Annotated in this window: 201 protein-coding genes, 5 tRNA genes and 1 other RNA gene (2 of these 207 only partly in view); 60 read left to right on the top strand and 147 right to left on the bottom strand. The window is 71.4% G+C overall.

Features of this window, described 5'->3' with window-relative positions; genetic code table 11:
* The 4 genes from ACFVTX_RS01075 to ACFVTX_RS01090 form a co-directional block, all read left to right on the top strand.
* Positions 1–1,007, top strand: the 3' portion of a protein-coding gene (locus ACFVTX_RS01075; RefSeq protein ID WP_386897296.1) for a uroporphyrinogen-III synthase. 124 nt of this gene lie to the left of the window's left edge; only the last 1,007 of its 1,131 coding nucleotides appear in the window; its start codon lies beyond the left edge, outside the window; its stop codon occupies positions 1,005–1,007.
* Positions 1,008–1,146: 139 nt separating this feature from the next.
* Positions 1,147–2,553: an MFS transporter gene (locus tag ACFVTX_RS01080; protein ID WP_386897298.1), complete on the top strand. Its 1,407-nt coding sequence runs from the start codon at positions 1,147–1,149 to the stop codon at positions 2,551–2,553.
* 11 nt (positions 2,554–2,564) lie between these two features.
* The gene (locus ACFVTX_RS01085; protein WP_386897299.1) at positions 2,565–4,745 is read left to right on the top strand and encodes a molybdopterin oxidoreductase family protein; all 2,181 of its coding nucleotides are present in this window, start codon (positions 2,565–2,567) and stop codon (positions 4,743–4,745) included.
* Positions 4,742–6,439, top strand: a complete 1,698-nt coding sequence (locus ACFVTX_RS01090) for an FAD-dependent oxidoreductase (RefSeq protein ID WP_386897300.1) — start codon at positions 4,742–4,744, stop codon at positions 6,437–6,439. Before ACFVTX_RS01085 ends, ACFVTX_RS01090 begins: the two co-directional genes overlap by 4 nt.
* A 118-nt stretch (positions 6,440–6,557) precedes the next feature.
* Here the strand turns inward: ACFVTX_RS01090 and ACFVTX_RS01095 are convergent, their stop codons facing one another.
* The 11 genes from ACFVTX_RS01095 to ACFVTX_RS01145 all read right to left on the bottom strand — a co-directional run bounded on the left by ACFVTX_RS01095 (position 6,558) and on the right by ACFVTX_RS01145 (position 18,118).
* Positions 6,558–7,340 carry a sirohydrochlorin chelatase gene (locus tag ACFVTX_RS01095; protein ID WP_386897302.1) on the bottom strand — a complete coding sequence of 261 codons (783 nt, stop codon included), beginning with the start codon at positions 7,338–7,340 and terminating at the stop codon, positions 6,558–6,560.
* Between the two features lie 110 nt (positions 7,341–7,450).
* Entirely contained in the window at positions 7,451–8,167 is a 717-nt protein-coding gene (gene trmD / locus ACFVTX_RS01100) for a tRNA (guanosine(37)-N1)-methyltransferase TrmD (protein ID WP_386897303.1), read from the bottom strand.
* Positions 8,168–8,174: 7 nt separating this feature from the next.
* Complete coding sequence (gene rimM, locus ACFVTX_RS01105; protein WP_386897305.1) at positions 8,175–8,834, bottom strand: ribosome maturation factor RimM; 660 nt, start codon at positions 8,832–8,834, stop codon at positions 8,175–8,177.
* Complete coding sequence (locus ACFVTX_RS01110; RefSeq protein WP_056651189.1) at positions 8,791–9,027, bottom strand: RNA-binding protein; 237 nt, start codon at positions 9,025–9,027, stop codon at positions 8,791–8,793. The genes rimM and ACFVTX_RS01110 overlap by 44 nt, the downstream gene beginning before the upstream one ends.
* A 3-nt stretch (positions 9,028–9,030) precedes the next feature.
* Positions 9,031–9,459 carry a 30S ribosomal protein S16 gene (rpsP, locus tag ACFVTX_RS01115; protein WP_386897307.1) on the bottom strand — a complete coding sequence of 143 codons (429 nt, stop codon included), beginning with the start codon at positions 9,457–9,459 and terminating at the stop codon, positions 9,031–9,033.
* A gap of 166 nt (positions 9,460–9,625) precedes the next feature.
* Positions 9,626–11,116, bottom strand: a complete 1,491-nt coding sequence (locus ACFVTX_RS01120; RefSeq protein ID WP_386897309.1) for an aminopeptidase P family protein — start codon at positions 11,114–11,116, stop codon at positions 9,626–9,628.
* Positions 11,113–12,438, bottom strand: coding sequence for an alpha/beta fold hydrolase (locus tag ACFVTX_RS01125; RefSeq protein WP_386897311.1), 1,326 nt, complete (start codon positions 12,436–12,438; stop codon positions 11,113–11,115). Before ACFVTX_RS01125 ends, ACFVTX_RS01120 begins: the two co-directional genes overlap by 4 nt.
* A complete protein-coding gene (locus ACFVTX_RS01130) occupies positions 12,435–13,400 on the bottom strand; it encodes an ABC transporter permease (protein WP_386897313.1) in 966 nt (321 codons plus the stop codon). The genes ACFVTX_RS01125 and ACFVTX_RS01130 overlap by 4 nt, the downstream gene beginning before the upstream one ends.
* Complete coding sequence (locus ACFVTX_RS01135; RefSeq protein ID WP_386897315.1) at positions 13,397–14,347, bottom strand: ABC transporter permease; 951 nt, start codon at positions 14,345–14,347, stop codon at positions 13,397–13,399. The genes ACFVTX_RS01130 and ACFVTX_RS01135 overlap by 4 nt, the downstream gene beginning before the upstream one ends.
* An 11-nt stretch (positions 14,348–14,358) precedes the next feature.
* The gene (locus tag ACFVTX_RS01140; RefSeq protein WP_386897317.1) at positions 14,359–16,338 is read right to left on the bottom strand and encodes a dipeptide ABC transporter ATP-binding protein; all 1,980 of its coding nucleotides are present in this window, start codon (positions 16,336–16,338) and stop codon (positions 14,359–14,361) included.
* Between the two features lie 16 nt (positions 16,339–16,354).
* Entirely contained in the window at positions 16,355–18,118 is a 1,764-nt protein-coding gene (locus ACFVTX_RS01145) for an ABC transporter substrate-binding protein (RefSeq protein ID WP_386897319.1), read from the bottom strand.
* Positions 18,119–18,300: 182 nt separating this feature from the next.
* On the opposite strand from ACFVTX_RS01145, the gene ACFVTX_RS01150 reads away from it, so the two are divergent.
* Both ACFVTX_RS01150 and ACFVTX_RS01155 read left to right on the top strand, forming a co-directional pair.
* Entirely contained in the window at positions 18,301–19,242 is a 942-nt protein-coding gene (locus ACFVTX_RS01150; RefSeq protein ID WP_386897320.1) for an ornithine cyclodeaminase family protein, read from the top strand.
* Positions 19,242–20,225 carry a proline racemase family protein gene (locus tag ACFVTX_RS01155; protein WP_386897322.1) on the top strand — a complete coding sequence of 328 codons (984 nt, stop codon included), beginning with the start codon at positions 19,242–19,244 and terminating at the stop codon, positions 20,223–20,225. Before ACFVTX_RS01150 ends, ACFVTX_RS01155 begins: the two co-directional genes overlap by 1 nt.
* Before the next feature lie 161 nt (positions 20,226–20,386).
* On the opposite strand, the gene ACFVTX_RS01160 is transcribed toward ACFVTX_RS01155, so the two are convergent.
* From ACFVTX_RS01160 to ACFVTX_RS01215, 12 genes are all read right to left on the bottom strand, one after another.
* Positions 20,387–21,898: an aldehyde dehydrogenase (NADP(+)) gene (locus tag ACFVTX_RS01160; protein WP_386897324.1), complete on the bottom strand. Its 1,512-nt coding sequence runs from the start codon at positions 21,896–21,898 to the stop codon at positions 20,387–20,389.
* 28 nt (positions 21,899–21,926) lie between these two features.
* The gene (locus tag ACFVTX_RS01165) at positions 21,927–22,928 is read right to left on the bottom strand and encodes a proline racemase family protein (RefSeq protein WP_386897326.1); all 1,002 of its coding nucleotides are present in this window, start codon (positions 22,926–22,928) and stop codon (positions 21,927–21,929) included.
* Between the two features lie 55 nt (positions 22,929–22,983).
* The gene (locus tag ACFVTX_RS01170; protein ID WP_386897327.1) at positions 22,984–23,916 is read right to left on the bottom strand and encodes a dihydrodipicolinate synthase family protein; all 933 of its coding nucleotides are present in this window, start codon (positions 23,914–23,916) and stop codon (positions 22,984–22,986) included.
* Between the two features lie 106 nt (positions 23,917–24,022).
* Positions 24,023–25,453 carry an FAD-dependent oxidoreductase gene (locus ACFVTX_RS01175; RefSeq protein WP_386897329.1) on the bottom strand — a complete coding sequence of 477 codons (1,431 nt, stop codon included), beginning with the start codon at positions 25,451–25,453 and terminating at the stop codon, positions 24,023–24,025.
* Positions 25,450–25,692: a (2Fe-2S)-binding protein gene (locus tag ACFVTX_RS01180; protein WP_386897331.1), complete on the bottom strand. Its 243-nt coding sequence runs from the start codon at positions 25,690–25,692 to the stop codon at positions 25,450–25,452. Before ACFVTX_RS01180 ends, ACFVTX_RS01175 begins: the two co-directional genes overlap by 4 nt.
* Positions 25,689–26,861 carry an NAD(P)/FAD-dependent oxidoreductase gene (locus tag ACFVTX_RS01185; protein ID WP_386897332.1) on the bottom strand — a complete coding sequence of 391 codons (1,173 nt, stop codon included), beginning with the start codon at positions 26,859–26,861 and terminating at the stop codon, positions 25,689–25,691. The genes ACFVTX_RS01180 and ACFVTX_RS01185 overlap by 4 nt, the downstream gene beginning before the upstream one ends.
* Before the next feature lie 30 nt (positions 26,862–26,891).
* Positions 26,892–27,602, bottom strand: coding sequence for an ABC transporter ATP-binding protein (locus ACFVTX_RS01190; protein WP_386897334.1), 711 nt, complete (start codon positions 27,600–27,602; stop codon positions 26,892–26,894).
* The gene (locus tag ACFVTX_RS01195) at positions 27,599–28,498 is read right to left on the bottom strand and encodes an ABC transporter ATP-binding protein (protein ID WP_386897336.1); all 900 of its coding nucleotides are present in this window, start codon (positions 28,496–28,498) and stop codon (positions 27,599–27,601) included. The genes ACFVTX_RS01190 and ACFVTX_RS01195 overlap by 4 nt, the downstream gene beginning before the upstream one ends.
* Positions 28,495–29,691 carry a branched-chain amino acid ABC transporter permease gene (locus ACFVTX_RS01200; protein WP_386897337.1) on the bottom strand — a complete coding sequence of 399 codons (1,197 nt, stop codon included), beginning with the start codon at positions 29,689–29,691 and terminating at the stop codon, positions 28,495–28,497. Before ACFVTX_RS01200 ends, ACFVTX_RS01195 begins: the two co-directional genes overlap by 4 nt.
* A gap of 1 nt (position 29,692) precedes the next feature.
* Complete coding sequence (locus ACFVTX_RS01205) at positions 29,693–30,580, bottom strand: branched-chain amino acid ABC transporter permease (protein WP_386898722.1); 888 nt, start codon at positions 30,578–30,580, stop codon at positions 29,693–29,695.
* A 66-nt stretch (positions 30,581–30,646) separates the two neighbouring features.
* Entirely contained in the window at positions 30,647–31,828 is a 1,182-nt protein-coding gene (locus ACFVTX_RS01210; RefSeq protein ID WP_386897339.1) for a branched-chain amino acid ABC transporter substrate-binding protein, read from the bottom strand.
* Positions 31,829–32,010: 182 nt separating this feature from the next.
* Complete coding sequence (locus ACFVTX_RS01215; RefSeq protein ID WP_386897340.1) at positions 32,011–32,676, bottom strand: GntR family transcriptional regulator; 666 nt, start codon at positions 32,674–32,676, stop codon at positions 32,011–32,013.
* Positions 32,677–32,879: 203 nt separating this feature from the next.
* Between ACFVTX_RS01215 and ACFVTX_RS01220 the strand changes: the two genes are divergently transcribed.
* Entirely contained in the window at positions 32,880–34,103 is a 1,224-nt protein-coding gene (locus tag ACFVTX_RS01220) for a glutamate--cysteine ligase (RefSeq protein WP_386897341.1), read from the top strand.
* Between the two features lie 28 nt (positions 34,104–34,131).
* Here ACFVTX_RS01220 and ffh read toward each other — a convergent pair whose 3' ends face one another.
* The 3 genes from ffh to ftsY form a co-directional block, all read right to left on the bottom strand.
* Positions 34,132–35,712: a signal recognition particle protein gene (gene ffh, locus ACFVTX_RS01225; RefSeq protein ID WP_386897343.1), complete on the bottom strand. Its 1,581-nt coding sequence runs from the start codon at positions 35,710–35,712 to the stop codon at positions 34,132–34,134.
* Positions 35,713–35,775: 63 nt separating this feature from the next.
* Complete coding sequence (locus tag ACFVTX_RS01230) at positions 35,776–36,264, bottom strand: DUF2004 domain-containing protein (RefSeq protein ID WP_386897345.1); 489 nt, start codon at positions 36,262–36,264, stop codon at positions 35,776–35,778.
* A 33-nt stretch (positions 36,265–36,297) separates the two neighbouring features.
* Positions 36,298–37,173: a signal recognition particle-docking protein FtsY gene (gene ftsY, locus ACFVTX_RS01235; protein WP_386897347.1), complete on the bottom strand. Its 876-nt coding sequence runs from the start codon at positions 37,171–37,173 to the stop codon at positions 36,298–36,300.
* Positions 37,174–37,248: 75 nt separating this feature from the next.
* Here ftsY and ACFVTX_RS01240 point away from each other — a divergent pair, with 75 nt between their 5' ends.
* The 3 genes from ACFVTX_RS01240 (at position 37,249) to ACFVTX_RS01250 (ending at position 40,676) form a co-directional block, all read left to right on the top strand.
* On the top strand, positions 37,249–37,872 hold the full coding sequence (locus ACFVTX_RS01240; RefSeq protein WP_386897349.1) for a hypothetical protein: 624 nt from the start codon (positions 37,249–37,251) through the stop codon (positions 37,870–37,872).
* Between the two features lie 177 nt (positions 37,873–38,049).
* Entirely contained in the window at positions 38,050–39,018 is a 969-nt protein-coding gene (locus ACFVTX_RS01245; RefSeq protein ID WP_386897351.1) for a TIGR03885 family FMN-dependent LLM class oxidoreductase, read from the top strand.
* Complete coding sequence (locus ACFVTX_RS01250; protein WP_386897353.1) at positions 39,015–40,676, top strand: alpha-amylase family protein; 1,662 nt, start codon at positions 39,015–39,017, stop codon at positions 40,674–40,676. Before ACFVTX_RS01245 ends, ACFVTX_RS01250 begins: the two co-directional genes overlap by 4 nt.
* A 13-nt stretch (positions 40,677–40,689) precedes the next feature.
* Here the strand turns inward: ACFVTX_RS01250 and smc are convergent, their stop codons facing one another.
* Positions 40,690–44,214, bottom strand: a complete 3,525-nt coding sequence (gene smc, locus ACFVTX_RS01255; RefSeq protein WP_386897355.1) for a chromosome segregation protein SMC — start codon at positions 44,212–44,214, stop codon at positions 40,690–40,692.
* Positions 44,215–44,375: 161 nt separating this feature from the next.
* Between smc and ACFVTX_RS01260 the strand changes: the two genes are divergently transcribed.
* Positions 44,376–45,446, top strand: a complete 1,071-nt coding sequence (locus ACFVTX_RS01260; RefSeq protein WP_386897357.1) for a GNAT family N-acetyltransferase — start codon at positions 44,376–44,378, stop codon at positions 45,444–45,446.
* Between the two features lie 9 nt (positions 45,447–45,455).
* On the opposite strand, the gene ACFVTX_RS01265 is transcribed toward ACFVTX_RS01260, so the two are convergent.
* Positions 45,456–46,088: a TetR/AcrR family transcriptional regulator gene (locus ACFVTX_RS01265; protein WP_386897359.1), complete on the bottom strand. Its 633-nt coding sequence runs from the start codon at positions 46,086–46,088 to the stop codon at positions 45,456–45,458.
* Positions 46,089–46,193: 105 nt separating this feature from the next.
* Between ACFVTX_RS01265 and ACFVTX_RS01270 the strand changes: the two genes are divergently transcribed.
* The 3 genes from ACFVTX_RS01270 to ACFVTX_RS01280 all read left to right on the top strand — a co-directional run bounded on the left by ACFVTX_RS01270 (position 46,194) and on the right by ACFVTX_RS01280 (position 47,842).
* Positions 46,194–46,751, top strand: coding sequence for a dihydrofolate reductase family protein (locus ACFVTX_RS01270; protein ID WP_386897361.1), 558 nt, complete (start codon positions 46,194–46,196; stop codon positions 46,749–46,751).
* Positions 46,752–46,850: 99 nt separating this feature from the next.
* Positions 46,851–47,276 (top strand): hypothetical protein, encoded by a 426-nt coding sequence (locus tag ACFVTX_RS01275; protein ID WP_386897363.1) that lies wholly within the window; start codon positions 46,851–46,853, stop codon positions 47,274–47,276.
* A 104-nt stretch (positions 47,277–47,380) separates the two neighbouring features.
* On the top strand, positions 47,381–47,842 hold the full coding sequence (locus ACFVTX_RS01280; RefSeq protein ID WP_386897365.1) for a hypothetical protein: 462 nt from the start codon (positions 47,381–47,383) through the stop codon (positions 47,840–47,842).
* 79 nt (positions 47,843–47,921) lie between these two features.
* Here ACFVTX_RS01280 and mutM read toward each other — a convergent pair whose 3' ends face one another.
* The 10 genes from mutM to ACFVTX_RS01330 form a co-directional block, all read right to left on the bottom strand.
* Positions 47,922–48,833, bottom strand: coding sequence for a bifunctional DNA-formamidopyrimidine glycosylase/DNA-(apurinic or apyrimidinic site) lyase (mutM, locus tag ACFVTX_RS01285; protein WP_386897367.1), 912 nt, complete (start codon positions 48,831–48,833; stop codon positions 47,922–47,924).
* Positions 48,834–48,846: 13 nt separating this feature from the next.
* The gene (rnc, locus tag ACFVTX_RS01290) at positions 48,847–49,512 is read right to left on the bottom strand and encodes a ribonuclease III (RefSeq protein WP_386898723.1); all 666 of its coding nucleotides are present in this window, start codon (positions 49,510–49,512) and stop codon (positions 48,847–48,849) included.
* 91 nt (positions 49,513–49,603) lie between these two features.
* Positions 49,604–49,807: a 50S ribosomal protein L32 gene (rpmF, locus tag ACFVTX_RS01295; RefSeq protein WP_022887809.1), complete on the bottom strand. Its 204-nt coding sequence runs from the start codon at positions 49,805–49,807 to the stop codon at positions 49,604–49,606.
* A gap of 2 nt (positions 49,808–49,809) precedes the next feature.
* Positions 49,810–50,379 (bottom strand): YceD family protein, encoded by a 570-nt coding sequence (locus ACFVTX_RS01300; RefSeq protein WP_386897369.1) that lies wholly within the window; start codon positions 50,377–50,379, stop codon positions 49,810–49,812.
* Between the two features lie 11 nt (positions 50,380–50,390).
* Positions 50,391–52,766, bottom strand: a complete 2,376-nt coding sequence (locus tag ACFVTX_RS01305; RefSeq protein WP_386897371.1) for a transglutaminaseTgpA domain-containing protein — start codon at positions 52,764–52,766, stop codon at positions 50,391–50,393.
* A 4-nt stretch (positions 52,767–52,770) separates the two neighbouring features.
* The gene (locus tag ACFVTX_RS01310; RefSeq protein ID WP_386897373.1) at positions 52,771–54,150 is read right to left on the bottom strand and encodes a DUF58 domain-containing protein; all 1,380 of its coding nucleotides are present in this window, start codon (positions 54,148–54,150) and stop codon (positions 52,771–52,773) included.
* Position 54,151: 1 nt separating this feature from the next.
* A complete protein-coding gene (locus ACFVTX_RS01315; protein ID WP_386898724.1) occupies positions 54,152–55,126 on the bottom strand; it encodes an AAA family ATPase in 975 nt (324 codons plus the stop codon).
* Positions 55,127–55,179: 53 nt separating this feature from the next.
* Positions 55,180–55,671, bottom strand: a complete 492-nt coding sequence (gene coaD, locus ACFVTX_RS01320; protein ID WP_386897375.1) for a pantetheine-phosphate adenylyltransferase — start codon at positions 55,669–55,671, stop codon at positions 55,180–55,182.
* 51 nt (positions 55,672–55,722) lie between these two features.
* A complete protein-coding gene (locus tag ACFVTX_RS01325) occupies positions 55,723–57,933 on the bottom strand; it encodes an ATP-dependent DNA helicase RecG (RefSeq protein ID WP_386897376.1) in 2,211 nt (736 codons plus the stop codon).
* Positions 57,930–58,763, bottom strand: a complete 834-nt coding sequence (locus ACFVTX_RS01330; RefSeq protein WP_386897377.1) for a hypothetical protein — start codon at positions 58,761–58,763, stop codon at positions 57,930–57,932. The genes ACFVTX_RS01325 and ACFVTX_RS01330 overlap by 4 nt, the downstream gene beginning before the upstream one ends.
* 48 nt (positions 58,764–58,811) lie before the next feature.
* Between ACFVTX_RS01330 and rsmD the strand changes: the two genes are divergently transcribed.
* Positions 58,812–59,405 (top strand): 16S rRNA (guanine(966)-N(2))-methyltransferase RsmD, encoded by a 594-nt coding sequence (gene rsmD, locus ACFVTX_RS01335; RefSeq protein WP_386897379.1) that lies wholly within the window; start codon positions 58,812–58,814, stop codon positions 59,403–59,405.
* On the opposite strand, the gene thiL is transcribed toward rsmD, so the two are convergent.
* Positions 59,375–60,382 carry a thiamine-phosphate kinase gene (thiL, locus tag ACFVTX_RS01340; protein ID WP_386897380.1) on the bottom strand — a complete coding sequence of 336 codons (1,008 nt, stop codon included), beginning with the start codon at positions 60,380–60,382 and terminating at the stop codon, positions 59,375–59,377. The two genes, rsmD and thiL, sit on opposite strands and share 31 nt — an antisense overlap.
* Positions 60,383–60,525: 143 nt before the next feature.
* On the opposite strand from thiL, the gene ACFVTX_RS01345 reads away from it, so the two are divergent.
* Entirely contained in the window at positions 60,526–62,262 is a 1,737-nt protein-coding gene (locus ACFVTX_RS01345) for a substrate-binding domain-containing protein (RefSeq protein ID WP_386897382.1), read from the top strand.
* A 40-nt stretch (positions 62,263–62,302) separates the two neighbouring features.
* The gene (locus tag ACFVTX_RS01350; RefSeq protein WP_386897383.1) at positions 62,303–62,821 is read left to right on the top strand and encodes a DUF3515 domain-containing protein; all 519 of its coding nucleotides are present in this window, start codon (positions 62,303–62,305) and stop codon (positions 62,819–62,821) included.
* 28 nt (positions 62,822–62,849) lie between these two features.
* Here the strand turns inward: ACFVTX_RS01350 and ACFVTX_RS01355 are convergent, their stop codons facing one another.
* The 17 genes from ACFVTX_RS01355 to ACFVTX_RS01435 all read right to left on the bottom strand — a co-directional run bounded on the left by ACFVTX_RS01355 (position 62,850) and on the right by ACFVTX_RS01435 (position 86,777).
* Positions 62,850–63,749, bottom strand: coding sequence for a hypothetical protein (locus tag ACFVTX_RS01355; protein WP_386897385.1), 900 nt, complete (start codon positions 63,747–63,749; stop codon positions 62,850–62,852).
* Positions 63,750–63,756: 7 nt separating this feature from the next.
* Complete coding sequence (locus ACFVTX_RS01360; RefSeq protein WP_386897386.1) at positions 63,757–64,848, bottom strand: D-alanine--D-alanine ligase family protein; 1,092 nt, start codon at positions 64,846–64,848, stop codon at positions 63,757–63,759.
* Positions 64,748–65,887: an NAD(P)H-dependent glycerol-3-phosphate dehydrogenase gene (locus ACFVTX_RS01365; RefSeq protein ID WP_386897387.1), complete on the bottom strand. Its 1,140-nt coding sequence runs from the start codon at positions 65,885–65,887 to the stop codon at positions 64,748–64,750. The genes ACFVTX_RS01360 and ACFVTX_RS01365 overlap by 101 nt, the downstream gene beginning before the upstream one ends.
* The gene (locus tag ACFVTX_RS01370) at positions 65,877–66,653 is read right to left on the bottom strand and encodes a lysophospholipid acyltransferase family protein (protein WP_386897388.1); all 777 of its coding nucleotides are present in this window, start codon (positions 66,651–66,653) and stop codon (positions 65,877–65,879) included. The genes ACFVTX_RS01365 and ACFVTX_RS01370 overlap by 11 nt, the downstream gene beginning before the upstream one ends.
* A gap of 7 nt (positions 66,654–66,660) precedes the next feature.
* Positions 66,661–68,028: a UDP-N-acetylglucosamine 1-carboxyvinyltransferase gene (gene murA / locus ACFVTX_RS01375; RefSeq protein ID WP_386897390.1), complete on the bottom strand. Its 1,368-nt coding sequence runs from the start codon at positions 68,026–68,028 to the stop codon at positions 66,661–66,663.
* On the bottom strand, positions 68,025–68,645 hold the full coding sequence (gene leuD / locus ACFVTX_RS01380; protein ID WP_386897391.1) for a 3-isopropylmalate dehydratase small subunit: 621 nt from the start codon (positions 68,643–68,645) through the stop codon (positions 68,025–68,027). Before leuD ends, murA begins: the two co-directional genes overlap by 4 nt.
* Complete coding sequence (gene leuC / locus ACFVTX_RS01385) at positions 68,645–70,102, bottom strand: 3-isopropylmalate dehydratase large subunit (protein ID WP_386897393.1); 1,458 nt, start codon at positions 70,100–70,102, stop codon at positions 68,645–68,647. Before leuC ends, leuD begins: the two co-directional genes overlap by 1 nt.
* Positions 70,103–70,357: 255 nt before the next feature.
* Positions 70,358–70,987 carry an FHA domain-containing protein gene (locus ACFVTX_RS01390; protein ID WP_386897394.1) on the bottom strand — a complete coding sequence of 210 codons (630 nt, stop codon included), beginning with the start codon at positions 70,985–70,987 and terminating at the stop codon, positions 70,358–70,360.
* A gap of 10 nt (positions 70,988–70,997) precedes the next feature.
* Complete coding sequence (locus ACFVTX_RS01395) at positions 70,998–73,310, bottom strand: transglutaminase domain-containing protein (RefSeq protein WP_386897396.1); 2,313 nt, start codon at positions 73,308–73,310, stop codon at positions 70,998–71,000.
* Positions 73,307–74,605 (bottom strand): DUF58 domain-containing protein, encoded by a 1,299-nt coding sequence (locus ACFVTX_RS01400; protein ID WP_386897398.1) that lies wholly within the window; start codon positions 74,603–74,605, stop codon positions 73,307–73,309. Before ACFVTX_RS01400 ends, ACFVTX_RS01395 begins: the two co-directional genes overlap by 4 nt.
* Complete coding sequence (locus ACFVTX_RS01405; protein ID WP_386897400.1) at positions 74,602–75,570, bottom strand: AAA family ATPase; 969 nt, start codon at positions 75,568–75,570, stop codon at positions 74,602–74,604. Before ACFVTX_RS01405 ends, ACFVTX_RS01400 begins: the two co-directional genes overlap by 4 nt.
* Before the next feature lie 50 nt (positions 75,571–75,620).
* On the bottom strand, positions 75,621–80,978 hold the full coding sequence (locus tag ACFVTX_RS01410) for an Ig-like domain-containing protein (protein ID WP_386897402.1): 5,358 nt from the start codon (positions 80,976–80,978) through the stop codon (positions 75,621–75,623).
* A 148-nt stretch (positions 80,979–81,126) separates the two neighbouring features.
* Positions 81,127–81,852, bottom strand: coding sequence for a hypothetical protein (locus tag ACFVTX_RS01415; protein WP_386897403.1), 726 nt, complete (start codon positions 81,850–81,852; stop codon positions 81,127–81,129).
* Positions 81,840–83,528: a protein kinase gene (locus ACFVTX_RS01420; protein WP_386897405.1), complete on the bottom strand. Its 1,689-nt coding sequence runs from the start codon at positions 83,526–83,528 to the stop codon at positions 81,840–81,842. Before ACFVTX_RS01420 ends, ACFVTX_RS01415 begins: the two co-directional genes overlap by 13 nt.
* Positions 83,528–84,751 carry an FHA domain-containing protein gene (locus ACFVTX_RS01425; RefSeq protein ID WP_386897406.1) on the bottom strand — a complete coding sequence of 408 codons (1,224 nt, stop codon included), beginning with the start codon at positions 84,749–84,751 and terminating at the stop codon, positions 83,528–83,530. The genes ACFVTX_RS01420 and ACFVTX_RS01425 overlap by 1 nt, the downstream gene beginning before the upstream one ends.
* Positions 84,744–85,616, bottom strand: a complete 873-nt coding sequence (locus ACFVTX_RS01430) for a PP2C family protein-serine/threonine phosphatase (RefSeq protein WP_386897408.1) — start codon at positions 85,614–85,616, stop codon at positions 84,744–84,746. Before ACFVTX_RS01430 ends, ACFVTX_RS01425 begins: the two co-directional genes overlap by 8 nt.
* Before the next feature lie 123 nt (positions 85,617–85,739).
* Positions 85,740–86,777 (bottom strand): TerC family protein, encoded by a 1,038-nt coding sequence (locus tag ACFVTX_RS01435; protein WP_386897409.1) that lies wholly within the window; start codon positions 86,775–86,777, stop codon positions 85,740–85,742.
* 213 nt (positions 86,778–86,990) lie between these two features.
* Between ACFVTX_RS01435 and ACFVTX_RS01440 the strand changes: the two genes are divergently transcribed.
* The gene (locus ACFVTX_RS01440) at positions 86,991–87,689 is read left to right on the top strand and encodes a TIGR00645 family protein (RefSeq protein ID WP_386897411.1); all 699 of its coding nucleotides are present in this window, start codon (positions 86,991–86,993) and stop codon (positions 87,687–87,689) included.
* Between the two features lie 145 nt (positions 87,690–87,834).
* On the opposite strand, the gene ACFVTX_RS01445 is transcribed toward ACFVTX_RS01440, so the two are convergent.
* The 3 genes from ACFVTX_RS01445 to ACFVTX_RS01455 form a co-directional block, all read right to left on the bottom strand.
* Positions 87,835–87,910: transfer RNA gene (locus ACFVTX_RS01445), tRNA-Glu, on the bottom strand.
* A gap of 79 nt (positions 87,911–87,989) precedes the next feature.
* Positions 87,990–88,062: transfer RNA gene (locus ACFVTX_RS01450), tRNA-Glu, on the bottom strand.
* 96 nt (positions 88,063–88,158) lie between these two features.
* On the bottom strand, positions 88,159–89,061 hold the full coding sequence (locus tag ACFVTX_RS01455) for a diacylglycerol/lipid kinase family protein (protein ID WP_386897412.1): 903 nt from the start codon (positions 89,059–89,061) through the stop codon (positions 88,159–88,161).
* A gap of 72 nt (positions 89,062–89,133) precedes the next feature.
* On the opposite strand from ACFVTX_RS01455, the gene ACFVTX_RS01460 reads away from it, so the two are divergent.
* Together ACFVTX_RS01460 and ACFVTX_RS01465 are read left to right on the top strand one after the other, a co-directional pair.
* Entirely contained in the window at positions 89,134–89,772 is a 639-nt protein-coding gene (locus ACFVTX_RS01460; RefSeq protein WP_386897414.1) for an MBL fold metallo-hydrolase, read from the top strand.
* Positions 89,773–90,093: 321 nt separating this feature from the next.
* Positions 90,094–92,040, top strand: coding sequence for a hypothetical protein (locus tag ACFVTX_RS01465; protein WP_386897415.1), 1,947 nt, complete (start codon positions 90,094–90,096; stop codon positions 92,038–92,040).
* A 71-nt stretch (positions 92,041–92,111) separates the two neighbouring features.
* On the opposite strand, the gene ACFVTX_RS01470 is transcribed toward ACFVTX_RS01465, so the two are convergent.
* The 6 genes from ACFVTX_RS01470 to ACFVTX_RS01495 all read right to left on the bottom strand — a co-directional run bounded on the left by ACFVTX_RS01470 (position 92,112) and on the right by ACFVTX_RS01495 (position 101,050).
* On the bottom strand, positions 92,112–94,604 hold the full coding sequence (locus tag ACFVTX_RS01470; RefSeq protein WP_386897417.1) for a transglycosylase domain-containing protein: 2,493 nt from the start codon (positions 94,602–94,604) through the stop codon (positions 92,112–92,114).
* A 128-nt stretch (positions 94,605–94,732) separates the two neighbouring features.
* Positions 94,733–95,704: a cytochrome b/b6 domain-containing protein gene (locus ACFVTX_RS01475; RefSeq protein ID WP_386897418.1), complete on the bottom strand. Its 972-nt coding sequence runs from the start codon at positions 95,702–95,704 to the stop codon at positions 94,733–94,735.
* A gap of 57 nt (positions 95,705–95,761) precedes the next feature.
* The gene (locus ACFVTX_RS01480) at positions 95,762–96,658 is read right to left on the bottom strand and encodes a UTP--glucose-1-phosphate uridylyltransferase (protein ID WP_386897420.1); all 897 of its coding nucleotides are present in this window, start codon (positions 96,656–96,658) and stop codon (positions 95,762–95,764) included.
* Positions 96,659–96,708: 50 nt separating this feature from the next.
* On the bottom strand, positions 96,709–98,163 hold the full coding sequence (locus tag ACFVTX_RS01485) for an aminobutyraldehyde dehydrogenase (protein WP_386897422.1): 1,455 nt from the start codon (positions 98,161–98,163) through the stop codon (positions 96,709–96,711).
* A gap of 35 nt (positions 98,164–98,198) precedes the next feature.
* The gene (locus ACFVTX_RS01490) at positions 98,199–99,614 is read right to left on the bottom strand and encodes an NAD(P)/FAD-dependent oxidoreductase (RefSeq protein ID WP_386897424.1); all 1,416 of its coding nucleotides are present in this window, start codon (positions 99,612–99,614) and stop codon (positions 98,199–98,201) included.
* Entirely contained in the window at positions 99,611–101,050 is a 1,440-nt protein-coding gene (locus ACFVTX_RS01495) for a glycosyltransferase (RefSeq protein ID WP_386897425.1), read from the bottom strand. Before ACFVTX_RS01495 ends, ACFVTX_RS01490 begins: the two co-directional genes overlap by 4 nt.
* A gap of 134 nt (positions 101,051–101,184) precedes the next feature.
* Here ACFVTX_RS01495 and ACFVTX_RS01500 point away from each other — a divergent pair, with 134 nt between their 5' ends.
* The gene (locus tag ACFVTX_RS01500; RefSeq protein WP_386897426.1) at positions 101,185–101,793 is read left to right on the top strand and encodes a TetR/AcrR family transcriptional regulator; all 609 of its coding nucleotides are present in this window, start codon (positions 101,185–101,187) and stop codon (positions 101,791–101,793) included.
* On the opposite strand, the gene ACFVTX_RS01505 is transcribed toward ACFVTX_RS01500, so the two are convergent.
* From ACFVTX_RS01505 to ACFVTX_RS01520, 4 genes are read right to left on the bottom strand one after another with little or no spacing between them, the layout of a single operon-like run.
* Positions 101,775–102,971 (bottom strand): ABC transporter ATP-binding protein, encoded by a 1,197-nt coding sequence (locus ACFVTX_RS01505; RefSeq protein WP_386897427.1) that lies wholly within the window; start codon positions 102,969–102,971, stop codon positions 101,775–101,777. The genes ACFVTX_RS01500 and ACFVTX_RS01505 overlap by 19 nt on opposite strands.
* Entirely contained in the window at positions 102,968–103,816 is an 849-nt protein-coding gene (locus ACFVTX_RS01510) for an ABC transporter permease (RefSeq protein ID WP_386897429.1), read from the bottom strand. Before ACFVTX_RS01510 ends, ACFVTX_RS01505 begins: the two co-directional genes overlap by 4 nt.
* Positions 103,809–104,711 carry an ABC transporter permease gene (locus ACFVTX_RS01515; RefSeq protein WP_386897430.1) on the bottom strand — a complete coding sequence of 301 codons (903 nt, stop codon included), beginning with the start codon at positions 104,709–104,711 and terminating at the stop codon, positions 103,809–103,811. The genes ACFVTX_RS01510 and ACFVTX_RS01515 overlap by 8 nt, the downstream gene beginning before the upstream one ends.
* A 4-nt stretch (positions 104,712–104,715) precedes the next feature.
* Positions 104,716–105,816: a spermidine/putrescine ABC transporter substrate-binding protein gene (locus ACFVTX_RS01520; RefSeq protein WP_386897432.1), complete on the bottom strand. Its 1,101-nt coding sequence runs from the start codon at positions 105,814–105,816 to the stop codon at positions 104,716–104,718.
* A gap of 129 nt (positions 105,817–105,945) precedes the next feature.
* On the opposite strand from ACFVTX_RS01520, the gene ACFVTX_RS01525 reads away from it, so the two are divergent.
* From ACFVTX_RS01525 to ACFVTX_RS01535, 3 genes are all read left to right on the top strand, one after another.
* Positions 105,946–107,115 carry a hypothetical protein gene (locus ACFVTX_RS01525; RefSeq protein ID WP_386897434.1) on the top strand — a complete coding sequence of 390 codons (1,170 nt, stop codon included), beginning with the start codon at positions 105,946–105,948 and terminating at the stop codon, positions 107,113–107,115.
* Positions 107,079–108,062, top strand: coding sequence for an SIS domain-containing protein (locus tag ACFVTX_RS01530; RefSeq protein ID WP_386897435.1), 984 nt, complete (start codon positions 107,079–107,081; stop codon positions 108,060–108,062). The genes ACFVTX_RS01525 and ACFVTX_RS01530 overlap by 37 nt, the downstream gene beginning before the upstream one ends.
* Before the next feature lie 145 nt (positions 108,063–108,207).
* On the top strand, positions 108,208–109,860 hold the full coding sequence (locus ACFVTX_RS01535) for a flavin monoamine oxidase family protein (protein ID WP_386897436.1): 1,653 nt from the start codon (positions 108,208–108,210) through the stop codon (positions 109,858–109,860).
* Positions 109,861–109,943: 83 nt separating this feature from the next.
* Here the strand turns inward: ACFVTX_RS01535 and ACFVTX_RS01540 are convergent, their stop codons facing one another.
* On the bottom strand, positions 109,944–111,260 hold the full coding sequence (locus tag ACFVTX_RS01540) for an MFS transporter (RefSeq protein ID WP_386897438.1): 1,317 nt from the start codon (positions 111,258–111,260) through the stop codon (positions 109,944–109,946).
* A 113-nt stretch (positions 111,261–111,373) separates the two neighbouring features.
* Here ACFVTX_RS01540 and ACFVTX_RS01545 point away from each other — a divergent pair, with 113 nt between their 5' ends.
* On the top strand, positions 111,374–111,796 hold the full coding sequence (locus ACFVTX_RS01545) for a cytidine deaminase family protein (protein WP_386897440.1): 423 nt from the start codon (positions 111,374–111,376) through the stop codon (positions 111,794–111,796).
* Positions 111,797–111,880: 84 nt separating this feature from the next.
* Here the strand turns inward: ACFVTX_RS01545 and ACFVTX_RS01550 are convergent, their stop codons facing one another.
* The 10 genes from ACFVTX_RS01550 to ACFVTX_RS01595 form a co-directional block, all read right to left on the bottom strand.
* Positions 111,881–112,852 carry a nucleoside hydrolase gene (locus tag ACFVTX_RS01550; RefSeq protein WP_386897442.1) on the bottom strand — a complete coding sequence of 324 codons (972 nt, stop codon included), beginning with the start codon at positions 112,850–112,852 and terminating at the stop codon, positions 111,881–111,883.
* Between the two features lie 74 nt (positions 112,853–112,926).
* Positions 112,927–113,604: a substrate-binding domain-containing protein gene (locus ACFVTX_RS01555; protein WP_386897444.1), complete on the bottom strand. Its 678-nt coding sequence runs from the start codon at positions 113,602–113,604 to the stop codon at positions 112,927–112,929.
* The gene (locus ACFVTX_RS01560) at positions 113,601–114,251 is read right to left on the bottom strand and encodes a class II aldolase/adducin family protein (protein WP_386897446.1); all 651 of its coding nucleotides are present in this window, start codon (positions 114,249–114,251) and stop codon (positions 113,601–113,603) included. The genes ACFVTX_RS01555 and ACFVTX_RS01560 overlap by 4 nt, the downstream gene beginning before the upstream one ends.
* Entirely contained in the window at positions 114,248–115,483 is a 1,236-nt protein-coding gene (gene otnK, locus ACFVTX_RS01565) for a 3-oxo-tetronate kinase (protein ID WP_386897448.1), read from the bottom strand. Before otnK ends, ACFVTX_RS01560 begins: the two co-directional genes overlap by 4 nt.
* Complete coding sequence (locus ACFVTX_RS01570) at positions 115,480–116,148, bottom strand: hypothetical protein (protein ID WP_386897450.1); 669 nt, start codon at positions 116,146–116,148, stop codon at positions 115,480–115,482. Before ACFVTX_RS01570 ends, otnK begins: the two co-directional genes overlap by 4 nt.
* Positions 116,145–116,951: a hydroxypyruvate isomerase family protein gene (locus ACFVTX_RS01575; RefSeq protein WP_386897452.1), complete on the bottom strand. Its 807-nt coding sequence runs from the start codon at positions 116,949–116,951 to the stop codon at positions 116,145–116,147. The genes ACFVTX_RS01570 and ACFVTX_RS01575 overlap by 4 nt, the downstream gene beginning before the upstream one ends.
* Positions 116,948–117,940, bottom strand: coding sequence for a phosphoglycerate dehydrogenase (locus ACFVTX_RS01580; protein ID WP_386897454.1), 993 nt, complete (start codon positions 117,938–117,940; stop codon positions 116,948–116,950). Before ACFVTX_RS01580 ends, ACFVTX_RS01575 begins: the two co-directional genes overlap by 4 nt.
* The gene (locus ACFVTX_RS01585; RefSeq protein ID WP_386897455.1) at positions 117,937–118,722 is read right to left on the bottom strand and encodes an NAD-dependent epimerase/dehydratase family protein; all 786 of its coding nucleotides are present in this window, start codon (positions 118,720–118,722) and stop codon (positions 117,937–117,939) included. Before ACFVTX_RS01585 ends, ACFVTX_RS01580 begins: the two co-directional genes overlap by 4 nt.
* Positions 118,723–118,777: 55 nt before the next feature.
* Positions 118,778–119,521: an MBL fold metallo-hydrolase gene (locus ACFVTX_RS01590; RefSeq protein ID WP_386897456.1), complete on the bottom strand. Its 744-nt coding sequence runs from the start codon at positions 119,519–119,521 to the stop codon at positions 118,778–118,780.
* A gap of 118 nt (positions 119,522–119,639) precedes the next feature.
* Positions 119,640–120,305 (bottom strand): GntR family transcriptional regulator, encoded by a 666-nt coding sequence (locus tag ACFVTX_RS01595; RefSeq protein ID WP_386897457.1) that lies wholly within the window; start codon positions 120,303–120,305, stop codon positions 119,640–119,642.
* 195 nt (positions 120,306–120,500) lie between these two features.
* Between ACFVTX_RS01595 and ACFVTX_RS01600 the strand changes: the two genes are divergently transcribed.
* Positions 120,501–123,407, top strand: a complete 2,907-nt coding sequence (locus ACFVTX_RS01600; protein WP_386897459.1) for an AMP-binding protein — start codon at positions 120,501–120,503, stop codon at positions 123,405–123,407.
* On the opposite strand, the gene ACFVTX_RS01605 is transcribed toward ACFVTX_RS01600, so the two are convergent.
* From ACFVTX_RS01605 to ACFVTX_RS01630, 6 genes are all read right to left on the bottom strand, one after another.
* Complete coding sequence (locus ACFVTX_RS01605; RefSeq protein WP_386897460.1) at positions 123,371–124,456, bottom strand: ABC transporter ATP-binding protein; 1,086 nt, start codon at positions 124,454–124,456, stop codon at positions 123,371–123,373. The two genes, ACFVTX_RS01600 and ACFVTX_RS01605, sit on opposite strands and share 37 nt — an antisense overlap.
* Complete coding sequence (locus ACFVTX_RS01610) at positions 124,456–125,934, bottom strand: ABC transporter permease (RefSeq protein WP_386897462.1); 1,479 nt, start codon at positions 125,932–125,934, stop codon at positions 124,456–124,458. The genes ACFVTX_RS01605 and ACFVTX_RS01610 overlap by 1 nt, the downstream gene beginning before the upstream one ends.
* Before the next feature lie 80 nt (positions 125,935–126,014).
* Positions 126,015–127,049: an iron ABC transporter substrate-binding protein gene (locus ACFVTX_RS01615; protein ID WP_386897463.1), complete on the bottom strand. Its 1,035-nt coding sequence runs from the start codon at positions 127,047–127,049 to the stop codon at positions 126,015–126,017.
* A 118-nt stretch (positions 127,050–127,167) separates the two neighbouring features.
* On the bottom strand, positions 127,168–128,232 hold the full coding sequence (locus ACFVTX_RS01620) for a permease prefix domain 1-containing protein (RefSeq protein WP_386897464.1): 1,065 nt from the start codon (positions 128,230–128,232) through the stop codon (positions 127,168–127,170).
* The gene (locus ACFVTX_RS01625) at positions 128,229–128,561 is read right to left on the bottom strand and encodes a PadR family transcriptional regulator (protein ID WP_386897466.1); all 333 of its coding nucleotides are present in this window, start codon (positions 128,559–128,561) and stop codon (positions 128,229–128,231) included. Before ACFVTX_RS01625 ends, ACFVTX_RS01620 begins: the two co-directional genes overlap by 4 nt.
* A 93-nt stretch (positions 128,562–128,654) precedes the next feature.
* Complete coding sequence (locus ACFVTX_RS01630) at positions 128,655–129,281, bottom strand: uracil-DNA glycosylase family protein (protein ID WP_386897468.1); 627 nt, start codon at positions 129,279–129,281, stop codon at positions 128,655–128,657.
* 116 nt (positions 129,282–129,397) lie between these two features.
* On the opposite strand from ACFVTX_RS01630, the gene ACFVTX_RS01635 reads away from it, so the two are divergent.
* Positions 129,398–130,087, top strand: a complete 690-nt coding sequence (locus ACFVTX_RS01635; protein ID WP_386897470.1) for a hypothetical protein — start codon at positions 129,398–129,400, stop codon at positions 130,085–130,087.
* Between the two features lie 149 nt (positions 130,088–130,236).
* Positions 130,237–130,665: a nitroreductase/quinone reductase family protein gene (locus ACFVTX_RS01640; RefSeq protein ID WP_386898725.1), complete on the top strand. Its 429-nt coding sequence runs from the start codon at positions 130,237–130,239 to the stop codon at positions 130,663–130,665.
* Positions 130,666–130,718: 53 nt separating this feature from the next.
* On the opposite strand, the gene ACFVTX_RS01645 is transcribed toward ACFVTX_RS01640, so the two are convergent.
* Complete coding sequence (locus ACFVTX_RS01645; protein ID WP_386897471.1) at positions 130,719–131,912, bottom strand: acetyl-CoA C-acyltransferase; 1,194 nt, start codon at positions 131,910–131,912, stop codon at positions 130,719–130,721.
* A gap of 219 nt (positions 131,913–132,131) precedes the next feature.
* Here ACFVTX_RS01645 and ACFVTX_RS01650 point away from each other — a divergent pair, with 219 nt between their 5' ends.
* Both ACFVTX_RS01650 and ACFVTX_RS01655 read left to right on the top strand, forming a co-directional pair.
* On the top strand, positions 132,132–133,709 hold the full coding sequence (locus ACFVTX_RS01650; protein WP_386897472.1) for a long-chain fatty acid--CoA ligase: 1,578 nt from the start codon (positions 132,132–132,134) through the stop codon (positions 133,707–133,709).
* A 50-nt stretch (positions 133,710–133,759) separates the two neighbouring features.
* Positions 133,760–134,428 (top strand): TetR/AcrR family transcriptional regulator, encoded by a 669-nt coding sequence (locus ACFVTX_RS01655; protein WP_386897474.1) that lies wholly within the window; start codon positions 133,760–133,762, stop codon positions 134,426–134,428.
* A gap of 71 nt (positions 134,429–134,499) precedes the next feature.
* On the opposite strand, the gene ACFVTX_RS01660 is transcribed toward ACFVTX_RS01655, so the two are convergent.
* The 7 genes from ACFVTX_RS01660 to ACFVTX_RS01690 form a co-directional block, all read right to left on the bottom strand.
* A complete protein-coding gene (locus ACFVTX_RS01660) occupies positions 134,500–135,834 on the bottom strand; it encodes an ABC transporter substrate-binding protein (RefSeq protein ID WP_386897476.1) in 1,335 nt (444 codons plus the stop codon).
* A gap of 80 nt (positions 135,835–135,914) precedes the next feature.
* A complete protein-coding gene (locus tag ACFVTX_RS01665; RefSeq protein ID WP_386897478.1) occupies positions 135,915–137,126 on the bottom strand; it encodes a branched-chain amino acid ABC transporter permease in 1,212 nt (403 codons plus the stop codon).
* Positions 137,123–138,061 carry a branched-chain amino acid ABC transporter permease gene (locus ACFVTX_RS01670; RefSeq protein ID WP_386897480.1) on the bottom strand — a complete coding sequence of 313 codons (939 nt, stop codon included), beginning with the start codon at positions 138,059–138,061 and terminating at the stop codon, positions 137,123–137,125. The genes ACFVTX_RS01665 and ACFVTX_RS01670 overlap by 4 nt, the downstream gene beginning before the upstream one ends.
* Positions 138,058–139,944: an AMP-dependent synthetase/ligase gene (locus ACFVTX_RS01675; RefSeq protein ID WP_386897481.1), complete on the bottom strand. Its 1,887-nt coding sequence runs from the start codon at positions 139,942–139,944 to the stop codon at positions 138,058–138,060. Before ACFVTX_RS01675 ends, ACFVTX_RS01670 begins: the two co-directional genes overlap by 4 nt.
* Positions 139,941–140,753, bottom strand: a complete 813-nt coding sequence (locus ACFVTX_RS01680) for an ABC transporter ATP-binding protein (RefSeq protein WP_386897483.1) — start codon at positions 140,751–140,753, stop codon at positions 139,941–139,943. The genes ACFVTX_RS01675 and ACFVTX_RS01680 overlap by 4 nt, the downstream gene beginning before the upstream one ends.
* Complete coding sequence (locus ACFVTX_RS01685; protein ID WP_386897485.1) at positions 140,750–141,535, bottom strand: ABC transporter ATP-binding protein; 786 nt, start codon at positions 141,533–141,535, stop codon at positions 140,750–140,752. Before ACFVTX_RS01685 ends, ACFVTX_RS01680 begins: the two co-directional genes overlap by 4 nt.
* Positions 141,536–141,714: 179 nt before the next feature.
* Complete coding sequence (locus tag ACFVTX_RS01690; protein WP_386897487.1) at positions 141,715–143,082, bottom strand: MFS transporter; 1,368 nt, start codon at positions 143,080–143,082, stop codon at positions 141,715–141,717.
* 177 nt (positions 143,083–143,259) lie between these two features.
* On the opposite strand from ACFVTX_RS01690, the gene ACFVTX_RS01695 reads away from it, so the two are divergent.
* Positions 143,260–143,928 carry a TetR/AcrR family transcriptional regulator gene (locus ACFVTX_RS01695; RefSeq protein ID WP_386897489.1) on the top strand — a complete coding sequence of 223 codons (669 nt, stop codon included), beginning with the start codon at positions 143,260–143,262 and terminating at the stop codon, positions 143,926–143,928.
* An 83-nt stretch (positions 143,929–144,011) separates the two neighbouring features.
* On the opposite strand, the gene ACFVTX_RS01700 is transcribed toward ACFVTX_RS01695, so the two are convergent.
* The 3 genes from ACFVTX_RS01700 to ACFVTX_RS01710 form a co-directional block, all read right to left on the bottom strand.
* Positions 144,012–144,083, bottom strand: a tRNA-Gln gene (locus tag ACFVTX_RS01700).
* 303 nt (positions 144,084–144,386) lie between these two features.
* Positions 144,387–145,901, bottom strand: a complete 1,515-nt coding sequence (gene gltX / locus ACFVTX_RS01705) for a glutamate--tRNA ligase (RefSeq protein WP_386897491.1) — start codon at positions 145,899–145,901, stop codon at positions 144,387–144,389.
* 10 nt (positions 145,902–145,911) lie between these two features.
* Positions 145,912–146,874: a LysR family transcriptional regulator gene (locus tag ACFVTX_RS01710; RefSeq protein WP_386897493.1), complete on the bottom strand. Its 963-nt coding sequence runs from the start codon at positions 146,872–146,874 to the stop codon at positions 145,912–145,914.
* 81 nt (positions 146,875–146,955) lie between these two features.
* On the opposite strand from ACFVTX_RS01710, the gene ACFVTX_RS01715 reads away from it, so the two are divergent.
* A complete protein-coding gene (locus tag ACFVTX_RS01715; protein WP_386897494.1) occupies positions 146,956–148,020 on the top strand; it encodes an aminotransferase class V-fold PLP-dependent enzyme in 1,065 nt (354 codons plus the stop codon).
* Here ACFVTX_RS01715 and ACFVTX_RS01720 read toward each other — a convergent pair.
* From ACFVTX_RS01720 to ACFVTX_RS01745, 6 genes are all read right to left on the bottom strand, one after another.
* Positions 148,004–148,543: a group III truncated hemoglobin gene (locus ACFVTX_RS01720; protein ID WP_386897496.1), complete on the bottom strand. Its 540-nt coding sequence runs from the start codon at positions 148,541–148,543 to the stop codon at positions 148,004–148,006. The genes ACFVTX_RS01715 and ACFVTX_RS01720 overlap by 17 nt on opposite strands.
* Positions 148,544–148,552: 9 nt before the next feature.
* Positions 148,553–149,326 (bottom strand): fumarylacetoacetate hydrolase family protein, encoded by a 774-nt coding sequence (locus tag ACFVTX_RS01725; protein WP_386897498.1) that lies wholly within the window; start codon positions 149,324–149,326, stop codon positions 148,553–148,555.
* A gap of 45 nt (positions 149,327–149,371) precedes the next feature.
* On the bottom strand, positions 149,372–149,842 hold the full coding sequence (locus ACFVTX_RS01730; RefSeq protein WP_386897500.1) for a GNAT family acetyltransferase: 471 nt from the start codon (positions 149,840–149,842) through the stop codon (positions 149,372–149,374).
* A complete protein-coding gene (locus tag ACFVTX_RS01735; RefSeq protein ID WP_386897502.1) occupies positions 149,839–150,954 on the bottom strand; it encodes a branched-chain amino acid aminotransferase in 1,116 nt (371 codons plus the stop codon). The genes ACFVTX_RS01730 and ACFVTX_RS01735 overlap by 4 nt, the downstream gene beginning before the upstream one ends.
* Positions 150,955–150,983: 29 nt before the next feature.
* Positions 150,984–152,045 (bottom strand): 3-isopropylmalate dehydrogenase, encoded by a 1,062-nt coding sequence (locus ACFVTX_RS01740; protein ID WP_386897503.1) that lies wholly within the window; start codon positions 152,043–152,045, stop codon positions 150,984–150,986.
* 92 nt (positions 152,046–152,137) lie between these two features.
* The gene (locus ACFVTX_RS01745) at positions 152,138–153,751 is read right to left on the bottom strand and encodes an MFS transporter (protein ID WP_386897505.1); all 1,614 of its coding nucleotides are present in this window, start codon (positions 153,749–153,751) and stop codon (positions 152,138–152,140) included.
* Between the two features lie 106 nt (positions 153,752–153,857).
* Between ACFVTX_RS01745 and ACFVTX_RS01750 the strand changes: the two genes are divergently transcribed.
* Positions 153,858–154,421, top strand: coding sequence for a TetR/AcrR family transcriptional regulator (locus ACFVTX_RS01750; protein ID WP_386897506.1), 564 nt, complete (start codon positions 153,858–153,860; stop codon positions 154,419–154,421).
* A gap of 255 nt (positions 154,422–154,676) precedes the next feature.
* Here the strand turns inward: ACFVTX_RS01750 and serA are convergent, their stop codons facing one another.
* The 4 genes from serA to ACFVTX_RS01770 all read right to left on the bottom strand — a co-directional run bounded on the left by serA (position 154,677) and on the right by ACFVTX_RS01770 (position 158,118).
* Positions 154,677–156,275: a phosphoglycerate dehydrogenase gene (gene serA / locus ACFVTX_RS01755; RefSeq protein ID WP_386897507.1), complete on the bottom strand. Its 1,599-nt coding sequence runs from the start codon at positions 156,273–156,275 to the stop codon at positions 154,677–154,679.
* A 173-nt stretch (positions 156,276–156,448) separates the two neighbouring features.
* Positions 156,449–156,817 (bottom strand): hypothetical protein, encoded by a 369-nt coding sequence (locus ACFVTX_RS01760; protein WP_386897509.1) that lies wholly within the window; start codon positions 156,815–156,817, stop codon positions 156,449–156,451.
* Positions 156,814–157,341, bottom strand: a complete 528-nt coding sequence (locus tag ACFVTX_RS01765; protein WP_386897511.1) for a hypothetical protein — start codon at positions 157,339–157,341, stop codon at positions 156,814–156,816. The genes ACFVTX_RS01760 and ACFVTX_RS01765 overlap by 4 nt, the downstream gene beginning before the upstream one ends.
* Positions 157,342–157,350: 9 nt before the next feature.
* Positions 157,351–158,118 carry a copper homeostasis protein CutC gene (locus tag ACFVTX_RS01770; protein WP_386897513.1) on the bottom strand — a complete coding sequence of 256 codons (768 nt, stop codon included), beginning with the start codon at positions 158,116–158,118 and terminating at the stop codon, positions 157,351–157,353.
* Between the two features lie 122 nt (positions 158,119–158,240).
* Here ACFVTX_RS01770 and ACFVTX_RS01775 point away from each other — a divergent pair, with 122 nt between their 5' ends.
* Positions 158,241–159,134 (top strand): hypothetical protein, encoded by an 894-nt coding sequence (locus tag ACFVTX_RS01775; protein WP_386897515.1) that lies wholly within the window; start codon positions 158,241–158,243, stop codon positions 159,132–159,134.
* A gap of 106 nt (positions 159,135–159,240) precedes the next feature.
* Here the strand turns inward: ACFVTX_RS01775 and ACFVTX_RS01780 are convergent, their stop codons facing one another.
* The gene (locus ACFVTX_RS01780) at positions 159,241–161,118 is read right to left on the bottom strand and encodes a bifunctional metallophosphatase/5'-nucleotidase (RefSeq protein ID WP_386897516.1); all 1,878 of its coding nucleotides are present in this window, start codon (positions 161,116–161,118) and stop codon (positions 159,241–159,243) included.
* A gap of 111 nt (positions 161,119–161,229) precedes the next feature.
* On the opposite strand from ACFVTX_RS01780, the gene ACFVTX_RS01785 reads away from it, so the two are divergent.
* Positions 161,230–162,102 (top strand): S41 family peptidase, encoded by an 873-nt coding sequence (locus ACFVTX_RS01785; protein WP_386897517.1) that lies wholly within the window; start codon positions 161,230–161,232, stop codon positions 162,100–162,102.
* Positions 162,103–162,202: 100 nt separating this feature from the next.
* Here the strand turns inward: ACFVTX_RS01785 and ilvC are convergent, their stop codons facing one another.
* The 5 genes from ilvC to ACFVTX_RS01810 form a co-directional block, all read right to left on the bottom strand.
* Positions 162,203–163,231, bottom strand: a complete 1,029-nt coding sequence (ilvC, locus tag ACFVTX_RS01790) for a ketol-acid reductoisomerase (RefSeq protein WP_386897519.1) — start codon at positions 163,229–163,231, stop codon at positions 162,203–162,205.
* A gap of 65 nt (positions 163,232–163,296) precedes the next feature.
* On the bottom strand, positions 163,297–163,806 hold the full coding sequence (ilvN, locus tag ACFVTX_RS01795) for an acetolactate synthase small subunit (protein ID WP_386897521.1): 510 nt from the start codon (positions 163,804–163,806) through the stop codon (positions 163,297–163,299).
* Positions 163,807–163,808: 2 nt separating this feature from the next.
* Complete coding sequence (locus tag ACFVTX_RS01800) at positions 163,809–165,611, bottom strand: acetolactate synthase large subunit (protein ID WP_386897522.1); 1,803 nt, start codon at positions 165,609–165,611, stop codon at positions 163,809–163,811.
* A 42-nt stretch (positions 165,612–165,653) separates the two neighbouring features.
* A complete protein-coding gene (gene ilvD / locus ACFVTX_RS01805) occupies positions 165,654–167,348 on the bottom strand; it encodes a dihydroxy-acid dehydratase (RefSeq protein ID WP_386897523.1) in 1,695 nt (564 codons plus the stop codon).
* Between the two features lie 9 nt (positions 167,349–167,357).
* Positions 167,358–169,619 carry a bifunctional alpha,alpha-trehalose-phosphate synthase (UDP-forming)/trehalose-phosphatase gene (locus ACFVTX_RS01810; protein ID WP_386897524.1) on the bottom strand — a complete coding sequence of 754 codons (2,262 nt, stop codon included), beginning with the start codon at positions 169,617–169,619 and terminating at the stop codon, positions 167,358–167,360.
* A gap of 74 nt (positions 169,620–169,693) precedes the next feature.
* Between ACFVTX_RS01810 and ACFVTX_RS01815 the strand changes: the two genes are divergently transcribed.
* Positions 169,694–170,107 (top strand): RidA family protein, encoded by a 414-nt coding sequence (locus ACFVTX_RS01815; RefSeq protein ID WP_386897526.1) that lies wholly within the window; start codon positions 169,694–169,696, stop codon positions 170,105–170,107.
* A gap of 116 nt (positions 170,108–170,223) precedes the next feature.
* Here ACFVTX_RS01815 and ACFVTX_RS01820 read toward each other — a convergent pair whose 3' ends face one another.
* Genes ACFVTX_RS01820 through ACFVTX_RS01830 form a run of 3 tightly spaced genes read right to left on the bottom strand, consistent with a single transcriptional unit; the run spans position 170,224 to position 175,817 of the window.
* The gene (locus ACFVTX_RS01820; protein ID WP_386897527.1) at positions 170,224–172,296 is read right to left on the bottom strand and encodes a YhgE/Pip family protein; all 2,073 of its coding nucleotides are present in this window, start codon (positions 172,294–172,296) and stop codon (positions 170,224–170,226) included.
* The gene (locus ACFVTX_RS01825) at positions 172,293–175,193 is read right to left on the bottom strand and encodes an MMPL family transporter (RefSeq protein ID WP_386897529.1); all 2,901 of its coding nucleotides are present in this window, start codon (positions 175,191–175,193) and stop codon (positions 172,293–172,295) included. The genes ACFVTX_RS01820 and ACFVTX_RS01825 overlap by 4 nt, the downstream gene beginning before the upstream one ends.
* Positions 175,194–175,202: 9 nt before the next feature.
* Positions 175,203–175,817 carry a TetR/AcrR family transcriptional regulator gene (locus tag ACFVTX_RS01830; protein ID WP_386897530.1) on the bottom strand — a complete coding sequence of 205 codons (615 nt, stop codon included), beginning with the start codon at positions 175,815–175,817 and terminating at the stop codon, positions 175,203–175,205.
* A 98-nt stretch (positions 175,818–175,915) separates the two neighbouring features.
* On the opposite strand from ACFVTX_RS01830, the gene ACFVTX_RS01835 reads away from it, so the two are divergent.
* The 8 genes from ACFVTX_RS01835 (at position 175,916) to ACFVTX_RS01870 (ending at position 182,805) form a co-directional block, all read left to right on the top strand.
* Positions 175,916–176,104 carry a hypothetical protein gene (locus ACFVTX_RS01835; protein ID WP_386897531.1) on the top strand — a complete coding sequence of 63 codons (189 nt, stop codon included), beginning with the start codon at positions 175,916–175,918 and terminating at the stop codon, positions 176,102–176,104.
* A 141-nt stretch (positions 176,105–176,245) separates the two neighbouring features.
* Complete coding sequence (locus ACFVTX_RS01840; RefSeq protein ID WP_386897533.1) at positions 176,246–176,731, top strand: hypothetical protein; 486 nt, start codon at positions 176,246–176,248, stop codon at positions 176,729–176,731.
* Positions 176,732–176,859: 128 nt separating this feature from the next.
* Complete coding sequence (locus ACFVTX_RS01845) at positions 176,860–177,546, top strand: biotin transporter BioY (RefSeq protein WP_386897535.1); 687 nt, start codon at positions 176,860–176,862, stop codon at positions 177,544–177,546.
* Positions 177,543–178,823 (top strand): long-chain fatty acid--CoA ligase, encoded by a 1,281-nt coding sequence (locus tag ACFVTX_RS01850; RefSeq protein ID WP_386897537.1) that lies wholly within the window; start codon positions 177,543–177,545, stop codon positions 178,821–178,823. The genes ACFVTX_RS01845 and ACFVTX_RS01850 overlap by 4 nt, the downstream gene beginning before the upstream one ends.
* Positions 178,820–179,995, top strand: coding sequence for a thiolase family protein (locus ACFVTX_RS01855; RefSeq protein WP_386897539.1), 1,176 nt, complete (start codon positions 178,820–178,822; stop codon positions 179,993–179,995). The genes ACFVTX_RS01850 and ACFVTX_RS01855 overlap by 4 nt, the downstream gene beginning before the upstream one ends.
* Entirely contained in the window at positions 179,992–180,672 is a 681-nt protein-coding gene (locus ACFVTX_RS01860) for an energy-coupling factor ABC transporter ATP-binding protein (protein WP_386897541.1), read from the top strand. Before ACFVTX_RS01855 ends, ACFVTX_RS01860 begins: the two co-directional genes overlap by 4 nt.
* Positions 180,673–180,681: 9 nt before the next feature.
* The gene (locus ACFVTX_RS01865; RefSeq protein ID WP_386897542.1) at positions 180,682–181,275 is read left to right on the top strand and encodes an energy-coupling factor transporter transmembrane component T family protein; all 594 of its coding nucleotides are present in this window, start codon (positions 180,682–180,684) and stop codon (positions 181,273–181,275) included.
* Positions 181,276–181,428: 153 nt separating this feature from the next.
* Positions 181,429–182,805, top strand: coding sequence for an 8-oxoguanine deaminase (locus ACFVTX_RS01870; protein WP_386897544.1), 1,377 nt, complete (start codon positions 181,429–181,431; stop codon positions 182,803–182,805).
* A gap of 83 nt (positions 182,806–182,888) precedes the next feature.
* Here ACFVTX_RS01870 and ACFVTX_RS01875 read toward each other — a convergent pair.
* Positions 182,889–182,961 (bottom strand) — tRNA-Lys (locus tag ACFVTX_RS01875).
* A 118-nt stretch (positions 182,962–183,079) separates the two neighbouring features.
* Here ACFVTX_RS01875 and hisN point away from each other — a divergent pair.
* Both hisN and ACFVTX_RS01885 read left to right on the top strand, forming a co-directional pair.
* Positions 183,080–183,871 carry a histidinol-phosphatase gene (gene hisN, locus ACFVTX_RS01880; protein WP_386897546.1) on the top strand — a complete coding sequence of 264 codons (792 nt, stop codon included), beginning with the start codon at positions 183,080–183,082 and terminating at the stop codon, positions 183,869–183,871.
* A 233-nt stretch (positions 183,872–184,104) separates the two neighbouring features.
* Positions 184,105–184,629: a septum formation family protein gene (locus ACFVTX_RS01885; RefSeq protein WP_386897548.1), complete on the top strand. Its 525-nt coding sequence runs from the start codon at positions 184,105–184,107 to the stop codon at positions 184,627–184,629.
* Positions 184,630–184,697: 68 nt separating this feature from the next.
* Here ACFVTX_RS01885 and ACFVTX_RS01890 read toward each other — a convergent pair whose 3' ends face one another.
* On the bottom strand, positions 184,698–185,690 hold the full coding sequence (locus ACFVTX_RS01890) for a DMT family transporter (protein WP_386897550.1): 993 nt from the start codon (positions 185,688–185,690) through the stop codon (positions 184,698–184,700).
* An 81-nt stretch (positions 185,691–185,771) separates the two neighbouring features.
* Between ACFVTX_RS01890 and ACFVTX_RS01895 the strand changes: the two genes are divergently transcribed.
* Positions 185,772–186,686, top strand: a complete 915-nt coding sequence (locus ACFVTX_RS01895; protein WP_386897552.1) for a LysR family transcriptional regulator — start codon at positions 185,772–185,774, stop codon at positions 186,684–186,686.
* Between the two features lie 73 nt (positions 186,687–186,759).
* Here the strand turns inward: ACFVTX_RS01895 and mgrA are convergent, their stop codons facing one another.
* Both mgrA and ssrA read right to left on the bottom strand, forming a co-directional pair.
* Positions 186,760–187,812, bottom strand: coding sequence for an L-glyceraldehyde 3-phosphate reductase (gene mgrA / locus ACFVTX_RS01900; protein ID WP_386897554.1), 1,053 nt, complete (start codon positions 187,810–187,812; stop codon positions 186,760–186,762).
* A gap of 355 nt (positions 187,813–188,167) precedes the next feature.
* Positions 188,168–188,536: a transfer-messenger RNA gene (ssrA, locus tag ACFVTX_RS01905) on the bottom strand.
* Between the two features lie 170 nt (positions 188,537–188,706).
* On the opposite strand from ssrA, the gene ACFVTX_RS01910 reads away from it, so the two are divergent.
* Complete coding sequence (locus ACFVTX_RS01910; RefSeq protein WP_386897555.1) at positions 188,707–189,369, top strand: SIMPL domain-containing protein; 663 nt, start codon at positions 188,707–188,709, stop codon at positions 189,367–189,369.
* Between the two features lie 10 nt (positions 189,370–189,379).
* Here ACFVTX_RS01910 and ACFVTX_RS01915 read toward each other — a convergent pair whose 3' ends face one another.
* The 4 genes from ACFVTX_RS01915 to ftsE all read right to left on the bottom strand — a co-directional run bounded on the left by ACFVTX_RS01915 (position 189,380) and on the right by ftsE (position 192,720).
* On the bottom strand, positions 189,380–190,117 hold the full coding sequence (locus tag ACFVTX_RS01915; RefSeq protein ID WP_386897557.1) for a tyrosine-protein phosphatase: 738 nt from the start codon (positions 190,115–190,117) through the stop codon (positions 189,380–189,382).
* A gap of 29 nt (positions 190,118–190,146) precedes the next feature.
* The gene (gene smpB / locus ACFVTX_RS01920; RefSeq protein WP_386897559.1) at positions 190,147–190,623 is read right to left on the bottom strand and encodes an SsrA-binding protein SmpB; all 477 of its coding nucleotides are present in this window, start codon (positions 190,621–190,623) and stop codon (positions 190,147–190,149) included.
* An 82-nt stretch (positions 190,624–190,705) separates the two neighbouring features.
* Entirely contained in the window at positions 190,706–191,617 is a 912-nt protein-coding gene (ftsX, locus tag ACFVTX_RS01925; RefSeq protein ID WP_386897561.1) for a permease-like cell division protein FtsX, read from the bottom strand.
* Positions 191,614–192,720 carry a cell division ATP-binding protein FtsE gene (gene ftsE / locus ACFVTX_RS01930; RefSeq protein WP_386897563.1) on the bottom strand — a complete coding sequence of 369 codons (1,107 nt, stop codon included), beginning with the start codon at positions 192,718–192,720 and terminating at the stop codon, positions 191,614–191,616. The genes ftsX and ftsE overlap by 4 nt, the downstream gene beginning before the upstream one ends.
* Positions 192,721–192,969: 249 nt before the next feature.
* On the opposite strand from ftsE, the gene ACFVTX_RS01935 reads away from it, so the two are divergent.
* Entirely contained in the window at positions 192,970–196,074 is a 3,105-nt protein-coding gene (locus ACFVTX_RS01935; RefSeq protein ID WP_386897564.1) for a M14 family zinc carboxypeptidase, read from the top strand.
* A 102-nt stretch (positions 196,075–196,176) separates the two neighbouring features.
* Here the strand turns inward: ACFVTX_RS01935 and ACFVTX_RS01940 are convergent, their stop codons facing one another.
* Entirely contained in the window at positions 196,177–197,658 is a 1,482-nt protein-coding gene (locus ACFVTX_RS01940; protein WP_386897566.1) for a Na+/H+ antiporter NhaC family protein, read from the bottom strand.
* A 24-nt stretch (positions 197,659–197,682) separates the two neighbouring features.
* Positions 197,683–199,338 (bottom strand): amidohydrolase, encoded by a 1,656-nt coding sequence (locus ACFVTX_RS01945; protein ID WP_386897568.1) that lies wholly within the window; start codon positions 199,336–199,338, stop codon positions 197,683–197,685.
* Between the two features lie 137 nt (positions 199,339–199,475).
* Between ACFVTX_RS01945 and ACFVTX_RS01950 the strand changes: the two genes are divergently transcribed.
* Positions 199,476–200,168: a TetR/AcrR family transcriptional regulator gene (locus tag ACFVTX_RS01950; RefSeq protein WP_386897570.1), complete on the top strand. Its 693-nt coding sequence runs from the start codon at positions 199,476–199,478 to the stop codon at positions 200,166–200,168.
* Between the two features lie 316 nt (positions 200,169–200,484).
* On the opposite strand, the gene ACFVTX_RS01955 is transcribed toward ACFVTX_RS01950, so the two are convergent.
* The 3 genes from ACFVTX_RS01955 to prfB form a co-directional block, all read right to left on the bottom strand.
* Positions 200,485–200,742: a hypothetical protein gene (locus ACFVTX_RS01955; RefSeq protein ID WP_386897572.1), complete on the bottom strand. Its 258-nt coding sequence runs from the start codon at positions 200,740–200,742 to the stop codon at positions 200,485–200,487.
* 378 nt (positions 200,743–201,120) lie between these two features.
* The gene (locus ACFVTX_RS01960) at positions 201,121–201,312 is read right to left on the bottom strand and encodes a hypothetical protein (protein ID WP_386897574.1); all 192 of its coding nucleotides are present in this window, start codon (positions 201,310–201,312) and stop codon (positions 201,121–201,123) included.
* Positions 201,313–201,419: 107 nt separating this feature from the next.
* Positions 201,420–202,529 carry a peptide chain release factor 2 gene (gene prfB / locus ACFVTX_RS01965; RefSeq protein WP_386897575.1) on the bottom strand — a complete coding sequence of 370 codons (1,110 nt, stop codon included), beginning with the start codon at positions 202,527–202,529 and terminating at the stop codon, positions 201,420–201,422.
* A gap of 136 nt (positions 202,530–202,665) precedes the next feature.
* Here prfB and ACFVTX_RS01970 point away from each other — a divergent pair, with 136 nt between their 5' ends.
* Positions 202,666–203,946 (top strand): MFS transporter, encoded by a 1,281-nt coding sequence (locus ACFVTX_RS01970; RefSeq protein ID WP_386897577.1) that lies wholly within the window; start codon positions 202,666–202,668, stop codon positions 203,944–203,946.
* A 26-nt stretch (positions 203,947–203,972) separates the two neighbouring features.
* Here the strand turns inward: ACFVTX_RS01970 and ACFVTX_RS01975 are convergent, their stop codons facing one another.
* The 9 genes from ACFVTX_RS01975 to ACFVTX_RS02015 form a co-directional block, all read right to left on the bottom strand.
* Positions 203,973–204,296 carry a hypothetical protein gene (locus ACFVTX_RS01975; RefSeq protein WP_386897579.1) on the bottom strand — a complete coding sequence of 108 codons (324 nt, stop codon included), beginning with the start codon at positions 204,294–204,296 and terminating at the stop codon, positions 203,973–203,975.
* 59 nt (positions 204,297–204,355) lie between these two features.
* Positions 204,356–204,754, bottom strand: a complete 399-nt coding sequence (locus tag ACFVTX_RS01980; RefSeq protein ID WP_386897580.1) for a PPOX class F420-dependent oxidoreductase — start codon at positions 204,752–204,754, stop codon at positions 204,356–204,358.
* Positions 204,755–204,830: 76 nt separating this feature from the next.
* Positions 204,831–205,229: a pilus assembly protein TadG-related protein gene (locus ACFVTX_RS01985; protein ID WP_386897581.1), complete on the bottom strand. Its 399-nt coding sequence runs from the start codon at positions 205,227–205,229 to the stop codon at positions 204,831–204,833.
* A 77-nt stretch (positions 205,230–205,306) separates the two neighbouring features.
* The gene (locus tag ACFVTX_RS01990) at positions 205,307–205,804 is read right to left on the bottom strand and encodes a hypothetical protein (RefSeq protein WP_386897583.1); all 498 of its coding nucleotides are present in this window, start codon (positions 205,802–205,804) and stop codon (positions 205,307–205,309) included.
* Positions 205,779–206,168, bottom strand: coding sequence for a TadE/TadG family type IV pilus assembly protein (locus ACFVTX_RS01995; RefSeq protein WP_386898726.1), 390 nt, complete (start codon positions 206,166–206,168; stop codon positions 205,779–205,781). Before ACFVTX_RS01995 ends, ACFVTX_RS01990 begins: the two co-directional genes overlap by 26 nt.
* Positions 206,165–206,350, bottom strand: a complete 186-nt coding sequence (locus ACFVTX_RS02000; RefSeq protein ID WP_386897584.1) for a hypothetical protein — start codon at positions 206,348–206,350, stop codon at positions 206,165–206,167. The genes ACFVTX_RS01995 and ACFVTX_RS02000 overlap by 4 nt, the downstream gene beginning before the upstream one ends.
* A 24-nt stretch (positions 206,351–206,374) precedes the next feature.
* The gene (locus ACFVTX_RS02005) at positions 206,375–207,319 is read right to left on the bottom strand and encodes a type II secretion system F family protein (RefSeq protein ID WP_386897585.1); all 945 of its coding nucleotides are present in this window, start codon (positions 207,317–207,319) and stop codon (positions 206,375–206,377) included.
* A complete protein-coding gene (locus ACFVTX_RS02010) occupies positions 207,307–208,167 on the bottom strand; it encodes a type II secretion system F family protein (protein ID WP_386897586.1) in 861 nt (286 codons plus the stop codon). Before ACFVTX_RS02010 ends, ACFVTX_RS02005 begins: the two co-directional genes overlap by 13 nt.
* Positions 208,164–209,393, bottom strand: coding sequence for a CpaF family protein (locus ACFVTX_RS02015; protein WP_386897588.1), 1,230 nt, complete (start codon positions 209,391–209,393; stop codon positions 208,164–208,166). The genes ACFVTX_RS02010 and ACFVTX_RS02015 overlap by 4 nt, the downstream gene beginning before the upstream one ends.
* A 104-nt stretch (positions 209,394–209,497) precedes the next feature.
* Between ACFVTX_RS02015 and ACFVTX_RS02020 the strand changes: the two genes are divergently transcribed.
* From ACFVTX_RS02020 to ACFVTX_RS02045, 6 genes are all read left to right on the top strand, one after another.
* On the top strand, positions 209,498–209,887 hold the full coding sequence (locus tag ACFVTX_RS02020) for a PadR family transcriptional regulator (protein WP_157424851.1): 390 nt from the start codon (positions 209,498–209,500) through the stop codon (positions 209,885–209,887).
* Positions 209,884–210,840, top strand: a complete 957-nt coding sequence (locus ACFVTX_RS02025; RefSeq protein WP_386897590.1) for a permease prefix domain 1-containing protein — start codon at positions 209,884–209,886, stop codon at positions 210,838–210,840. Before ACFVTX_RS02020 ends, ACFVTX_RS02025 begins: the two co-directional genes overlap by 4 nt.
* Positions 210,841–210,940: 100 nt before the next feature.
* A complete protein-coding gene (locus ACFVTX_RS02030) occupies positions 210,941–212,275 on the top strand; it encodes an acyltransferase (protein ID WP_386897592.1) in 1,335 nt (444 codons plus the stop codon).
* 15 nt (positions 212,276–212,290) lie between these two features.
* Positions 212,291–212,372 (top strand) — tRNA-Leu (locus tag ACFVTX_RS02035).
* Positions 212,373–212,517: 145 nt separating this feature from the next.
* The gene (locus ACFVTX_RS02040) at positions 212,518–213,699 is read left to right on the top strand and encodes a flavohemoglobin expression-modulating QEGLA motif protein (RefSeq protein WP_386897594.1); all 1,182 of its coding nucleotides are present in this window, start codon (positions 212,518–212,520) and stop codon (positions 213,697–213,699) included.
* Entirely contained in the window at positions 213,696–214,694 is a 999-nt protein-coding gene (locus ACFVTX_RS02045; protein WP_386897596.1) for a glutathione synthase, read from the top strand. The genes ACFVTX_RS02040 and ACFVTX_RS02045 overlap by 4 nt, the downstream gene beginning before the upstream one ends.
* Positions 214,695–214,730: 36 nt before the next feature.
* On the opposite strand, the gene ACFVTX_RS02050 is transcribed toward ACFVTX_RS02045, so the two are convergent.
* A complete protein-coding gene (locus ACFVTX_RS02050) occupies positions 214,731–215,600 on the bottom strand; it encodes an LLM class flavin-dependent oxidoreductase (protein ID WP_386897598.1) in 870 nt (289 codons plus the stop codon).
* Between the two features lie 120 nt (positions 215,601–215,720).
* On the opposite strand from ACFVTX_RS02050, the gene ACFVTX_RS02055 reads away from it, so the two are divergent.
* Positions 215,721–216,401: a heme oxygenase (biliverdin-producing) gene (locus tag ACFVTX_RS02055; RefSeq protein ID WP_386897600.1), complete on the top strand. Its 681-nt coding sequence runs from the start codon at positions 215,721–215,723 to the stop codon at positions 216,399–216,401.
* A gap of 170 nt (positions 216,402–216,571) precedes the next feature.
* Complete coding sequence (locus ACFVTX_RS02060; protein WP_386897602.1) at positions 216,572–217,339, top strand: DedA family protein; 768 nt, start codon at positions 216,572–216,574, stop codon at positions 217,337–217,339.
* Between the two features lie 95 nt (positions 217,340–217,434).
* Here the strand turns inward: ACFVTX_RS02060 and ACFVTX_RS02065 are convergent, their stop codons facing one another.
* The 5 genes from ACFVTX_RS02065 to murI all read right to left on the bottom strand — a co-directional run bounded on the left by ACFVTX_RS02065 (position 217,435) and on the right by murI (position 221,363).
* On the bottom strand, positions 217,435–217,779 hold the full coding sequence (locus tag ACFVTX_RS02065; RefSeq protein WP_386897603.1) for a hypothetical protein: 345 nt from the start codon (positions 217,777–217,779) through the stop codon (positions 217,435–217,437).
* Between the two features lie 233 nt (positions 217,780–218,012).
* Complete coding sequence (locus tag ACFVTX_RS02070) at positions 218,013–218,939, bottom strand: cation diffusion facilitator family transporter (RefSeq protein ID WP_386897605.1); 927 nt, start codon at positions 218,937–218,939, stop codon at positions 218,013–218,015.
* Between the two features lie 152 nt (positions 218,940–219,091).
* A complete protein-coding gene (gene rdgB, locus ACFVTX_RS02075; RefSeq protein WP_386897607.1) occupies positions 219,092–219,751 on the bottom strand; it encodes an RdgB/HAM1 family non-canonical purine NTP pyrophosphatase in 660 nt (219 codons plus the stop codon).
* A 2-nt stretch (positions 219,752–219,753) separates the two neighbouring features.
* Positions 219,754–220,521, bottom strand: a complete 768-nt coding sequence (rph, locus tag ACFVTX_RS02080) for a ribonuclease PH (protein WP_386897609.1) — start codon at positions 220,519–220,521, stop codon at positions 219,754–219,756.
* Positions 220,518–221,363, bottom strand: coding sequence for a glutamate racemase (gene murI, locus ACFVTX_RS02085; protein WP_386897611.1), 846 nt, complete (start codon positions 221,361–221,363; stop codon positions 220,518–220,520). Before murI ends, rph begins: the two co-directional genes overlap by 4 nt.
* An 82-nt stretch (positions 221,364–221,445) precedes the next feature.
* Between murI and ACFVTX_RS02090 the strand changes: the two genes are divergently transcribed.
* Positions 221,446–222,765: a nicotinate phosphoribosyltransferase gene (locus ACFVTX_RS02090; protein ID WP_386897613.1), complete on the top strand. Its 1,320-nt coding sequence runs from the start codon at positions 221,446–221,448 to the stop codon at positions 222,763–222,765.
* Between the two features lie 28 nt (positions 222,766–222,793).
* Here the strand turns inward: ACFVTX_RS02090 and ACFVTX_RS02095 are convergent, their stop codons facing one another.
* From ACFVTX_RS02095 to ACFVTX_RS02105, 3 genes are all read right to left on the bottom strand, one after another.
* On the bottom strand, positions 222,794–223,081 hold the full coding sequence (locus tag ACFVTX_RS02095; RefSeq protein ID WP_386897614.1) for a DUF3039 domain-containing protein: 288 nt from the start codon (positions 223,079–223,081) through the stop codon (positions 222,794–222,796).
* A 92-nt stretch (positions 223,082–223,173) separates the two neighbouring features.
* Entirely contained in the window at positions 223,174–224,748 is a 1,575-nt protein-coding gene (locus ACFVTX_RS02100; RefSeq protein ID WP_386897615.1) for a hypothetical protein, read from the bottom strand.
* Positions 224,724–225,851, bottom strand: the 3' portion of a protein-coding gene (locus ACFVTX_RS02105; protein WP_386897616.1) for an ABC transporter ATP-binding protein. The gene runs 468 nt beyond the window's last position; 1,128 of the gene's 1,596 nt are visible here — the last part of the coding sequence; its start codon lies beyond the right edge, outside the window; it ends in the stop codon at positions 224,724–224,726. Before ACFVTX_RS02105 ends, ACFVTX_RS02100 begins: the two co-directional genes overlap by 25 nt.

Below are 225,851 nucleotides of genomic sequence, written 5' to 3' on the forward strand. Positions count from 1 at the left end.
AGGTGCTGCACGCCCCGACCCTGCGCATGGCGAACGCCGCGAGCGACGACCCCGTCATCGCCGACACCCGCGCGATCATCGCCGCACGGCCCGATGTGCTGCTCGCGACGACCGCCTACGGGGTGCGCCGCTGGTTCGAGGTGGCCGACTCGGCGGGCCTCGGCGAAGACCTCGTCGAGGCGCTCGCCGCGACGGCGATCCTCGTCCGGGGGCCGAAGGCGCGCGGCGGGATCCGCGCGGCGGGGCTCAACGACGTCGGGATGAGCGTCGAGGAGACGACCGAGTCGCTCATCGACGAGGTGCTCGACCGCTACCCTGACGGGCTCACCGTGGCGGTGCAACTGCACGGGTTCCTCCAGGCGCATCAGCTCGACCGCCTGCGGGCGGCGCACCCGCACGTGCTCACCGTCGAGCCGTACCGCTGGGTGGAGACCGACGCCGACGACGACCGGGTCGATCGGCTGATCGACGCCGCCTGTTCGGGCGGGCTCGACGCGATCACCTTCACGAGTGCGCCCGCGGTGCATGCGCTGTTCGGGGCGGCCGAGGCGCGCGGGCGCTACGACGAGCTCGTCGACGCGATGTGCGGGCAGGTCGTCGCGGCGGCCGTCGGCCCCGTGACGGCGGCGCCGCTCCTCGATGCGGGGATCGTGCCGATCCAGCCCGAACGGTTCCGGATGGGCGCGCTCATCCGCCTCGTCTGCGAGCACCTCGAGCAGTCGCGGGTGCTGCGCCTCGAGACGCGGCACGGCCCGCTGGCGCTGCGCGGCTCGGTGCTCGACATCGACGCGCGCCGGGTGCCGCTCGCGCCCGCTGCGCTCGCGCTGCTGCGCACCCTCGTGCTCGCGCACGGCGCCGTCGTCGCCCGCGACCGGCTCGCGTCCGGACTGCCGGGCACGAACGACCCGCACGCGCTCGAGGTGGCGCTGAGCCGGCTGCGCCAGACGATCGGCGTGCCCGGGCTCATCGCCACGGTCGTCAAACGCGGGTACCGGATCGATGTCTGAACGGCGCCTCACACCCGGCCGTACCGCGGGTGAGCACCTCGAGACCCAGCGTTCACGGGCGGCGCGTCCCGCGGAAACACCGGCTCCGTAGCGTCGGCGGCACGAGTTCCGACCGCGAACGACCGCCCGGGAGGCGAAGATGACCGACACCGTCGACACCCGCGACACCCCCGACACCGAAGCCCCACGATCGAGTGCGGCGGCCACCGTCGCCACCGCGCTCACGATCCGCCCGAGGCGCTGGATCGACGGCTGGGACCCGGAGGATCACGCGCAGTGGGAAGGGGCCGGGCGCGCGATCGCCCGCCGCAACCTGCGCTGGTCGATCTTCGCCGAGTTCCTCGGCTTCGTGGTCTGGCAGCTCTGGTCGATCGTCGCCGTGAGCCTTCCCGAGGCGGGCTTCGCGCTCTCGACGGGTGAGATCTTCTGGCTCATCTCGATCCCGAGCCTCGTCGGCGCGACGCTCCGCATCCCGTACTCGTTCCTCGTGCCCCTCGTCGGCGGCCGCAACTGGACGATCATCTCGGCGGGGCTCCTCCTCGCCCCCGCGATCGCCCTGGCCGTGTGCGTCGCGAACCCCGACACCCCGTTCGGCGTGTTGCTCGCGGCGGCCGCGCTCGCAGGCTTCGGCGGCGGCAACTTCGCGAGCTCGATGTCGAACATCACCTACTTCTACCCGCAGCGCGAGAAGGGCTGGGCGCTCGGGCTGAACGCCGCGGGCGGCAACCTCGGCGCGGCGGTCGCCCAGTTCGTCGTGCCGATCGTCATCACGATCGGGGCGGGTGCCGCCGTGAACCTGCCGCTCGCCGGCTGGATCTGGGTGCCGTTCATCCTCGTCGCGATGGTCGGCGCGTGGCGCCGCATGGACAACCTCTCGAACGCGAAGGCCGACCTCGCGGGCTCGGCCGCGGCGCTCCGCGAGCCGCACCTGTGGGTGCTGTCGCTGCTCTACATCGGCACCTTCGGCTCCTTCATCGGCTTCGCGAGCGTGTTCCCGAAGCTCATCGCCGACCAGTTCCCCGATTTCGGGGCGATCGCGGTGGGCGGAGCCTCGGTGTCGCTCGCGTTCCTCGGCGCGCTCGTCGGCTCGCTCGCCCGCCCGTACGGTGGCCGGCTCGCCGACCGTTTCGGCGGGGCGCGCATCACGATGTGCGCGTTCGCGGCGATGGGCACGATCACGCTCGCGGTCGTGCTCGCGCTGCCGGTGACGGGCTTCTGGGGGTTCCTCGGCCTGTTCCTGCTGCTGTTCGCGGCCGCGGGCATCGGCAACGGCTCGACCTACCGGATGGTCCCCATCGTGTTCGCACTTCGCGCCTCGGGCGACGAGACGGCGCGGAAGCGCAAGGCGGCCGCGGCCCTCGGCCTCATCTCCGCGATCGGCGCGTACGGCGGGTTCCTCATCCCGCAGGCCCTGAATCTCTCGTTCCAGACCACCGGCGGGTACGCGGGCGCCTTCCTCGGCTTCGTCGCCGGCTACGCCGTGCTCCTCGCCCTCACCGCCCTCGTCTACGTGCGCCCGGCCCGGTCGCGCGGTCAGCAGATCTGAAACGAGCCCGGATGCCACGAGCCGACGCCGCGACCCACTGCCCCTATTGCGCGCTGCAGTGCGCCATGACCCTCGTTGCGCCGGATGCCACGGCGCCGGGCGGGCCGCCGGTGCGCGTCTCGCCGCGCGAGTTCCCGACGAATCGGGGCGGACTGTGCAAGAAGGGGTGGACCTCGGCGGAGCTCCTCGCGCACCCCGCCCGCCTCACTGCGCCGCTCGTGCGGGGCGCGGACGGCGCACTGCACGAGACCTCCTGGGAGTCGGCGCTCGACCTCGTCGCGGCGCGGCTGCGCGGCATCCGAACCGAACACGGGCCCGACGCCGTCGGCGTCTTCGGCGGCGGGGGCCTCACCAACGAGAAGGCCTACCTGCTCGGCAAGTTCGCCCGGCTCGCGCTCGGCACGAGCCGCATCGACTACAACGGCCGCTACTGCATGTCGTCGGCCGCGGCGGCCGGCAACCGGGCGTTCGGCGTCGACCGGGGGCTGCCGTTCCCCGTCGAGGACCTCGACGCGGCGTCGACCGTGCTGCTGCTCGGCTCGAACCCCGCCGCGACGATGCCGCCGTTCATCGGACACCTCGCGGGGGCGCAGGCGGCCGGCGGGCTCGTCGTCGTCGACCCGCGCCGCACCGCGACCGCGCGGCTCACCGAGGACGGGCAGGGCGTGCACGTGCAGCCCGCGCCCGGCACCGACCTCGTGCTGCTGCTCGGGCTCGCGCACGTCGTGATCGCGGAGGGCCTCGTCGATACCGAGTACGTGGAGCGTCGCACCGTCGGGTTCGCGGCGCTCCGCCGGAGCGTCGCGAGCTGGTGGCCCGAGCGGGTGCAGGCGGCGACCGGGGTGCCCGCGACCGTGCTGCGGCGCCTCGCCCGGCGGCTCGCGGCGGGCGGCGGAACCTACATCCTCACGGGGCGCGGCGTCGAGCAGCACGTCGACGGCACCGACACCGCGACGGCCGCGATCAACCTCGCGCTCCTGCTCGGCTTCCCCGGCCGGGCGGGCAGCGGGTACGGCACCCTCACCGGGCAGGGCAACGGCCAGGGCGGGCGCGAGCACGGGCAGAAGTGCGATCAGCTGCCGGGCTACCGCAAGATCACCGATCCGGCGGCGCGCACACATGTGGCTCGCGTGTGGGGCGTCGATCCGTCCGAGATCCCGGGGCCGGGGTTGCCGGCGGTCGAGCTGCTCGACTCCCTGGGGCGCGACGGCGGCGTGCGCGCCCTCCTCGTGCACGGCTCGAACCTCGCGGTCTCCTCGCCGAACGTCGCGGCGGTGCGCGAACGGATCGCGGCCCTCGACCTCCTCGTCGTCTGCGACTTCCTGCGGTCGGAGACGGCCGAGCTCGCCGACATCGTGCTGCCCGTGCTCCAGTGGGCCGAGGAGGAGGGCACGATGACCTCGCTCGAGGGGCGCGTGCTGCGGCGACGGCGAGCGGTCGACCCGCCGCCCGGTGCACGCGACGAGCTCTGGGTGCTCGCCGAACTCGCACGCCGGCTCGACTGCCGGGCCGCCTTCGACACCGACCCCGAGCGGGTCTTCGAGGAGCTGCGGCTCGCCTCCGAGGGCGGCCTCGCCGACTACTCGGGCATCGACTACGCGATGCTCGACCGCGGCGAGGCCGCGTACTGGCCGTACCCCCGGGGCGGCGCCGGCACTCCGCGGCTCTTCGCCGAACGGTTCGCCCACCCCGACGGACTCGCCCGCCTCGTCGCCGTGCGGGTGCGGTCGGCCTCGCTCGACGGCCCCGCCGCCGACGAGCTCGCGCTCACGACCGGACGGCTCCTCGAGCACTACCAGAGCGGTGCGCAGACGCGGCTCGTCCCCGAACTGCTGCAGGCGCAACCCGCGCTCCGGGCGGCCATGCACCCGGCGACCGCGGCCCGCCTCGGACTCGCCGACGGCGAGCTCGTCGAACTCGCGAACGAACACGGTCGCCTCGTCTGCCCCGTGCAGTGCACGACCGAGGTGCGCATCGAGACGGTGTTCCTGCCGTTCCACTTCGCGGGCGCCGACGCGGCGAACCTGCTCACGAGCGACCGGGTCGACCCGATCTCGGCGATGCCCGAGTTCAAGTCGAACCGGGTGCGGATACGGCGGGCGGCAGCGCCCGGACCGCCCGTCACGATTCACGCCGACCCGCTCGCCACGACCCCGGCCGAGCCACTCGCCACGACGGGAGCCCGCGCATGACCCCCCAGCCCTCCGCCCAGCCGCTCCGCATCGTGCTCGTGGGCTACGGCCCCGTCGGCGCCCGCTTCGTCGAGGAGCTCCTGCCCGCCGTCGCCGACGGGGTCGTCGAGCTCACGGTCGTCGGCACGGAAGACGTCGAGGCGTACAACCGGGTGCTCGTCGCCGAGTACGCGGTCGGCGGCACGGCGCTCGATGCGATGCTCGTCGGCGATCGTGCGGCCGCCGAGTCGGCGGGGGCGCGGCTGCGCCTCGGCACGGCCGTGCGCGCGATCGACCGCGAGCATCGCCTCGTCACCCTCGAGGACGGCGAGCACCTGCCGTACGACCGGCTCGTGCTCGCGACGGGTGCGCGAGCCAACGTGCCCACCCTCGACGGCGTCGAACGCGGCACGCGCGACCTCGCGGCGCTCGAGAAGCACGGCGACCGGCTCGTCGGGCATGACGACGAACTGCCCACGGGCATCACGGCGCTCCGCGACCTCGCCGACGCCCAACGGGTGCTCACTGCGGTGCAGGCGCGGCAGCGCGTCGTCGTGCTCGGCGCGGGCGTGCTCGGCCTCGAACTCGCGCTCGCCGCGGCCCACGCCGGTGCCGAGGTCTGCGTCGTGCACCACGGCCCGCACCCGATGCCCCGCAACCTCGACCGCGGTGCCGGCCTCGTGCTGCGGGCAGCCCTTCGCCGCACGGGCGTCACGGTCGTGGCCAACTCGCGCGCGGAGGCCGTGGGGTTCCGCGACGGCGAGGACGGCGAACGCCGGTTCGACCAGCTCGTCACCGCCGACGGCAAGCAGTTGCGCGGCGACCTCCTCGTGCTCTCGTGCGGCGTGAGCCCGCGGAGCGAGCTCGCGACCCTCGCGGGTCTCCGCACCGCCGCGGGCATCGTCGTGCACCCCTGGCTCGCCTCGTGGAGCGACCCCGCCGTCTTCGCCGTCGGCGACTGCGCGCAGATCGTCGAACAGACCAGCGAGAACGCCCACGGACAGCACCTGCCGGGCGCGCCGGCGGGGCTCATCGGACCAGGGTGGCGGCAGGCCGAGTGGCTTGCGGCCCGCCTCGCGGAGGAGGCCCGCCACGTGGCATCCGAACGCCCTGACATCATCGAGCCCGCCCGTGCCGGAGCAGCCGCCCTGCCCGCCGAACGCGAGGCGATCGTCATGCTGAAAGCCGAGCACCTCGACGTCGTCGCCGTCGGCGACGTCTCGGCCGAACCGTGGGACGAGCACCCCGACCATCCGGCGCGCCGGGTCGCCCAATGGGCCGATCCCGAGCACCACCGCTACGTGAAGATGGTCACCGAGCACGGCGTGCTCACCGGGTTCGCGAGCGTCGGGATGCCCCGCACCGCCGCCGAACTGACCCTGCTGTTCGAGCGCCGCGCCGAGCTGCCGGCCGACCGTTCGCTGCTGCTGCGCTTCGACGGCCCCGACGACGACCCGGCCGCGTCGGGCGACGCGTTCGCCCCTGCCGCGACGGTGTGCTGGTGCAACGGCGTCACCGTCGAACGCATCGAGGAGTCGGCCGCGAGCGGATGCGAGACCGTCGCCTGCGTCGGCCGCGACACCCGGGCCGGCACCGGCTGCGGCGGGTGCAAGGGGCGCATCGGGGAGGTGCTCGCGCGGTTCGCCGCATCGGCGGCTGAGCGTGATGCGGTTGCGGTCGGCGACGCCGACGGCGTGCGGCGCCTCGCAAGCTGAGGCCGGCGGCGCCGCCGCACGGCCTGGCCGCCCGGTGCGCGCGCGCCCTGCGCCGTGCGCCGTGCGCCGTGCGCCGTGCGCCGTGCGCCGTGCGCCGTGCGCCGTGCGCCGTGCGCGCCTAGAGTTCGGCCGCGACGCGACGCTCGGCCGACGCCGACGCCGACGCCGCGTGATACCGGTCGAGCACGAGCTCGACGAGTTCGGGTGCGGCGGCCTCGCGCGGCAGCAGCAGCGGCTCGGCGACGAGCTCGGCTCCGGCGGCGACGGCCGCATCGGTGAAGGCGCCGGGCGCGAGCAGGTACGGGGCGATCGCGATGCGCGCCCCCGGGTGCACCTCGCGGATCATCTCGATCGCGTCGGGCAGCCGCGGGATGGCGGCGGCGATGAACCCGACCGTGACGGCGCGGCCCAGTCGGTGGCCCAGGCGCCGGGCGGTCTCGAAGCACTCGCGCACCGCACGCGGGTCGTTCGAGCCCGCTGCGGCCAGCACGACGACGGCGTCGTCGTCGAGCCCCGCCCGGGCGAGCCGGCGTGCGAGCACCTCGACGATGCGGTCGTCGGGGCCGAGCGCGTCGGCGAGCACGACCTCGGCGCCGAGCCGTTCGAGCCCGAGCGAGAGCCCGGTGCGCACGTGGAACCCGGCCGAGAGCACGAGCGGCACGATCACCGGTGCGGTGGCGCCCCCGCCGACGAGCGCCGAGGCGAGGTCGCCGTCGCTCGCGTCGACGAAGCTGATCGCGACCTCGAGCTCGGGTCGTGCGGAGGCGACGCCGTCGACGAGTCGCATGATCGCCTCGCGGTTCGCCGCCGACGGGGCGCCGTGCGTCACCGCGACGAGTCGCAGGGGTTTCGCCCCGGCGAAGGGGTCGAGCGGGGCCGGCGCTGCACTCGTGACGACCATGCTCCGACCCGCGCTCTCCGGCGGGGAATCGATGGTGCCCGCCGATTCGACGTTATGAAGCGGGTGTTACGGGGCGGCGAGCCGCATGTTTCGGGCGCGTGAAGAACGCCTCACGCCGAGGTGGCCGCGCCGTCGCCCGTCTCGCCGAGCAGCTCGGGCCGCACCCGACGGGTGCGCTCCACCTGCTGTTCGTGGCGCCAGGTCGCGACCGCACCGTGGTTGCCCGAGCGCAGCACGGGCGGCACCTCGAGTCCCCGCCACTCGGCGGGCTTCGTGTAGCTCGGGTACTCGAGCAGGCCGTTCTCGTGCGACTCCTCCACGAGCGACTCGGGGTTGCCGACGACGCCGGGCACGAGCCGGCCCGCGGCCTCGATCATCGCCATGACGGCGACCTCGCCGCCGTTCAGCACGTAGTCGCCGAGCGAGATGAGCCGCACGCGCATGCGGGTGGCGTAGTGGTCGACGACGCGCTGGTCGATGCCCTCGTATCGCCCGCAGGCGAAGACGAGGTGCTGCTCTTCGGCGAGTTCGCGTGCGATCGCCTGCGTGAACGGCTCGCCCGCGGGCGAGGGCACGATGAGCAGGGCGTCGGATGCCTCGGGGCCGACGATCGAGTCGAGGGCTTCGCCCCACGGCTCGGGCTTCATGACCATGCCCGCACCGCCGCCGTACGGCGTGTCGTCGACGGTGCGGTGCCGGTCGTGCGTGAAGTCGCGCAGGTCGTGCGCCGTCACCTCGAGCAGGCCCGACTCGCGGGCCTTGCCGAGGAGGGACAGATCGAGCACCGAGAAGAACTCGGGGAAGATCGTGACGATGTCGACGCGCATCGACGACCTACTCGGCAGGCGCGTCGCCGTCGGCGACGGGGGCTGCCGTGTCATCCGTCGTGCTGCTCTCGGCGAGCTCTTCGAAGAGCCCGGCCGGCGGCGTGACGGTGAGCGTGCCGGCCTCGAGGTCGACTTCGGGCACGATCGCCGAGACGAGCGGCACCATGACGTCGCGGTCGGCGGCGTTCTCGTCGTCGACGCGCACGATGAGCAGGTCCTGCGCGGGCAGATGCTCGACGCGGGCGACCTCGCCGATGCGTACGCCCTCGCGAAGCACCGCGAGGCCGATGAGCTGGTGGTCGTACCAGGCATCGTCTTCGGGAGCCTCGTCGTCGACGTGCTCGACCCAGAGGATCGCCTTCAGCAGCGACTCGGCTGCGGTGCGGTCGTCGACGCCCTCGAAGAAGCCGACGGGCTGGCCGTTGAACCAGCGCACCTCACGGAGGGTGAGGTGCTTGCCGTGCCACGGCGAGTCCTTCGGGACCTGCAACGAGAACACCGCTCCGGGAACGAAGCGGCGCTCGGGGTCGTCGGTGTAGAGCTCGAGCTTGATGGCGCCCTTGAGGCCGTGGGCCTTCGTCAGGCGACCCACGCGGAGCTGGGTGCCGGGTGTCTCGGCCACGTCAGTCGTCGGTGTCGACGACGTCGACACGCACACGGCGGCCATCGGCCAGCGCGGTCACGAGCGTGCGGAGCGCCTTCGCCGTACGGCCGGCGCGGCCGATGACGCGACCGAGGTCCTCGGGGTTCACGTGAACCTCGAGGACCTCGCCGCGTGCGCTCGACGCGGAGACGACCTTCACATCGTCAGGGTGATCGACGATCCCCTTGACGAGGTGTTCGAGCGCGGACTGGAGCAAGGCTTACGCCTCGTCCGTCGCGGTCTCGCCAGCCTCGGCCTCGGCCTCGGCGGGGGCCTCTTCGGCCTTGGGAGCAGGCTTCTCGGCCTTGGGCTTCAGCACCGGCTTCTTCTTCTCGTCGGCGACGAACTCGACCTTGGCGGCCTTCGTCTGGACGGTCGAGACGGCGTTCGCGTCGCCCTTGTGCTTGCCCCAGTCGCCCGTGAGCTTGAGGATGGCGAGCACCTGCTCGGTCGGCTGCGCGCCGACGGAGAGCCAGTACTGGGCACGCTCCGAGTCGACCTCGATGAACGAGGGGTTCTCGGTGGGGTGGTACTTGCCGATCTCCTCGATCACACGACCGTCGCGCTTGGTGCGCGAGTCGGCGACGACGATGCGGTAGTACGGCGCACGGATCTTGCCGAGACGCTTGAGACGGATCTTGACAGCCACGATTCTCCTGAATGTGTAGAAAAGGTTGAACCGATCGCCTGGAGCGTGGGGTGCACACCCGGCGGAAGCTCGAGTTGGGCGGACCACGGCCGGATAGAGGGTCGGGCGGCGGTCCAACCAACTATTCTGCCAGATCCGAGCGGATGCCGCGAACCGGCGCCGCGGGTCACGCGAGTCGTGACATCCAGGCCTCGATGCCGGCGGCGTCGATCGGAAGCCCGTCCGACAGCACCTCGCTGCCGTGCTCGGTGACGACGAGGTCGTCCTCGAGGCGCACGCCGACGCCGCGCAGCTCGGGCGGGACGGTCTCGTCGAAGGCGTGGAAGTAGAGCCCCGGCTCGACGGTGAGCGCCATGCCCGGGCGCATCTTCGCCCCCTGATACGCGGCGTGGCTCGCCGAGGAGCAGTCGTGCACGTCGATGCCGAGGTGGTGGCCGACACCGCACACGATGTAGCGGCGGTGCTGCTGCCCCTCGGGGGCGAGCGCCTCGTCGACCGACACGGGCAGGAGGCCCCAGTCGGCGAGGCCGCGGGCGAGCACCTCCATGCAGGCGGTGTGGAAGTCGGCCCAGTCGCGGCCCGGCCCGACGGCGGCGAGACCCGCCCGGTGCGAGGCCTCGACGAGGTCGTGCACCTCGCGCTGCGCCGTCGTGAAGCGCCCCGATGCGGGCAGCGTGCGGGTGACGTCGGCGGTGTAGCCCGATCGCCGCTCGACGCCGAGGTCGAGCAGGAGCAGCGCCTCGGGGTCGACGTCGCCCTCGGCGCGCACCCAGTGCAGGATCGGCGCGTGCGCGCCCGAGCCCACGATCGACGCGTACCCGGTGCCCGCGCCGAAGGTGCGGGCGTGCCGGTCGAAGGTGCCCTGCAGCCAGCGCTCCCCGCCGCGGCGCACCGCGTTCGGGATCTCGAGCGCGGTCGCCGCGAACCCGTCGACCGTCGTGTCGACCGCGCGCCGCAGCTCGGCGAGCTCCCAGTCGTCCTTGATCATGCGGAGTTCGGCGAGCACGCGGGCGAGTTCGCCCGACCGGGGGTGCGCGGCGATCGTCGCGGCGGGGCCGTTCGACGGAACGGTCCCGGCGAGGAGGGCGTCTCCGGCGAGCGCGAGCTCCTCGATCGGCCGGGTGCGCAGCCCGAGCGCCTCGGCGTACTCGCGCAGGCCCGCGAGCGGCCCGACCCAGAGCTCGCCGCGCAGCGGGTCGGCGAAGAAGCCCTCGTCGCCCGGGCGGAACGGCGCAGGCAGGTAGAGCACGGCGTCGTGTCCGGAGCCGGCAGGTTCGAGCACGAGCACCGCGTCCTCGACGGCGGCGCCGACGAGCCAGAGGAAGTCGCTGTCGGCGCGGAACTCGTGCGCGTTGTCGTTCACGCGCATGGGGGCGCGGCCGGCCGCGACCGCGAGCACGTGCCCCGGGAATGCGGCGGACAGTCGCCCGCGGTGCGCGGCGGCGGCCGCGGGCGCGCCGCCCGGCACGGTGGGCGTGCGGTCGGCCTCGCCCCACCCGTGCTGCATGAACTCGCGGAACCCCGGCGAGCGCGCGAGCCTCGGCATGCGCGGATCGGGCTCGGCGGGCTGCGGCATCGAGCGGGCGGGTGCCTGCTCGGCGGCGAGCACCGGGGCCTCCGCGATCGTCGCGGTCGCGGCGGTGTCGTTCGTGGTCATCGTCTCTCCTCCCGGCCCGGTCGCGGGCCGCTCGTGGTGGGTGCCGTGCCGAGGCGCACCTCGAGCGCGGCGAACAGTCGCTCGGCGACGTCGCCCTGGTGCAGGCCGTCGTGCTCGAACTCGTTGGTGATCCAGGTCTCGAGACCGCCGACCCGGGCGGCGGTCTCGAGCGAGAGGCCCGCGTCGACGTACATGTCGTCGTGGTAGACGGCGGCCTGCACGGGCACCTCGTTGGCGGCGAGGCGCACCGGATCGTACAGCGCGATCGGGGTGTCCGTCTCCGCGAGCCGTTCGACGCCCGCGCCGAACCCGCGCAGCGCCCTGATCTCGTCGAACATCCACGGGAACACCATCTCGCCCGTGAACCGCAGCGGCCTCGCCGCCGAGTCGAACTCGGGTCGGGCGGCACGCGCACGCTCGGCCGCCCACCCGGTCGGGCCGGGGCCGTAGATGCTCTCCTGCAGGGCGATGAACAGCGGGTTCCGTTCGAACCCGGTGAGCCGCTGCACCTCGGCGAGGAAGGTCGCGGAGAGTCGATCCTCCGTGGCATCCGCCCATGCCTCGTCGAACACCCAGTGCACCCGGTCGAACCCGACCGCCATGCCGAAGTCGAAGCCGAGGGTCTGCAGCCGCCGCACCGTCAGGAGGTCGCCGTCGGGCAGGCGGACCTCGTTCGCCTCGACGTGGTCGGCCACCCGGCCGACGACCTCGCCGAGGTGCGGGAACCGCCGATCGAACGCGGCGTTCTTCGCGAGGACGCGCGGGAAGGTGCGCGCGTACACCTCGTCGGCGGAGGGCTCGATCGAGGGCAGACCGCCCGCGATCGCCGCCGCCGTGATCGCCTCGGGGGCGACCGACAGGTAGTGCAGGGTCAGGAATCCGCCGTAGCTCTGCCCGAGCGTCCACCACGGTTCGCCGTCGTAGTGGCGCGCACGCAGGGCCTCGAGGTCGCGGACGATCGAATCGGCGCGGTGGAGCGCGAGCCGGCGCGCCTGCTCGGCTGCGTCGAAGCGGGCGAAGGACTCGCCGTCGAGGGGCGTCGAGCGCCCGGTGCCGCGCTGGTCGGGCAGCACCACGCGGAACCGCCCGAGGGCGGCGGCGAGGAACCCCTCGCGCCCCGTGGGCCGCGGCGACTTGCCGCCCGGCCCGCCCTGCAGGTACACGAGCAGCGGCAGCCGCTCGTGCGCGCGGCGCGCGTCGACGAGTTCGCGGGCGAACACGCGAATGGTCTCCCCCGCCGGGTCGTCCCAGTCGAGGGGGACGTCGACCCACAGCTCCCTCGCGACGACGTCCCGCCCGACGAGGTATCCGGCCGCGCTCATCGGGCCGCCGTGCGCACGCGCGAGTCGAGCAGCGCGTACAGCAGGTCGACGACGAGGTTCGCGACCACGACGAAGAGCCCGCCGAGGAGGACGATCGCGATGATCACCGGTCGGTCCTGCATCGCGACGCTCGTGACCGCGAGGCTGCCGACGCCGAGCAGGCCGAACACCTGCTCGATCACGATGACGCCGCCGAGCATGAGACCGATGTCGATGCCGAGCTGGGTGACGAGCGGCGGCATGGCGCTGCGGAACGCGTGCCGGTAGGTGATGCGCCGCTCGGAGAGGCCCTTCGCCCGCGCGGTGCGGATGTAGTCCTGACCGAGCACCTCGAGCATCTGCCCGCGGGTGAGGCGCGCGTAGACCGCGGCGACGACGAGGGCGAGCGTGATCCAGGGCAGCATCAGGTGCCAGGCCCAGCCGAGCGGGTCCTCTGCGAAGGGCACGTACCCGCCCGGTGGGAACAGGTTCACGCCCGCCTTCGACGGCAGGAAGTACAGGAGGTAGAGCGCCATCATGCCGAGCACGAAGGTCGGGAAGCTGATGCCCACGATCGCGAACCCCTGACCCAGACGGTCGCGCAGGCTCCCCGGGTGCTTCGCGGAGCCGATGCCGATCGGGATGCCGATCGCGAGCCACAGCACCACGGCGCCGAACACGAGCGACATCGTGACCGGGATGCGCTGGTACAGGAGGTCGGAGACCGGCAGGCCCGAGCGGTACGAGAAGCCGATGTCGCCGCGGAGCAGGTTGCCGATGAAGTTCAGGTACTGCACGTAGATCGGCTGGTCGAGCCCCAGCTTGACGCGGATCTGCGCCATGAGCTCCTCGGTCGCCTTGTCTCCCGCGATGATGCGGGCGGGATCGGACGGCGAGACGTAGAACAGGACGAAGACGAAGACGCTGAGGAGGAACAGCACGAGCAGGCCGAAGCCCACCCGTGAGAGCAGATAGCGGATCATGCGCCCTTGCCTCCCTTCGAGGCCGACGGGTCGAGGGCGTCGCGGAGGCCGTCGCCGAGCAGGTTGAACGCGAGGGTGAGGGCGAGCAGCGCGCCGCCGGGTACGACCACCATCCACCACGCGATGAGATAGAGCGAGCCGTTCGCCGCGTCGGCGAGCATGTTGCCCCAGCTCGGCGTCGGCGGAACGATGCCGAGCCCGAGGAACGACAGGGTCGCCTCGAAGACGATCGCCGAGGGGATCATCAGGGTCGTGTACACGATGATGGGCACGACGAGGTTCGGCAGGATGTCGCGGAACATGATCGAGGTGCGGCTCGCGCCGAGCGAGCGGGCGGCCTCGACGAACTCGCGGTGCCGCAGGGCGATGACCTGGCCGCGGATCACCCGGGCGAGCCCGGTCCAGCTGAAGAACACGATCACCGCGATCGACAGCGGCAGGCTCGGGCCGAGCACCGCGACGAGGGCGATCGCGCAGAGCAGGAACGGCACGCTCATCACGAGGTCGGTGATGCGGCTGAGAACGGTGTCCACCGTGCCCCCGAAGAAGCCGGCGACGACCCCGACGGACACGCCGATGACGGAGGCGGCGATCGACGCGACCACGCCGACGAGGAGCGACACCTGCGCACCGTACGCGAGCCTGACCAGCACGTCGCGCCCGAGCTGATCGGCGCCGAACAGGAACTCGGCCGACGGCCCGACGGGGATGCCCGACGGGCTCAGCCCGGTCTCGCGGAACTGCTCGTTCGGGCCGTGCCCCGTCCATGCGGCGACGAGCGGTGCGGCGAGCGCGAAGAGCACGATCAGCACGATCGCCGCCAGGGAGGCGATGCTCGCCGGGTCGCGGCGGAGCCGCGCGAACGTCAGGAACCACGAGCCGCGCAGCTGCACGTCGGCCGAGTTGCGGGCGGCGATCGCCGCGGTTCTGGGCGTGGCGAGTTTCACGGTCGGCGCCTTCACACTCGACTCCTCTCGTTCGCGGCGCTCTCGGCGGGGCGCCCGTGGACGGCGGCGGGTCCCGCCTCGGCTGGGCGGGCGACCTCGATGGGACGGTAGGGACGGACGAGCCGTCGACGGGTGGGCACGTGCACGATCTCGGGGGCGGCCGCCTGGAGCAGCTTCCGGGTGAACGGCTGCTGCGGGTCGCGGTAGAGCCGGTCGGCGTCGCCGAGCTCGATGATGCGTCCGCCCTCCATGACCGCGATGCGGTCGCAGACGTGGCGGACGACCGAGAGGTCGTGCGAGATGAACAGGTAGGTCAGGCCGAGGGTGCGCTGCAGCTCGTCGAGGAGGTTCAGCACCTGCGCCTGGATGGAGACGTCGAGCGCGGAGACCGGCTCGTCGAGGATGACGAGTTCGGGGTTCAGGGCGATGGCCCTGGCAATGCCGATGCGCTGGCGCTGACCGCCCGAGAACTGCGACGGGAATCGGTTGTAGTGCTCGGGGTTCAGCCCCACGAGCTCCATGAGCCGCTGCACCTCGACCCGGCGTTCGGCGCCGGAGGCCACGCCGTGGATGCGGAACGGGTCGCCGATGATCGAGCCGACCCGGCGTCGCGGGTTCAGCGAGCCGAAGGGGTCCTGGAAGACGAGCTGCACGCGACGACGGAGGTCCCGCCACTGCCGTCGTCCGAGCGAGGAGAGCTCGTGCCCGTCGAAGGTCACCCGGCCGGCGCTCGGCGCGACGAGCCCCGCGATCGCCCGCGCGAGCGTCGTCTTCCCGCAGCCTGACTCGCCGACGAGCCCCAGGGTCTCGCCGCGCCGGACTTCGAGGTCGATGCCGTCGAGCACCACCCGATCCGGACCCCGTCGCTGCGGGAACACGAGCTGCAGCCCCTCGACCCGCACGATCGCCGCGTCGGCGGCGGGGTCGTCGGTGCGCGGTTCGACGGCGGCGGGCATGGTCGGCGCCGCCGGCTCGCTCGGCTCGCCCTCGAGCCAGCAGGAGACCTCGGTGCCGTCGTCGTAGCGCCGCAGCGGCGGCCGCTCTGAGCAGATCGACATCGCGTCGGGACAGCGGGCGGCGAACGCGCAACCGCTCGGCGGGGCGAGCAGGCTCGGCGGCTTGCCGCCGATGGGCACCAGCGGGGTGCCCGGCGCACGGTTGAACGACGAGGAGCGCAGGAGCCCCGCGGTGTAGGGGTGCGCGGGCGAGCCGAGCACGCTCCGGCTCTCGCCGAGCTCCATGCGACGGCCCGCGTACATCACCATCACCCGGTCGGCGACGCGTGCGAGCACGCCGAGATCGTGGCTGATCATGACGATCGTCGTGCCGAACTCGCGCCGCATCTCATCGAGCAGGTCGAGGATCTGCGCCTGCACCGTCGAGTCGAGCGCGGTGGTTGGCTCGTCGGCGATGAGGAGGGCCGGCTCGAGCGAGAGCGCCATCGCGATCATCACGCGTTGCCGCATCCCGCCGGAGAACTGGTGCGGGTAGGCGTCGAACCGGGTGGCCGCATCGGGGATGTGCACCCGTTCGAGCAGTTCGATCGCGCGCGCCTTCGCCTCCTGATGCGACACCTTGCGGTGCGCCCGGATCTGCTCGACGATCTGCCAGCCGACCGTGTACTGGGGGTGCAGGCTCGAGAGCGGGTCCTGGAAGACCATGCCGATCTCGCGGCCCCGCACCGAGCGCATCCCGGCGTCGTCCAGGGAAAGCAGGTCACGGCCTCTGAAGGTCGCGGTTCCGCTCGTGCGCGCACCCGCCACCAGACCCATGATCGACTGCACGAGCACCGATTTTCCCGATCCGGATTCGCCGACGATGCCGAAGAACTCTCCCTCGTGCACCTCGAACGAGACATCCTGCACGGCGTGCACCGTGCCGTCCTCGGTGGGGATGTCGACGACGAGATTCGAGACGTCGAGGAGCGTCATTGCTGCTTCCTTCCTCGCTCGGGCGGCCGGCCGTTCGCGGCCGGCCGCCCGAGACTTCATGGATGGCTCGTGGAACTCAGTCGTTCAGCCAGAGGTTGGTCCAGTCGCCGTTCTGGCTCTGCGCGTACTCGACGAACCCGCCGACGCGCGCCGAGCGGTAGTTCGCCTTGAGCCGGTACGCGATGCTCACGATCGGCGAGTCGGCCATGACGGCCTCGTCGACCTGGTGCCAGAGCGAGCCCTGCTCCTCGGCGGTGGTGGCGGCGAGCGCCTGCTCGGCGAGCACGTTCGCCTCCTCGCTGTTGAAGTCGACGTAGTTGTACGTCTGGTGCGTGCCGTCGAAGACGAACTGCGGCTGGAAGACGCTGCGGGCGGCGCCGCCCTGCCAGTCGGGCGACCAGCCGACGAGGGCGATGTCCCAGGCGCCCGAGCTGGCGTTCTCGGGGTTCGACATGAAGTTGGCGTAGTAGTCGGTCGGCGGCACCGGCGAGAGTTCGACGGTGATGCCGGCGCGCTCGAGGCTCGCCTGCACGGTCTGCGCGATGTCGGGCTGGGTGCCGACGTTGCGGTACGGGAGCTTCAGCGTGATGCCGTCGGGGAATCCGGCCTCCGCGAGGAGTTCCTTCGCCTTCTCGGGGTCGCCCTTGCCGTCGTTCGCGGGGTACGGGTCGTATTCCTCGTGGCCGAGGATGCCGGGGCCGAAGATGCCGTTCGTGACGCCGGCGAGATCCTCGCCGCCCATGGTCTGCACCACGGCCGTCTTGTCGACGGCGTACTGGAGCGCCTGTCGGAGCTTCAGGTCTTGCAGCGCCCCGCCGTTGTTCGGCGATGCGGTGTTGATCCACATGAACTGGTCGACGCCGCCGTTCGCCATGGTGGTGAACTTCTCGTCGTTCGCAGCCTTCAGCTGCTGGATGTTCGCGGGGCTCGGCGCGAGGTCGAACAGCATGTCGGCGGAGCCGGCCTGCAGCTGCTGCATGGCGGCGTCGCCCTCGACGCCCATGGTCATCTCGATCGAGTCGACGTAGGCCTTGCGCAGCGGGTCGCTGTCGGCGTTCCAGGCCTCGTTGCGCTCGAGCACGAGCTTCGCGTCGGGGGTGTACTCGGCGACCTTGTACGGGCCCGAGGAGACGAAGGCGCGGCGGAACTCGGGCGAGTCGGGCAGGTTGTCGAGCGCCTCGATCGGCGCCGGGTCGGCCGCGTCGAGCGAGAGCATGAACGGGAAGTCGCTCGCGGGCTTGGTGAGCGTGAAGACGACCGTCTTCTCGTCGGGCGTCTCGATGCCGGCGATGTCGGCCGTCTCGATGTACTCGCGCATCGGGTCGACCTCGGGCGCGACCTCGGCGAAGCCGGTGCAGAACTCGTCCATGCCCTCGATCAGGCCGGTGAAGTACCCGGCGAGGGCACCCGAGATGAGCGGGTTGCAGAGTCGCTTGAGGCCGCGTTCGACGTCGGCGGCGACGATGGCGCGCTCGCCGTCGGGCGCGCCCCACGTGATGCCGTCGCGGAGCGTGATCGTGTAGCTCAGCCCGTCGTCGCTCGGCTCGGGGACGGCCTCGGCGAGGTCGGGCTGGAGGACGATGCGCTCGGCGGCGTCGTTGCTCGCCGTGTAGCTGAGGAGCGAGCGCGAGACGGAGCGCATGACGTTGTACGTGGGCACGTACGCGACGAGTTGCGGGTCGAGGTGGTCGACGTCGCCGTTCGCGAGGACCTTGAGGGTTCCGCCGGTCTTCGCCTCACCTCCGCCCGTGTCGGCCTCGGAAGAGGGAGAGCACCCGGCCATCGCGAGCGCGGTCGCGATGGTGAGGGCGGTGGCGGGCAGGAGCAGCTTCCGAGTCATCGGTCACCTTCGGGTTGATCGGCTGCCGCGAGGCCGGCGGCATCGCGGATCGCCGGCTGCGACGCCTGGGGCCCCGCGGCCCGCCGCTCCGCCCAAGAGGGGCGGCGGCGAGCCTTCGGACGCACTTCGTCGAACAATCCGCGATATGTGGCATATTACACATCACACACTAGGATGTCGACATGCCCGATGTCATCGCCGCCATGCGCGTTCTGGATGCAACGGCGCTCCGCGCCCGCATCGACATGCCCCGCGCGATCCGCGCCCTCCAGTCCGTGCTGCGGCACGGCTTCGACCCCGACGACGATCCGCCCCGCTCGATCGTCGACGTTCGGCACGGCCAGCTCCTGCTCATGCCGGCCGACCTCGGCCGGTACGCCGGCCAGAAGCTCGCGACGGTCGCGCCGGCGAACCCCGCCCGCGGCCTCGACCGGATCCAGGCGATCTACGTCGTGCTCGACGCGGAGACGCTCACCCCCGTCGCCCTGCTCGACGGCACCGAGCTCACGAACCTCCGCACCCCCGCGATGTCGGCCGCGATGCTCGACCTCGTCGCCGAACCCGAGGCGTCGAGCCTCGTCGTCTTCGGCACCGGCCCGCAGGGTGTGCGCCACGTCGAGGCGATGCGGGCGATCCGCCCGATCGAACGGGTGCGTTTCGTCGGTCGCGATCGGGCGAAGGCGCTGCGGGCGGTCGCCGCCTGCGAGGCATCCGGTCTCGACGTCGCCGTCGGCGACGCGGCCGACGTCGCCCGGGCCGATCTCATCGTCTGCGCGACGACCGCCCGCGAACCCCTCTTCGATGCGGCGCTCGTGCCGGACCGCGCCGCGATCGTCGCCGTCGGCTCGCACGAGCGCGACGCCCGCGAACTCCCCGGCGCGCTGCTCGGGCGCGCGCAGGTGATCGTCGAGACCGACCGCGTCGCCCGCACCGAGGCCGGCGATGTCATCATGGCGATCGACGAGGGCCACCTCTCCCCCGCCGACGTCGTGCCGATGGCGCGCATCGCGACGGGGGCGGTCGAGGTCGCACGCGACCGGCCGCGAGTGGTGAAGACGTGCGGCATGGGCTGGCAGGATCTCGCGGTCGCCCAGGCCGCGATCGACGAGGAGGAGGGCGTCTGATGCGCTGGAGCACCGAAGACTGGCACACCGCGGGCGAGCCGTTCCGCATCGTCGAGGGCGTCGCCACCGAGGGGGCGACGGTCGCCGAACGACGCGTCGCCGCGATGGGCGGCGAACCCGATGCGGTGCGCCGGTTCCTCTGCCTCGAACCGCGCGGCCACGACGACATGTACGGCGGATTCATCACCCCGCCCGACGACGACGGCGCCCACTTCGGCGTGCTGTTCTGGCACAAGGACGGCTTCTCGACCGCCTGCGGGCACGGCACGATGGCGCTCGGCGCGTGGGCCGTCGCGACCGGTCGGGTCTCCGCCCCCGACGACGGCGAGGCGCTCGTCGTGATCGACGTGCCGAGCGGCCGCGTCGAGGCACGGGTGCAACGGGAGGGCGGGCGCACCACGGGCGTGGTGTTCCGCAACGTCGCCTCCCGGGTGCTCGCCCGCGGCATCCCGCTCGCGACCTCGCGCGGCGAGGTCGTCGTCGACCTCGTCTTCGGCGGCGCCGTCTACGCGACGCTGCCCGCGGCCTCCCTCGGGTTCGAGGTGACCCCGCCGAACACCACCGAGCTCATCCGGCTCGGCCGCGAGATCAAGTGGGCGCTGAACGAGCACCCCGCCGCCCAGCTCGACGACGACCGGCTCTCGGGCGTCTACGGCACGATCCTCGTCGACGAGCTCGGCCGCACCGACGCCGGGCCGTGGCAGCGCAACGTCACGGTCTTCGCCGACGGCGAGGTCGACCGCAGCCCGTGCGGCTCGGGCACCGCGTCGCGCGTGGCGCTCCTCGCGCACACGGGCGAGCTCGCCGACGGCGAGACGCTCACGCACGACTCGATCATCGGCACCCGCTTCACCGCCCGCGTCGCGGCGCGCACCGCAGACGGGGTGATCCCCGAGGTGACCGGTCAGGCCTACCGGGTCGGCAGCTGCGAGTTCGAGCTCGACCCCGCCGACCCGCTCGCAGAGGGCTTCAGCCTGCGCTGACCGCCGCACGGTTCAGGCGAAACGTACGCCGTTCAGGACGATCCTCGAGATTCCGTCCTGAACGGCGTTCGCCTTCCTGAAACGGTGGGGTCGCGGGCCCGAACGACGAAGGCGGATGCCACGGGGCCGGCCCCGTGGCATCCGCCATCGTGTCGTCGCGCTCAGTGCGAACCGGTGAGGCTCCCCCAACCGGCCGAGCGGCCCGCCTCGCTGCGCTGCTGGGGCACGCCCCAGGGGTTCGCGTCCTGCAGCGGCGCGGGCAGGAGCGCCTGCGGGGCGTTCTGGTAGGCGACGCCGCGGAGGAACCGCGTGATCGCCGCGGTGCCGACGCTCGTCGCATCGCTCGTGGTGGCGGGGTACGGCCCGCCGTGCTGCATCGCGCTCGTGACGGAGACGCCGGTGGGCCATCCGCCGAAGAGCACCCGTCCGCTCGTCTCGGCGAGCGCGTCGACGAGCTCGCCGAGCCCGCCGCCCGCGAGTTCCGCGTCGCTCGCGTGCAGCGTCGAGGTCAGGTTGCCGGGGAACAGCTCTCGCTGCACCGCGGGCAGCTCGGTCGCGTCGTCGTAGCGGACGACGATCGAGAGCGGGCCGAACGACTCCTCGAGGAGCTCGTCGCGGTGCTCGCGCAGCGTGGCGAGGTCGACCTCGACGACCGTGGGGGTCGCGAAGCGCTGCTCCTCGTCGTCGACCCGCACGGCGCCCTCCGCGAGCACGGTGACGCCCGGCGCATCGAGCACCGCGGTGCGGCGCTCCTCGAAGGCGCGTCCGATGCCGGGGTTCAGCAGCCGGTGCTCTGCGAGCGGCGCGGCGGCCTCGCCGACGGCGCCGAGCTCGGCGTCGCGCGGCACGAACAGGAAGCCGGGCTTCGTGCACAGCTGCCCCGCCGAACCCGAGACGGAGGCGACGAACCCCTGCAGCAGTCCGGGGTCGCCGGCCACGGCGCCCGCGGTCGCGTAGACCGGGTTCACGCTGCCGAGCTCGCCGAAGAACGGGATCGGGCGCGGTCGGGCGGCCGCGAGGTCGGCGAGGAGCCGACCCACGTGCGTCGAGCCGGTGAACGCGCCGGCGCGGACGCGGTCGTCCTGGAGGAGCGCGACGCCCGCCCGCTGCCCCGCGACCACCTGGAACACGCCCTCCGGCATGCCCGCCGCGGCGAGCGCACCGGCCACGACCTCGCCCGTCCGGCGCGAGCACTCGGGGTGCCCCGAGTGCGCCTTCACGATGAGCGGGCACCCCGCGGCGAGGGCCGCGGCCGAGTCGCCGCCCGCGACCGAGAACGCGAACGGGAAGTTCGACGCCGCGAAGTTCAGCACCGGCCCGACGGGCTCGAGCACGCGGCGCACGTCGGGGCGCGGACCGATGACGTACTCGGGATCGGCGTCGTCGATGCGCGCGTCGAGGTACGCCCCGTCGACGATGACCTCGGCGAACAGTCGCAGCTGGTTGGTGGTGCGGCGCACCTCGCCGGTGAGGCGGGCCTCGGTGAGGCCGGTCTCGCGCATCGCGATCGCGATGAGCTCGGCGGATGCCGCGTCGAGCGCGTCGGCGACCGCCACGAGGGCGGCGGCGCGGGCGCGGGGCTCGGTGTCGGCGAAGGGGCGTGCGGCGCGCGCCGCACGCGCCGCGACGGCGTCGACGTCGATCGCCGGGTCGATCCCGGTGGCGGTGGTCATCAGTGCGTTCTCCAAGTCGTCGGGGGCGTCAGAAGACGAAGCCCTCGGGGAAGGGGTCGTCGTCGTCGAGGAAGTACTGGCCGAGGCCCGTCACCCAGGCGCGCCCGGTGATCGTCGGCACGACGGCGGGGAGGCCGCCGACCTCGGTCTCGGCGATGAGCCGACCCGTGAACTCGGTGCCGATGAACGACTCGTTGACGAAGTCGGTGTCGAGCGCGAGCTCGCCGCGGGCGTGCAGCTCGGCCATGCGGGCGCTCGTGCCGGTGCCGCACGGCGAACGGTCGAACCACCCGGGGTGGATCGCCATCGCGTGCCGCGAACGCACCGCGTCGGACCCCGGCGCGATGAACTCGACGTGGTGCACGTGGTTCGCACCCGCGATGAGGGGATGCCGCGGCGGCGCCTGGGTGTTGATCGCGTCCATGATCGCGAGCCCGGCACGCACGATGTCGTCCTTCCGGTCGCGGTCGAACGGCAGGCCGACCGCGTCGAGCTCGACGAGCGCGTAGAAGTTGCCGCCGAAGGCGATGGAGTACGGCACCTCGCCGTAGCCCGGCACCTCGATCGCGGCATCCAGCCGCTCGGCGAAACTCGGCACGTTCTCGATGGTGACGTGCTTCGCCCGGCCGTCCTCGACCGCGACGCGGGCGATGACGAGCCCTGCGGGCACGTCGAGACGGATCTCGGTGACGGGCTCCGTCACCTCGACCATGCCGGTCTCGACGAGCACGGTCGCGACGCCGATGGTGCCGTGTCCGCACATCGGCAGGAAGCCGGATGCCTCGATGAAGACCACGCCCCAGTCGGCGTCGTCGCGCGCCGGCGGCTGCAGCAGCGCGCCCGACATCGACGCGTGGCCGCGGGGCTCGTTCATGAGCAGGCCCCGCAGCCCGTCAAGGTGCTCCATCGCGTAGAGCCGGCGGTCGTTCATGGTCGCGCCGGGGATGCGGCCGACGCCGCCCGTGACGACGCGGGTCGGCATGCCCTCGGTGTGGCTGTCGACGGCCGACAGGACCCGGCGCGCCCGCATCAGCGGACCCCGGCCGAGCGACGGCCTCGAGGCTGCGTCTCAGGCGCGGCCCCCATCAGGCGAGCACCGCCCGGCGGGCCTCGAGCGCCGCGAGGGCGCGCTCGGTGTCGGCGGTGACCTGGGCGTGCTGCTCGGGGGTAAGCGGGCCGCGCGGCGGGCGGGTGGGGCCGCCGTAGGAGTTGCCGCAGATGTCCATCGAGAGCTTGATGGCCTGCACGAACTCGGTGCGCGAGTCCCAGCGGAAGACGGCGACGAGCTGCTCGTAGAGCGCCTTCGCCTCGTGCCACTTGCCCTCGATGCAGAGGTTGTAGAGCTCGACGGCCTCGCGCGGGAACGCGTTGGGGTAGCCGGCGAACCAGCCGACGGCGCCGTTCACCATGAGCTCGAAGAGCACGTCGTCGGCGCCGGCGATGACGTCGATGTCGCAGAGCTCCTTGATCTCGTAGACGCGGCGGACATCGCCCGTGAACTCCTTGATTGCGACGACCTCGGGGATCTCGGCGAGCTTCGCGACGAGCGAGGGCACGAGGTCGACCTTGGTGTCGAAGGGGTTGTTGTAGGCCATGATCGGCAGGCCGACCTTCGCGACCTCCTGGTAGTGGGCGATGACCTCGGCCTCGTTGGCGCGGTAGAGGGTCGGCGGGAGCAGGAGCACCCCGTCGGCGCCGTCTTCGCGGGCGAGCTCGGCCCAGTGGCGCGCCTGGTGGCTGCCGACGCCGTGCACGCCGGCGATCACGATGCCGCGGCCGTCGACGGCCTCGACGGCGACCTGGATCACCTTGCGGCGCTCCTCGTCGGTGAGCGAGGAGTACTCGCCGAGCGAACCGTTGGGGCCGACGCCGCGGCAGCCGTTCGACATGAGGAAGTCGACGTGCTCGCCGAACTTGTCGTAGTCGACCGCGAGCCCGGCGGGCGCCGACGCGTCCTCGCGGAAGGCCAGGGTGGTGGCGACGACGACACCGCCGAGGTCCATGTTCTGCGTGGTCATCTGTTTTCCGTTCTGTGATGCGCGGTTCGTTCTGCGAACCGCGGAGGTCTCGCCGGGTGTCGGCGTCGTGCCGACGGTCACCGGATGCTTAGTAATATATCACACACTACTTGGGTGGAGAAGGCTCGCAGGCCGCGAGTTCGCCGAGCCGCACCGAGGAGAGCACCGGTCGCCGGTCGAGCCCGAGCGGGCGACCGAGGATCTCCTCGACGCTGCGGCCGCAGGTGCGCCCCTGGCAGGCTCCGAGACCGGCGCGGGTCGCGAGGCGGATGCCACGGCTCGAGGCCGAACGATCGCCGCCGGCGTCGCCGTTCGCTCCGACGGTCGTGACGCTCACCGAGGCCGCCTCGTCGCCGCCCGGCCCCGCGAACTCCGCGATCCGGGCGCGCGTCACCGATTCGCAGCGGCAGACGATCGTCTCGTCGTCGAGCCACGCCGTCCACCCGCGCCCGATGGCGTGGGTCGCGAGGCGTTCGGCGAAGGCGTGCATCCGGCCGCGGGCGCGCAACGGGCCGCGCATCCGCTCGTCGTCGAGCCCGCCGCCGGCGGCGACGAACCCGGCGACGGCACCCTCGGCGAGCGCGGCGTCGGCCCCCGCGATCCCCGTGACCTCTCCGGCCGCGAAGACCCCGGCGACGCTCGTGGCCTGCCGCTCGTCGACCGTCACGAAGCGGTCGGAGCTGATGTCGCAACCTGCCTGGATCGCCGCCTCGAGGCGCGGGGTGAATCCGTGCCCGAGCGCGACGGCGTCGCACTCGACGATGCGCTCGCTGCCCGCGATCGGACGCCAGTCGGCGTCGAGGCGCTGCACCGACACGGCTTCGACGGCGCGGTCGCCGTGGATGCGGGTGACGGCCTGCCCGAAGCGATACGGCGTGCGGTGGCGGGCGAGCGAGGCGAGGTACTCCCCCAGTTCGCCCGACTTGCCTGCGGCGCCGGCGAGCTGCCAGGGCGCCCGGCCCCAGCCGCGGGCGATCGCCGCGAGCCCCGTCGCCTCGAGCACCTCGGCGACCTCGCCGCCGACGTGCGCGAGGCTCGCGGCGACGGGCAGCAGGAAGGGGCCGGCCCCCGAGACGACCGTGCGGCGCCCGAGCGCGACGCCGTCGCGCTTCGCGAGCGCCTGCGCGGCCCCGGCGGTGGTGACGCCGGGGAGGGTCCACCCGGGCACGGGCAGCGCCCGGTCGTGGGCGCCGGTCGCGATGACGAGCGCATCCGCCTCGATCGTGAGACCGACGCGCGCGGCGCCGTCGGCGGGGCCGCTCAGCGCGTGCACGCGGAGACCGCCGTCGGTCTCGATGCGCCACACGCTGGTGCTCGAGTGCACGGTCGCCCGGTCGAGCACGGCGCGCAGCCGCTCGAAGCGGGGCAGCTGGTGCTGCAGGCGCCGGTCGGTGAGGGTGTCGTGGTGCCGCCAGAACTGCCCGCCGATGCGCTCGCCCTCGTCGACGACGACGACCTCTGCGCCGTGCGCGAGCGCGGCCTGCGCGGCGGCGAGCCCCGCGGGCCCCGCCCCGATGACGACGACGCGGCGGCTCATCGGATCTCCCGGGTGATCTCGTCGCCGTCGCACGCCGCGCGCTGGCAGGCGCGGACGCTCTCGACGCCGTTCACGGTGACGACGCAGTCCTGGCACACGCCGATCCCGCAGAAGACGCCGCGCTCGGCACCGTCGGCGGTGCGCCAGCTCCGGCGGCCTGCGGCGATGAGCACGCCCGCGATGGTCTGCCCGTCGCGGCCGACGAGCTCGTCGCCGTCGAATCTGATGCGCACGCTCACGCGGCCTCCTCTTGCAGCGCCGCACGGGTCGGCAGGAACGGGGTGGGGTCCAGCGGCGCGGGCGTGCCGAGCACGGCGTGGGCGACGAGCTCGCCCGTGGTGGGCGCGAGCCCGATGCCGGCGCCCTCGTGCCCGGCCGCGTGGAAGAGCCCCTCGATCTCGCCGTCGGCGCCGATCGCGGGCAGGTGGTCGGGCGCATAGGGGCGGAACCCGTGGTAGCTGCGCAGCACCATCGTGTCGGCGAGGAACGGGAACAGCCGGGTCGCCTTCGCGGCGATCTCGGCGAGCGCCGGCAGTGCGTTCGCGTCGGAGAAGCCGACCCGTTCGCGGCTCGAACCGATGAGCACGGTGCCCGCGGGCGTGGATTCGACGACGGTCGACGTCTGCAACGCGGCATCCGCAGAGCCCACGGCGCCCACGTAGTCGGCGTCGTAGACCTTGTGGAACACGCGCTGCGGCATCGGCACCGTGACGAGGATCATGCCGCGACGCGGGCGGATGTCGAGGCGGGCGCCGAGGAGCGCCGCGACCTCGCCGGCCCAGGGCCCGGCGCAGTTCACGACCGCGTCTGCCTCGATCGGCCCGTCGGTGGTGTCGATGCCGATGAGACGGCCGCCGGCACCGCCGTCCGCGAAGCGCCCACCGGTCACCTCGGCGATGCGGAGCTCGGCGCCGAGACGCACGGCACGCGCGAGCATGGCCTGCGTCGCGAGACTCGGCTGCACCTGCGCATCGTCGGGGTAGTGGATGCCGCGGCCGATGCCGGGCGACAGGTGGGGTTCGAGCGAGCGCAGCTCCGCGGCATCCACCGCTGAGGCGCGGATGCCGATGCCGCGCTGGGAGTCGGCGAAGCTCGCGAGCGCCGCCTCGCCGCCCGGGAAGGCGACGACGATGCCGCCCTTCGCCTCGAACTCGGTCGCGGGCTGACCGGGGCCGCGGTCGGCGTCGAGGCGTTCGGCGAGCACGCGCCAGGCGCGGTTCGCGACGATCGCGAGCTCGGCCTCGGCGCCGGGCCCCTTGTCGGAGACGAGGATGTTGCCCTCGCACCGGCTCGAGGTCTCCCCCGCGACGCCGACCCGGTCGACGACGACGACCTCGGCGCCCCCTTCGGCGAGCGCGAGGGCGCTCGCCGCACCGATCGCGCCCGCGCCGATCACGATCACACGCACGACGACTCCACTTCCTTCACTTGCAACCGGTCACGCCCCAAGGTACGCCTCGACGACCCGCGGATCGGCCGCGAGCTCGGCGGCACTGCCCGAGAGGGTGACCTGCCCCGTCTCGACGACGTAGGCGCGGTGGGCGATCTTCAGGGCGGCGCGAGCGTTCTGCTCGACGAGCAGCACGGTCGTGCCCTGGGCGTTGATCGCCGCGACGATCTCCATGACCTGCTTGACGACGAGCGGGGCGAGCCCCATCGACGGCTCGTCGAGCAGCAGCAGCTTCGGCCCGCCGACGATGGCGCGGCCGATGGCGACCATCTGCTGTTCGCCGCCCGAGAGCGTGCCGCCCTGCTGCTTGCGCCGTTCGGCGAGGCGCGGCATGAGCTCGTAGACGTGCTCGAGGCGCTCGTCGACGGCGCGACGGTCGCGCACGGTGTAGCCGCCGAGCAGGAGGTTCTCGTGCACCGTCATGGTGGAGAAGATGCGTCGCCCCTCGGGCACGTGGATGAGCCCGGAGGAGACGATGTCCCACGGCTTCGCGGTGGCGAGGTCGAGGCCGTTCCACCGCACGCTTCCCGACTTCGGTCGCACGAGCCCCGAGAGCAGGTTCATGGTGGTCGACTTGCCGGCCCCGTTGTTGCCGAGCAGGCACACGATCTCGCCCTCGCCGACGGTGAAGCTCAGCTGCCGCAGCGCATGCACTCGGCCGTAATAGACGTCGACATCGGTCACGTCGAGGGTCGTCATCGCGCACCGCCTTCCTGTTCGCCGGGCAGCGGTTCGAGGGCTGCGGATGCCTCGCCCGCGTCCTCCTCGTCGTCGGCGCCGAGGTACGCCTCGATGACGAGCGGGTTCGCCTTGATCTCCTCGGGGGTGCCGTCGGCGATCTCTCGGCCGTAGTTCAGCACGACGATGCGCTCGGCGAGCTGCATCACCATGCCCATGTCGTGCTCGATGAGCACGACGGCGACGCCGAGGTCGCGCACCTTGCGGATGAGCGCCATGAGCGACTGCTTCTCGTTGAAGTTGAGGCCGGCCGCGGGTTCGTCGAGGAGGAGGAGCTTCGGGCTCGTCGCGAGCGCCCGCGCGATCTCGACGCGACGCTGCTCGCCGTAGGGCAGCTGCCCGACGTAGAGCTCCTCGTCCTCGGCGAAGCCGACGAAGTCGAGCCAGCCGCGGGCTTCGCGAGCGCACGCCTCCTCGGCGCGTCGGTAGCCGGGGGTGTGCAGCAGCGTCGACCAGAAGCCCTCGCGGAGGTTCGCGTGCATCGCGGTCTTGACGTTGTCGAGGACCGAGAGCTCGCGGAACAGTCGCAGGTTCTGGAAGGTGCGGGCCATGCCCCACTTCGTGACGCGCGAGGGAAGCACCCGGTAGAGGCCGAAGCTCTGCACGAGGTTCACGAGCCGCAGCGCATGCCAGAGCCGCGGGACCTCGCGCACGATGCGCTTGCCCCGGAAGACCACCGATCCCGACGTCGGAAGGTAGAACCCCGAGATGCAGTTGAACGCGCTCGTCTTGCCGGCGCCGTTCGGGCCGATGACCGCGAGGATCTCGCCCTCGCGCACGTCGAAGCTGAGTCCGTCGACGGCGGTGACGCCGCCGAACCGGAGGCTGAGGTCGGTGACCTCGAGCAGGGCGCTCATGCGCGCCTCCCCTCTTCCGCGTCGGTCGCGGGCAGGCCGTCGACCGACTCCATGACGCTCGGCTCGTCGAGACGCGCCTCGTCGATCGCGCCGACCGCCGCAGTGAAGGGCGGCGGTTGCGGTCGTCGCTTCTTCAGCCAGGGCAGCACCGCCGTCGCCGGCCACAGCCCCGCGGGGCGGAACAGCATCACGACGACGAGGAGCACGCCGAAGATGAGGTAGCGCCACTCGGCGAAGTCCCGCAGCAGCTCGGGCGCGAGCGAGACGAACAGCGCGCCGATGATGACGCCGGGGGTCGACCCCATGCCGCCGAGCACGACGGCCATGAGGATGAGCGTCGAGTAGAGGAACTGGAAGCTGTTCGGGCTGATGGCCGAGAGGTGGGTCGCCATGAGCTGGCCCGCCATGCCGGCCCAGACGGCGCCGATGATGTAGGCGGAGATCTTCGCGACGTAGGTGTTGATGCCCATCGCCTCTGCGGCGTCCTCGTCGTCGCGCACCGCCTTCCAGGCGCGGCCGAGCTTGCCCTTGCCGAGCCGCCCGGCGCCGATGACGCCGACGACGATCACGACGAGCGCGACGAAGTAGTAGAACACCACGCGCTCGGGGAACTCGATGCCGCCGATCGTGAACCCGTCGGCGAAGCTCCACCCGAAGAACTCCCACGTCGGGATGCCGTGGATGCCCGACGGGCCGCCCGTCACCTCGAGGTTGTTCGCCGTGATGCGGATGATCTCGCCGAAGCCGAGGGTGACGATCGCGAGGTAGTCGCTGCGGAGCCTGAGCGTCGGCGCTCCGATGATGATGCCCGCCAGGATGCACGCGAGGATCGTCGCGGGCAGCGCGAGCCACATCGGGAACCCGAGCACGGTCGTGAAGATGCCCGAGACGTAGGCGCCGACCGCGAAGAACGCGATGTAGCCGAGGTCGAGGAGCCCGGCGTAGCCGACGACGACGTTGAGACCCATGCAGAGCATGACGTAGATGAGCGCGCTCGTCGCGATCGAGATCGTGTACCGCGAGGCATCCAGGAACGGCAGGATCGCGATGAGGACGACGCAGAGGCCGCCGAGGGCGCGCATGAAACCGGGTTGCGAGGTGAGGATGCCGCGTGGTGCGGCGGGGCGGTCGAACAGCGGGGCCGGGGCGCGCAGCGGCGCGTGCTTCAGCGCGGCGGAGAGATCGCGGGCCACGTCACATCCTCTCGACGACGCGGGCACCGAGCAGGCCCGTCGGTTTGAAGGTCAGGAACAGGATGAGGAACGCGAACGAGAACACGTCGCGCCACTCGCCGCCGAACCAGGCGGCGCCGAACGATTCGAGGAGCCCGAGCAGGAGCCCGCCGAGCATGGCCCCGTACAGGTTGCCGATGCCGCCGATGACGGCGGCGGTGAACGCCTTGAGGCCGATGATGAAGCCCATCAGGAAGTCGATCGAGCCGTAGTACGCCCCGGCCATGACGCCCGCGGCGCCCGCGAGCGCCGAGCCGATGAAGAACACGCTCGAGATGACGCGGTCGACGTTGACGCCCATGAGCTGGGCGCCCTGCGGGTCGAGCGCGATGGCGCGCATCGCGCGGCCCGAGCGGGTGCGCTCCACGATGTGGGCGAGCACGAGCATGAGTGCTGCGGCGATCACGACGAGCACGAGCTGGGAGGCGGTGACGCGGACGCCCGCGACCTCGAACCCGCTCGACTCGAGTCGGATGGGGAACGCCTCGGGGTTCGGCCCGAAGAGCTGGCGCACGCCGTACTCGAGCGTGAACGACACGCCGATCGCGGTGATGAGCACCGCGAGGCGCGGGCTCCGCCGGAGCGGCCGGTAGGCGATCCGTTCGATGCCGACGCCGATGAGCCCGGTCGTGACCATCGACAGCAGCAGGATCACGAGCAGCAGCGGGATCGAGGTCTCGTTCGAGATGCCGAACGAGCTGAGGGTGAAGAACCCGACGAAGGCGCCGAGCATGTAGAGATCGCCGTGGGCGAAGTTCAGCAGCTTGATGATCCCGTAGACCATGCTGTAGCCGAGCGCGACGAGCGCGTAGAACGACCCGACGATGATCCCGTTCCAGATGAGTTGCATCACGGTGGTGCGGCTCCTTCCGAGGGCCGGTGCGGGGTGCGGGCTCGTGGCCCGCACCCCGTCGGGTCATCCCTGGAGGTCGTCCTTCAGGACGAACGCGCCGGTCGCGGGATCGATCGAGACGATCACGAAACCGCCGCCCGAGAGCGTGTGGTTCTCGGTGAAGGTGAGCGGGCCGGCGAAGGTCTCGAAGCCGTCGAGGGCTTCGAGGGCTTCGACGACCGCGTCGAACTCGGTGCTGCCGGCGTCCTCGATCGCCTGGGCCATCACGCGCACTGCGTCGTAGGACTGCGTCGAGTACGGCCCGGGGGCGGCGCCGGCGAGCTCCGTGTACGCGGCGATCCAGTCGTCGGCGCCCTCGATCATGTCGGGCGTCTGGGTGAAGGTGCCGACGACGTTGTCGGTGTAGCCTGCGCCCGCGATCTCGGCGAACTTCGCGTCGACCGAGCCGTCGCCGACGAGGAACGCGCCGCCGAAGCCCGCGTCGCTCGACTGCCGGGCGATGAGGCCGCCCTCCTGGTAGTAGCCGGTCCAGTAGACGAGCTGCGGCTGGGCGTCGGCGAGCTGGGTGGCGACCGAGGAGTAGTCGTTCTCGCCGGGGGTGACGGTGGCTTCGAAGGCGATCTCGAGGCCGGCCTCACCGGCCTGCTCGACGAAGGATGCCGCGAGGTCGGCGGAGTACGCGGTGGCGTCGTCGATCGCGGCCACGCTCGTGGCGCCGATCTGCTCGGCGTACTGCACGGCGGCGGCGGCCTGCTGGGTGCCGGTGCCGTTGATGAGGAAGACGCCGGGGAGGCCCTCTTCGACGAGCGAGTTCGCGTTGGCGGCCGGGATCACCATCGGGATGCCCGCCTCGTCGAAGATCGGCAGGGTCGGCAGGGTCGCACCCGAGCAGTACCCGCCGACCGAGGCGACGATGCCGTCGGTGACGAGCTTGTTGGCGCCGGCGACGGCGGTGGTGGCGTCGCAGGCGTCGTCTTCGACGACGAGCTCGATCTCGCGGCCGAGCACGCCGCCGTCGGCGTTGATCTCGTCGACGGCGAGCTGGGCGCCGTTCTCCATGTAGGCGCCGAACGCCGACTCGCTGCCCGAGAACGGGGCGAGCATGCCGAACTTGATGGGGCCGGATGCTTCGGCCTCGTCGCCGCCTCCGCCGAGGCCGCCCGAGCAGCCGGTCATGACGAGCAGCAGGCTCGCTGCGGCGGCGAGTTGCAGGGTGCGCGCGCGGCGCCGGGTTCCGTGGGACATCGATTCTCCTTATGCGACGGTGCATGGGTCAGAATGCGTGTCACGTGTGACATGTCACTCTGCGGTACGTGACATATTACTGCCGCGAACGACGCACGCAAGCCGTGCGACCCAACCGTTACCGAAGGCCCCCGGCATGGGCGGGACGGCTCGGACGGCGCCTCATCGGGCGCCGAACGGGCTCAGGCCTCGTCCTGCCCGCTCCACAGCCCCGCGACGTGCCCGACGTGGCGGCGCATGAGCGCCTCGGCGCCCGGCCCGTCGCCCTCGACGAGCAGTCGCACGAGTTCGGCGTGCTCGAGCGACGACGCCACGAGCGCGTCGCTCTCGGCGAGGTTCACGAGCCCGACCAGGCGGGTCTGCTGGCGCAGCTCGCCCACGAGCCGCACGAGGTGACGGTTGCCGGTGAGCTCGAGCAGCGTCAGGTGGAAGGCAGTGTCCGCTTCGAGGTAGTCCTCGAAGCGCCCCTCCCGGCCCGCCGCGACGATCTCGGCCGCGAGCTCCTCGAGCCGCGCGACGGTCTCAGCGGGCACATTCCCCGCGAGCTTCCGCAGCGGCGGCGCCTCGAGGAGCGCCCGCACCTCGCCGAGCTCGCGCAGTTCGTCGAGCGAGATCTCGGTCACCATGAAGCCGCGGTTGCGGATCGGGCTGAGGAACCCCCGACGCGCCAGGTTCAGCATGGCCTCGCGCACCGGGGTGGCGCTCACGCCGAACTCGGTCGCGAGCGTCGGCACGGTGAGCACGGTGCCGGGGGCGAACTCGCCGGCGACGATCCGCGAGGAGAGGGTACGCTCGACCTGTTCGCGCAGGCTCTGCACCTCGAGCAGCCGAATCGGTTCGGGGCTCATCGGGTACCTGCGTGGCGATGCGTCATGCGCCACATCGTACTCCTGCTCTCCCGCGCCGCCCCGCAGGCCCGCCCTCGCACGCCGCCCGTGTCATCCTGCGCCGCCCGTGTCATCCCGCGTCGCACCGACGATGCACGCCGCATCGCATGCGAAGATTGCCGCACGGGCCCCGCCCCCGGAGCGCGACCCCGAGGAAGGCCGCCATGGCGATCGAATTCGCGCAGTCCCCCCGCTCGACGGTCGGTCTCGAGTGGGAGATCGCGATCGTCGATCGCGCCACCGGCGAGCTCGCCTCGATCGGCGACCGTGTGCTCGGCCTCCTCGACGAGCGCAGCCCGGGCGGCAAGCACCCCTCGATCACCTCCGAACTGCTCACCAACACGGTCGAGCTCGTCAGCGGCGTGCACGAGACCGTCGCCGGGGCCGTGCGCGACCTCGAACAGCAGCTCGCCGAGGTGCGCGCCGTCATCGACGAGCTCGGCGACTACGAGCTCATCTGCAGCGGCTCGCACCCGTACAGCCAGTGGTACGACCAGCACCTCACCGACAAGCCGAGGTACCACAAGCTCATCGAGCGCACCCGCTGGTGGGGGCGCAACATGATGATCTGGGGCGTGCACGTCCACGTCGGCATCGACGACCGCGACAAGGCGCTGCCGATTCTCGACGGGCTCCTCGCCTACCTGCCGCACCTGCTCGCGCTCAGCGCCTCGAGCCCGTTCTGGGCGGGGGTCGACACGGGCTACGCCTCGAACCGGGCCCTCATGTTCCAGCAGCTGCCGACCGCGGGCCTGCCCTACGCGCTCGCCGACTGGGCCGCCTACGAGCGCTATGTCGGCGACCTCGTGCGCACGGGCATCGTGGAGGACCACAGCGAGGTGCGCTGGGACATCCGCCCCTCGCCGCGGTGGGGCACCGTCGAGGTGCGCGTCTGCGACGGCGTGTCGACCGCCGCCGAGATCGCCGCGATCGGCGCCCTCGTGCAGAGCCTCGTCGAGTGGATGTCGACGCGCCTCGACGAGGGCGAGACGCTCACGGTGCTGCAGCCCTGGTACGTGCGCGAGAACAAGTGGCGCGCGGCCCGCTACGGCCTCGCCGCCGAGGTCATCACGGATGTCTCGGGCACCGAGAAGCCCGTCGCCGACGACCTGCGCGAACTCCTCACGACCCTCGCTCCGGTGGCCGAGCGGCTCGGTTGCGCCGTCGAGCTCCAGAGCATCCGCGCGACGCTCGACGCCGGGGCGAGCGCGCAGCGGCAGCTCGAGGTGGCACAGGCGGCCGGCGGCGACCTCACGGCCGTCGTCGCGCACCTCGCCCGCGAGCTGCGCGGCGAGGTCGAGGGCGCCGCGGGAACCACGGCCGGCACGGCCGGCACGGGCACCGCAGCCGCCGGGAACGGCGGCGAGCACGAGGCATCCAGCGAGTGAATGCGGGCGCCCGCCGCGCCTCAGTCGCTCAGCGGCCGCCGAGCATCTTCTGCATCGCGGCGAGGTCGGCCTCGCTCGGCGCACCGCCCTTCTTGGCGCCGAGGCCGAAGCCCGAACCGCTCGGCGCGCCCTGCCCCGCGGGGGTGACGCCCGAGGCGATGGCCTCGTTCTCGGCGGCGCGCTTCGCGGGGTTGCCCGAACGCGAACCGCCGCCCTTCTTCTTGTTCTTCGCCGCCTGGCGCTTGCCGCCGCCGTAGCCGCCGGCGCCCGGGATCGGGCCCATGCCGGGGATCTGCGGCACGCCGCCGCGCGCGACGGTCTTCATCATCTTCGCGGCCTGCTCGAAGCGCTGCACGAGCTGGTTGACGTCGGTGACCGTCATGCCCGAGCCCTTCGCGATGCGCAGGCGTCGCGATCCGTTCAGGAGCTTCGTGTTCTTGCGCTCGGCCGGGGTCATCGACTGGATGATCGCCTCGGTGCGCACGATCTCGCGCTCGTCGAAGTTCTCGAGCTGCTGCTTCATGCCGCCCGCGCCGGGGAGCATGCCGAGCATCTTCTTGATCGAGCCGGCGCCGCGCAGCTGCTGCATCTGGCCGAGGAAGTCGTCGAGGGTGAACTGCTCGGTCGCGAGCTTCTCGGCGACCTTCAGCGCCTCTTCCTCGTCGAAGGCCTGCTGGGCCTGCTCGATGAGGGTGAGGATGTCACCGAGGTCGAGGATGCGGCTCGCCATGCGGTCGGGGTGGAACGGCTCGAAGTCGTCGAGGCCCTCACCGGTCGACGCGAAGATGATCGGGCGACCCGTCACCGAGGCGACGGAGAGCGCGGCGCCGCCGCGGGCGTCGCCGTCGAGCTTCGAGAGCACGACGCCGGTGAAGTCGACGCCCTCCTGGAAGGCCTTCGCCGTGGTCACGGCGTCCTGACCGATCATGGCGTCGATGACGAAGAGCACCTCGTCGGGGTTCGTCGCCTTGCGGATGTTCGAGGCCTGCTTCATCATCTCGGCGTCGACGCCGAGGCGGCCGGCGGTGTCGATGATGACGACGTCGTGCTGCGCGCGACGCGCCTGCTCGACACCGGCCTTCGCGACCTTGACGGGGTCGCCGACGCCGTTGCCCGGCTCGGGCGCGAAGACGGGCACGCCCGCCTGCGAGCCGACGACCTGCAGCTGGTTGACGGCGTTCGGGCGCTGGAGGTCGCTCGCGACGAGCAGCGGCGTGTGCCCCTCTTTCGCGAGATGCTTCGCGAGCTTGCCCGCGAGCGTCGTCTTGCCTGCGCCCTGGAGGCCCGCGAGCATGATGACGGTCGGCGGGTTCTTCGCGAACTGCAGACGACGCTGCTGGCCGCCGAGGATGGCGACGAGCTCCTCGTTGACGATCTGCACGACCTGCTGGGCCGGGTTCAGCGCCTTGTTGACCTCGTCGCCGAGCGCACGCTCGCGCACGTGCCCCGTGAACTGCTTGACCACGTCGAGCGAGACGTCGGCGTCGAGCAGGGCACGACGGATCTCGCGGACGGTGCCGTCGACGTCGGAGGCCGAGAGCTTGCCCTTGGTGCGGAGGTTCTTGAAGGTCTCCGCGAGGCGGTCAGACAGGTTTCCGAAGGTAGCCATGGTGCCTTCGATTCTAGGCGAGCCGGATGCCTCCCGCTGCGCGGGCGACGGCCGCCCGTCGTGTCAGCCCTCGAAGCGGACGTCGACGATCTCGCGCTCGAGATCGATGGACGCGACGAGCCGCTCGTCGGTCTCGTCGGGCGCAAGGGCGTACTCGAACTCGGCGAAGGCGTCGCCCGGCTCGTCGGCGTCGGGGCGGAGGTCGACCCGGACGAGGCTCATCGAGCGGAGCGCGTCGACCTGACGGTCGCCCGACTCGCGGCCGATCGCGGCCTCGATGTCGTCGGCCTGCTCGAGCTCGGGGTCGAGAACGGTGTCGAGGTATTTCACGATCGGCGAGCTCTTGGAGTCGAGCTGGCTGACGAACGACTGCCGCAGCTCGTCGTCGGCGAGCTCGAGCTCGCCGACGAGGGTCGCCGCGACGTCGAGGGCGGTGAGCTCGACGTCGTCGCCGTCGGTGTCGAGCACGACCTCGACGCGCTGGTCGGCGTATTCGACGGTCTCCGACCAGTAGTCGCCGACGAGGCCGAAGTAGTCGTGTTCGATGGCCATGAGGGCTCCTGTCCTGCGCGCGGGTGCGCTGCGCTATCCGACGAGTTTCTGGGCGAAGACGTGGGGCGTGAAGCCGGTGAGGTCGCCGATGCCCTCGCCCTGGCCGATGAGCTTGATCGGCAGGCCCGTCTTCTCCTGCACGGCGAGCACGAAGCCGCCCTTGGCGCTGCCGTCGAGCTTCGTGAGCACGAGCCCGGTCACTCCCCCGTGCTCGATGAACGCCTCGGCCTGCGCGAGGCCGTTCTGCCCCGTGGTGGCGTCGAGCACGAGCAGCACCTCGCTGATGGGGGCCTGCTTCTCGACGACGCGGCGGATCTTGCCGAGCTCGTCCATGAGCCCGCCCTTCGTGTGCAGGCGCCCTGCGGTGTCGATGATGACGATCTCGGTGCCGTCGCGCTTGGCCTGGTCGACGGTCTGGAACGCGACCGAGGCCGGGTCCTGGCCCTCGCGCTCGGGGCGCACGATGCCGACGCCCGCGCGTTCGGCCCAGGTCGCGAGCTGGTCGACCGCCGCGGCGCGGAACGTATCGGCCGCGCCGACCACGACCGAGCGGTCGTAGCTGCGGAGGAACCGGGCGAACTTGCCGATCGTCGTGGTCTTGCCGACGCCGTTGACGCCGACGACGAGCACGACCGCGGGCCGCTCGGTGAGCTTCAGGGTGGGGTCGTACTTCGCGAGGCGCTCCTCGACGACCTCGCGCAGCATCCGCTGCACGTCCTTCGGGTCGGTGGTCTTGTACCGCTCGACCTGCGCGCGGATGTGCTCGACGATCTCCTCGGTGACCGCCGGGCCGAAATCGGCGCGGATGAGCGCGGACTCGAGATCGTCCCAGGTGTCGTCGTCGATGGTCTTCGCGCCGAACACCCCGCGGAGGGCGGCGCCGAGCGACCAGGATGCGCGTTCTGCCATGCGTACAGCCTGCCATGCCTCCGGGGGCCCGGGAGGACCGGCGGGGCCGCATCGCGCCTGCAATAGGCTCGGCGCGTGGCCTTCCGACTCGTGCTCGACGACTCCCGCCCGCTCCTCGACCACGACGTCCCGAGCAGCCCAGGCCCGCTGTCCCGCCAGATCGCCGCGCTGCGCGCCGACTATGGTCGGGCCTCGCGCCTCCTCCTCGGCACCGCGGCGGCGCTCGTACTCGGCATCGCGATCTTCGTCGTGTGCGGCCTCGTCGGCGCGATCGGCCTCGCGAGCCCCTTCGCCGTCATCGCCGCGCTGCTGTTCATCGCGATCGGGGCGGGAGCCTCCTGGCTGCTGATCTCGCTCCATCGCAGCGGCCGCCGGCTCTCGATCGCGCTCGCCGACCGGCTCACCGCCGCGCACGAGGGCGGCGACTCGCTCGGCGACGTCATCCTCGCCCGGACCTTCGTGTTCGAGCCCTTCGTGTTCTGGCGCATCGCCGCGGCCTCGATCGCCCTGCTGTTCGGCATCATGCTCGGATCCATGGCCTTCGCCCCGACCGAAGGCGACGCGGCGGTCCGCATCGCCGTCGGCGCGATCGGCGTGCTCCTGATCGTCGTCGGGTGCGGCGTCTTCGGCGGCGTGTTCCGCGTGAACCGCGCGCACGCCCGCCGCGACCCCGTGCAGCGGCGCATCCTGGGCGGCTGAGCCGGCCGAGTCGGCGCGCCGGTGCCTGCGCCGCGAGCTCGACCGGGTGGCGTCCCGCATCCGAGGCCATCGCGATCGCGGCCCTGCGCTCGGGCGGTACACGGCTGCGGGCGGTCGTGCAAGGGGTTGCCCGCCCCGCGCGTGCGGAGGAGTCTCTGGACGTCGGAGGGAGCACCGATGACCACGGTGGGTTTCCACGCCTCGCACGAGCAGATGCCGCCGCGCCTCCTGCTGGAAGCCGTCGCGCGCGCCGAGCAGGCGGGCTTCACCGCCGCGATGTGCAGCGACCACTTCGCGCCCTGGAGTGTCAGGCAGGGGCACTCGGGCTACGCCTGGAGCTGGCTCGGCGCCGCCCTGCAGGCCACCCGATTCTCGCTCGGCGTCGTGACGGCGCCAGGGCAGCGCTACCACCCGGCCGTCACCGCGCAGAAGGTCGCGACGCTCGCCGAGATGTTCCCAGGCAGGTTCTGGGCGGCGCTCGGCAGCGGCGAGGCGATCAACGAGCACATCACGGGCGACCGTTGGCCGCCGAAGGACGAGCGGGACGCCCGCCTGCTCGAATCGGTCGAGGTCATGCGCCGGCTGCTCGCGGGCGAGGAGGTGACCGCCGACGGGAGGATCCGCGTCGATCGGGCCCGGCTGTGGAGCCGCCCCGCCGTCCCGCCGGAGCTCTTCGCCGCCGCGGTGAGCCCGGACACCGCACACGCCGCGGCGAGCTGGGCAGACGGGGTGATCACCGTCGACCAGCCCCGCGACGCGCTGCGCGAGTTCATCGACGCCTACCGCGGCTCGGGTGGTCGCGGACAGGTCGCCGTGCAGGTGCACCTGAGCTGGGCGGGCACCGATGACGAGGCGCTCGCGATCGCCCACGAGCAGTGGCGGCAGAGCCTGGTGCCGGCGCACCTCGCCTGGGAGCTCGACCGGCCGGAGGACTTCGACGCCCGGACCGCCGAGGCGACCCCCACGCAGGTCGCTGAGACGCTGCTCGTCTCGGCCGATCCCTCGCGCCACCTCGACCATCTCCTGGGCATCGCCTCGCTCGGGGTCGACCGGATCTACCTGCACCACGTCGGTACCGAGCAGACGAGATTCATCGAGGTGTTCGGCGAGCGCGTCGTGCCCGAGCTCGAGGCGGTCTCGACATGAGGATCACCGACCGGAGCGATCTCTGGTGGAAGACGGCCGTCGTCTACTGCCTCGACGTCGAGACCTACATGGACTGGAACGACGACGGCTCGGGCGACTTCGAGGGCCTCGCCCATCGTCTCGACCACCTCGCGGAGCTCGGCGTCACCTGCATCTGGCTGATGCCCTTCCAGCCGACCCCCGATCGCGACGACGGGTACGACATCACCGACTTCCTCGGGGTCGATCGGCGCCTCGGGTCGCTCGGCGACGTCGCGGAGTTCACCCGCACGGCGCGCGATCGCGGCATGCGCGTGATCATCGACTTCGTCATGAACCACACCTCGGAGCGGCATCCGTGGTTCACGGCGGCACGGCGCAGCCGCACCTCGCCGTTCCGCGACTGGTACGTGTGGCGGGACGACCCGCCGAAAACGGCCAACGTGGTGTTCCCCGGCGAGGAGGACTCGATCTGGGAGTTCGACGAGCGCACCGAGCAGTACTACCTGCACAGCTTCTATCGGCACCAGCCCGACCTCAACATCGCGAACCCGGCGGTGCGCGACGAGATCGCGCGCACGCTCGGCTTCTGGCTGGAGCTCGGGATCTCGGGGTTCCGGGTCGACGCGGTGCCGTTCCTGATCGAGCCTCCCGAGGGCGTCGACATCGGCGATCCGCACGAACTCCTCCGCGATCTCCGCCGGTTCCTGCAGCGTCGTTCGAGCGAGGCGGTGCTGCTCGGCGAGGTGAATCTGCCCTACGAGCAGCAGCTCGACTTCTTCGGCCGCACCGGCGACGCGGCCGAGCTCACGATGCAGTTCGACTTCCTCGGGATGCAGGCGCTCTACCTCTCGCTCGCGCGAGAGGACGCCCGCCCGCTGGCCGAGTCGCTCGCGAAGCGGCCCGCGCTCGAGCCCGAGGCGCAGTGGGCGAACTTCGTGCGCAACCACGACGAGCTCACGCTCGACAAGCTCTCCGAAGCCGAGCGCGAGGAGGTCTTCGATGCGTTCGCCCCTGAGGAGTGGATGCGCGTCTACGATCGGGGCATCGTGCGCCGGCTGCCGACGATGCTCGACGGCGATCCGCGTCGCATCCGCCTCGTCTACAGCCTGCTCTTCTCGCTGCCCGGCACGCCCGTGCTGTTCTACGGCGAGGAGATCGGCATGGGCGAGAACGGGGCGCAGGCGGGCCGTCAGGCGGTGCGCACGCCCATGCAGTGGACGAACGAGCGGAACGGCGGGTTCTCGAGGATCGCGCCGTCCCGGCTCGTCGCCACGCCGCCGAGCGACGGGTACTCCCCCGAGCACGTGAACGTCGAGGCGCAGATGCACGACCCCGACTCGCTGCTCACGTTCATCAAGCAGCTCGCGACGCGGTACCGGAGTTCTCCCGAGATCGGCTGGGGCGAGCTCGATGTGCTGGCCACCGGGCAGGACGCGGTGCTCGCCCACCGCATCACCGCCGACGTCGGACGGTTCGTCGCGGTGCACAACTTCGCACCGACGCCCACGCTCGTGCCCCTGGAGTTCGGAGAGGTCGCCCCCGAATCGGTGCTCTCCGACCTGTTCGCGGCCGACACCTTCCCGATCGACGAGCGCGGGCGCATCGAGGTGCACCTCGATGCGTACGGATACCGCTGGTTCCGGATCGTCGAGCCGGACGACCGCCGGCTCACGTGAGCGACGGCCCGGTTCAGCTCGCGCGCGCCTCGGGCTCGCGCTCCTCGCGCACCCGCTGCCCGACGACCGCCGAGACGCCGTCCTGGCGCATCGAGACGCCGTAGAGGGCGTCGGCGATCTCCATCGTGCGCTTCTGGTGCGTGATGACGATGAGCTGGCTCGCGTCCCGCAGGCTCTCGAAGGTCGTGAGCAGGCGCCCGAGGTTCGCGTCGTCGAGCGCGGCCTCGACCTCGTCCATGATGTAGAACGGGCTGGGGCGCGCCTTGAAGATCGCCATGAGCAGCGCGACGGCCGCGAGCGAGCGCTCGCCGCCCGAGAGGAGCGACAGCCGTTCGATCTTCTTGCCGGCGGGCTTCACGCTCACCTCGATGCCCGTGGTGAGCATGTCGTCGGGGTTCGTCAGCGAGATGCTGCCCGTGCCGCCCGGGAACAGCACCGGGAACACCTCGGCGAACGCCTCCTTCGTGTCGTCGAACGCGCTGCGGAAGATCGACTCCATGCGCCCGTCGATCTCCTCGATGATCGTGAGCAGGTCTTTGCGGGTGTTCGCGAGGTCGGTGAGCTGCTCACTGAGGAACTGGTGCCGCTGCTCGAGCGCCGCGAACTCCTCGAGGGCGAGCGGGTTGACCCGGCCGAGCTGGGCGAGCTTGCGCTCGGCGCCCGCGAGGCGGCGCTGCTGCTCCTCCTTGCGGAAGGGGCGGGGCTCGCCCTCCTCGTCCTCGGCGGGGATGAGTTCGTCGGGGCCGTACTCGGCGACGAGCACCTGCTCGTCGAGCCCGAGCTCGGACTCGGCGCGTTCGACGAGCCCGGTGACGTGCAGCTTCTTCTCGTAGATGCGCAGTTCGAGGCCGTGCACGTCTTCGGTGACGGAGTGCAGGCGCTCGCGAACGGCGGCCTCCTCGCGGCGCACCGCCTGGAGCTCTTCGTTGCGGCTCGAGCGTTCGGCCTCCGCGCGCCCGAGGGCGACGCGCGCCTCGGCGACGGAGGCGTCGACCGAGGTGAGCGCGGGCGGCAGCGCTTCGGCGACCCGGCGGGCGGCGGTGAGCTGCGCGCGACGGATGACGGCGCGGCGGGCCGTCTCGACGGCAGCCTGGCGCTCGGCGTCGTACTGGGCCTCCATCGCGCGGATGCGGGCCTCCTCGGCGCGGACGCGCTCCTTCGCGGTCTCGAGGCGCAGCTTCGCCTCGACCTCGGCTTCGCGGGCGCGTTCGACGGTCGCGAGCGCCGCCTCGCGCACCGAGACGTCGAGCACCGGGCGCGGCACGGCGCGGGCGGCTTCGAGCGCCTCCTTCGCCGTCGTGGCGGACTGCTCGGCCTCGGCGACGCGTTCCTCGGCGTTCGTCGCGGCCTGCCCGAGACGCTCCGACTCGGCTTCGGCGGCCTCGACCTGCACGCGGGCGCGGTTCAGGCGTTCGGTGCGCTGCGCGAGCTGCGCGTCGAACTCGCGGAGCGCCGCGAGGGCGCGCTTGGACTGCTCTTTGGATGCCTCGACGAGCTGGCGCTGCTCGGCGAGCTCGAACCGGCTGCGCTCGATCTCGCCGCGCACCTCCTCGAGGCGGGCTGCGGCGCGGTCGCGTTCGGCGATGAGCTCGATGCGGCTCTGCTTGCGGCCCGAACCGCCGCGCACGACGTAGCGGCCGATGACGGTGCCGTCGCGGGTGATCACGGTCGCGGGGCCGGATGCCTCGGCGAGCGCCGGCTCGGCGGCCCGCGCCGCGGCGAGGTCGTCGGCGATGAACACCTCGGCGAGGAGTCCCCGCACGCCGGGCGGGGCGGTGACGACGGAGGCCGCTGCGGTGAGCCCGCCGACCGTCGGCACGGTGCCGGGGTCGGTGCCGGGCTCGGCGACGGCGAGCGCGACGCGACCGAGCTCGCCGGATTCGGCGCGATCGAGCGCCCGGTAGGCGGCGTCGCGGTCGTCGACGAGCACGGCGTCGGCGAGCGAGCCGAGGGCCGCGGCGATCGCGGCCTCGTAGCCGGGTTCGACCTGCATAGACTCGGCGAGGAGGCCGCGCACACCGGCGACGCCCGCGGCGACGAGGGCGGCCGAGCCGTCCTTCTGGTCGAGGGCGAGCGAGAGCGCCTGCGTGCGGGCGCTGAGCGCCCCCTGCTCGCGTTCGCGGCCGTGGAGCTCTTCGCGGATGCGCTCGATCTCGGCCTCGGCCTCGAACACGGCGCCCTGCGCGAGCTCGTAAGCCTCGTCGAGGTCGGTCTCGGCGGTCTGCTCGTCGCCTGCGGCGGCCTCGGCCTCGGCGAGCGCGGCGGCGGCCTGCGCGCGGCGGGCGGCGGAGGCCTCGAGGGCGTTCGCGTGGCGGAGCACCTCGCCGCGAACGGCGGCGAGCTTCGAGGCGGCCGTGTCGGCCTGCCCGGTGAGCTTCGAGAGTTCGAGGTCGTACGCGGAGACGAGCGCCGACTGCCGGGCGATGCCCTCGTCGACGGTGTCGAGCTCGGCGCGGGTACGCATGGTCGCCTCGTGCGCCTCGTCGAGGGCGGATGCCGCGGTGCCGATGCCGTCGCGGAGCCCCTCGAGCTCGGTCACGGCGCCGTCGATCATCTCGCGGGTGACGCTCGGCGAGGCATCCTGTTCGTCGGAGGCGCCCTCGAGGAGCGCGATGCGCTGGCGAGCGAGCGAATCGAGCGAACGCAGGCGCGACTGCGCCTGCTCGAGGGCGAAGCTCGTCGAGCGGGCGCGGTCGACGTCGTCGCCGCCCTGCGCCTCCTCGAGGCGGGTGACCTTCGCCTGGTGCTGTTCGAGGCGCTCCTGCAGCACGAGGCGTTCGGCGTGGCGTTCGTGCTCGCTCCTGCCGTGCTCGTCGAGCGCGCGGCGGAGGCCGACGACCTCGTCGGCGAGGAGGCGCGCCTTCGCGTCGCGCACGACCGCGGCGATCGTGGCGGCCTCGCGGGCGACCTCGGCCTGACGGCCGAGCGGCTTCAGCTGCCGTCGGATCTCGCCGGCGAGGTCGGAGAGCCGGGTGAGGTTCGTCTGCATCGCGTCGAGCTTGCGCAGCGTCTTCTCTTTGCGACGTCGGTGCTTGAGGATGCCGGCGGCCTCCTCGATGAAGCCGCGCCGGTCCTCGGGGGTCGCGCGCAGCACCTGGTCGAGCTGGCCCTGCCCGACGATGACGTGCATCTCGCGGCCGAGACCCGAGTCGCTGAGGAGCTCCTGCACGTCGAGGAGGCGGCACTGGTCGCCGTTGATCGCGTACTCGCTGTTGCCGTTGCGGAACAGGGTGCGCGAGATCGTGACCTCGCTGTACTCGATCGGGAGGGCGCCGTCGCTGTTGTCGATCGTGAGGCTCACCTCTGCGCGGCCGAGCGGCCCCCGCGTCGAGGTGCCGGCGAAGATGACGTCCTCCATCTTGCCGCCGCGGAGCGTCTTCGCGCCCTGTTCGCCCATCACCCAAGCGAGGGCGTCGACGACGTTGGACTTGCCCGAGCCGTTGGGGCCGACGATGCAGGTCACGCCGGGTTCGAACGCGAAGGTCGTCGGCTGCGCGAAGGACTTGAAGCCCTTGAGCGTGAGGCTCTTCAGATACACGCTCCACCCTCTCCCGCCGCTTGAACGCTGCGGACTACGGTAGCCGAGGTTCGGCCCCGATCCGCGCACGCGCGCCGTTCCCTCGGGATTCCACGCTTGTCGCCGCGCCCGACGCTCGGTAGTCTGGGCGGCTGCCCGCAGCATCCGAGAGGAGCCGTGCGATGAATGTCGAGATCCGCCGCGTCACGCTGCCCGAGCGACTCGGCACGCCCGAGGCCGTCGAGTTCGAGCGCTACGCCGCCCTCGCGATCGACATCGAGGTCGAGCGCTGGGGCGACGACCGCTTCGCCTATACGCCCGCCGAGATGCTCGCGATGTACCGCGACGACGACTACGAGGTGAAACGCGCCTTCGCCGCGTGGGACGGCGAGCGCTGCGTCGGCCGCGCCATCGCCTGGGGCGAGCGGGATGCCGCCGCCGAGAGCGGCATCGCCATCGTCGAGGTCGCCCCCGACCACCGTCGACAGGGCGTCGGCAGCAGGCTCCTCGAGCACGCCGAGGGGTGGTTCGCCGAACTCGGCCGGCGCCGCAACACCGGGTGGATCGACTTCCCGCTCGCGGCGTTCGACCACCCCGGCCCGAGGCTCCACGCACCCGACGGCGACGCCTCCCTCCCCGCCGAGCTGCCCGCGGTGCGTTTCGCGCTCGCGCACGGCTACGTGCTCGCCCAGCTCGAACGCGCGAGCGTGCTCGAGATCTCGGGGCGGGCCGACGAGTTCCGCGCCGCCGCCGAGCGGGCCGAGGCCGAGGCATCCGACTACCGCATCACCGGCTGGATCGACCAGGTGCCCGACGGGCTCGTCGACAGCTACGCGGCGGCCCGCGCCCGCATGGTGCTCGACGTGCCGGCCGGCGGCCTCGACCTCGACCCCGAGATCTGGGACGCCGAGCGCGTGCGGGTCCACGAGCAGCACTCCACCCGCGGCGGCCGCACCCTGCTCGTCGCCGCCGCCGTGGCACCCGACGGATCGATCGCCGGGTACACCGAGCTCGAGCTGCCGCCCGAGAAGACCATCGCCTACCAGTCCGACACGCTCGTCGTCGCCGCGCACCGCGGCCACGGCCTCGGCATGCGCGTGAAGCTCGCCAACCTCGTGCGCCTCGCCGAGCTCGCACCCGACCGCACCGCCGTCTACACGTGGAACGCCGACGAGAACGAGCACATGCTCGCCATCAACCTCGCGCTCGGCTTCGAGCAGCACGGCTTCGGGGCGGAGTTCCAGCGCGGGTGATCCGGCCGATCAACCGTCGGTTCGCGCGCCGTACCTCGCCACGACGGTCAGCGTCGCCTCGTCCACGACGCGGCGCATCTCCGCGTCGCTCAGCGCCCAGCCGCCGTGGATCAGTCGTGGCCAGAAGACGACGGTCGAGATCATGCCGAGGAACTGCGCGGACGCCGTGTCGGGGTCGTCGACGACCCCGGTCCCCTTGGCGCTCGCGGTGACGAAGCAGCGCCGGACCGCCGCGAACAGCGGCAGCGTTCCGAAGTCGAAGACCCGTTCCCGGAGCTCGGGGAACCGCGACGACTCGGCGATCACCGCGCGGATCAGGTCGGTCATCCCCGGCCGGTTCAGGAGCTCCACATAGGCGAGGCCCAATGCGGTCAGGTTCGCGCGGAAGTCACCCGCCGGAGCATCCTCGAAGGCGCCGTCGGGCGAGCCGGCCTCGGCGAGCACCATCGCCTCGAAGAGCTCGGCCTTCGTCGGGAACTGCTTGAACAACGTCGCCTTGGAGACGCCGGCGCGCTCGGCGACGCGTGCCAGCGAGGTGCGGTCGTAGCCGTGCTCGAGGAACAGCTCCTTGGCGGCGGCGAGGATCGTCGCCCGGTTGGTCTCGGCGACCCGGCGGTGATAGCTCGACAGCTCGCGTGGCATGCCGCAAGTATCGCATAGAGGTGAGCCCATTGACTCACCATTCCAGAAGGACTACCGTCTGGTAGAGGCGAGCCAACCGACTCACCTCTCGCGAAGGAGCTGAACATGGCCAAGCTCATCTATTCGATGATCACCTCGCTCGACGGCTACGCCGAAGCCGCCGAGGGCGACCTCGGCAGGGCCGCGGAGGACGAGGAGGTGCACACCTTCATCGGTGACGCGTTCCGCGACGTCGGCACCTTCCTCTACGGCCGGCGGATGTACGAGACCATGGTCTTCTGGGAGACCGTGCAGGACGAGCCCGAGGTGCCGCCGCACATCCTGCAGTACGCGAACGACTGGAGAGCCGCGGAGAAGGTCGTCTACTCGACGACCCTGGAGTCGGTCTCGAGCGCGAGGACCCGCATCGAGCGGAGCTTCGACCCGGAGGCGATCAGGCGGCTCAAGGCCGAGTCCGACCACGATCTCTCGGTGGACGGCCCCAACCTCGCGGCCCAGGCCATCAGGGCCGGCCTGGTCGACGAGTACCACCTCTTCATCACCACGAGCGTGGTCGGCGGCGGCAAGCGCTTCTTCCCCGACGGCGTCCGCCTCGACCTCGAACTCGTCGAGCACCGCTCGTTCCCCTCGGGGCTGATCTCCGCGCGCTACCGAGCCCGATGAGCCGGGCTCAGCGCCGCCGCTGAACGACTGAGCTCGCCCATACGCTCGTTGCGGCGCAACGCGCCGGCTGTCCAAGCTCCGAGAAGACACGGGAGAAGAATGATCACCACTGCCGAGATCGCCCGACGGACCGAGGGCGACCGCCTGCCGCTGCTCACCCTCGACGAGTTCTTCGACGACAACACGGCTGAGGATTCGCTCGCCCCGAATCAGTGGGGCTACGGTCGACCGCCACTGGCCGAGATCCTGCGCCGTCTTCGAGAGGCCGAGCAAACCCCCGACGTCGCCTGGGTGCGTGTCGGGCTGCACTGGGACACCGAGGTCGACGAAGAGGACGGTGACGTGTGCGCCGAATCGATCCTCATTGCGACCACGGCGCCCGCATCCGAGCTGGAGGCCCGGCTCGAGACCGAGTCGTTGCAGAGCGACGGGATCATCGAGTCGGATGCGGCATCGCTCGAGGACTACTGCGGCATCCCCGCCGTGTCCGGTCACGAGCGCATCGTGTTCCTGGTGTGGGACTGACTGCTCCCGCACCGGTTCGTCGCCCGTGCTCGATAGGGTGGCCCCATGCTTCACCTCGACGACCCCGATGAGGCCGCGACCGGATCCGGAGCGGAGGATTCCGCATGGGCATCTTCCTGAAGATCACCTCCCAGTCCGAGGGCGGCGCCTCCGCACATGAAGCGGAGAAGAACCAGCGAATCCTCGACGAGATCCTCGCCGGCCTCCTGGACTACCACTGGCAGGACGGGATCGCGCCCCGGCTTCGGACGCTCGACAACCGGTACAGCCACATCGCGATCAGCATCTTCCTGAGGCTGTTCAGGCCCGAGAGCGTCGAGGCGAACAACCATCGTTCCTACGCGCGGTACTTCGCTCGGGACGACCGGCTCGTGATCGACCAGGTGCTCGTGACCGCCGACTACGCAGCACTCACCGTCGATGAGGCGCGCCGGCTCATGTCGTCGCAGATTCGTGAGCAGATGGAAGCCATGTATCGAACGCGATTCCAGGACTTCGACGCCGAGGCCTTCATCCCGATGCTGCGGTCGCGTTTCGACGACATCGAGGCCGGGCTCGAGAGATGAGCGACGACTTCCGCACCCGGCGCCGCGCGGCGCCCAAGACGGCAAAGCTGCGCGGCAATCGCCGCCCGGCGAAGCAGCCCTAGACGCGCCGCCGCTGGCACTTCGGGCAGCGGTGCGATGAGCGGTTCATGAAGGGCTCGCGCACCATCGCCGTACCGCAGCGCGGGCAGGGCTTGCCCGCCCGCCCGTAGGCGTTGAGGGAGTGCTCGAAGTAACCCGACGCGCCGTTGACGTTGACGTACTGGGCGTCGAAGCTCGTGCCGCCCTCGGTGAGGGCGCGGCCGAGCACATCGCGCACGGCGCCGAGGAGTTCGCGCACCCGACGGGAGCTCAACGACGAGGCCGGCTGCTCGGGGTGCAGGCGCACCGCCCACAGCGACTCGTCGGCGTAGATGTTGCCGATGCCGCTCACGACGCCCTGGTCGAGCAGCACCCGTTTGATGCCCATCGCACGCCGCCCGAGCTGCGCCGCGAACGCCGCGTCGGAGAAGGCGGGGTCGAGCGGGTCGCGGGCGATGTGCGACACCTGGCTCGGGATGCTCCGCGCCCACCCACCCGTCGCCTCGCCCGAGTAGCCGGCGATCTCGCCGTCGGCGGTCGGCTGCATGCGGTCGACCGCGAGCGAGCCGAAGATGCGCTGGTCGACGAAGTCGACGCGCAGCTCGCCGTGCTCGGGGTGGTCGAGGTGCAGGCGGACCCGCGAGTGCCGGTCGTCTCCGGGATGGTCGGGCGTGCGCAGCAGCATCTGCCCGCTCATGCCGAGGTGGCCGACGATGGCGCGCGCATCGCCCATCGGCAGCCACAGGAACTTGCCGCGGCGCACGGCCGCGTCGATGCGCGCCCCCGTCACGAGTCGCTCGAAGTCTCCCATGACGGGGTCGTGCCGCTTCAGCGAACGACGGTCGAGCACCTCGACGGCGGAGACGAGCGCACCCGTGACGGCCGGCGCGAGGCCGGCACGGACGACCTCGACCTCGGGGAGCTCGGGCAACGCCTGCCCGCCCTCAGCCGGCGCCGTTGAGCTTCGTCCAGGCCTCGAGCGCGGCGGCCATCTCGGCCTGCTTCTTGCTCGAACCCTCGCCCGACGCCTCGACGAGGTCGCCGACCGTGACGGTCGCGACGAAGTGCTTGTTGTGGTCGGGGCCCGACTCGGCGACCGAGTACGACGGTGCGGGCGCACTGCGGCGCGCCGCGATCTCCTGCAGGCTCGTCTTCGGGTCCATGGCGGCACCGAAACGCTCGGGATCCTGCATCAACGGGGTGATGAGACGCAGCACGAGCGCGGTCGCGGTGTCGCCGCCGGCGTCGAGGTAGACGGCGCCGATGATCGCCTCGACGGTGTCGGCGAGGATCGACGGCTTGTCGGCCCCACCGGTCATCGTCTCGCCGCGGCCCAGTCGGATGTACGAGCCGACGCCGATCGTGCGACCGACCTCGGCCAGCGCGACACTCGACACGAGGCTGGCACGCCGCTTCGCGAGCTCACCCTCTTCGAGTTCGGGGTGGTCGCGGAACAGCTTCACCGTGACGGCCTGCCCGAGGATCGAATCGCCGAGGAACTCGAGCCGTTCGTTCGTCGGGATGCCGCCGTTCTCGTACGCGAACGACCGGTGCGTGAGCGCGAGCAGGAGCAGGGCCGGATCGATCTCGACCTGCAGCGTTCGCTGCAGTTCGTCGAGGTGGCGATCTTCGAGCGCAGTGCGCCCGTTCCCCGTGTGCTCCGTTCGCGTCACGACCGGTCGTCGGTGCGTCTCTGGCTGACTAGACGTCAGCGACCTTGCGGCCCTTGTACTCGAGGAAGAGCGGGGTGCCCGCGGAGTCCTCGACGACCTTCGCGCGGTGCGGGAGGCTGTAGGTGACCTTGCCGTTCTCGACGGTCTTGACGAGCGTGGGGACCTCGGCCTTCCACTGCGAACGGCGCGCGTGGGTGTTGGCGCGTGACTTCTTCCGCTTGGGAACAGCCATGACTATCTCTCTTCTCTCTGCTGGTCGGCGCCGGAAATCGGTTCCGGACCGTTGTCTTCGGAAGCCTGGAACCCCGCGAGCGCGGCCCAACGAGGATCGCTGTGCGGAGGGGTGACGAGTTCCGGATGATCGGCCAACCGGACGCCGGTCTCGGGGTCGAGACCAGGGCAATCAGGTCGGCACACCGGCTGAAACGGCAGTGCCAGCACTACCGCATCTCGGATGAGTGGTTCAAGATCCACGTGGTCGTCTTGAACCTCATACTCGATGGCTTCCCCGCCATGATACCCGAAGAGTTCTTGGAACTCGACTTGGACGGGCTGGGCGAGTTCGATCAGGCATCGCCCGCACTCGCCCTCCGCGGTCGCGTCGACCTCGGCGGTGACGAGGATTCCCTCGTGCACCGACTCGAGCCGGACGTCGAGCTCGATCGTCGATTCGGCCTTCACGGCGATGAGCCCCTCACCGAACTGCTCGAGCGAGGGGGCGCTGATGCGCTCTTCGCGCATCTCGCCGGGACGGTTGACGAGATCGCGCACGTTCAGGTCGAACACGGAATGCTTGGTGGCCACGATCGACGATTCTACGCGTCGACGGGTGAGCGTTCGCCGTACGTCGGCCGCGCGCGGTCGATCAGCGAACGCGGGGCGAGCACCGCCCGCCATCTGACGGGGAGCGACTCCCCCTCTGCGAGCGCGCCGCGCACCGTCGCGAGCGCCGCGATGAGCGGCTCGGATGCCTCGGGCGCGCCCTCCCCCGCAGCACCGGGGCCGTAGCGCTCGCGCTCGACGGCGTCGCGAAGTCGGGTCAGCGCGGCCCGCGCGTCCGCCGCCTCCGCGACCGCTTCGGCCTCGGCCCCCTCCTCCGCCCGCGCCTCGGGCGCGAAACCCTCGCGCTCCGCGAGCAGCGCCGCCGTCGCGCGCGGGGTCGCCGCGGGATCGACGCGGACCCCGAGATCGCGGGCGGTCGCGAGCAGCTCGTCCCACGCGGCATCCGCGGGCCGTTCACCGCGTGCGATGCGGCGGTGCCGCACCCCCCGCTGCCAGGTGCGGAACGCGGCCGGGGCGAGGAGGAGGCCCGCGACGAGGAGCAGCAGCACACCGCCGCGCAACCACCACGAGTCGCCCGCCGCGCTCGAACCGCTCGCGCCCGTGAGATTGCGATCGGGGTCGAGCTCGGGTCGACCGCTCGCCGGGGCGGTCGCACTGCTCGACGGCGACACCGGCGACGACTCCGCCGACCCGGCGCCCGGCCGCGAGTACTCGGGCACGGTGCCGCGGCTCGGGGTCGGTTCGAACGGCACCCAGCCGACGCCCTCGAAGTAGAGTTCGGGCCACGCGTGGAGGTCGTGCGAGTCGACCTCGACCCGCTGCACGCCCTCGACCCGCTCCTGCGTCGGCGTCCCGGAGGTGTAGCCCACCGAGATCCGCGAGGGGATCCCGACCTCCCGCGCGAGCACCGCCATCGTCGAGGCGAAGTGCACGCAGTAGCCCGAACGCTCCTCGAGGAACTCGGCGATCACCTCGAAGCCGCCGCCGTCGTAGCCCGCCTCGACCGGCGCCTCCGTCGAGTACTCGAAGTCGATCCCGCGGAGGTACGACTGGATCGCGACCGCCGCGTCGTACTGCGTCGCCGCACTGCCCGCAACGGCCGTCGCGGTGTCGCCGATGATGGGCGGGGCGTCGTCGGGCAGTTCGAGGTAGCGGTCGAACTCCTCGCCGGCGCGGCCGCCCGCCGCCCGCAGCTGCGCGGGGGTCGGGTCGACCTCGAGCCACGTCGCGGTGTAGCGCTGCCCGCCCGTGTCGGCGTCGACGCTGCGCACGGTCAGCGAGTCGTCGCTCCAGAACCACGAGCCGTTGAGCCCCTCGACCTGCCGCGTCGGGTACGGCAGGGGCAGCCAGGTGGTGCGCACCTCGTCGACGATGACGTCGATGGGATGCTCCGTGGCGGCGACGTCCTCGTCGAGCCCCTGCGGCTTCGGCAGCGCGTCGACGGTGTTGTCGGCGTCGACCGGCTGCTCGGTGACGCCCCAGGCCGCACCTTCGAAGCGGTCGAGGGTGAGCACCGTGAAGTACGGCCGGTCGTTGTCGCGGGCGAAGTAGTGGAACGCCGGCCGCGGCTCGGGCCGGCGGAGGTCTCGACCGAGGTCGATGAACGGGCTGACGCCGCGCGCGAAGCTCGTCGACGACGCGCCGGAGCCGAGCAGCAGGCTCGACGAGATGCTCGGCGTCGAGGCGGTCAGCACCGACGCCGTGAGCAGGCCCACCACGGTGAGGCCGAGCGTGGCGCCGAGGCTCGACACCATCGGCACCCTGGCGGGCGGGATGACGGTGGTGCCGCCGGTCTCGTCGGCGCGCTCGGCGGCGGCGAGCATCGCGCGGCGTCTCGCGCGCACGTCGATGCGGAGGAGCAGCAGATACGCGGCCGCCGAGAACACGAGCGTCGGCACCTCGGCGCCGGCCTCGATGAGGAACCCGGGGATGAGGATCGGCACGAGCGCGGGAGCCGCCGCCAACGCGGGCATGCGGACGGTCTGCACGAGCACGTCCGTGGAGATCGCGAGGATGCCGACGCCGACCGCGAGCACGAAGTTCAGCGGCGGCACGGGGATCGCCGGCACCGACTGCTGCTGGATGGTGCGCTGCGCGCCCTCGAACAGCTCGCCGAACAGGCCGAAGGTGTCGACCGTCGGCACGATGAGCGCGAAACTCGTCGACCCGCCGAAGAGCAGCGTGAGCAGGAGGACGAGCACCACGATCTCGAGCACCGGCACGAGCGACGCGGGCACCCGCACCGCCCGGAGCCCGGCGCCCCCGAACAGGACGCCGGCGGCGACGAACGCGCAGAGCCACCACCACCCGCTGCCCGAGATGAGCGGGCCGAGCGCCATCGTCGCGACCGCGAGCAGGAGGAAGCTCGCCGCCGTGAGTGCGAGTCGTTGGCCGCGGGTGAGCGGCATCGGGTCAGGATGCATCGTTCGGCCGTTCCGCGATCCCGGCCCAGGCGTCGCCGATCGCCGCCGCTCGGCGTACCCGCACGACCCGCCAGTCGGCCGCCTCGAGCGCGTCGACGACGCGCACCGCGACGCCCTCGCCGACGAAGGCGACGGCGGGCTCGAACACGGGCCGGAGCGAGACGAGTGTCGCGGCATCGTGTTCGTCGGGCTCGACGAGCACGGCGAAGCCCGGCATCCGCGCCTCACGGGCTCGCACCTCGCCACGGCCGAGGCCCGCAGCCGGGCGGCCGCCTCGAGCCGGCCTGCCCTCGGCACGCCCGCCCTCGCCCGGCGCGGCGTCGCCCGATCGCTCGCCGCCGACGGGCGGGTCGAGCCGGGCGAGGTCCTCGAGGAGCAGCCCGTCGCCGCCGGGCAGCCGATACGTGCCGGGCGAGCCTTCGGCGACCCCGCCGCGGCCGGGGTCGCCGAGCGGGTCGCAGCGCACCCGGAACCCGCGCTCGAGCAGGTGCACGCCGATCGAGGCCGCCACCTCGACCCCGAGTTCGAAACCCAGGTGCACGCGGTCGGCCCACTCGAGCCGCTGGCCTCCGGCGCGCGCCCGCCCGGAGAGCGTCGTGTCGAGGAGGATCCGCACCTCGGGGTCGCCGCGCTGCTCCTCTTCGCGCACCATCAGCTCACCGCGGCGCGCGGTCGCCGGCCAGTTCACCCGGCGCAGCGGGTCGCCGTAGCGGTACTCGCGGGCGATCAGCTCGTCGGAATTCGGGTGGGCCCGCCGCTGCAGGCCGTGCAGCACGCCGTCGACGCTCGCCGCCGAGCCGAGCGCGCGCTCGAGCGGGGTCACCCGCGGGGTGACGACGAGCTCGTGCCGCGGGCCGGCGTCGCGGTCGATGCGGGCCAGCCCGAAGGGGTCGGCGACCCCGATCCGCATCGGTCCGACGCCGAAGACGCCGCGCCGGGGCATCCGCATGCGGTACTCGAGCCGCACCGTGTCGTCGCCCGAGGGCAGCACGCTCTCGTACGGGCCCAGGGTGGGCAGCACCGCCTCCGGCGGGGTGTCGATGCCCTCGGGCGCGTGGTCGCGCCAGTGCGCGCCGTCGAGGGTGCGCCGTGAACGGTTGCGCACCGCGATCGCGACGCGCGTCGAAGTGCCCGCGGCGACGACCGGCGGCGAGAAGCGGCGGGTCACCCCGAGGCGGGGCTTCCGCAGCGCGACGAAGAGCGCCGCGACCCCCGGCATCGCGATGCCGACGAACGCGAGCAACATGACGTCGCGCAGGTCGAACCAGAGCGAGACGGCAAGGAGGACCACCCCGACGACGAGCAGCGCCCCGCCGCGCCGCGTCAACCGCGGCCAGGCCGCGGTGCGGAGGGAGCGGGAGCGGTGCATGTCAGTTCCTTCGTGCGCTGCCGACCGGAACCGGCGTCTCCCCCACGATGCGTCGGACGATGGCGTCGATCAGCGGGCCCGCGTCGCGGTCGTGCGCGCCGAGCGCGCGGCTCGTGGGCACCAGGCGGTGCGCGAGCACGGGCACCGCGAGCGCGTCGATGTCGTCGGGCAGCACGAAGTCACGGCCGTGCATGGCGGCGTGCGCCTTCGCGGCGCGCACGAGCTGCAGGGTCGCGCGAGGACTCGCGCCGAGCCGCAACTGGCGATCCTCCCGCGTGGCGCGGGCGAGCTCGACCGCGTACTCCTGCACCGGCTGCGAGGTGAAGACGTGGTGGACCGCGGCGATCATCGCGCGGAGCTCCCCGAGCGACACCACCGCGTCGAGGGCGTCGAACGGGCTCGACGTCTCGCGCGTCGTGAGCATCGCGAGCTCGTCGGCCGACGCCGGGTAGCCCATGGAGATGCGCGCCATGAATCGGTCGCGCTGCGCCTCGGGCAGCGGGTAGGTGCCCTCCATCTCGACGGGGTTCTGCGTCGCGACGACGGTGAACGGCGGGTCGAGCCGGTAGGTGGTGCCGTCGGCGGTGACCTGTCGCTCCTCCATGCACTCGAGGAGGGCGGACTGCGTCTTCGGGCTCGCCCGGTTGATCTCGTCGCCGATGACGAGGTTCGCGAAGACCGGGCCGCGCTTGAACTCGAAACGCCGGCTCGACTGGTCGAAGACCGAGACGCCGGTCACGTCGCTCGGCAGCAGGTCGGGGGTGAACTGGATGCGGCTGACGCTCGCGTCGACCGATCGGGCGAGTGCCTTCGCGAGCATCGTCTTGCCGACGCCCGGCACGTCCTCGATGAGCAGGTGCCCCTCGGCGAGGAGGACGGTGAGCGCCGCGGTGACCGCGTCGCGCTTGCCGGCGATGACCGTCTCGACGTTCGCCACGATGGCGGCGGCGAGCGAGCCGACCTCGTCGATGCCCATGGTCGCGGCGCGCGCCGCCGTCACCGACCCGCTCGCACCCGCGACCTCGCCGCTCATGGCGTCATCGCCACCTTGAGGTAGTCGGCGACCGCGGCCGGCACGTAGGGGGCGACATCGCCGCCGAGCGAGGCGACCTGCCGCACGAGCGAGCTCGACACGTGCGCGTTCGCCGGGTCGGGCAGCAGGAACACCGTCTCGACGCCCGCGAGGTGGCGGTTGACGATCGCCATCGGCGTCTCGTAGGCGACGTCGAGCTGCGAGCGGATGCCCTTGACGAGCACCGAGGCGCCGACGTCGGTGCAGTAGTCGACGAGGAGCCCCATGCTCCAGGCCGCGACGACGATGCGCCCCTCGATGCCGGCGTCCGCGATCGACTGCTCGATGAGCGCGACCCGCTGCGCGATGGGCAGCAGCGCCGACTTGTCGGGGTTGTGCACGACGACGACGTGCAGCTCGTCGTAGAGGCCCGCGGCACGGGCGATCACGTCGAGGTGACCGCGGGTGACGGGGTCGAACGATCCGGGGACGACGGCGATCCGCTGCATACGCAACAGCGTAGCGCCAGCGATGCCGGCTGCGAGGCCCTCCGAGGAGTCTCAGCCCTTGCTCAGGTAGCCGCTCGACTCCTCGTCGAGTCGTCGCCGCAGCGCCGCCGCGAGCGCGGGGTGCCCGGCGAGCGTCGGGTCGTCGTCGAGGATGGCGGCGGCCTCGGCGCGCGCCTCGGCGATGACCTCGCCGTCGCGCACGACGCGCAGCAGCTTCAGCGAGGAGCGCCCGCCCGACTGGTTCGCCCCGAGCACGTCGCCCTCTTGCCGGAGCTCGAGGTCGACGCGCGCCAGTTCGAAGCCGTCGAGGGTGGCAGCGACCGCCTCGACGCGCTGCAGCGCGAGCGAGTTCGGCGGCGCACCGGTGACGAGCAGGCACAGGCCCGGCACCGAGCCTCGCCCGACGCGCCCGCGCAGCTGGTGAAGCTGCGAGACGCCGAAGCGGTCGGCGTCGGCGACGACCATGACGCTCGCGTTCGGCACGTCGACGCCCACCTCGATGACGGTCGTCGAGACGAGCACGTCGAGCTCGCCTGCGGCGAAGGCGCGCATCGTGCGGTCCTTCTCGTCGGCGCTCATGCGGCCGTGCAGCGGGGCGATGCGGAGCTCGGCGAATCGGGGGTGCGCCTCGAGCTCGGCGAGCACCGAGGCGACGGATGCCACGGGGCCCGCACTCTCGGCCGCGTCGCCCGGCACGTCCTCGCCGTCGTCTTCGACGACCTTCGACTCGATCGCCGGGCACACCACGAAACCCTGGCGACCGAGGGCGACCTCCTCGGCGAGGCGCTCCCAGACACGGGGCCGCCAGGCGGGGCGGATCGCGAGGGGCACGACCTGCGACTCGATGCCCGCGCGCCCGGCGGGCAGCTCGGCGATCGTCGAGACGTCGAGATCGCCGAACACGGTCATCGCGACCGTGCGCGGGATCGGCGTGGCCGTGAGCACGAGCACGTGCGGCGGCTCGGCGCCCTTGAGCCGCAGCGCCTCGCGCTGCTCGACCCCGAAGCGGTGCTGCTCGTCGACGACGACGAGCCCGAGCTCGGCGAAGGTGACCGTGTCGCCGAGGAGCGCGTGCGTGCCGACGACGAGCCGCGACTGGCCGGCCGCGGCGCGCAGCAGCGCCTTCTTGCGCTCGGCGGTGGGCAGCTGCCCGGTGAGCAGCGTCGGGATCAGCTCGGCCGAGAGTTCGGGGCCGAGCATCTTCACGATCGAGCGGAGGTGCTGGGCGGCGAGCACCTCGGTGGGCGCGAGCAGCGCCGACTGCCCGCCCGAGTCGGCGACCGCGAGCATCGCACGCAGGGCGACGACCGTCTTGCCCGAGCCGACCTCGCCCTGCACGAGCCGGTTCATCGGCACGGGCTCGCCGAGGTCGTGGGCGATCTCGGCGCCGACCTGCTCCTGATCGCCGGTGAGCGTAAACGGCAGTGCGGCGTCGAAGCGCTCGAGGAGGCCGCCCGCCACGGGTCGACGCGCCAGGGCGTGCCTCGCGCGGAGCGCGGCCCGGCGGCGCAGCAGCTCGGACTGCAGCACGAACGCCTCGGTGAAACGCAGGGTCCGCCGCGCGGCCTTCCAGTCGGACTCGCGCTCGGGGCGGTGCACCCGCTCGAGCGCCTGACGGTGGCCGAGCAGGCCACGGTTCTCGCGCACCGAACCCGGCAGCGGGTCGTCGACACGGCCGAGCCCGTCGAGCAGCAGCCCGATCGACTTCGCCAGCTGCCAGCTCGCGAGGGTCGAGGTCGCGGGGTAGATCGCGATCGGCGCCTCGGCCCACCGCTTGGCCGCCGCATCGCCGATCTCGGTCGGCACGGCGTCGTCGAAGAGCTCGTAGTCGGGGTGCGCGAGCTGACGGTTGCCCCGGTAGTCGCCGACCTTGCCGGCGAAGATGCCGCGGCGCCCCGGCCGCAGATCGTTCTCACGCCAACGCTGGTTGAAGAACGTGAGGGTCAGCACGCCGGTGCCGTCGGAGATCTTCGCCTCGACGATCGAGCCGCGGCGCTGGCGCATCTCGCGCACGCGCACCTCGATGACCTCGGCGACGAGGGTGACGTTCTCGTCGAGCGGCAGCGAGGCGAGCGCCGTGAGCTCGCCGCGCAGCGCATACCGGCGGGGGTAGTGCGCGAGCAGGTCGCCGACGGTGAGGTACCCGAACGCCCGCTCGAGCGCCTGCGCGGTGCGCCCCCCGAGCGCGCCCGAGAGTTTCGAGTCGAGCGTGTAGCTGCCGGGGATCGCCTCCTCGGGGGCGTCGTCGGGTCGCGCGGTCATGCCTCGATCGTAGGCGGCGCCTCCGTCAGTGCGGCGAGCTCGGCCCGCACGTACGGGTCGTCGGGCCGCGCCTCGGCGAGGGCACGCTGGATCTCGAGGGCCTCGTCGTCGCGGCCGAGGCTGCGCAGGCACCGGCCGACCGACCACTTCGCGACGTGCCGCTGCTCGGCCGTTCCGTACGCCTCGGCCGCCTGCGCCGCCGCTTCGAAGTGCATGAGCGCCCCGGTGAGGCGGCCCGCGTCGTGCAGGGTCCACCCGAGGTTGTTGTGCAGGGCGACCCCCCAGCGCAGCACCCGCGGGTCGCGGACGCCGTCGAGCACGTCGAACCCCTCGGTCGCCCACTCCTCCTCGTGACCGGTGTCGTTGAGCGCGAGCATGTGCAGGGCGTCGAGCACGAGGAAGCTCGATCCGGCGAGCGCCGCCTCGCGCACCCCTCGCGTCAGTTCGGGCACGGCATCGGCCGGACGCCGATCGGCTGCGGCGAGCCGCCCCCGCTCGATCGCGACCCTGGCGCGCAGCTCCGCGGAGAACGCGGCGGGCTCGTCGTCGCCCGCGGGCTGCGCGGCGACCTCGTCGAGCACGGCGAGCGCCTCCTCGCCGCGGGCGAGGAGTCCGAGGGCACGGGCGAGCTGCGTCTGCATGACGGCGCGCGTGTGCGCCGGCTGCGAGACGTCGCCCGCGAGCTCGCGGAAGCGGGCTGCGCTGGCCTCGGGATCGGAGAAGTCCCAGAGCCGGTCGATCAGCTGTTGTTCGGGGCCCCGATGCCGGGACGGTTCGGCGGGCACTCGGTCGGTCGAGCCGGTCTCATCTTCATCAATCGGGGCAGGCACCCCTCCATCATGGCAGCGCCCGGCGCACGTCGATATGCTGCCCTGAGCATGACCCGCATCATCGCCGGATTCGCCGGCTCCCTCAGCCTCCAAGTGCCGCGCTCCGGCACCCGCCCCACGAGCGACCGCGTGCGCGAGGCGATCTTCTCGGCGCTCGAGGCGCGCGACGCCATCGACGGCGCCCGCGTGCTCGATCTCTACGCGGGCTCTGGCGCGCTCGGCCTCGAGGCCGCGAGCCGCGGCGCGGCCGAAATCGTGCTCGTCGAACGGGCGAAGCCCGCCTCCGACATCTGCCGACGCAACGCCGACGCACTGGCCCGCGCCGACGGCGGCGCGCACGGGGTTCGCGTCCGCGTCGTGCAGCGGGCCGTCGCCGCCTACCTCGAGGGCGCGGCGGGCCCCGTCGACCTCGTGTTCATCGACCCGCCGTACGACCTCGGCGAGCAGGCGCTCGCGCACGACCTCGAGCTCCTCGCCCCGCTGCTCTCCGCCGACGCGGTCGTCATGGTCGAGCGCAGCAGCCGCTCGCCCGAACCGGTCTGGCCGACAGGTCTCTCGCCCGAGCGGCGGCGCGACTACGGCGAGACGACCCTCTGGTGGGCCGCGGCCGATCAGCCCGAACGGCCGTCCCAGCCCGAGTAGGGGTCCCAACCGACGGCCGTGAACGCTGCGCCGTCGAGCCGCAGTTCGCCCGGGGCATCCACGACCCGGCCGATCACCTCGAACGGCGCGGGGATCACCGACCCCGCGGGGAACGTCGCGAGCAGACCGTGGTCCTCGGCGCCCGCGAGCGCGACGCGCACGTCGTCGCCGAGGGCCGCACCGTCGAAGTCGAGCCCGACGCCGCTCGCCTCGGCGAGCCGGCGGGCGTCGCGTGCGAGGCCGTCGGAGACGTCGAGCATCGCCGTCGCCCCCGCCTCGGCGGCCGTCACGCCCGCGGCGACCGGCGGGCACGGTGCGAGCTGGGCCGCGAGCAGGCGCGGTTCGCGGTCGCGGAGCGCAGCGGTGCGCTCGGGCGAGGGCTCGCCCGTGGCATCCACCCCCTCGGCGAAGAGCAGGGCGAGGCCCTGCGCCGCGTCGCCGCGGGCGCCTGCGTGCGCGACGACGTCGCCGACCCGGGCGCCCGACCGCGTGACCGGCGCGCGCCCCTCGAGGTCGCCGAACGCGGTCACCGCGATCGTGAGCACCGATGAGGCCGAGAGGTCGCCGCCGACGACGCCCGCGCCGGGTGCGAGCGCGGCGAGGCCCTCGCGCAGGCCGTCGGCGATGCCCTCGAGCACGGCGACGTCGAGGCTCGGCGGTGCCGCGATCGCGACGACGAGCGCCGTCGGGCGTGCGCCCATCGCGGCGACGTCGGTGAGATTGGTGGCCGCCGCCTTCCAGCCGAGCTCGAACGGCGTGGACCAGGCGAGCCGGAAGTCGGGGCCGTGGATCATCATGTCGCTCGTGACCACGAACCGCGCGTCGGGCGCGGCCACCACCGCGGCGTCGTCGCCCGCGCCGAGGAGTGCCGAATCGCCGGGGCGCAGGCGCGGGAGGATGCGCGCGAGCACGGCCTGCTCGCCGAGCACGCCGATCGAATCGGCGGCGGCTTCGGTCGGGAGGGGCTCGTCGGGCATTCATTCAGCGTAGGTCACCGGATGCCGCGGGGTAGTGTGTAATGGTTCTTTACGAATTCGGTCCGAATCCCTACGCTGAGTTCGCGAACAAACCCGAACGCGGTGAACGTCCCCCGCTCACCGCCCCCTGCGATGGAGCGAACGTGAGTCGACGGAGCGAACGAGCAGAGAACCGTCGACGGCGCCGCCGCACGACCATCGCCATCACCGCCATCGCGAGCGCCTTCGCACTCGTCGGCGTGGCCGGGGTGACCGGCGTCGCCTGGGCGAACGGCGAGCTGGAGCGGCTCAACAGCACCGAGATCCCGTGCACCGAGCCCGCCGAGCTGCACGTCGTCGCCGACCCCGCGATCGCCGCGACCGTGAAGGCCATCGCCGCCGACTACGACGCGAGCGCGAAGTCGTGCTCCCGCACGGAGGTGGTCTCGCAGGCGTCCGTCGACACCGCGGCGATGCTGGCCTCGGGCAACGCGAAGGGGCTCGATGCGTGGATCCCCGACTCCCCCGTCTGGCTCGTGCGCATGTCGAGCACCGCGCGATCGCTCGGCCGCTCCGTGCCGAACTTCGCCCTCGAGCGCTCGATCGCCTCGAGTCCCGTCGTCTTCGCCGCCGACGCCGCCCACGCGAGCGAACTCGGCGACCTCGTCCCCGGGTGGAACGCGCTCATGAAGGGCGCGTTCACGGCGCTGCTGCCCGACCCCGACTCCTCGTCCGCGAGCCTCAGCGCCCTGCAGGCCATGGAGCGACGCGCCGACATCGGCTCGCCGCGGCAGTTCCAGTCCGCGATGATCGCGCTCAACGACACCGTGCTGCCGACGGCCGCCGATGCCTTCGCCGCGCTCGCACAGAGCCCGGCGAGCACCTTCGCGATCGCCAGCGAGCAGCAGATCGCCCTCCACAACAGCGAGGTCGGGTCGTCCCCGCTCGTCGCGCTCTCCCCGTCCGACGGCACGCTCGCGCTCAACTACCCGTTCCTGCGCGCGCTCGACAAGTCAGAACTCGCGAAGAACCTGCCCGCCGCCGGTGAGGAACCCGCGGCCGCCACCGCCGAGTCCCTCGCGCTCGAGCTCCGGGCACGCGAACTCGACGGCCTCAAGCTCGCGCTCTGGGGCGCGAAGGACGCCTTCGCCGCCGACGGCTTCCGCGACGGCGTCGGGTCGGGCGAACTCGACCAGGAGGGCGTGCTCTCCGAGGCGATCGCCGTCGACACGGCCGCAGCCGGCGCACAGGTCGCGATCCTCCGCACCTGGGGCGTCCTCAGTCTCCGCTCGCGCATCCTCTCCGTCATCGACGTCTCGGGGTCGATGGAGGAGCCCACGGTGACCGGCCTCCGTCGGATCGACCTGCTCACGCAGGCGACGAGTTCGACGCTGGCGCAGTTCTCGGGCGACGTCGACCTCGGCCTGTGGATCTTCTCGACCGAACGCGCCGGGGATCGCGACTGGGAGGCGCTCGCCCCCATCGACCGGCTCGGCGACGACGAGCACAAGGCGGCGCTCGGCTCCGCCATCGCCTCGCTCCCCGGCCGGCTCGGCGGCGCCACCGGGCTCTACGACACCGCCCTCGCCGCGGTCGCCCACGTGCGCTCGACCTACGACAGCGAGCGCGTGAACTCGGTGCTCCTCCTCACCGACGGGCGCAACGAGGACGAGAACGGCATCACGCTCGACCAGTTGCTCGTGCAGCTCACCGAGATGAACGACCCCGCCAAGCCCGTCCCCGTCATCCTCGTCGGCATCGGGCCCGACACCGACGTCGACGCGATGCGCGCGATCGCCACGGCCACCGGGGGCGCCGCGTACTCCGCCGCGAAACCCCAGGACCTCAGTACCGTGCTCACCGACGCGCTGTCCCAGCGCGCCTGCCGGCCGAACTGCTGACGCCCAGCTTCCACGGAGTCCGACGACTACGCTGAAGGGGATGTCTCACCCGAACGGCCCCAGCCCCGCCGCCACGCGCCCCCGCCGCCTCCGACTCTCCGTGCTGCTCCTCGCCGGTGCCGCGACGCTCGCGCTCAGCGGCTGCAGCCCGGTCGTGCCGATGGACCCGGCCGTCGACGCGAGCTCGCCCGACTGCGCCGCCGTCGTCGTACGCCTGCCCGATGCGATCGCGAAGGACACCGAGGCCGAGCAGCCCAAGCGGGAGACGAACGCGCAGGGCACGGGCGCCTGGGGCTCCCCCGCCTCCGTGTTCCTCAGCTGCGGAGTGCCTGCGCCCGGCCCCACGACCGACCGCTGCGTCACCGTCAACGGCGTCGACTGGGTCATCGACGAATCCGACGCGCCGAACTACTACTTCACCACCTACGGGCGCACGCCCGCCGTCCGAGTACTTGTCAACAACGATGTGGTCTCGGGCACGACGGCGATCACCGAGCTGTCGGGTGCGGTGTCGGTGATCCCCGCCGAGGGTGCCTGCACGACGACCCCCGCAGACTGAGGGATCGAGCGGGCGATGCTCCCGGCGGTCAGCCCGCCGTGCGCCGGTCCGCGTCGATCGCGTCCGCGAGGTCGAGGAGCAGCTCGAGCAGCCACCGCCACGTCTCGGGGTCGACACCGGGCAGCATCTCGGGCGAGGTGAGGATCAGACGGCGGTCGACGATCTCGAGGTCGAGCGGGCGTTCGCGGAACCGGCGCACCAGCTCGGGCGTGAACAGCGTGCGTTCGAGCAGGCCGCGCGCGGTCTCGCCGCGGCCGACGCGCGACGACACCGCGAAGCGAGCGGCGAGCTCGTCGCCGTGCTCGAGCCCCGAGAGATCGACGTCGCCGAGCGCCACGTCGATCGGGCCGGGGGCCGCGAGGCGGGCACCGCCCGCGCGCGTGCGCAGGTCGACCGTGAGGCGCGGCGCGTCGTGCTCGAGCGTCGCCGCGGCGTACGCCCACGTTCGCGTCTCGCCGCCGCGGTACCCGGCGAGGTACGAGTGCCGGCCGACCTCGATCTCACGCGGACCCGCGAAATCGACGACATCGCCCGACACCGAGCCTCCCAGGCTCGCGAAGATCCGTCCGGGCTTCACCGGTGCCGTCACCCGCGGAAGGTAGCGGGCGCCGTTGCGCTCGGCGAAGCGCTGCAGACGATACCGGCGGGCACGACCGGCCGTCGTCTCCCGCCGCGTCGATCGCACGATGAACACGATCGCGACGAGCGCGACGAGCCCCGAGATCGCCACGGCGAGCGGACCCGACATCGCACCGAAGATCAGGGCGCCGAGCCCGCACGCGACGAGGACGAGCCCGATGAGCGCGCAGCCGCCGAGCGCCTCGGAGCGCGCGAGGCCGTGCTCGCGCGCCAAGGCGGCGGCGCGCTGGTCGTCGGCTCGGTCGAGCGGTTCGGTCAGCGGCGCGAAGTCGAGCTCCGAGACATCCATCGAGGGGTCAGCGGGCGCCGGTGGCGACGCCGACCTCGATGAGCTCGGTGATGAGTTCGGGGTAGCTGAGACCCGAGTTGAGCCAGCACGTCGGGAACATCGAGATCGGCGTGAAGCCGGGCATCGTGTTGAGCTCGTTCACGACGAAGCCCTCGTCGGTGAGGAACACGTCGACCCGGGCGAGACCCTGGCCGCCGATCGCCTCGAATGCGCGACGCGCGATGCGCTGCAGCTCGAAGAGCTCGCCGTCGCCGAGTTCGGCGGGGCAGACGAGTTCGACGCCCGGGGCATCCAGGTACTTCGCCTCGAAGTCGTAGAACTCGCGACCCGTGACGACGACCTCGCCGGCGACGCTCACCCGCGGGCCCGAGCCGTCGCGCCCCTCGAGGACGGCGCACTCGATCTCGCGACCGGTGACGCCCGACTCGATGAGCACCGAACCGTCCTCCGCGAACGCGGTCTCGAGCGCGGCGTCGAGCTCCGCCCAGTCGGCGACCCTCGAGACGCCGACCGAGGAGCCGGCGCGCGCCGGCTTCACGAACGCGGGCAGGCCGAGGCTGCGGATGCGGCGCTGCCACAGCTCGGGATCGGCCGCGAGACCGGCACGCGTCACGGTCACCCACGGCGCCACGGCGATGCCGGCGCCCTCGAGCACCGTCTTCGTGAAGTGCTTGTCCATGCCGAGCGAGGAGGCGAGCACGCCGTTGCCGACGTACGGCAGGCCGACGAGCTCGAGCAGCCCCTGGATCGTGCCGTCCTCGCCGAAACGGCCGTGCAGGATCGGGAACACCACGTCGACCTCGCCGAGCGAACGCGTGCCCGACTCGTCGGTCACCGTCATCTCGCGCGACGCCGTCGAGGTGGGCCAGGACACCCGGCTGCCGTTGTCGACGACCTCGGGCAGGTGCTCGGGGTCGAGCGCGAAGCGCGCAGGGTCGTCGCTCTCGAGCACGAACGCGCCATCACGGGTGATCCCGACGGGGATCACCTCGAAACGGCTACGGTCGATCGCTCCCAGCACCCCGCCCGCCGTTGCGCAGCTGATCGAGTGTTCGCTTGAACGCCCGCCGAAGAGCAGAACCACCCTGAGCTTGTCCATCGTTCGTCCTTTCGCCCTGGGGCTCGTCGTCGGTCGTGAGGTGGGGCGCGATGTCCTTCGGGTCGAGGGTGCCCGCGAGCACCTGACGCACCTGTTCGACGATGGGCATGTCGACGCCCTTCGCCCGCGCGAGTTCGAGGATCGGCCCGACCGAGGCGAGCCCCTCGGTGGTCTGCTGCATCTGGTTCACGACGTCGTTGAGGTGATACCCCTGACCGAGCAGGCGGCCCGCCGTGTTGTTGCGCGACAGCGGCGACTGGCTCGTCGCGATGAGGTCGCCGAGGCCGGCGAGGCCCGACAGCGTCTCGGGGTGGGCGCCGAAGGCGACCGCGAAGTCACTCATCTCGACGAGTCCGCGCGTGATGATCGACGCCTTCGTGTTGTCGCCGTAGCCGGCGCCGTCGACGATGCCGATCGCCACCGCGATGAGGTTCTTCAGCACGCCGCCGAACTCGGTGCCGATGACGTCGGTGTTGACGAAGGAGTGGAAGTAGCGGTTGCGCGCGACCGAGGCGACCGCCTGTGCCGTCTCGAGGCTCGTCGAGGAGACGACGGCGGCCGTCGGCTGCTCCTTCGCGATCTCGAGCGCGAGGTTCGGGCCCGAGATGACCGCGATCTGCGACTCGTCGATGGGCAGCACCTCGGCGATGACCTCGCTCATGCGCTTGCCCGTCGACTTCTCGACGCCCTTCATGAGCGAGATGACCGTGGCCTGGGCGTGCAGGTGCGGCGCGATGAGCTTGAGGTTGTCGCGCAGCGACTGGCTCGGCACCGAGACGAACACCTGCTCGGCACCCGCGAGGGCGAGGTCGAGGCGGCTCGTCGCACGGAGACCGAGCGGGAGGTTCACCCCGGGGAGGTAGTCGCTGTTGCGCTTCGCCTCCTGGATCTCGCGCGCCAGCTCGGGGCGGCGCGCCCAGAGCACCACGTCGGCCCCGCCGTCGGCGAGGATCTTCGCGAAGGTCGTGCCCCAGCTGCCGGCGCCGAGGACGGCGACCCGCTTGCCCGCGGGCTTCCGCGCGTTCTGCTTAGTCTTCAAGGCGGCCCGTCTCCTTCTGGCCGTGCGCCGCAGGATCCCAGCGCTCGGCCGGCGCCGGCTCGTGCCGGATCTCGGCGAGGAGCTCGGCGATCGCGTCCATCAGCTTGGCGGTCGCGGCGAGCAGCGTCGCCTGGTCGATCGGCTTGCCGCGGTACGCGCTGAGGTCGAGCGGTTCGCCGATGATGACGTCGATCGTCTTGCGCGGGAAGAGGCTGAGCTTCTTGCCGTAGCGCGGCATGAGGGCCTGCGTGCCCCAGTGGGCGGCGGGCACGATGGGGATGTCCCGTTCCAGCGCGATCCGCACGGCCCCGGTCTTGCCGCGCATCGGCCACAGGTCGGGGTCGCGGGTGAGCGAGCCCTCGGGGTAGACGACGACCATCCGCCCCTTCTCGACGAGCTCTTCGGCGGCCCGCAGTGCCGCGTGGCCGTTGCTGCCTGCACGTTCGACGGGGATCTGCCCCGAGGTGCGCAGGAACCAGCCGAGCACGGGGTTCTTGAACAGGGAGGCCTTCGCGAGGAAGCGCGGGGCGCGCCCGAGCTTCCAGCTCGCGGCGCCCATCACGACCGGGTCGATCTCGCTGTAGTGGTTCGGCGCGAGCACGAACGCACCCGACTGCGGCATGCGCTCCCGATGGTGGAACCGGTACCGGACCACGAGGTTCAGCAGCGGCAGGATGAGGCAGGCGAGCACCCAGAAGAACGAGGGCCGGCGAGTCTCCGAACGGGGCTTCGCAGTCGCCGTCGGAGAGGAGTCGTCGTGTTGCACTCCCCTATTATCCTTCGAGTTCGAAATCCGCCCCGAGCAGTTCGAGCTTCGTGATGAAGTTCTCGTACCCCCGCGCGATGATTCCGACGTTCGACACGGTCGAACGCCCTTCGGCGGTGAGCGCCGCGATGAGGTGGCTGAACCCGCCGCGCAGGTCGGGCACCTCGATGTCGGCGCCCGTGAGCTTCGACGGACCCGAGATCACCGCGGAGTGCTTGAAGTTGCGCTGGCCGAATCGGCAGGCGCGCCCGCCCAGGCACTCCTTGTGCACCTCGATCGAGGCGCCCATCTCGACGAGCGCGTCGACGAAGCCGAAGCGCTGCTCGTACACCGTCTCGTGCACGATCGAGACGCCCTTGGCCTTCGAGAGCGCCACCACGAGCGGCTGCTGCCAGTCGGTCATGAAGCCGGGGTGCACGTCGGTCTCGATGATGACGGGCTTCAGCTCGCCACCGGGGTGGTAGAAGCGGATGCCGTCCTCTTCGATCTCGAACGCGCCGCCGACCTTGCGGAAGACGTTGAGGAAGGTGAGCATCTCGGCCTGGCGTGCCCCGCCGACGAAGATGTCGCCATCGGTCGCGAGCGCCGCGGCGGCCCAGCTGGCGGCCTCGTTGCGGTCGAAGAGGGCCCGGTGCGTGTAGCCGTCGAGCTTGTCGACGCCCTCGATCCGGATGACCCGGTCGGTGTCGACCGTGATGACCGCGCCCATCTTCTGGAGGATGTTGATGAGATCCATGATCTCGGGCTCGATCGCGGCGCCCGAGAGCTCGGTGATGCCTTCGGCGAGCACCGCCGTGAGGAGCACCTGCTCGGTCGCGCCGACGCTCGGGTACGGCAGGGCGACCTTCGCGCCGTGCAGGCCGCCGGGCGCCGACATGCGGATGCCGCTCGGGAGCTTCTCGACGATGGCGCCGAAGTTGCGCAGCACCTCGAGGTGGTAGTCGATGGGGCGGTCGCCGATGCGGCAGCCGCCGAGGTCGGGGATGAACGCCTCGCCGAGTCGGTGCAGCAGCGGACCGCAGAACAGGATCGGGATGCGGCTCGAGCCCGCGTGCGCGTCGATGTCGGCCATGTGCGCCGACTCGACGGCCGAGGGGTCGAGGATGAGCTCGCCCTCCTCGCCCTCGGTGACGGTCACTCCGTGCACCTCGAGGAGACCGCGGACGATGCGCACGTCACTGATGTTCGGCACGTCCTTCAGGACGCTCGGGGTGTCGCCGAGGAGCGCCGCCACCATCGCCTTGGTGACGAGGTTCTTGGCGCCCTTGAGTTCGATCCGACCACGAAGCGGCTTGCCGCCGTTGATCGTGATCCTGTCGACGTTCAACCCGACTGCCGTTCCGTGGTTCTTGGCATCCTGCCCGAGTGTGTTCACAGACTCCCTGATTCCGCCGGCTCCCGGATGGGGAGCGTCTTGGGCCGCCACGCCGCCCGATGTGTTTCGAACTCGGCAATGGCCGCTTCGTCCCGGAGAGTGAGGCCGATGTCGTCCAGACCCTCCAGAAGCCTCCACCGAGTGTAGTCGTCGATATCGAAGGCAACTGTGAGCGCGCCCGCGCTCACCGTCCGTGCAACGAGATCGACGGTCACGTCTATTCCCGGGTCGGCCTCGATGACCTCCCAGATGCGCTCGACGTCCTCGTAGGCGACCTGCGCCGCGACGAGGCCCTGCTTGCCCGAGTTCCCGCGGAAGATGTCGCCGAAACGCGAGCTCACGACGACGTCGAAGCCGTAGTCGCGCAGCGCCCACACCGCGTGCTCGCGGCTCGAGCCGGTGCCGAAGTCGGGGCCGGCGATGAGGATCTTCGCGCCCTGGTACTCGGGGCGGTTGAGCACGAACTCGGGGTCCTGTCGCCAGCCGTGGAAGAGGGCGTCGTCGAAGCCGGTCTTCGTGACCCGCTTGAGGAAGACGGCGGGGATGATCTGGTCGGTGTCGACGTTCGAGCGCCGCAGCGGCACCGCGACGCCGGTGACGGTCGTGATCTTCTCCATCAGCGCACCTCTCCTTCGTGCTGTTCGTTCTGCAGGTCCCAGGGGCTCGAGAGCGTGCCGCGGATCGCGGTCGCCGCCGCGACGAGCGGCGAGACGAGGTGGGTGCGACCGCCCTTGCCCTGGCGGCCCTCGAAGTTGCGGTTCGAGGTCGATGCGCAGCGCTCGCCCGGGGCGAGCTGGTCGGGGTTCATGCCGAGGCACATCGAGCAGCCGGCGAAGCGCCACTCGGCGCCGAAGTCGGTGAAGACCTTGTCGAGGCCCTCCGCCTCGGCCTCGAGGCGCACGCGCGCCGAGCCGGGCACGACCATGACGCGCACGCCCTCGGCCTTCTGCTTGCCCTTCACGATCGAGGCGAACGCGCGCAGGTCTTCGATGCGGCTGTTCGTGCAGGAGCCCATGAACACCGCGTCGACCTTGATGTCCTTGAGGGGGGTGCCCGCGGCGAGGTCCATGTACTCGAGCGCGCGCTCGGCCGCGGCGCGCTCGTGCTGGTCGTCGATCGTGGCGGGGTCGGGAACCGTCTCGGAGAGCGAGACGCCCTGGCCGGGGTTCGTGCCCCACGTGACGAAGGGCTCGAGGGTGTCGGCGTCGATCGAGACCTCGGCGTCGAACACGGCGCCCTCGTCGGTCGCGAGGGTGTCCCAGTACGCGACCGCGTCGTTCCAGTCGTCGCCCTCGGGTGCGTGGGCGCGGCCCTTCAGATAGGCGTACGTCGTCTCGTCGGGCGCGACCATGCCGGCACGGGCGCCCGCCTCGATCGACATGTTGCAGATCGTCATGCGGCCGTCCATCGACAGCGCGCGGATCGCCGAGCCGCGGTACTCGAGCACGTAGCCCTGCCCGCCGCCGGTGCCGATCTTCGCGATCACGGCGAGGATGATGTCCTTCGCGGTCACGCCCGGGCGCAGCGCACCCTCGACGTTGATCGCCATCGTCTTGAAGGGTTTCAGCGGCAGGGTCTGCGTCGCGAGCACGTGCTCGACCTCGCTCGTGCCGATGCCGAACGCCATCGCGCCGAAGGCGCCGTGCGTCGAGGTGTGGCTGTCGCCGCAGACGACGGTGATGCCGGGCTGCGTGAGGCCGAGCTGCGGGCCCACGACGTGCACGATGCCCTGCTCCTTGTCGCCGAGCGAGTGCAGGCGGATGCCGAACTCGGCCGCGTTCCTGCGCAGCGTCTCGATCTGGGTGCGGCTCGTGAGGTCGGCGATCGGCTTGTCGATGTCGAGCGTCGGGGTGTTGTGGTCTTCGGTCGCGATCGTGAGATCGGGGCGGCGCACGGGGCGACCGGCCATGCGGAGGCCGTCGAAGGCCTGCGGGCTCGTGACCTCGTGCACCAGGTGCAGATCGATGTAGATCAGGTCGGGGGTGCCGTCTTCGCCCTGCTTCACGAGGTGGGCGTCCCAGACCTTCTCGGCCAGGGTGCGGGGGCGGTCGGCGCTCGTCTGCGCAGTGCTCATGCGTTCGTCTTTCTTCGTGCCAATGGGATCTACTTCGATCCGGAAGGGTCAGCCGACGACGGACTCCGCGGCGGGGACGGCCTCAGATCGAAGACCCGCCGCGGCGACGAAGGAGGAGTCGTGGCGCGCGCATGCGTTCAGGCTAACACTTCGCGATCGCGCCGCCGTCCATGCGACGAACCGCGACAGCCCGGGTCCGTGTGCCGCCCCGCGCCGGCTCGCGCCGCCTCACGCGTCGCCTCGCGTCGCGCGACGTCAGCCGCGCGCGGCGACGCGGTCGACCCGGAACCCGAGCTCTCCGAGGTAGAGCGCTGCGCCGAGCGGGGCGAGCACTGGCTCACGCGGAGCGAGCTCCTGCAGCGCACCGCCCGGCGACTCGATGCGCACCCCGTTCGTCGAACCGAGGTCGGTCACGCGCAGTCCGCCGTCGACCGGTTCGACGAGGGCGTGCGTCTTCGAGACCGTGCGCGCGGGGTCGTCGACGGCGACGGCGCGCGCGCCGGGCGCGCCCGCGGCGACCGGGTCGCGTCCGAGCAGGAGGGCGCCGTCGGCGATGATCGCGAGACCGGATGCCGCGACGAGGCGCACCTCGGCCGTGCCCGCCCGCGGCGGCTCGGGCGCCTCAGGCTCAGGCTCGGGCTCGGGCTCGGGCTCGGGTACCTGTTGCTCGGGCGCCGGCTCCACGATCGGCTGCTGCGGCGCCGGACTGGCGACCGGCGGCATCGGGAGCGGTGCCCCGGGCGGGGCGGAGGGAAGCCCGCGACCCGGGGCGAAGCTCGGCAGCCCGCGCGGCGGCACGGCTCGCACCGTGCGATCGGGCGCCGTCGATTCGGGCGCCTGCGGCAAGAGGCCCGGCGGCGGGACGATGAAATCGGGGTCACCCACGGGAAACAGCCTAGCGACGCGAGCGGATCCGGTACCGACTGATGAAACGGCGCACCCGACCGACCGCGGAGGTGACCGCGGCGGTCGCCGCCTCGGCCTCGGTCCAGCGTCGTTCGACGACCTCGTCGGGCACGGCCCGCCCCTCGAACACATCGCGGTCGATCGTCGACGCGAGGGTCGAGAGCGGCACCGTCTCCGTGGCATCCGGACCGCCCGTGCGCAGCGCCTCGCCGAGGCCCTGCTCGTGGATCTGCCGTTCGAGCGATCGAGCCGACTGGAGGCGCGTGCCCTGCGCAGGCGGCTCGAACCCGAGCTCGGCGTAGCGGTCGACCAGCTCCTCCCAGGCGGCCGCCGACTGGCGGTCGTTCGCGCCGGTGCGCCGTCGGCGACGGCGCGCGGCCTTCACGAGCATGACCGCGAGCATCGGCAGGAAGATGATCGCCGCAGGGATCCCGATGACGCCGAGCGTCGCCCACGCCCAACCGGGGATCTGGAAGGGCTTGTCCTTGTCGTCGTCATCGGTCTCGTCGATCTCGACCGTCGCGAGCAGCTCGTCGTCGGTGTGCTCCACCCTCGGGGGCTGGCGCACCTGCGGCTGCGGCTCCGACTTCGGCTTCGGCGTCTCCTCCTGGGGGACGTCGACCTGATCGGGCGTCGGACGGAACGACACCCAGCCCACGCCGTCGAAGGCGACCTCGACCCACGCGGTGACGTCGTCGCCGACGACCTCGACCTCGTCCTGCCCGTCGGCGATCTCGGGTGCGAAGCCCATGACGACCCGGGCCGGGTACCCGAGGTTGCGCGCCATGAGCGCCATGGCGGCCGCGTACTGCTCGGCGTCGCCGACCATCTGCTGCCGGGTGAAGAGTTCGGCGATCCGGTCGGCGCCGTGGCCGGCGCGCGAGGGCACCGCGTCGGAGGCGAGACCGTGGCTCAGGAATCCGCCCGTCTTCAGGGCCTGCTCGATCGCGCGCAGCTGCTCGATCGGGCTCGCCGCGTCACCGGCGAACTCCCCCGCCTTCGCCTCGGCCACGTCGGGCGAGTTCTCGACGATCGGCAGGGTCAGATCGGCGACGGGCACGTCGACGAGATCGTCGGTGTCGGGCTCGCGCTGCACCTTCGCCGTGAGCGCGTACCGGGTGCCCTCGCCGACCCCGCTCGTGAGCACCGCGGTGCCCGCCTCGGGGTTGTAGCGCAGGTCGCCGGAACGCGCGGCACTGCCGTCGTCGAGGAGCCGCAGCGAGCTGCCGTAGCCCACCGTCGGCAACCAGACGTCGGAGTAGGCGCCCACCTCGATCTCGACGTCCCGCTCGGAGCCGAGCGTCGCGAGCCCGGGGGCGGGCAGGTTCTCGCCGACGATGCCGTAGCCGCCGCCGTCGGCGCCGACGTCCTCGGGGCCGGCCACGTTCCAGAGGCGGCCCGAGTAGGAGTCCATCGTCGCGAGCCGCAGCGTGTCGCCCGGCTCGAGACCCTTCACGGTGAAGAGGGTCTCTTCGGCGAGGTCCTTCGTGTACGTGCGGAACCCCGAGAGCGGGCTCGCGAACTCGAGCGGGTCGAACGGCGGCACGATCTCGTCACGCAGCACGAACCGCTCGGGGCTCACCGGGGCGAACGCCATGCCCGCGAGCGCGCCGATCGCGACGGCGCCCGCGACGACGCTCGCGGTGCCCGTGACCTTCTGCCGACGCAGGCGCTTCGCCCCGTCGCCCGAGGCCTCGACCGTTGCGCCACGGCGCCACGCGATCCAGACGAGCGCGATCACCGCGAACGCCACCCCGCGGACCCCCGCGAAGTACGCCTCATCGGTGCCGAGGAGGATGCCCGCGAGGTAGAGGAGGGCCGGGCCGATGACGAGCACGCTCGCGCGGAGCGCGGTGCGGCGCTTCGGCAGCCAGCGCGTCGCGAGCAGTGCGCCGACGAGCGACACGAGCCACGCCGCGAAGTACGGCAGCGCGGCGATGTAGTACGGCGCCTCGACGGGCGTGCCGATCGTCACGATGTCGGCCCAGCCGAAGACCGCGCCGTAGGCGAGGCCCGAGAGCGAGGCGAGCGAGGGCAGCACGACGAACATCCCGGCCTCGGGCATCGTGAACGGCGTGCCGAGGAGGAAGTAGGCGACGATCGCGACGAGCACCGTCGTCACGACACCGAGACGCCAGACCGAACCGGCGACTGCGGCGAGCGTGCCGACCACGAGCCCGGCGAGTGCGGCGACGAGGAAGTTCAGGTCCCCGAACGAGGTCTCGAAGCCGAGGATGCCGAGCACAGACAGCAGGCTGAGCACGAGCAGGTCGCTCGTGACGTGGCGGGGCAACGGCCTCACGGGCGGAGCCTCCTCATCAGTCGGGGCAGATCGCCGAGCGCGCCGACCGTCGCGACCGTCGTGCCGGCCACCTTCGAGAGCGTGCTCGCGGCCCCCTCCGCGACGCGGATCGCGATGGTCTCGGTGTCGCCGCCGAACACGGTCTCCACCGTGCGGAACTCGGCGAGCGGCAGATTCGACCCGCCGACCGTGATCACGACGCTCGGCGCGGGCAGCCGTTTCGTCGACTCCCGAACGAAATCGCGCAACGTCGGGTACGCGCGTTCGACCGGGTCGATGCGGGCGGAGTCGTCGAGGAACACCGTCGGCGTCGCCGTGCGGAGCGTCACCCCCTCGGTGACGACGGCGAGCCGGGTCGCATCGCGGATCACCTGCACGCCGATCGAGGCGAGCACCGAGACGCCGAGCTCGAACTCGTCGTCGCTCGCGTAGTGCGCCCGCTCGGTCGACTGGATGAGGATGAGCTGCGAACGCCGCGTCTCCTCGTACTGGCGCACCATGAGCTGGCCGGTGCGCGCCGAGGTGCGCCAGTGCACGTTGCGCAGCGCATCGCCCGGCTCGTACGCGCGCAGCGCGTGGAACGAGATGTCGTTGTTCGTGATGACCTTCGTGACCTCGCCCTCGAGGTCGCGCACGAGCCCCGCGGCCGAAGGCCGCAGCCGCGCGGTCACCGGGTGCACGAAGAGCTCGACGGGGTCGGTCCAGCGCACCGTGCGGCGGAGGATCCCGAGCTGGTCGCCGCGCACCGACACGGCGGGCCCGGCGATGATCACCGCACGCCGGTTCGTCGGCACCGCGAAGAGCTCCTCGTGCTCGCCGTCGGGCGGCAGCTGCGGCACGACGAACTCGGCGAGCCCCGCACCCACCGGCAGTTCGATGCGGGCCGGCGCCGACGGCGCCGTGCCCGCGTTGCGCACGACGAGCCGCCCGAGGGCGCGCTCCCCCGCGACGACGCGCGCCGGCTGCAGCTCGATGCCCACCGCGAAGTGCATGCGGCCGAACACGAACGCGATCGAGACGAGCACGGCCGCGAGCATCGTGAACCCGAGGAACGCGAACTCGATCCAGCCGAACACCCACGCCACGACGAGCGACACGGCTGCGGCGGCGAGCACGAGCCATCCGGTCGTCGAGACGACCCCCGTCACCGGTTCGCAGAACGCGGCCACCGCGCGCCAGGCGCGCGCGAGGGTCGCGCCAAGCGAACGGGCGGATGCCGCGAGCGAACGTGCGACGGCGCGGAATGCGATGCGCGCCTGGGACGGAGTCTTCGGCGCGCCGGCGTCGGCGCTCATGCCGCCCGGTAGGCCGGCGGTGCGATCTCGACGAGCACCCGCGACACGATGTCCTCGGCCGTGACGCCGGCGAACTCGGACTCGGGGTCAACGATGATGCGGTGCGCGAGCACCGGCACCGCGAGCTCCCGCACGTCGTCGGGCGTGGCGAAGGTGCGGCCGTGCGCGATTGCCCACGTCTTCACCGCGCGGGCGAGCGCGAGCGCGCCGCGCATGCTGACGCCGAGCGACGAGTCCTTGTGGACGCGCGTCGCCGAGACGATCTCGTTGAGGTACGACAGCACCGCGGCGTCGACGTGCACCTCGCTCGCGAGCTGCGCCATCGTCGTGATCGAGCTCGGCGCGATGATCGGCGACACCTTCGATGCACGTGCGCGGTTCGCGGAGTCGAGCAGCAGCGTCACCGCCGTGTCGTGGTCGGGGTAGCCGAGCGAGGTCTTGATGAGGAAGCGGTCGAGCTGCGCTTCGGGCAGCGAGTAGGTGCCCGCCTGCTCGACGGGGTTCTGCGTCGCGATGACCATGAACGGGCTGCCGACCTCGTAGCTCACGCCGTCGACGGTGACGCGCCCCTCCTCCATGACCTCGAGGAGCGACGACTGCGTCTTCGGCGAGGCGCGGTTGATCTCGTCGGCCAGCACGATCGACGCGAAGATCGGACCGCGGTGGAACTCGAACTGGCCCTTGCCCTGGTCGTAGATCGTCACGCCCGTGACATCCGAAGGCAGCAGGTCGGGGGTGAACTGGATGCGCGAGTTGGTGCCGTCGAGGGTGTTCGCGAGCGCCTTCGCGAGCACCGTCTTGCCCGTGCCCGGGAAGTCCTCGAGGAGCACGTGCCCGTCGGAGAGCAGCGCCGTGACGACGAGCTCGATCACCTCGCGCTTCCCGAGGATGGCGCGGTCGACGTTGTCCACGAGCTTCGAGAAGGCGTCCTGGAACCAGAGGGCCTGATCTTCGGTGACTGACATGGGGTGCTGTTCTCTCTCTTGCTGATGCTCGTTGCCGGGATGAGATCGCGCTACCAGGTGTTGAACGGGATGCCGTTCCACTGGCTGCCGCTGATGGTGCCGAGGGTCACCGAGGTGCCGCCGCCGATGTCCTCGAACCGGACGGCGATGGTGTCGTTGCGCACACCGAGGTGATTCTGGAGTTGCAGCTGCCCGCTCGCTCCGAGGTTGTTGTAGGTACCGCGGTAGCTGCCGACCCCGCTGCCGCCCGCCATGGCGTAGACGCGGTAGTTGCCGGGATCGAGGTTGTCCCACGTGATTCGGACCTCGGCGCAGCCGCTGCCACCCGACTGGCACCCGATGCTCGGCCCCTTTCCGATCCTTCCGGAGGGCGAGGGAGGCGGAGCGTTGACGACGGTGAAGCGGGTGGAGTTCACGGGGCCCTCCGAGAGGCTGCCGTTGTTTCGCGCCTGCACCTCGACGGTGTAGGTGTTCGCCCCGAGCCCGCTGAACTGCTTCGACTCGCCGCCGCTCCACCCCGACCATCCGCCGCCGTTGATGCGGGTGCGGTAGGAGACTCCGCCGCCGCCGGTGTCGGCCGGGGCGTTCCAGGTGACGTTCACCGTCGCGTTGGCGTAGCCGACCGAACCCTGCGTGACGTTGCGCGGTGCCGTCGGGGTGCCGAACGGGGTCGACGACATGGAGTTGGACGCATCGGACGTGCCCTTGGCGTTCACGGCGCGCACGGTGAAGCTGTACGCGGTGCCGTTCGTGAGCCCGTCGAGCGTCTGCGCCGTTCCGGCGGCGTTCGCGCCGAAGGTCCACGACCCGCTCGGGCTGCCCGTCACCTGATAGCCCGTGATCGGCGAGTTGTTCGTCGCGTTCGCCCGCCAGGTCAGCTTGATGTTCTTGTCGCCGCTCGCGATGTTCGTGACGGTCGGCGCGTCGGGGCGGTCGCGCACGATGATGCTCACTCGGCCCTGCACCTCCCGCAACGGGTCGAGCGTGGCATCGCCGATGCGGTAGATCACGCTGAGCTCTCCGGTGAACGAGGGACCGGTGCGCACGGTGAGGTTCGAGGTCGTCTTGCTGACCGAGGCGTTCGCACCGACGTTCTGCGAGTCGATCTCGGCCGCGACGATGCGCAGCGGCTCGCCCTCGGCGTTGAACGGGTTGAAGTCGTTCGCCAGGACGTCGATCGTCTGCGAGGCGGAACGGACCATCTCGATCGGGCCGTCGTTGATCGCCTGCGGCTTCGCCCGCGTCGACGACACGATCTTGACGTCGACGTACCCGGGCACGGTGAACGACTCGAACTTCAGATCGAAGCTGAGCCGGGTCTGGGTGCCCGCCTGCACGCCGCGCGGCGAGGTCACGGTGAGCGTGCCGCCGTCGATCTTCGCCGCGATGTCCTTGGTCGTCCCCGAGAGGTTCGTGTACTGCACCCGGTCGATGTTGTCGGGGTTCGGCTGGAACGTCGACTGGCGCAGGTCGACGACGAGCGGCTTCTCGCCGGCTTCCAGCGTCTCGGTGCGGGGGGTGAACGTCGGGGGCGTGTCGTTGAAGTTCGGGTCGCCGACGGTGATCGGCACCGTGAGGATCGCGACGCGGCCGATCGGGTCGTCGGCGTCCTTGCCGTCGGTGACCTGGAAGGTGACGGCGGCCGAGCCCCGGTAGTCCTTCGCGGGCGCGAACTTCAGCGTCCGACCGTCCACCATCGGCGATTCCTTGGCGTTGGTCGCGGACGCGGAGAGGATGAGCGCGGGATTGCCCGAGGGCACCACGACGAGGTCGTCCACGTCCCAGGTGATGCTGCCGTTCATCGGGACGACGATCTCCCCCAGGTCCTTCAGGTGGGGGGCCGGGAACTTCGCCTTCTCTTCGGCGGCGAGCTCCTCGGGGGTCTTCGGCCGCTGCGTCTCCTCGGGCGTCACCTCGTCGTCGCCGCCGGGGATGGGCGGCACGATGACGAAGGCCTGCGCGTCGAGCTCGTCGAGCGCGTTCGTCAGCCGGTAGGCGACCGCGAAGCGCTCGTTGCGCGGCTTCACGTCGATGCTGCCGTCGGGGAGCACCTCGGCCCGGTCGGCGTTCGGCCCCTCGAGGGTGACCTTCAGGTCTTCGACGAGGCCGCCCGGGTTCGTCGCGTCCTTCAACGGGCGGACGTTGACCGGGTCGTCGTTGACGACCTGCTCGGGCTCGATCACCTGGTCCTCCGCGGTCGGCGGCAGGATCTTCGCGTTCTTCGTCACGGCGATCTGGAGGAACGCGGCATCGGCGCCGCCGTGCCCGTTCGAGATCTCGTACCGCACGGTGTAGGCGCCCTCGACCTCGGGCGCGGTGATGACGACCCGTCGGCGGTCGCGGATCTCGGCTTCGACGTTCTCGTCGACGTCGGGGAGTCCTGCGACGTGCAGCTCGTAGCCCGAGGGGTCGGAGTCGTTGAGCAGCACCTCGACGCCGACGGTGCGGCCCGGCTTCATCTCGATGGTGTCGTCGACCGCCTTCGGCGGCAGCTGCACGGCCGGTCGCGGGATGACGCCGATGCGCACCTCGCCCGTCGCCGTCGCGCCCCCGGTGTCGCGCACCTCGTAGGTGAACGAGTCGGTGCCGGCCGAGCCGGTGAGCGCCTCGTAGGTGATCGAGGTGCTCGTGCGCTCGAGGATGCGCCCGAGCGACGGCGCTTTCGTGATGCCCGTGAGCACGACCGAGTCCCCGTCGGGGTCGAGCCCGTCGAGCGGCACGTCGATCTTGACCGCTGAGCCCTCGAAGGTGCGCGAGTTGATCGGCGTCGGCAGCGGCGGACGGTTCGCATCGGGGTCGGGTCCGATCACGTTGAACCGCACGGTCGCGCGGGCGGTCTGCTCGAAGTCGTCGCCGATCGTGTAGACGGCGCTGTACGTTCCGGGGACCTTGGGCGCCTGGAATCGCACGGCGTCCTCGCTCACGAACACGAGTCCGCCCTCGGCGACGGGGTCGATGAGCTCGGGCAGCACGTGGATCGCAGCGGCGTCGGGGTGGAAGTCGTTCTCGAGCACCGGCACCGTCACGATGTCGCCGGCGCGCACGTTGACGCCGTCGTCGAGCGCGACGGGCGGCTGGTGCTTCACGAGCGGCGGCACGGGCACCACCGCGACCGAGGCCGTCGCCGTGTTCAGGCCGTCGGAGATCGTGTAGGAGAACTGCAACTGGCGATCGATCGCCTCCGATGCGGTGACGCGGGCGACGGTGTTCGTGAGGATCTCGACCGAGACCAGGTCCTCGGTGCCGGCCTCATCGACGGACTGCACCGCGAGCACGCTGCCCGAGGGCGACACGTCGTTGATGAGGAGCGGCACGATCGTGGGTTCGCCGGGGCGGAGGTAGGCCGTGTCCTTCACGGCGATCGGCGGCGGCGCCTCGCCCGACGGCTCGGTCACCTGCACGCGGATGAGTCCGATGCTCACCGCGGTGTCGGCGCCGAGGTTGTAGATGAAGACGTACTCGCCGGGCTCGTCGGCGGAGAAGGTGATCGTGCCGCGCTCGAGGTTCGGCGTCGCACTCGCACCGTCGGGCACCTCTTCGACGCCGACGAGGGTGAGCGGCGCACCCGACGGCGTGAGGTCGTTGAGGAGGGGCTCGATCGCGATCTTCTCGCTCACGAAGGCCTGCGCGAAGTCGGGCGTGCCCACCGGATTCAGCGTGCCGGTCGGTTTCACCTCGACGATCAGGGTGCCCGCCGCCTCGGTCTGCCCGTCGGAGACGACGTACTGGACCTCCTTCTCGCCGAGCTCGCCCGATTGGTGGGCGAAGGTGATCAGTCCGTCGGGGCTGAAGCGCACCGAGTCGCCGCTCGTCGGCGAGGCGTTCACGAGATAGACGTCGTCGCCGTCGGGGTCGTTCCAGTCGCCCAGCACGTTGTACGAGATCTGCCGGCTCTGCTCGACGGACGTTCCGGCGTTGCGGAGCGACACGGGCGCCTCGTTCTCGCTCGCCGGTCGGATGCGCACGTTGACCGACGCCTCGGCGCGGCCGCCGCGTCCGTCGTCGACGGTGTACCGGAACGACGCCGTGCCGGCCGCCCCGGCCTCGGGGGTGAACTGCAGCGCACGGCCTCCGTCGATGAGCTCGAGCCGGCCCGCCGCCCCGCTCGCGGCCGGCAGTTCGGCGATCGTCAGGATGTCGCCGTCGGGGTCGGTGTCGTTCTCGAGCAGCTCGAGGATCGTCGTTCGTTCGGGCCGCACGCCGTACTCGTCGTCGCGCGCGAGCGGCGGCCGGTTGACGGGGCCGCGCTCGGCGAGGGTGTCCTCGAAGTTCTGCTGGGAGCTCTTCTCGTCGCCCTCTTCCTCCTCTGACTCCTCGGGCGGCGTCACCTCCGCCCAGTTGTCGACGAGCCGCAGTTCGGAGTCGACGAGCCAGGCGTTGCCGTTCGAGAGGTTGTTCAGCACGATCACGTCGCGGTTCACCCGGAACTCGAGGCGTGAACCCGCGGTCTTCTGGGGGATGTCCTGCGTGCGGGGCTCGGCGCCGTCGCAGGCCGCGAGGTACTTCGACGCACCCGACCACGCGCCGTGCGCGCAGCCGTCGAGCCAGACCGGCGCCGCGACCTCGCTCGCCTTCGCAGCGGGCGCGCTGCCGCCGCTCTCGATCGTTCGCACCGAGCCGCCGCCGAGCGGCACCTCGAGCAGGGCGTCGGCGGTCGCCACGTACGCGACGTCGTTCTCGGCGCCCGACTGCTGCAACCGCAGGCCTGCAGCGGGGAGCTCGATCGTGCGCCCGTCGACGAGGAGCGCGTTGTTCTTCTCGTCGAGCACGACGGCGCGTTCGCCGACCGCGGCGAGCTGGTGCTCCTCGAGTTTCGGCAGCTCGCGCGCGGCGGGTTCGGCGTCGACGGCGACCGTGTACAGCGTGCGCTTCGAGGGCTTCGTCGCGAACACGGTGCCCTCGCTCGAGACGGCGACCTCGGCGCCCTTGCCGAGCTCGAGCACCGGGTCGGTGCCGGAGGCGTTGAACGAGAGCGCGGAGCCGGCCGCGACCGTCCAGAGCTCGCCCTTCGGGGAGAGCACGGCGAGCACCTCGCCGCCGTAGGCGATCGACGAACCCGGCGGAACGTCGATGCGTTCGGTCAGCGTGGTGAAGGAGGGATCGATCCGCTCGACGGATCCGATGCTGCGGTCGTAGAGGAAGGCGTCGTCGCCGTTCTGGAAGACGTCGAACTCGTTCGTCGCGGTCGGGACCGCGGCGTCGAGCTCACCGATGGGCTTGTTGAGGCGCCCGGCGAGCAGGTCCTTCGCGTTCGTCACCCAGACGTCGCGCGCACGCAGGTCGGGGTCGGTGACCGGGAACCCCTGGTGCAGGACGGCGGCGGTCAGCGGCACACCGGCGATCAGCGCCAGCGCCAACGTCGTCGCGGTGGCCTTGCGTGTGCGCACCCACGAGGTGAAGCTTCCCACCAAGGCTCCCGAACTCACTGCTGTCTTGGATTGGGACACGAGCCCCACAACGGGGTACACGGTAACACGACCTCGCGCAGGCACCACATGGGGAGTTTTCCCCATCGCCGAGCACGGTCGCATGTGACCGCGCACCTGCGGTCGGCACTCACGACGACGGCGGCGAGGCTCCGTCTTCGGCGAGACGATCGAGCAGCGCGAGATCGGCCGCGGTCACCAGCCGGGTGGCGACCGCGTACTCGACGAGCCGTGCGCGACGGTTCGTCGCGAGCCTGCCGCGACCCCCGCGCAGCCCGTCGACGCCGATGCGGTCGAGCTTCTCGCAGACGTTGTCGAGCTTGCGGTTGAAGGTCGTCATGCTCCACCCGAGTCGGGCCGCCGCCTCGGCGGAGCTCGGCACCGTCGCCCGGCCCGCCGCCGGCTGCGCGAGCACGTGCTCGGCGAGCGCGAGGACGAGGAGTCGCTGGGTCGTCGTCAGGCTCACGGGCATCACCGTGGTGCCGCCGTCGGCGGGGGTCGCGGTGAGCGAGGTGTTGTAGAAGTCCTCTTCGGCGTGCACCGTGAAGTCGTACGTCGTCGCGCCGGCGCTGAACATCACGTGCACGGTCTGGAACACGAGCGGCAGTTTCGCGCCCGGTGCGACCCAGGCCTGCACGCTGCCCGTCGCGTCGGAGACGGTCGCGGAGAGCAGCTGCCCGACGTTCGAGAGCCACCACAGCCCGTACTCGGCCGAGAGCGTGAGGAAGGTGCGGTGCAGATACGGGTTCTCGTCGATCGTGAGATCGGAGTCGCGCCCGATCGTGAACGGCGCTCCCGCTTCGACCGTGTACCACTCGCCGCAGTACTCCACGCGCAGGGGTCTCACGGCGAGCATCCCCTGATCTCCTCCGAGGTCTTGCTGCCGCGCTGCACCCGCACGTCGATGCAGACCACTCCCCCGGCGCTGTTGTCGACCGCGATGGTCGGCCCCTCGGAGACCGCGACGTCGCCCGAGCCGTCGGCGCGCAGCCAGCGGTAGAGGTCGCCGTCCTCGGCGGGGTCGTGCGAGACGGCGAAGACGACGGATGTCCCGTCGACGCCCTCGTATGCGACGGTCGGCGCCGGAACGGTCTGCGCGATGACCGCGTCTTCGCCACCGGCCGTCGGCTTCACCGCCGGGTCCGGCGCGAGCGTGCCCGACAGGGCGACGGCGATGCCGACGACGCCCGCGACGATGACCGCGGCGATGCCGCCGACGATGAGTCCGACGCGTGCGCGTCGCGGGTCGCCCGCCGTCGTCTGCGTCGCACCGGCTTCGTCGGGCAGCGGCCCGCTCGGCGCACTCGGCCGCACGGCCGTCTGCTCGGCGGACGGTGCACCGTGCGCAGTCGACGGCGCCCACGGCCGGAGGACGGTCGAGTCGTCGACGACCGGGGCGGAGGCCGCCTGCGACGCGACCGGCGGTTGCGCGGCGATCTGCTGGGGCGACCGCGCACGGGTGCGGTCGTCGTCGTCGACGGGCGGCGGGGACACCGGGACCGGCGCAGCTGCCGCAGGCGCCTGCGCCTGCACGGTCTGCACCGAACGGGCCCTCGTCGCATCGACGCCGTCGTCGTCGCCCGACTCCGCATCGCGCTCGGCGGCGAGGTTCGGGACCTCGATGGTCGTCGCGGCGTAGCCGAGCTCGAGCTCGACGCGCTGCAGGGCGCGGGCGAACTCGACGGCGCTCGGGTAACGGTCTTCGCGGCGGGTCGCCATGCCCTTCGCGAGCACGGAGACGAGCGTGGCGGGGACGTCGGGGCGGCCGATCGGCGTGATCGCGCCGCGCTCGATGCGACCCATGAGATCGAGCGAGCCGTTCGATCGACCGGGGATCTCGAAGGGGGTGCGTCCGGCGAGCAGGGTGTGCACCGTCGCGGCGAGCGAGAAGACGTCGCTGCGCGGGTCGGGCTTCGGGTCGTCGTCGAACATCTCGGGCGGCGACCACGGCACGCTGAGGCCGACGGCCGACTGCGCCGTGCCCGAGACCGAGCCGGTCGCGCCGAGCTCGGCCACGGTCACGGTGTGCACGGGCAGCTCGCCCTCGAGGTTCGAGGAGATGCCGAAGTCGGTGAGGGCGGGCCAGCCGTAGTCGTTCGTGAGGACGTTGGCCGGCTTGATGTCCCGGTGCAGGATGCCGGCGGCGTGCGCCGTCGCGATCGCACCGGCGAGTCGCACGCCCGTGCGCAGGGCGTCTTCGACCGAGAACGGCTCGCGCTTGTAGCGCTCCGCGAGGCTCGGCCCCGAGCAGTACTCCATGACGAAGTACGGTCGACCGTCGCCCGAGACGTCGGCGTGGAAGATCGTGACGATGAACGGATGCGCGGAGAGCTGCGCCATGAGGTTCGCCTCGGCGACGAACTGGGCGCGCGTGTCGCGCCCGAGCTCCTCGGTGAGCAGCACCTTGACGGCGACCTTGCGGCGCGGCAGCTTCTGCTCGTAGAGGAACACGTCGGCGAAGCCGCCGGAGCCGAGCAGGCCCAGCGAGGTGTACCCGGGCAGCTCGGGCGGCGTCGAAGTCGCTCGGCGCATCAGTCGCCGACGACCTGGATCGTCCAGCCGCCGCCGAGGTCGACGACGGTGCCGATGAGGACGGGCGTCGGCTCGCCCGCGCGGAGCTTCACCGGCGCCCGGCCGGGGGCGACGACCATGGTCCCGTTGCGGGAGTGCAGGTCGGTGACGACGACCGTGCCGCCCTCGAGCGCGAGGCGCACGTGGCTGCGTGAGATGTCGGGGTCGCCCTGACCGATCGTGACGATCCGCGGAAGCCGGCCGCCGGACACCTTGCTGACACTCGGCGCGCGGCCGAGCACGATCTCGTGCCCGATCGGTTCGAAGCTGCCGTCGGGCATCCGCACGCGCACGGTCGATGCCGCCTCGACCGGAGCGGCCGCCGGTTCGGGTGCGGGCCGGGAGACCTCGCGCTCGGCCCGCAGGCGCCGGATGTCGGCGCTCGCGACGGTCATGCCGTCGTGGTCGCCGGGGACGAAGGCCGCGGCGTCGCCGATCGGGCGGACGATGGTCTCGTCGAGCTCGACCTCCTCCTCGGGCACGGCCGCGGCGGCGGCGGGCAGCGATCCGGTCGCCGCAGGAGGACGGATGAGGTCGGTCACCCCGACGATCGTCTCCTCGGCAGGCGCGATCGTCTGCTCCGACACCGGGGCGGATGCCTCGGGCGAGGCGATCGGCGGAGCCGCCACGGGTGCCGGGGCCGCTGGGGCCGCGACCGGAGCAGCGACCGGCACGGCTGCCGGCTCAGCGGCAGCAGGCTCGGCCGCCACCCGGGCCGGGAGCGGAGCAGCAGTCGCACCGCCCGACGATGCGACGCCCGCGACCGACACGGACGCCGCGGCAACCACGCCGTCGACGAGGGGCAGCCAGCGGTCCTCGCCCGAGGCATCCGCATGCACGATCTCGACGCGTTCGACCCCGTCGACGACTCGTTCGGCCCAGGTCGACACGGCGGTGCCCGAGACGACCGTGTCGCCGGCGACCACCTCGAACCCGCCGCGCACGATGATGCGCACGCCGACGAGTCGCTCGCCGTCGGACTGCCAGGTGAGCAGCGCGAAATCAGGGGTGCGACGGAGCCCGTCGGCCGTGAGCCGCTCGAGCACCGCGGTCGAGGAGTCGTGCGCGAGCGACGCCCACAGCTCGGCGGCCACCGCGGCAGCCTCGGGGCCCGCGACCATGAGCGCCGCCCCCGGCCGTACGGCGGCGACACCGCCCGTTCCCCCTGCGCGGTACTCAGACATCGCGTCCCCCCTCGTCTCTCGGCCTCGTGACCTCGATCGCCTCGTCGTCGCGATCGCGGGTCGCGTCGGTGTCGTCGTCGTCGCCGCCGATCTTCGACTCCACGACCACGACGCTCACGTTGTCGCGCCCGCCGTGCTCCACCGCGGCTTCGACGAGTTCGCCCGCCATGCCGGCGGGGTGCGCTGCGTCGCCGGCCAGGATGCTCGCGATCCGCTCGTCGTCGAGCTCCTTCGTGAGCCCGTCCGAGCAGAGGAGGAACACCTGTCGGCCCGCTGCAGGCACGAGCCACACGTCGGGGTCGACGACCTCGTCGGCGCCGAGCGCCCGCGTGATCACGTTGCGTTCGGGGTGCCGCTCGGCGTCGGCCCTGCTGATCAGTCCGGCGTCGACGAGCTCCTGCACGGCCGAGTGGTCGACGCTCAACTGCTCGAGCGTGCGGCCGTCCCAGGAGTAGATGCGCGAGTCGCCGATGTTGAACGCCATCCAGTGGTAGCCGTTCGCGTCGCCGGCGTCGACGAGCGCGACGCCCGCGAGGGTGGTGCCCGCGACCGCGGTGCCCTCTTCGCCCTCGCCGCTCAGTGCGCGCACGGCCTCGTTCGAGCTGTGGATCGCGTCGAGCACCTGCTCGGGCGACGGCGGGGTACCCGGCTCGACGTGCCGGCGGAACGTCTCGACGACGGCGCGGCTCGCCGCGTCGCCGCGGGCGTGGCCGCCCATGCCGTCGGCGACGAGGAACACCGGCGGCTCCGCGAACACCGCGTCCTCGTTCACGCTCCGCACGCGGCCGACATCGGTGCGGGCGGAGTGCGCGATGAGCGCCGAACCGCGGGTCAGGGCGACGACGCCCTCGACATCACCTGGCACGGTTCTCCTCGTTGTGGCGGGTCGGTCGGAACGGGCGGGCCGAGGCACGAGGCCCGGCGCCGCCCGTCCACGCTAGCAACTCCGGCGCGGGCGCGATGCCACCCGCCGCACGGACCCGGTCGGTCAGTGGCCCGAGCGCTCCGAATCCTCGGTGAAGTGCGGCACTTCCTCCATGAGGGTGTGGCCGCGCCGACGCGCGTCGACGCCCGCCTTCACGAGGCTCGCCACGGTCGCGACGATCATGGCCGCGACGATCACGCCCAGGGACATCCACGTGGAGATCTCGGGCGCCCACTCGATCGGTTCGCCGCCGTTGATGAACGGCAGTTCGTTGACGTGCATGGCGTGCAGCACGAGCTTCACGCCGATGAACGCGAGGATGAACGCGATGCCGTACTTCAGGTACTCGAGGCGTTCGAGGAGGCCGCCGAGGAGGAAGTAGAGCTGACGCAGGCCCATGAGCGCGAACACGTTCGCCGTGAACACGATGAACGCCGACTGCGTGATGCCGAAGATCGCGGGGATCGAGTCGAGCGCGAACAGCAGGTCGGTCGTGCCGATCGCGATGAAGACGATGAGCATGGGGGTGAAGAAGCGCTTGCCGTCGATCGTGGTGCGGAGCTTCACGCCGTCGTACTCGTCGGTGATGCTGACGCGCTTGCGGAGCAGGCGCACGACGAACGTCTCGCTGTCCTCGTCCTCGTGGTCGCCGCGCACCTGCTGGATCGCGGTCCACACGAGCCAGGCGCCGAAGATGTAGAAGATCCAGCTGAAGTTCTCGATGAGCGAGGCGCCGAGCAGGATGAAGATGCCGCGCAGGATCAGCGCGATGATGATGCCCACCATGAGCACCTCCTGCTGCAGCTTCCGCGGCACGGAGAACCTCGCCATGATGATGACGAACACGAAGAGGTTGTCGATCGAGAGGCTGTACTCGGTGAGCCAGCCCGCGAGGAACTGCCCGCCGTGCTCGGCGTCGCCGAGCCAGAACATCATTCCGGCGAAGACGAGCGCGAGCGCGACGTAGAAGACGACCCAGAGGGTCGACTCCTTCATGGAGGGCACGTGCGGGCGCTTCAGCACGAGCAGCAGGTCGCCGATGAGGATGAGTGTCAGGACGATGAGCGAACCGACTTCGAACCAGACGGGGAGTTCGAGCACGTTGAACCTTTCGGAGTTCGGGGGGACGACGGAATCCGAAAGTCTCTCCCGGGCTGTTCGCACAGCTTCCACGACCGGAGCGGCTGCGACGGCGCTCGTACTGACGATCGTGGGGCGAGGCGCGAGCCTCGCGGGATACTCCCCTTCGCTTGGGCGAGTCTAGCCGAAACGAGCGCCACGTAGACTCGAACCCCCCTGATCCGAGGAGAGAACTTGAGCACCACGAAGGCGGCGCCGCCGCACCCGTACCGACCCACGAAGAGCTCGGCCCTCATCGGCTACTCGATCTTCGCGAGCCGCTGGCTGCAGGCTCCCCTCTACCTCGGCCTCATCATCGCGCAGGCGATCTACGTCGTCGTGTTCATGATCGAGCTGTGGCATCTCGCGGAGGGCGTGATCGCTCATCCCGAGCAGATCGACGAGGCCGACATCATGCTCGCCGTCCTCGGTCTCATCGACGTCGTCATGATCGCGAACCTGCTCATCATGGTCATCATCGGCGGCTACGAGACCTTCGTCTCGCGCATCAACGTCGACGGGCACCCCGACCAGCCCGAGTGGCTGTCGCACGTGAACGCGAACGTCCTCAAGGTGAAGCTCGCGATGGCGATCATCGGCATCTCGTCGATCCACCTGCTGAAGACCTTCATCGAGGTCGGCGACATGACCGACGGCCTCGCGAAGGGCACCGAGACGGGCCAGAGCTACAGCTCGGAGGGCGTGATGTGGCAGGTGATCATCCACTCGGTGTTCATCCTGTCGGCGCTCGCGCTCGCCTGGATCGACCGCATGTCGTACCACAAGGTCTCCCCGCACGAGGTGCACGACGGCGTGCCCGTCGCGTACCCCGACGCGCACTCGGGCCTCGGCGCAGCCGAGATCGACGAGGCGCTCGCGCCGGCGCAGCGCTGATCCGCTCGCGGGTGCCGCCGTGCGCGGCACCCGCGGTGCGGTCGAGCATGTCGGATGCCACGTGGTGCCGGCCGCACGGGGCATCCGCCCGTGAACGACGAATGCCCCCGCAGATGCGAGGGCATTCATGGGCTGTGAAGCACGGTGGTGACCCCAGCGGGATTTGAACCCGCGCTGCCGCCGTGAGAGGGCGGTGTCCTAGGCCGCTAAACGATGGGGCCGTGCGATGCAGGATCTGCGTCCTGCACACGAATGCCCTCGCCGAAACGAGGGCATTCGCATTGTCGTGATTCACAGTCGTGACCCCAGCGGGATTTGAACCCGCGCTGCCGCCGTGAGAGGGCGGTGTCCTAGGCCGCTAAACGATGGGGCCGTGTTTCCGAAGCTTGCGCTCCGTTCGACAACTCGAAAAGTATGACACACCGTTCCGGCACATTCCAAATCGACCGACGGGGTCGGGCCGAGCGCCTCAGGCGAGCACCCGGAGCGCCCCCGGCACGACCCTGATCGACACCGGCGGAGCACCGATCCGCTCGCCGTCGGCGTACGCCACCACACCGTCGGCCTCGATCACCACCTCCCGTGCCCTGACGAACTCGACCGCCGGATGCGCGACGTGCTCGCCCGCGAACACACGCGGGAACACCCTGACGAACGCGACCCGCGAGAGCGGGTGCACGATGAACACATCGAGGAGGCCGTCGGCGAGATCGGCCTGGGGAACGACGCGCATGCCGCCGCCGATCGACGAGTTGTTCGCGACCGAGACGAGCATCGCCCGCTGCTCCCGGCGGACCCCGTCGATCGTGAGCACGTACTCGCGCGGGCGGAACGTGAGCAGCTCCCGCGCCGTCGCGATCGTGTATCGGCTGGGGCCGCGAGGCCGGATCATCCGGTTCGCGCGTTCGTTGACGACCGCGTCGAAGCCCGCGGAGACCACCCCCGCGAACCAGGTGTCGACGCTCCCCTGCCGCACGACGCCCGCATCGATCGTGCGCGGCGGCATGCGCAGTTGCACGACCAGTTGCTCGAGGCCCTGCAACGGGTCGTCGAAGGGCAGGTCGAGCCCACGCGCCAGATCGTTGCCCGTGCCCGACGCCACGATGCCGAGCGGCACCTCCGTGCCGGCGACGAGATTCACGCCGAGCGACGCCATGCCGTCGCCCCCGATCACGACCACCGCGTCGACGCCGCGTTCGAACTCGTGCTCGGCCTCGCGCCGCAGCAGCTCGAAGTTCGCCTCGCGCAGCATCGCGACCTCGTAGCCCTCGCGCACGAGCCGCTCGACGACCGCGGGTCCGACCGCGCGGTTGCGCCCGAACGCGGCGGCGGGGTTCACGGCCACGAGGAGCCGCCCGGGAACGGGGTCCATGGGTGGATTCTGGCAGCGATCGGGTGGCATTCGCGGCTTGCGCGCCGGAACGGCGCGGTGTTGGCTCGGAGTATGCGCCTCACGAAGCTGGAACACGCGGCACTCGTCGTCGAGCACTCGGGCGACAAGCTCTACATCGACCCCGGCAAGTTCACGACGCCGATCACCGAATCGGCCGGCACCGTCGCCGTCGTCGTCACCCACGAGCACGACGACCACTGGACGCCCGAGCAGCTCGAACGGATCGTCGAGATGAACCCCGAGGTGCGCCTCTTCGGGCCCGCGGGGGTCGCCGCAGCAGCCTCGGGCTTCGACGTCGAGGTCGTCGCGGCTGGCGACGAGGTCGAGGTCGGTCCGTTCCGCTTGCGCTTCTTCGGCGGGCAGCACGCCGAGATCCACCGGTCGATCCCGATCATCGACAACCTCGGCGTGCTCGTCGACGACGCCCTCTACTACGGCGGCGACTCGTTCACCGTGCCCGACGGCGTCGCCGTCGACGTGCTCGCAGTGCCGGCCGGCGCACCGTGGATGAAGATCAGCGAGGCGATGGACTACGTCGAGGCCGTCGCGCCCCGCCGCGCATTCCCCACGCACGAGATGCTGCTCTCGACCGCGGGCAAGGCGCTCTCGAACGCCCGGCTCGCCTGGGCGACCGAGCAGCACGGCGGCGAATACCTCCCACTCGCGCCGGGCGACACGCTCGACTTCTGAACGCTGTAGGGCCTCGACAAAGCGAACCACTCGCCCGCACCGAGCCGTTGGAGATCGGCACAGAACTTTCGGATCATCTGTTGAGGGAATCTCGCACGCTGCTACGTTCGGGGCACCTCAGGCGCACCGCGCCATCGCGGCGCCACGGCGGCACCGCACCGGCGCTGTGTCGGCACCCCTGAGATTCGTGGGCGCGACCCGACCAGACTGCGCCCGCACACCGATGACCTGCACCGTCATCGTCCTGCACCCTCCACCTCCGGGCACGCACGCGCGCGCCATCCGACGCATCGTCGCGCCCGGGCGACCACAGGAGTCTCAATGACGAGAATCGACCCGCCCGTGCACCGCCACGGCACCGGCATGAAGGTCACCGCCGTGATCCTCGCGATCGCCCTCATCTCCCTTGCGGCGTTCTTCCTGATCACCACCGGCAAGATGCACGACGGCGCCACCCGGCTCGCCGACGGCGCCGGGCAGGCCGGCGAAGGCTCGGTGACGCTCGCCGACGGCACCGAAACGCTGTCGGGCGGCGCCACCGACCTCGAGGAGGGCGCCACGAAGGCCGCCGCGGGCGCGGCGAAGCTCTCGACCGGCGCCACCTCGGCCTCAGCCGGCGCCGCACGCCTCAAGGCCGGCGCCGAGAAGAGCGCTGCGGGCGCCTTCCAAGTCGCCGACGGTGCCGCGCGTACCGCGAGCGGCGCAGCCGAGCTCGACGCGGGCGCCTCGCGCCTCGTCACAGGCGCCGGCCAACTCGACGCGGGTGCCGTCCGCCTCGAGGACGGCACGAACGAGCTCGTCACCAAAACCGGCGAACTCAATGCCGGTGCAGGTCAGGTCGCCGGCGGTGCCGCGGAGGTCTCCAAGGGCGCGGGCCTGGTGAACACGGGGGCGAATACCCTCGCCGCGGGCGCAGGCCAGCTCGACGCGGGCGCTGACGCGCTCGCGTCCGGCGCGGGCCTGCTGGCGGGCGGCGCTGCGCAACTGCAAGCCGGGGTCGGGACCCTCGCTGACAAGACCAGCACGCTCGCGTCCGGCGCGGGTCAGCTCGCGGACGGTACCGCCCAGTTGTCGGGCGGTATCGGCCAGGTGAAGACCGGAGTCGAGCAGCTCGTCGGCGGCGCCGACACTTTGCGCAGCGGCGTCGCATCGCTGAAGACGAACAGCGAGAACCTCGCCGCCGGTGCCGCCTCGGCGCACGCGGGGGCGCAGAATCTCGCCGCCGCGAACGCGAACCTCGCCGCCGGCCTCGCCGGACTCTACGACCAACTCGCCGCAGCAGGCGCTGACGCGGGCCTGCTTGCGGCGATCGGGCAGCTCCGCGACGGCTCGGCTGCGGCACGGGACGGATCGGCCCAGCTCGAACTGGCAACGGGTTCGATCGCTGCCGGTTCGAGTGCGCTGAGCGCGGGGATCACGAGCGCGAAGGGCGGCGTCGACGGGCTCCACGGAGGCGCCTCGAGCGTTGCTCAGGCGCTCGCGACGCTCGCGACCGGCGGTGAGACCGTAGCCGGCGCGTCCGCGCAGGTTGCGGGCGGTGCCGCCCAGCTCGCCGCGGGAACCGGCACCCTCTTCACGAAGTCGGGCGAACTCGTCGCCGGAACCGGACTCATCGCCACCAAGTCGGGCGAACTCGCCGCCGGAACCGGACTCATCGCCACCAAGTCGGGCGAACTCGCCGCCGGAACCGGCGCCCTCGCAGCCGGCGCGCAGTCGCTCGCCTCCGGCAACGTCCAGCTGCTGAGCGGCACCGAGCGGCTCCTCGCTGGTTCGGGCCTCCTCGCGAACGGCGCCGACGAACTGCTCGCCGGCACCAACAACCTCGTCGTGAAGTCGGGCGAGCTCCAGGCCGGCACGACCCGCCTCACCGAGGGCGCGCAGACGCTCTCGACCGGAGCGGGCGAGCTCTCGACCGGGGCGAGCACGCTCAGCGCCGGTGCAGGCGACCTCGCCGCGGGTGCCGCGACCCTCGCAACCGGCGCAGGCGACCTCGCCGACGGCACCGAGGAGCTCGCCGCGGGCAGCACGAAGCTCGCCACCGGTGCCGGCGACCTCGTGGCCGGCGCGAGCAAGCTCAGCGACGGCAACGGCAAGCTCTCCGACGGCACTGCCGAGCTCGCCGCGGGCACGGCGAACGTCTCACCCGCTTCGATCGCCCCGTGGCTGCTCGTCGCCCTCGGGCTCGGCGCCGCCGCGATCGCCGCGTGGATCGTGCACCGCGTGCGCTTCCGCAAGGCGGAGCTCGCAGGCGAGGCCTCCGCAGCCTGAGCCGCAGCACCGCGAACGGGGCGGTCGAGCATCTGCTCGACCGCCCCGTTCCGCGTCATGAGGTTTGTGACTCAGCCGCCTCGGCCGCCGCCGCCGCCGTTCCCGCCGCCGTTGTTGCCGCCGTCGCCCGGTCGACCGCGATCACCGCCGCTGCCGTCGCCCTCGAGCTGGCGCCCGTCACCACCGCCGCCAGTCCTTCCGGGGTCGCCGGCGGGTTCGCCGCCGTCATCCGTGCCGGCCGGCTGCGTCGTCGGTTCGGGCTGCACGCCGTCATCGGGCAGCGGGGTGGTGAGGCCGGGCGGCCTCGCCACGACCGGCCCGGGCCCGAGCTCCGAGAACGCGCCGCCGCCGTACTTCGCCGCCGCGACCGACATGACCGCGGGCCACATCCGGTGGCGGGCGGTCGCCGCCTCGCCGCTCGCGAACTTGATGCCGCGCTGGTTCGCGTCGCCGTTGACACTCACGACCGCCGCGACGGTCGCGACCTCGGTGCTCGCGCCCGCCATCCACGTGTCCTTCGCGCCGTCGGTCGTGCCGGTCTTGCCGATGAGCGGGACGTGCGGCACGGTATCGCGGTTCGAGACCTGCGCGGTACCGCCCGTCATGACCCGGCTCATGCCGTAGTGCATGCCCGCGGCGACCTCGGGCGAGACGGCCGCGGTGCACGTCGAGGCGGGCACCGGGATCTCGGCGCCATCGCGCCCGACGATTCGTTCGATCGCGATCGGCGTGCACGCGACACCGTCGTTCGCGATCCCGGCGAAGGCGATGGCGAGACTGAGCGGAGCGATCTCGTTCGTGCCGATCACGGATGCCGGGCTCTGCCCGAGCGGGTCACCGTCGGCCCGGTGGATCCCGAAAGCCTCGGCCGTCTTGCGGATGCCGCAGAGGTCGATCTTCTTCGCCATGCCGAGATACCCCGTGTTGATCGACTGGGTCGTCGACTCGAGCGCGGTGTAGTTGGCGCCCGACTCCCCCGCGTCGTTCTTCGGGTTCCAGTTCTCGCCCGAGACGTCGATGTTGCCGAGGCAGCTGTCGTGGAAGACGCCCCAGTTCGACTTCGGCCGCGAGTCGACGCGCTCGCTGAGCCCGTGCCCCTCGTTGAGCCACTGCGCGAGCGTGAACACCTTGTATGTCGACCCCGGCTGGAACCCGCGCGATCCGCCCTGCGTGAAGTCGGTGTTGTAGTTGATGCTCGTGTACTGCGCCCCCGAGGCGAGCACGTCGGGGTCTTGGCTGTAGGTCTTGTTCTGCGCCATCGCGAGCACCCGGCCGGTGCCGACCTGCACGCTCGAGATGACCGCGCCGAGATCCCATCCGGGGTAGGTCTGCGGGACGTTCTCGGCGAGCGTGCGCTCGGCCGCGGCCTGCAGGTCGAGGTCGAGCGTCGTGTACACGTCGTAGCCGCCGCGCCTGAAGTTCAGCATGCGGGTCTCGGAATCTTCGCCGAAGGTCGGGTCGGTCTGCAGGATGTTCTTCACGTAGTCGCAGAAGTACGCGCTGCCGCCGGCGGTCTGACACCCGGTGCTCGGCTCGGTGATCACGGGCTGGACGGGCGTCACGATGGCCTCGTCGTAGCGTGCCTGCGTGATCTTGCCGTACTCGAGCATCTTCCCGAGGATGTAGTCGCGGCGGCTGTGGTTGGCGGAGTACCCGTCGGCCGCCCCGTTGACCTCGCGTCCCGGCCGGTCGATGCGGAACTTCTCGGGGTTGTTCACGATCGCGACGAGGGAGGCTGCCTGGGCGAGGCTCAACGCCGAGGCCGTGGTGCCGTAGTAGTAGTTCGCGGCCGCCTCGATGCCGTAGACGGTGCCCCCGAACCCGGCGATGTTGAGGTAGCCAAGCAGGATCTCGTCCTTCGTGTACCGCTTCTCGACGCCGATCGCGAGCCGCATCTCCTTCACCTTGCGGTCGATCTCGGTCTCGGTGACGGCGTCATAGCAGGCCGTCCGCGCGTCGTCGACGATCTGGTCGCGCTGCTCGCTCGTGAGTTCGGCCCCGGCGGCCTCGGCCTCGGTCTCTGCCGCCTCGACCTCCGCCTCGCCCGACTCGAGCTCGCACTCCTGCACCCGCACGTTCTTCACGTACTGCTGCGCGATCGACGATCCGCCCTGCGTGTCGCGGCCGCTCGCCGTCGTGACCGCCGCGCGCAGGGTGCCCTGCATGTCGATGCCGCCGTGGTCGTAGAAGCGCGGGTCCTCGCCCGCGACCGTCGCGTCCTTCACGTCCTGGGAGATGGACTCCCAGCCGACCTCGACGCGGTTCTGGTCGTAGAACGAGGCGAGCAGGTGCGGAGTGCCGGCAGCGTCGGTCGCGTAGATGTTGCTCTTCTCCGAGAGCTCGCCGATCTCGAGGTACCCGGGGAGGTTGTCGAACATGTTGATCGTGCCCGTGGCCGCCATGCCGACCATGGCGATCGATGGGGTGACCGAGGCGACGACGAGCGCAGCGGCCGCTGTGCTCGCCGCGACCAGCCCGACGAAGCCGCCGAGCACGCCGAGCGGCGTGCGGGTCTCGGCGAAATCGCGGTTGCGCAGATTGCGCGTCGCGGTGTCGTCACCCATCAGGTCGCCCCCAACCTCGCGCTCGGGATCGGAGCCGAACCCCGGTAGGGCGAGGTCCGTCGAGCGCGGTCACTCAATGACACCGCAGCCGCTTCGAGTTGTCCAGCCCCACGCCGAAGGCGCGGACCTCAACTGCGGGCGGCGGTGCGTTTCGGTGCGGCGGGCGGCTGCGGCATCCGGCGCACCTGACCGAACTTCTCGGCAGCGGGCACCAGCAGCAGGGGGCGGGCGAGCACCCACCCGCCGATCATCACGACGAGCGAGGCCGCGAAGATCGCGAAGCCGACCCAGTCGTCGGACTCGCGCGCCGCGTACATGTGGTTGAGGTTGCGGAGCGCGCCGGTCGCGAGCACGAGCACGACGTGCGCGAAGGTGAAGAGCAGGAAGAACAGCATGACCGGGTAGTGCAGCGCCCGGGCGGCGCGCTCGGGCACGGCCTTCGCGAGGGGGCCTTCGAGCGGCCACCCCGGCGAGAGGCGCAGGCCCGTGAGGATCGCGAGCGGCGAGGCGATGAACACGATCGCGAAGTAGGCGAGCACCTGCGCATCGTTGTACGCGACCCAGGAGTTCTCGGTCGGCCAGTCGAGCGAGAGGTACTGCAGCACGACCGAGATCGAGCCGGGCACGACGTCCCAGCTGGTGGGCACGATGCGCACCCACTGGCCGGTCCCGAACAGCAGCACGACGTAGACGACGCCGTTGAGCACCCAGAACGCGTCGACGACGAGGTGCAGCCACACCGAGATCCCGAGGCGTCTCGGCGCGCCCTTCGTGCGCGGCCAACGGGTGTTGTCGCGCGTCCAGAACGCGGGCGGGCGCGTCTTCGAACGCACGATGAGCCCCGTGCGCACGAGCATCACGAGGAAGAAGGCGTTGAAGAAGTGCTGCCAGCCGAGCCACGCCGGGATGCCGACGGGCGCACCCGCGGGCAGCCCGCTGTGCCCCGGGTACTCGTCGATGAACGCGTCGACGGCGGGCAGGGCGCGCAGCCCGCGGGCGACGAGCACCGCCGCCGCGAGCAGCACCACGGCGCCGCCGGCGATGAGGGCGAGTCGCTTCACGGAGAGGCCCGCGAAGACGGGGCGCGAGGTGGACGGCACGCCTCTCAGCGTGACAAAGCCGGGTGCGCGATGCAAACCCGGATGTCACGAAGTCGCTCAGTGCGCATCGAGCCCCCGCACGTACTCGGTGAGCCAGGTCTTGAGGTCGGTGCCGAGGTCGTCGCGGTCGGCAGCGAGCTGGATCACGGCCTTGATGTAATCGAGCTTGTCACCCGTGTCGTACCGGCGGCCACGGAACACGACCCCGTACACGCCACCCGTGCCCTCGACATCCTCGGCCATCGTCATCAACGCATCCGTCAACTGGATCTCACCACCCTTGCCCGGCGCCGTCCGCGCGAGCACCCCGAACACCTCGGGCTTCAACACATACCGGCCGATCACCGCATAGTTCGACGGCGCGTCCTCCTTCGCCGGCTTCTCCACCAACCCCGTCACCCGCACCACATCCGGATCACCCGTCGCCTCGACCGCCGCCGCACCGTACAGATGGATCGAGTCCGGATCGACCTCCAACAACGCCACGATCGACGCGTCCCGCTCGACCTGCTCAGCCAGCATCTTCGTCAACAACTCATCACGCGCATCGATCAGGTCATCACCCAGCAGCACCGCGAACGGCTCATCACCCACATGCATCCGCGCCCGCGACACCGCATGCCCGAGCCCCAACGGGTCGCCCTGCCGCACATAATGCATGTCCGCCAACCCGGTCGACTCGTTCACCTTCTCGAGCTTGACCGTGTCACCCTTACGCGCCAGAGTCGCCTCCAACTCCGCGACCCGATCGAAATGATTCTCCAACGCGTTCTTGTTCCGACCCGTGACCACCAGCACATCCGTCAACCCCGCAGCCACCGCCTCCTCGACCACGTACTGGATCGCCGGCTTGTCGACCACCGGAAGCATCTCCTTCGGCATCGCCTTCGTCGCCGGAAGGAACCGCGTCCCCAACCCAGCCGCAGGAATGACCGCCTTCGTGACTCGTCGCATCCTCATCGCCTCTCTCGTCGTGTGGTCCTCGTCGCCCGCGTCGGGCCCGTTCACGCCGGCCGGAACCCGGTCGTCTCGGGCGGTGCCGCGTGCCGGATCATGAGGTGCCGGGTCACCGAGTAGTCGAGCAGCGGTTCGATCGACATGTCCTTGCCGAATCCCGAACCCTTCACGCCGCCGTGCGGCGCCTCGGACGCGATCGGGAGGTGGTCGTTCACCCAGGTCACCCCGACGTCGAGCGACTGGCTCACCCGCAGCGCACGCGAGACCTCGCTCGTCCACACGGAGGACGCGAGCCCGTACGCGCTGTCGTTCGCGAGCGCGATGCCCTCGGCCTCGCCGTCGAAGGGCAGCGCCACGAGCACCGGCCCGAACACCTCGCCCTGCACGATCTCGGAGGACTGCGACGCACCGACGAGCAGGGTCGGCGCGAAGTAGGCGCCCACCCCGTCGAGCGCGCGCCCGCCCGCGAGCACCTCGGCGCCCTCGGCGACCGCCCGGTCGACGAAGCCCGAGACCCGGTCGCGGTGCGCCCGGGAGATGAGCGGGCCGATGTGGGTGTCGGCGTTCATCGGGTCGCCGGCGACGATCTGCCCGATCGCCGCGCGCAGCGCCGCGACGCCGTCGTCGTACACCGAGCGCTCGAGGTACACGCGGGTCGCCGCGGTGCAGTCCTGCCCGGTGTTGTACGTCGCGCCGAGCGCGACCGCGTGCGCCATCGCCCCGAGGTCGGCGTCGGCGAAGACGATGACGGGCGCCTTGCCGCCGAGCTCGAGGTGCACCCGCTTCACGCCGTCGACGGCGCCCCGCATGACCGACTTGCCGGTCTGCGTCGACCCGGTGACGCTCACCATGTCGACCTCGCGGTGGGTCACGAGCGCCTGCCCGACCTCGGCGTCGCCCGTGACCACGCTGAGCAGGCCCGCAGGCAGCCCCGACTCGATCGCGAGCTCGGCGAGCCGCAACGTCGTGCGGGGCGTCGCGGGTGCGGGCTTCACGATGACGGCGTTGCCCGCGGCGAGCGCGGGCCCCGCCTTCCAGATCGCCATGATGAGCGGGAAGTTCCACGGAGTGATCCCGGCGACGACGCCGACGGGCCGGCGCGTGAGGATCGACGTGTACCCGTTCGAGAACGAGCCCGCGCCCGTGCCGTCGAGCGAGCGAGCGGCCGCGGCGAAGAAGCGCAGGTTGTCGACCGCGAATGGCAGTTCGCCGTCGAACGCGGTCGTCCAGGGCTTCCCGGAGTCTTCGACCTCGAGCCTCGCGAGGTGCTCGGCGTCGACCTCGATCGCATCGGCGAGCTTCAGCAGCGCGAGCGAACGCTCTCCTGGGGTCTTCGCCGCCCAGTCGGGCTGCGCCGCGCGTGCGGCGGCTGCCGCGGTGTCGACGTCGGCGACGCCGGAGGAGCGGAACCCGGCGACCTCCTCCTCGGTCGCGGGGTTCGTGATCGCGGTGTGCTCGCCCGAACCCGGGCGGTACTCGCCGATGAAGGTGCCGGTGGTCATGAGGTGCTCCTTTCGAGCGGGTGGTGCAGGGTGGGTCAGGAGTTGAAGCCGAGCCCGAAGCGGTCGAGGGTGCGCAGCCACAAGTTGCGGCGGCCCTCGTCGCGGTCGGCGGCGAGGATGCTGCGGCGGGTGAACTGCACGATGGGGTTGCGCAGCGGCTCGGGCGGGATGGGGAAGGGACGACGGCGCACGAGCTCGTACCGCAGTCGCGAGCTCGGCTCGCCCGAGAGGAGGTCGAGCGCGACATCCGCCGAGAACCTCGACGCGCCCACGCCGAGCCCGGTGTGCCCGACCGCATACGCGACCCGGCCGCCGAGGGCGGTGCCGTACGCGGCGGTGAACCGGGTGGTCGAGTCGATGGGCCCCGCCCAGCGGTGCGTGAACCGCAGGCCCGCGAGCTGCGGGAAGGTCTCGAAGAAGTGCCGTGCGAGCAGCGCGTGCGAACCGCCCTGCTGCTCGTAGGCCGGGTCGACGCGGCCGCCGCGGTGGTACACCGCGTCCCAGCCGCCGAAGAGGATGCGGCCGTCGTCGGTCGGGCGGTAATAGTGGAACTGGTTGCCGGCGTCGGTGAGCCCCTGCCCCTCGCCCCAGCCGATCGCGGCGCGCTGCTCCGCGGTGAGCGGCTCGGTCATGAGCACGTGGTCGTAGAGCGGCATGAGGTAGTTGCCGAGCCGCTTGAGCGGCGACGGGTACGCGGCGGTCGCGACGACCGCCTGCCTGGCGAGCACCCGCCCGCCCGCGGTGTCGGCGACGACGCCTCCGCCCTGCCGGGCGAGCCGGGTGACGCGCGTGCCCTCGGCGAGGCGCACCCCGCGGCGTTCGAGCTCGGCGCCGAGGCCCCACGCGAGGCGGGCCGGGTCGACGAGCACGGTGCCGGTGCGATCGCGGAGGCCCGCGAGGTAGCTCGGCGAGTGCACGTCGGCCTGCACCTCCTCGCGCGACTGGAACTCGAGGGCGGCGCCGTGCTCGTCGCCGAGCCGCTTCGCCTCCCGCAGCCCCTCGACCTGCCAGGGTTCGACGGCGAGGGTCGTCTTGCCCGACCGGGCCAGGCCGCACTCGATGCCCGCCTCGCGCACGGTCGCGACGAGCGCGGCGAGGTTCTCGTCGCCCTCGCGGGCGAGCGGACCCACCTCGCGGGGCCAGAGGTGGGTGCCGTGGGCGAGGCCGTGCGTGAGCGATGCGGCGACGAATCCGCCGTTGCGCCCGCTCGCGAGGTAGCCGAGCTGTTCGGCGTCGACGACGACGATCGAGTCGGGGGCCGTGCCGCGTTCGATCGCCCGCCACGCGGCCCAGAGCCCGGTGAATCCCGCGCCGATGACGAGGAGCTCGGCCGCGACCTCGCCCGACACGGGCGCACGCCGGGCCGGCGCCTCGGGGCGGTCGGTCCAGTAGGGCGCCGGGCGGGCGTCGCGCAGCGAGGACTCGGCCGCCGCGGCGACCGCGGTGCTCACGCGCTCGCCACGGCGTGCGCGACCGGTGCCGACGCGGCCGGGCCGGCCGACGAGGCCGAGCCCGCCGAGGAGCCCGAGCGCTCCGACGCGACGGAACCGGTGGCGGCCGACGTCGCGGCCCCCGCCGTGGCATCCCGACTCGCTGCCGCCTCGATGACGTCGGCGGCGCGTGCGATGCCGCCCTGCGCGCGGATCGCCGCCGAGACCTCGTCGAGGCGCGCGCGCAGCGCAGCGTCGCCGAGCAGCCGCTCGATCGCCCCGGCGAGCTCGTCGGGAGTGAAGCGGTAGGGGTCGAGGCGCACGCCGAATCCGCGCTCGTCGACCCGCTGGGCGTTGTCGTACTGGTCCCAGAAGAGCGGCAGCAGCACCATGGGCTTGCCGAAGTGCATGGCCTCGGTCGTGGTGTTGTTGCCGCCGTGGGTGATCACGAGGTCGGCGAGCGGCAGCAGCTTCGTCTGCGGCAGGAACTCGGCGCCCCACATGTTGTCGGCGAGTTCGATCTCGTCGTGCAGCGGCCCCTTCGAGACGATCACGTTGACGGGCTGCACGGCGAGCGCGGCGATGACGCGGCGCATGAGCTCGACGTCGGCCGAGCCGAGGGAACCGAGGCTGAAGTAGATGAGCGGCCGCGAGCCGTCGGTGTACGAGGCGGGCAGCTCGGGCGTCTCGGCCTCGGTCTCGCGCACCGAGCTCTCGAGACGGTGCCAGGATGCCCCGAGCGGACGCGCTTCGTCGTAGTCGAGTGCGGTCGGGTAGACGTAGAGGTTCTCGTCGCCCGCACCGATGAACTCGAGCTCGGGCAGCGGGGCGGCGCCCTGCTCCTGCGCCCAGGCGTCGAACTCCTGCCAGAGGGTGCGGTGGGTGCGCTCGTACTCGGCGCGGAACCCGGCCCACCCCTCGCGATCGCGCTCGGCGAGGCCCGAGAAGGCGGGGGCGATCTCGTCGCCCGGCACCTCGAGCGGGTTGCACGAGACGATGCGCACGAACGGCACGCCCGCGGTGGTGAGCGCCGGGAAGACGAGCACGTTGTCTTCCACGATGACGTCGGGCCGCACCCGGGCGATGATGTCGCGCAGCTGCGGCTCGCAGTACTTCGCGCCGTCGACGAGCGCCTCCCAGATGGGGCGGGTGACGGTCTCGAGCTGCTCGGTCGTGGTCTTCCGGAACTCGGGTGAGACGTCGCGGATGTAGTCCTTCCAGAACTGTCCGGCGTCCTGCTCCTCGGGCTCATCGCCCGCGTCCTCGGCGGGCGGCGCGAGGTCGACGAGGTCCTCCTCGAAGCCGAGGGCTTCGAGCTTGCCCTCCCAGGAGCGCTCGGCGGCGAACACGACGCGGTGACCGCGGCGCAGCAGCTCGTTGCCAATGCCGATGCAGTTGTTCGTCGGCCCGTACGCGCTCTCGGGCATGAACAGGATCGTCAGGCTTCCGTCAGTCATCATTGACCTCTCTTGCGAGTTTCTTGTATCGGAGTTTAGAGAATTCTGGTGCCGAAACACCAGACTTTTCAAGAGCTTTCGGCCTAATATTGACGAGCAGCACAGATAATCTGCCCACCACGAAGGGGTGCCACATGGCTCGACCGAAGCGTCAGGAGGAGCGGCGCAGCCAGCTCGTCGCCGCCGCGCAGCGCGCGATCGCCGCGCACGGCCCCGAGGGGGCGCGGCTCAACCGGGTCGCCGAAGAGGCCGGCCTCACCTCGAGCGCGGTGCTCTACTACTACCCCGACATCGACGAGCTCATGTTCGAGGCGAACCGGGCCGGCATGGAGCGCTTCTACGAAGAACGCGTCCGCATGCTCGAGAGCCTGCCCGACGACCCGGTGGCCCGGCTCATCGCCCTCGTCGCCTCGGGGCTGCCGAGCGGCCCCGACGACGCCGAGGTGCGGCTGCTCTGCGAGCTCGGCGGCTCGGCCGGCCGCGACAGCCTCATGGCGTCGCTGCTGACGACCCTCTACGACCGTCAGGTCGGCATGTACCAGGTGGTGCTCGAGCAGGGTGCCGCGCGCGGCCTCTTCACCCTCGCGCAGCCCTCGCTCGTGATCGCCCGCAACCTCGTCGCGCTCGAGGACGCCTACGGCTACCGCATCGTGGCGAAGCATCCCGCCATCGACCACAGCGGCGCACGCGAGCTGCTGCTCGCGTACGCCCGCCTGGCGACCGGTCACACGCTCGCCGGCTGATCGGCCGGCGGGGCGGCCGATCCGTTCGGGTCCCCCGGCGCGTCCGCGTCGGCCGGCGCCGCCGCGACCGCGCTCGTCGGGATGGACGTGCCGACCGACGCGGGCTCGTCCGGGTCGCGCGGCACGAGCGTCGCCTGCGCGAACCGCAGCCCCACCTCGGCGCCGCGGTCGAACTCGGTCGACCCCGGCACGGTCGCGAGCAGCGGCGCCACGAGCCCCGGCACCTCGATCGACACCGTCGACGCGCCGCCGAGGAAGTAGGTGTCGACGACGATGCCGCGGAGCTCGCCCGCACCGGCCGACTCCCCCGCACGCACGGGCGCGAGCTCGACGTGCTCGGGACGCACGACGAGGGTCGCCGCCTCACCGGGCACGAGCTCGTGACCGCGTGCGATGGGCACCTCACCGAGCCGGTCGACCGCGACGCCCGACGCCGTCGCCGTGCCGTCGAGCAGGTTGGCCGTGCCGATGAACGACGCCACGAAGCGGGTCGCCGGGTTGCGGTAGAGCTCCTGCGGGGTCGCGAGCTGCTCGAGGCGGCCGTCGCGCAGCACCGCGATGCGGTCGGCCATCGACATCGCCTCCTCCTGGTCGTGGGTGACGACGACGAAGGTCATGCCGACCTCGTGCTGCAGGCGCTTGAGCTCGAGCTGCATCGAGGCGCGCACCTGCCGGTCGAGCGCCGAGAGCGGTTCGTCGAGGAGCAGCAGCTTCGGCCGCTTCACGATCGCGCGGGCGAGGGCGACGCGCTGCCGCTGGCCGCCCGAGAGCTGGCCGGGGCGGCGCTTCGCGAGCGGTGCGAGCCGCACCGCCTCCATGACCTCGCCGACGCGCCGGGCGATCTCGGCCCGGCCGACGCCGTCGGCCTCGAGCCCGTACGCGACGTTGCGTTCGACCGTCATGTGCGGGAACAACGCGTAGCTCTGGAACATCATGTTCACCGGCCGCCGGTGCGGCGGCATCGCGAGCAGGTCGTCGCCGTCGAGCTCGATCCGCCCCGCGGCGGGTTGTTCGAAGCCCGCGATCGAGCGCAGCAGCGTCGTCTTGCCGCAGCCCGAGGGGCCGAGCAGGGCGAAGAACTCGTTGTGGGCGATGTCGAGCGAGACGCCGTGCAGGGCGACCGTGTCGCCGTAGACGGCGCGCACGCCGTCGACCCTGAGGAGCGGTGCAGTGGTCATTTCGAGGATCCAGTCAGTCGGGTCAGCCGCTGCGCCGCGATCACGGTCACGACGCTCACGAAGAGGAGGAGGGTGGCGAGGGCGTTGACCTCGGGGGTCACCCCGAAGCGCACCATCGAGTAGATGACGATCGGCAGGGTGGGCTGGGTCGGCGCGGTCGTGAAGAAGGCGATCACGAACTCGTCGAGCGAGAGGGTGAACGCGAGCAGTGCCCCGGCGACGATGCCGGGCGCGAGCTGCGGCAGGGTCACCCGCATGAAGGTGCGCACCGGCCCTGCCCCGAGGTCGCGCGAGGCCTCTTCGAGGCTCGGGTCGATGCTCGCCATGCGGGCAAGCACAATCGCGGTGACGAAGGCCGTCGCGAACACGCCGTGCGCGAGGATCACCGAGTGCAGCCCGAGCGTGATGCCGAGCAGCGCGAACAGGGTGAGCAGGCCGATGCCGAGCAGCAGGTCGGGCAGGATCGCCGGGGCGATCGCGAACGCCCGCACGAAGCCGCCGCGCGTGTAGTGCTGGATGCCGTAGGCGAGCAGCGTGCCGAGCACGGTCGCGATGGCGGTCGCGCCCGTCGCGACGATGAGCGTGTTGCCGAGTCCCTGCATGAGCGCCCCGTCGGCGAACACCTCGGGGTACCAGCGCAGCGAGAAACCGCGCCAGACGAAGAGGTTCTCGCTGTCGTTGAAGCTCATGATCACGACGATGAGGATCGGCACGTAGAGGAACACGTAGCCGAGCCAGAGGGGCACGAGGATGCCGCGGGGCCGGCGCCGCTTCGCCCGCCGAGGGGGCGCGTCGGCGGCAGCGGGCGTCGTCGTCGTCGTCGTCGGGGCGATCGTCTCAGCCACGTCGGCCTCCTTCGGTCACGCGGCGCGAGACCGCCGACTGCAGCACGATGACGAGCACGAGGATGATCGTGAGCAGGAGCGCCAGCGTCGCTCCGAACGGCCAGTCGCGCGCCTCGAAGAACTGGTCGCGCACGAGGTTGCCGACCATGATCGTCTTGCCTCCGCCGATGAGCTCGGGGATGACGAAGTTCGACATCGCGGGGACGAACACGAACACGCAGCCGGTGAGTGCGCCCGGCAGCGAGAGCGGCAGCGTCACCGTGCGGAAGGTGCGCCACGGCGTCGCGCCGAGGTTCGTCGCCGCCTCGCGGAGCGAGGGGTCGAGCTGCTGCAACGAGGCGTAGAGCGGCAGCACCATGAGCGGCAGGTACATGTAGAGGAGACCGACGACGATGGCCTGCGGCGTGTACAGCATGCTGATCGGCTCGTCGGTGAGGCCGAGTCCCTGCAGCGCCTGGTTGACCCAGCCGGCGTTGTTCAGCAGCAGGATCCACGCGTAGGTGCGCACGAGGAAGTTCGTCCAGAAGGGGAGGACGACGGCGATGAGGGCGACGGTGCGCCACTTCGGGCTGAGCCCCGCGATGGCGTACGCCATGGGGTAGCCGATCGCGAGCGCGAGCAGCGTGACGACGAGCGCCATGCCGATCGACTGGGCGATGACCCCGAGATAGAGGGGCTCGAAGAGCTTCACCCAGTTGTCGAGGGTGAACTCGAACACGATGCCGCCGAAGCGGCCGCGCTTGAAGAAGGTGTAGAACGCGAGCAGGCCGACCGGGATCGCCATGAAGACGATGAGGTAGACCATGCCCGGTGCGAGGAAGGGGATGGGGGCGAGCCCCCGTCGCACGCGGTTCGCGCGCGCGACGGGGGTCGCCTCCTGGAGCGAGGAGGTCACGGCGTCAGTTGCTCGCCAGGACTTCGGAGTTGAGGTCGACGAACTTCAGGGTGTCCTCGCCGAGGTCGACGATCACCTCCTGCTCGAAGAGCTCGTCGACGGTGATCGCGAGGGTCGGGTACGACTCGAGGAGCTCGGGCTTGAGCGCCTCCATCGCGGCCTGGTTCGGCACCTTGTAGAGGATGTTCTCGGCCACCCAGGTCTGCACCGTCGGGTCGAGGATGTAGTTGAGGAAGGCCATGGCGGCCTCCTTGTTCTTCGACGACTCGAGCACCGTCATCGTGTCGACCCAGAGGTCGGCGCCCTCCTCGGGCACGACGAACTTGATGTTCGGGTCCTCGGCGATGCCGTAGTTGCACCAGCCGTCCCAGGCCTCGACCATCGCGGCCTCGCCCGAGACGAGCTTCGAGTAGAAGGTCGTGTCGTCGAAGGCGAGCAGCGTCGGCTTCGTCTCGAGGAGCTGCGCCTTGGCCTCCTCGAGCTCGGCGTCGTCGGTCGTGTTGACCGAGTGACCCTGCGCCTTGAGGGCCGGCATCGCGAGCCAGCGGTCGGTCGAGAGCATCGTCGTCTTGCCGACGAGTTCGGGCTTCGGGTTCAGCAGGTCGTTCCACGAGGTGGGGTCGAAGCCCGTGAGGTCGGGGCGGTAGCAGAGGCCGGTGGTGCCCCACGCGTAGGGCTCGGAGTAGACGTTGCCCTCGTCGTAGGCCAGCTCGAGCGCCTCGGGGTAGAGGTTCTCCTCGTTGGGGATGAGCGACTTGTCGAGCTTCGCGAGCAGCCCCTGCTCGCCGAGCGCCTGGGCGTACTGTCCCGAGACGAATGCGATGTCGATGCCCGAGTCGGCGCTCGCGGTGAGCTTCGCGACGATGTCCTCGTTGGTGGTGTGGTTGACGATCGTGGTCTTCACCCCGGTGGCCTTCTCGAACTGCTCGGCGAGGTCTTCGGGGTAGTAGTCGGCCCAGATCGAGACGGTCAGCGTCTGCGAGCTGAGGTCGGCCTCGGGGTCGAGCGCATCGCCGCCGCCCTGATCGGTCGAGGCGCATGCGGTGAGGGCGAGCAGGGCTGCGGCCGTCCCGGCGAGGGCGACGCGGCGGTACGGGTGGGACATCGTGACTCCTGAACTTCGACGGGCAGGGTTGAGCGATTCTTGCAGCCTGCGTCAAGAAACCGCAATGACTTTCGGACAGTGAATATCTGGGGGTTGCGGAATAGTTACAATCCGAATTCAATGAATTCGATGCTCAGTGGCGAACACTTTCCGATCGATGGCCGAACCCTCTCCGTCGAGGCCGACGGCCGCGTGCTGCTCGACGGCCGCCGGGTCGCGGCCGGCGACGGCGTCGCCCGCGCGCTCGCCGCGACGGTGGATGCCACGGTGTCGCCCTCGCACGCGAGCGAGCGTGCCATCACGGTCGACCAGACGAACGTCTCGGTCATCGTCGACGAGCGGCTGATCGTGAAGCTCGTGGCCCACTGGGGAGCCGCCGAGCGCTCGGCGCGCCTGCTCGAACAGCTCGCCGCCGCCGGTGCGACGGGCGTCGAGCGGTTGCGGGGCGCCGTGCGGTGGCGGCACCCCGAGCGCGGCACCGGGGTGCTCGCGGTCGTCACCGACTACCTTCCGGGCGCCGACGACGGCTGGACCTGGGCGGTCGACGACGTCGTCGCGGTCGTGTGCGACGAGGTCGACGACCCCGACTGGCCGACCCGGCTCGGTCGCCGGATCGCCGAGATCCACGGGGTGCTCGGCGCCGAGGCATCCCCCTCGAACGCCGACGCCCCTGAGGCGCGCGTCCGCCGCGCCCGCGAGACCCTCGCGGCCGCCGTCGCCGAGACCGACGGCGCGGCGGGCGACCGGCTTCGCAACCGCCTGGCCTCGCTCGAGGCCGCGATCGACTCGCTCGGGGCGGCCGCGCCCGGGCTCGCGTTCCCGCTCCACGGCGACCTCCACCTCGGGCAGGTGCTCCGCTCCCCCGGCCCCGCGGGCGGCGAGCGCTACACGCTCATCGATTTCGACGGCGACCCGCAGCAGGGCGACGCCGAACGCGACCGGCCCGACGCCGCCGCACGCGACCTCGCGCACCTCCTCGTGTCGATCGACCTCGTCGCCGCTGTGGTGCAGAAGCGACTCGGCCGCGCCGAGCCCGCCGCCTTCGCGTGGGCCGACCGGGCGCGCACCGCGTTCCTCGACGCGTACCGGGCCGCGCTCGCGCGACCCGAGCTGCTCGACGAGGCGCTCCTCGCCGGGTTCGAGGCCGAACAGCTCGCCGCCGAACTCCGCTACGCCGCCCGGTTCCTCCCTCGTTGGCAGTACGCGCCCGACGCCGCCCTCACCCACCGCCACCCCTCGACGCACGAACGCCAGGAGCAGCCATGGACACCGCCGCCTTCCGATCCGATCTCGAGCTGATCCCCGAGACGCTCGGCCGCCTGGCCGACGCCCTCGACGCTGGGCTGCCCGGGCTCGTCGAGGCGGCGGTCATCGGCGAGCGCCTGCACGCGCCGGCGAAGGTGCTCGTCCTCGGCATGGGGTCGAGCCGATACGCCGCCGACGTCGTCGCCCGCCGGTACCGCGCGGTCGGTGCGAACGTGCAGGTCGAGCTCGCGAGCGTCGACGAACTGCCGCCGCCCGCCCCCGACCGGGTCGTCGTCGCCGTCTCGGCGACGGGCGGCAGCGTCGAGGTGCTGCGCGCGGTCGAACGCTATCGGGGCAGCGCCTCGCCGCTCGTCGCGGTGACGAACCGGCCGGCCTCGGCGCTCGCCGAGCAGGCCGACGCGGTCGTCGAGCTCGGGGCGGGTATCGAGGCCTCGGGCGTCGCGTGCCGCACCTTCCGGGCGACGTTCCCCGTGCTCGACGCCGTGCTCGGCGCACTCACGGGCGCCGCTGCCGAGCAGCCCTTCGACGCCGATGCCGTGCGACGTGCGGCCGAGGCGAACGCGGGCCTCTTCGCGGCATCCGCCGACTGGCTGGAGGCCGCGACCGCGCTCGTCGCCGGGCCCGACGGCGCGTGGACCCTCGCGCCCGCCGAACGCCTCTCGAGCGCCCAGCAGTCGGCCCTCATGGTGCGCGAGGTGCCGCGGCGCGGCGCCTTCGCCTCGGAGACGGGCGACTGGTCGCACGTCGACGTGTACCTCACGAAGACGCAGGACTACCGCGCCCTCGTGTTCGCCGGCTCCCACTGGGACGGGCAGGCGCTCGAATGGATGCGCGAGCGCGGATCCCGCTGGGCCTCCATCGGCGGCGAACTGCCCGGCGCCGAGTTCACGATCCGGCACGAGCACGACGACGACGCCCGCGTCGCGCTGCTCACCGAGACCCTCGTCGGCGAGCTCGTCGCCGAACGGCTGCTGCACTGACGCGGTGCGCAGCCCCGGCTCCGGCGCTGCGCACGCCCGCTCTCCCACAACTCCACATCCGCACCACCGGAACCACCGGCACCACCGCTCCACCGGCACCACGTCAAGTCCCGCTCCACCGATTCGGACAGTGAGGTTCTTCATGATGGCATTCCGACGCGGCACCACGCCGCAGAGCGCTCGCATCGGGCGCATCCTCCGCGCGCACGCGGAGGCCGACCGGACCGGGGTCCCGGTCGACGAGGTGCTCGGGCGAGCGGCTGAGGCGGCGTCCGCAGGGCTCGACGCCGAACGCCGCGCGGGCGTCTCCCGCCGCGACGCCCTCCGCGTCGCCGGCGTCGCGGGCGCGGGCGCAGCGCTCGCCATGGCCGGCCCTGCCCCCGCGATGGCCGCGACCCCGACGGCGAAACCCGCGGCTCCGAGCGTCGCGATCGTCGGCGCGGGCCTCGCAGGCACCCGCGCCGCGCACTGGCTCTGGCGCACGAAGGGCATCGCCTCGACGATCTACGAGGGCAGCTCGCGACCCGGCGGGCGCTGCTACAGCCTGCGCGGCCACTTCGACGAGGGCATCGTCGTCGAGCACGGCGGCGCGCTCATCAACACCGACCACAACGCGATCCGCGGTCTCGCCTCGAGCCTCGGGCTGACGATCGACGTCGTCGACGGCGGCAGCTACAACGGCTGGGGCGACAAGTACTGGATCGACGGGGCCGACTACTCCTACGACGACGCGAACGACGACTGGGGGCAGGTCTACCAGGCGATGAAGGCCGACCTCGCGGCGGCCCCGTACTCCCAGACGCACGCCACGCACACGGCCGCGGGCGTCGCCCTCGACCACCTCACGGTCGACGACTGGCTCGCGCAGAAGGTGCCGGGCGGACTCTCGAGCCGCTTCGCGAAGCTCATGCGTTCGAACGTCATGGCCGAGTACGGGCTCGAACCGGGCGAGCAGTCGGCGCTCAACCTCGTGTACCTGCTCGGCTGGAACTCGCAGAACGGCCTGTCGCCGATCAACGGGGCCGACGAGAAGTACCTCGTGCGGGGCGGCAACGACCAGATCGTCACCCGCATGATCGCCGAACTCCCGGCGAACACCGTGCGCTACGGGCACGAGCTCGTCGCGGTGAAGCAGAACGCGAACGGCACGGTGCGGCTGAGCTTCCAGGTCGGCAACCAGACCGTCGACAAGACCGTCGACCGGGCGATCCTCGCGCTGCCGTACACGACGCTCCGCGAGTGCGACCTCAGCCAGTCGGGATTCTCGGCGCTCACCCGCCGGGCGATCGACGAGCTCGGGCTCGGCGCGAACGCGAAGATCCACGTGCAGCTGTCGACCCGCCCGTGGGTGACGGCGGGCTACGGCGGTTCGACGTACACGAACGCCTCCGGGTTCCAGTGCGGCTGGGACGACACCGCCTCGCACCCGCTGCCGACGGGCATCTTCAACTTCTTCCCGTCGGGCGACCAGGTGAAGGCGTGGTCGGGGCCGGCGTTCGGGGTGCCGAGCGCGCAGCAGGTGCAGGGCTACCTCGCGCAGCTCGAGACGATCTACCCGGGCGTCGCGGCGGCGTACTCGGGCAAGGCGTACCGCGACTTCTGGTGGGGCAACCGCTGGTCGAAGGGCGCCTACACCTGCCAGCGCCCGGGCCAGTACACCGAGCTGTTCGGCGTCGGCGAGGCGCCCGAGGGCAACGTGCACTTCGCGGGCGAGCACACGAGCGTCGAGTACTTCGGCTTCCTGAACGGCGCGGTCGCCTCGGGCGAGCGCGCGGCGAAGGCGGTCGCGCTGTCGTGACACCGAGAGGGCCGGTGCCCGTCGAACCTTCGACGGGCACCGGCCCTCGTCGACCGCGTGCGCGGCCGGTCACGCGTCGGGCGTCACTCCCCCACGAAGACGCCGTTGCGGCGCTTGGCGAGCACGTACAGCACGACGCTGATCGCGCAGAGCACGGCGATGTAGACGGGGAAGACCGCCCCCATCCCGATGCTCTGGAGCCACACGAAGAGATACGAGGCGGTCCCGCCGAACAGGGCGACGCCGATGCCGTACGCGAGGCCGACGGCGGTGCCGCGATAGTGCTGCGGGAACAGCGAGTTCGCGACCGTGTTGTAGATCGTCAGGTTCACGAGGAGCACGAGCGAGCCGCCGAGCATGACCGCGGCGAGCGAGCCGATGCCCTCGCCCGTGTAGGCGAGCACCAGGAAGATCGTCGGGATCGCGACGAGACGGGCGATCACGAACCACTTCGAGAGCGGCCACTTGTCGAGGATGCGGCTGAGCACGACCGCGCCGAGCGTCAGCACGATGCTGAGCACGGTCGAGACGGCGAACACGCCGGTGGGGTCTTCCCCGAAGGTCCCGGTCGCCATCGACGGCAGGCCCGAGAGCCAGGTGTAGTTGTACGCCATGATGGCGCCGACGATGAAGACGACGGCGAGGACGCTCAGCCACAGTCGGCCGACCCCGCGCCAGATCTCGCGCGCGCTGCTCGGTGCCGACGGATCGCCTGCGGCGCCGACGACCAAGGTCTCGGGCAGCGAGCGGCGCAGCCAGAGCACGACGAAACCGAGGAGGCCGCCGAGGATGAAGGGGATGCGCCAGCCGTACTCGCCCATCGCCTCGACGCCGAGGATCGCGCTCGCGGCGAACGCCGTGAGCGGGGCGAGGAGGTTGCCCAGGTTGTTGAAGAAGGCCATGAACCCGGCGACGTAGCCGGGGCGATCGGGGACGAGCTCGATTCCGTAGGCGTTGCTGAGCGGCGCTTCGACACCGGTCGAGATGCCCTGCAGGATGCGGCAGAGCAGCACGATGACGCCCGCCCAGACGCCGAGCGTCTCATGGGTCGGCAGGACGCCGATCACGAGGCTGGCACCTGCGGTGACGCCCACCGAGCCGATCATGACGGACTTGCGTCCGATCCGGTCGGCGACCAGTCCGAAGACCACACCGCCGATCGGACGGGCGATGAACCCCACGGCGAAGACGGCGAGGGAGTTGAGGGTGGACGCCACTGGGTCCTCCCCCGGGAAGAACGCGTTGCCGATGTAGACCGAGAGCAGGCCGAACATCGCCCAGTCGAACCACTCGAGCGCGTGCCCGGCGCTGAGTGCGAACAGGTTGCGCCGCTCGATACGGCGTGACGCGCGCGTCGCGTCGGCGTCGGCGACCGCTACGGCCTCCTGCTGTTCCAACATTCCAAGAGCTCCTTCGCTCGGTGCACCTGGGAGCGCATCACTCAGGTGAGGTGGGGGGATGAGATCACTATACTATATTATTTCCACGCTGTCATGACCGAGGAGCACACGCGATGCAGATGCCGAATGAGACCCGTCTCGACGAAGAACTGATCCACGCGGCATCCGCCCTGCTGCTGCGCGCACACGACCCCGCGCTGCACCGCGTCGCCGCCGCCGCCCGCGGGGCGAGCGGTGCGATCCACCTCGGCCTCAGCCTCGCCACTCCCCGCGTCAGCGTCTGCGCCGAGAGCAGTGCGATCGCCAACGCCAAGATCGCCGGCGAGCCGTCGATCACGACGATCGTCTCCGTCGGGCTCGACCCCGACGATCGCCCGCGCGTCATCAACCCCTGCGGCGTCTGCCGCGAGGTAGTGCCGAAGTTCGGCACCGATGAGCTCCGGGTACTCGTCGATGCGGGCGACGGTCGCGTCATCGCTGCGACGCCCGAGCAGCTGCTGCCCATGCCGTGGGTGCGGGCCCGCTCCTACGCCTGAGCCCCGACACGACGAAGGGGAGGATCCCGGTCGGGAGCCTCCCCTTCGTGCTTCAGCGGGCCGCCCGGTTCGGGCGTGGGCGGCTCATCGCCACGGGAGCGGGCGGCGCAGCGTCTCGCCGATCATCTCCAGCACGCCGTCGAAGTCCATGTCGAAGACGACCCGGTGGAGCGGACGCGTCTCGCCCTTCACCGGATGCACCCCCGCGAGGAACCGGTCGCCCGTCGCCGGATCCTCGAAGGTCTGCAGCGGGCGCTGCACCGACCCCGTGACGAGCTCGGGGCGGAGCAGGCTCGCGACCGCGAGGCTGTCGTTGATGCCGAGCACGCGCCGGCCGTCGGGCTGCGGGTACGACCGCGTGTAGAAGCCCGCGTAGTCGGCGCTGATCTTCGTGATCAGCTCGGCCGGTCCGAACCCGGTCGAGGCCGCGATCTCGAGGAAGAAGTCCTCGGGCACCATCGCCTGCCGCGTCACGTACGGACCGCACCAGGTCACGTCGCCCGCACGGGCGGCGACCGCCTGCGCCGCGTCGATGTCGAACGAGACGTTCGGGTCGCGGGAGACGCGGAAGCGGCGATCGGCCCACGGTTCGGTGTCGTGGTAGAGCGCCGGCCCGAGGGTGCCGACGATCGTGGTGCTCCGCAGCCGCTCGAGCAGTCGCGGCTCGAGCTCGAGTGCGCGGGCGAGGTTCGTCTGCGGGCCGAGCGCCAGATAGTCGATCTCACCGTCGTGCCGGTTCACGAGGTCGAGCAGGATCGGGATGCCGTTCGGCTCGGCAGGCACCGAGGTCTCCGGGCGCAGACCGGTGTTGCCGAAGCCGTCCTCGCCGTGGATGCCTGCAGAGAGGCGCAGCTCCTGCTTGAGCGGTGCGTCGCTGCCCCGGTACACGGGAACGTCGGTGCGTCCGCACGTGTCGAGCACGTAGCGCGCATTGTCGGCCGCCCGGTCGCCGTACGTGTTTCCGAAGACGCTCAGCACGGCGAGGATCTCGACCTCGGGATCGGCGGCCAGCAGCATCAGCGCCAGCGCGTCATCGACACCCGTGTCCGTGTCCACCACGACTTTTCTCATGATTCCATTCCTCGTGTTCTTCGATCGATCGCCCGGCGCGGTCTGGCACCGGGCCGGGTTCAAGGGGCGCTCAGGCCGACCGAGGCGAACGCGCGGTGCGCTTCCTCGCCCGTCAGCGCGCTGATGAAGTCGGTCGCCGCCGCCGGAGCGCCGGGGCGCGCCCCGATCGCGAAGCGGCCGTACGACTGCAGCTCGTGCGGAATCGGTCGCACGAGGTGCGGCCCCGCGACCGAGCGGAGCTCGCTGACCTGCTGGATCGCGAGGTCGGCGCGTCCGTCGACGAGCGCTTCGGCGGTGAGCCCCGCCTCGAAGCGGACGGCCCGCTCGTCGATCCGGTCGAGGAGCTCGCGCTTGCGCATCTGCTCCATGAAGTGCAGGCCGCTCGCGCCCGAGAGCGAATACGCGACCGCCCGGGCGTTCAGCAGCTGCTCGAGGAACGCCTCGGTCGAGTCGTCCTCGGGCGCCGACGTCTCGGGCATCTGCGCGACGCCGACCGCCGAGACCGCGATCTCGACGATGGATCGCGGGTCGAGCACGCCCTCCGCCGCGACCTCGTGCAGCGAGGCCGCGACGCCGAGGAGCAGGTCGGGCCGCTCGCCGCCGGCGATCCGCTCGAGCAGGACCGAAGTGGGTTCGAAGGTGGTCACGACGCTGACGCCGCTCGCGCGTTCGAACTCGGGGATGAGCGACTCGACGAGCGGTTGCTTCACGACGAGGCCGCTGTAGAGGGTGATCATCTGGGGGCCGCCTTTCCGGAGCGGTCGCGGGCGGCGAGCGCAGCGAGCTGCGCGTCGCTCAGCACCGAGGTGCGGTGCCCTGAGGTGAGGAAGAAGATCTGCGCGGTGTGCTCGAGCTCTTCGAGCGCGTCGAGCGCCGATTCGAGGTCGGCGCCCGCGACGACCGGGCCGTGGTGACGCAGTAGCAGCGCGTGGCTCGAGCGCGACGCCGCCTCGACCGCGTCGGTCGCGGCGGGGTCGCCCGGGGCGAAGTACGGCAGGAGTGCCAGTCGTCCGACCCGCATCCCGTAGTACGCCGTGAGCGGCGGCAGGGGCGCATCGGGGTCGAGCCCGTCGAGCACGCTGAGCGCCGCCGAATGCACCGAGTGGGTGTGCACGACGGCGTTCGCCTCGGGACGGACGCGCAGCATCGCGACGTGGAGGAAGGCCTCCTTCGTCGGCGCTGGGCCGTCGACGTGACGACCATCCGCGTCGAGCACCGACAGCGAGTCGCCGTCGATGTCGGCGAGGCTCACGCCGGTGGGCGTGACGAGGATGCGCTCGCCGTCGCGGACGGCGAGGTTGCCGGTGCGGCCGTGCGTGAGGCCGCGCCGATGGATCGAGTGCGCGACCCGCTCGAGCTCGCCCCGAGCCCCTCCGGCGCTCATCGCGCCTCCGCTCCGTCGCGCACGACGTCGACGAACAGCTCGGGCGAACCGAAGTTGCCCGACTTCAGCACGAGGTCGAGCCCGCGCTCGGTGTCGTGGATCCACGGCACACCTGCGGCCGCCTCCTCGCCGACGACGGCGGTCGTCGTGCCGAGTGCGCGGATCACCTCGCCCGAGGTCTCGCCGCCGGCGATGAGCAGGCGGTGGATGCCTCGCTCGGCGAGCCGCACGGCGATCTCGCCGGCCGCCCGCTCGTAGAGCTCGCCGAGAGCCGGCGAACGGTGCTCGCGCTCATCGGCCGGGCTCGACGAGTAGATCAACGCCGAGGCATCCGCCGGCTGCTCGTCCCACCAGGCGACGGCCCGGTCGGCGAGGTCGTCGGCCGTCTCGCCGGGACCCGCGATCAGCCGGAACGACGGCCGGCCCTCCTCGCGGAACCGGCCGATCTGTTCGAGCGTGCGACGCGAGCAGCTGCCGGCGAGGATGGCGGTGCGCCCGGCCGTGCGGTGCGGCAGCGCATCGAGGGACGCGGGGCGGCGGAGCGCGAGCGCCCCGATGAGCCCGGCGGAGCCCCCGACGAGCACGTCGTCCTCGACGGCCTCGGCGATCACCGCGAGGTCCTCCTCGCCGACGGCATCCGCCACGAGGTGCGCCTCGCCCGCGGCCCGCGCCTGCGCGATCCGGTCGCGGACGCTCGCCGCGCCGGAACGCACCGTCTCGAGCGGCAGCACGCCGACGCGCCCCGACACCTGCGGTGCGAGGAGCCGCGCGACCGAGGAGTCGCGCATCGGGGTGACCGGGTGGTCGCGCATGTGCGTCTCGTCGAGGAGGTCGTCGCCCACGAAGAGGCGGCCGCGGTAGACGGTGCGGCCGTGCACGGGGGCCGCCGGGGTCGTCACGACGACGCCTGCGCCGAGTTCGGCGGCGAGCGCCTCGGTGATCGGGCCGATGTTGCCCTCGGGCGTCGAGTCGAAGGTCGAGCAGTACTTCACGTAGAAGCGGTCGGCGCCGAGGCCCTGCAGCGACGCGAGCGCGTCGAGGCTCAGTGCGACGGCCTCCTCGACCGGCATGGAGCGGGTCTTCAGGCCGATCACGACCGCGTCGGCGGGAGCGGTGCTCGCCGTTTCGGAGATCTCAGCGGTCAGCGAGAGCAGCGTCCGGAGCCCGGCTCGGCTGAGGGCGGCAGCCACGTCGGTCGCGCCGGTGACGTCATCGGCGATGACCCCGATCATGCCGCCGCTCCCCCGAGCTGCGTGCGCAGGCGCCGTGCAGCCGCGCGGGGCCCGTCGAGCACCGGCACCGGGAACTCCCGGTCGAGCGCGTCGGCGGCCGGGGCGAGCGAGTACTGCGCGAGCATCACGACGTCGTAGACGTCGGCGACCTCGCGAATCGCGACGGCGAGGAGTTCGGCGAGCTCCCGGCCCACGGACGGGCGGGCCGCCTCGGGCACCACGAGCGGAACGATCTCGACCTCGAGGCCGGCGGAGGCCGCCACGGCGCCGAGGCGCTCGGTGCTGTCGGCGGCGGCGGATTCGAGCGAGGCGACGAGCAGCACGCGCGACGGCCGGTGCGACACGACTTCGTCGAAGAGCGCGCCATCGGCCGAGAGCACCGACACCCCGTCCGCCGAGGCGTCGCGCGCATCCGCGCGAACGCCGTACTGCGAGCAGGTGAGGAGCACCCCGTCGGCGCCGCCGGCGAGGGCGAGCTCGATCAGGCGATCCATGCGCGCCGCGAGCGGTTCGCTGATGCCGCCCTGCTGCTGCGCGTCCGCGAGCAGCCGGTCGTCGAGCAGGTTCCAGATGTCGCCGTCGGGGAAGGCCTCGGCGATCGCCGACGCGGCCGGGGCGATCGCGAGCGGCGTCGCACTGATGAGGGCGATGCGGGGTGCGGTCATCGTCCGATCCTCTCCGTCCAGGCCAGCCCCTCGCGGGTGCCGGCGAGCGGGCCGTACTCGCAGCCGATCCAGCCCTCGTAGTCGCTCGCGGCGATGCGCGCGAGCACCCGGTCGTAGGCGATCTCGCCGGTACCGGGTTCGCCGCGGCCGGGGTTGTCCGCGATCTGCACGTGCACGATCCGGGGCACGAGTCGTTCGAAGCGTTCGACGATGTTCCCGCGGTCGACCTGGGCGTGGTAGACGTCGAAGAGCACTCCGACGGTGTCGGGGTCGACCGCCTCGGCGACCGCGGCGGCGACCTCCATCGAGGCGAGGCCGTAGCGCGGCTGGTCGCGCTTGTTGATCGGTTCGAGGGCGATCCGCACTCCCGAACCTCGCGCCTGCTCGGCGGCCCAGGCGATGTTCGCGACGTAGCTCGCGAACGCGAGCTCGGGGTCGGCGTTCTCAGGCCGAAGTCCTGCCATCACGTGCACGACCGGGGCGCCGAGCACTGCCGCGTACTCGAGCGAGGTGAGCACGCCCGCACGGAACTCCTCGCGGGCGCCCGGCACGTACGCCGCACCCATCGCCGTCGGCGAGCCCGCGGGCCCGGCCGGCGTGTTGATGAGGGCCTGCACGAGGCCCGCACGGTCGAGGAGCTCGCGCACGCGCGCCGCGGGCAGTTCGTACGGGGAGGCGAACTCGACGCCGGTGAACCCTGATGCGGCGGCCTCGTCGAATCGTTGCTCGAAGGGCACCTCGGTGAACATCCACTTGAGGTTCGCCGCGAGCCGGATCGGGCCCGCACCGGTCTCGACGATCACGCCGGCACCGCCTGGTAGCCGGGGTTGACGACGAAGCTGGGCGCGGCGCCGCCGAGTACCGCGATGACGTTCGCCGCGGCCATGCGGCCCGACTCGCCGCGCGCCTCGCGGGTGGCCCCCGCGACGTGGGTCGTCGCGAGGATGCCCGGGGTGTGCAGCAGCGGGCTGTCGGAGGGCAGCGGCTCGGTGGCGAAGACGTCGAGTGCGGCGCCGCCGATCACACCGTCGCGGACCGCGTCGACGAGGGCGTCCTCGTCGACGATGCCGCCCCGGGCGGTGTTGATGAGGATCGCGTCGCGCTTCATTCCCGCGAGCCGCTCGGCGTCGATGAGGTTCCGGGTCGAGTCGTCGAGGAAGAGATGGAGCGTCACGAAGTCGGACTGCGCGAGCACCTCGTCGAGGTCTCCGCGGCGCACGCCGTTCGCCGCAGCGAACTCGGCGTCGAAGTAGGGGTCGTAGGCGATGACCTCCATGCCGAACCCGCGTGCGAGGCCGGCGACGGCCTTGCCGATCGAGCCGAATCCGAGGATGCCGAGGGTCGCCCCGCCGAGTTCACGGCCGGTGAGCTGCTGCCACGATCCGTCCGCGAGGTTCCGGATGTTCTCGGGCACGCGGCGCGCGGCGCCGAGCATGAGGGCGAACACGTGCTCGGCGACGGCGCGCCGGTTGGCGCCGGCGGTGATGCACACGGGGATGCCCCGTGCGCTCGCCGCGGCGACGTCGACGCCGTCGTACCCGACGCCCGTGCGCACGACCAGCTCGAGGCGCTCGGCCAGTTCGAGCTCCTCAGCGCGGATCGGCTTCGTGCCCGCGATGATCGCGCGGACCCCTGCGAGGAGCCGCGCCCGCTCGGCCTCGGGAAGCGCAAGCAGGTCGTCCTCGTGACGGGTGCTGAAGCCGGCGGCCCGCAGTGCGGTGTCGACCTCGTCGCCCGGGGCGAGGAAGGCGGTGGTGATCAGGACATCGGTGGACTCGGCGGCGTTCGTCACCAGATCCCTCCTTCGTAGTCGGGAGCGGTGAATGCACCGCCGTGGTATTTCGGGGCGGCCGCGGTGCGGTCGACACCGTCGGCGTGATCCGCCGCGTCGTCCTTCGGGACGTAGCCGATCGCGGCCCAGCCGGCATCGCCGTTCCACCAGCGGCCGGTATTGGCCGAGCAGCCGTACACGACCTGGCATCCGACGGAGCCGTTCTCGATCGCGCAGCGGGTGAGTTCGATGCCGTCCGGCCAGCTCAGCCAGATCGCGAGCTGGCGAAGGTCTTCGGGTGCGGGGCGGAAGCTGCCGATGCGCAGGAGCACCGACTCGACCCCCCACTTGTCGTGGTACAGGCTCGCGAGCGCCTCGCCGAAGGCCTTCGAGACGCCGTAGTAGGTGTCGGGCCGGAGCGGTGCCTGCTCGTCGAGCACCTCGTCGGCGGCGTGGAATCCGATCACGTGGTTCGAGCTCGCGTTCACGACCCGGCGCACCCCGGCTCTGCGGGCGGCTTCGTACACGTGGTGGGTGCCGTCGATGTTCGAGGCACGGATCTCGTCGAACGGCGCCTCGTCGGCGACGCCGCCGAGGTGGACGATGACGTCGACTCCGGCTGCCGCGGCGACGAGGGCGGGGAGGTCGGCGAGGTCGCCGACGACGACCTCTTCTCCGGGGAAGAGGGATTCCTCGGGCGCGCTCCGTGCGAAGAGCACCACCCGGTCGTAGCGGCCGGCGAGGCCCTCGCGGATCACCCGGCCCATTCGGCCGGTGCCCCCGGTGTACAGCACGGTGGTCATCGTGCGCGCCTCCTCGTCGTGGTGGTGGTGGTCGTCGTGGTGGTGGTGGGCCGGGTCATCCGATGCTCCGGTCCTGTTCGCCCGTGGCGCCGTCGACGAAGTACGAGATCTCGGCACGCTGCGGGCGGACGCGACGCGCCTCGCCGTCGACGAGCCGCAGACCGACGTCGTGCCCCGGGACGAGCGTCCCCGAGGTGTCGCGCAGAAGTGAGCGCAGGCGGTCGATGGTCGCGGTGCTCGCCTCGTCGTCGAGGCTCGAGTCGGCGCGAAGCGTCTGGAGCTCGTGCACGTTCTTCACCGAGTCGCCCGCGAAGACGAGCGGCTCGGCGGCGCGCTCGAGGAGGAAGGCGAGGTGGTGCGGCGTGTGCCCCGCACTGTCGAGCGCGTGGATGCCGGGCAGGATCTCTCGGCCGGCGGAGATGCGTTCGACGCCCGAGGTGCGCCGCAGCAGCTCCTGCACGTGCAGGTCGGGGATGAACTTCGTGCCCGCGGGCTGGTCGGCGGCCCAGCGCAGCTCCTGCTCCCCCACCCAGGTCGTGGCGTTCGGGAACATCGTGAAGTTCGCCACGTGGTCCCAGTGCATGTGGGTCAGCAGCACATCGGTGACGTCGGCGGCGTTGTACCCGAGCCGCTCGAGCCCCGTGTGGATCAACGGGATGTAGGCGGGCTGGCCGGCGTCGACGAGCACGCGTCGTTCGCCGTCGTCGAGCAGCCACAGACTGCTCCAGCCGAACGCGCCGTGCGAGGCGGACTTGCCGGGAAACCCCTCGACGAGCGGGTGGGCGGTGTAGTCGCTCATGGCCGGCGCCCCATGACGAATCCTCTGCGAAGCATCATCGCCCTCCTCGTGGTCGATTGCTTCACTATACTATAGTATTTGACGGACGCAACCCTGCAGGGGTGCGGCCCGCCCCGCATCAGGTCCCGAGCAGTCGCTCGGTCGCACCGACGATGTGCCGACGCATGGTCTCGGCGGCCCGCGCGCCGTCGCCGGCCGCGATCGCCTCGTAGATCGCCTCGTGCTCGGGCGCCGCCCGGCTCGCACCCGTGCGACCGAACTTCGAGAAGAGCCGGAAGCGCTGGATCTGGCCGCCGAGTGCCGCGTACGACAGCTCGAGGAACCGGTTGCCGGCCTGCGCGGCGATGAGCATGTGGAAGCGGTCGTCCGAGCGCCAATAGGTATTGAAGCCCTCGGCCTCGACATCGGCGTGATCGGCCGAGTCCCGGAACTCGACCACCGTCTCGTGCAACCGCGCGAGGAACTCGTCGGTGACGTTCGCGGCCGCCGCCTTCGCCAGGCTCGGCTCGAGCAGGAGGCGCGCCTCCATGAGCTGCTCGACCTCGTCGCGGGTCATCATCGGCGCGACCCGATAGCCGCGCAGCGCCTCGCGCTGCACGAGCCCGGTGTGCTCGAGACGGGCGAGCGCCTCCCGGAGGGGAGTCTGGCTGACGTTGAGCTCTCGGGTGAGCGCACCGATGTTGAGGCTCTCGCCCGGCGTTCGCTCCCCCGACATGAACTGCTGCAGCAGGATCGCGTACATCTGGTCGGCAATCGGCTGTCGAGTTCCCGACTGTTCGGTCACGTACTTCTCCTCTATTGCGATTCAGTCGAAGACTATCGCGCAGCGGCGCCGATGCCGGGCCGCCGGGCCGCGACCGGGGCGGCCCACGGGCGGGTGCGTCGCCGGCCTCCATTGGGCGCTGACCAATGGTTAGGGTAGGCTCACCTCAATCTTCCAGCCGATCGGCTCCCTCCCCCGCTCGAAAGCGTCAGCACCATGCCCACGACCGCACCCGCCCTCGGCCTCTCGCTGCTCGGCGGCGAACCCGGTGCGCCGGCGCTCATCACCGGCGGGCGCGCGGTCGGCTACGCCGAACTCGCCGAACGCGTCGCCGAGCGGCGCGACGCCCTCGGCACCACGCGCCGGCTCGTCATGATCGAGGCGGCGAACGAGCTCGAACCGATCGTCACGTACCTGGCGGCGCTCGAGGGCGGCCACCCGCTGCTGTTCGTGCCACGGGCGAGCGGGGAGCCCGGCGGCGACGCCGCCGCCCAGCGCAACCGGGCCTCGCTCGTCGAACGCTTCGACCCCGACGTGATCGCCCGCGCGGACACCGACGGCCTCGCCGCCGACGGCCCCGCCACGGGCACCACCGCCCCGTCGCGCTGGATCCTCGACGAGCGCCGCCCTGGCACCCGCCACGAACTGCACCCCGAGCTCGCCATGCTCGCGAGCACCTCGGGTTCGACGGGTTCGCCGAAGCTCGTGCGCCTCTCGCGCGAGAACCTGCACTCGAACGCCGCCGCCATCGCCGAATACCTGCGCCTCTCCCCCGCCGATCGCGCCGCAACGACCCTGCCGCTGCAGTACTGCTACGGCCTCTCGGTCGTGAACAGTCACCTGCTCGCGGGTGCGAGCCTGCTCCTCACCGAGCGCTCGGTGACCGAGGACGACTTCTGGCACGAGGCATCCGACCATCGCGTGACCTCGTTCGCGGGCGTGCCGTACACCTTCGAGCTGCTCGAGGCGGGCGGCTTCGGCGGGCGCGAACTGCCGAGCCTGCGCTACCTCACCCAGGCCGGCGGGCGCCTCGCGCCCGACGCGGTGCGCCGCTTCGCCGAGCTCGGCGAACGCCGCGGCTTCGAGCTGTTCGTCATGTACGGGCAGACCGAGGCGACGGCGCGCATGGCGTACCTGCCGCCCGAGCTCGCGGCGAGCGCCGCGGGCGCGATCGGTCGGCCGATTCCCGGCGGCCGGCTGCGCATCGACGCCGTCGAGGCGGGCGAGCCGGATGCCACGGGCGGCGCCTCGCCCGAGGACTCGACCTCGCGCGGGGCCGGGGTCGGCGAACTCGTCTACGAGGGCCCGAACGTCATGCTCGGCTACGCCGAGGAACCGGCCGACTTCGCCCTCGGGCGCACGGTGCACGAGCTGCGCACGGGCGACCTCGCGCGACGTCGCGACGACGAACTGTTCGAGGTCGTCGGCCGGGCGAACCGCTTCGCGAAGGTGTTCGGCCTGCGGCTCGACCTCGACCGGGTCGAACGGCTCCTCGCCGAGGAGGAGCTGACGGTGCGCGTGGCGAGCGACGACGAGCGGCTGCTCGTGTTCGCGACCGCCGAGCGGCTCGTCGCACGGGCCCGCGAGCGTGCGGCGGCACTGACCGGGCTGCCCGTGCTCGCCGTCGCGGGGTACGCGGTCGCCGAGTTCCCGCGCACCTCGAGCGGCAAGCCCGACACCGCCGCGCTCGTCCGGTTCGCCGCCGAGCACGACCGGCTCGACCGGCTCGATGCGGCGAAGGCCGACGACGGGCCGGGCGCATCGGTCTCCCCCGACCGAACGGCCGAACGCGTGCGCGAGCTCTTCGCGACCCTGCTCGCCCACCCGGGTGCCACGCTCGACGACTCCTTCGCCGGGCTCGGCGGCGACTCGCTCAGCTACATCGAGGTGTCGCTGCGCCTCGAAGAGCTGCTCGGCGCGCTGCCGCGCGAGTGGCCGCGGATGACGGCTCGCGAGCTCGGCGGGCTGGGCGGGCTCGCCGCAGCCGGCCGAGGTTCGGGCGGCCCCCGCACGGGCGATGCCGAGGCCGAGCCCGGCGCCGGCCCCGTGGCATCCGACTCGACCGCATCGGGCGCGACCATCGCTCGCCGTCGCCCATGGGCGGTGCGCCTCGAGACGCCCGCGGTGCTGCGCGCCGCCGCGATCGTGCTCATCGTCGGCACGCACGCCGACCTCTTCATGGCGAAGGGCGGCGCGCACCTGCTGCTCGCGGTGGCCGGGTACAACCTGGCGCGGTTCCAGCTCGCGGCGGTGCCGGGTGCGACCCGGGTGCGGCGGCTCGCGCGAAGCGCGGTGCAGCTCGCGGTGCCCGCGGTGCTGTGGATCGGCGCGGTCGCCCTCGTCACCGGGCAGTACCGGCCCACGACGGCGCTGCTCGTGAACAACCTCGTGCCGGGCGACGGCCGGTGGAACGAGCAGTGGCAGTTCTGGTTCCTCGAGGCGGCGATCTGGACGATCGTCGGGCTCGGCCTCCTCTTCGGCGTGCGAGCGATCGACCGTCTCGAGCGGCGCGCCCCGTTCGGCTTCGCCCTCGGCGCGCTCGCGATCGCCCTCGCGGCGCGCTTCGCGATCGCGGGCCCCCAGGCCGAGTACGTCGAGCGATACGCGGCGCCCGTCGTCGTGTGGCTCATCGCCCTCGGCTGGCTCGTCGCACGCGCCGACACGACCGGGCGCCGGGTGCTCGTCTCGGCGATCGCCGTCGCGACGTCGTTCGGGTTCTTCGGCGACCCCCTGCGCGAGGCGATCGTCGCGGTCGGGATCCTCGCCCTCGTCTGGGTGCCCGCGGTGCCGCTGCCCCGCCTCGTCGTCCCCGTCGTCGCGACGCTCGCCGGGGCGTCGATGTTCGTCTACCTCACGCACTGGCAGGTGTACCCGCCGTTCGAGGAGTCGGCGCCGTGGCTCGGCACCCTGCTCTCGCTCGCGGTCGGGGTGCTCGCGTGGCGCGCCTACCTGCTCGTCAGCGCCCGGGCGGCCCGGACGGCGCGTGGCGTGCGCAGCGGGTTCGCGTCGCGCGCGACGAGGCGCGCAGAGGCCCGATCGTCGGGGCCCCGTCGTGCGTGCCCGCTCGCCGAGGCCACCGCGGCCGGTCAGCCGACCGGCGCCGTCTCCGCCGTCGGCGGCTGAGCCGCCTCGGGGTAGAGCACCACGCCGCCGTCGACGGCGACCCGCACCGGGCACCCGGCCTCGAATCGGGCGGCCTCGTGCAGCGGCACCCGGTGGGTCACCTCGACCGGGAACTCGGCGACCCCGAGCCGCAGCCTGAGCTCGGCCGACGCACCAGTGCGACGCACCTCGACGACGGTCGCGTTGCCGTCGGCGGCGTCCGGATCGAGGCGCAGCTGCTCGGGCCGCAGCATCGCGCAGACCCGCTCGGCCCCGCCGCTGCGATCGTGGCGCACCGCGAGGCATCCGAACGCGCAGTCGGCGAGATCAGCACCCGCCTGCGTGGCCGGCACGACGACGACGTCGCCGAGGAACTCGGCGACACCCGCGTCGATCGGCGCATCGAACACCGCGGCCGGGTCGCCCGCCTGCACGAGCCGACCGCCCGCGAGCACGCCGACCTGCTGGCCGAACGAGAGCGCCTCGTCCTGGTCGTGGGTGACGAGCACCGCCGTGACGCCGCTGCGTTCGAGCACCTCGACGACCGCACGTCGGGTCTGCGCACGCAGCCCGGTGTCGAGGGCGCTGAACGGTTCGTCGAGGAGGATCACGCCCGGCTTCAGCGCGAGGGCGCGGGCGAGCGCGACGCGTTGCTGCTGCCCGCCCGAGAGCTCGTGGGGCATGCGCTCGGCGAGCGCGGGGTCGAGCGAGGCGAGCTCCATGAGTTCGCGCACGCGGGCCGCCCGGCCGAGGCCGCGCGGCAGGGCGAAGGCGATGTTCCGTGCGACCGAGAGGTGCGGGAACAGGGCACCGTCCTGCGCGACGTAGCCGATGCCGCGACGGTGCGCGGGCACCATGGCGGCGCCCGCCGCGAGTTCGCGCCCGTCGAGCGAGATCGTGCCCGCGTCGGGCCGCTCGAAGCCGGCGATGAGCCGCAGCAGGGTGCTCTTGCCGCTGCCGGACGAGCCGACGAGGGCGAGCCGGGTGCCGTCGGGCACCTCGAGGGAGACGTCGCGCAGCACCTCGGTGCTGCCGAACGACTTCGAGACGCGGTCGAGACGCAGGGTCATCAGAGGCTCCGTCGGGTGGCGTGGGCGAACATGAGGGCGACCGCGGGGATCGAGAGCAGCACGAGGAGCACGGCGTAGGGTGCTGCGGCCGGGTAGTCGAGCGAGGAGGCCGCCGACCAGAACCCGGTCGCGACCGTGCGGGTGCCGGTGGGCGCGAGCAGGAGGGTGGCGGTGAGTTCGTTCGCGGCGCCGAGCGCGACGAGCGCACCGCCCGCCCCGATCGCGGGCACGAGCATCGGCGCGGTGACCCGCAGGCGGGCCGCCCACGGGCCGACGCCGAGGGAGCGGGCCGCCTCCTCGAGCGACTCGGGCACCTGCGAGAGCCCGGCACGCAGCGGCACGAGCGCCCGCGGCAGGAAGATCACGACGTACGCCACGATGACCGTGAACGCCGTCTGGTAGAGCCCGGGCGCGAAGGCGAGCGTGGTCGCGACGAGCGCGAGGGCGACGATGATCGCCGGCAGGCTCGACGCGAGGTACGCGGCGCCCTCGAGGAGCCGCGAGAGCCGGCCCGGGTAGCGCACCGAGAGCCACGCGAACGGCAGCGCCACGAGGATCGCGCACACGGCGCCGCCGATCGCGAGTCCGAGGGTCTGCAGGGTCGCGGGCACGAGTGCGGCGAACTCGACGGCGTCGGCCGCGAACAACCAGCGCACGACGCTCGCGAGCGGCACGACGGTCGCGGCGATCACGACGGATGCCGCGGCGATCACCGCGAGCGGAGCCATGCCGCCGAGCGGCAGTCGGGCGGGCGGATGCGGCGAGCCGCCGCCGAGCCGCGCGTAGCGGGTGCGGCCGCTGCCGCGGGCGAGCGACTCGAGCGCGAGGAGGCCGAGGCAGAGCACGGCGAGCACGAGCCCGAGCGCCGCCGCGTTCGGACCCGCGAAGGTGGCCTGGTAGGCGACGACGATCGCGGTCGTGAAGGTGTCGAAGCGGAGGAACGCGAAGGCGCCGTACTCAGCGAGGAGGTGCAGCGCCACGACGAGCGCACCGCCGAGCACCGCGAGCCGAAGCTGCGGCAGCACGACCCGCCCGAACACGCGCCACGAGCCCATGCCGAGGGCCCGCGCCGACTCCTCGAGCGCCGGGTCGAGGCCGCGGATCGCCGCGAGCGCCGGCAGGTACACGAGCGGGAAGTACGCGAGCACGGCGACGAGCACGCCGCCCCACAGCCCGCTGATCGACGGCATCGCGCTCGCCCAGCCGTAGCTCGCGACGAACGCCGGAATGGCGAGCGGCGCGACGAACCCGACGGCGAAGAGCCGCCGCGCGGGCAACGCGGTGCGCTCGACGAGCCAGGCCGCGCCGACCCCGAGCACGACGCTCGCCGGCACGCCGATGACGACGAGCAGCACCGTGTTGACGAGCAGTTCGCCCACCTTCGGGCGGAAGACGAGGGCCGAGAGCTCCTCCCAGCCCATCGCGAACGCCGCCTGCACGACGTAGGCGATCGGCACGAGCGCGCCCGCGGCGAGCACGGCGACGATCGCGACGAGGCCGACGGGCGCCCGACGCCGATGCGTCGCGTCCGTCGGCCGTGCGGTCGTCGCCGTCGAGGTCAGAGCAGACCGGCTTCCGTCATGAGTTCGATGACCTGCGGGCCGTTGAGCGAGGACGGGTCGATGACGGGCGCGTCGAGCGTGTCGAGCGGCGGCAGTTCGGACTTCGCGGGCACGTCGGAGGCGACCGGGTACTCGAAGCTGTAGCCCTCGCCGAGGATGCGCTGCCCCTGCTCGCCCGCGATGAACGCGAGGAACTGCTGCGCCTCATCGGGGTGCTGCGCGTTCTTCAGCACGCCGCCGCCCGAGATGCTGACGAACGCACCCGGGTCCTGGTTGCCGAAGTAGTGCAGCTTCGTGTTGCCGCTGTCTTCAGCCGCGGCATCCTGATCGCGGTACCAGTAGTAGTGGTAGATGATGCCGACCGGCACCTCGCCGGCGTTGACCGCCTTCATGGTGACGATGTTGTTGCGGTACTCGACCGCGTTCTCGGCCATGCCCTCGAGCCAGGCGCGCGTGGCGTCCTCGCCCTGCGTGGCGAGCACGGCCGAGACGATCGCCTGGAAGTCGGCCTTCGCGGGGGCGGCGCCCCAGCGATCCTTCCACTCGGGCTTCTGCAGGTCGAGGAGGGAGGCGGGGAGCTCGGACTCGTCGATGAGCTCGGGGTTGTACACGAGCACGGTCGAGCGGGCGGCGATGCCCGTCCACAGGCCGGAAGTCGGGCGGTACTGCTCGGGCACGAGCGCGAGCGTGGCCTCGTCGACCGGGGCGAAGAGGTCGGCCTCTTCGACGAGCGACATCGCGGGCGAGTTCTCGGTGAGGAACACGTCGGCCTTCGAGGCCGCCCCCTCCTGCACGAGCTGGTTGCCGAGCTCACTGTCGTCGCCGTTGCGGAGCACGACCTCGATGCCGGTCTCCTCGGTGAACGCGTCGGCCCACTCCTGCGTGAGCTCTTCGTGCTGGGCGTTGTAGACGACGAGGGCGTCGGCCGGGGCCTCCTCCGAGCCGCCGCCCGACCCGCCGGCGGCGCAGCCGGTGAGGAGGAGCGTGACGGCGACGACGGGCACGACGGCGCGGCGCAGAACATGGCGCATGGGGAGGGAGACCTTTCAGGCCGAGTCAGGCAGGTAAGGCTAGCCTAAACCACCCCGCGCTCCCCCGCTCACCCGGTTCTGGTGGCAGGCCCCGGCCGCGCACCCCGGGCGGCCGCCGTCAGCCGGGCTGGCCGGCCCGGTTCGAGCGGTAGCGCTCGACGGCGTGCAGGCCCGACGAGATCGCCGCGAAGAGCACCGCCGCGATCGGCCAGATGATCCACGAGCGGCCCCAGTCGCCGCCGATGAAGCTCCATCCGAGGAAGGCGACGACCACGAGCGGCCAGTAGAACGCCGAGACGACCCCCACGATCCCGCGCCGGTCGTCGGATGCCACTGCGGCGCCTTCGGCCTGGGTGAGCGTCTCGGCGACCGAGGCGGCCCAGTTGCTCGGGAGGAAGATGAGCAGCCCCGTCGCGACGATCGCGAGCATGGCCGCGACGGCGACCCCGATCCACGAGCTCGACACCGAGGGCGGGGCGAGCAGGCTCACCGCGAGCACGGGCGTGACCGCGAGGATCCAGAGTCCGATCGAGACCTGCAGGGCGGTCGTGCGCTTCGGCGCGGCCTCGGCGGCGAGCTGGCGCGCCCACCGGTCGACGGCGGGCGTGCGCGTGAAGTCGCCCTCGAGGAGCCGGGTGAACGGCGCGAGCTGCTGGCCGCGTCGCACGACCATCATGACCGCGACGGCGACCGCCACGAGCAGGAGGCCGAGCCCGATCATGACCCCGACCTGCTCGTCGAGGGCGATCACCCCGCCCGAGCCGAGCGTCGTCAGCGCGATGAGCGGCGCCGGCGAGAGCACGAACATCGCGACGGCGAGCGCGAGCCGCGGTTCGCCGGTGCGGCGCGCCTCGGCGAAGGCCTGCGCCTCGTCGAGGGTGACGGGGGCGGGTGCGGGTGCCCGGCCGACCGCTGCCGCGCCGCCCGCTCCCGCGCCGCCCGCCGACGAGACCGGCGCCGGCGCGATCTCGGCGCTGATGCCGAGCTGCGGGGCGAGCTCGTCGAGGTTGCCGAACTCGGTGATGACCCGGCCGACGGCCTCGTTCTCGGTGAGCCCCTCGGCGAGGTAGCCGTGGTAGGCGTCCTCCATCATGGCGTGCAGCTCGGCCTTGGCCTCGAGCATACGCGGCGTCGGCGGGTAGGCCCCGAACATCGTCTCGAGGTAGGCGGTGATGACGTTCATGCGATGACTCCTTCGATGAACCGGTCGACGACCGACTTCGTGTCGCGCCACTCGGCGACCTTCAGCTCGAGGTGCGCGAGCCCGTCGTCGGTGATGCGGTAGTAGGTGCGCGGCTTGCCCGACTCCGAGGCCCCGGCGTACGAGGTGACGAGGCCCGACCCTTCGAGACGCTTGACGGCCGAGTAGAGGGTCGTCTGCTTGATCGTGTACTCGGCGCCGGTGACGGCGTGGATCTGCTGCGCGAGTTCGTAGGCGTACGACGGCTGCCGCTGCAGCAGCGAGAGCACCATGAGATCGATGTACCCGCGGATCGCGTCGGCGCTGATCATCTCGACCCTCCTGTTCGCCGCCCGGTTGATACAACATTGAACGTAGTACGTGTGGCGTAGTACGTCAAGCGTTCATTTCGAACCGGTGAGCCGTCAGGAGCGCGGCTCCTCCCCCAGCGCCGCCGCGACCGCGACCCGCAGCTCGGGCACCGCCTCCGCCTCGAACCACGGGTTGCGGGTGTGCCACGCGGTGTTGCGCGGCGAGGGATGCACCGTCGGGAAGCGCGACGGCCCGTACTCGCGCCAGTTGCGCACGGTCTCGGTCAACGTCGCCCTACGGCCCGGCAGGTAGGCGCGCTGCGCGTGCGCCCCGACGAGGATCGTCAGGCGCACCTCGCCGAGTTCGTCGAACAGGGGCGGATGCCACCGCTCCGCGAACCCCCTCCTCGGCGGCAGATCTCCCGACGCCGCCTTGCCCGGGAAGTAGAAGTCCATCGGCACGATCGCGAACGCCGCCGGGTCGTGGAACCGCTCGCGCGACACCCCGAGCCAGCGCACGAGCCGGTCGCCGCTCGGGTCGTCCCACGGCACCCCCGACGCCTGCGCGCGCCACCCGGGGGCCTGGCCGATGAGCAGGATGCGTGCGGCCGGGTCGGCCTGGAAGACGGGCTGCCAGCCCCGTTCGGTGAAGGGCGCGCTCGTGGCATCCGCGATGATCGCCTCGCGAAGCGCCGCGATCGCGTCGCTCCCCGTTCGAGGCGCTCGAGCCGGCGGTCGCATGCGCCGACACTACCCCGTGCGCGCTTCCTCGACCGTGGGCACGGTGTCATACTCTCTGAGCGGCGACGGTCGGAGCGACCCCGTCGTCGATCGCAGCCCCTACCGAGAGACCCAGCATGAACCGCAGCCGAATCCTGCCCGCCCGCGCCGTCCTGCGGGGAACCGGAGCACTGACCCTCGCCGCGGCGACCGCGATGCTGCTCTCGGGCTGCTTCGTCATCCCGCTCGCCGACGGCCGATCGCCGTTCGACGACCCGTTCGGGTCCACCAATCGCGACATCGACACCGCGATTCCCGCAGTCCAGGCGGCGCTCGACGAGGTCGACACCGTCGGCGGAGCGTGGGAGTACCACGCGTGGTCGGGCTCGGAGAACTGCGAGGGCGCGTGCCAGCTGCACGTGCGGGTCGACATCGTGCCGGTCCCCGACCCGGCCGACTTCGAGCGTGTCGAACCGAACCCCGACGAACTCTTCCCCGAGACCGAACTCCGCGAGAGCTTCGAGGTCCCCGCAGAAGTGCTGCACGACGTCCTGGTCGCCGCCGTCCCCGCCGCCGAGCAGCATCGAGTCAACGTGCGTGTCCAGGCGAGCTGGGGCGAACGCATCGAGCTTCCCGGCGACCCGCCGCTGACCATCATCTCGAAGGGCAGTCTCGCCTCGGCGTCGGCGGTGATGTTCGGCGTCACCGCCGAGCGCGAGATGCGCGACGACACGTTCGCCGTCGAGTACGACTACAACGACGACGTGGTCGTCAGCGCCAACACGCGCAAGAAGACGGACGTGCTCGCCGCGATGGGTCTCGACTGAGCGAAGCCTCGTCGGCGGCTCGTGCGCTGACCGGAAAGGACGCAACCGGGCGCGGTTCACCGCCGCTGGAGGCGCTGGTCGGGGGCGGCTAGACTCCAGCCGTGTCGGAGGCAGAGGAGCGCCCGCCGAGGATTCCGCCGCGCTGGTTCGTGAAGCTCGCCTGGCGGGTCCACCGGGGCATCTACCGGATCACGGGTGGACGCGTCGGGCTATGGCGCCCGAAACCACGAGGCTGGGGCACGCTCCGGCTCACGACCGTCGGCCGGCGGACCGGTGCCGAGCGAGCCGTGATCCTCGGCTACTTCGAAGACGGGCCGAACCTCGTGACGATGGCGATGAACGGCTGGGCGGACCCGGAGCCGGCGTGGTGGCTCAATCTCCAGGCCCGACCCGATGCCCGGGTGGTGGTTCGCGACGGCCCGCGGCTCGTGCGCGCCCGTGCCGCGCAGGGAGAGGAACGCGCCCGCCTCTGGTCGATGTGGCGCGAGATCGACACCGGACTGGACGGCATGGCGGCCCTTCGCTCGTCCGAGACCGCAGTCGTGATCCTCGAGCCGCGGACCGACCCGACGCGCTGACCGCGTGAATGCGACTGCGGTCGCGCGAAGTCGTGCCGCCCGCGCGGCCTCCTTCAGCGGGCGTGCAGGATGAGCGCCTCGCCTTGGCCACCGCCGCCGCAGAGTGCTGCGACGCCGGTGCCGCCGCCGCGCCGATGGAGTGCGTGCGCGACGTGCAGCGCAAGGCGCGCGCCGCTCGCGCCGACCGGATGCCCGATCGCGATGGCGCCACCGTCGAGATTCACCCGATCGGTGCCGATGCCGAGATCGTCGACGGACTGGAGGACGACGGAGGCGAACGCCTCGTTGATCTCGATCACATCCAGCGCGGCCAGGTCCAGCTCTGCACGTCGGAGGGCGCGAGTGATCGCCGCCGACGGCTGGGAGTGGAGCGACCCGTCAGGGCCTGCGACCTGACCCGGTTCGCCGATCTCCGCGAGCCATTCGATGCCCGCCGCACGCGCCCACGCCTTGCTGGCGATCACGAGGGCGGCCGCGCCGTCGGTGAGGGGAGACGAGCTGCCCGCCGTGATCGTGCCGTCAGGGGAGAACGCCGGCCGCAGTCTCGCGAGCGTCTCCGCGGTCGCCTCGGGGCGGATGCCCGCGTCTTCGCCGAGCACGATCGCCTCGCCCCTGGACTGCGGGACTTCGATCGGTTCGATCTGCGCCGCGAACACACCCGCAGCCCGCGCCGCTTCGGCGCGCTGGTGCGAGAGCGCGGCGAAGGCATCCTGCCGATCACGTGGGATGCGCCGCTTCGCGTTGCCGAGATCGGTCGCCGTGCCCATGAGCAGCTCATCGAACGGGTCGAGCAGTCCGTCGTAGTTGAGGGCATCGACCAAGGGGCGATCTCCGAGGCCGAAGGGGCTGCGGGAGCCGGTCAGGAGATGGGGCGCGTTGGTCATGGACTCCTGGCCGCCGGCGACGACGACCTCCGCCTCGCCGGTGCGGATCAGTCGCGCAGCGTCGATGACGGCGGTCAGGCCCGAGAGGCACAGCTTGTTCACGGTGACCGCCGGGACATCCCAGCCGATGCCGGCGTGGATGCCGGTCTGCCTGGCCGGGCCTTGGCGGGCGCCTGCCTGGATCACCTGCCCGATCACGACGGCTTCGACGGCCGCCGGGTCCACACCGCTGCGGACGAGCGCCGCCCGCACCGCGTGGGCACCGAGCTGTGTCGCGGACAGCGGCGCAAGGGTTCCGCCGAAGCGGGCGAAGGGGGTGCGGGCGCCGTTGATCAGCACCGGTGTGCGGGCGTCGTCTGCCACGGGTTCTCTCTCTCCTGGTCGCGGTCGGTGACCCCCGGAGTCTGATTGGTACTCAGTCTCATGTCAAGCACTTTCGTCTCAGTCGAGATCTTGACAGGGGCGAACATCGTGGATTTGTATGGTCTTCGGCCCTGATACTCAGTTCCATGAATGGGTACCTGATCCCGGTCCGATGTCGCAGCGTCGCCGATCCGAAGCCCGAGCAACAAGGGAGTTGTCTTGCCTGAACACGAACACGGAACGGCGACCATCTCGGTGGCCGCCATCCTCGAGGAGTCGGCCCGACGCCACGGCGACCGAGTCGCACTGGTGTGCGGCGAAGACGAGGTCACGTATGCCGACCTGTGGCGCGAGACCCGCTCGTACGCAGGGGCGCTGCGCGACCGCGGGATCTCCCGTGGGGACCGGGTCGCCGTGCTCATCCCCAACGTCCCCGACTTCGTCCGCGCCTACTACGCGGTCCTCGCGCTGGGCGCCGTGGTCGTCCCGGTGCACGCGCTGTTGAAGGCCGAGGAGATCGCGTACGTCCTCCGCGACAGCGGTGCCCGGCTGCTCGTGGTCGCCGCGCCGCTGCTCGCCGAAGGGCGTCCCGGTGCCGAGGGTGCGGGTGTTCCCCTCGTGAGCGTACTCGAGCCGGAATCGAGTCCTCACGATCGCCTCGAAGCCGAGGCTGCTGCCGCCGCCCCCATCGACTCGTACGTGCGCACGCACCCGTTCGAGATCGCCACCCTGCTCTACACGAGCGGGACCACCGGCACGCCCAAGGGTGCGCAGGGAACGCACTTCGCGCTCGTCGAGCAGGTCAACGTCCTCCTGCTCAGCACCTTCGACGTCCGAATCGGCGACACCGTGATGGGGACGCTGCCGCTCTTCCACACCTTCGGACAGACGTGCGTGCTCAACGTCGGGATCCGAGCCGGGGCGACCATCGTGCTGGTCCCGCGCTTCGATGCCGACGAGGCGCTGCGGACCCTGAGCGAGCGCGACGTCGACGTCTTCGTCGGCGTGCCGACGATGTACATCGCCCTGCTCGAAGCCCACAAGCGCGCACCGCTGCCCACCTCGCTCCGATACGCGATCTCCGGTGGAGCCGCCATTCCGGTCGCCGTGATCGAGCGATTCCGCGAGGTGTTCGGCGCCGACATCCACGAGGGCTACGGACTGACCGAGACGTCGCCCGTCGCCACCTTCAACCCGGTCGGCCGCCCTCCGAGGCCGGGCACGATCGGCCTCCCGATCTGGGGCGTCGATGTCGAGATCGCCCGGGCCGAGGTCGACGACCGCATCGAGCTGGTCCCGAACGGGGAGCAGGGCGAGATCGTCATCCGCGGACACCTCCTCTTCACGGGCTACCACGACCGCGCCGACGCCACGGCCGAGGCGGTCGTCGACGGTTGGTTCCGCAGCGGCGACCTCGGCGTCAAGGACGACGACGGATACCTCCGCGTGGTCGACCGCAAGAAGGACATGATCGTGCGGAACGGCTACAACGTCTACCCGCGCGAAATCGAGGAGGTCCTCGCCCGACACCCCGACGTGGTGTCCTCGGCCGTCTACGGAGTGCCGCACGAGGTCTCGGGCGAGGAGATCGCCGCGGCCGTCGTGGTGGATGCGCACGCCCTCGTCACCGAGCACGAGCTCATCGAGTTCGTCCGGGGCCACGTCGCGGCGTACAAGTACCCGCGAATCCTCGCGATCGTCGACGCCCTCCCCCAGGGACCGACCGGCAAGGTGCTCAAGCGCGAACTCACTGCACGCCACGCGAGTCGCATGGCACCGGCGGCGACCCGGCCGTGAACCGGCGCCGTGCTAGCTTCGGGGCTATGCCGGCACCCGCGAAGGCGACCATGAGCGCACCCGATCTGACTGCGGCCGCAGTTCGGCTGCTCCTGGACCGCGGCTACGACGCGACGACCGCCGACGACCTGGCCGATGCCGCGGGCATGAGCCGCAGCACGTTCTTCCGACGGTTCGGCTCCAAGGACGACATCGTCTTCGCCGACCACGAGGCCCTGCTCGAACGCGTCGCCGACTACTTCCAGGACAGCACCAGCGACCCCGTGCATGCCGTGAGCGTCGCCACCCGCATGGTCCTCGACCATCACCTCGCCCGACCCGGAGCCGCGCGCGAGCGGTACGCCCTCCTGCAGGCGCATCCACCGCTGCGCGACCGGGAGCTGATCATCACCCGCCGCTACGAACGCGTGTACCGTCGCTACCTCGAACGAGTCGCTCCCGGTCGCTCACCCGCCTGGCTGCCGCTCGCATTCGCGGCCGGCATCGTCAGCGTCCACAACGACATCCTCCGCCAGTGGCTGCACGACCCCGGGTTTCCCGCGACCGAACGGCTCGATCTGGTCATGTCCGAGCTGACGGCGCTGTATCGGCCGCTCCTCTCGGCCGACGGTCGCACGTCGACGCGCGTGATCGTCGCGACCTTCGAGACCGGCGCCGAGCCCCGAGACGTCATGCAAGCCGTCCGCGAGACGGTTGGGAGCGCCGGCTCCGCCGAATAGCCGATTCCCGTCGCAGAAGTGGGGCGCCCCGATTCCGGGACGCCCCACTTCGCCGGTGGTGCAGCGGCCGATCAGCCGGTCGCGACGCAGGCCGACGAGTAGTCGGTCTCATCGAAGGTCGTCCCGGTGTAGAAGCTCTCGATCGTCTCCATCCCGAGGTCCACGTCGGGGTTCGGCGTGCCGATGTTCACCGCCTGGTCGGCGTTCTCCTGCGGGTCGCCGCCATAGGTGCGCGACGGTTGCATGCCCTCGAAGTCGACCGACAGACCGTCGATGACGCTCGCGATGCCCTCGGGTGTGAGGTCGCCGCCCGCAGCTGCCGCCTCGAGCGCGGCCTTCATCGGGTAACCGAGCGCCCACCCGATGATGTAGCCGCCGTTCGCCGGCAGCTCGCCGTCGAGCGAGGCCTTCATCGCGGCGATGCCCTCGCTCTCGCCGTCCCAGTTCTCGTACGGCGACATGTGGTTGTAGAGCGCCGCGAGCGCCTCGGCCGCGGGCGAGCCGAGCAGCTTGGGGTTCCACGTCGGCAGCGAGCCGAGGAACCTCCCCGTGAACCCGCTCGCGGCGAGCTTGCCGACGATCTCGGCCGTCTCGGCCGGCCCGACCGCGAGCACGACCACATCGGGTTCCGAGGCGAGCACGCCGGCCACCACGGCATCCTGGTTGCCCACGACCTGGTTGGGGCCGGTGCCGATCGGGTCGAGCGCGGTCGCACCGTTGACCTCGGCCCACCGCTTCACGCCCTCGGCCGAATCGCCGCCGTAGTCCCCCGGGTACCCGACCGCGAGCACCGACTTCGGAGCGCCGTTGCTGCCGGCGACCCAGTCGAGGCCCACGATCGCCTCGGTGCAGTACGAGTACCCCGTCTCGAGCACGATGCCCGCATCGTGGTCATCGAAGGCGTAGCCCGACCACCAGGAGGAGGGAACGGTCACCAGGCTGCGCTCGATCATGTCCGGCAGCACCGACTCGGTGTTGACGGTGCCGAGCGACTGGGCGATGCCGGCGATGCTACCGGCGATCTGCTGGTACTGCGCGGCGTGCTCGGCCGCCTGGTACTTGGTGTCCCGCGTGTTGGTGTCGATGTCGATGTCGTATCCCTCGATGCCGCCCTCCGTGTTGACCTGCTTCCAGAAGGCGCGCTGGGCATCGGTGATCGGGACGGCGAGCGCGGCGAAGGGGCCCTCCGTGAGGTCGGACAGGACGCCGAGGTAGATGCAGCCGTTGTCGGGGTTGACCGCGTCCGGGCACGGCTCGCTGGTGACGCCGGCGCCGGTCGCGATCCCACCGTCGCCGGATCCGCCGGAGCCGCCGGCCTCGGGTGACACCTGCGTACACGCGGTGAGGGCGAGCGCCCCGACCGCGGCGAGCGCGAACGCCGCTCGGCTTCGTTGCCGTCTGTTCATGCTGTGCTCCTTTGACTGAGGTGATTGCCGTATTCAGTTGTCGGCTCTTCGGTGCGCGTGCTCGAGACGAGAGCACGTGCTCAATACGAGAACGGCCAGGATGCGAAGTAGTTGCGAACGCGAACCCACAGGCCGAAGAGGCCCCGCGGTTCGAGCGTGATGAACACGACGATCAGCACGCCGAAGATGATCGTCTGCAGTTGGAAGACGTTGAGGACGCCGCCGCTCGACACCGTGATCCACGGGATGCTGCCGGTCAGTTCCTCGAGCAGGCGGGGCATCAGTACGACGAAGCACGCGCCGATGACGGTTCCCGAGATCGTCGCGATCCCGCCGATCACGATGACCGCGAGGAAGTCGACCGACAGGAAGAGATTCCACTGCTCGGGCGCGATCCTGCCGATGAGCATCGAGAAGAGTGCGCCGGCGACGCCCGCGTACGCCGACGACAGCACGAAGGCGAGCGTCTTGGTGCGCAGGAGGTTCACTCCCATCACCTCGGCCGCGATGTCGCGGTCTCGAACCGCCGCGAAGGCCCTCCCGAAGCGCCCGCGCGTGAAATTGCGGCCCGCGACGCCGAGCGCCACCAGCAGCACGAACGAGAGCAGGAAGAAGCTCACTTCGGGGCGCAGCACGATCGGCCCGATCGCGTAGGTCGCGGTCATGTCGACGCCGAACAGGGTGCGCTCCGCGACGCCGCGCCCGATGCCCTGCCCGCCCGTGATCGGCACGAGGATCTTGAAGAGGTGCTCGCCGATGATGAGGAGGCCGAGGGTCAGCACCGCCAGGTACAGGCCGCGCACCCTGGTGGCGAGCGGTGCGACGATCAAGCCGAGGAGGGCGGGGATGACGGCCGACAGGGGCAGCACGAGGGCGAGATCCCATTGCAGGCCCCACGTGGTGCTCCCCGGTGCTCCGCCGAACACCGCTGCGGTGTAGGCGCCGACGCCGAGGAAGAAGGCGTGACCGAGTGAGACCTGGCCGGCGTAGCCCGTGAGCAGGTTGAGCCCGATCCCGCCGATCGCGTAGATCGCCGCGAGGGTGAGCAGGTACGTGAGGTCGGCCGCGATGACGAACGGTGCGACCACCGTCAGGACGAGCAGGCCGAGCACCCACCAGCGTTTCGCGGACGTGTTGAGCAGGGCGCGATCGGCTGCGTAGCTCGTGTAGAGGCCCGGTCGGCCGCGCCTGACGGCAGGACTGACGCGTCCGCGCCCGTCGCGGAAGTCGAGGAGCGCCGAGTCGCCGGTGAGGCGTCTCGAGGCGTCGATGGATTCGATCGTGCGAGTCATACTCGTTGAACCTCCCGGGTACCGAAAATGCCGTAGGGCCTGACGAGGAGCACCAGAATCATCAGGAGATACGGGACGACGTTCTCGAAGTTCGTGCCGAGCCATGGTGCGTAGACGGTCTGATACGTCTTCGTGAGCGCCATCGCGAGCCCGACGATCAGTCCCCCGAGCACGGCTCCCTTGAGCGAGTCCAGGCCGCCGATGATGATGGCGGGCAGCGCCACGAGGGCGAAGAGCGCGTCGGTCGCCTGCACCACCGACCCGTTGGCGGCGAGCAGCACGCCGGCGAGCGCCGCGAGCGCGCCGCCGATCGCCCAGGAGATCGAGAACATGCGCCCGACCGAGATGCCCTGTGCGAGCGCGGTCTCCTGATCGAGCGAGGTGGCGCGCATGGCGAGACCGAGCCGCGAGCGTGTCAGCCACCAGCCGAGGAGGCCGATGACCGCGAGCGCGATGACGAAGCGGGCGATCGCGTTCTCGTAGATCTGCACACCCCCATCGCAACCGGTCACGCCGAACGACTCGGTCGCAGTGCCGCCCAGACAGACCGATCGCAGTTGCCAGGGGTCGTCGACGGTCCGCGGCTGCGAGTCGAACAGGCGGAAGGCGACGACGAGCAGGGCGATGAAGAGCCCGACGGTGACGATCGCGGCCGAGAACTGCGGCCGCCCAACCAACGGACGGATGGCGACGCGTTCGATGCCGACCGACAGCAGGGCGATGACGAGCATCGCCAGCGGGGCGGCGAGCCAGAAGCCCCATCCCAGCTGCGTCGCGAACACGCTGGCGGCGAAGGTGCCGAGGATGAGCAGGGCCGGCTGGGCGAAGTTGAGCACCCCGGTCGCACGGTAGATGATCACGAAGCTCACGGCGATCAGGGCGTAGACCGCCCCTTGGCCGACACCGGCCGCGAGCGATGAGAGCAGCAGGTTCATCCGTTCCTCCCGAGGTCTGCGCCGACGTACTCGAACCCGTCGGAGTACATGTCGTCGATGAGGTGCGGCACCGTCCGAGCGAACGAGTGGCGCTTGAGCTTCTGCGTCGCGGTCAGATCGCCGTCGGCGTGATCGAGCTCCTTGGTCAGCATGCGGAACTTCCGCACGGCTTCGACCCGTGCGAAACGTTGGTTCACGTCCCGCACCGCCCCCGAGATGAGTTCGACGACCTCGGGCTTGGACGAGAGATCGCGGTACGTCGTGAATTCGATGCGACGACGCGCCGCCCAATCGGCGACCGTGTCGAACTCGACGCCGATCAGCGCAGTGAGGTACGGGCGTCGGTCTCCGATGACGACCGCCTCCTTGACGAACGGCGACGCCTTGAGCGCATTCTCGATCTCGCTCGGAGAGATGTTCTTGCCGCCGGCGGTGATGATGATGTCCTTCATTCGGTCGACGATTCGCAGGTGGGTGCCGTCGACCCATTCGCCGACGTCGCCGGTGTGCAACCAGCCGTGCTCGTCGATGACGTCGGCGGAGGCATCCGGCCGCCCCCAGTAGCCGGCGAAATTGCCCGGATGCCTCGTCAGGATCTCGTTCGTGCCGTCGGCGAGCGACACCTCGGCGAACGGTTGCGGTTCGCCGACGGTCCCGAGCTTCAGACGACCGACGAAGTTGCTCGTCGTGATCGCGGAGTTCTCGGTCATGCCGTACGCCTCGTACAGCGGCACGCCGAGCCCCAGGTGGAAGGCGAGCACGTCGGGCGAGATCGGCGCGGCGCCCGAGAGCGCGTGCCGCACGCGAAGCAACCCGAGGCGCTTGCGCAGCGGCCGGTAGAGCGGGAGGTACCCGATCGCGTACCGCACCCGGGCGGCCGGCGTGAACGCTCCCCCGTTCGCGATGCGTTCGGCGGCGATCACGCGGCTCCACCGCTCCCCGACGCGATACGCGGTGCGCTTGAGCCAGGACGCGTTCGCCGTCTTGATCACGACGGTCGCCTGGATCTTCTCCCAGATCCGCGGGACGGCGAAGAGGATCGTCGGCTGCACCTCGACCAGGTCCGCGGTGACGGTGTCGATCGACTCGGCGAAGTGCACGACCGAGTGCGTGCGCAGATGCGCCCACACCGAGATGGCACGTTCCACGACGTGCGACAGGGGCAGATAGGAGAGCAGCACCGAATCCGGCCCCATCGCCTTCCGCCCGAGCACCCCGCCGGCCATCGTGAACACGTGCGAGGCGAACGAGACGTTCCGAACGGTCAGCATCGCCCCCTTCGGAGGCCCGGTGGTTCCCGAGGTGTAGATGAGCGTCGCGAGGTCATCGGGGGTGCGCTCCGCCTCGTGCCCGTCGAGCAGGCCCGGGTACTCCGCCCGCATCGCCTCGCCGCGCTCGATCAGCTCGTCGATGGAGATGAGCTTCGGATGCTCGTAGCCGACCAGGCCGCGCCCGTTCAGGAAGACGATCCACTCGAGGTCGGGGCACTCGGGCTCGGCTCCGATCGCCTTGTCGACCTGTTCCTGATCCTCGGCGATGAGCACCCGCGCACCGCTGTCACGCAGGAGGTAGGCGACTTCGGCGACCGGATTCGTCGGGTAGAAGCCCACGACCGCGGCGCGCAGGGCGACCGACGCGACGTCGGTGAAGAGCCACTCGGGTCGGTTCTCGGATTGGATGGCGACCCGATCGCCGGCCGTCACGCCCAGCGCGGCGAGGCCGTACGCGATCCGCTCGACCGCGTCGAGATACTCGCGCCAGGTGATGTCCTGCCAGATGCCCGACTGCTTGACCCGCAACGACGTGCGATCGGGAATCGCGGCCGCGGCGTCGCGCAGCAGGCCGGGCAGTGAGTCGAGGGGCGGTTCGCCGACGGCGGTCACGACCCGACCTCCTCTCCGGCGAGCGCGGCGTGAGCGACGGCGCTCGACGCGCCGCCGAGATAGGCGTCGATGACGGCGGGGTCGCGCTGCACCTCATCCGGCGTGCCGAGCGCGATGCGCTTGCCGAAGTCGATCACCATGACGCGGTCGGCGAGGTCCATGACCAGACGCATGTCGTGCTCGACCATGATCATCGAGGTGCCGAGCTCACTGCGGATGTCGAGGATGAATCGCGCCATGTCCTCGGTCTCCTCCGAGTTCATGCCGGCGACGGGTTCGTCGAGCAGGAGCAGTCGCGGTTCCATCGCGAGTGCGCGACCGAGTTCGATGCGCTTGCGGATGCCGTAGGGCAGGGTGCCGACCGGAGCGTGACGCACCCCTGCGAGGTCGAGGAACTCGATCAGGTCCTCGATGAACGCCCGGGCGATGAGCTCCTGCCGGCGCGCCCGGCCCAGCCAGAGCATCGCCTCGGGCCACGAGTAGGACGTCGCCTGATGGCGTCCGAGCAGGAGGTTGTCGAGCACCGACAGGTTGTCGAACAGTTCGACGTTCTGGAACGTGCGTGCGATCCCACGGCGGGCGATCCGGTCGGGAGCCTGCCCGATCAGCGGCTCGCCGTCGAGCGCGATCGAGCCCTCCTCCGGGCGGTAGACGCCGGAGATGCAGTTGAACGTCGACGTCTTGCCGGCGCCGTTCGGACCGATTATCGCGAACAGCTCGCCCGCACGGACATCGAACGACACCGCATCGAGCGTCGTCGCGCCGCCGAAGCTGAGTGTGACGCCGTCGACCTCGAGGAGCGGCGTCATGACAGCCACCGCTTCCGCCGCTTGTAGTGTTTCACTTCGCGCAGGCTCCCGGCCGAGGTTCCCGCCCCGAGGTAGAACTCGCGGATGTCCTCGTCGTCGCGCAGCGCTTCGGCCGAGGCATCCATCACGATCCGCCCGTTCTCCATGACGTATCCGTGATCGGCGATCGACAGGGCCATCGCCGCGTTCTGCTCGACGAGCAGCACGCCGGTGCCGGAGTCGCGGATCGTCACGATGAGGTCGCGGATCCGCTCGACGACCTGCGGTGCGAGTCCGAGGCTCGGCTCGTCGAGCAGGATGTACCGCGGCTCGGCCATGAGCGCCCGCCCGATGGCGAGCATCTGCTGCTCGCCGCCCGAGAGATAGCCCGCGCGCTGTCCTCGGCGGGTGCCGAGGATCGGGAACATCTGGTAGACGCGATCGAGATTGTCGGCGACGCCCGCACGGCTCCGCGTGTACGCGCCGATCCGCAGATTCTCCTCGACGCTGAACTCCACGAAGATGCGTCGGCCCTCCATCACCTGGCTGACCCCCGCGCGCACGACCTCTGGGGCGCGGGTGACGTCGATCGGCTGGTCGTCGACCGAGACGTGGCCGCGCGTGACTCTTCCGCGGTGGACGTCGAGCAGGCCCGTCATCGCGCGGAGGAGCGACGTCTTGCCTGCGCCGTTGGCTCCGAGCAGCGCGACGATCCCGTCGCGGGGCACGCGGATGCTCGCCCCTTTGACGACGAGCATGACGTCCTCGTAGACGACTTCGATGTTGTGGACGGCGAGCGTCATGGCTCCCTCTCGGTCACATCGCCGGAGTGGTCCGACGCTCAGCAGCGAGCGCGAGTCCGACCGAGCGAATTCCGGATTCCTGGTGAAACTGAGGCTTGTTGATTGCGACGCAGTACCACGACGGGCGCGAGGAGCTCCGGGATTCCGCCACGCACGCCGCTCCGTCGCCGGAGCACGGCTCATGCGTTCGTCGAGGAGGTCTCGGAAGTCTGCGAAGTCTCGGCAGCCTCGGCGCTCTCGACCCGAGCCTCCGATGCGGAGTCCATGTCGGTTCCGTTGGTCTCACGGAGCACGAGGGTGCAGACGACCGACAGCAGCAGGCTGAGCGAGATGTAGACGGCGACGGGCCACCACTCCCCTCCGGCTGCCGTCATGATGAGGGTGCTGATCAGCGGAGCGAGGCCACCGCCGAGAACCGCGCCGATCTGCGCCGCGAGTGCGCCGGCGCTGTACCGCACCTGCGTCGGGAACAGCTCGGCCGCGAACGTGGTGATCGGTCCGAAGTAGATCGCGAGCAGGAGGAATGCGATCGCGTACGCGAGGATCACCAGTCCGGGCACGGCCGTGTTGATCAGGGCGAAGAACGGGAAGACGTAGAGCGCGAGCAACCCCGCACCGGTGATGATCGGCAGGCGGCGCCCGATCCGGTCCGAGAGCGCTCCGACGATCGGGGCCCCGACGAAGGTGATCACCGATCCGACCGCGATGCCCGTGAGCGTCACCGATGCCGGCATTCCCAGTTCCGCGGTCGTGTACGACGCGATGAACACGAGCAGCACGTAGAAGATCACGTAGAAGCCGAATCCGACACCGGACGCGAGCAGCAGCACCTTGGTGTGCCGCCGGAACAGCTCCACCAGCGGCCGGTTCACCGATCCTCGCTCGGTCTGGAGGTGGGTGAACGACGGCGTCTCCGCCACGTTGACCCGCATGTACAGGCCCACGATCACGAGCACGAGCGACAGCAGGAAGGGAATGCGCCAGCCCCACGACATGAATGCGTCGGGGTCGAGCATGGAGACGACGAGCACGGCGATCGTCGCGAGCAGCAGTCCGGCGGGAGCGGCCGCCGGAACGAACGCGCCGTAGAGCCCCCGGCGGTTGCGCGGTGCGTGCTCCGTCGCCATGAGCACGGCTCCGGCGACTTCACCGCCGTAGGCGAATCCCTGGACCAGGCGCAGCGTCACGAGCGCGATCGGCGCCCAGATGCCGATCGCGGCGTACGTCGGGAGGAGACCCATGAGGGCAGTGGCGATACCGGCCATCAGGAGCGTGGCGATGAGCACGGATCGACGGCCGACCCGGTCGCCGAAGTGTCCGGCGACGATGGCGCCGAGCGGGCGGGCGACGAACCCGACGGCGAACACCGCGAACGACGCGATCGTGGAGACCGCCTGATCGCCGGCCGGGAAGAAGAGCTGGCCGAATGCGAGCGCGGCGACGTAGCCGTAGAGCAGGAAGTCGTAGTGTTCGAGCGCGGTGCCGATGAAGCTCGCGGCCGTCGCGCGGCGGGGGGACGCGGCGGCGCCATTGCCGTCGTGTGTCATGTGTCTCTCCTTCGATGGGCGAAATCGGAAAGTGACCGAATGCAGGTGCGGGACACGCTAGGGCGTCGGATCTCCCGCTGTCAATCGATCGATTGGTTTTGGTCCTCATACCTTTGACTTCCAACGATCTGGGACATCATCACGCCCAATCGATCGATTGGGACTACGGTGATCACCATGACGATGAACTGGAGCGCTCGGCGCCTGATCGCGACCGAGGTCCGCCTCCCCGAAGGGGTCGCCTCGAGCGGGACATCCGGCCAGATCCTCCGGGCGGGCCTCGCGAGATTCGCGGAGGTGGGCTTCTACGGTGCGTCGATCCGGGACATCGCCGCGATCGCCGGAGTGAACTCCGCGACGCTCTACGCGCACTACCCGTCGAAGGAGCACATTCTCGCTGCGCTGATCCTGCACGGTCATGTCGAGTTGCACCGCCGGCTTCAAGAAGCGCTCGTGCGGGCGGGCGTCGAACCTGCCGATCAGCTCGCCGCGGTCGTGCGCGCGCACGTGTCGATCCACACCGACTTCCCGATGCTGGCCGTCGTGACGAACACCGAGCTGCACGCACTGTCGCCCGAGCTCGGGCTCCCAGCGGTGACGCTCCGGGAGCAGTCGCGGCAGCTCCTCCTCCAGGTGCTCATGAACGGGGCCGAACGAGGCGCGTTCGCGATCCCCGACACCGTGCTGACCGCGACGGCGATCTCCGCGATCGGGATGCGCGTGGCGACCTGGTTCGGACCGGAGGTGCCGTACACCGCTGACGAGATCGCGGACACGTACGTCGAGCTCGCGCTCAGAATCGTGGGCGCACGCGTCGAGACGCCCAGCACGCCGGCCACGGAGTGAACTGCGGTGGCGGGCGATCGCGAGAAGACGCTGCCGAGCCCCCGAAACGCGAAAACCCCCGGCGAGCCGGGGGTTTTTCACTGCTGGGGTACCTGGACTCGAACCAAGAACAACGGAACCAGAAACCGCCGTGTTGCCAATTACACCATACCCCAATGGCCTGAAGCCTGCGCTCCGTGCCGAGAATCAACTGTAGCCGATTATCTGGAGAAGTCCCAATCCGAGCGGGGCTCAGGTGGGCGGGAGGAGGTCAGGGGTCTCGAGACGCGTGCTTCGCTCGCTCCTCGACCACCGGAGAGCGGGCCTCGAGACGCGTGCTTCGCGCGCTCCTCGACCACCGGAATCCGGGCCCCGAGACGCGTGCCTCGCTCGCTCCTCGACCAGCGGGGCGGCGAGACGACGGATGCCACGGGGCGAACCCCGTGGCATCCGTCATTCGAGAACGCGAAACGCGACCGCTAGCCGATGAGCTCGGCGAGCCGGTCGATGCGCGCGAGCGAGTCGATCTTGCCGAGGATCTGCATCGACTCGAAGAGGGGCGGCGAGATGCGGCGGCCCGACACGGCGGTGCGCACGGGGCCGAAGGCTACGCGGGGCTTGAGCCCGAGTCCGTCGATGAGGGCGGCGCGCAGGGCCTCCTCGATCTCGGCGGTGCCCCATGCGTCGGCGGGCAGCGCGTCGAGGGCGTTGCGGGCGGCGGCGAGCACGGCGCCCGTGTCGGCCGGCAGCGCGCCGACGGCGGCCTCGTCGTACTCGAGCGAGGCGGCGTCGGTGAAGAGGAACCCGAGCATGCCGGGCGCTTCGCCGAGCAGGTTGATGCGCTCCTGAACGAGGGGTGCGGCCTCGGCGAGGATCGCCTCGTGCGCGGGCGAGATCGGCGTCTCGACGGCGCCGGCGGCCTGCAGGTATGGCACGGTGCGCGCGGCGAAGTCGGCGACGTCGAGCTGACGGACGTGGTCGCCGTTGATCGCCTCGGCCTTCTTCAGGTCGAAGCGGGCCGGGTTCGGGTTGACGTTCTCGACGTCGAAGGCGGCGACGAGCTCGTCGCGGCTGAACACGTCGCGGTCGGCCGAGAAGCCCCAGCCGAGGAGCGCGAGGTAGTTGAGCAGACCCTCGGGGATGAAGCCGCGGTCGCGGTGGTGGAACAGGTTCGACTCGGGGTCGCGCTTCGAGAGCTTCTTGTTGCCCTCGCCCATGACGTAGGGCAGGTGGCCGAAGCGGGGCACGAAGGTCGTCACGCCGATGTCGATGAGCGCGTGGTAGAGCGCAATCTGGCGGGGCGTCGACGAGAGCAGGTCCTCGCCGCGCAGCACGTGGGTGATGCCCATGAGGGCGTCGTCGACGGGGTTCACGAGCGTGTAGAGCGGCGCGCCGTTCGGGCGCACGACGACGAAGTCGATCGTGTTGCCGACCGGGAAGCTGATCTCGCCGCGCACGAGGTCGTCGAAGCCGAGCTCGACCTCGGGCACGCGCAGGCGCAGTGCGGGCTCGCGGCCCTCGGCACGGAACGCGGCCTTCTGCTCGTCGGTGAGGTCGCGGTCGTAGTTGTCGTAGCCGAGCTGCTTCGGGCGGCCGTTCGCCTCGTTGCGGGCGTCGATCTCTTCAGCGGTCGAGAAGCTCTCGTACACGTGGCCCGAGTCCTTGAGGCGCGCGATCACGTCCTGGTAGATTTCGCCGCGCTGCGACTGCCGGTAGGGCTCGTGGGGACCGCCGATGCCGATGCCCTCGTCCCAGTCGAGGCCGAGCCACGTGAGCGCGTCGAGGATCATCTCGTAGCTCTCTTCGCTGTCGCGCGCGGCGTCGGTGTCTTCGATGCGGAACACGAAGGTGCCGCCGGTGTGACGCGCGTAGGCCCAGTTGAACAGGGCGGTGCGCACGAGACCGACGTGCGGCGTGCCGGTCGGTGAGGGGCAGAAGCGCACACGGACATCGCTGCCGGTGGCCTGGGTGAAGGGGTGAGCTGAGTCGGACATCGCCTCAATGCTATCGAGCGACGCGCCCGGCGGGGCCGCCGCCGAGGCCTGCCAGCGCGGCGAGGGTGGCCGCGACGGCGGGCACCCGCTCGGCGCCCTTCGCGGTCACGAGGTGCAGCGAGCGCACATCGGCGCGCGCGGTGGGTCGCGTGACCACGTCGGGATGCCTCGGCGACGCCGCGAGGGCGAGCGCAGGCAGCAGCGCCACACCGAGTCCCTGCGCGACCATTCCCTCGACGGCCACGAAGTTGTCGGTCTCGAAGGCGATGCGCGGCGTGAACCCCGCGGCATCCGCCAGTTCGAGGAGGTGGCCGCGGCAGCGCGGGCAGCCCGCGATCCACGGCTCGTCGCCGAGGGCGCCGAGCTCGATGCGGTCGGATGCCGCGGCCGGATGCCCGGCCGGCAGCACGAGCCGCATCGGCTCCTCGCCGTAGGCGCGCACGTCGAGGCCCCGGGCGCTCGCCCGGTGCGGGTCGTCGCGGTCGCCCGGGTAGCTGAAGGTGATGGCGACGTCGGCCCGGTCGGCGCGCACCGCGGCAACCGCCTCGGGGGGTTCGGCCTCGACGTAGGTGACGGTGACGCCCGGATGCTCCGCCGCGAGCGCGGCGATGAGCCGCGGCACGAGCGTCGCCGAGGCCGACGGGAACGCGACGAGGCGCACGCGCCCCGCCCGCAGCCCCCGGAGTTCGGCGAGTTCGCCGGCGGCCGCCTCGAGGGCGGTCGCGACGGCGTTCGCATGGCGGGCGAGCACGCGCCCCGATTCGGTGAGGCGGATGCCGCGGCCGACGCGTTCGACGAGGGCGATGCCCGTGCGCTCCTCGAAGCGGCGCAGCTGCTGGCTCACCGCGGGCTGGCTGTAGCCGAGCGATTCCGCGGCCGCGGTGAGCGAGCCGTGCTCGGCGATGCGCCGCACGACGCGCACGGTCTGCAGGTCGAGGGCGGCCGCGAGGGCTTCGATCGAGGCATCCGACATGACCTCATCATAAGCACTCGTTATGCATGTCATAGATCACCTGCTCTTGTCGAATGAATCGACGCGGAGCACGCTGGAAGCATGCACCACCTCCGCGACCGCTACGCCGCCGGCGCCGGCTACCTCGCCGCCTGCACCCTCGGCCTGCCCGCCGACGTCACCCGCGACGCCGTCGCCCGCGACCTCGAGCGCTGGGCCTCGGGCACCGCGACCGCCGCCGACTACTCCGCCGCCGTCGAAGGCGCCCGCGGTCACGCGGCGACCCTCCTCGGCACGACGCCCGACCGGATCGCCACCGGATCCCAGGTCTCGGTGTTCACCGGGCTCGCCGCGGCCTCGGCTCCGGCCGGCGCCGAGGTGCTCTGCGTCGACGGCGACTTCTCCTCGGTCGTGGCGCCGTTCCTCGCGCGCGGCGACCTCCGCGTGCGGCACGTGCCGCTCGACGCACTCGCCGACGAGATCACCCCGTCGACCTGGCTCGTCTCCTACTCGCTCGTGCAGTCGGCGACGGGCGAGGTCGCCGACGAGGCATCCGTCACCGCCGCAGCGCGCGACGCCGGTGCACTCACCCTCGTCGACACCACCCAGGCGACGGGGTGGATGCCCACCGACCGCGTCACCGGCGACCTCGTCGTCTGCCACCCCTACAAGTGGATCGGCGCCCCGCGCGGCGCGGCCTTCACCGCCTTCTCCGACCGGGCGATCGCCGAGCTCACGCCGCACACCGCCGGGTGGTACTCGGGCGACGACCCGTGGGCCTCCTGCTACGGGCCCGAGCTGCACCTCGCGGCGGGCGCCCGCCGCTTCGAGGTCTCCCCCGCCTGGCACGCCTGGGTCGGCGCCGACGCCGCCCTCGGGTTCGCCGCCTCGCTCGACATGGAGGCGGTGCGTCGCCACGACCTCGACCTCGCGAATGCGTTCCGCGCGCGGCTCGGGCTCGAGCCCTCCGACTCGGCCATCGTCACGTGGCCCGACCGCACCGGCTGCGACCTCGGCGCACTCACCGCCGCCGGAATCGTCGCCTCGGGTCGGGCGGGCCGGGCGCGCGTCGCGTTCCACCTCTGGAACACCGAGGAGGACGTCGTGCGCGCCGCGGACGCGGTCACCGCGGGCGCGGCTGCCGCGCCGCTCAGCCCTCGGGGCTGATCGGGTCGATCGCGCCCTCGGCCTCGAGCCGCTCGCGCGTCGTGATCGTCTCGAACGACGATCCGGAGCCGCCCGCCAGCCGTCGCCGGATCGACGCCGCAATGCGCTCACCCTGCACCTTCGCCCGCTCGGCCACCTCACCGGTGTACCCGTCGTCGATCGTGTGCCGCCACAGCACCAGCCAGCGATCGAAATGGGCCTCCGTCAGGGGATGCTTCGCATCGAGCGCGACGTGCAACGCGAGCGCGTTGCGGCGGTACGTGCCCGCGTCGAACAGCACCGACTCCCAGAAGTCGCACATGATCGGCAGGTGGTGGGCGAGGTCCATGCGAGCGACCCCGGTGAAGATCGGGCCGATCAGCGGGTCGGCGAACGCCCGCATGTAGAACTCCTCGATGAGCGCGGCCAGATCGGCGCGATCGCGCAGGTCGTGGCGGCCGTCGCCCGGGGCCGGGTCGATCGTCAGCGGGTCGCCGGCGCCGCCGGTGACCTCCATGCCGCTCGCCTCGCCCAGCTCGCCCATGCGACCGACCTACTTCGCCGCGCGAACCGGGTTCGAGAGCGTGCCGAGACCCGAGACGGTGACCTCGACGGTGTCGCCGTCGACGATCGGGCCGACGCCCGCCGGGGTGCCCGTGAGGATGACGTCGCCAGGCAGCAGCGTGAACACGCTCGACGCGTGCGCGATGATCGCCGGCACCGAGTGCACGAGGTCGGCGAGGCGCCCCTCCTGCTTGCGGACGCCGTTCACGCTCGTCTCGATCGTGCCGCGCTCGAGGTCGACCTCGGTCGAGATGACCGGGCCGAGCGGGCAGAACGAGTCGAAGCCCTTCGCACGGGTCCACTGGCCGTCGCGCTGCTGCAGGTCGCGGGCCGTCACGTCGTTCGCGATCGTGTAGCCGAAGATCACCTGGTCGGCGTCCTCTTCGCGCACGTTCTTCGCGATGCTGCCGATCACGACCGCGAGCTCGCCCTCGTGCTCGACGCGCTCGCTCTGCGGGGGCAGCACGATCGGGTCGCCGGGGCCGATCACGCTCGTGTTCGGCTTCAGGAACAGCAGCGGCTCGGTCGGAGCGGCGCCGCCCATCTCGGCGGCGTGGTCGTGGTAGTTCTTGCCGACCGCGATGACCTTCGATCGCGGGATCACCGGGGCCAGCAGCTTCGCCTCGGCGAGCGGCACCCGCTCGCCGGTCGGCTCGTAGCCCGCGAACATGGGGTCGGCCTTCAGCACGACGAGCTCGTGCTCCTCCTCGTCGATGATGCCGAACGAGATGGTCTCACCGTGTGCGAACCGCGCGATCTTCATGCGATCAAGCCTATCGGCGCCGCCCGTGCGGGGCGCGTGAGCGCGTCAGGCGCCCGGCGCGTCGGGGATCAGCCGCTTGCCGAGACTCACCGCGTCGTCGACCGCGTAGCCGAGCCGCTCGTAGAACGCGATCACCTCGGTGTTCGAGGTGCGCACCTGCAGGTTGAGCTTGGGGCACCCGCGCTCGACGAGCAGGCGCTCTGCCTCGGCCATGAGCCGACGCCCGAGCCCGGTGCCGCGCGCCGGGTCGGCGACCGCGAGGTAGTTCACCCAGCCGCGGTGCCCCTCGTAGCCGATCATCGCCGTGCCGACGAGGGTCGCGTCACTCGCGACCGCGACGAGGAACAGCTCGGGCTGCACCGCCAGCTTCCGCGAGATGTCGAGGTACGGGTCGTTCCACGGCTTCACGAGGCCCGCGGCGCGCCAGAGCGCGACGACGGCCTCGGTGTCGGCGACGGCGAACGGCCGGATCGAGGTCGATCCGGCCGCCGCGTCGTCGTGGAGTACGTCGCTCACGCGTCGAGGCGGAGCATCCAGCCGTGGCGGTCTTCGACGCGCCCGTACTGGATGCCCGTGAGCTCCTCGCGGAGCGAGAGCGCGAGCTCGGCGGCCGCGTCGCCCTCGTGCACGATCTCGAAGTCCTCGGCGAGGAGGCGCCCGATGGGCGTCACCACGGCGGCGGTGCCGCAGGCGAAGGCGCCCACGATCTCGCCGGATGCCGCGCCCTCGCGCCACTCGTCGATCGTCACCCTGCGGCTCTCGACCGTGTGGCCGCGGTCCTTCGCGAGCTGCAGCACCGAGTCACGGGTGATGCCCTCGAGGATCGAGTCCGACTCGGGGGTGACGAGCGTGCCGTCCTTGTAGACGAGGATCACGTTCATGCCGCCGAGCTCCTCGAGGTACTTGCCCTCGTCGAGGAACAGGACCTGCTGGCAGCCGTGCTCGGCCGCCTCGGCCTGGGGCAGCAGGCTCGACGCGTAGTTGCCGCCGGTCTTCGCCGCGCCCGTGCCGCCCTTGCCCGCGCGTGCGTAGTTCGTCGACAGCCAGATCGACACGGGCTGCACGCCGCCGTGGAAGTAGGCGCCGGCGGGGCTCGCGATGACGTAGAAGGCGACCTTCTTCGCGGGCCGCACGCCGAGGAACGCCTCCTTGGCGAACATGAACGGGCGGATGTAGAGGCTCGTCTCGGGGGCGCTCGGCACCCACTCGGCGTCGACCTCGATGAGCTTCTTCAGCGACTCGATGAAGATGTTGCTCGGCAGTTCGGGCAGCGCGAGACGCTTCGCCGAGCGCTGCATGCGGGCCGCGTTCTGGTCGGGGCGGAAGGTCCAGATCGAGCCGTCGGCGTGACGGTACGCCTTCATGCCCTCGAAGATCTCCTGCGCGTAGTGCAGCACCGCGGCGGCCGGGTCGAGCGCGATCGGGCCGTAGGGCGTGACGCGGGGGCGGTGCCAGCCGCCCTTCTCCGACCAGCACACGTCGACCATGTGGTCGGTGAAGTGGTTGCCGAAGCCGGGGTCGGCGAGGATCGCGTCGCGTTCTTCGGGCGACTTCGCCGCGTCATTGCGGACGGTCTGCCAGATGAGGCCGGCGGCGGACGGGGCCTGGAGCGGGAGGTTGATCGTCATGAGACGTGCCTTTCGTGCGAGTGGCGTGATCAGTCGTGTGCGCCGATTCGGGCGACGATCGCGTCGCCGACCTCGGAGGTCGTGCGCGAAGCGCCGCCGCGTTCGGCGATGTCGGCGGCGACCGCCCGCTCGACCCGTTCGGCGGCGGCCGCCTCGCCGAGGTGGCGGAGCAGGAGCGCGACCGAGAGGATCGCCGCGGTGGGGTCGGCGATGCCCTTCCCTGCGATGTCGGGAGCCGAACCGTGCACCGGCTCGAACATGCTCGGGAATGCGCCGTCGGGGTTGATGTTGCCCGAGGCTGCGAGGCCGATGCCGCCGCTGATCGCGCCGGCCAGGTCGGTGAGGATGTCGCCGAAGAGGTTGTCTGTGACGATGACATCGAATCTAGCAGGGTCGGTGACGAGGAAGATCGTCGCCGCGTCGACGTGCAGGTAGTCGACGGTCACGTCGGGGTACTCGGATGCCACGGCGTCGACCGTGCGCTTCCACAACGAGCCGGCGAACACGAGCACGTTGGTCTTGTGCACGAGGGTCAGCTTCTTGCGGGGGCGGGCGTTCGCCGCGGCGAACGCATAGCGCACGACCCGCTCGACGCCGTACCCGGTGTTCACCGACACCTCGTTGGCGACCTCGTGCGGGGTGCCTGTGCGGATCGCGCCGCCGTTGCCGACGTACGGCCCCTCGGTGCCCTCGCGCACGACGACGAAGTCGACCTCGCCGGGGTTCGCGAGCGGGCTCACGACGCCCGGGTACAGCACCGACGGGCGCAGGTTCACGTAGTGGTCGAGCTCGAAGCGCAGCTTCAGCAGCAGCCCGCGCTCGATGTTCGCGCCCGCGAGGCGCGGGTCGCCGGGCACTCCCCCGACGGCGCCGAGCAGGATCGCGTCGTGCGACTTGATCGCGTCGAGGTCGGCGTCGGTCAGCACGTCGCCCGTCTCGAGGTAGCGCGCGGCACCCAGCGAGAACGGGGTCTGCTCGAACACGGTGTCGCCGCCGGCCGTGGCCGCGCCGAGCACCTTCAGCGCCTCGCCGACGACCTCGGGACCGATCCCGTCACCGGGAATCACCGCGAGCTTGACCGTCTGACCCATGAACACTCCTTCGTCGACAACCCCTCCAGCGTACTGCGGTCGCCGGCCGCGCCCCGATTCGTGACAGGGGCGACAGGGGCACGGGCGGGCGATCAGTCGTGGTGCGAGGGGTTGCGCAGGGTGAGGGCCGCGATCGTCGCGGCGGCGACCATCAGGCCGACGCCGATGAGGGAGGTCACCAGCACTCCACCGTCGAACGCGACCGCCGCGGCGTGCATGAGCTCCTCGGCCTGGGCCGCGGGCAGTTCGGATGCCACGGCGGCGGCGCCCGCGAGGGTCTCGCGCGAGGCATCCATCTGTGCCGCGGTGAGCGAGGCGGGCAGTTCGATGGCGCTCGCGTAGTGCGCGGCGATGATGCTGCCGAGGCCCGCGGTGCCGAGCACCGCACCGAGCTCGTACGCCGTCTCGGAGACCGCGGAGGCCGCGCCCGCCTTCGACGGCGGCGCGCTCGAGAGGATGAGCTCGTTCGACACCGTCTCGGCCATGCCGATGCCGATGCCGAGCATCGTGAACGCGAGGACGACCGCGCCGAGCGATCCCTCCGAGGCGCCGAAGGCGACGACGAGGTAGCCGCCGGCCGAGAGCGTCAGCGCCGACGGCACGAGGACCCGCGGGGCCAAGCGCCGGGAGATCGGCACGACGACGAGCCCGGCGACGATCATCGCGACGAGCCCGGGCAGGAGGGCGAGCCCGGCCTGGACCGGTGAGAGGCCCGCGATGATCTGCAGGTGCTGCGATACGAAGAAGAGGAAGCCCACGAGGGAGACGACGCTCAGCAGGTTCACGAGCACGGCGCCGCCGAACGGGCCGACCAGGAACAGGCGCACGTCGAGCATCGGTGCCTCGCTCGCGAGCTGGCGGCGCACGAACAGGTAGCCCGCCGCGAGGCCGACGAGGATGAAGAGCGGCCCGGCCACGTCGAGGCCCTCGGTGGCGATGTGCTTGATGCCGAACACGATCGGCGCCATCGTCGCGAGCGAGAGCAGGATGCTCCAAGGGTCGATGCGACCCGGCTTCGGGTCGCGGCTCTCGGTGATGAGGAGCGGCACGAGGATCAGCATCGGCACGAGCACCGGCACCGCGAGCAGGAACACCGAACCCCAGTGGAAGTGCTCGAGCAGGATGCCGCCGACGAGCGGGCCGAGGGCGCTGCCCGCGGCGAACGCCGAGGCCCAGATCGCGATCGCGAGGCGCCGCTGCTCGCGGTCGGCGAAGATCGAACGCAGGAGCGAGAGCGTCGAGGGCATGAGCATCGCCCCGAAGAAGCCGAGCGCGGCGCGCGCGGCGATGAGGAGTTCGGCGGTCGGCGCGAACGCGGCCGCGACCGACACGGCGGCGAAGCCGATCGAGCCGATCATGAGCATGCGACGGCGGCCCCAGCGGTCGCCCGCGCTGCCCATCGCGACGAGGAGTGCGGCGAGCACGAGCGGGTAGGCGTCGATGATCCACAGCTGCTGCGCCGCAGTGGGCGCGAGGTCGCTCGAGATCGCGGGCAGCGCGAAGCTCAGCACCGTGTTGTCGATCGACACGAGGAGTGCGGGCAGCATGAGCACCGCGAGCGCGACCCAGGCGCGGCGCGGGGCGCGGCCGGCGGCAGCGGGGCCCGCGGCGCGGGTGCGCTTCGCAGCGGCGCGGCTCGTGGTGCCGGTCGTGGGGGTGGCCGACGAATCGATCGTCGGGGTCGTGGTGGCCGTGTACTCGGTCATGGTTTCACTCAGTTTCTATACCGTCTAGTTGGTATAGTAACAGAAGCGGACCGCGCCACGTCAAGGACGCGGCACGCGATCGCCGCCGTTCAGGGAGAATCGACTCATGGCCCGTCCCCCAGCCGCTCGCGAAGCGGTGCTCGATGCGTTCGAGCGCCTCATCATCGCCGACGGCGAGCGCGCAGCCACCCTCGACGCGACCGCCCGCGAGGCCGGAGTGTCGAAGGGCGGGCTGCTCTACCACTTCGGCTCGCGCAACGCCCTCATCGGCGGGCTCATCGAGCGACTGCACCGCCTCGTCGACGAGGACGTCACCCGCATCGAAGAGGCGCCCGAGGGGCCGATCGCATACTTCGTGCGCTCCTCGCTCGAGATCGAGACGGCCCTCGACCGCAGCTTCATCGCGACCGTGCGACTCGCCCAGGGCGGCGATCGCGAGGCGGGGCAGGCCATCGAGGAGGTCCGCGAACGCTGGCTCGTCGAACTGGGCCGGTACGTCGCTGATCCGGCCCTGGCCATCGCCATCACGCTCATCGGCGACGGCCTCTACTACCACTCCGCCCTGCGGGCCGAGGCGGTCGACGACACCGCCACGACGGGCGACTTCACGCCCGAGCAGATGGACGCGCTCGTCGCACTGCTCGAACGACTCGTCGCCGACGGCCGCTGAGACGACGGTTACCCCGGCGCGCACCCAGCGAAGGGCGCCGCACCGGGGCATCCGACCGTTCGAGGTGACACAAGTGGTCGCTCTGACCTCATCGACACGACCATTCGTGTCACTTGGGTGGGCATTCTGCGGGGCAGGAGTCGTCAGAGGCACGGCGGAGGCCGGTGAGGCAGCGCGAGATGCTCCACAACGACGGATGCCCCGGGGCGGCGCCGCATGCGGCGTCACCCCGGGGCATCCGAGCGGGAACGATCGTTACTCGGTGATGTCGATCTCGACGAAGACCTGCGCGTCGATGGCCGTGCGCACCCGCTCGAGCACCTCGGCGGGCACCGGCGAGTCGACGGTGAGCACGCTGAGCGCGGTGCCGCCGGCCTCACGACGGGCGATCTGCATGCCGGCGATGTTGATGCCGGCCTCACCGAACTCCTGGCCGTAGACCGCGACGATGCCGGGGCGGTCGGTGTAGCTCATGACGATGTGGTGCTTCGCGATCGGCACCTCGAGGTCGTAGCCGTCGATGCCGACGAGCTTCTCGGTCTGCTTCGGGCCGGTCAGCGTGCCCGACACCGACACCTGGGTGCCGTCGGCGAGCGCACCGCGGAGGGTGATGACGTTGCGGTACTCGGGGCTGTCGGCCTCGGTGATGAGCCGCACCTGCACGCCGCGCTGCTCGGCGAGGAGCGGCGCGTTGACGTACGACACCGACTCGGAGACGACGTTCGTGAACACGCCCTTCAGCGCCGCGAGCTTCAGCACGCTGACGTCGTAGTCGACGAGTTCGCCGCGCACCTCGACGTCGAGGCTCGTGAGGCCGCCGTGCTCGCCGTGCGCGAGGCCCGAGAACAGCTGGCCGAGCTTCTCGACGAGCGGGATGCCGGGGCGCACGTACGGGTCGATGACGCCGCCGGCGACGTTGACCGCGTCGGGCACGAGCTCGCCGGCGAGCGCGAGGCGCACCGACTTCGCGACCGAGATGCCCGCCTTCTCCTGCGCGTCGTCGGTCGAGGCGCCGAGGTGCGGGGTGACGATGAGGTTCGGCAGGCCGATGAGCGGCGACTCCTTCGGCGGCTCCTGCACGAAGACGTCGAGGGCGGCACCGGCGATCTCGCCGGCGACGAGCGCGTCGTGGAGCGCCGCCTCGTCGATGAGGCCGCCGCGGGCGACGTTCACGACGTAGGCGGTCTTCTTCATCTTCTGCAGCTGCTCGGTGCCGATCATGCCGAGCGTCTCGGGCGTGCGCGGCATGTGGATCGTCACGAAGTCGCTGCGCTCGAGCAGTTCGTCGAGCGACACGGTCTGCACGCCGAGCTGCTGCGCGCGGGCCGCAGTGATGTAGGGGTCGTAGGCGATGACCTCCATGCCGAAGGCCTGCAGGCGGGCGGTGATGAGCGCGCCGATTCGGCCGAGGCCGATGATGCCGACGGTCTTCTCGTACAGCTCGGTGCCGGTGTACGACGACCGCTTCCACTGCCCGGCCGAGAGCGAGACGTGCCCGGCGGGGATGTGGCGGGCGAGGCTCAGGATGTGGCCGATCGTGAGCTCGGCGGCCGAGATGATGTTCGACGTCGGCGCGTTGACGACCATGACGCCGGCCGTCGTCGCCGACTTCACGTCGACGTTGTCGAGACCGACGCCCGCGCGGGCGACGACCTTCAGCTTGGGAGCCGCGGCGAGCGCCTCGGCGTCGACCTGCGTGGCCGAGCGGATGAGGATGGCGTCGGCATCGGCGAGCGACGACAGCAGCGCCGGTCGATCGGTGCCGTCGACCTGACGGATCTCGAAGTCGGGCCCGAGGGCATCGACGGTGGCGGGCGAGAGTTCTTCGGCGATCAGCACGACCGGCTTTGACACGAACGGTTCCTTCGGAGCGGCGCGCGCGACAAGGCGCACGAGGGGAAGCGCCTACGCCAGTGGGGGCGCCGTTACCCCGACCACCCTAGTGGAGTGTTGCGCGCCATCACGTACTGTGACGGCTCGCGACGTCGCCGAGCGGGCGAACGGGGTTCGCCGAGCGGGCGAACCGCTCAGACGACGACGCCGCCGAGCTGCCCGAGCAGCACGGTGAGGCTGAGGAACAGGGCGGCCGAGACGCAGAGTCCGCCGAAGTACAGGGCGATGCGAGCGAGGATGCCACGGTGCCGCCCCAGCACGAACGCCGCCGCGAAGCAGCCGAGCGGCGCCAGGAGGGCGACGATCATGACGGCCCAGCCCGCTGCGGTGAACGAGAGGCCGATGCCGAGCAGTTGCACGATGCTCTCGACGACCTCCCACACGTCGAAGGCGTAGAAGAGCCCGAAGACGACGGCGAGGGTCACGTCGAGCCAGAGCGGCAGGGTGTGGGTCGAGGCGGTGGTGGATGCCTCGGGCTCGGCACCCGCGGGGACGGCGGTCATGCGGTGACTCCGAAGATGAAGGGCAGGGGTGCGAGAACGACGGCGCCGACCACCAGCCAGACGAGCCGCGACCGCGGCGTGCGGGCGCCGCGCAGCGCGAGTGCGAACCAGACGGGGGCGGCGAGCACCGCGAGCCACAGGCCGAGGCTGTACATGAAGTCGCCCACGACGCTCATGCCGGGCACCGCGGTGCGGAGCGCCGTGATGATCCAGCCGATCGTGTAGAGCAGGTAGACGCCGCCGAGCACGCCCAGCACGACGAGCTCGACCGAACCCGTCTGCGCAGGCGCGGCGGGCTCATTGGGCTCGTCGGAGTCGAGGTCGTCGCCGGTCAAGGCACTGCCGGCTGCGTCGCCCTCGGTGCCGTCCGCTCCGGCGGCTCCGGCTCCGTCGCCGATACCGCGCTTCGCGTCGCCCTTCAGCGGAACGGCGGCCCCCACGGTCTTCCACCCGGGGGCGAGGGTCGCGTCGTCGTCGCCCTCCCAGCGCAGGGCGTCGTCGTCGGCATCGGGATCGGGGCGCATGCCTCCAGCCTAGCCAAGCGGGGTCGCCGGGGGCACCGCGCGGGCAGCGGCGACGGCCGCCTCCGCGAGCACCGCATCGGTCTCGTCGAAGCCGTCGACGCCACCGCCGGGCCCGCTCGCCCCGCCGCGCAGCGCGCGCCCGCGGGCCGAGAGGTGCACGGCGTCGACGCCCGCGCCGACCAGCGCGGCGATGTCGTCGATCTTCACCCCGCCGCCGGCCATGATCTCGAGGCGCCCCGCGGCGATCGCCGTCATCTCGGCGAGCACGCCGAGCCCGGCACGGCAGTCGGGTGCCCCGCCCGAGGTGAGCACGCGGCGGACGCCCCGGCCCTCTGCGGCGAGCGCGGCGACCGAGCCGAGGGGGTCGCCCGAGGCATCCACCGCCCGGTGCACCGTGACGTCGGCGTCGCCCGCCGCATCGACGAAGCGGGCGATCGCGTCGAGGTCGAGGGCGCCCGCGTCGGTGAGGGCGCCGACGACGACGCCGTCGGCCCCGGCGGCGACGACCGCGCGGATGTCCCGGAGCACCGTGTCGAGTTCGTCGGCGTCGTACACGAAGCCGCCGCCGCGGGGCCGCACGAGCACGTGCACGAAGCCCGCGGCCCCGGCGTCCCGTGCAGCGGCGACCGCCGCTTCGACGAGCCCGAGCGAGGGCGTCAGCCCGCCGAGGCCGAGGGCCTGGCAGAGCTCGATGCGTGCGGCACCGGCCTCGAGGGCGATGCGCGTGCCCGCGGCATCCTGAACGGCGATCTCGACGGGGAGCGGGGAGGCGACCATGCTCGACATGGTAGTGGAAAGGTTCCTCACCATCCCCCGCCTCCTCGCGCCTCGCCGCATGCTGTCCCCCGCACCCTCCCGTCCAATATGCTCATCGCGGTACACAACCAAGAGGGGACAACGTGGCAGAGCAGCGCAAGAAGAAGATCGTCCGGGTCGAGACGCCCGAGGGCGCGACGGGGTCCGCTGCGGCGGGCACCGCGTCGACCGGCACCGCGACCGACGATGCGCCCGCGGCGCCCACGTGGACGGCGACGCCCGAGGCGAAGCAGAAGGCGCTGCGCTTCCGACTCATCGCGGGCGGGCTGTGGCTCCTCGCCATCGCCGGCGAGGCGTTCGCGATCTTCTGGGTGCTGCGGCAGGTGCCCGTGATCATGTGGCTCCTGATCACGCTCATCGTCGTGATCGGCGCCCTCGCGATCGGCGGCTCGCTGCTGTGGAAGCAGGCGAACCGCCTCGACCCCGCCTCGAAGGACGACAAGGTCCGTTTCTTCGTGCAGAACCAGCTGGGTGCGATCATCGCGATCATCGCCTTCCTGCCGCTCATCATCCTCGTGTTCACGAACAAGGACATGAGCGGTGGGCAGAAGGCGCTCGCGGGCATCATCGCGATCGTCATCGGCGGCGCCGCCGTCGCACTCGGGGCGGACTTCAACCCGCCGTCGGTCGAGCAGTACACCGAAGAGTCGAACATCGTCGCGCAGCTGACCGGTGAGGACCTCGTCTACTGGACGAAGTCGGGCAGCGTCTTCCACGTCTGCGCCGAGGTGCCCGACGTAAACAAGGAGTCGAAGGACGGCCAGATCTACGAGGGCACCGTCGCCGAGGCGCACGCCGCCGGCAAGGACCGCCTGGTGAGCTACTGGCAGCGCGAGGCCGTCAAGTACTGCGGCTACTCGCAGGACGAGGTCGATGCGGTCGTCGCCGGCCTCGAGGCCCCCGCAGAAGAGGCGCCGGCCGAGGGCGACGCTCCCGCCGATGAGGATGCCACGGAGGAGACCCCCTCCGCGGAGTAGCCCCCGCGCGCGACCGCACGCACGCAGACGAACGACGGCCCGCCCGGAGCAATCCGGTGCGGGCCGTCGTCGTCCCGTCGGTCGCAGCTGCGTGCCGCGACGCGGCTCAGAACACCGGCACTCCCTCGCGCACGAGCCGCCAGTTCTCGACGTGGAAGCTCGCCGGGTCGATCGTGCCCTGCGCCGAGGCGTAGGCGACGATCGCCTCGCGGATCGCGACCTGCGCGTTGTACACGACCGGCGCGGTCGCGATGTGCGGGAACCCGCCGCCGCCCGACTGCCGGTAGTTGTTGACGGCCACGACGAACTTCTGGTCGTCGGCCACCGGCGACCCGCCGTACGTCAAGGGCGAGATGCGCTGTCCGACGGGCTTCGAGATGTCGATCGTGTACTCGACGCCCGAGAACTGGTCGTAGTTGTAGTCTGGGGTCGACGCGGCCCGCGGCGTCGGGGCGTTCGTCCACGAGGGCGGGTCGACCGGAGCCGCGGGCGAGACCGTCTTGAAGTACTCCGCCGAGAACTCGAGGTACTCCCTGATCTGCTTGCCGGTCAGCACCGACGCCATGAGGGTGTTGTCGTAGATGTAGAGCCCCGCGACATCCTTGATGGTCACTGACCCCGCCGGGAAGCGCGCGGCCCGGTTGAACGGCGCCGCGATCGAGATGATCGGCAGGGACGCCTCGGGGGTGCCCGCCACCGCTGCCGCGACGGTCGCGGTCTGCACCACGTTGACGTAGTCGAGGATCGCGGTGTCCTTCCAGCAGGACTCGGCCGCGAGCATCTCGGCGCTCGAGGTCGCGACGGGCGAGTTCATGTAGGCGACGACCGCGTCGTGCTGCGCACGCACCAGGGCGACGAACTCGGGGTCGTCGACGACGGTGTTCGTGTTGACCGTCATCGCCTTGCTCGTCGCGACCCGCCAGCGGCCTCGCTCGAACTCGAGCCCGAGGTCGAAGACGCTGACCCGCTGCCCCCAGTTCTTCGGTTCGCTCATGATGACCTGCTTGCCGGTCTCGAGGTTCGTGACGAAACGCTCGGGCACCTCGCGGTGGGCGTGACCGAAGAGGATGGCGTCGATGCCGGGCACCTGCTCGGCAATCAGCGCTGCGGCGTTCTCGACGGGGAGATCGCCCGAGTACGAGGAGGTGCCGCTGTCGCCCGAGTGGGCGCTCACGACGACGAGGTCGGCGCCCTCGGAGCGCATGACGGGCACCCAGCGGGCGGCCGCTTCGACGAGCCCCTGCACTTCGACGCGTCCCTCGACGTTGGCCTTGTCCCAGATGACGACGCCGGGGTTGGTGAGCCCGAGCACGCCGACCCTGATCGGCGGGCGGCCCTTCACCTTCAGCGTCGTGATCGTGTACGGCTGGAATCGCGGCACCTTGGTGCCCGCGTGGACCGCGTTCGCCGCGAGCGCGGGGGCGTCGAGCTGCGAAATCCAGTGGTCGAGGAACTCGAGCCCGTAGTTGAACTCGTGATTGCCGAGCGCGACGGCGTCGTAGCCGAGGGCGTTCATCTGCGCCGCCATCGGGTGGGTCGCGCCCGTCTCGGTGACGGGTTCGACGGTGGCGTAGTAGTAGCCGAGCGGAGTGCCCTGGATCGTGTCGCCCGCATCGAACAGCAGGGTGCGGTCGGCGCCGCGGTCGGCGCGGATCTGCTTCACGACGCTCGCGACCCGGGCGAGCCCGACGACGTTGCCGGCGCTGTCGCTGTACGCGGCGTCCTTGTAGTAGTCCCAGTTGACGACGTTCGTGTGCAGGTCGGATGTGCCCATGATCGTGACGGTGACCGACTTGTCGCTGCGGCCGCCGGGCGCGGCCATCGCCGGGCCCGACCAGCCGGCCGCGGCGAGGGCGGTCGCCGCGGTTGCGCCGATCAGCACGTTTCGTCGGGTGAATCCGGATGCCGCGGGGCCGACTTCGTCGTCGGGCACCGCGCACGAGCACCAGCGGGGAACGGGTTCGTGGTTCGAGTGTTCGCTCATGGAACCTCATGCGACCACTCGGACCGACCTCGGCACAAGGGGTTGGAGGTGAATTCGCCGTGCTCATTCGCGCACGCCGCTCCCCCGCACCCTTCCGCCATGATGAGAGCCATGACGGACCTCATCGAGAACGTGCTCGACGCCCTCACCGCGCAGTACGTGCTCCCCGAGGTCGCGACGCGCGCCGCCGCCTCGATCCGTTCGCACCTGGAGGCCGGGCGGTACGACGGTCTCGACGAGGAGACGCTCTGCGCGCGCCTCACCGAGGATCTCCAGGCCGAGACCGGCGACCGCCACCTGCGGGTGCGGCCGCGTGCGACGGAGACGCTCGACGCCCGCACGTCCGAGGAGGTGATGGCGGCGATGATCGCCGGCTTCCGGCGCGAGAACTTCGGCATCGCGCGTGCGGAGGTGCTCGACGGCAACATCGGCTGCATCGAGCTGCGGCTCGTGCTCGACGTCTCGCTCGCGGGCCGCACCGCGTCGGCCGCGATGGAGTTCGTGTCGCGAACCGACGCGTTGATCCTCGACCTGCGGCGCCGCCGCGGCGGGTCGCCGAACGGCGTGCAGTTCTGGGCGAGTCACCTCTTCGCCGACGACTCGGTGCACCTCGAGGACGTCGTCGGCCCCGACGGCGTCCGCCAGTACTGGACCCTTGCGCATCTCGACGGCGAGCGGTACCTCGACCGGCCCGTGTTCGTGCTCACGAGCGGTGAGACCTTCTCGGGCGGCGAGCAGCTCGCGTACGACCTGCAGGCGCTCGGCCGCGCGACGATCATGGGCGAGACCACCCGCGGCGGGGCGCATCCGACCCGATTCGTGCCGATCTCGCCGAGCGTCGAGGTCACGATCCCGTGGGCGCGGCCGGTCAACCCGGTGACCGGTGCGAACTGGGAGGGCACCGGAGTCGTCCCCGACGTCGCCGTGCCCGCTGCCGAGGCCCTGGACGCCGCCCTTCGACGCGCGCTCGACGCCGTCGAGTGACGGCACGCGAAACGGCCCGCCCCCGAGGATCGGGTGCGGGCCGTTCGAGGTTTCGAGACGCGTCGGGCTTCGCCCGGCGCTCCTCAACCAGCGGGGCGCGTCAGCGGGCGACCTCGCCGTCGACGTAGTCGTCGTCGTCCGAGGAGTTCCACGCGAAGAGCTTGCGGAGGTCGCGACCGGTGGTCTCGATGGGGTGCTGCTCGCCCTTGGCGCGCAGCTCGAGGAACTCCTGCTGCCCGTTGTCCTGGTCGGCGATGAAGCGCTTCGCGAAGGTGCCGTCCTGGATGTCGGAGAGCACCGCCTTCATGTTCTCCTTGACCGACGGGTCGATGACGCGCGGGCCCGAGACGTAGTCGCCGTACTCGGCCGTGTCGGAGACCGACCAGCGCTGCTTGGCGATGCCGCCCTCCCACATGAGGTCGACGATGAGCTTCAGCTCGTGGAGCACCTCGAAGTAGGCGATCTCGGGCTGGTAGCCCGCCTCGACGAGGGTCTCGAAGCCGTACTGCACGAGCTGCGAGGTGCCGCCGCAGAGCACGGCCTGCTCGCCGAACAGGTCGGTCTCGGTCTCTTCGGTGAAGGTCGTCTTGATGACGCCGGCGCGGGTGCCGCCGATGCCCTTGGCGTACGACTTCGCGATGTCCCAGGCGGTGCCCGAGGCGTCCTGCTCGACGGCGATGATGTCGGGGATGCCGCGACCGGCGACGAACTCGCGACGCACCGTGTGGCCGGGCGCCTTCGGCGCGACGAGGATCACGTCGACGCCCGCGGGCGCCTCGATGTAGCCGAAGCGGATGTTGAAGCCGTGGCCGAAGACGAGCACGTCGCCCTCGTTGAGGTTGTCCTTCACCGACTCGGCGAAGATGTGGCGCTGGTACTGGTCGGGCGCGAGGATCACGACGACATCGGCCCAGGCGGCCGCGTCGGCGACGTTCTTGACCTCGAAGCCGGCCTCTTCGGCCTTCTGGATCGACTTGGAGCCGTCCTTGAGTCCGATGACGACCTCGACGCCCGAGTCGCGCAGGTTCTGCGCGTGGGCGTGGCCCTGCGAGCCGTACCCGATGACGGCGACCTTGCGGCCCTGGATGATCGAGAGGTCGGCGTCCTGGTCGTAGTACATCTCAGCCATTGCTGTTTCTCCTTGGTGTGGGTTTCATGCAGGGATGTCACGGCGCTGGCGCCGTGGCATCCGTTTCAGTTCTTGAAGACGCGCTCGGTGATCGACTTGCCGCCGCGACCGATCGCGAGGAGGCCCGACTGGGCGATCTCCTTGATGCCGTAGGGCTCGAGCACCTTGAGCAGCGCCTGGGTCTTGCCCGAGTCGCCGGTGACCTCGATCACGAGCGCGTCGGTCGACACGTCGACGACGCGGGCGCGGAAGAGGTTGACGGCCTCGAGAACCTGCGAACGGGTCGTGTTGTCGACGCGCACCTTGATGAGCAGGTGTTCGCGCTGCACCGACTGCGCCGGGTCGAGCTCGACGATCTTGATGACGTTGATGAGCTTGTTCAGCTGCTTCGTCACCTGCTCGAGCGGGAGCTCGTCGACGTCGACGACGACCGTGATGCGGCTGAGCCCGTCGATCTCGGAGTGGCCCACCGCGAGCGACTCGATGTTGAAGCCGCGCCGGGCGAACAGCCCCGCGACACGGGTGAGCAGACCGGGCTTGTCCTCGACGAGGAGTGAGAGCACGTGGGTCGACATGGTCAGTCCTCCTCGCTGAACGCCGGCGCGTGGTCGCGCGCGTACTGGATGTAGCTGTTCGACACGCCCTGCGGCACCATCGGCCACACCATCGCGTCGGCCGAGACGACGAAGTCGATGACGACCGGGCGGTCGTTCGTCTCGAGGGCGAGCTTGATCGCCGCGTCCACCTCCTCGGGCTTCGTGACGCGGATGCCGAGGGCGCCGTACGCCTCGGCGAGCTTCACGAAGTCGGGCACGCGCACCGTGTCGTGGCCCGTGTTCAGGTCGGTGTTCGAGTACCGGCCGTCGTAGAACAGGGTCTGCCACTGGCGCACCATGCCGAGGGACGAGTTGTTGATGACCGCGACCTTGATCGGGATGTCGTTGAGCGTGCACGTCGCGAGCTCTTGGTTCGTCATCTGGAAGCAGCCGTCGCCGTCGATCGCCCAGACCACGCGGTCGGGCTGGGCGACCTTGGCGCCCATGGCCGCGGGGACCGCGTAGCCCATGGTGCCCGCACCGCCCGAGTTCAGCCACGCGTTGGGGCGCTCGTACTTGATGAACTGCGCCGCCCACATCTGGTGCTGGCCGACGCCCGCGGCGTACACGCCCTCGGGGCCGGTGAGCTCGCCGATGCGCTCGATGACGTACTGCGGGGCGAGCAGCCCGTCGCGCGGCTCGGTGTAGCCGAGCGGGAACTCGCTGCGGAGACCGTCGAGCGTCGCCCACCACTCGTCGAGCTCAGGGGCCTCGCCGCCGGTCGCCTCGCGGTACGCCGCGGTCAGGTCGACCAGGACGTCTTTCAGGTCGCCCACGATCGGCACGTCGGCCGTGCGGATCTTCGAGATCTCGGCGGGGTCGATGTCGACGTGCACGACCTTCGCGTTCGGCGCGAAGAGCGCCGCCTTGCCGGTCACGCGGTCGTCGAAGCGGGCGCCGAGGGCGACGATGAGGTCGGACTCCTGGAGGGCGAGGACCGCAGGCACCGTGCCGTGCATGCCGGGCATGCCGAGGTGCTGCTGGTGCGAGTCGGGGAACGCGCCGCGCGCCATGAGCGTCGTCACGACGGGGGCCTTCGTCGTCTCGGCGAGCGTCAGCAGCTCCTCGGACGCGCGTCCGCGGACGACGCCGCCGCCCACGTACAGCACGGGACGCTTCGCCTCGGCGATGAGCTGGGCCGCCGCGGCGACCTGCTTGCCGTGCGCCTTCGTGATCGGCCGGTACCCCGGCAGTTCGACCTTCGGCGGCCAGCGGAACGAGAACTTCGCCTGCTGCGCGTCCTTCGTGATGTCGACGAGCACGGGGCCGGGGCGACCGGTCGTCGCGATGTGCACCGCGGCGGCGATCGTCGCCGGGATCTCGTCAGCGGACTTCACGAGGAAGGAGTGCTTCGTGATCGGCATCGTGATGCCGACGATGTCGGCCTCCTGGAACGCGTCGGTGCCCATGAGCGTCGAGAACACCTGGCCGGTGATCGCGAGCAGCGGCACCGAGTCCATGTGGGCGTCGGCGATGGCGGTGACGAGGTTCGTCGCGCCGGGGCCCGACGTCGCGATGGTCACGCCGAGCTTGCCGCTCGAGGACGCGTAACCCTGGGCGGCGTGACCGCCGCCCTGCTCGTGACGCACGAGGATGTGCCGGAGCTTCTTGCTCTCGAAGAGCGGGTCGTAGACGGGGAGGATGGCGCCGCCCGGGAGTCCGAACACGTCGGTGATGCCGAGCATCTCGAGCGAACGGACGACCGCCTCGGCGCCCGTGATCTCCACGGGTGCGCCGGGCGGCACTGCAGCGGGCGATGGCACGGGGGTCGATTCCGTGGTCATTCGATTCCTGTTCTGGTGCGATGGATGCGGGAAGCGCAGCGCTCAGCCCGTCGTGGCGCCTTCGGCGGCGGAACGCACGAGCTTGGAGTACTTCGCGAGAACGCCTCGGGTGTAGCGCGGGGGAAGCGGAGCCCAGCCTTCACGGCGGGCAGCCAGCTCGGCCTCGTCGACAAGTAGGTCGATGGACCGGGCTGCGATATCGACCCGAATCAGATCACCATCGCGCACGAGAGCAATCGGACCTGCGTCGACTGCTTCGGGTGCCAGATGGCCGATGCACAGGCCGGTTGTGCCGCCTGAGAATCGACCGTCCGTCAAGAGTAGTACATCTTTTCCGAGGCCGGCGCCCTTGATGGCCGCCGTGATGGCGAGCATCTCGCGCATGCCGGGGCCGCCCTTGGGCCCCTCGTAGCGGATCACGACGACATCGCCGTGCTTGATCTCGCCCGCGGTCAGGGCGTCCATGGCGCCGCGCTCGCGTTCGAACACCCGTGCGGGGCCCTCGAACACGGCCGCGTCGAAGCCGGCCGTCTTCACGACGGCGCCCTCGGGAGCGAGCGTGCCGTGGAGGATCGTCAGGCCGCCCGTCTCGTGGATCGGGTCGTCGAGGGTGTGCAGCACCTCGCCGTCGAGCGGCGGGAGGTTCATCTCCTCCAGGTTCTCGGCCATCGTCTTGCCCGTGACGGTGAGGACGTCGCCGTGCAGCAGGCCCGCGTCGAGGAGCGCCTTCATGAGCACCGGCACGCCGCCGCGGCGGTCGACGTCGTTCATGACGTACTTGCCGAAGGGCTTGAGGTCGCCGATGTGCGGAACCTTCGAACCGATGCGGTTGAAGTCGTCGAGGGTCAGCTCGACCTCGGCCTCGCGGGCGATGGCGAGCAGGTGCAGCACGATGTTCGTCGAGCCGCCGAGCGCCATGCCGACGGCGATCGCGTTCTCGAAGGCCTTCTTGGTGAGGATCTGGCGGGCCGTGATGCCCTTGTTGAGGAGGTTCACGACGGCCTCGCCCGAGCGGTGCGCGTAGTAGTCGCGTCGGCGGTCGGCCGACGCGGGCGACGCCGAACCCGGCAGCGAGAGGCCGAGCGCCTCGGCGACGGAGGCCATCGTGTTCGCGGTGTACATGCCGCCGCAGGCGCCCTCGCCCGGGGCGAAGGCGCACTCGATGCGCTTCGCGTCCTCCGCGGACATGGTGCCGGCCTTCACTGCGCCGACCGCCTCGAAGGAGTCGATGATCGTGATGTCCTTCTCGGTGCCGTCGGAGAGACGGACCCAGCCGGGCGCGATCGAGCCGGCGTAGAGGAAGACGCTCGCGAGGTCGAGGCGGGCCGCCGCCATGAGCATGCCCGGGATCGACTTGTCGCAACCGGCGAGCAGTACCGAGCCGTCGAGGCGCTCGGCCTGCATGACGACCTCGACCGAGTCGGCGATGACCTCGCGCGACACGAGCGAGAAGTGCATGCCCTCGTGGCCCATCGAGATGCCGTCGGAGACGGAGACGGTGCCGAACTGCAGCGGGTACCCGCCGCCGCCGTGCACGCCCTCCTTCGCGGCCTGCGCGAGGCGGCCGAGCGAGAGGTTGCAGGGGGTGATCTCGTTCCACGAGCTCGCGATGCCGATCTGGGGCTTGTCCCAGTCGGCATCGCCCATGCCGACGGCGCGGAGCATGCCCCGGCTCGTCATGGCCTCGATGCCATCGGTGACAGTACGACTACGCGGTTTGGGATCGAACTCCGACATGGGACGAGTCTATGGCCAGCGCGAAGGCCCCCCGCGCTGTGTGTCACGTTCGTCGGCGAGGCGCTCGAGCAGCAGTGCGACGTCCTCGGGGCTCCGCACCCGGAACGCGGCGAGCGACTTGCCCTGCCCGACCTTCACGCCGAGGTCATCGCCCTCGAGGGCGGCGAACGCGTCTTCGTCGGTCACGTCGTCGCCGACGTACACGACGGCGCTCGCGCCCGCGTGCTGACGCAGTCGGGTGAGCGCCTCCCCCTTGTCGCTCGGGCGCACCGAGAACTCGACGACGCCCTTGCCGCCGCGCACGGTCAACTCGGGAAGATCGGCGCCCACGCGATCACGCGCGGTCATCTGCAGTTCGCTCGCGCGGGCGGCCTGCGCGACCTTGCGGGTGTGCAGGGCGAACCCTGCGGGCTTCCGCTCGACCCACGCGCCGTCCTCGCTCGCGGCGATCTCGTCGAGGACGACCTCGAGCCGGCGGAGTTCACCGAGTTCGCTGTCGCGCAGCTCGATCATGACGTCGCCGCCGTCGAGCTGCAGCTCGACGCCGTGCGAACCGCTGAGCAACGCCCCGTGGGGCGCCTGGGCGACCTCCCTGAGGCTCCCGAGCGCCCGCCCCGACACGATCGCCACCCGCGTGTCGTCGGTGGCGGCGAGCCGCTCGACGGCGGCGAGCGCGCGCTGCGTGCCGCGCGCATCCTCAGGGCGGTCGACGAGCGGAGCGAGCGTGCCGTCGAAGTCGAGCGCGACGAGCAGCCGCTCGGTGCCGGCGATGCGTCGCACCGCGGAGTCGAGCTGCTCGGGGATGCCCGGGGCGATGATCCCGGCGCCGGTGAGGGTCTTCAGGAACGTCGCCGACCAGTTCGCCACGTCGTTCTCGCGCACGCGCTTGCGGAGCGCCCGCATGCGCCGGGTGCGTTCGCGCTTCGGCATCGACGCGGCCTCGACCATCGCGTCCTTCAGGCCCTCGATGTCATGCGGATTGACGAGCACCGCCTGGCGCAGTTCGTCGGAGGCCCCGGTGAACTCGCTGAGCAGCAGCACGCCGTCTTCATCGAAGCGGCAGGCCGCGTACTCCTTCGCGACGAGGTTCATGCCGTCGCGGAGGGCGGTGACGAGCATCACGTCGGCGGCGAGGTAGAGCGCCACCATCTCCTCGCGAGGGTAGCCGTGGTGGAGGTACGCGATGGCCTGGTGCCCGAGCGTGGAGTGGTCGCCGTTCAGGCGGCCCACCATGAGCTCGATCTCGTCGCGCAGCTGCCGGTACGTCTCCACGCGCTCGCGCGACGGGCTCGCGACCTGCACGAGCGTCGCCTGCTCGACCGAGAGACGCCCGTCGCGCAGGAGCTCGCCGAACGCCTTCAGGCGGTGGCGGATCCCCTTCGTGTAGTCGAGCCGGTCGACGCCGAGCATGACCGTCTCGGGGTTGCCGAGACTCTCGCGGATCTCGCGCGCCCGTGCCTGCACCTCGGGCCGGCGGGCGATCTCCTCGAACCCGGCCGCATCGATCGAGATCGGGAAGTGCCTCGCGACGACGTGCCGCACCTCCCCCGTGGCATCCGGCACGTCCATGACGCTGCCCCGCGTCGCATACCCGAAGAGGCGGCGCACGGCACGCGTGAAGTTGCCGGCGTCGGCGGCGCGCTGGAACCCGATGACGTCGGCGCCGAGCAGGCCGTCGATGACCTGGCGTCGCCACGGCAGCTGCGAGTAGATGCCGTAGGCGGGGAAGGGGATGTGGTTGAAGAAGCCGATCACCAGGTCGGGGCGACGCTCTCGGAGCATCCGCGGCACGAGCTGCAGCTGGTAGTCCTGCACCCAGACGACGGCGCCGGGCGAGGCGGCGCGCGCCGCCGCCTCGGCGAAGCGGCGGTTGACGCGCACGTACGCGTCCCACCACTCGCGGTGGAAGGTCGGCGGCGCGATCACGTCGTGGTACAGCGGCCAGAGGGTGTCGTTCGAGAAGCCCTCGTAGTACTCCTCGAGCTCGCTCTCGCTGAGCGGCACGGGGATGATCGAGATGCCGTCGTGCTCGAAGGGGTCGAACTCGCGGTCGGCGACGCCGGCCCAGCCGATCCAGGCGCCGTCGGCGGCGCGCATGACGGGTTCGAGGGCGGTGACGAGGCCGCCGGGCGAGCTCCGCCACTGCGTCTCGCCGTCGGGCCCGGCCTGGTAGTCGACGGGCAGTCGGTTCGAGACGACGATCATGTCGTAGGCGGCGTCGACGTAGAGTTCGTCGGTCGGTTCGGGGCGTGCTGGTTCGGGGGCGTTCATATGAGCGGATGTCCCTCCTCGCGCTGCCCTCAGGCTAACAGTGCCGTGTCGGCGGTCGGTGGGATGGTCGAGGCATGGAGATCACACGCTTGCAACCCGCGGGGCTCGTCGTGAGTCCCGCATTCAGCCATGTCGCCGTCGTGCCGCCCGGCGCGACGACCGTCTACCTCGGCGGCCAGAACGGCGTCGACGAGACGGGCGCCGTCGTGTCCGACGACGTCGCCGCGCAGTCGGTCCGCGCGATCGACAACGCGAGCATCGCCCTCGAGGCGGCGGGCGCGAGTCTCGCCGACGTCGTGCAGTGGACGGTGCTCATCGCCGAGGGCGCCGACCTCGGGGCGGCCTACGGCGCGATCGCGCCGCGCCTCGCCGGCAGGGGTGCGCCGCCGCTCGTGACGGCCGCGGTGGTGCGCGCGCTCGGGGTGCCGGGCGCGCTCATCGAGGTGAGCGCGATCGCGGCGCTGCCGCCGGCCCCGTCGGTCGAGTAGCGGAGCGGACCCCGTCCGTCGGTCGGTCGGTCGAGTAGCGAAGCGTATCGAGACCACGAACCCCGTTCGCGCGGTGTTCAGACGCGCGAACGGGGTTCTGTCGGTGATGCGCGGCCTCAGCCGAGCGCGGTCGCCGCGAATCCGATCGAGCGGATGCCACGGCGCCGACCCACCACGAACGCGGTGCCCACGACGCCGAGCACCCCGAAGAGGGCCAGCACGCCGGCGGCCGCGGCGACGCTCGCGCCGCCCGCACCCGAGATGATCGTCTGCATGCCCTGCACCGCCCAGGTGAGCGGCAGGAACGGGCTGATCGCCTGGTAGGGACCTGCGAGCACCTCGATCGGCACGAGTCCGCCTGCTGCGGTGAGCTGCAGGGCGACGAGCACGAGCGAGACGAGCAGGCCCGCGCGGCCGAGCCACACCGTCAGGAAGGCGTGCAGCGCGGTGAACACGAGCGCGAGCAGCGCGGCGAATGCGAGGGTCTGCGGCAGCAGGCTCCACGCGACACCCATGGAACCGTGCAGGAGCAGCACGACCGCGACGGCCTGCGCGAGGGCGAGGAGGCCCGCGCGGGCGAGCGCCCGCCACACGAGTCCGCCGGTCGAGGCGGTGCTGCGCAGCGCTTCGCGCCCGAACGGGCGGAACACGAGGAACATCGCCATCGCGCCGAGCCAGAGGCCGATCGGCACGAAGAGCATGCCGATCACTCCCCCGGTCGAGGCGATCTCGTTGTCGCGGGTCGCGTCGACGGTCACCGGTTCGGCGACGACGTCGGCGGTCTGCTCGGCGTCGATGTCGCCGAGCTGCTTCGCCGCGTCGGCGCCCTCGGTGAGGCCGGTGGCGAGCTCGCCGGCGCCGCTCGCGAGCTGCGAGGCGCCCGACGCGGCACCCGAGGCGCCCGACTGCAGTTCGCCGAGGCCCCCGGCGAGCGCGCCGACCCCCGAGGCGAGGCCGTCGGCGCCGTTGGCGAGGCTCGACGAGCCGGCCGAGAGCTGCGCGGCGCCCGAGGCGAGCCCCGCCGCCCCGTCGCGGAGGCCGGCCGAACCGGCCGAGAGCTGCGCCGCGCCGGCCGCCGACTGCCCGAGCCCGCCGAGCACGCCGTTCACGGCCGCGCGGTTGCCCTGCTCGAGGCGAGTGCCATCCGCCTGGAACTCGCCGAGCGGGGCCTTCGCCGCTTCGAGGTCGGCGATGATCTCATCGATCTGGGGCTTGAACTGGGGGTTCGCCTCGGCGAACTTCGTGAGCTCGTCGATGATCGGGTCGATGCCCAAGTCGACCATGCCGACGAAGCCGTTCACCCCGTTGACGTAGTCGGTGACCCCGGTCGCGAGGCGGTCGAGGGGCTGCGCGCCCGCGTTGAGGGCGGCGAGGCCGCCGGCCATGCCGTCGACGCCCTGCGTGTACTGGTTCACGCCGGTCGAGTAGGCGCCGAGCCCGCTCGCGATGCCGTCGACGCCGTCGGTGTACTGCGACACGCCGTCGGCGTACGCCGAGGCGCCGGTCGCGGCATCCGATGCGCCGGAGGCCGCCTGCGCGACCCCGTCGGAGAGCTGGCCGAGCCCGCCCGAGAGCGTGCCGATGCCGCTCGAGAGCTGCGTCGCACCGTCGGCGGCGTCGCCGAGCGACGACCCCATCTCGGCGAGGTTCGTGTAGAAGCCCTCGAGGTACTGGGCCGTGAGCTCACGGCCGAACGCGGTCGACATCGCGTCGCCGACCGACTGCGCGACCGAGCCGGCGAGGTAGCCGTGCGCGTCGTCGGTGCGGATGTCGAGGTTCGCCTGCGTCGGCGACTGGCCCGAGATCGACGTGACCGACTCGGAGAAGTCGGACGGGATCGTGAGCACGGCGTACGCGTCGCCCGAGGCGAGGAGCTCGTCGGCCTCCTCGTCGTTCGAGATCGTCCAGGCGAAGCCGGCGGTGTCGGCGCCCGTGAGTTCGGTGACGAGCTGGCGGCCCGCGAGCACGGGCTGCTCGGTGCCGTCGGGCAGCGTCATCGTGACCATCTCGTCGTTGTTCACGACGACCGCCGGGATCTCGGCGAGGTTGTCGGTCGCGCCGCCGAGGGCGCCGGACACGAGGCCCGCGACGGCGAGCGGCACCGCGATCACTGCGGCGATGAGCACGCCGAAGCGGGTGCGGCGCTGCGCCGGCGTCGAACCGAACAGGCGTGAGAGTCGAGTGCTCATCGGCGGGCCTCCAGGCTGCGAGAGACGGGTTCGAGGGTGCGGATGCCACGGGCGGCGAGCGCGGGCGAGGCGTCGGGGGTCGACGAGGCGATGCCGAGACCGACGATCAGGGTGACCGTTGCGGGCACGAGGGCGGCGAGCGCCGCCCAGAGCGCGGGGCTCGCGCCGCTCGGTTCGTCGTCGAGGTCGAGCACGACGAGCTTCGGGCGTTCGGCGAGCGCGGCGGCGACGGCGACGACGGTGCGTGCCTCGGCGCCGAGGGCGGCGAGCGGGGTGTCCACGTCGAAGCGGGCGACGGGCTCGGCCCCGGCGGGGGCGCCGGCCGCGAGTGCGCGGGCGGCGCCCTCCGTCCAGTCGCGCACCTGCCCGCCCGAGACGCCGAGCCGGTACCAGGGGCGCGTCGCATCGAGGCGTGCGGCGATGAGCTCTCCGACGGTGGTTCCCGTCGGGGCATCCGAGGCGACCTCGGCCATCGCGACCTGACGCATCACGCGACCCTGCCCCGAGGGCAGCGGGGTGCCCTGCACAGCGACGCGGCCAGAGACGGGCGCGAGGCGCCCGGCGAGGGTCGCGGCGACGACGCGCCGGTCGACGGGTTCGCCGCGCACGGCGAGCACGCCGCCCGCGGGCACCTCGACCTCGAGGGGGCCGATGGGGCGCTCGGCGAGCCCGAACACGGCCTCGTCGACGTTGATCGCGGCGGGACGGGCGGCCGCCCACTCCTCCTGCTCGAGGTGGGCGCGGAGGCCCTCGCCCTCGATGTCGACGTCGGGGAGGCGCTTCGCGAGCCAGGCGGGCAGCCACCAGGCGGCCTTGCCCGCGAGTGCCATCGCGGCGGGCACGAGCGTCATGCGCACGAGGAACGCGTCGAACACGACGCCCACGGCGAGCGCGAAGGCGATGCCCTTGATCACTCCCGACCCTTCGGGCACGAAGGCGAAGAAGACGAAGAACATGATGAGGGCCGCGGCGGTGACGACGCGGGCCGCGTGCTGGAACCCGTGCACGATCGAGGAGCGCGGCTCCTTCGTCTTCACGAACTCCTCGCGCATGCCCGAGACGAGGAACACCTCGTAGTCCATGGCGAGGCCGAAGAGCACCGCCATGAGCAGGATCGGCAGGAAGCTCAGGATCGGCCCGGGCTCGATGTGGAGGAGGTCGGCGAACCAGCCCCACTGGAAGATCGCGACGGTCACGCCGATGGCGCCGAACGCCGAGAGCAGGAACCCGAGGGCCGCCTTGATCGGCACGAACACCGAGCGGAACACCATCAGCAGCAGCACGATCGAGAGCCCGACGACGATGAGCGCGAACGGGATGAGGGCATCGGCGAGCCGGTTCGAGATGTCGATCGCGACGGCCGTGTAGCCGGTGACGGCAATCGGCGTGCCGAACTCCTCCTCGATGGAGGGGGCGAGTTCGCGGATCTCCTCGACGAGCGCCTTCGTCTCGGGGGTGTCGGGGGCGCTCTCTGGCACCACCTGGATGATCGCGGTGTCGACGGTCTCATTCGGCAGGCCATCGCCGACGTAGGCGACGTCGTCGAGTTCGGCGAGCTGCGCGCCGATCGCGTCGAGGTCGTCGAAGATGTCGGTCGTCTGCGTGATGTCGACGGTGATGATGAGCGGGCCGTTGTAGCCCGGGCCGAAGCCGTTCTCGATCATCTCGTACGCCTCGCGCTGGGTGGAGCCGGGCTCCCCCGCGTTGTTCGGCAGGTTCAGGTCGAGGCTCGCGGCCGGGATCGCGGCGGCGCCGAGGAGCCCGACGACGAGCACCACGAAGACGACGGGCGCCTTCAGCACGAGGTCGACCCAGCGACGGCCCATGGTGGGCTTGCCGCCGTCGTCGGCGGCGTTGGCCCGACGGTGCGCCCGGCTGCCCGGCTTGGGCGCGAGCTTGCGGCCGAACACGCCGAGGAGGGCCGGCAGCAGCGTGACGGCGCCGATCACGGCGATGAGCACGGCGAACGCGGCGGCGACGCCCATGACGCTGAGGAAGGGGATGCCGACGACGAGGAGGCCGAGGAGCGCGATGATCACGGTGAGGCCCGCGAACACGACCGCCCCGCCCGCGGTCGCGACGGCCTCTGCGGCGCTGTCTTCGGGGTCGGCACCGCGGGCCAGCTGGTTTCGGTGCCGCGACAGGATGAACAGGGCGTAGTCGATGCCGACGGCGAGGCCGATCATGACGGCGAGCATCGGCGCGGTCGAGGAGACCGTCGCGAACGCCGCGACCATCAGGATGCCGCCCGAGGCGGCGCCGACCCCGACGAGCGCGGTGAGCAGCGGCATCCCGGCCGAGAGCAGCGAGCCGAAGGTGATGATGAGCACGACGGCGGCGAACAACACGCCGAAGATCTCGGTGACCGTGAGGCCGAAGCTCGTCTCCTGGAAGACGTCGCCGCCGAACGCGACGTCGAGCCCCGCCTCCTCGCCGATCTCGCCCGTCGCGGTGACGGCGTCGAGCATCTCGGGCGTCACGTCGGTGACCTGCCCGTCGAACTGGATCTGGATGTACGCGGTGCGCTCGTCGCCCGAGATCTGGTCGCCGGCGTACTCGTCGAACGGGCCGAGCACGCTCGCGACGCCGTCGAGGTCTTCGAGCTCGGCCTCCATCTCCTCGATGGCGGCGCGGGCGTCGGGCGAGTCGACGGTCTCGCCGTCGGGGGCTTCGACGACGGCCTTCGCCGAGGCGCCCGCCGTCTGCGGGAACACGGCGGCGAGCTGGTCGATCGCGGTCTGCGACTCGGTGCCGGGGATGGCGAAGGAGTCTTGCAGCTGGCCGCCGAGGCCGAGGCCGGCGCCGAGGAGGGCGCCGAGCGCGAGCACCCAGGTGACGATGACGAGCCAGGCGCGGCGGTACGCGAACCGGCCGATGCGGTGCAGGAGGAGAGCCATGGGCGGGGCCTATCGGGTCTGGCGGCCGTCGGCCGGGAGCAGCAGTTCTGAGACGACCTCGACGAGCGCTTCGCGCATCTCGTCATCGGAGTGGGTGTTCGTGAGCTCGGCCATCGTCTCTTCGTCGAAGAAGGTGGCGCCGGCGACGAGCACGTAGGTGGCGCCGGCGAGGGCGACGCCGAAGCGCATCTGCTCGACGAGGCTCGCGTCGGCGCAGATCGCATCGGCGAGCACGCGGATGGCGGCGTTGCCGCGTTCGACGATCGGGATGCCGCCGAGCGAATGCCCCTGGCTCACGAAGAGGTGCACCGCGAGGCGCTCGCCGAGCAGCAGGTCGACGAATCGCTCGATGAACGCCCCCCGCGCCGCCTCGGAGCGGCGGCTCTCGGCGAACTCGCCGACGAGCACCTCGAGGCGCTCGATCGTCGGCGTGATCGCCGCCTCGAGCAGCGCCTCCTTCGAGGCGTAGTGGTAGAGCACGCTCGACTTCGAGTACCCGGCCGCGTCGGCGATCTGCTGCAACGAGGTCGCGGTGAACCCGGCGGTCGCGAACTGGGTCAGGGCGACCTGCAGCAGTTCGTCGCTCGCTCGGGCACGCGAATGGACGGTCGAGTCGGTGGGCATGGAATCACGCTAATTGACCGATCGGTCAGATCCTGCACGATCGGTCAGATTCACGGATGACTCCCAGCCCGCGTTCACCGCACGGTAGCGTGGCCGACATGCGCAAGTACCTCTTCAGCGGTGCCGTCCTCGGCGCGATCATCAGCGGCTTCGGCGTCGTCAAGGCCACGGCCGACGGCCCGCGCGACTGGCGCCTGCTGCTGATGTGGGTGTCGTGGGCGGCGAGCCTCGCGATCGCGATCGGCACCGTCGCAGAAGAGACGAAGCGCCCCGAACTCGGCGAATAGCGCCCCTGGCTCCGCGAATCGCACCCTCGCGCGCCGACTGCCCGGCGTGTCATTCGTATTCCGCGCCCGAGTGCCCGAAACTGGGACGAAAGACCCGAGTTGACGCAGTACCCGCTGCACCACGACCGAGAGGGGCCACCGATGTTCCGCCGCTGGCGCCGCGCACGGCTTGCCGCACAGGCATCCGCACACGCTGCCGCTCCTGCCGCCACTCCGCCGCGCCCGACCGCGGCCGACCTGCGCGGTGAACACATCTTCGAGCTCCTCAACGCTCGCCTCTCCGAGTTCATCGGCCCGGGCGGCGGCTGGTCGCTGGAGCGCCGCGCCGACGGCGACACCGACCGCATCTTCCACGCGATGCTGACCCATCAGATCGCCGCCGAGCTCACCCGCGCCATCCTCGAGGAGCGCGACTCGGTCGCGGTCGTCGTGCCCGCCGGCGAAGAGTCGATGGCGCTCGGCTGGGAGCCCGCACCGCTCGTGCTCTGGGCCGACCCGGTCGTCACCGACGTCGTCGAGGCGGCCGAGGCCGCGGTGTCCGAGACCATCGAGGTCGAGGCGTCCGAGTTCGCCGCCGTCCGCATGATCGGCCCGATGACCGAAGTCGAGACGCGCACCGCCGCCTGAGCCCGGCGAATCGGGGCCGTTCCAAAATCGACCGTGCATTCTTGTACGGCTGAGCCGACGCGGCCCTCCCCCGCCCTCCTAGCGTGAAATCACGGGCAATCCGCCCGCCACGCCTCCGAGGGGATTCGATGAGCACCGCACCCAGCAGCACCCCGTCCGCAGCGATCGCCGACGAGGCATCCGCGCCCGCGCCGAAGCGTCGCGGCACCGCGCGCGACCTCGCCCAGATCGCCGTCTTCACCGGCCTCATCGCCGCGCTGGGCCTGCCGGGCGCGCTCACGATCGGCGGCGGCGCGGTGCCGATCACGTTCCAGACGCTCGGCGTGATGCTCGCGGGCGCCATCCTCGGTGCCCGCAAGGGCTTCCTCTCGGTGGCGCTGCTGCTCGTGCTCGTCGCGGCGGGCCTGCCGCTCCTCTCGGGCGGCCGCGGCGGTCTCGGCGTGTTCGTCGGCCCGTCGGTCGGGTACCTCATCGGGTGGCTCCTCGGCGCCGCGGTGATCGGTTGGGCGACCGCCCGCCTCCTGCCGCGATACCGCATCGTGCCCGCCCTGCTGTGGACGGCGCTCGGCGGCATCGTCGCGATCTACCTCGTCGGCGTTCCGGTGTTCGCGGCGATCACGGGCACCCCGCTCGGCGTCGCGATCGCCGGTTCGGCGATCTTCCTGCCGGGCGACATCCTGAAGGTCGTCGTCACCGTGCTCGTCGCGAAGAGCGTGCACCGTGCCTGGCCCGGCCTCATCGAGCCGCGCACCTGGCCGTGGGCTCGCCGCGACGCCGCGGGCACGACCGGCGGTTCGGCGGTCGACGCCGCATGAGCGAATGGCTGCGGGGAGCGCCCGGTGCGCCCGCCCTCGCGTTCGGCGGCGACGTCGTGCGCGTGGGCGAGCTCGCCGCGGCGGTCTCCGCGGCCGCGCTTCCGCCGGGTGAGGGGCTCATCGGATGCCCTGCGGGCATGCCGCCCGCTCGGTTGATCGTCACCGTGCTCGCCGCGCTCGAACGCGGGCGCCCGGTGCTCGTCGGCGGTGACGCCGCCGACGCGGCCCGCCTCGACGGGCTGCTGCCCGCAGGCACGGCGCTCGCGCTCCGCACCTCGGGCTCCTCCGGCGGCGCGCCGACGGTGGTCGCCCGCACCGAGGCCTCGTGGCTCGCCTCGGCGGCTCCGCTCGCGGAGATCGTCGGGCTCGAGGCATCCGACCGGGTGGCCGCGACCGGCCCCCTGCACGTCTCGATGCACCTCTACGCGGCGCTGCATGCGCTGTGGGCGGGTGCGTGCGTCACCGACGAGGTGCGCGGCGCGAGCGTCGTGCATGCGACGCCGACGAGGCTCGCGCGGCTGCTCGACGATCCGAGCGATCCGCTGCGCGGGGTGCGCGCCGCGGTCGTCGCCGGCGCGGCGTCGAGCGTCGAACTCCGCTCGTCCGCGTCCGCTCGCCTCGAGCTCACCGAGTACTACGGCGCAGCCGAGCTCTCCTTCGTCGCGGTCGGCGACGGCGACGGGCTCGCCCCCTTCCCGGGCGTCGAGATCGCATTGCGCGACGCTCCGGCCGGGCGTGAACTCTGGGTGCGCTCGCCGTACCTCGCGCTCGGCGCGATCGGCGGCGGGATGCTCCGCCGCGACGCCGCGGGATTCGCGAGCGTCGGCGACCTCGCCGAGGAGCGCGCCGACGGCGGGCTCCGCATCCTCGGGCGCGGCGACGCCGCGATCACGACCGCCGGGGCCACGGTGCTCGCCGAACGCATCGAGGCCGTGCTGTGCTCGCTGCCGGGGGTCGCAGCAGCGGCCGTCGTCGGTGAGCCGCACGAGCTGCTCGGCGAGCGCGTCGCGGCGGTCGTGGAGCTCGCGGGCTCCGTCGACGTCGATGTCGACGCCGACGTCGATGTCGACGCCGCTCGAGATGAGCTCGTCTCGCAGGCGCGTGCGCTGCTCGATCCTGCCGAACTCCCCCGCCGCTGGATCTTCGCGGCCGTGCCGCGCACCGACTCGGGCAAGGTCGCCCGCGGTGCCGCGCGGGCGCTGCTCGCGACGGCCGCTGCCTCATCTTCCTCCTCTGCCTCGTCCTTCGTCCGCCCCGTCGAGAGCCCCACCGCATGAACGCCTCCCCCGTGATCGTCGCCGCGCGCCGCACCCCGATCGGCACCGCCGGCCGCGGATTCGCGGAGCACGCCGTCGACGCGCTCGCCGCGCCCGTGCTCGCCGCCGTCGCGGCCGAACTCGCACCCGCCGGACTGCCGATCGACGACGTCGTGCTCGGCAACTGCATGGGGCCGGGCGGAGATCTCGCGCGGGTGGCCTCCCTTCGCGCCGGCCTCGGACCGACGGTCCCCGGTGTCACGGTCGACCGCCAGTGCGGGTCGGGGCTCGACGCGGTGATGCAGGCCGCCTCACGCGTGCGCGCCGGCGACGCGCGGCTCGTGCTCGCGGGCGGGGCCGAGTCGGCGTCGACCGCGCCGCACCGCGTGTGGCCCGACACCGGTGAACGCTACTCGCGGGCGCCCTTCGCCCCGGCCGGCTTCGCCGACCCCGACATGGGCCCCGCTGCCGAGCACCTCGCCGCGGTGCGCGGCATCTCCCGCGAACGGCAGGACGCGTGGGCCGGACGATCGCACCGGCTCGCCCTCGCCGCACAGGCCGCCGGCCGCTTCGACGCCGAACTCGTGCCGGTCGGCGGCGTCGCCCGTGACGACCGGCCGCGGGCGATGAGCGCGGCGGTGCTCGCGCGCTTCGCGCCGGCCTTCGCGTCGGGCTCGGCCCCGGGCTCGCCCTCGGGCGCGCTCGGCGATGCCGCTGCGGCCCCCGGCACCGTCACCGCCGGCAACTCCTGCGGCTTCTCCGACGGCGCCGCCGCGATGGCCGTCACCCTTCCAGAGATCGCCCGTGAACTCGGCCTCCCCGCGCTGCGGGTGCGGGCCGTCGCGGTCGCCGCGGGCGACCCGGCCCTGCCCGGCCTCGGCGCAGCCCCGGCTGCGGCCTCGGCCCTCGCCCGTGCCGGCCTCGACGCGCGCGAACTCGGCTTCGTCGAGATCACCGAGGCGTTCGCCGCGCAGCTCCTCGCCGTGAGCGACGCCCTCGCGCTCGACGAGTCCGTCATCAACACGGAGGGCGGCGCCATCGCGCTCGGACACCCGTGGGGGGCATCCGGCGCGGTGCTGCTGGTGCGCCTCGCCGCCCGCATGCTGAGCGCCGACGACGACCGACCGGGCCTCGCCGCCTGTTCGATCGGCGGCGGCCAGGGCATCGCGATGATCGTGGAGCGCGCCGCATGAGCGAGATCGTCTTCGACCGCGTCTCGCACGACTTCGGCGCCGAACCGATCGTGCAGGAGGTGTCGCTCACCCTCGCCGAACATCGCGTCGGCGTCGTCGGCGCGAACGGTTCGGGCAAGTCGACGCTCGCGCGCATGATCAACGGCCTCGTCACCCCGAAGTCGGGCACGGTCGCCGTCGACGGCCTCGACGTCGCCCGCCGCGGCCGAGAGGTGCGCCGCCGGGTCGGGTTCGTGTTCACGAACGCCGACAACCAGATCGTGATGCCCACCGTCCGCGAGGACGTCGCCTTCACCCTGCGCCGCCACAAGCTTCCCCCCGAGGATGCCGCGGCGCGCGTCGAGGCGACCCTCGAGCGCTTCGGGCTGACGGCGCTCGCCGACCGCCCGGCGCACCGCCTCTCGGGCGGGCAGAAGCAGCTGCTCGCGCTCGCCTCGGTGCTCGTCGCCGCGCCGTCAATCGTCGTCGCCGACGAGCCGACGACCCTGCTCGATGCGCGCAACGCGCGGCTCGTGGCCGAGCACTTCGGGGGCCTCGAGCAGCAGCTCGTCGTGGTGAGCCACCAGCTCGAACTGCTCGACGGCTTCGACCGCGTGATCGTGATGGAGGGCGGCCGGGTCGTCGCCGACGACGAGCCCGCACCCGCGTTGGCCGCCTACCGGGCGCTGATCGGCTGAGGTGACCTGGTGATCGGCGTCTACCACCCGGGCGATTCGCTCGTGCATCGCGCGCCCGCGCTGCTGAAGCTCGGTCTGCTCGCGGTGTTCGTCACCGTCGTCGCGCTGCAGGGTTCGCTCGCGGCGCTCGGCGTCGCCGCCGCGGTGACGGTGCTGCTCTTCCTGCCCGCGCGGCTGCCGTTCAGGGCTGTCTGGGGGCAGATCGCGCCCATCCTCTGGATCCTCGCGTTCGCGGTGCCCGTGCAGTGGCTCTTCGCCGGCTGGGAGGCCGCTGCGACGATGGCGGTACGCCTGCTCATCGCGGTCGCCCTCGCGGCGCTCTACACGCTCACGACGCCCGTCACCGAGACGCTCGACGCGATGCAGACGCTGCTGCGTCCGTTCCGCCGCTGGATCGACGCCGACCGCGTCGGCCTCGCCCTCGCCCTCGCGATCCGCTGCGTGCCCCTCCTCGCCGACATCGTGCGCGAGGTGATGGAGGCCCGCAAGGCGCGCGGCGCAGAGGGCTCGGTCGTCGCCCTCGCCGTGCCGGTGATCGTACGCGCCCTGCAGACCGCCGATCACCTCGGCGAGGCGCTCATCGCCCGCGGCTTCGACGACTGAACCACCCTCACTGATTCTCGCGCTGAGGAAAACTCCTTCCGAACTCTTGCGTTTCGCGATGACGCGCCACTAGAGTCCATGCTCACCACCCTGGATCAGCAGACAGGGCATAACTGAGCTGACATCTCCCATCCCCGAACGGAAGGAATGTCAGTGAAGACGCTCCCCGAATCCCTCTGGATCAAGAACCCGCAGGCCATCCTGGCCGACGGCGACGCCGGTGGCGGCCTCGTCGTCCGCGACGGGGTGATCGCCGAGCTCGTGCCCTCGGGCCAGGCGCCGGTCACCGCCTACGACACGGTGTTCGACGCGCACGACCACGTCGTCATCCCGGGCCTGATCAACACGCACCACCACTTCTACCAGACGCTCACGCGGGCCTGGGGGCCGGCCGCCGACGCCGAGCTGTTCCCCTGGTTGCAGAACCTCTACCCGCTCTGGGCGAGGCTGACCCCCGAGGCGCTCGACGCCGCCGTGCGGGTCGCGCTCGCGGAACTGCTGCTCTCGGGCTGCACGACGGCCGCCGACCACCACTACGTCTTCCCCGCCGGGCTCGACGAGGCGATCGACATCGAGGTCGCCGCGGTGCGCGACTTCGGCATGCGGGCGACCCTGACCCGCGGCTCGATGACCCTCGGCGAAGACGACGGCGGACTTCCGCCGCAGTCGACCGTGCAGTCGCTCGACGTCGTGCTCGCCGACAGCGAGCGACTCATCGAGACCTACCACGAGCGCGGCGACGGCGCCGTGATCCAGATCGCCCTCGCCCCCTGCTCACCGTTCTCGGTGACGCGCGAGGCGATGCAGGAGAGCGCGCTGCTCGCGGCGCGCCACGGCGTGCGCCTGCACACCCACCTCGCGGAGACCCTGGACGAGGAGGAGTTCTGCCTCGACCGCTTCGGCCTCCGCCCGCTCGACTACCTCGAGAGCGTCGGATGGCTCGGGCCGCAGACCTGGCTCGGACACGGCATCCACTTCACCGACGCGGAGATCGCGCAGCTCGGCGCAGCCGGCACCGCCGTCGCCCACTGCGCGACGTCGAACATGCGGCTGGCCTCGGGCATCGCCCGGGTGCTCGAACTCGAGGCGGCCGGGGTGCCCGTCGGACTCGGCGTCGACGGATCGGCGTCGAACGACGGCTCGAACATGATCCTCGAGGCGCGGCAGGCGCTCTACCTGCAGCGACTCCGCTACGGCGCCGACGTCCCCGTGCGCCGCGCCCTCGGCTGGGCCACCGCCGGGTCGGCGGGCGTCCTCGGCCGTTCCGACATCGGCACGATCCGAGTCGGCGCGCAGGCCGACCTGGCCTGCTTCACGACCAACGCACTGCGGTTCTCGGGCAGCCACGATCCGCTCGCGGCACTGCTGCTCTGCGGCGCCGACCGCGCCGACCACGTCATGGTCGGCGGGCGTTGGCGCGTCGTCGACGGGGCGATCGAGGGCGGCCTCGACCTCGACGAGCTCATCGCCCGGCACACGAGATCCGCCAAGGAGCTCGTCGGAGGGAGCCCCATCCGACAGTTCGCGTGATACCCGGCACCACCTGACCCCGGGCATTGCGACCCCGGGAAATGAAAAAGCCCCGATCCTGGCGAGAGGATCGGGGCTTTCGGTGCACCCCCAGGGACTTGAACCCTGAACCCACTGATTAAGAGTCAGTTGCTCTGCCGATTGAGCTAGAGGTGCGTGATTCTCGGCTGTTTTTCACAACCCGAACCGAGCGACAACGTTACCAGCCATTCGAGCGTTGCGCCAATCGAGTCTCTCACGGCGTGTCGGCGAGCGCCAGAGATAGCCTGTTCCGGTGACCGCCTACGCCGATGATCTCGCCCTCGCCCTCGAACTCGCCGACCTCGCCGACACCGTCGCACTGGCCCGCTTCCGCGCCGCCGACCTCACGGTGTCGACGAAGCCCGACCGCACCTTCGTGACCGAGGCCGACCTCGCCGTCGAGCGGGCGATCCGCGAGCGGCTCGCCGAGGCCCGCCCCGCCGACGGCATCCTCGGCGAGGAGTTCGGCACGGAGGGCGACGCGACCCGCCAGTGGATCATCGACCCGATCGACGGCACCTCGAACTTCATGCGCGGCGTGCCTGTCTGGGGCGCGCTCATCTCGCTCGCGGTCGACGGCGTGCCGGTCGTCGGCGTCGCCTCCGCGCCCGCGCTCGGCCGGCGCTGGTGGGCTGCCACGGGTGGCGGTGCATTCACCACGGATGCCCCGGGCGCTGCGCCGCGCTCGATCTCCGTGTCATCCGTGGCCGAACTCGGCGATGCCTCGCTGAGCTTCCAGAGCATCGCCCAGTGGCGCGAGGCGGGCCGTCTCGACGCGCTGCTGGGCCTCGCCGAGCAGGTGTGGCGCGATCGCGCCTACGGCGACCTGTGGTCGTACATGCTGCTCGCCGAGGGGCTTCTCGACATCACGGCCGAGTTCGACGTGAAGCCGTACGACCTCGCCGCGCTCGTCCCGATCGTCGAGGAGGCGGGCGGCCGGTTCACCTCGATCTCGGGCGAGCCGGGGCCATGGCACGGCGACGCGCTCGCGACGAACGGCGTGCTGCACGACGCGGTGCTCGCCGCGGTCGCCGAGCGGGCCTGACCGGGGTGCAGCTCTGCATCTTCACCGAGCCGCAGCAGGGTGCAGGCTACGACGAAGCGAATGCCGCGTGTCGGTGCCGCTCGAGTGTCGGTGCCGATCGATAGGCTGACCGCGATCCCCTCGCTGACCGGGCACTGACCGCCCGCGATCGTCAGCGCCCGGCGGCCCGCTCGGTGCCCACGGGACGCTGCGGATCAGACCCGAATCGACCCGAACGACCGAAAGGCCAACACGTGAACTCAACCTCGCGCCGCGCGCTCACCCGCATCGCCGTCGCCATCACCGCGATCGCCGTCGCCGTCCCCCTCACGGGCTGCAGCATCGTCCGCGACGTCCTCGGCGCTCCCGCGCCCCAGCCCGAGCGCGACGAGACCACTCAAGAGATCGTGTCGGAGGGCGACGCCGACGTGTTCGCGATCCGCGTCGGCGACTGCATGAACGAGGCGAGCGCCGAGACCGTCAGCGCGGTGCCGGTCGTGCCGTGCGACGCCCCCCACGACGAAGAGGTGTTCTACGACTTCACCCTCACGGGCGACGAGTTCCCGGGCGAAGAGGCCGTGCAGACCCAGGCCAACGAGGGCTGCCTCGCGCAGTTCGAGGCCTTCGTGGGGGTCGCCTACGAGTCGTCGACGCTCGACTTCTACCCCTACAGCCCGACGGCCGAGGGCTGGGATGCGATCGGCGACCGCACCGTCTCGTGCATGATCTACGACCCGGCCGGGCAGGTCACGGGCACGCTCGCGGGCGCAGCCCGCTGATCGGCCGATGATGCCGCGTGGTCGACCGAGGGTCGGCCACGCGGCATCCTCGTCTCATCGGCGCCCGGTCACGACCGCGGTCGCGAGGCGCGGCGGCTCAGGGCGACTCCGATGAGGCAGAGCGCGCCGCCCACCATGCCGAGCACGGTCGGCAGCTCTCCGAGCAGGGCCCAGCTGAGCAGCACGACGATGGCCGGCACCGCAAGGGTCGCCGAGGCGGTGACGCCGGCGGGGCTCCGTTTCAGCACGTACGCCCACAGTAGGAACGCGATCGCCGACGGGAAGACACCGAGGTACACCATCGCCCAGACCGCGGGTGCCGGCGCCGTGCCGACCTCGACGACGGTCTGCGGCAGGAACGGCAGCAGCACGAGCGCCCCGACGGCGCACCCCACCCAGGTGGCGCTCAAGGCGTCCGCGTCGCGGAGCGCGACCTTCTGCACGAGCACGCCGAGCGCGTAGAGCACGGCGGCGAGCATCCCGAGCACGATCCCGAGCCCGTCGGCGTGCGCACCCACTCCGCCGGTCGCGATGATCACGACCCCGGCGAGCGCGATGAGCAGGCCGACGACGAGCGGACGCGGGAACCCCTCCTTGAGGAACACGCCCGCCGCGATTGCAACGAGGAGCGGTGCGATGTTCACGAGCATCGCGGCGGTGCCGGCGTCGAGGTGCCGCTCCGCGAGGTTCAGCACGAGGGTGTAGCCGGCGAACCAGAGCACGCCGTAGACGGCCACGAGCGCGAGCGTGCGGCCGCGCGGCAGCGGAGGCCGCCGGATGACCGCGACGGCGACGAGGGCCGCGGTGCCGACGAGCTGGCGCCCGAGGGCGAGGGGGCCGGGCGAGATCGCGTCTCCGACGAAGCGGATCGCGATGAAGGCCGACGCCCACAGCACGAGGACGACGAGCATCGCGGTGAGCACCTTCCAGCGCGCCGCCGGCTCGGCGACGGCGGCGGGCGCGGCGGCCGGAAGCGGGCGCCCGGCGGCGCGGTCGGGGATCGGGATCGGGGTCGGGTTCGGGTTCGGCATCGTGTCGGGATCGCGGGCGGTGCGTGGCATCCTCTCAGCCTGACGGCACCCTCACGACAGCACAAGTGAACGATACTTGGCTTCTCTTCAGTAGAACTGTACGATCGAGCCGTGGTCGACCCGCATCGCCTCCAGATCTTCCGTGCCGTCGTGCAGACCGGCTCGATCAACGGCGCCGCCGAACGACTCGGCTACACGGCCTCCGCGGTGAGCCAGCACGTCAGCGCCCTGCAGCGCGAAACCGGCCTCACACTGCTCGAGCGGCGCGGGCGCGGCATCGCCCCGACGTCGGCAGGCATCGCCGTCGCCGATCGCGCCGGCCGGGTGCTCGACCACCTGGCCGACTTCGACGGCGCACTCGACGACCTTCGCGCGGGCCGCAGCGGCACGCTCCGCATCAGCTCGTTCATGTCGGCCAATCGCGCCTGGCTTCCGGCGATCGTCGCCGAACTGACGCACGAGTTCCCGCTGCTCCGCCTCGAGCTCAGCATGATCGAACGACGCGGGCAGCTCTCCGGCGACCCCGACCTCGAGCTCTACGTGGCCGAGTCGGTGCGCGGCGACCGCGACCCCGCCGTCGCCGACGGCTCGCCCGACGGCTACGACCTCGACGAGCTCCGCACCGAGGGCTACGTCGTCGTCATGCCCGACGGGCACCGGCTCGCCGACCGGCCGTCAGTCGGGCTCGCCGAGCTCGCCGACGAGCGGTGGATCGACAACGACGACAGCCACGGGACCTGCCGCGAGATCATCGTCTCGGCCTGCGCCGGGCTCGGCTTCGCCCCGCGGTTCCGCCTGCACGCCCCCGACTACACGAGCGCATTCGACTACGTCGCGCACGGCGTCGGCATCACGGTGCTTCCGAGGCTCGGGGCGATCGACCTGCCCGCGGGAGTGGTGATGCGGCCGATCGCCGACGAGGCCGCCCGCCGGCGCATCATGCTGCGCGTGAAACGGTCGATGCGCACCCACCCTGCGGTCGAACTCGCCGCCAGGCGCCTCCGAGCGGTCGCCGCGGGCGGCTGACGAGCGTCACGCGCCACGCAGCGGCTGGTTCGCCCGGAGGCGACCGTTCATCGGGCCTCGGGCACGCGCCCGCTCAGGGCCGCAGCACCGGCAGCGGGCCGCCGCCGCGGGCATCCGCCCACAGGTCGACGCCCGCGTCGCCCGCGAACCGGTCGATCTCGGCGAGCTCCTCGGCGGTGAAGTTGAGGCGGTCGAGTGCGGCGACGTTCTCCTCCAGCTGCGCGACGCTCGAGGCGCCGATCACGAGGCTCGTGACGCGCTCGTCGCGCAGCGCCCACGCGAGCGCGAGCTGCGCGAGCGACTGGCCGCGCCGTTCGGCGATCGCCGCGAGCCCGCGGAGCCGTTCGAGCGTCTCCTCCGAGAGCATGTCTCGGCCGAGCGAGCCCTCGCCCGCCGCGCGCGACCCCTCAGGGATCCCGCCGAGGTACTTGCCGGTGAGCAGGCCCTGGGCGAGCGCGGTGAAACCGATCACGCCGTAGCCGTCGTCGCCGGCAGCGTCGAGCAGCCCGTCGGTCTCGATCCAGCGGTTGAGCATCGAGTACGAGGGCTGGTGGATCGTGAGGGGCGTGCCGCGCTCGGCGAGCAGCCGGGCGAGCTCGCGGGAGGCCTCCGCCCCGTACGAGGAGATGCCGACGTAGAGCGCCTTGCCCGAGCGCACGATGTGGTCGAGCGCGGCGGCGGTCTCGTCGAGCGGGGTACCCGGGTCGGGTCGGTGCGAGTAGAAGATGTCGACGTAGTCGAGGCCGAGACGTTCGAGCGAGCGGTCGAGGCTCGAAATGAGGTACTTGCGGCTCGCGCCGGCCCCGTACGGGCCGGGCCACATGTCCCAGCCGGCCTTCGTCGACACGACGATCTCGTCGCGGTACGGGGCGAGGTCGCTCGCGAGCAGGCGGCCGAAGTTCGCCTCGGAGGCGCCGTACGGCGGCCCGTAGTTGTTCGCCAGGTCGAAGTGGGTGATGCCGAGGTCGAACGCGCGACGCACGATCGCGCGCTGCGCGTCGAGGGGCCGGTCGTCGCCGAAGTTCTGCCAGAGACCCAGCGAGAGCAGCGGCAGCTGCAGCCCCGATCGGCCGGTGCGGCGGTAGGTCATGCGGTCGTAGCGGGCGGCGTCGGCGAGGTAGGGCATGCGCCCCATGTTAACGACGCGATCGGATGCCTCGGCCGCGCCTCGACACGGTGGCGATGTGACGCGCTCGAATTCACCCGTGCGGCCATTCCCGAGCGGTACTCGGTGCTGGCAGGATCGTCAACCATCGCGGCGCACCCCCGAGCGACGCGAAGGCCCGACGAAGGATCCGATGATGGACGACCAGAACAGCCAGTGGTACTGCCCCGACGGCGACTGCGACTACTGCGGCGGAGCGTTCACGGACTGAGGCACGGGCACGGACTGAGGCGCGGGCACTCGGACGCGGCGCGCTCCAGCGCAGCCCGAGTGGGCTCGGTGCTCGAGGCTCCGCAGCGTGCGACAACGACCTTCTGGGTGGAGATGGGGGGAATTGAACCCCCGTCCATCGCTGAGTTTCCACGCCTTCTCCGGGCGCATCCTGTGAAGGCGTTCTACTCGGCCCCGACCTTTGCCACAGGCACCTAGGTCGACGGGCCCAGCCTGAAAAAGTCCCGCACGTCGCTCAGGCGACGACGCGCAGCAAGTTCCCTAGATGACGCCAGCGACCGGGGCGGGAACACCCCCGGGCTGACGGACTATCGGGCTCGCTTAGGCAGCGAGGGCGAAGTCAGACTGCTTCTTATTGGCAGTTATTGTTTTGCAGAGATCGTTTACGAGATAACCCTGCATCCTCGGCCCGCTTCTCGTGGGTACGCAGACGATGTCGAAACCGATCATCCCCATGGTGACGTCGAACGAATTCGACGGGCCGTTGTCGCACGCTGTGGAGTTCTCAAGATCGGGACGAACCCGATTCACGGCGAGCATTCACCTGTCGATGACTGCCCGGCCCTACAGTCTAGAACAGGCGCGTCCGCTCCGCCATTCCCGAGCGGGCATCTGGAGGAATCTGTGGCAACCGTCATCGCCGTGCGCGGCACCGCCGAAGAACGCATCGAGCCCGAACTCGGCGCCGTCGCCGTCACCGTGGGCACCTCGGCCCCCGATCGCGACACCGCGCTCGCCCGCACCACCGAGGCGCGCGAGCGACTCATCGCCGAGGTGCGCGCACTCGAAGGGGCGGGTGCCCTCGACACCTGGTCGGCCGGGCAGCTCCGGGTCTGGTCGCACCGCCCGTGGAACAACGAGGGCAAGCAGCTGCCCCTCGTGCACCAGACGAGCGCCGAGGTCGAGGTCGTCTTCACCGACCTCGAGCGGCTCGGCGAGTGGGTGAGCGGCGCGAGCGTCGCCGAGCACCTCGCGATCGGCGGCATCGATTGGCGCCTCACGGATGCCACGCGCCGACGCGTGCAGGAGCTCGCCCAGCGGAACGCCGTCGCCGACGCCGTCGAGAAGGCGCGCGTCTACGCCTCCGCACTCGGGCTCGGCACGCCGGTGCCCGTCGAACTCGCCGACACCGGCCTGCTCGCCGCACACCCGGCGCCGCAGCCCCGCGGCGCACGGATGTTCGCGATGGCGGCGTCCTCCGACATGGCGGGCGGCGGCTCGGGTGCCGAGTTCGCACCCGCGAAGCTCGTGATCGAAGCGTCCGTCGAGGCCCGATTCGAGGCCTGATCGCGACCGCTCAGCGCACCTCGACGAGGAGCGTCTCGAGCGCCGCGAGATCGGCGAGGTCGAGGCCCGAGGCGAGCAGGTACTCGCGCGTCGACCCGTGCGCCCGCTCGACCGAGTCGAGCACGCCCTCGATCGCCTCGCGCGGGCTGCCGCCCATGAGCGTGCGCAGCTCGGGGGTGTCGGGCACGCCGTAGCGGCCGATCAGCTCGACCATCTCCTCCAGCCACTCGCCCGCGAGGTTCGCCTCGGTGCGCGCGTAGTCGTCGACGACCGACTCGCGGTCGACGCCGACGGCCATGAGCGCGAGCGCGACGACCACGCCCGTGCGGTCCTTGCCGGCGGTGCAGTGCACGATCACCGATCGCTCCCCCGCGCTCGAGATCTCTCGGAGCGCGTCGACGACGACGCTCGCGTGCTGGGTGACGATGCGCTCGTAGAGCGCTTCGAGCGAGATGCCGGCCATGCCCTGCGATGCGCCCGAACCCTCGAACACCGGGAGCCGGAGCACCTCGACCTCGAGCCCGTCGAGATCGTCGGGCATGCGCTGCGCCTCGTTCTCGTCGCGCAGGTCGATGACGATGCCGACCCCGAGCTCGCGGAGCTCGGCCTTGCCCGCGTCGCCGAGGCGGTGCAGGCCGTCGGAGCGGAACAGCACGCCCTCGCGTACGACGCCGTTGCGTGCCGGCAGCCCGCCGACGTCGCGGAAGTTGAAGGTACCGGGAACGGGGATGCGCATCGAGGTCTTCATCGAGGCCGAGCCTACCCCGCGGAACCTGCCTATTCGCCGAGGTTCTTGCGGCTCGAGATCGCCCGGTCGGCCTCGCGCTTGTCCTGGCGCTCGCGCAGCGCCTGGCGCTTGTCGTACTCGCGCTTGCCCTTCGCGACCGCGAGCTCGACCTTCGCACGGCCGTCCTTGAAGTACAGCGACAGCGGGACGAGCGTGTAGCCGCCCTCCTTCGTCTTGTGGCTGATCTTCACGATCTCCTGCTTGTGCAGCAGGAGCTTGCGCTTGCGGCGCGGCGCGTGGTTGTTCCACGTGCCCTCGGTGTACTCGGGGATGTGCACCGCGTCGAGCCACAGCTCGCCGCCATCGACGAAGGCGTACCCGTCGACGAGCGACGCACGGCCCTGCCGCAGCGACTTCACCTCGGTGCCAGAGAGCACGATGCCCGCCTCGTAGGTGTCCTCGATCGTGTAGTCGTGGCGCGCCTTGCGGTTGGTCGCCACCACCTTCTGACCGCTTTCCCTGGGCACGGCGGGCTCCTTCGTTTGAATCACGTCGCCCCGGGGCATCCGAGGCAGCCGTTCAGTCTAGCCGGTTCGCGACCGGCGAGCGTCAGACCTTCAGGTAGCGGGTGATCGCGATGCCCGCGGAGGCCGCCGCGAGCAGCACGCCGACGAGCACGAGCAACGGCACCACGAGCAGGGCGTCGGCGAGGCTCACGAAGGTGAACGACAGGTTCTGCGCGAGATACCCCTGAACGAAGAAGTGCACGATCGCGACGACCGCCCCACCCGCGAGGAGCGAACCGATGAGCCCCGCGAAGACGCCCTCGAGCACGAACGGCGTCTGGATGAACCGGTTCGACGCACCGACGAGCCGCATGATGCCGAGTTCGCGTCGCCGCGAGAACGCCGACAGCCTGATGGTCGTCGCGATGAGCAGGGCCGCCGCGATGAGCATCACGACCGCGACCGCGATCGCCGTGTAGCTCGCCGTGTTCAGCGCGTCGAAGATGGGGTCGAGGTAGCGACGCTGGTCGACGACCTGCTCGACGCCCTCCTTGCCCGCGAGGCTCTCGACGATGACGTCGGACTGCGAGGGGTCGACGAGGTTCACCCAGAAGGTCTCGGGCAGCACGTCGGGCGTCACGTAGTCGGCCGACGGGGTGCCCTCGAACTGCTTCTGGAAGTTCTCGTACGCCTGCTCGTGGTCTTCGAAGTAGAACTCGTCGATGAACGGCGAGAGCGTGTCGCTCTCGAGCTGCGCCTCGACCGCCGCCTTCTGCTCCTCGGTCGCCTCGCCGCCGACGCAGGTGCCCGCGGTCGACATGGCGGTGCAGAGGTACACGGCGACCTGGGCGCGGTCGTACCAGAAGCCCTTCATCTGCGCGATCTGCAGCTGCAGCAGCGCCGCCGTGCCGACGAAGGTGAGCGAGATGAACGTGACGAGCACGACCGACACCACCATCGAGGCGTTGCGACGCAGGCCGTTGGCCGCCTCGCCGAGCACGAGACCGAGCCTCATTTCGTCGGCCCCACTTCCTGGTCGTCATCGCCTTCCCGGGGGCCCCCCGGTGCCCTGAGGCCGAGTCGTTCGGCAAGGGTCAGATGCTCGGATGCCGCGGGCTTGGCGCCGGTCTTCGGTGCGAGCTTCTCGGGGTCGACCTCGATCGCCCCCGTCGCGGCCTTCGTGATTTCGGCGGCGGCATCGGTGACCTCGTCGGTCGCCTCGGGCTCGACGTAGAGCGGCTCGGCGTCGCGCATGATCTCCTGCGTGACCTTCGGGGCGACGGGGATCGTGGCGCTCATGGTGCCCGCGGCCGCCGCGACGCCCGCCGCTGCGGGCTCGTCGCGCTCCGTGGCATCCGGTGCGGTGCTCGCTGCGCCGTCGCCCTCGGCGACGTCGCCCGCCGCCTCGGGAACGTAGTCGACGTCGCGGACCGTCTGACCGTCGTAGCCGGCGCTGCGCTCGTCGCGCACGATGTCGCCCGCCGAGAGCTCGATGACGCGGCGGCGCATCTGGTCGACGATGCCCGCCTCGTGGGTGGCCATGACGACGGTCGTGCCGCCCGCGTTGATGCGCTCGAGGAGGGTCATGATGCCGGCGCTCGTGACCGGGTCGAGGTTGCCGGTGGGCTCGTCGGCGAGGAGGATCTGCGGCTTGTTGACGATGGCGCGCGCGATCGCGACGCGCTGCTGCTCACCGCCCGAGAGCTCGTGCGGCATGCGCTTCGCCTTGCCGTCGAGGCCCACGAGCTTCAGCGTCTCGGGAACCGCCGACTGGATGAATCCCCGCGACTTGCCGATGACCCGCAGCGTGAACGCGACGTTCTCGAAGACGGACTTGTTCGGGAGGAGCCGGAAGTCCTGGAAGACGACGCCGAGGTCGCGCCGGAAGTACGGCACCTTGCGCGTCGAGATCTTGCCCAGGTCCTGGCCGAGCACGTGGATCCGCCCCTTGGTCGGCTTCTCCTCCTTGAGGATCAGCCGGAGGAAGCTCGACTTGCCCGAGCCCGAGGCGCCCACGAGGAACACGAACTCGCCGCGCAGGATCTCGACCCCGATGTCGTTCAGGGCCGGCCTGGACTGGCCGGAGTAGGACTTGGTGACGGAGTCGAAGCGGATCATCGTGATCGAGCCTAAGCAGCAACCGCCGGATTCGGTGCAGCGACACCGGATTTCGAGGCACTGCGAACGGGCGGTCACCCGCATGGAAATCGAAGAACTCTCGACTCCCCCTTGACAGCCGATCGCGCCCGCAGCAGTCTTGCGCCTAGGGTCCGCAGAGCGCCAGAAGCGTGGCGAGACAGTGAACGAGCAACAACCTCGCCACCGACACCCGCTGGCTGCCGTCTTCGGCGGACCGGAGGAGTCGTCATGACCGCAATCCGCTCCACCATGCAACGAATCGCCATCGGGACGGTGGCTCTCGCCGTCGGCGCAGCGCTGCTCGCACCGATGAGCGCGAACGCCGCACCACCCGACGGTGACGCGCTCGACATGTACACCGCAGAGGTCGACGCCGCGCAGGCGGCCGAGCTCGCCGGCGCCGGCTACGACGTCGCCGCCACCACCGCCACCCCCGACGGCGTCGCGATGGACCTCATCCTCACCGAGGAGGAGGCGAAGGGTCTCGCGAAGCGCGGGGTCGACGTGAAGGTCAAGAAGGGCAAGGACGGCAAGTCCGCGCGCCAGCAGGCCGAGGCGCAGGCCGCGTCGGGCTACAACGTCTGGCGCTCATGGGACGAGAAGGGCGGGATCCGCGACGAGCTCTACCGGCTCGCGAAGCAGAACCCGCAGCTCGTCAAGCTCGTCGTGCTCGGCCACACCTACGAGGGGCGCGAGATCATCGCGCTGAAGCTCACCCAGGGCGCCCGCGGCATCGCCGACGGCAGCCGCCCGGCGGCCCTCTACAGCTCGACCCAGCACGCCCGCGAGTGGATCGGCACCGAGGTCAACCGGCGCCTGCTCAACTCGTACATCGACGCGTGGAGGGCGAACGACAAAGAAGTCAAGAACCTCCTGAAGTCGACCGAGCTGTGGTTCCTCGTCGTCGCCAACCCCGACGGCTACCAGTACACGTTCGACCACGAGCGACTCTGGCGCAAGAACCTGCGCGACAACGACGGCAACGGCGAGGTCAACCGCGGCGACGGCGTCGACCCGAACCGCAACTACGCCGAGCACTTCGGCTACGACGAAGAGGGTTCTTCGTCGCAGAGCGCGAGTGAGACGTACCGCGGACCGTCGGCGGCCTCCGAGCCCGAGACGCAGGCGATGATGGCGCTGTTCGACCGCGCCAAGCCCGAGTTCCAGGTCAACTACCACTCCTTCGGACAGTGGCTGCTCTACCCCGAGGGGTGGCAGATCGGCACGCCGAGCGCCGACGACCCGATCTACACCGCGCTGTCGGGCAACCTCGACGCACCCGCGGTCGACGACTTCGAGCCCGGCCTCTCCTCCGACGTGCTCTACGTGACGAACGGCGAGACGACCGACTTCGCCCACGTCTCGCACGGCACGCTCGCGTGGACGCCAGAGCTCGGCGAGGGCGACGGCGGCGGCGGATTCGTGTTCCCCGACGACGAGGCGCAGGTGCAGGCCGAGTTCGAACGCATCCTGCCGTTCTCGACCGACGTCGCGAAGTCGGCGAAGGACCCGGCGAACCCGGTGTCGCACCTCGGCAACACGACGAAGCCGTTCTACCTGCAGAGCGACGACGACTACAAGGTGGGGCTGCCGCAGGCGAACTTCACCTTCGACGTCTCCTACGGCGACCCGCAGGAGGTGCGCGTGCTCGCCAAGCGCAGCCTCGGCGACGTCACCGTGAAGTACTCCATCGACGGCGGCCCGACGCAGAGCGCACCGACCTCGGAGTGGGACGGCGGCGATCGCTACGGCGGCGGCACCGATGTGTACTACCGGGTGATGAGCGGCGTAGTGACGGGCACCGACCCCGGTGACACGGTGAAGGTCTGGTTCGAGGGCGGCGGTGCGACGAGCGACTCGTTCACGTACGAGGCCGTCTCCGAGTCGGGTGCCGACGTGCTCGTGCTCGCCGCGGAGGACTACAGCGGCGCCTCGCCGGTGCAGACCCCCGGGCCGCACTACCTCGACTCGTACACCGACGCGCTCGACGCGAACGGCACCTCGTACGACGTGTACGACGTCGACGCGCAGGGCCGTGTCGCGGCCGACGCGCTCGGCGTGCTCTCGCACTACGACGGGGTGATCTGGTACACGGGCGACGACATCGTCACCCGTGAGGCCGGATGGCCGGGCGGCAACGCCTCGCGCCTCGCGATGGACAACCTCCTGAACGTGCGCGACTTCATGAACGAGGGCGGCAAGGTGCTCTACACGGGCGACTGGGGGCCGGCGCAGTACACGCCCATCGTCGGCACGCAGCTCTTCGACCCGACGTCGGCGAATGCGCCGTGCACCACCGACCCGGCGATCGCGGCGCGCTGCAAGCCGATCGGCGGTTCGGGCGACTCGACGAACGACGTGCTGCAGTACTGGTTCGGCGGCTACGTGGCGGTCGGCGAGGGCGGTCTCGACGCCGACGGCAACGTGCTCGACGCGTTCGGCGTCGGCGAGCCGCTCGGCGGCCTCGCGTGGGGCTTCAACGGCGCCGACAGCGCCCAGAACCAGGACCACACGAACTCGTTCATCTCGACGAGCGGCGTGCTCGACCCCGCGACGTACCCGCAGTTCGCGAGTGCGGTGGCGGCGCGCTGGGATCGCGAGGGCGGACCGTTCGAGCCGCACACCGGCGAGTACTACGTGTACTCGCAGCTCGGCGACGTCTCGTACAAGCAGGTGAAGCGCACCATCGACGTTCCGGCGGGCGGGGCGACCCTCTCGTTCTGGACGTCGTACGACACCGAGGCGGACTGGGACTTCACGTTCGTCGAGGCGCACACCCCGGGCCAGGACGACTGGACGACCCTGCCCGACCTGAACGGCAACACCTCGCAGAACACCGGCGAGAGCTGCCTCTCGGGTTGGAACGAGCTGCACCCGCAGCTCGACCACTACCAGACGCTGAACGGCGGCGCGTGCAGCCCGACCGGTACGACCGGCGAGTGGAACGCGGCATCCGGCAACTCGGGTGGCTGGCAGGAGTGGGAGGTCGACCTCGGCGACTTCGCCGGCGGCCAGGTCGAGGTCTCGCTCTCGTACGCGAGCGACTGGTCGACGCAGGGTCTCGGCGTGTTCTTCGATGACATCGAGGTCTCGACGGGCGAAGGCTCGACCTCGTTCGAGTCGGACCTCGGCGGGTGGGAGCTCACGGGTCCGCCCGCGGGCAGCGCGCCCAACCCGAACACCTTCATCCGCACGACCGCTGGCGGGTTCCCCGAGGGCGCGGTCATCTCGACGCCGGGCTCGCTCCTCGCGGGCTTCGGCTTCGAGGGCATCACGGATGCCTCGGTGCGGGCCGACTGGATGGGCCGGGCGCTCGAGCACCTGCTCGACTGAGTCCGAGCCGCAGGAGACGGCGAACGGCCGGCAACCCTCGGGTTGCCGGCCGTTTCGCCGTTGCGCGGCTCGTTCGGCGTGCGGGCTGCGCCCGACGTGCGCTCAGATGCCGAGGAACCCGACGACGAGATAGCCGATGAGGCTCAGGGCCGCCGCGATGCCCGCGTACGGCAGGATCGCCGACATCAGGTTGAGCGGCTTGATGCCGATGGAGCGCGACGCGAGGATGATGCCGTCGCCGTAGAGGCACGTGGTCGAGCCGAGCGCGGCGCCCGAGAACACGGCGGCGCCGGCGATGATCGGGTTCACGTCCATCGCGAGCGCGAGCGGGATCACGATGGGGGTGATGACCGCGGCGAGGTCCCAGAAGGAGCCGGTCGCGTAGGCGTAGACGCCGCAGACGAGGAACACCATGGCGGGCAGGAGCGCGCCGATCATGACGGGCTCGGTCGAGGCGATGACGAAGTCGGCGAGCTTCAGGTCGATGTTCATGTGCTGCACCATGAACGCGAGCGCGGTGAGCACGATGACGAAGAGCATGCTGCCGACGCCGTCGAACGCCGCCTCGAAGACGGTCTTCACCTTGAGGCGCCGCTGCACCGTGTACATGACGATCGCGACGAGGAGCGCGGCGACGGTGCCCTTCAGCACGTCGACCTCGGTGAGGATCGTGACGGCGATCATGACCGCGATCGGCACGAGGAAGTTCCACGGGCGAGGCTTCGTGAGCTCGGGGGCGCGGGTCGCGACGGCGGCGGGTGCGGGTGCGGCTTCGACGGTCGGCGCCGCGACGGCACGGGCGCCCCCGTCGCCTGCGACGGCGAACTCGCCCACCTCGGCGTCGACGGGCAGGGCACCCTCGGCGGCGCGCTCCTCGTCGGTCGTGCCGAGGGGGAACACGTCGCCGGTCGCCTCGGCGCGCGCGAGGTCCTTCTTCAGCACGCCGAGCTTCGGGAAGACGCCGAACGCGACGAGGGCCGCGATCACGAGCGCGATCCAGCCGAAGAAGATGTACGGGATCGACTGCAGGTAGGCGCCGAAGCCCGAGCCGTTGGCCGTCACGCCCTGCGCCTCGAGGAGACCGGCGAAGAACAGCGCCCACGTCGAGAACGGCACGATGACGGCGATGGGGGCGGCCGTGAGCTTCATGATGGTGCCGAGCTCGGTGCGGGGCACCTTGTAGTTGTCGGTGACGGCCTTCATCGAGGTGCCGACGGTGAGCACGTTCAGGTAGTCGTCGACGAACAGCACGATCGCGAGCAGGAAGCTCAGCACGGTCGACTTGCGCCGGGAGTTGACGAAGCGCTCGGCCCACGCGGCGAACTCGCGCACGGCGCCCGAGCGCTCGAAGAGCGTGATCAGGATGCCGAAGAGCACGACGACGAGCATGAGCCACTGCAGCGTCTCGTCGGCCATGGCCGAGCCGAAGTAGCCGATCCAGGAGTCGAAGAAGCCCCAGCCGCCGAGCAGCACGGCACCGACGAGGGTGCCGCAGAGCATGGCGAAGAGGGTGCGTCGGGTGAGCACCGCGACGACGAGGATGATGACGACGGGGAGGAGCGCGAGCGCGCCGACGTCTTGCATGGTTGCCTCTGATTCGAAAAGGGGTCAGGCGGCGGATGCCGCGGTCAGGGGTCGCCCGTCGACGATCGTCGTCAGCACGGGGAGGTCGAGCAGTTCGTCCGCGCCGACGGCGAGCGGGCTGTCGGCCCACACGACGAGGTCGGCGCGGCACCCCGGCGCGATGACGCCGAGGTCGCGGTCGCCCTGGGCGAGCGCCGCCCACACGGTGTAGCCCTGTAGGGCCTCGTACGGCGTGAGCACCTGGTCGGGCTCGAACACCGGGGCATCCGGGTTGCCGGGTTCGCGGCGGAGCCGCGCCCAGGCGAGGCCGATGCGCGCGTCAGTCTGCGCCACTGGCCAGTCGGAGCCGAGCGCGACGGGCGCGCCGGCGTCGATCATGTCGCGCACGCGCCAGCCGAGCGCGGCGCGTTCGGGGCCGAGTCGCTCGGCCCAGAAGTCGGAGCCGTCGGCCTTGCGCCACTGCATGTGCAGCGGTTGCACCGAGGCGGTGATGCCGGACTGCGCGAGTCGGGCGAGGTCGCGGTCGGCGAGCAGCTCGAGGTGCTCGATGCGGTGCGGTGCGCCCTGCGCCGACTGCACGCCGGCCTTGAGGTAGGCGTCGATCGTCGTGCCGATGGCACGGTCGCCGATCGCGTGCGTCGCGATCTGGAATCCGGCCTCGCTGTAGCGGGCGACGACGCGCTCGAACTCGTCGGGGTCGGCCCAGAACGAGTGCAGGCCCTCGCCGTGGGTGTCGGGCTCGTAGAGCCAGCCGGTGCCGGTGTCGATGACGCCGTCGTTGAAGAGCTTCACGAGCCCGCCGCGCCAGCGGCGTCCGCGGCGGTCGCGCTGGGCGAGGTAGCGCTGGGTGCGCTCCTCGTCGTAGCCGGGGTTGTGCGCCATCGCCGAGACGATGCGCACGGGCAGCAGGCCCGGCGCCTCGGGGTCGTCGGATGCCCCGCCGTCGAGCTCCTCGAGGAGGTCGAGCGTTCCGGGGTTGCCGTCCATGATGCAGCCGCCCGTGATGCCCGAGGCGGTGAGCGTGCCGAGGATCTCGCGCACGCGCTCGAGCGTCTCCTCGCGGGTGTACTCGGGGGCGGTGCGGAGCACGATGTCGAAGGCCGAGTCCTCGCGGAGGGCCCCGGTCGGGCGGCCCTCGTCGTCGACGACGATCTCTGAGGTGTCGCCGAAGGTGCGGGCGCCCGTGATGCCCGAGCGCCGCAGCGCCTCGGTGTTCGCGAGCGCGGTGTGGCCGTCGAAGAAGAGGAGGAACGCGGGCGCGCCCGCGGTCGCGTCGTCGATCGCGGCGGCGGTCATGGGCAGCGCGGTGAACACGTCGTAGTCGATGTTCCAGCCGCGCACCCAGCCGCCTGCGGCGGCGCCCTGCACGCGAACGGCCTCGGCGCGGAGCATCCCGAGGAAGACCTCGGGGTCGCGCACTCCCCCGAAGTCGACGCCGACGGCCAGCTCGACGCCCTGGATGGGGTGCATGTGGGCGTCGATGAGGCCGGGCGTAACGGATGCCCCGTGGAGGTCCTCGACGACGGTGCGCGGACCGCGGAACTCGGCGAGGGTGGCGGCGTCGCCCACCGCGAGGATGCGTCCGGCGCGGATGGCGATCGCCTCCGCGACGGGCTGCCGGGGATTCATGGTGATCACCCGGGCACCCACGAGAATGGTGTCGGCGAAGCTGCGCTGCATGATGCTCGTTCCCGCGCCGTCGCCCTCGTTGGCCGGCTGCGCAATTTAACGTGATTAAATTCGGGCACACGTTACTCCGCGCGCGCCGCGCCGCAAAATCGACCCCCGAGCCGCGACCAACCCACCGAAGGAGCCAGGTGAGCCCGACCCCCGCGAAGCGCACCGCCGGACGCCCGCGCACCCCCGTGCTGAGCGCCGAGCAGATCGTCGACGCCGCGTTCACGCTCGCGAAGACGGCGGGCCCAGAGGGGTTCACGATGGCGGCGCTCGCCCGTTCGCTGTCGGTGCACCCGCCGGCGCTCTACCACTACTTCCGCGGCAAGGCCGATGTCGTGCGCGCGATGCGCGGCCGCGTCGCCGAGATGCTCGACGTCACCGGCTTCGACGACCCGGCGACGCGGCTCGACGACGCCGTGCTGCGCTGGGCGCACTCGTACCGCACCGCGTTCGCCGCGCACCCCGCCGGCATCGCCCTCCTCGCCACGACGGCGATCGACGGCCAGGAGCGCTCGGTGCTGAACTACGAGTCGATCACCCGGCGACTGCTCGCCGAGGGCTGGCCCTCGAGCGGCGTCATCGACGCGATCGTCGCGCTCGAGTCGTTCATCATCGGCTCGGCGCTCGACGCGCTGGCACCGGCCGACATCATGTCACCGGGCTCGGCCGCGGGCGTCGCGCCCGAGTTCAGCCGCGCCGAGGCGCGACGCAGCGTGCGGGCCGCGGCACGCGGCATCCGGCTGACCGACCGCTCATTCGAGATCGGACTGCTCGCCCTGCTGGCCGGGCTGCCCGCTTCGCTCGCGGCGGCCGACGAGGCCGAGCGGAGCTGACCGGGGCGCCCCTCCGGGACTCCTGGCCCGCTAGGCCTGCTCGCGGGTGGAGGCGATGGCGTCGTCGATCGCGGCGTCGTCGTACCCGGCCGCCCGGAGCGCGCTACGGCGAACGGCCGGCAACCCTCGGGTTGCCGGCCGTTTCGCCGTTACGCGGCTCGTTCGGCGTGCGGAGCTGCGCTCGACGCCCGCCCGGTCTCATCGTGGTCTGGCAGAAGTGTCCCGAGTCGTTCAACATCGCCCGCTCGGTTGAAGCAGTCAGCATGCAAACGGCCATCCCTGGTCGGGGATGGCCGTTTGCATCAGCGCGAACAACTCAGTAGTAGCCGAACGCGAACGAGCCCTGGTACTTCCCTGTCGGCGTTTTCGTACAGCCAGCGATGCTGGAGATCGTCGCGCCGCCACGCGAGTACTCACGCATGGTGTTCCAGAGCGCTGACTTGCATTCACTCAGCGTGCTCGCGGTGACAGACTTGTAGCTGAGCGCTTGCGCCGGAGCCGCAGTGGCAATGCCCGCGCCGGCGAGCAGCGCAAGCGCCAGGACGCCCGTGGTGAGTTGGTTCTTCAGCTTCATGTTTCCCCTGTTGTCTTGATCGGTCGATTCGTCCTATCGCAGCACACCAGCGTGCTCGAGGTCTATGGCTGCCGTCGTCCATGCCGGACTACATGGTGATCATATGCCCGCGAGGCTGTGGAACGCGTCCTGCAGCGCCTCCGACAGGGTCGGGTGCGTGTGCACGTTGCGGGCGAGTTCGAGGGCGCCGAGGTCCCACTTACTGGGCGAGGACTGGCAGGCCGTACCTGCCGCGGCAGAAGATCTTGAACTCGTCGACGCGACGGTGCTTCGCATTGCGCTCGAGCTCGTGCAGCTCATCACCGATATCCGGACGACGGAACCGGGCGAGGGGTCGCGGCGGTAGCGGACCTTGCGTCGCCGGTGACCTGCTGGCCGCTAGGCCTGCTCGCGGGTGGAGGCGATGGCGTCGTCGATCGCGGCGTCGTCGTACCCGGCCGCCCGGAGCGCACTGCGGAGCTCGGCCTCGTCGGCGTCCGCGAGGTCCTCGCCGTGTCGCTCGCGCGCGGCTCGGAGCACGCGGCCGACGTTGAAGCTGACGAACTCCGTCACCGGCTGGGTGAAGTCCACTGAGGTCTCCTTCGCGACCGTCGCCTGCGGGCGGACACCCTGCAGCGCTGGCCCAGAGCGTGGCAGCAGAACCCGGGAACCGGCTGTGACCGGTCAGCCGGCTGCGCTCAGTCGTCGTCCTTGCGCTTGCGCCACTTGATGCCGGCGGCGATGAGGCCGTCGAGGTCGCCGTCGAACACGATCGCCGGGTTGCCGACCTCGTAACCCGTGCGGAGGTCTTTCACGAGCTGCTGCCCGTAGAGGAAGTAGGAGCGCATCTGGTCGCCCCAGCTCGCCGTGATGGTGCCGGCGAGCTCCTTCTTCTGCGCCGCCTCCTCTTCGCGCTTCGCGAGCAGGAGTCGGGTCTGGAGGACGCGCATGGCGGCCGCGCGGTTCTGGATCTGCGACTTCTCGTTCTGCATCGACACGACGATGCCGGTCGGGATGTGCGTGATGCGCACCGCCGAGTCGGTCGTGTTGACCGACTGGCCGCCGGGGCCCGAGGAGCGGAAGACGTCGACGCGGATGTCGTTCTCGGGGATCTCGACCTCCTTCGCCTCCTCCATGATCGGGATGACCTCGACCGCGGCGAAGCTCGTCTGCCGCTTGTCGGCGCCGCCGAAGGGGCTGATGCGGGCGAGGCGGTGCGTGCCGGCCTCGACCGAGAGGGTGCCGTAGATGTAGGGGGCGTCGATCTCGAACGTCGCCGACTTGATGCCGGCGCCCTCGGCGTAGGAGGTGTCGAGCACCTTCACCGGGTAGTTGTGGCGCTCGGCCCAGCGCAGGTACATGCGCATGAGCATCTCGGCGAAGTCGGTGGCGTCGTCGCCGCCGGCACCCGAACGGATCGTGACGACCGCGCCGCGCTCGTCGTACTCGCCGTCGAGCAGGGTCTGCACCTCGAGGTCGCCGACCGTCTTCTGCAGGGCGGCGAGTTCGGTGCGCGCCTCGGCGGCCGAGTCCTCGTCCTCCATCTCGAGGGCGAGCTCGATGAGCACGTCGAGGTCGTCGAGACGGCGCTCGACGTCGGTGATGCGCTTGAGCTCGGCCTGGCGGTGGCTGAGCGCGCTCGTCACCTTCTGGGCGTTGGCCGTGTCGTCCCACAGGTCGGGGGCGCCGGCCTCCTCGGAGAGGCGGGCGATGTCGGCCTCGAGGGCCTCGACGTCGACGACGGCGCGGATGTCGTTGAAGGTGGCGCGGAGCGCGGAGATCTCGGGCGCAAGGTCAAGTTCGAGCATGGCGCCCCCCAGCCTAGTCGCGCCGCAGCCCATTCGCTGGTCGAGGAGCGCGCGACGAAGGAGCACACCCCGCTGGTCGAGGAGCGCGCGACGAAGGAGCACGCGTCTCGAGACCCCCGGGTGTACCGTCGAGACGATGACCACCGCCGCGCCCCCGTTCTCATGGCGCGGCATCATCCTCCCGGCCTACCTCCCGACGCTGCTGTTCTCGCTCGGCGAGGGCGCGATCATCCCCGTCATCCCCGTGGTCGCGACCGAGCGCGGCGCCTCGCTCGCCCTCGCGGGCCTCATCGCGGCGATGCTCATGGTCGGCGAGCTCGCGGGCGACCTGCCCGCCGGTTGGCTCGTGGCCCGCATCGGCGAACGGAACGCGATGATCGGGGCCGCCCTGCTCGCGGTGACCGGGGTGCTCGTCGCCCTCGCGTCCCCCACGAACTGGGCGCTCGGCATCGGGGTGTTCCTGCTCGGGCTCGCGACGGCGGTGTTCGGGCTCGCCCGCCACGCCTTCCTCACGAGCTACGTGCCCGAGCGCGTGCGCGCCCGCGCGCTCTCGACCCTCGCGGGCGTGTTCCGCGCGGGCTGGGCGATCGGCCCGTTCGTCGCCGCCACGATCATCGCCCTCGCCGGCAGCTCCGAGCCCGTGTTCTGGGTGCTCGTCGCGAGCTGCTTCGCCGTCGTCGTCGTGCTCGTGCTCCTGCCCGACCCCGAGCGGGTGTTCGGGGCGGCACGGCTCGCGCGCGAGGCATCGGCGTCGTCGGGCAACGAGGGCGCACTCGCCCTCGGCGAGGCGACCACCCGGGCGGATGCCACGGAGCACGGCGTGTTCCGTGCGATCGTCGTGCACCGGGCGGTGCTCGCGCGCATCGGCACCGGGGTCGGGCTGCTCGCCGCGATCCGCGCGAGCCGCACGATGATCCTGCCGCTGTGGGCGGTGTCGATCGGGGTGCCGCCCGAGCAGGCGGCGCTCGTGATCGGCGTCTCGGCGGCCGTCGACTTCGCCCTGTTCTACGTGAGCGGGCAGGTGATGGACCGGTTCGGGCGGCTGTGGAGCGCGATCCCCGGCATCACCGGGCTCGCGGTCGGGCACCTCGTGCTCGCGTTCACCCACGACGTGCCCTCCGCCGTCGCCTGGTTCACGGGCGTCGCCCTGCTGTTCGGGGTCGCGAACGGGCTGTCGAGCGGCGTCATCTTGACGCTCGGCGCCGATCTCGCGCCGAAGGCGAACCCGGCGCCGTTCCTCGGGGCGTACCGCACGATCGGCGACGCCGGGCAGGCGGTCGCGCCCCTCGTCGTCGCGGGCGTGACCTCGCTCGTGTCGATCATGGCGGCGGCCGCGACGATGGGCGTCGTCGGCCTCATCGGCGCGGCGATGCTGCTGCGCTGGGTGCCGCGGTATGTGCCGCGCAAGCGCCGCTGAGGCAGTGCGCCGCACGCGGTGCCGGGTCACCGCCCTTCGGGGTCGGTTTCCGAGTCCTCTTCGGCCTGGAGCGTTGCAAGCACGCTGAGCAGCAGGAAGCCGAGTCCGCCGACCGCGATGAGGCCGACCAGCCAGTTCGCTGCGCCAGCGACGGGCCCGAGCCCGTGGAATTGCACGCCGATGACGCTGAGCACGAGCCCGACGAGCGAGCCGGCCACGATCGTGAACGTGACCGCTCGGAACCAGCGTCGGCGCCGGATGCTCAGGTCGATCGAACGCTGCTCGAGCACCACGGTGATGAGCACGAGCGGGTAGACCGCGCTGAGCACCGCGCACGTGGCTTCGGTCATGTGCGCGAGCCTAGCGCCGGCGAGCGCATCGAGGTGCGTTCACCGGCGCCGGGCTGCGATCAGCGCCCGTTGACCTTCTCGAGCTGCATGACGAGGATGACCCGGTCGGCGCGGTCGTCGGGCGACTCGGTCTCGGGGTCGCCGTAGCGCTGGCCGAGCCGCACGTAGAAGTCGCCGTCGGGGTCGGGGATGACCTCGCTGAGGGTGCCGCGCACCTCGACGTACTTGTGCGCGTTCTCGGGGTCGGTCATCGCGAGCGTCATCGACGGGTTCTGCTGCAGGTTGCGGAACTTCGCACGCTTCGTCGTGTGCGTGAAGCGGATGGTCTGCGAGTCGGCGTCGAACTCGAACCACATCGGGTTGATCTGCACCTCGCCGTTCGGGCGGGTGGTGCCGAGGAAGGCGAACACGGGCGCGTGGAGGATGCGGGCGAAGTGGTCGTTGATCTCGATCGTCATGTCTTCAGTCAAGCAGTCGCGGGGCCCGCGCATTCCCGGTGGGGCATCGCGATCGCGTCGGCACGCGTGATTCGCCTCAGTGGAACACCGATCGTGCCGTCACCGTGACCTCGATCGGCACCTCGACGGGGATGAGCTCGGTGTCGATCGGCGCATTCCACACTGCTCGCAGGGTCACGGTCGCAGTGCGGCCGTCGAGTGCCTCGGCGTCGACGAGTTCGAGCCCGTCGAGCTGATGCACGGCGTCGTCGAGGTAGTCGTTCGCCGCCTGCGCGGCCTCGGCGTCATCGAGTTCGAAGGTGAACTCGTCGCCGTCGACGCGCACCTCGTCGAGGCCCCACGCCTCGGCCGCGGCGAGCGCGGCCCCGTCGGCGAGCGTGAACAGGCGCTTGCGCTCGAGATAGAGCGAGGTCGCCGACGCGACCACGAGGATGAGCGCGAGGGCGAGCACGCAGAAGAAGATCGTGAGGAGCATGGTCGACCCCTCATCGTCGGACCGGCGCCGCCGCAACGACGCGACACGCCGCCGGCATCCGGCAAGGAGCCACCCGGTCACGGCACGACCGCCGCGAAGCGCGAGACGGTCTGGGTCGCACTCGCCTCGAGCGGCACGCTCCCGACCCGATCGAGCGAGAGCACGTCGGGCACGAGCGGCAGCGCGATGCTCGCCCGCACCGAGACGCGGATGCGGCTGCCCGGCTGCGCGCAGTCGGCGGCCTGGCAGTCGAGGGTCACCGAGGCCGCCCCCGCGTCGACGCCGTAGTCGGCGAGCGCGACCTGCACCGAGCGTTGGACGGCGGCCTCAGCAGAGGCACGGTCGCCCGCCTGCACGGCGACGCGCGCCGCCTGCCGCGCCGCGCCCTCGACGGCGAGCGTGCCGCCCTGCAACCCCGAGAGCGCGAGCACGAGGTAGACGAGCGGCACGAGGAGCAGCATGCCCACGGTGAGGAACTCGAGCGACGCAGAGCCGCGTTCGCCGGTGTCAAGGTCGCGGTCGCCGTCGAGGTCGCGCTCGCCGTCGCGATCAGTCGAGTCGTTCGACCGCAGCATGACCGGTCACCTCCAGACCCTTGTCGACGCCGAGGAGCCCGACGATCGGCACCGTGGCACGCACCGTCACCGCCACGACCGGAACCCCGCCGACGGTCGTGCGCGCAGCGCTCACGTCGCGGGCGTACTCGGCCGAGATCGCTGTGCTGATGAGGTCGCGGGTGCGCTGCACCCCGTCGGCGTCGTCGGACCCGGCGAGCGCGGCGTACCGCGCACCCTCGGCGGCCGCGTCGAGCACGGTGTTGCGCACGTGGAGTGCGAGCCCGAGTTGCACGACCGCGAGCACGAGCGCCGTGAGCAGGATGCCGACGAGGGTGAACTCGGCGACCGCCGAGCCCTGTTCATCGGCGAGCAGCCGCCTCAGAACCCGAGCACCCGATCGATGGCCTGGTCGAAGACCTCGCTCAGCGCGGGCCCGGCGAGACCCCAGATGACGATCACCAGCCCGGCGGTCATGAGGGTGATGAGCACCCAACCCGGGACGTCGCCGCGCTCGTCGCGCAGCCGCAGCTGCACTCGTCGCCGTACCTCGTCGAGTCGTCGCATGGGGGTTCCTTTCGTCGTCGGGCATCAGAAGCCCGTCTGCAGCACGAGATATCCGGGGAAGAGAGCGAAGGCGATCGTCACCGGGAGGATGAGGAAGATGAGGGGAACGAGCATCGTGATCTCCTTGCGACCGGCGAGCTCGATGATCGTGCGCTTCGCCGCCTCGCGCGCGTCGCCCGCCTGGGAGCGCAGCACCGCGGCGAGCGGGGCACCGCGTTCCAACGCTCCGAGCACCTGATCGAGCGCCCGCGAGAGCGCAGCGTGGTCGACGCCGTCGCGGAGTTCGGCGAGGGCCGTCGCGAGCGGCACGCCGGTGCCGACGGTCGCGACGACGGCCGCGAACTCGCGCGGCAGTTCGCCGTTGCCGGCCGCGCCGACGCGGCGGAGCGCGTCGAGCATGCCCTCACCCGCCGTCAGGCTGAGCGTGAGGAACTCGAGCACCGTTGCGAGCTCCGAGGAGATGCGCGCGAGACGACGTCGCGCTGCGCGCTGCAGCATCCAGTCGCAGGCGACGGCGCCGAGCGCGGCCGCGATGAACGGAGCGGCCAGCCGGACGACGGTCGGCAGGCCGACCGCCCCCGGGGCGGCGATCGCGAGCGCGGCCCCGAGCGCGAAGCCGACCGCCGCCCAGGCCAACTGTTCGCCCCTGAACCGTTCGACGCTCTTGGCCGACCCCGCCTGCCTCAAGCGCTTCGCAACGATCTCGTTGCCGCCGAGCCACGCCGCCATGACCCCGCGCAACCAGTGCAATGCGGGTGCGACGATCGCACCGAGCACCGGGCTCGGGTCGGCGGGCCGCCGTGCGAGGATCGCGCGCGCCTCGGCCAAGAGGTCGGCGACGTACGGCGCGACGCGTTCGTCGAGCTTCGGTCGCCCGATGCGCGGGACCGCCGAGAGCATCAGCCACAGCCCGAGCCCGGCGAGCACGCCGAAGACGAGGCTCAGTGCGGTTGCATTCAGTTGAACCATCGGCGCTCCTCGGGCAGTCGACCGAGCGCGATCATGCTGCGGTAGGCGATGAGGGTGACTCCCAGGCCGACGAGGACGAGCGCGGCACCGGCCGGCGAGTCGTAGGCGACGATCGCCTCGTGCCGGGAGGCGAGCACGACGAGCAGCAGCCACGGCGCGGCGACGCCGAGACGGGCGGCGTTGCGGATCCACGATTGCCGGGCGACGATCTCGGCACGGAGCGCCGCGTCTTCGCGCAGATACCCCGACAGACCGCGCAGCACCGCCGTCACGTCGCTGCCGCCGACCTCGCGCGCCATGCGCAGCGTTTCGATGATGCGGTCGGCGACCGGATCGGCGAGCTCGGCCTTCAGCGTGTCGAGGCAGGCGGAGAAATTGCCGGTGCGCCGGTACTCGCGTTCGAACGCGGCGAAGGCGGCGCGGGTCGGAGCCGGGCCGAGCTCGGCGAGCGCGCCGACGCTCTCGGGCAGCGACATGCCGGCCCGCACCGAGGCGACGAGGTGGTCGACGACGTCGGGCCAGACCGCACGATTCGCCGCGCGGCGCCGCGCGGCCCGACCACGCACGACGAACGGGACGAGCAACGCCCCGAGCACGGCGCCGATCGCGGTGAGGAAGGGGATGGCGAAGACCGCGTGCACGATGGCTCCGCCCACGGCGGACAGCATCAGGCAGACCGCGACGACCACGGGCATCGGCACACCCCCGAGGCCCGCGAGTGCGAGCTCGCCGCGCACCGTCTCGAGCGCCGGCGAGGAGGGCCGCGACTCGCCGCGCTGAGGCCAGAGAAAGGGCGCCGCGACGAGCAGCAGGCCGAGCCCGAGGGCGGCGCCCAGCACGAGACTCATCGGGGACCCCCGAGCACATGCTCGGGATCGAATCCGCGGTCGCGGTACTTCTCGAGGCGGGCCGGCCGCTGCCCGGTCGCGACGAGCTCTCCGTCGCGGCGCGAGAAGATCACGTCGGCCTCGACGTCGGCCCCGGAGCATCCGCCGGTCGGGGCGAGGATCTCGGCGACGCGACGCCGCCCCTCGCGATCGATGGTGAGGTGCACGACGAGGTCGATGCAGCTCGCGACCGTCGGCACGACGAAGGAGGCGTCGATGTTGCGGCCCGCGAGCAGTGGCAGGGTGCAGAGCTTCACAAGCGCGTCGCGGCCTGTGTTCGCGTGGATCGTGCACATGCCCGGCAGGCCCGAGTTGAGCGCGATGAGCAGATCGAGGCTCTCGGCTTCGCGCACCTCGCCGACGATCAGCCGGTCGGGCCGCATGCGTAGGGCCTCTTTGATGAGGCGTCGCAGGGTGATCTCGCCGCTGCCCTCGAGATTCGGCTGGCGGCACTGCAGCGCGACGAGGTCGCGCACGTCGAGGTCGAGCTCGAAGGTCTCCTCGACCGTGACGACGCGGTCGCCGACGCGAGCGCTCGACATGAGCGCGTTGAGCATCGTCGTCTTGCCGGTGTGCGTCGCCCCCGAGACGAGGATGTTCGCGCCCGCGAGCACCGACATGCGGAGGAACTCGGCCGCCTGCACGGTGAGCGAGTCGAGCTCGACGAGCGAGTGGAGCGAACGGATGCGCCGCTGGAACTTGCGCACGTTCACGGCCCAGTGCGAGCGCGCGACGTCTGGGATGGCGACGTGCAGCCGCGAACCGTCGGGCAGGGACGCGTCGACGAACGGGGAGCTGAGATCGACGCGGCGCCCGGTGTGCGCGAGCATGCGCTCGACGAGTTCGCGCACCTCGCGGTCGCTCAGCACCACGGTCGTCAGTTCGGCGACGCCGCCGCGGGCGACGAACACGCGCGTCGGCCCGTTGATCCAGATCTCCTCGATCTCCTCGTCGTCGAAGAACGGCTGCAGTGGGCCGTACCCGGTGAGCGAGGCGACGACCTCGCGGGCGGTGCCGTGCTCGTCGCCGAGACCGGCGTGCGCACCTCCGAGCGCCCGCTCGCTGTAGCGGCGAACCTCGTCGTGCGCATAGCGGGCGGCGAGCTCGCCGTCGGCCGCGAGGTCGACGCCGTCGCGCAGCACTCGGGTGCGCACGCGCTCGGCGATGGTGCGGACGGCGTCGGACATGGCTCCCATCATGGAGCGGGTCGGATGTCTCGACGCGAAGTTATCCACAGCACGCACCAGATCGATTGTTCACATTAGGTACTTGATCTGTTACAGTACTCAACATGATCCAAGATTCAGCGGCATCCGGCGACGCCTTCGCGGCCGACCTGCTGCGCGGGCACACCGACACGATCGTGCTCGGCGTGCTGCGCGAGCACGACAGCTACGGCTTCGAGATCTACAAGCACATCCGCGACGCGACGGGCGGGGGCTACGAGATCAAAGAGGCCACCCTCTACGCCAGCTACCGCCGGCTCGTGCGCGACGGCCTCGCCGAGGCCTACTGGGGCGACGAGTCGCAGGGCGGCCGCCGCAAGTACTACCGCATCACCGACGCGGGCCGCGCCGCCTTCCGCCAGAACGTGGCGAGCTGGGTCGCGACCCGCACCATCATCGACTCCCTGCTCGGCAGCCAACCGGCGCCGGCGAACACGAAAGGCTCCCTGCGATGAGCGACAACCGCAGCCCCCGCACCTCGACCGAGGTGCACCGCCTCCTCGATGAGGCCTTCGCGGGCATCGACCCCACCCCCGAGGCGCAAGACCTGAAAGAGGAGATCCGAGACAACCTGCTCTCGCGGGTCGCCGAGCTCGAAGTCGCCGGCGCCTCCCCCGCCGAGGCGGCCCGCCGCGCCGTCGACGAGCTCGGCGACGTGCGCGAGCTCGTCGCCGCGGCGACGGGCGACACGGATGCCACGGAGCATGCCCCTGCGCCGCGCAGCACCCGGCCCGTGGCATCCGCCGCCGAACTCGCCGAACGCAACCGGGTGCGACCGAAGCCCGCCTTCGTGGTGCGCACCGTGGTGCTCGCGATCGTGGCAGCCGCCGCCCTCGTCGCCCTCGTGCTCGGGCTCACGCCCGTGCTGCCGCTCGCCACCGGGGCGCTCATCGCGATCGCCGCGGTGCTCGGCCTCGCGATCGGGGTGATCACGGGCGACGCGCTCCACCAGGAGACGACGACGAACTTCCCGCTGCCGGTCGGCCGGGCCGTGCTCTTCGGCACCGCCACGGGCCTGCTCCTCGCGGGCCTCGGCTTCGCCGCCGTCGTCGCGGTGCGGCTCGACCTCGTGTGGCTCGTGCTCGCCGCGGTGCTCGTGATCGTCGCGATCGCCGTGCTCAGCGCGCTCGGCGCCACCCAGACCAACCGGCACAAGCCCTGGGTGGTCGCCATGCACCGCGACGCCGCCCGGGCGGGCAACCGATTCGAGGAGGACCCGGCCGCCGCCGCCCGCTTCGGCATCTACTCGGCCGTGATCTGGCTCACCGCCTTCGCACTCGTGCCGGTGCTCGGCTTCACCGTGGGCTGGTGGTGGGCGCCGCTGCCGGTCGTCGGCGCCTTCATCGCCATGATGCTCGTGCTCGCCCGCATGCTCTTCGGCCACGAGTCGTCGCGCTCCACGAACTGAGCGACGCGACACGCGCACGGCGCCCCTCCGCAGAACCGTGGAGGGGCGCCGTGCGCGTTGCTAGGCTCGGCACACCCGAACCGCTCGTACCCGGAGAACCATGACCGCAGAGCCGCGATCGACGCCCTCGGCGCCCGAACCAGCACCCACGACCGCACCCGCTGCCGCGGTCGAGCCCGGGCTTGCCGCCGCCCTCGCCTCACGCGACCTCGTCGTCGACCTCGCGAGGGTCGCGTGCATCCTGCTCGTCGTCGTCATCCACCTGCTCATGATCGGTGTCGGCTACGCGCCCGACGGATCGCTCGTCGTCTCACGCCCCCTCGAGGCGCAGCCGTGGTTCGCCGCGGCGACCTGGTTCGGGCAGATCATGCCGCTCTTCTTCGCCGTCGGCGGGTTCACCGCCCTCGCCGCGTGGCGCAGCCTCGCCAGGCGGGGCGGCGACGCGACCGCGTTCGTGCGCGGACGGGTGCTGCGCCTCGCCGGGCCCGCGCTGCCGCTCTTCGTCTTCTTCTCGGTCGTGCTCTGCGTCGCGACGCTGATCGGCGTCGACCCGGCGCTCCTCGACACGATCGCGACGGGCGCGGGGTCGCCGCTCTGGTTCCTCGCGGCGTTCCTCATCGCGCAGTGCGCGGTGCCGTGGATGTCACGGCTGCACGAGCAGGCCCCGCGCATGACGCTCGCGGTGCTCGCCGTCGGGGCCGTCGTCGTCGACGTCGTGCGCATCGCGACGGGCATCGCCGAGATCGGCCTCGCGAACCTCTTCTTCATCTGGCTCTTCGTGCAGCAGCTCGGGTTCTGGTACTCCGACGGATGGTTCCGGCGTCGGCGCCCGGTCACGCTGGTCGGACTCGCCGCCGTGGCGTACCTCGTGATCTGGCCGCTCGTCGCGATGGGCTGGTACTCCCCCGACATGCTCGTGAACCTCAACCCGCCGACCGTGCCGCTCATGTTGCTCGGCATCGCGCAGATCAGCCTGATGAGCGCCCTCCACCGCCCGCTCAGCGCGCTCATGCGTCGCCGCCCGGCGCAGGCGGTCGTTCATCTCGTCGGCAGCCGCGCGATGACGGTCTACCTCTGGCACCTGCCCGTGATCATCATCGTCGAGGGCCTCTCGCTCCTCATCCCCGGCGCGGCACCCGAACCCGGCAGCGCCGGATGGTGGGTGAGCAGGCCCCTCGCGCTCATCGTCGTGCTCGGCATCGTCTTCGCGATCGCGCCGCTCCTCGTGCGCTTCGAGCGCCTGCCGACCGCGATCCCCGCAGGGTTCCGTGCGCCATCGCCGGTGGCGACGGCATCCGCCGCCGTACTCGCGATCGTGCCGCCCTTCCTCGTGATGCAGTGGTTCCTCGATCTGCCGATCGCCCTCGTCGGCACGGCGTCGCTCGTCGTGGTGCTCCTGCTGCTCCGGCCACGGCGCGCGGCGCCGCGCGCATAGACTGTTCGGGCACTCGCGGGAGTGGTGAAATCGGCAGACACGCAGGATTTAGGTTCCTGTGCCTTCGGGCGTGAGGGTTCAAGTCCCTCCTTCCGCACGACGACGCAGCAGGGGCCTCGACCTCCCCGGAGACCCGAGGACGTCGAGGCCCGTCCTCGGCCCTCTGGACGAGATCCCCACACGAAGCCGGGGCCTGAGTCAAGGGGTGGGCCGGCCCGCACACGCGTGGGTATGTTGATGAGATGTCCTCAGCTACCGAGCAGCTGGCGCCCACGCTCGACATCGACGCCAGGCTCACCGAGATCGAGCGCCGCGTCGACCTGCTCGTCAACGTCACGCCGGTCAACGCGGCAGAGGCGTGGACTGACTTCGAACGGAGCGACTTCGGCACGGCTCCGACGCTGCGGCTGCGTCCGCTGGACTTCGACCCCGACCTGACGCAACGCGAGCTCTACGACCTCGAGGTCGAGAACGTGGACGACCCGGCGCTGCACACGCTCTTCAGGGCGAAGCGGGACGAGATCGCCCGCCAGATCACCGCACTCGAGGACCGCGACACGTCGCGGTTCCTGTACGGATCGCTCCAGCTCTACGGAACGGTGAACCCTCCGCTGGCCGCGGCGGCGGAGGAACTGCTCGAGACCATTCCCCCGCAGGCGCCCAGCACCCAGACCGTCACCGCCGGGGCGTTCGCCGACGCAGCCCGCGCGGAGTTCGGGCGCTACCGCGCCGCGTACCCGGAGTTCCCGGTCCGCGTCGAGGTCCGCGACGACATCTCCGAGCTGATGGTGTCGTTCGGCCGCCTGCTCATCCCCGAGTCCGCCGCCTTCCGAGCCGACCGGGTCGAGCCGTTGCTGCACCACGAGGTCGGCACCCACGTGGTCACCTATCAGAACGGCGCCCGGCAGCCGTTGACGCTGCTGACCATCGGCCTGCCCGGCTACGACGAGACCCAGGAGGGCCTCGCCGTGCTCGCCGAGTACCTGACCGGCGGATTGGACCCGCGGCGGCTGCGCGTGCTCGCGGCACGAGTCGTCGCGGTCGGCAAGATGCTCGACGGTGCCGGATTCCTCGACATCTTCGAATCGCTGAGGACCGACCACCGCATCCCGGCACGGACGGCATGGTCCATCGCCATCCGGGTCGTCGTCGGCGGCGGTTCGGTGAAGGACGCGATCTACCTCCGCGGGATCACGCGCATCCTCGAGGCACTCGCCGAGGGCCGCCGCCTCGAGGTCCTGCTCGTCGGCAAGCTCGCGTTGGACCACATCTCCCTCGTGCAGGACCTGCTCGACCGCGAGGTGCTCCACCCGCCGTGGATCCGGCCGCGCTGGCTGGACGTGCCCGGCGCGCACGAACGCCTGGAGCGGTTGCGCGCGGGCGCGACGGTCACCGACCTCTACGAAGGAGACGTCGCAGCATGAAGCTCGCATTCCTCGTCAACGACGTCGACACCGAGATCGACGAGTACACGACCACTCGACTCGCGAGGGCCGCGGCGAGGGTCGGTCACGAGACCTGGTACGTCGGCGTCGGGGACGTCGAGCACGGCAGCAACGACGGGCTGTTCGGGGCCACGGCTCGCGCCGCGAAGTGGAGGCGCGATGACACCCTCGCGAGCTTCATGGAGCGGATCAAGGCGCGCGACATCGAGCGGATCGTCTTGGACGAGCTGGATGCGCTCGTCCTGCGCAACGAGTCGATCGACGACCTGCAGGAGCGCCCATGGGCCAGCCCGATGGGCGTGGTGTTCGGACAGATGCTCGCGGCCCGCGGTGTGACGGTGGTCAACGATCCGGACACCCTCCATCGGGCGACCAGCAAGCTCTACCTGGAGGAGTTCCCCGAGCAGATCCGCCCACGGTCGCTCGTGACGCGAGATCCGGAGGCGATCGAACGGTTCGTCGACGAGGTCGGGCACTGCGTCGTCAAACCGCTGTACGGGGCCAAGGGCCGCAACGTCTTCATGATCGACGGCCCCGGAGAGACCAACCTCGCGCAGATGACGGAGGCGGTGCTGCAGGACGGCTACGCCATCATCCAGGAGTTCATCGACGGAGCCAAGGACGGCGATGCCCGGATCTTCCTCATGGACGGCCGCATCCTCGAGCGCGACGGCAGGCCGGCCGCCTTCCGACGCGTGCCGACCGGCAACGACCCGCGCGCCAACATCAGCACCGGCGGCCGGTCGGTGCCCCTCGAGGTCGGCGAGGCCGAGCTCGGCATCGTCGAGGCGATGGGCGACAAGCTCGTCGCCGACGGCATGTTCCTCGTGGGCATCGACGTGATCGGCAGCCAGGTGGTGGAGATCAACGCGGAGAGCCCGGGCGGGTTCCAGAGCGTTGAGCGGCTCTACGACATCGACGTCGCCGAGACCGTCATCGAAGCGCTCGAGCACCGCGCGAGCCCGAGACCCTGAGTCGGAACCCGCGATATCGGCCGACCGCAGCCGATCTCAGTCGATGCGCGGCGGCCCCGCCGCCACCCGTTCGCGCGCGTACTGCTCGACGCGCTCGCCGGGCACCGACCAGTCGGTGTCGAGCCACCACGTCGCACCGGCTTCGGCCCACGGACGCACCACTGCGGCGTCGGCGACCGGGTCGACTCCCGCCGTCGTGCCCTCCTGCACCCAGTCGAACGGCTGGTCGGCGACGCCGACCCGCTCGCGCTCGGCATGGAGCCACGCCATCGCCTCGGCGCCGATCTCGGGCCTGAAGAACTCGCGCTGCGCGTCGGGGTCGACCGCTCCCCCGCCGGGCGGGGCGAAGTTCGGCAGCCAGCCGTCGAGCCGCGCGACGCGACGCATCGACTTCGGCCGCGGCCAGACCCCGACCGCCCAGATCGGGATGCGCGACTGCACGGGCGCCGGCGGCAGCATCGTCTCGGTGCGCCGCACCGTGTAGTGCTCGCCCTCGTGTTCGAACGGTTCGCCGCGCCAGAGCTGCGGCAGCAGTTCGAGCGATTCGTCGAGCATCTCGGCACGGACCCGCCGACCGGGGTCGTGCTCGAAGATCCAGAAGCGGTCTTCGACGTCTTCGGGCACGCCGAGCCCGGCCGAGAGCACCACTCGCCCGCCCGAGAGCCGGTCGACCGTCATCGTCTGGCCGGCGAGCTCCCACGGGCGGCGGCGCGGAACCGGGGTGAGCATCGTGCCGAGCCTGATCTGCGAGGTCCGCATCGCCGCCGCGGCGAGCACCGACCACGGGTCGGTCGCCCAGACGCCCTCCCACACGAAGAAGCCGTGCCAGCCGTGCCGCTCGGCGAGTTCGGCCAGCTCGACCGCGACGACGGGGTCGCTGCCCGGGTAGATGAATCCGTAGCGCATGCGGCGAGGTTACGCCGCGCGTCCGACATCGGCGCTGCGGACGATCCCGTGATGCAAAGCCGAGCCACGCACGGTAAGGTAAGCCTAAGTTTCCCTGCCGTCACCACCCGAAGGGCCGACATGTCGACCGTCTCCCCTGTCGCCGCCGCGACCAGCACCTCGTCGAGCACCGCATCGAACGACGAGCCCCTCGACGTCGCCGCCCTCGTGCGCGCGGCCTCGGCCGACGACCACAAGGCCACCGAGTCGCGCGGCTTCATCACCGAGCTCATGGGCGGCAAGCTCTCGCTCGACGACTACACCCGCTACCTCGCGCAGTTCGCGTGGGTCTACGAGGCGCTCGAGGCACGTGGCATCCGCGAGGGCGACCCGATCGTCTTCGACCCCGAGCTCGCCCGCCTCGCGGCCATCGAGTCCGACCTCGCGGCGCTCGGCGCCGCCGACTGGCGCGAGACGCACCCGGCACTGCCCGCCACCGCCGAGTACGCGGCGCACCTGCGCAGCCTCGCCGACGACGACGTGCGCTACCTCGCGCACCACTACACCCGCTACCTCGGCGACCTCTCGGGCGGCCAGGCGATCGCCCGCCTCGTCGCGCGCCACTACGGCGCGACGCCCGAGCAGCTCGCGTTCTACCACTTCGACATCGCCGCAGAAGAGGGCGTCGTGCGCTACAAGCGCGGCTACCGCGAGGCGATGAACGCGCTCGCGCTCGAGCCCGAGCAGGTCGACGCGCTCATCTCCGAGGTGCGCAACTCGTTCCGCCTGAACGGCGCGATCTTCGACGCGCTCGCGGCCTGATCGGTCGTCACGTCGAGCGAAGCCCTCACCCCACGGGGTGAGGGCTTCGTCATCCTGCAGACGGATGCCGCGCCGCGAAGCCGCTGGGTAGACTGCAACGACACCCCGCCGCCTCCCGATCGCGCTGCGTCCGACGACGCGGCTCGGTCCGACGACTGGAGCCACCGCACATGGTCCATACCGCGCTCATCCCCTGGCTCGACCCCGAGACGATCATCGCCGGGGCCGGCCCATGGGCGCTGCTCGTCGTGTGCGGCATCGTGTTCGCCGAGACGGGCCTGCTCGTCGGCTTCCTGCTGCCGGGCGACACGCTGCTCGTCATCTCGGGCCTGCTCTCGCACCCGCTGCCCGGATCGCCCGACGGCGTCTTCGGCATCTCGGTGTGGTGGGTGGCGCTGCTCATCGGCCTCGCGGCCTTCCTCGGCGGTGAAGCCGGGTACTACATCGGCCACAAGGCGGGCCCTGCGATCTTCGAGCGAAAAGAGTCGGGGCTGTTCAGCGTCAAGAACGTCGAACGCACCAACGCCTTCTTCGATCGTTTCGGCGGCCTCACGATCATCCTCGCCCGCTTCGTACCGATCGTGCGCACCTTCGCCCCCGTCGCCGCAGGCGTGGGCCACATGCACAAGGGCAAGTACACCCTCTACAACTTCATCGGCGCGGTGCTCTGGGGCTTCGGTCTCACGATGTTCGGCTATGCGATCGGGTTCATCCCGTTCATCGCCGACCTCGTGAAGGAGTACATCGACCTCATCCTGCTCGCCGCCGTCGGCGGCACGGCGCTCGTCACGCTGTGGCACTACCTCAGCGAGCGCCACAAGGCGAAGAAGGCCGCCGCCGCGGGCGAAGACGTCATCACCGACGAGGCCGAGGCCGAGCAGCTCGTGCTCGACGCCGAGGTGTTCGAGCGCGGCCCCAAGCACGACGACCAGAACTGACGTTCACGATTCAGGATGCCCCGGGGCCGCCGCGTGCGGCCCCGGGGCATTCTTCGTCTCGGGCGCCGGCGCTCCACCGACTCCGACAGCCGGAGCTAGACCTCGTCGACGTCGGACAGGTCCTCGACACCGCTCGGAGTCGTCCCCTCGAAGAGCACCCCGATTCCGTACGGGTCCGCCATCTCGAGCCGCGACTCCGCGAATCGGAGCATCCAGCTCCCATCGGCCCAGATCACCGCCTCGGGTTCACCGAAGGGCGGTTCAGCTCCCTGCAGACCCAGGAGTTCGGCTTCGCTCAGCCCGAACTGCGGTTCATCGAGGCGCTGCTGCAGATACCCGGCGGCGACCTCGGTGAACTCGTCGAATCGGTCCGCCACGACCGCGGCGAGCTGCAACACGCTCTCCCCGGGCGGGGCAGCCGGGTCGATGACGATGCTCACCGCTCGAGGGCCGTCTGCGGAATCGACGCTCGCCGTCCAGCAGGCGATCGAATCGGGCGAGTCGATGCGAGTGAACGAGGTTCCGGCGAGGTCCAGAGAGGGAGGGATGTCGGGCACCGACCCAGTCAATCACCAACGGGAACGAGTGGATGGATCCATCGGCGGGTGGCCGAGAGGCGGTGTCTCCGACGGAACATCGGGCCGACACGGTCCGCATTCCATCGGGACACGTCCTAGCAGTGCGAGCCCTGCTCCTGTTCGGCGCGGCCGCCGGGCTCGAGCTGGAAGGTCGAGTGCGCGACGTCGAAGTGCTCGCTGAGGCATCCGCCGAGCTCGTCGAGCAGCGCGCCCGTGCGGCCCGTCTCGAAGACCTCGGGCTCGACCTCGACGTGCGCGGTGAACACCGGCTGACCCGAGGTGATCTGCCACACGTGCACGTCGTGCACGGCGACCACTCCGGGGGTGCGCAGGATGTGCTCGCGGATCTCCGCGACATCCGTCTCGGCGGGCGCGCCCTCGCTGAGCACCCTGACGACGTCACGCAGCAGCGACAGCGCGCGCGGCACGATGAGCACCGCGATGCCGAGCGAGGCGATGGGGTCGGCGGCGCTCCACCCGGTGAAGATGATCACGATCGCGGCGACGATGACGAGTGCCGAACCGATCGTGTCGCCGAGCACCTCGAGGTAGGCGCCGCGCAGGTTGATCGAGTCCTTCGCACCGCCGCGCAGCACGAGCATCGCGGCGATGTTCGCTGCGAGCCCCACGAGGGCGATGACGAGCATCATGCCGCCCTGCACCTCGTGCGCCTCGCCCTCGGCGCCGCTGATGAGCCGGCCGATCGCTCCGATCGTCACGCTCACGGCCACGACGATGAGGATCACGCCGTTGATGAGCGCCCCGAACACCTCCGCCCGGCGGAACCCGTAGGTCTGCCGGTCGGTCGCCGGCCGGGCCGCGACGAACGCGGCGACGAGCGCGACCACGAGGCCGATGAGATCGCTCGCCATGTGCCCGGCATCGGCGAGCAGCGCGAGCGACCCGCTCAGGAGCCCGCCGACCACCTGCACGATGACGAACGCACCGATGATCGCGATCGCGACCCAGAGTCGGGTGCGGTTCGCGGTCGCCGCGTGGTCGTGTGAGTGATCGTGCGCCATGTCCCTTCCAGCGTAGGTCGGGTTCACGGTGCTCTGGGGCCATTCGGCCCAATCAGGAATGAGTCGCGTTCTCAGTCACGCGGCAGGCCGTTCCGCACCGCGCTCACACAGCCGGAATGAGTCGCGTTCTCAGTCGCGACGGGGCGAACCGCTCAGTCGCGCGCGGCGACGCGGGCCGCGACCCGCTCGAGCTCGGGAATGAGCGCCTCGAATGCGCGCGCCCGGTGGCTGATCGCGTTCTTCTGCTCGGGCAGCAGCTCGGCCGCGGTGATCTCGTGCCCCTCGGGTTCGAACACGGGGTCGTAGCCGAACCCGTGCGAGCCGCGCGGTTCGTAGGTCACGGCACCGCGCCACAGGCCCTCTGCGACGAACTCGGATGCCACGGCGTCCGCGTCACCCGCGTCGCCGGTGAGCCCCGCCGGCACGACGAGCGCGATCGTGCAGTGGAACGCCGCACCGCGGTTCGGCCGCCGCACGTCGCCGAGCTGCGCGAGCAGCAGCTTCACGTTCTCGACGTCGCCCGCCGAGTGGCCCGCCCAGCGCGCCGAGAAGATGCCGGGGGCGCCGCCCATGACGTCGACCGCGATGCCCGAGTCGTCGGCGAGCGCGATGCGCCCGGTGTGCGCGGCGGCCGCGCGCGCCTTGATGAGTGCGTTCGCGGCGAAGCTCGTGCCGTCTTCGACGGGCGAGGGCCCGTCGTACGGCAGCACGGTGAGGCCAGGCATCCGCTCGCCCAGGATGCGCTGGAACTCGGCGACCTTGTGCGCGTTGTGGGTGGCGAGCACGACCTCGAGGGGGCGGGGCTCGGCCACGCTCACTCCCCCGCCTCGAGCGACGCGGCGAGCGCGGCGCGCTGCAGCTCGGTGAGGGACGCGGTGCCGGCGAGCGCGAGGTCGAGCAGCGAGTCGAGCTCGCGACGGTCGAACGGCGCGCCCTCCGCGGTGCCCTGCACCTCGACGAAGAGGCCCCGGCCGGTGGCGACGACGTTCATGTCGGTCTCGGCGCGCACGTCCTCGGTGTAGGCGAGGTCGAGCATGGGGGTGCCGTCGATGATGCCGACGGACACGGCCGAGACGGTGTCGATGAGCGGCGTCGCGCGCTGCGCGATGAACTTCTGTCCGCGCGCCCACTCGATGGCGTCGGCCATGGCCACGTACGCGCCCGTGATCGCCGCGGTGCGGGTACCGCCGTCGGCCTGCAGCACGTCGCAGTCGATCTGCAGCGTGTTCTCGCCGAGCGCCTTCATGTCGACGACGGCGCGGAGGCTGCGGCCGATGAGCCGGCTGATCTCGTGCGTGCGGCCGCCGATGCGGCCCTTCACGCTCTCACGGTCGTTGCGCGTGTTCGTCGCACGGGGCAGCATCGCGTACTCGGCGGTGACCCAGCCCTTGCCCTTGCCGTTCAGCCAGCGGGGCACGCCGTTCGTGAAGCTCGCCGTGCACAGCACCTTCGTGCCGCCGAAGGAGATGAGCGCGCTGCCTTCGGCGTGCGCGCTCCAGCCGCGTTCGATGGTCACTTCGCGCAGCTGGTCGGGGGTGCGCCCGTCGGCGCGCACGATCGCAGGGGCGGATGCCTCGGTCATAGGTTCTCCTGTCGAAGCTGTTCTCGGTCTGGGATGGTGACCGCTCCCGTCTGCACGAGCTCGACGCTCGGGATCTCGGGGGCGATGAGTCGGTGGGCGAGGTCGAGGAACGCGCTCGTCGACTGCCCGGTGGCCTCGTAGCGGTAGCTCGGCGGCTCGGGCGCACGGCGCTCGATGCCGCCGCTCACGAGCACGCGGTACACGTCGTTCGCGGTCTCGACGTCGCTCGAGACGAGGGTGACGTCCTCGCCCATGACGTACGAGATCGCGCCCTTGAGGAACGGATAGTGCGTGCAGCCCAGCACGAGGGTGTCGATGTCGGCGCGGCGCAGCGGCGCCAGGTACTCCTCGGCGACGGCGAGCAGTTCGTCGCCCGTCGTGACGCCCGCCTCGACGAACTCGACGAATCGCGGGCACGCCTGCGAGAACAGCTCGAGGTGCGGGGCCGCCGCGAAGGCGTCGTCGTAGGCGCGCGAGGAGATCGTGCCCTGGGTGCCGATCACGCCGACCCGCCCCGTCTTCGTCGCGGCGACCGCACGGCGCACCGCCGGCTGGATCACCTCGACGACGGGCACGTCGTAGCGTTCGCGGGCGTCGCGCAGCATCGCCGCCGACGCGGTGTTGCAGGCGATGACGAGCATCTTGACGCCCTGCGCGACGAGGTCGTCGAGGACGGCGAGCGCGTAGCCGCGCACGTCGGCGATCTTCTTCGGCCCGTAGGGCGAGTGCTCGAGATCGCCGATGTAGAGGATCGACTCGTTCGGCAGCTGGTCTTTGACGGCGCGGGCCACGGTGAGTCCACCGACACCCGAGTCGAAGATTCCGATCGGTGCATCCGTCACGAGGATCAAGCTTAGGCGAGTCGAGGCTCACGCGGCGCGGCCCGCCCGCCCTCGCCGTCGACGCCCCAGTAGGCTCTGATGCGTGACCGGCTCAGCTGCCCTCTTCACCGACCGCTACGAACTCACGATGGTCGATGCCGCCCTCCTCGACGGCACCGCCCACCGCGAGAGCCTCTTCGAGGCCTTCGCGAGACGCCTGCCCGACGGGCGACGCTACGGCGTCGTCGCGGGCACCGGGCGCCTCCTCGAGCTCGTGCAGCGGTTCCGCTTCGACGACCCCGAGCTCGAGTGGTTGCGCGAGCACGAGGTCGTGCGCCCCGCGACCATCGACTGGCTCGCCGACTACCGCTTCACCGGCGACATCTGGGGGTATCGCGAGGGCGAGGCGTACTTCCCGGGTTCGCCGCTGCTCACCATCCAGGCGAGCTTCGCCGAGGCCGTCATGCTCGAGACGATCGTGCTCTCGACCCTCAACTACGACTCCTCCGTCGCGAGCGCCGCGGCGCGCATGGTCTCGGTCGCGCTCGGCCGACCGATCTCCGAGATGGGGTCGCGCCGCACGAGCGAGCGTGCGGCGATCGCCGCCGCCCGTGCCGCGTACATCGCGGGCTTCGACGCCACCTCGAACCTCGAGGCGGGGCGCACCTGGGGCATCCCGACGATGGGCACCGCCGCCCACGCCTTCACCCTCCTGCACGACACCGAAGAGGGCGCGTTCCGCGCGCAGGTCGAGGCGTTCGGCCCGAAGACGACGCTGCTCGTCGACACCTACGACATCCACCGCGGGGTCGAACTCGCGGTCAAGGTCGCCGGGCCCGAGCTCGGCGCCGTTCGCATCGACTCGGGCGACCTGCCGACCGTGGTCGCCGCGGTGCGCGAGCAGCTCGACGGGCTCGGCGCCGTCGACACGAAGATCACCGTCACGAGCGACCTCGACGAGTTCACCATCGCAGGCCTCTCGGGCGCCCCCGTCGACGGCTACGGCGTCGGTACGGCCGTCGTCACCGGCTCGGGGTTCCCCGCCGCCGGCATGGTCTACAAGCTCGTCGCCCGACGCGACGACGCCGGCGAGTGGATCCCCGTCGCCAAGGCCTCCACGCAGAAGGCGAGCGTCGGCGGGCGCAAGAACGCGGCCCGCCGTCTCGACGGCACCCGCACCGCACGCGAAGAGCTCGTGTTCGTCGGTGACGGCCCCGACGGCGAGGCCGAGTTCGACGCCGACGACCAGCTGCGCCCGCTCATGGTGCAGCTCGTCTCGAACGGCGAGGTCGACCCGGCGTTCCTCGGCGCCGAAGGCACCACGGCAGCGCGGGCGCACCGCGCCGAGGTGATGCAGGAGCTGCCGATCGAGGCGTTCCGGCTCGGCCGCGGCGAGCCGGTCATCCCGACCAGCTACCGCTGAGCCGCCGGCGACCGCCCGTGCGGGCCGGCTAGGCCGACTTCATCTTCTCGTAGATCTCTTTGCAGCTCGGGCAGACCGGGAACTTCTCGGGATCGCGACCCGGGGTCCACTTCTTGCCGCACAGCGCCTTCACGGGCTTGCCGGTGAGCGCCGACTCGAGGATCTTGTCCTTCTGCACGTAGTGCGAGAAGCGCTCGTGGTCGCCCGGCTCGATCGCCTCTTCGTTGAGGAGCTTCTCGAGTTCGCGGTCGAGGACGTCGGTGCCGCCGCCGGGCTGTCCGGGGTCGGCGATGCTCGCGCGCACGGTGTGGATCATGCGCTCGATTCTACGCGTGGATGCCACGACCGCGCCCCGCACGGCCGCTCGGCGACCCGGCGGCGCGGTTGCCGGCACGATCGCGCGGCGGCTCAGGCGCGGATCGCGGCCGCGATCATCTCGGGCCCGCGGGCGTCGAACACGCGCCCGCCCCACCAGACGCCGACAGCGAGCACAAGGATTCCGAGCCCGACACCCGAGCCCAGGGCCGCCGCGTGCCAGCTCGGGTCGACGAGGATCCCGAGCGTGGCGAAGAACGCCGCGGGCGCCGCGACGAGCACGGAGGCGAGCATCGTGAGCGACTGCACGAGCGCCGTGATGCCGCCCGTCGACTGCGGCTGCTGGAAGGGGCTGTCGCCGGGCTTCACCGAGGGGTACGGGAACCGCGCGGACGTGACCGAGCCGACGCCGAGGCCCGCGAGCAGCAGCGCCGTGCTCACGCCGAGGAGCGACGGCAGCAGGCGCCAGTCGTTGAGCACGAACACGGTGAGGGCGCTGCCGAGCCCGATCACGAGCACGCCGGCGACGAGCACCGGAACGAGACGCCCGAGGCGGTCGGCGCTGCCGCGCACGCCCGAGGTGATGTGCAGCCAGATCGCGGTCGAGTCGGCGGAGGTGTCGTTGTGCAGGCTCCACCCGAGGAAGAGGCACACGAGCGGCACCGGCACGAGCCAGAGGTACTCCATCGGCACGCCGGCGACGCCGAGCGGCACCATCACGAGGACGGGAACGATCGGCACCATGACGATCGACACCCAGTAGCGCGCGTCGCGGAACCAGTAGGTGAAGCTGCGAGCGGCGACCACGCCGGTGGCGTTGTGCGGCATGCGGTCGAACCAGCCGAGCCCGCGGTAGCTCTTCGCCGACGCCTCGCGGCCGGGCGTGACGAGCATCTTCGCGACGAGCGCCTGCCACGCGAGCCAGATCGCTCCGAGCGTCGCGACCGCGATGAGCAGTTCGAGGATCGCCGGGCCCCATGCGCCGGCCGAGGCATCGCCGGGCACGGCGAAGGCGGCGCCGAACGGCGTCCATCCGAGGACCCCGGCGAGCACCTCGAGGATGTCACGCCCCGAGTTCGCCCAGTCGAGCGTGACGAGCACCACGATGATGGGCGACAGCATGACGATGAGGAGCAGCCCGATGACGCCCATCAGCTCGCGCGAACGCCGCGTCGAGAGGAGGAACGACGCGAGCGCGGTCGTGACCCGGGCGAGCAGCAGGCACGTCGCGAAGGCGAGCGCCGCGGAGATGAGGGCGAGGAGCGTCTCGGCGACCCCGCGCGACCAGGTGACGACCGTGCCGAGGAGGATGATGCCGAGGACGAGGGCCGGGATGCCGACGAGCCCCGCGACCGCGAGGCTCAGGGCCAGGGTGCGATCGGGCAGGGCGAAGAAGGCGAACTTGCGCGGATCCATCGTGTCGTCGGTGCCGAACACGAGCGGGAAGACGATGAAGCCGAGCACGGTCGCCGCCCCGGCCACCACGAGGATGTCGCGGATGGGTTCGACGTCGTCGACGAAGCGCAGCCCGACCAGCGAGAAGAACAGCAGCGCAGCGAGCCCGAGCCCGTAGACGAGGCCGAGCACGATGCCGACCACTTGCCAGGTGCTGCGGCGGAAGATGTTCGCCAGCAGGCGCAGTTTCAGTCGGAGAAACTGTGCAACCATTCCATGCCTTCCGCTGCCTTGCGTCCGCCCGCGAGCTCGACGAATCGGTCTTCGAGGGTCTGACCCGCACGCACCTCGTCGAGGCTGCCCGCCGCGAGCACCCGGCCCGCGACGATGATCGCGGCCGAGTCGCAGACGCGCTCGATCAGGTCCATGCCGTGGCTCGACAGCACGACGGTGCCGCCGCCGGCGACGTAGCGCTCGAGGATCTCGGTGAGGTTCGCCGCCGACACCGGGTCGACCGACTCGAACGGCTCATCGAGCACGAGCAGGCGCGGCGAGTGGATCATGGCGCAGGCGAGTGCGATCTTCTTCGTCATGCCGGCCGAGTAGTCGGCGACGAGGCGGTCGACGGCGTCGTCGAGGCCGAAGGCCGCGATGAGGTCGCCGCTGCGCTCGCGCACGGTGCGGTCGTCGAGCCCGCGCAGCACGCCCGAGTAGTAGAGGAGCTGCGCACCCGTCAGCCGGTCGAAGAGCCGCAGCCGGTCGGGCAGGACCCCGGTCGCGCGCTTCGCGGCGTGCGGGTCGGCCCACGCGTCGATGCCGTGGATGCGCACGGTGCCAGAGTCGGGGCGGAGGAGGCCGGTGACCATGGAGAGCGTCGTCGTCTTGCCGGCGCCGTTCGGCCCGACGATGCCGAAGAACGAGCCTGCGCGCACGTCGAGGCTGATGCCGTCGACGGCGGTGTTCTCGCCGAACCGCTTGATGAGCCCGGTGATCGAGAGGACGTTCGGCGTGCCCTCGGGCGGCGCCGGCCGGGCGACGCGCAGCGTGCGCTTCTTGCGCGGTGCGGCGTTCTTCTTCGCGGGGATCACCGCGACCGACTGCGCCGCGATGAGCGGCGCGGAGGTCTCGGTGATCTCTGCGTCGGCGAGGGGCTCGGCCTCCACGACGGGCTCGGCCTCCACGACTGGCTCGGGTTCTGCGACTGGCTCGGCTTCTGCGACCGTCTGGGCCTCCACGACCGGCTCAGGCTCGGCGGCCGGCTCTGCCTCTGCGACCGTCTCCGGCTCGGCGACGACCGAGACCTCGCGCGTGTCGGCAGCGGCCAGGGCGGCCTCGCTCGCCGCGACGGCCGCGACCGCGGCCCGCACCTCGGCGAC

Origin of the sequence: Agromyces sp. NPDC058136 (assembly GCF_042884375.1) — a bacterium.
Taxonomy (GTDB): domain Bacteria; phylum Actinomycetota; class Actinomycetes; order Actinomycetales; family Microbacteriaceae; genus Agromyces.

Excerpts from the sequence above, each read along its gene's own strand:
- ACFVTX_RS01770 (WP_386897513.1), bottom strand. The coding sequence starts at position 158,118 with ATGGTCGCCTCCCCGCTCCCCGTCGAGATCGCCGTTCAGGATGCCGCG.
- ACFVTX_RS01280 (WP_386897365.1), top strand. The coding sequence starts at position 47,381 with ATGGGCATCTTCCTGAAGATCACCTCCCAGTCCGAGGGCGGCGCCTCC.
- ACFVTX_RS02030 (WP_386897592.1), top strand. The coding sequence starts at position 210,941 with ATGACCGCAGAGCCGCGATCGACGCCCTCGGCGCCCGAACCAGCACCC.
- ACFVTX_RS01545 (WP_386897440.1), top strand. The coding sequence starts at position 111,374 with ATGCAGATGCCGAATGAGACCCGTCTCGACGAAGAACTGATCCACGCG.
- ACFVTX_RS01975 (WP_386897579.1), bottom strand. The coding sequence starts at position 204,296 with ATGACCGAAGCCACGTGCGCGGTGCTCAGCGCGGTCTACCCGCTCGTG.
- ACFVTX_RS01460 (WP_386897414.1), top strand. The coding sequence starts at position 89,134 with ATGCGCCTCACGAAGCTGGAACACGCGGCACTCGTCGTCGAGCACTCG.
- ACFVTX_RS01160 (WP_386897324.1), bottom strand. The coding sequence starts at position 21,898 with ATGACCACCGCCACCGGGATCGACCCGGCGATCGACGTCGACGCCGTC.
- ACFVTX_RS02100 (WP_386897615.1), bottom strand. The coding sequence starts at position 224,748 with ATGGTTGCACAGTTTCTCCGACTGAAACTGCGCCTGCTGGCGAACATC.
- ACFVTX_RS01780 (WP_386897516.1), bottom strand. The coding sequence starts at position 161,118 with ATGAGCGAACACTCGAACCACGAACCCGTTCCCCGCTGGTGCTCGTGC.
- ACFVTX_RS01830 (WP_386897530.1), bottom strand. The coding sequence starts at position 175,817 with ATGCCCACCGACTCGACCGTCCATTCGCGTGCCCGAGCGAGCGACGAA.
- ACFVTX_RS01840 (WP_386897533.1), top strand. The coding sequence starts at position 176,246 with ATGTTCCGCCGCTGGCGCCGCGCACGGCTTGCCGCACAGGCATCCGCA.
- ACFVTX_RS01270 (WP_386897361.1), top strand. The coding sequence starts at position 46,194 with ATGGCCAAGCTCATCTATTCGATGATCACCTCGCTCGACGGCTACGCC.
- rpmF (WP_022887809.1), bottom strand. The coding sequence starts at position 49,807 with ATGGCTGTTCCCAAGCGGAAGAAGTCACGCGCCAACACCCACGCGCGC.
- ACFVTX_RS01455 (WP_386897412.1), bottom strand. The coding sequence starts at position 89,061 with ATGGACCCCGTTCCCGGGCGGCTCCTCGTGGCCGTGAACCCCGCCGCC.
- ACFVTX_RS01080 (WP_386897298.1), top strand. The coding sequence starts at position 1,147 with ATGACCGACACCGTCGACACCCGCGACACCCCCGACACCGAAGCCCCA.
- ACFVTX_RS01120 (WP_386897309.1), bottom strand. The coding sequence starts at position 11,116 with ATGACCACGAACGACACCGCCGCGACCGCGACGATCGCGGAGGCCCCG.
- ACFVTX_RS01140 (WP_386897317.1), bottom strand. The coding sequence starts at position 16,338 with ATGAAGTCTCGGGCGGCCGGCCGCGAACGGCCGGCCGCCCGAGCGAGG.
- ACFVTX_RS01125 (WP_386897311.1), bottom strand. The coding sequence starts at position 12,438 with ATGAGCGCGGCCGGATACCTCGTCGGGCGGGACGTCGTCGCGAGGGAG.
- ACFVTX_RS01495 (WP_386897425.1), bottom strand. The coding sequence starts at position 101,050 with ATGACTGACGGAAGCCTGACGATCCTGTTCATGCCCGAGAGCGCGTAC.
- ACFVTX_RS01800 (WP_386897522.1), bottom strand. The coding sequence starts at position 165,611 with ATGACCACGGAATCGACCCCCGTGCCATCGCCCGCTGCAGTGCCGCCC.
- ACFVTX_RS01470 (WP_386897417.1), bottom strand. The coding sequence starts at position 94,604 with ATGGGTGACGACACCGCGACGCGCAATCTGCGCAACCGCGATTTCGCC.
- ACFVTX_RS01835 (WP_386897531.1), top strand. The coding sequence starts at position 175,916 with ATGCGCAAGTACCTCTTCAGCGGTGCCGTCCTCGGCGCGATCATCAGC.
- ACFVTX_RS01810 (WP_386897524.1), bottom strand. The coding sequence starts at position 169,619 with ATGAACGCCCCCGAACCAGCACGCCCCGAACCGACCGACGAACTCTAC.
- ACFVTX_RS01530 (WP_386897435.1), top strand. The coding sequence starts at position 107,079 with ATGGACACCGCCGCCTTCCGATCCGATCTCGAGCTGATCCCCGAGACG.
- rimM (WP_386897305.1), bottom strand. The coding sequence starts at position 8,834 with ATGGCCGCCGTGTGCGTGTCGACGTCGTCGACACCGACGACTGACGTG.
- ACFVTX_RS01980 (WP_386897580.1), bottom strand. The coding sequence starts at position 204,754 with ATGACGATCGAGATCAACGACCACTTCGCCCGCATCCTCCACGCGCCC.
- ACFVTX_RS01630 (WP_386897468.1), bottom strand. The coding sequence starts at position 129,281 with ATGCGACCGCCGGCTCGAGCGCCTCGAACGGGGAGCGACGCGATCGCG.
- ACFVTX_RS01220 (WP_386897341.1), top strand. The coding sequence starts at position 32,880 with ATGGCGATCGAATTCGCGCAGTCCCCCCGCTCGACGGTCGGTCTCGAG.
- ACFVTX_RS01625 (WP_386897466.1), bottom strand. The coding sequence starts at position 128,561 with ATGATCAGCGCCGACGCGATCCGCGGGTACATCGATCTCATGGTGCTC.
- ACFVTX_RS02010 (WP_386897586.1), bottom strand. The coding sequence starts at position 208,167 with ATGAGTCTCGTGCTGGGCGCCGCCCTCGGGCTCGGCCTGCTGCTCGTC.
- ACFVTX_RS01415 (WP_386897403.1), bottom strand. The coding sequence starts at position 81,852 with ATGCTCGCCGTGAGACCCCTGCGCGTGGAGTACTGCGGCGAGTGGTAC.
- ACFVTX_RS01890 (WP_386897550.1), bottom strand. The coding sequence starts at position 185,690 with ATGCCACGCACCGCCCGCGATCCCGACACGATGCCGAACCCGAACCCG.
- ACFVTX_RS01590 (WP_386897456.1), bottom strand. The coding sequence starts at position 119,521 with ATGAGCGACTACACCGCCCACCCGCTCGTCGAGGGGTTTCCCGGCAAG.
- ACFVTX_RS01325 (WP_386897376.1), bottom strand. The coding sequence starts at position 57,933 with ATGACCGCGCGACCCGACGACGCCCCCGAGGAGGCGATCCCCGGCAGC.
- ACFVTX_RS01350 (WP_386897383.1), top strand. The coding sequence starts at position 62,303 with ATGTCTCACCCGAACGGCCCCAGCCCCGCCGCCACGCGCCCCCGCCGC.
- ACFVTX_RS02040 (WP_386897594.1), top strand. The coding sequence starts at position 212,518 with ATGTCCTCAGCTACCGAGCAGCTGGCGCCCACGCTCGACATCGACGCC.
- ACFVTX_RS01660 (WP_386897476.1), bottom strand. The coding sequence starts at position 135,834 with ATGAACAGACGGCAACGAAGCCGAGCGGCGTTCGCGCTCGCCGCGGTC.
- ftsY (WP_386897347.1), bottom strand. The coding sequence starts at position 37,173 with ATGGCAGAACGCGCATCCTGGTCGCTCGGCGCCGCCCTCCGCGGGGTG.
- ACFVTX_RS01655 (WP_386897474.1), top strand. The coding sequence starts at position 133,760 with ATGAGCGCACCCGATCTGACTGCGGCCGCAGTTCGGCTGCTCCTGGAC.
- ACFVTX_RS01560 (WP_386897446.1), bottom strand. The coding sequence starts at position 114,251 with ATGAGCGCCGGAGGGGCTCGGGGCGAGCTCGAGCGGGTCGCGCACTCG.
- ACFVTX_RS02005 (WP_386897585.1), bottom strand. The coding sequence starts at position 207,319 with ATGGTTCAACTGAATGCAACCGCACTGAGCCTCGTCTTCGGCGTGCTC.
- ACFVTX_RS01745 (WP_386897505.1), bottom strand. The coding sequence starts at position 153,751 with ATGACCGAGTACACGGCCACCACGACCCCGACGATCGATTCGTCGGCC.
- ACFVTX_RS01215 (WP_386897340.1), bottom strand. The coding sequence starts at position 32,676 with ATGAGCCCCGAACCGATTCGGCTGCTCGAGGTGCAGAGCCTGCGCGAA.
- ACFVTX_RS02020 (WP_157424851.1), top strand. The coding sequence starts at position 209,498 with ATGATCCAAGATTCAGCGGCATCCGGCGACGCCTTCGCGGCCGACCTG.
- ACFVTX_RS01310 (WP_386897373.1), bottom strand. The coding sequence starts at position 54,150 with ATGCACCGCTCCCGCTCCCTCCGCACCGCGGCCTGGCCGCGGTTGACG.
- ACFVTX_RS01855 (WP_386897539.1), top strand. The coding sequence starts at position 178,820 with ATGAACGCCTCCCCCGTGATCGTCGCCGCGCGCCGCACCCCGATCGGC.
- ilvC (WP_386897519.1), bottom strand. The coding sequence starts at position 163,231 with ATGGCTGAGATGTACTACGACCAGGACGCCGACCTCTCGATCATCCAG.
- ACFVTX_RS01970 (WP_386897577.1), top strand. The coding sequence starts at position 202,666 with ATGACCACCGCCGCGCCCCCGTTCTCATGGCGCGGCATCATCCTCCCG.
- ACFVTX_RS01195 (WP_386897336.1), bottom strand. The coding sequence starts at position 28,498 with ATGAGCGCCCTGCTCGAGGTCACCGACCTCAGCCTCCGGTTCGGCGGC.
- ACFVTX_RS01600 (WP_386897459.1), top strand. The coding sequence starts at position 120,501 with ATGCCCACGACCGCACCCGCCCTCGGCCTCTCGCTGCTCGGCGGCGAA.
- ACFVTX_RS01145 (WP_386897319.1), bottom strand. The coding sequence starts at position 18,118 with ATGACTCGGAAGCTGCTCCTGCCCGCCACCGCCCTCACCATCGCGACC.
- ACFVTX_RS01525 (WP_386897434.1), top strand. The coding sequence starts at position 105,946 with ATGCTCAGTGGCGAACACTTTCCGATCGATGGCCGAACCCTCTCCGTC.
- ACFVTX_RS01480 (WP_386897420.1), bottom strand. The coding sequence starts at position 96,658 with ATGCGACGAGTCACGAAGGCGGTCATTCCTGCGGCTGGGTTGGGGACG.
- ACFVTX_RS01555 (WP_386897444.1), bottom strand. The coding sequence starts at position 113,604 with ATGATCACCCTCTACAGCGGCCTCGTCGTGAAGCAACCGCTCGTCGAG.
- ACFVTX_RS01210 (WP_386897339.1), bottom strand. The coding sequence starts at position 31,828 with ATGTCCCACGGAACCCGGCGCCGCGCGCGCACCCTGCAACTCGCCGCC.
- ACFVTX_RS01845 (WP_386897535.1), top strand. The coding sequence starts at position 176,860 with ATGAGCACCGCACCCAGCAGCACCCCGTCCGCAGCGATCGCCGACGAG.
- otnK (WP_386897448.1), bottom strand. The coding sequence starts at position 115,483 with ATGATCGGGGTCATCGCCGATGACGTCACCGGCGCGACCGACGTGGCT.
- ACFVTX_RS01620 (WP_386897464.1), bottom strand. The coding sequence starts at position 128,232 with ATGAACGTCATCACCGCCTACCTCGAGACGATGTTCGGGGCCTACCCG.
- ACFVTX_RS01680 (WP_386897483.1), bottom strand. The coding sequence starts at position 140,753 with ATGACGCCGCTCCTCGAGGTCGACGGCGTCACACTCAGCTTCGGCGGC.
- ACFVTX_RS01570 (WP_386897450.1), bottom strand. The coding sequence starts at position 116,148 with ATGACCGCACCCCGCATCGCCCTCATCAGTGCGACGCCGCTCGCGATC.
- thiL (WP_386897380.1), bottom strand. The coding sequence starts at position 60,382 with ATGCCCGACGAGCCCCTCCCGACCGAAGCCGCCGCCGATTCGATCGGC.
- ACFVTX_RS01505 (WP_386897427.1), bottom strand. The coding sequence starts at position 102,971 with ATGACCACTGCACCGCTCCTCAGGGTCGACGGCGTGCGCGCCGTCTAC.
- ACFVTX_RS01820 (WP_386897527.1), bottom strand. The coding sequence starts at position 172,296 with ATGAGCACTCGACTCTCACGCCTGTTCGGTTCGACGCCGGCGCAGCGC.
- ACFVTX_RS01915 (WP_386897557.1), bottom strand. The coding sequence starts at position 190,117 with ATGAAGACCTCGATGCGCATCCCCGTTCCCGGTACCTTCAACTTCCGC.
- ACFVTX_RS01815 (WP_386897526.1), top strand. The coding sequence starts at position 169,694 with ATGGAGATCACACGCTTGCAACCCGCGGGGCTCGTCGTGAGTCCCGCA.
- ACFVTX_RS01190 (WP_386897334.1), bottom strand. The coding sequence starts at position 27,602 with ATGACGACCCTCGACGTGACCGATGTCGACGTCTATTACGGCCGAGTG.
- ACFVTX_RS01720 (WP_386897496.1), bottom strand. The coding sequence starts at position 148,543 with ATGGGCGAGCTGGGCGAGGCGAGCGGCATGGAGGTCACCGGCGGCGCC.
- ACFVTX_RS02000 (WP_386897584.1), bottom strand. The coding sequence starts at position 206,350 with ATGCGACGACTCGACGAGGTACGGCGACGAGTGCAGCTGCGGCTGCGC.
- ACFVTX_RS01275 (WP_386897363.1), top strand. The coding sequence starts at position 46,851 with ATGATCACCACTGCCGAGATCGCCCGACGGACCGAGGGCGACCGCCTG.
- ACFVTX_RS01095 (WP_386897302.1), bottom strand. The coding sequence starts at position 7,340 with ATGGTCGTCACGAGTGCAGCGCCGGCCCCGCTCGACCCCTTCGCCGGG.
- ACFVTX_RS01945 (WP_386897568.1), bottom strand. The coding sequence starts at position 199,338 with ATGCAGCGCAGCTTCGCCGACACCATTCTCGTGGGTGCCCGGGTGATC.
- ACFVTX_RS01400 (WP_386897398.1), bottom strand. The coding sequence starts at position 74,605 with ATGAGCGCCGACGCCGGCGCGCCGAAGACTCCGTCCCAGGCGCGCATC.
- ACFVTX_RS01955 (WP_386897572.1), bottom strand. The coding sequence starts at position 200,742 with ATGAAGCTGAAGAACCAACTCACCACGGGCGTCCTGGCGCTTGCGCTG.
- ACFVTX_RS01635 (WP_386897470.1), top strand. The coding sequence starts at position 129,398 with ATGAACCGCAGCCGAATCCTGCCCGCCCGCGCCGTCCTGCGGGGAACC.
- ACFVTX_RS01085 (WP_386897299.1), top strand. The coding sequence starts at position 2,565 with ATGCCACGAGCCGACGCCGCGACCCACTGCCCCTATTGCGCGCTGCAG.
- rph (WP_386897609.1), bottom strand. The coding sequence starts at position 220,521 with ATGACCGAGGCATCCGCCCCTGCGATCGTGCGCGCCGACGGGCGCACC.
- ACFVTX_RS02095 (WP_386897614.1), bottom strand. The coding sequence starts at position 223,081 with ATGATCCACACCGTGCGCGCGAGCATCGCCGACCCCGGACAGCCCGGC.
- coaD (WP_386897375.1), bottom strand. The coding sequence starts at position 55,671 with ATGCAGCGGATCGCCGTCGTCCCCGGATCGTTCGACCCCGTCACCCGC.
- ACFVTX_RS01520 (WP_386897432.1), bottom strand. The coding sequence starts at position 105,816 with ATGTCCCACCCGTACCGCCGCGTCGCCCTCGCCGGGACGGCCGCAGCC.
- ACFVTX_RS01985 (WP_386897581.1), bottom strand. The coding sequence starts at position 205,229 with ATGCTCCTCACGATCTTCTTCTGCGTGCTCGCCCTCGCGCTCATCCTC.
- ACFVTX_RS01245 (WP_386897351.1), top strand. The coding sequence starts at position 38,050 with ATGACCACGGTGGGTTTCCACGCCTCGCACGAGCAGATGCCGCCGCGC.
- ACFVTX_RS01715 (WP_386897494.1), top strand. The coding sequence starts at position 146,956 with ATGCACCACCTCCGCGACCGCTACGCCGCCGGCGCCGGCTACCTCGCC.
- ACFVTX_RS01765 (WP_386897511.1), bottom strand. The coding sequence starts at position 157,341 with ATGCGCCCCGATCCCGATGCCGACGACGACGCCCTGCGCTGGGAGGGC.
- prfB (WP_386897575.1), bottom strand. The coding sequence starts at position 202,529 with ATGCTCGAACTTGACCTTGCGCCCGAGATCTCCGCGCTCCGCGCCACC.
- ACFVTX_RS01695 (WP_386897489.1), top strand. The coding sequence starts at position 143,260 with ATGACGATGAACTGGAGCGCTCGGCGCCTGATCGCGACCGAGGTCCGC.
- ACFVTX_RS01090 (WP_386897300.1), top strand. The coding sequence starts at position 4,742 with ATGACCCCCCAGCCCTCCGCCCAGCCGCTCCGCATCGTGCTCGTGGGC.
- trmD (WP_386897303.1), bottom strand. The coding sequence starts at position 8,167 with ATGCGCGTCGACATCGTCACGATCTTCCCCGAGTTCTTCTCGGTGCTC.
- ACFVTX_RS01305 (WP_386897371.1), bottom strand. The coding sequence starts at position 52,766 with ATGCCGCTCACCCGCGGCCAACGACTCGCACTCACGGCGGCGAGCTTC.
- ACFVTX_RS01725 (WP_386897498.1), bottom strand. The coding sequence starts at position 149,326 with ATGAAGATCGCGCGGTTCGCACACGGTGAGACCATCTCGTTCGGCATC.
- ACFVTX_RS02055 (WP_386897600.1), top strand. The coding sequence starts at position 215,721 with ATGTCGACCGTCTCCCCTGTCGCCGCCGCGACCAGCACCTCGTCGAGC.
- leuC (WP_386897393.1), bottom strand. The coding sequence starts at position 70,102 with ATGAGCACTGCGCAGACGAGCGCCGACCGCCCCCGCACCCTGGCCGAG.
- ACFVTX_RS01355 (WP_386897385.1), bottom strand. The coding sequence starts at position 63,749 with ATGGATGTCTCGGAGCTCGACTTCGCGCCGCTGACCGAACCGCTCGAC.
- ACFVTX_RS01935 (WP_386897564.1), top strand. The coding sequence starts at position 192,970 with ATGACCGCAATCCGCTCCACCATGCAACGAATCGCCATCGGGACGGTG.
- ACFVTX_RS01860 (WP_386897541.1), top strand. The coding sequence starts at position 179,992 with ATGAGCGAGATCGTCTTCGACCGCGTCTCGCACGACTTCGGCGCCGAA.
- ACFVTX_RS01535 (WP_386897436.1), top strand. The coding sequence starts at position 108,208 with ATGGCATTCCGACGCGGCACCACGCCGCAGAGCGCTCGCATCGGGCGC.
- ACFVTX_RS01785 (WP_386897517.1), top strand. The coding sequence starts at position 161,230 with ATGACGGACCTCATCGAGAACGTGCTCGACGCCCTCACCGCGCAGTAC.
- ACFVTX_RS02050 (WP_386897598.1), bottom strand. The coding sequence starts at position 215,600 with ATGCGCTACGGATTCATCTACCCGGGCAGCGACCCCGTCGTCGCGGTC.
- ACFVTX_RS01260 (WP_386897357.1), top strand. The coding sequence starts at position 44,376 with ATGAATGTCGAGATCCGCCGCGTCACGCTGCCCGAGCGACTCGGCACG.
- ACFVTX_RS01170 (WP_386897327.1), bottom strand. The coding sequence starts at position 23,916 with ATGACCACGCAGAACATGGACCTCGGCGGTGTCGTCGTCGCCACCACC.
- ACFVTX_RS01825 (WP_386897529.1), bottom strand. The coding sequence starts at position 175,193 with ATGGCTCTCCTCCTGCACCGCATCGGCCGGTTCGCGTACCGCCGCGCC.
- ACFVTX_RS01585 (WP_386897455.1), bottom strand. The coding sequence starts at position 118,722 with ATGACCACCGTGCTGTACACCGGGGGCACCGGCCGAATGGGCCGGGTG.
- gltX (WP_386897491.1), bottom strand. The coding sequence starts at position 145,901 with ATGTCCGACTCAGCTCACCCCTTCACCCAGGCCACCGGCAGCGATGTC.
- ACFVTX_RS01670 (WP_386897480.1), bottom strand. The coding sequence starts at position 138,061 with ATGAACCTGCTGCTCTCATCGCTCGCGGCCGGTGTCGGCCAAGGGGCG.
- ACFVTX_RS01230 (WP_386897345.1), bottom strand. The coding sequence starts at position 36,264 with ATGGCCATCGAACACGACTACTTCGGCCTCGTCGGCGACTACTGGTCG.
- ACFVTX_RS01485 (WP_386897422.1), bottom strand. The coding sequence starts at position 98,163 with ATGACCACCGGCACCTTCATCGGCGAGTACCGCCCGGGTTCGGGCGAG.
- ACFVTX_RS01250 (WP_386897353.1), top strand. The coding sequence starts at position 39,015 with ATGAGGATCACCGACCGGAGCGATCTCTGGTGGAAGACGGCCGTCGTC.
- ACFVTX_RS01760 (WP_386897509.1), bottom strand. The coding sequence starts at position 156,817 with ATGACCGCCGTCCCCGCGGGTGCCGAGCCCGAGGCATCCACCACCGCC.
- ACFVTX_RS01665 (WP_386897478.1), bottom strand. The coding sequence starts at position 137,126 with ATGACTCGCACGATCGAATCCATCGACGCCTCGAGACGCCTCACCGGC.
- ACFVTX_RS01690 (WP_386897487.1), bottom strand. The coding sequence starts at position 143,082 with ATGACACACGACGGCAATGGCGCCGCCGCGTCCCCCCGCCGCGCGACG.
- ACFVTX_RS02045 (WP_386897596.1), top strand. The coding sequence starts at position 213,696 with ATGAAGCTCGCATTCCTCGTCAACGACGTCGACACCGAGATCGACGAG.
- ACFVTX_RS02060 (WP_386897602.1), top strand. The coding sequence starts at position 216,572 with ATGGTCCATACCGCGCTCATCCCCTGGCTCGACCCCGAGACGATCATC.
- ACFVTX_RS01425 (WP_386897406.1), bottom strand. The coding sequence starts at position 84,751 with ATGTCTGAGTACCGCGCAGGGGGAACGGGCGGTGTCGCCGCCGTACGG.
- ACFVTX_RS01265 (WP_386897359.1), bottom strand. The coding sequence starts at position 46,088 with ATGCCACGCGAGCTGTCGAGCTATCACCGCCGGGTCGCCGAGACCAAC.
- mgrA (WP_386897554.1), bottom strand. The coding sequence starts at position 187,812 with ATGCCCTACCTCGCCGACGCCGCCCGCTACGACCGCATGACCTACCGC.
- ftsE (WP_386897563.1), bottom strand. The coding sequence starts at position 192,720 with ATGATCCGCTTCGACTCCGTCACCAAGTCCTACTCCGGCCAGTCCAGG.
- ACFVTX_RS01540 (WP_386897438.1), bottom strand. The coding sequence starts at position 111,260 with ATGTTGGAACAGCAGGAGGCCGTAGCGGTCGCCGACGCCGACGCGACG.
- leuD (WP_386897391.1), bottom strand. The coding sequence starts at position 68,645 with ATGGAGAAGATCACGACCGTCACCGGCGTCGCGGTGCCGCTGCGGCGC.
- ftsX (WP_386897561.1), bottom strand. The coding sequence starts at position 191,617 with ATGAGGCTCGGTCTCGTGCTCGGCGAGGCGGCCAACGGCCTGCGTCGC.
- ACFVTX_RS01990 (WP_386897583.1), bottom strand. The coding sequence starts at position 205,804 with ATGCTGCGGTCGAACGACTCGACTGATCGCGACGGCGAGCGCGACCTC.
- ACFVTX_RS01850 (WP_386897537.1), top strand. The coding sequence starts at position 177,543 with ATGAGCGAATGGCTGCGGGGAGCGCCCGGTGCGCCCGCCCTCGCGTTC.
- ACFVTX_RS01735 (WP_386897502.1), bottom strand. The coding sequence starts at position 150,954 with ATGACGATCAACCTCCCGCTCCAGGCCCCGTCCGCCGCCGGCCTCATC.
- ACFVTX_RS02015 (WP_386897588.1), bottom strand. The coding sequence starts at position 209,393 with ATGTCCGACGCCGTCCGCACCATCGCCGAGCGCGTGCGCACCCGAGTG.
- ACFVTX_RS01205 (WP_386898722.1), bottom strand. The coding sequence starts at position 30,580 with ATGCAACTCATCTGGAACGGGATCATCGTCGGGTCGTTCTACGCGCTC.
- ilvN (WP_386897521.1), bottom strand. The coding sequence starts at position 163,806 with ATGTCGACCCACGTGCTCTCACTCCTCGTCGAGGACAAGCCCGGTCTG.
- ACFVTX_RS01605 (WP_386897460.1), bottom strand. The coding sequence starts at position 124,456 with ATGACCCTGCGTCTCGACCGCGTCTCGAAGTCGTTCGGCAGCACCGAG.
- ACFVTX_RS01685 (WP_386897485.1), bottom strand. The coding sequence starts at position 141,535 with ATGACGCTCGCCGTCCACAACATCGAAGTCGTCTACGAGGACGTCATG.
- ACFVTX_RS02025 (WP_386897590.1), top strand. The coding sequence starts at position 209,884 with ATGAGCGACAACCGCAGCCCCCGCACCTCGACCGAGGTGCACCGCCTC.
- ACFVTX_RS01405 (WP_386897400.1), bottom strand. The coding sequence starts at position 75,570 with ATGTCAGTCACCGAAGATCAGGCCCTCTGGTTCCAGGACGCCTTCTCG.
- ACFVTX_RS01360 (WP_386897386.1), bottom strand. The coding sequence starts at position 64,848 with ATGGACAAGCTCAGGGTGGTTCTGCTCTTCGGCGGGCGTTCAAGCGAA.
- ffh (WP_386897343.1), bottom strand. The coding sequence starts at position 35,712 with ATGGCTACCTTCGGAAACCTGTCTGACCGCCTCGCGGAGACCTTCAAG.
- ACFVTX_RS01740 (WP_386897503.1), bottom strand. The coding sequence starts at position 152,045 with ATGGGTCAGACGGTCAAGCTCGCGGTGATTCCCGGTGACGGGATCGGT.
- ACFVTX_RS01750 (WP_386897506.1), top strand. The coding sequence starts at position 153,858 with ATGGCCCGTCCCCCAGCCGCTCGCGAAGCGGTGCTCGATGCGTTCGAG.
- ACFVTX_RS01130 (WP_386897313.1), bottom strand. The coding sequence starts at position 13,400 with ATGATCCGCTATCTGCTCTCACGGGTGGGCTTCGGCCTGCTCGTGCTG.
- ACFVTX_RS01420 (WP_386897405.1), bottom strand. The coding sequence starts at position 83,528 with ATGCGCCGAGCGACTTCGACGCCGCCCGAGCTGCCCGGGTACACCTCG.
- ACFVTX_RS01710 (WP_386897493.1), bottom strand. The coding sequence starts at position 146,874 with ATGTCGGATGCCTCGATCGAAGCCCTCGCGGCCGCCCTCGACCTGCAG.
- ACFVTX_RS01315 (WP_386898724.1), bottom strand. The coding sequence starts at position 55,126 with ATGGGCATCGACGAGGTCGGCTCGCTCGCCGCCGCCATCGTGGCGAAC.
- ilvD (WP_386897523.1), bottom strand. The coding sequence starts at position 167,348 with ATGTCGGAGTTCGATCCCAAACCGCGTAGTCGTACTGTCACCGATGGC.
- ACFVTX_RS01155 (WP_386897322.1), top strand. The coding sequence starts at position 19,242 with ATGCGCTGGAGCACCGAAGACTGGCACACCGCGGGCGAGCCGTTCCGC.
- ACFVTX_RS01465 (WP_386897415.1), top strand. The coding sequence starts at position 90,094 with ATGACGAGAATCGACCCGCCCGTGCACCGCCACGGCACCGGCATGAAG.
- ACFVTX_RS01165 (WP_386897326.1), bottom strand. The coding sequence starts at position 22,928 with ATGCGGGCGCGCCGGGTCCTGTCGGCCGTCGACAGCCACACCGAGGGC.
- rsmD (WP_386897379.1), top strand. The coding sequence starts at position 58,812 with ATGACCCGCATCATCGCCGGATTCGCCGGCTCCCTCAGCCTCCAAGTG.
- ACFVTX_RS02070 (WP_386897605.1), bottom strand. The coding sequence starts at position 218,939 with ATGGCGCACGATCACTCACACGACCACGCGGCGACCGCGAACCGCACC.
- ACFVTX_RS01615 (WP_386897463.1), bottom strand. The coding sequence starts at position 127,049 with ATGCGCCATGTTCTGCGCCGCGCCGTCGTGCCCGTCGTCGCCGTCACG.
- ACFVTX_RS01940 (WP_386897566.1), bottom strand. The coding sequence starts at position 197,658 with ATGCAAGACGTCGGCGCGCTCGCGCTCCTCCCCGTCGTCATCATCCTC.
- ACFVTX_RS01500 (WP_386897426.1), top strand. The coding sequence starts at position 101,185 with ATGGCTCGACCGAAGCGTCAGGAGGAGCGGCGCAGCCAGCTCGTCGCC.
- ACFVTX_RS01150 (WP_386897320.1), top strand. The coding sequence starts at position 18,301 with ATGCCCGATGTCATCGCCGCCATGCGCGTTCTGGATGCAACGGCGCTC.
- ACFVTX_RS01175 (WP_386897329.1), bottom strand. The coding sequence starts at position 25,453 with ATGAGCCGCCGCGTCGTCGTCATCGGGGCGGGGCCCGCGGGGCTCGCC.